This is a genomic window from Bradyrhizobium sp. AZCC 1577 (assembly GCF_036924575.1).
In the GTDB taxonomy this organism is placed as follows: domain Bacteria; phylum Pseudomonadota; class Alphaproteobacteria; order Rhizobiales; family Xanthobacteraceae; genus Bradyrhizobium.
Genome location: NZ_JAZHRQ010000001.1, coordinates 6768941 through 6991926, shown reverse-complemented (window position 1 = coordinate 6991926; position 222986 = coordinate 6768941). Strand labels below are relative to the sequence as shown.

Genomic DNA, 222986 nt, shown 5'->3' with positions numbered 1-222986 from the left:
CAACTACATCGTCAAGCCGTTCAACGCGGCGACGCTGAAGACCAAGATCGAGGCGGTCTTCCCGGACATGGCGACGGCGTAAGGCGCCTGGTCTCCAGCTCGCTCCAGTTCTCGTGATGCCCGGCCCAATCCCGGGCATGCTGCGCTCTCATGAGCCCTACCAGGTCTTGCGTTTTCGGATGATGTAAGACCCATTCCTACTTTGCATGGGGTTGTTTTCGCAATTTTGAGTCCGGTGCAGCGATGCACCTACCACCGCAGCTCCCGCATCAGCGCGCGGGGTGGATGTCCGAACAGCTCCTTCACCGAGGCCGGGTCGAGCTGGTCGATGCCCTCGAACTCCTCGGAATGGATGCCGCGGGTGAGGAAAAGACAATCGATTCCGAAGCCGTGCGCGCCGGTGAGATCGGTCCGCACCGAATCCCCGATGGCCAGCACGCGGTCGAGCGGTGCCGAATGGCCGCGGCGCTCGGCGGCGAGCGCCATCGCGCGTTCATAAATCGGCCGGTGCGGCTTGCCGTAGAAGATCGCCTCGCCGCCGAGCTCGCGATAAAGCTCGGCGATCGCGCCGGCGCAATAGATCAACCGGTCGCCGCGTTCGACGACGATGTCGGGGTTGGCGCAGACCAGCGGCAGCTTGTGCTCGCGCGCCTGCAGCATCATCGCGCGATAGTCTTCCGCCGATTCGGTTTCATCGTCGAACAGGCCGGTGCAGATGATGTAGTCGGCCTGCTCCAGCGGCGCCATCACGGCGTCGAGTCCGCGATGGATCGAGGAGTCCCGTTCCGGACCGATCCAGAATATCTTCTTGCCGGGGTGATCGGCGACGAAACTCCGGGTCAGGTCCCCGGAACTGACGATGGCGTCGTAGGTTTCGTCGGCGACGCCGAGCTTGCGCAATTGGCGCTGCACGGAATCGGCCGGCCGCGGTGCGTTGGTGATCAGGATGACGGTAGCTCCGCGCTGGCGGCAGGTGTGCAGCGCCTCGCAGGCTTCGGGGAAGGACTCCAGCCCATTGTGCACCACGCCCCAGATATCGGACAGGATGACCTCGACGCCGTCCATGAGGTCGCGTAGCCGCTCGACGAAGCGCAATGAGGTCATGATTCCGGAAGCCTGTTAGCCCGGTCCCGCGGCACGGCGCGCCAACGCGGCGTTGCCGGTCGCGCGCATCGGGGGCTCCGCGGCCTGGCTGGCCATGGGGACGGGGTTGCTGGGATCATTGGGGCTGCCGGATTCCTTGTTCGCTGTCGCCCCGCCGGTAGCAGATGCCCCCTCGGGCCGCAACGGCCGCGGCGGTGCAAACAGAAAGCCCTGTCCAAACCGCACGTCATAGTCGAGCAGGTCAACCACCGCGCGCTCGCCCTCGATCTTCTCGGCAATCAGGTCGATGCCGAAACGGCCGAGCAGGTCGGAAAGATCGGAAGGGTGGATGTCCGAGGTCGAGCTCTGCTTGGGGTCGAGCAGCAATGCCGCGGGCACCTTGATGAAACGGACGCCGCGATCGGCGAGGTCGCGCGGCTCGATCCGCAAGTCGGTGACATGGTCGATCGAGAAGCGGTAACCACGCTGCGACAGCGCGGCGAGATTCTCGATTTCGGTCGGGCGGAGATTGCGGAACGTCGCCTGCTTGAACTCGAGCACGAAGGAGGGCGCCAGCGCCCGATTGGCCTCCAGGAAGTCGAGGCATTGCGCGAAATTGGCGGCATTGCCGAGCGTCGCCGCAGAGACGTTGCAGAACACGCCGACGTCCTTGTTGCGCACCATCAGGCGGCGCAACACCTGGATACAGCGCAACATCACCATGTGATCGATTTTGCCGATCAGCCCGCCGGCTTCGGCGGTGGGGATGAAATCATCGGCGGCGAGGATCTGATCCCTGTCGTCGCGCAGCCGCGTCACCGCCTCGTAGAACCGCACCTTGCGCTGCGGCAGCGTCACCATCGGCTGCAGGTAGATGTCGAGCCGGTTTTCCTCGACGGCGTTCTTCACCGCGGCGAGCAGTTGCGGCTGGTTGCGCGAGGGCGGAGCGGCTTCCGCGGCAGTTGCAGCCGCTGCCGGCCTTGCGGCAGCGGCCGGTGCGGGCCTGGCGACGATCGGCGCGGCTTGCTCCGCGGCGACCGCCGGTTCGCTCGGAAGTTCGGGATCCGGCCGGCCGGCCGGGGCGGGGGGCGCCGCCGCCGCGCCCGCGGCCAATAGATCCTCATGGCCCGCCACCGAGACGGCCAGTTGCTTGACCAGGACGCCGAGCTCGTTGATTTCGCCGACCACCGCCTGGATGCGGTCGGAGCTTGCAGAGTTCGCCGACACCAGGCGGCCCTCGACGGCGGCGAGCCGGCGGCCGAATTCGGCGACCTGACGGGCGAGGTCGGCGGTGCCACGGGAAAGGTCGGCGATCTGGCCGCCGACGTCCGAGCGGTCGCGCAGCCGCATCGACACCGCGTTGTAGAGGATCAGGAAGGTCAGCGCGGTGAGCGCCACGATCGCGGATTCGGTGCCGTTGAAGCCCGCCACCGTATGCAGGACGAGGCCGAGCGAGGCTGCAACCAGCACCATGCAGATGGCGATGAAAATCGTCGAAATGCGAATCATGTCGCGCGCTACGCCTTCAGGTCCGAACTGTGCTCCCCCGGGAAAACACGGAAGTTTCAGGCATCGTCTGACTTGCGCATTCCCCAGCGGAGCAACCTTAGCATCAATGTTGATTCGCAGAGCTAGTGTTCTTTGAACACGGCCGGAACCTGCGATCAAAGCGGTGCAACGGCCAGCGTTGCGCCGTCAAACGTCCGAGTGCCGCGCATGCCATCGCCGTCGCGTTGCCGCCAGGCCCAGTAATGTCGCCATCAGGATTAGACCGGCCTGCAGATGCCTGTCGCCTCCCGGGGATCGGCGCCGAGCACGGCTGCGCGTGGAAGGTGCCGAGGGCGCCTGCAAAATTGACCTGGCGGTGTCCCGCGTCGCTTCGATCTGGTCCGGTTCAATCGGACTGGCCTTGATCGCGACGCGCAGGCGGCTTGTAAGCGAAGGAAACTGCGGCGGCCTTTGTCTGAGTTTGGCGGCGGCGAGCCCGGCGCAAATCGCGGCGATTATCGCGAGCAATGCGCCGATCGCGCCGAAGGCCCAAAACGGCCCGTAATGGATCTCGATCCAGCGAAACAGCGCGGTCATGCCGACCAGGCAAGCGGCGATCAAGAAAATGCCCGCTGCTGCGAACAGGCCTGCGGCGATGGCATAGGAAGTCATCGTTCCGGTCGCCTGATGGGTCCGATCTCGCAAATACGACCGCGTCGCCAGCTTGACCTGATTCAGCTTCAGTCCGATCGCGGCGCGCAGCAAGCCACTCGAAGGCGCGAGCATTTCCGCAACCCTCCGCCGGTGGAGGCAGGATCGCCTCCGCCAAACGTAATGAACGCGGGGTCGTTTCGAATGTTCCTGCCCGGTCAGAGCCGATGCTGGCGCTTACGCCGTCGCTCGGATCACCTTGGCGACCTTGTCCATAATCTCGCCGATCTGGTCTTCGGTGATAATCAGGGGCGGCGTCAGCGCGAGCGTATCGCCGGCCACCCGTAGCATCAGATCATGGTCGTGGAAGGCGCTGTTGAGCCCGGCAAAGCCGCGCTTGCCCGGCGCATCCGCAACCGGTGCGAGATCGATGCCGGCGGTCAGACCGACGGTGCGGATATCCACGACGCCCGGCTCGTTGCGCAGCGACATCACAGCGTCGGCGAATTTCGGCTCGAGCTCACGCGCGCGCTCGAACAACTTTTCGTCGCGATAGATGTCGAGCGTGGCAAGAGCCGCGGCGCAGGCCAGCGGGTGCGCGGAATAGGTGTAGCCATGGGTCAGCTCGACCACATGTTCCGGGCCACTCATGAAAGCATCATGGATGGTGTCGCGCACCAGCACGCCGCCCATCGGCGCGGCGCCATTGGTAACACCCTTGGCGAAGGTCAGCATGTCGGGCACCACACCATAGCGTTCGGCGGCAAAGGCAAAGCCGAGCCGGCCATAGCCGGTGATGACCTCGTCGAAGATCAGCAAGATGCCGTGCTTCTGGGTGATCTCGCGCAGCCGCTTGAGATAGCCCTTCGGTGCCGGGAGCACGCCGGTCGAGCCAGCCATCGGCTCGACGATCACGGCAGCGATGGTGTTGGCGCCGTGCAGGTTGACGAGCCGTTCGAGCTCGTCGGCGAAATGCGCGCCATATTCCGGCTCGCCCTTGCTGAACGCCTGCTTCTCGCGATCATAGGTCGCCGGCAGATGGTCGACGCCGGTGAGCAGCGAGCCGAACAGTTTTCGGTTGCCGACGATGCCGCCGACGGCGGTGCCGCCGAAGCCGACGCCGTGATAGCCGCGCTCGCGGCCGATCAGGCGCATGCGGCTGCCCTGGCCGTTGATCTGGTGATAGGCCAGCGCGATCTTGAGCGCGGTGTCGGCCGCTTCCGAGCCGGAGTTGCAGAAGAACACGTGGTCGAGCCCATCGGGCGCCAGTTCGGCGATGCGGCTCGCAAGTTCGAAGGCCTGCGGGATGCCGAACTGGAACGGCGGCGCGTAGTCCAGCGCCTCGGCCTGCTTGGCGATCGTCGACGAAATCTCGGTGCGGCCGTGTCCGGCATTGGTGCACCACATGCCCGAGGCACCGTCGATGATCTTGCGACCGTCGACGGTGAAGTAGTGCATGTCTTTCGCGCCGGCGAGCAGCCGCGGGTTCTTCTTGAACGCCCGGTTCGCGGTGAACGGCATCCAGTGCGCGGCGAGATCGTTCGGAACGTTGACGGGGGTGGGGCGGGGGCTCTTATCCAGCATGGAAGGCCTCTTCAGCTTTAACGTCGGATTTGCCCCAAGGTATCAGTTTCGTCGCGACACGGGAACGCCACCACGACGTGATATTTTTCGCGTAATCGGACAGTTCAGAGATCGGCCGCCGCGATCCAGAACACTTCGCCCTCGGAATCCTCGGTGTCGAGCCAGAGCAGCGGCAGTTGCGGATAGGCGGCTTCCAGTTGCGGGCGGCAGCGGCCGATCTCGCATAACAGTCCGCCCTGCGGCGTCAGGTGCGCGGCCGCCTCGTCGAGGATGCGCCTGACAATGTCGAGCCCATCGAAGCCGCCATCGAAGGCGAGTTTCGGTTCGGCTCGGCATTCGCGCGGCAGGCCGGCCATGCCTTCCGCGTCGACATAGGGCGGATTGGAAATGATGAGATCGTAGCGCTTATCCCCCAGCGGCTTGAACAGATCGCCGCGGTACAGCGTGAGCCTGTCCTGAAGCCCGTAATCGCCGACATTGCGCGCGGCGACTTCGAGCGCATCCTTGGAGATATCCACGGCGTCGATCGCCGCATTCGGAAAATTCCGGCTGGCCAGGATGGCGAGGCAGCCCGAGCCGGTGCAGAGATCGAGCACGCTTTCCACCGTGTCAGGATCAGAGATCAGCGAGCCCGCCTCGTCATCGCCATCGCGGCCGAAGTGCTGGTCCAGCAATTCGCCGATGAAGGAACGTGGCACGATGGTGCGCTCGTCGACGTAAAACGGCAGGCCGCGCATGTAGATTTTGTTGACGAGATAGGCGGCGGGCTTTCGCGTGGTGACGCGGCGCGCGATCAGGTCGAGAATATTCTTGCCTTCGGCGGCGGTGACGCGCGCGGTCGCGAACGTCTCGAACTGGTCGGGGTGCAGGTGCAGCGCTTCGCAGACCAGGAATGCGGCTTCGGCAAGCGGATCGGTGGTGCCGTGCGCAAATACCAGTTTGGCCTCGACGAAGCGGCTGACGGCATAGCGGACGAAATCGAGCAGCGTCAGCAATTCTCCAGCGCCGACCTTGGGAAGTCTCGATGTGGTCTGGCCGCGCTTCGCCGCCGGCTTGGTGCGCTTGGCCATCAGGACTTGGTCCAGCGCGCGGCGGCGGCGTCGTCATGATCGCGGGCTTCGATCCAGCTCGCGCCTTTTTCGCTTTCCTCGCGCTTCCAGAACGGCGCGTTGGTCTTCAGATAATCCATCAGGAATTCCGCCGCTTCGAAGGCCGCCTGGCGATGCGGTGAGACGGTTACCACGAGCACGATGTTCTCGCCCGGCGCGATGCGGCCGAACCGGTGAATGATGGTGAGGCCCTGCAAGGGCCAGCGCGACAGCGCCTCGTCGGCGTGGCGGCCGATCTCGGCTTCGGCCATGCCGGGATAATGCTCGAGCGTCAGTGCTGCGATCGGCTCGCCGTTCTCGCTGCCACGGCAGATGCCGCTGAAGGTGACGACGGCGCCGATATCGGTGCGGCCTCTGGTGAGCGCCGCGATCTCCTGCGCAGCGTCGAAATCCGCTTCCTGGATGCGAATGGTCGCGGTGACGGACATAGTAAGTCAGCCGCCGGTCATCGGCGGGAAGAATGCAATCTCGCGTGCGCCTGATATCACGGCATCGGGCTTGACATGGGCCTGGTCGATCGCAGCCCGGATCACCTTCGGCTTTTCGAAGGCATGGGCGTAAGTCTCGCCGCGGCTGGAAAGCCAGCCGATCAGATCGCTCACCGTGCGCACGTCGGCCGGCGGCTCGACGGTTTCTTCGGCGACGCCGACCCGCTCACGCACCCAGGCGAAATATTTGACCCTCATCCCTCATCCTCCTTGATGAGGTGATGGATGCCGGCGCGGAAATAGTCCCAGCCGGTGTAGATCGTGAAGAGCGCCGACATCCACAACAGGACGATCCCGATCAGGGTGGTCGCAGGCAGGAGTTGCTCGCCCGCCTCGCCCGCGATCAGGAAACCGATTGCGACCAACTGGATCGTGGTCTTCCATTTGGCCAGCTTGGTCACGGGTACGCTGACCCGCAACGCCGCGAGATATTCCCTCAAACCCGAGACCAGGATCTCGCGGCACAGGATCACGATGGCGGCCCACAGGGTCCAGCCGTGGATGCTGCTATCGGCGGCCAGCATCAAGAGGCAGGACGCTACCAGGAGCTTGTCGGCGATCGGGTCGAGCATCCGGCCAAAGGCGGATTGCTGGTCCCAAATTCGCGCATAGTAGCCATCGAGGTAATCAGTCACGGCGGCGGCGAGAAAGACCGCCAGCGCTACCCAGCGCAGCCAGAGCGGGCCGTCCTGGATGGATTGGGCGAAAACGCAGCCGACCACCACCGGAATGGCGGCAATACGGGCGTAGGTTAGAATGTTCGGCAGAGACAGGGTCTTGGCCTGTCCCTTGGTTGTCGCGATGTTCATCCGTCTTACCAATACCGCTGGAGCGTGAAGGTCAACCGTGCGGATGTAGATCATCTGTCGCAGGCGACGCCCAAATGACATGCCTCTCGACGCGAAGTCCCCTTAACCCGCCTGTGCATGGAAAAACTCAAAGATCTTGCGGGCGCTCTCGGCGCTAACGCCTGGAACCTTGCCGAGGTCCGCGATCGAGGCCCGCTCGATCTCCTTCAGTGTTCCGAAGTGGTGCAGCAAGGCACGTTTGCGTGACGGGCCGATGCCCGGGATTTCCTGCAAGCCCGCTTCTCGGATGTCCTTTTTCCGCAGTTTGCGGTGCGAGCCGATCACGAAGCGATGCGCCTCGTCGCGCAGCCGCTGGATGAAATACAGGACGGGATCGCGTGGTTCGAGCTTGATGGCTTCGCGGTCAGGCATGAACAGGGTCTCGCGCCCGGCATCGCGGTCCGGGCCTTTTGCCACGGCCATCAGGCATACCTGCGTCAGTCCCAGACCCTCGAAAATTTCCCTGACGGCGTTGAGCTGGCCACGGCCGCCATCGATGATGACGAGGTCGGGCCATTGCGGAAACGAATCATCGTCGGCCTTGGCCGCATCGCCCTCCGGCGGCTTCAACAGCCGCTTGAAGCGCCGTTCCAGCACTTCGCGCATCATCGCGTAGTCGTCGCCGGGCGTCAGTCCCTCGGACTTGATGTTGAACTTGCGATACTGGTTTTTGATAAAGCCATCCGGTCCCGCCACGATCATTGCACCGACCGCGTTGGTGCCCTGGATGTGACTGTTGTCGTAGACCTCGATGCGCTTCGGCACCTGCGGCAGTCCTAATGTGCTCGCCATCGCTTCCAGGAGCCGGCCCTGGGTCGCGGTATCGGCGAGCTTGCGGCCGAGCGCCTCGCGCGCATTGGTCAGCGCATGCGTGACCAGTTCTTTTTTCTCGCCGCGCTTCGGCACCGAGATTTCGACTTTGTAGCCAGCCTTCACGCACAGGGCGTCGGCCAGCAGCGCGCACTCCTCGATCTCATGCGACAGCAGGATGAGTTTTGGTGGCGGCTTGTCGTCGTAGAATTGTGCGAGGAACGAGGCCAAGACTTCCTGCGGCGTGAACGACTTTTCCGCGCGCGGAAAATAGGCGCGGTTGCCCCAGTTCTGGCCGGTGCGGAAGAAGAACACTTCGACGCAGGAATAGCCGCCTTCCTGATGGATGGCGAACACGTCGGCCTCTTCCACGGTGCGGGGATTGATGCCCTGCTGCGACTGGATCGCCGACAGCGCGGCGAGACGATCGCGATAGAGCGCCGCGGTCTCGAATTCGAGCTCGTTCGACGCCTTCTCCATCTCGGCTGCGAGCAGCTCCTTCACCGCATGGCTGCGGCCGGACAGGAAATCGGTCGCCTCGCGCACCAGCTCGCCATAGCCGGGGAAGTCGATCTCGCGGGTGCAGGGCCCGGAGCAGCGGCGGATCTGGTACAGCAGGCAGGGCCGCGTGCGGCTTTCGAAAAAGCCGTCGGTGCAGGAGCGGATCAGGAACGCGCGCTGCAGCGCCGTGATGGTGCGGTTGACGGCGCCGGCGGATGCGAACGGCCCGAAATATCGTCCGGGCCTGGTCTGGGCTCCGCGATGCTTGAGGATCTGCGGCGCCCAATGGTCGCCTGTGATCAGGATGTAGGGGAACGATTTGTCGTCGCGTAGCTGCACGTTGAAGCGTGGCCGTAGCTGCTTGATCAGGTTGGCTTCCAGCAGCAGCGCTTCGGTCTCGGTCGTGGTGGAAACGATCTCGACCGTGACGGTCGCCGCGATCATCCGAAGGATGCGCGCCGGCAAGGGCGCGTTGACGCGGGCGTAGGAGGCAAGCCGCTTGCGAACGTTTTTCGCCTTGCCGACGTACAGCACGTCGCTGGCGGTATTGAGCATGCGGTAGACGCCGGGAGAGGTCGGTGCCAGCCGCACCGCGTTTTCGATGGCTGCGTGGCCGACCGCCAGCGGGCCTTCGGCAATCGCATCAGTGGGCTCCTCGGGGGCTTCCGGCAGGCGCGCCTCGTCGTCCTCCTCGGCGGCAGATGTCGCGGGATCGACGTCGGCGGCGGCAGTCAGGTCCTGGGGCGGCAAATCCGGCTGGGAACTCCGCCGCGCCTTGCGCGGGGGCTGCGGATGGTCGGTAGAATCGTGATCCATGGGCCTAAATTAAGCGCTGCAGGGCGGCATCGCCAGCGCTCGCGGCGCGCTCTTCGTGGAGACGCTGGTAACGCTTCCTTAAGACTGATGAGTGGGCGCTAACCCGGCTTAACAACCCTTTAACTTAAAACTCTCGATAAATCTTACCGGAAAAAGGTGGAGTTCCGTAACCAGGCCGGTTTCTCGCCGGCAGGGTCGCGGCAGTTGCGTGGAGTTGGGGGATGAGCAGGCTTGTGTGGGGCGCGCTGGCGCTGATCGCTACCGGCTGGACCACGTCGGCGCGGGCGGCCGACCTCTACGGATCGCGCCCGCCCTTGACAGTCAACCAGACGCAGTTCGGCCCCGATAGCTGGGCTGGCCCCTATCTCGGCGGCAACCTCGGCTATGCCTGGGGCTCGGTCGCGAACAATCCGACCAAGCCGTCCGGTTTCGTCGGCGGCGTTCAAGCCGGCTACAATTGGCGGAACGGCGGACCGTGGGTGTTCGGTCTCGAAGGCGACATCCAGGCGACCGGCGCCGAAGAAACCTTCGCGCCATGGAAATTTTCCAACCCTTGGTTCGGCACGATTCGCGGCCGCGCCGGCTACGCGTTCAACAACATCTTGTTCTTCGGCACCGGCGGTCTCGCCTTCGGCGAGCTGCGCGCTACTACCTTTGGCCTGACGGAATCTCATACCAATGTGGGCTGGACGCTCGGCGCCGGCGCCGAAGTGGGACTCGCGCCGAATTGGAGCGCCAAGATCGAATATCTCTATGTCGATCTGGCCAACAGCAACTTCGTTATTACGGGTGCGTCGAACGGTTACCGGTTCGGCCTGATACGGGCCGGCGTGAACTGGCACTTCTAAGAAAAGAAACTGGCGGCGACCACCTCCCGGCGGCAGTAAGTCGCCGGGATTTTTTTGCCTTCAGGCCGCGGGCATTGCAAATCTCCACGCTGTGGACGGCGACACCATGCCCAGCGCAATCTTCGCAGCAAGAATTCAGTCCGCGTTCAACGTGAGCGTCAGCTCACGATGAAATCACCAGGTTGACCGCCTTGGGGCCTTTGCCCTTCTTATCCGGTTCGACCTCGAACGTAATGCGCTGCCCTTCAGTCAAATCCTTCAATCCGGCCCGCTCGACGGCGGTGATGTGCACGAACACATCGCGGCCGCCGTCATCGGGCTTGATGAAGCCGTAGCCGCGTTCTCCGTTGAAGAACTTGACTGTTCCAGTCATGGCCATCGGGAAACTCCTCCCCCGTATTGCTCTGCCGTTACGCGCATCTCGCGCATCGGCCGACCGGACATTCGCTGCCGGAAGCTTGGCCACCTGAGCTGATCGGATTCACGCCGCCGATCGACCCGGATTCTTATTCGGCCTTGATCACTCCGCCGCAACCATTCGCGGAAGCGGAACGTAAAGCCAGTCCCAACGGACTGAGCATAATACGGTTTCGCGTAAATTGCCTACGGCGATTCGCACTTTCCACCGGCCGCGCCGAGGCTCACGGCTTGGGCGTTTCCAGCCTGAACCGGCCGGCCCCGCCCTGGCCGAGCGGTTTTTCTAGCTCGGGTAGAATTGTCTTCAACTCACCGGCCAGCGTCCACGGCGGATTGACGATTAGGAGGCCGGTGGAGGCGAGGGGGCCGCCCGGCTCCTGCGGCGCAACGCTGAATTCAAGCCGCAGACATTTCCCGGCCGGCCTGCTGGCCGCGGCAGCGCTTGCGACGAGCCGTGCCAGCGTGTCGGTGGCGCGCCGGCTCTTCACGGGATACCAGATCAGATAGCTGCCGGTCGGCCACTTCGCGTAGGCTTCGGCGAATCCGCCGGCCAGCCGCTCGAATTCGTCTTGTTGCTCGAACGAGGGGTCGATCAGCACCAAACCGCGCCGCTCGTTGGGAGGCACGAAGGCCGGCAACGCCGTCCAGCCGTCGAGATCGACCACCCGCGCCTGGCTGTCGCGGCGCAGCGCATCGATCAATTGCCTGCGGGCATTGGGCTCGATTTCACAGGCCGTGAGGCGGTCCTGCGGCCGCAGCAGAGCGCGGGCGATCAGGGGCGATCCGGGATAGGCCTCGAGCCGGCCCGGCGCATTGAATGCCCTGATGATATCGAGATAGGGGGTCACCAGCGGCAGCGCGCTTTCCGAGAACCGCGCCTGCATTACCCGCGCAATGCCGGTCAGCCATTCGCCGCCGCGGCGCGCCTCCTCAGCCGTGAGATCATAGCGCCCGGCGCCGGCATGGGTGTCGATGACGCGAAACGGGGCCTGCTTTTCCTGCAGATAGGTCAGCATGCGTACCAACACGATGTGCTTGATGACATCGGCAAAGCCGCCGGCATGAAAGGCGTGTCGGTAGTTCATGGCAATCGGCCGACCAATTGGAGAAGACGTATTGTCTTCTACTCGTCGGGGCCGGGCTTGTCCTGCTTCGCGAAACGCTTCGGAGGACCAGGGCTCCGGCGTGCCTCCGATGAGCGAACGATGTGTTCACCTGATCGGCGCTGACGATGTCAGGTCCGCCGGCCACGCAATGCAATCCGCCGCTGATCGAATGCAGATCGCGGCGGCGAACATGGAGCGCGCCTTCGAGAGCCACCAGCGCTTTCTCGAAGACTGGCTGAGCCGGTTCGAGCAAATCATGGAGCGGAAGAATGGCTAAGACGTTGACCAAACTGCAATTCAGCAATCCGCTGATGGCCACCCGCACCGAGGAGTCGTTCCACCTCAGCACGCTGCTCGACCTCGTCGGGAGGGACGGGTTCTTCGCCGGCAACGACCTGCTGGCGGTGTCGTCGTTCTATCCCGGCCTCGAGCTAGCCATCACCGGCGTGCACTGGCTCACCGGGCTGCCGCTGGTCGGAGCGCAGATCCTGGTGGTTCTGCTGGCGCGATCGTCATCTGACAAGACCCGCCTGATTTCTTCCGACTTGACGCATGCCGATATCGGCATATGATGGCGCCCATGGCACGAGCAGCGACGACGTCGGACATCTTCAACGCTATCGCCGAGCCGCAGCGCCGGGAAATCCTGGTACTGCTGCGGATGGGTGAGCGGCCAGTGACCGAGTTGGCCCAGGAGCTGGGGATGACCCAGCCGGGGGCGTCCAAACACCTGCGGGTGCTCCGGGAGGTCGGGCTGGTCCGGGACCGCAAGGCAGGCAAGCAGCGCCTGTACGGCATTGACGCCCGCAAGCTGCGACCGGTCCATGAGTGGACTGGCGGGTTCGAGCGGTTCTGGAATGAGAGCTTTGACCGACTGGACGCGTACGTGCAGGACCTCAAGCAGGCAAGGCAGAAGGAGTGATCGATGGCCGCGACAGGACGCGACGCGCGAGCGCAGTCAGCGACGGCCGACCGCGAGATCGTGATCTCCCGCGTCATCGATGGCCCGCGGGAGCTGGTGTTCGAGGCATTTACCGAAGTCCGGCATCTGTCGCGATGGTGGGGACCGGAGGGATTCACCACCACCACGCGGGCGTTCGAGTTCCGCGTCGGCGGGGAGTGGGACTTCGTGATGCACGGACCGGACGGGACGGACTACCAGGAGTGGATCTCCTGGACCGAGATCGCCCCGCCGGAGCGGATCGCGATGCTGCATGGTGAGTCCCGCGGCGACCCGAACGCCTTTGAGTCGGTCCTCACGTTCGGGCCCGACGGCGCGGCGACCCGGATCGAGATGCGCACGGTGTTCCCCACCAAGGAGCTGCGCGACGAGGCGGTCGAGAAGTACCACGCGATCGAGGGCGGCCAGCAGACCCTGAGCAAACTGGCTGCCTACGTCACCGAGATCGTTCGAAAAGGAGTTGAGGACTGATGGCCGGGAGGGTGTTCTTTAGCGTGTCGATGTCGCTGGACGGGTTCATCGCGCCCGAGTCCCTCGAGGATTTGATGGGGCAGCAGTGGATGGAACTGCAGCAGTGGATGTTCCCGCAGCGGTTCATCCGGGAGAACCTGAAGCTCGGCGAGGGCGGCGAGGAGGGGCGCGACAACGACATTGTGCGGGAGACGTTCGAGCGCACCGGCGCGAGCGTGATGGGCAAGCGCATGTTCGACGCCGGCGAGCAGGCTTGGCCGGAGGAGGCGCCGTTCCACACGCCGGTCTTCGTCGTGACGCACGAGAAGCGTGACCCCTGGGAGCGGCTGGGTGGGACCACCTTTCACTTCGTCAATGACGGCATCGAGTCCGCGCTCGATCAGGCTCGCGAGGCCGCCGGCGACCGAGACGTCCGTATCGCGGGCGGCGGCGCAACGATTCTGGAGTACGTGAACGCTGGCCTGATCGACGAGTTCTCGATCGCGCTCTCACCCGTGCTGTTCGGCTCCGGAATCCGCCTGTTCGAGGGCGTGGACGCGGGCCGCGTGGCCCTGGAGCCGGTCCGCGCGGAGCCGACGCGGCGGGTGACCCACCTAACCTACGCAGTCCGGGAGCGGTAACTGTCTCGACCTCAGCGCTCCCCCGCCGAGGTCAGCAGCGCGGTGAGGTCCTCGAAGCTCTGAGCGTCAGGAAGGGCGAGCGTTCGGGCTGCGATCTCGGCCTGAAAACCCGGCGAAGCCTTGGCGAAGACGGGATGGCGAAGACGGGTCCTGCTTCGCGAAACGCCTCAGGATCAGGGCCAAAATGTCGGCGACGTTTTGCTGCAGATAGGTCCCGGCCATCCACGTGTCTTGCAGATGACGATAAGCCGTGGATGACCGGGAACGCAGACAACTCTAGGCAGTCTGCGCAAAGCGGCCGCCATGCCTGGCATGGCGGTAAGCGGGTCTTCAGCCGCCCCGTACCGGCGGCATCACCACCTCGTCACGCCGGCAGGCGCGGCGGTCGATTTCGTCGCAGGCGCGGAATTCCATCTCCTTGCTCAGGCAGACCCGCACCTCGCTCAGGCGCCGGCTCGAGCAGGTCACCGAAATCGCCGAACTGCTCAAGCCCGGGTTGATCTTGATAAAGGCCTCCTCGACAGCGCCGGGGGCGATGGTCTTCTGCTCCGGCAATTGCAGGAATTCCTCGGGAATCTTTACCGCCGCGCGCGCCTTCCGGATGCTCTCGAAATAGGCTCGCGCGCCAAGGCCCGAACAGGTGCCGTGCTTGTCCCACTCGTTGAAGATCAGGCCGGGCGCCGGCATCAGGTCCAGCATCGAGGTCATGATGTTGCGATCGAGCCGCGGCGAGGGCCGCTGGCAATATTCGGGAAAGCCGCGCTCATATTGCGGCCACAGGCCGTGAACCACGAAGGAATAGGGGCGGCTGCACTGGGCCTGTGATCGCCCGCTATTGCCGCGCTCAGCCGCCGCCTCGCAGAAGGAGGGCGACCAGGAAAGAGCCAGGACATAAAAATCGAATTCGCCTGGCGCGTTCTGCCGGCGGTCTTGTGCGGACGCTGTCCCGGCCAGGACGACAACAAGAGCCAGCGAAATCAGAAGCCGCGAAATAATGATGGACCCGTGCATCGAACGCCCCCTCTACTCGACTACCGGGAGCCTAGCAGGGAGTCGGAACATTTCAAGAACAAAATTGGATCAATCCCACAATCGGCCCGAGTCAGCCGGGATCGCTTGCCGGATTTCAGGGCGATCAGGGCCGCGCGGCCCTGCAGCCGGGGCTGTAGGCCCAGTTGCGGTCAAGCCCGGTCACGCACCATTCGACGCCCTGGCCGAAGCCGGCAAAGCCGCCATCCTCGATGATCGAGTAGTGCACGGTCCGCATCTTGCCGTCGCTCAGCATCACGTCGCCGCTGCAGTAGCGGCGCGGAATGTTGTCGGACTGCCATGGCCGAAAGGCGGTTTCATGGATCCGGCTGTAACCGGTAATCGTCAGCGCCGAATTCCAGAACTTGCTCTCTTTCTCCTGGAACTGGTACGCGATCGTCGATAGCGCCCGCTCGCATTCGGCGACGCGGCCGTCATAGCGTGGGCCGAACAACCCGAAATTGAGCTCCATGGGGTTGGCGGCCTGCGCGGCCTGGCTGGAGACCAACAAAGCGAGCGCCGCTGCCGTCAGGCCGAGTGCTCTCAAGGATGTGAACAAATTGCGCATGGGAATCCGCCAGTAAGCCAACGCATGGACGGTGCCGCGAAGCCCTGACAAGGTCAAGTGCAGCGCGGCAACACCTGACAGCCAAGTCCGCCTCGTGCCGCAAGCATTCTTTTCACGGCCATCGGCGCACACTATGGTGCGGTTCGAGCGAAATGGAGTCTGCGATGCGAAGAATTGTGGCCGCGAGCCTGATTGCCATGGGCGGGATGCTGGCGGCGGCGCCGGCGCAGGCGCATTGGTGGGATATCGACACAGTACCGCCGTTCAAGGGCAACGACACCGGCGGCATCATCGCCTATCCGCTCGCGATGCAGGCTGACGCCCGCCAGCTCGCCGTCGATCACTGCGCCCGCTACGGCAAGGTGGTGAAATTCCTCGGCGTGCAGCCCAATTACGGCGGCTACGTTTCCTTTGCCTGCCGCTGGGTGCCCTATGGCGCCGCTGAGCGGCCGCTGCGCACGCTTTACTGAGCGCTGCCGCTACCTGTTTTCCGGCTGGACATGTTTTCGCCACGCGGAGCGTGTGTTCACTTCGCGATGACGATCTCTGGAAGAATTCAGCGGGGGCCACCCATGAGACGACTGCTTCTTGTATCTTGTTCGGCCGTTGGTGTGCTTGCTCTGTTGCCGGAAAGCGGCGCTATCGCCGTGGAGTTGCCGGTGCGCAAGGCCGGCCTGTGGGAGATGAAAGTGGTGAGCACGGGCTCGCCGTCATCCGAGATGACGATGCACCAATGCACCGACGAGACCACCGACAAGGGCATGAGCACCGCAATGTCGCCATTGGCCAAGGAGATCTGCTCCAAGCAGGATATCCAGAAGACCGCAACCGGCTACGTCACGGATTCCGTCTGCGGCGTCGCCGGGATCACGGTCAAATCCCGTGCCGAGATCACCGGCGACTTCAATTCCGCCTACACCGTAAAATCGACCTCGCAGAGTGAGGGCGGCATGGCCGGCGCCGCGCGCGACAACAGCTCGACGATCGAGGCCAAATGGCTCGGCGCCTGCAAGGCAGATCAGAAGCCAGGCGACATCATCATGCCCGGCGGCATGAAGATGAACATCAAGGACATGGAAAAGCTGAAGGCGCTGATTCCGAAGAAGTAGGGGAAGTAACGAGGTCGCAGAATCTATCGCGGCGAATTGTCGTCCCTGCGAACGCAAGGGACCGATACGCCGTGCCGTAAACTTTGAGAGCCGCCGTTCAACGGCTTTTTGTTCAACAACGAAGCCCTGTGGTTATGGGTCTCTGCGTTTGCAGGGACGACGCAGTTCGGTACCTACACCGGCACCCTTACCGCCGCGCGCAGGCCGCCCATCGGGCTGTCGCCGAGCGTGATGTCGCCGCCGTGCGAGCGGGCGATGTCGCGGGCAATGGCGAGGCCGAGGCCCGTGCCGCCCTCGTCCTGGTTGCGGGCGTCGTCGAGCCGCAGGAACGGCTTGAACACTTCCTCGCGCATGTTGACCGGAATGCCCGGCCCGTCGTCGTCGACCGTCACCGTCAGATAGCGGTGATCGCGGTGGCCCGTGATGGCGACCGTGTTGGCGTGGCGCGCCGCATTGGAAACCAGGTTGGCGATGCAGCGCTTGAACGAGGCTGGCTTCACCGTCACCACCGGCAGGCCGTGGAACGTCACGGTTGCGGTATGGCCGTGGCGTTCGGCGTCGCTGCGCAACTCCTCCAGCGCCATCGCCATATCGGTCGGCTGCGCGATCTCGCCGCTGTCGCCGCGCGCGAAGGCGAGATAGGCCTCGAGCATGCCGGACATTTCGTCGACGTCCTTGCGCATGCCGTCGACTTCGGGACTGTCGCCGATCAGCGCCAGCTCGAGCTTGAAGCGGGTCAGGATGGTGCGCAAATCGTGGCTGACGCCGGCGAGCATCGCGGTGCGCTGATCGATCGAGCGTTCGACACGGGCCTTCATCTCCAGGAATGCCTGTGCCGCCTGCCGCACCTCCCGCGCGCCGCGCGGACGGAAATTCGGCACCTCGCGGCCCTTGCCGAAACTTTCGGCGGCGTCCGCCAGCCGCAGGATTGGCCTGATCTGGTTGCGCAGGAACAGCACCGCGACGATCAGCAGGATCGAGGAGGTGCCGAGCATCCAGAAGATGAAAATCTCCGAATTGGAGGCATAGGCGGCGCTGCGCTGCGCGAACACGCGCATCACGGCATCGTCGAGCTGGATGCGGATTTCAACCAGATTGGACTTGCCGACGGTATCGATCCAGAACGGGCGGCGGATCTGGCGGCCGATCTGCGACGACAGGGTCTGGTCGAGCAGCGAGAAGAATGGTTTCGGCCCGGGCTGCGGCATATCGCCGACGGGAAGAAAATCGACGACCAGTTGCAGCCGCTGCCCGATGTGGCGCAACTGCGCGCGGTCCTTGTCCTGCGGAAAGGCCTTGTAGACGTCGATCAGGCTGGCGATGTCCTGCACCACGGCCGCCGACAGGCGCCGTGTCACCGTGTTCCAGTGCCGCTCCATGAACACGAACGCCACGACCGTTTGCAGGATCACCATCGGCACGATCATGATCAGGAGCGCCCGGGCATAGAGGCCGGTCGGCATCCAGCCCTTGAACGCGTTGCCCATCCAGCCATTGGCCCTGGAGACGCGTTGCGACGCGTTGCGGATGAACGTCAGGCCGGTGTCGAGCGTGCTCATGAGCTGGCTCAGGGCGACGCAACCAGGCGATAGCCGATGCCGCGCGCCGCCTGCAGGAACAGCGGATTGGCGGGATCGCGCTCGATCTTGCGCCGCAGCCGGTTGATCTGCACGTCGACTGCGCGCTCGTTCACCGTGCCGCCGCCGGTCAGCGCCGCGCGCGGCACCGTTTCGCCGGGACTGGCGGCCAGGATGCGCAGCATTTCGCGCTCGCGGTCGGTCAGGTGAACGATCTCCTCGCCCTGGCGCAGTTCGCCACGATCGAGATGGAAAATGTAGGGGCCGAACGCGATCTGCTCCAGCGCCTCCACCGGCGGCGGCGCGGAGCGCTTGAGGATATTGCCGATCCGCAAGATCAGCTCGCGCGGCTCGAACGGCTTCGCAACATAATCGTCGGCGCCGATCTGCAGGCCCTCGATCCGCGCCTCCGCCTCGTGACGCGCCGTCAGCATGATGATCGGCACCGACGAGGAGGTGCGAATGAATCGCGCCAGGTCGAACCCGGTTTCGCCGGGCATCATGACGTCGAGGATCAGGAGGTCGAAATGCAGGCCGAGCAGTTTTGCGCGCGCATCGCCCGCGCTTGAGGCAGTGGTGACGCGATAGCCCTCGCCGGTCAGAAACCGCGACAACAGATCGCGGATACGGCGGTCGTCGTCGACCAAGAGCAGATGCGGGGCGTCATCGGCCAGTTGCCGCGGCGCGGGCGTGGTGGCTGCAGCGATGGTTGCTCCTTGCGGCACGGTCACTCCCTTGGCTTCTTGCTGCCGATCCCGAAGATCGCCTCCAACACCTTGTCGGGGTCGTCGCGATCGATCATCGCGCGCAGGAACTCGCTGATCGCGGCGACGCCCTCGGGATTGATGTCCCGGAGCGCGCGGGTGATGCGATCGGTCTGCAGCCCTGCGAGCTTTGCCACCAAGGCTTCGCCCTTCGGGGTGGCGTAAAGAAGGCGCTGCCGGCGGTCGTTATTGCCGGTCTTCTGGATGATGTAGCCCTCATCGAGCAACTGCTTGAGCACCCGGCCAAGCGACTGCTTAGTGATCCGCAACACGTCCAGGAGGTCGGCGACCTTGAGGCCGGGGTAGCGGTAGACGAAATGCATCACGCGGTGATGGGCGCGGCCGAACCCGAAAGCCTCGAGCTCATGGTCGGCGTCGCCGACGAAGTCGCGATAGGCGAAAAACAGCAGCTCGATAATGTCCCAGCGAAATTCGCCAGCCCGCGGGGCAGGGCTGGCGGCCTCCTGCGAATCGGAGGCTACGGAGCCCTTTGAGAAATTTATGTCAGTCATGTTGACATATCTTGGGTTCAATGTTACAAAACTTCCAGCCACGACGAAACTTTAGGTCGTTTCGAACCTGGTGACGTGTCAGGCAGCCGGAAAAAGCCAGCGATGGCGGCAACGGCCGCAAATGGATTACCGTGCGATTGTCGAGCGGCATTTCGGCAAACATACTGGACTTCGGCATCCCGCAAAAGCATGTCCTCGACCGACATGACGGCGACGGAAGCCGGCCGCAAGGCCGGTGATGGTGAAGTTCAGACCCGTGAAGGCCCGGAAGACGCATGCCGGCGCCAATATGGGCGCCGATTTCCAATAGCGGGAAACAAGGGCAAAGGGGAATGAGTTTGAAATTCGAAATCCGGCCTGCGGCGAATCCAACTCCTGAGAGGGAGCGCGCGGCCAAGCTCGTGGACCCGGGCTTCGGCCGGATTTTCACCGATCACATGGCCATCGTCCGCTACAATCAGGCGAACGGCTGGCATGACGCGCGGGTCGAGGCCCGCGCAAATTTTCCGCTCGATCCGGCGACAGCCGTCCTGCACTACGCGCAGGAGATTTTCGAAGGCCTCAAGGCCTATAAGCGCGACAACGGCGTCAACCTGTTCCGCCCCGACGCCAACGCGAGGCGCTTCAACAATTCGGCTGAGCGCATGGCCATGGCGCCGCTGCCCGAGGCTATCTTCATCGAAGCGGTCGAGCAGCTCGTGCGCATCGACAGCGCCTGGATACCGGGCGGCGAGGGCAGTCTCTACTTGCGGCCCTTCATGATCGCGAGCGAGATATTCCTCGGCGTGAAGCCATCGGCGGAATACATCTTCGCCGTCATCGCCTCGCCGGTCGGCTCCTATTTCAAGGGCGGACCTGCGCCGGTGTCGATCTGGGTGTCGGAGAATTATACGCGCGCCGCGATCGGCGGCACCGGGGCCGTCAAATGCGGCGGCAATTACGCCGCGAGCCTGCGCGCGCAGGCCGAGGCCATCGAGCACGGCTGCGACCAGGTCGTTTTCCTCGACGCGATCGAACGCCGCTACATCGAGGAGCTCGGCGGCATGAACGTCTTCTTCGTGTTCGACGACGGCTCGCTCTCGACGCCGCCGCTCGGCACGATCCTGCCGGGCATCACCCGCGATTCGATCATCGCACTGGCAAAGGATTCCGGCACGGTCGTGCGCGAGGAGCCCTACACGATCGACCAGTGGCGCGCGGATGCCGCCAGCGGAAAGCTGAAAGAGGCGTTCGCCTGCGGTACCGCAGCCGTCATCTCGCCGATCGGCAAGGTGTGCTCGGCGAGCGGCGATTTTCTGATCAGCGGCGGCGTCGCCGGCCCTGTCGCCATGGGGCTGCGCAAGAAACTCGTCGACATCCAGTACGGTCGCGCAGCAGACCCGCACGACTGGATCAGAAAGGTCCTGTGACCGGCGGCGGAATCGTTCCGCTGCTTCTGCAATCGCAGGGTTGCCGGGTGTGGCCGGATCTTTCCGTCATGGCCGGGACGAGCCAGCATGATGAATTCTGGTTCCTGTGCAGACGAGGCCGCGCTTGCCGCGTCCGGCGTGCGCTGATAGGACCGCCGTATGCGTGACAATACCCAAAAACCCAAAAAACCGCAGAAACTGAAGGCGCGGCTGCCGCGCGGGCTCGAAGACCGTGGCCCGGCCGCGATTGCGGCCACGCGCCAGATGGTCGAGAAGATCCGCGAGGTCTACGAGCGCTACGGTTTCGAGCCGGTGGAAACGCCGGCAATGGAGTTCACCGACGCGCTCGGCAAATTCCTGCCCGACCAGGACCGGCCGAACGAGGGCGTGTTCTCGTTCCAGGACGACGACGAGCAGTGGATCTCGCTGCGCTACGACCTGACCGCGCCGCTGGCGCGCTATGTGGCGGAGAATTTCGACGCGCTGCCGAAGCCGTATCGCAGCTACCGCGCCGGTTACGTCTATCGCAACGAGAAGCCAGGTCCCGGCCGCTTCCGCCAGTTCATGCAGTTCGATGCCGACACGGTGGGCTCGGCCTCGCCGGCGGCGGACGCCGAGATGTGCATGATGGCCGCCGATACGATGGAAGCGCTCGGCATTCCCCGCGGCTCCTATGTGGTGAAGGTGAATAACCGCAAGGTGCTTGATGGTGTGCGCGATGCGCTAGGCATTGCCGATGACGGACAATGGCTGACGGTGATGCGCGCGATCGACAAGCTCGATCGTCTCGGCATTTCCGGTGTGCAGCAATTGTTGGGCGAGGGCCGCAAGGATGAGTCGGGAGACTTTACCAAAGGCGCCGGCCTGAAGCCTGATGACATTGCATTGGTCGTTGGTGCGATCGAGCAGGGCGCGCGGATCGATGCGCGGCTGCGCGACAGCAAGGTCGGACAGGAAGGTCGCGACGAACTCGATGCGATCAGCAAGCTGGTGACGGCGTCGGGCTATGGGGAGGATCGTATCGTGATCGATCCATCTGTCGTGCGCGGTCTCGAATATTACACCGGCCCTGTCTACGAGGTCGAACTCACGCTCGAAACCAAGGACGAAAAAGGCCGCCCCGTGCGCTTCGGCTCGGTCGGCGGGGGCGGACGGTACGACGGTCTCGTCTCGCGCTTCCGCGGCGAGCCGGTGCCGGCAACGGGCTTTTCGATCGGGGTGTCGCGCTTGCAGGCGGCGCTGTCCATGCTCGGCAAGCTCGACACGCGGCCCGACTTCGGCCCCGTCGTGGTCACCGTGTTCGATCGCGATCGTGTCGCCGACTACCAGAAAATGGTTGCAGAGCTTCGCAATGCGAACATCCGCGCCGAGCTCTATCTCGGCAACCCCAAGAACATGGGCAACCAGCTCAAATATGCCGACCGCCGCAACTCGCCTTGCGTGATCATCCAGGGTTCGGATGAAAAGGCGCGCGGCGAAATTCAGATCAAGGATCTGATCGAAGGCGCGAAAGCCGCGGCTGCGATCGCCTCCAACCAGGAATGGCGCGAGACTCGTCCGGCGCAGTTTTCCTGCGCGGAGAGCGAGATCGTCACACGCGTGCGCGAGGTGCTGGCGCGCCATGATGTGAAGTGGGGCAACTGATTTCGTCATACGCGGGCTTGACCCGCGCATCCATCTTCAAAATGATGGATTGCCGGATCTCAAGCCCGGCAATGACAGTTTACCGAATAAGCAAGAGCAAAAGGGAGCACTACCAATGCCTGAGATCACCATCAGCATGGCCGCCGGCCGGACCGAAGAACAGAAAGTCGGCATGATGCGCGACATCACCCAGGCGCTGGTGAAGAATCTTGGCGTCGATGCGGAAGCTGTCGTGATCCAGATTAACGAGGCGCCGCTCACCCACAAGATGAAGGGCGGCAAGACGTTCGTCGAGCGCGCTGCAGCCGCGAAGAAGTAACTCCCGTCGTCCCTGCGAACGCAGGGACCCATAACCACCAATATTAGTTGTTGGGAGAAGCTGGAGCTCCAGCTCGCTGCAACAATGGCTATTTGTGGTTATGGGTCCCGGCTCAAGGCCGGGACGACAGCGGTTTTGCGGAAGCATCCATGGACGCACGCGACTTCATCAAGGTCGGCATGAGCGCGGAGCGAACGCTGGTGGTGCCGGCGGAACGCACGGTCGGGCATTTCGTGCCTGATATGCCGATGGTCTATGCGACGCCGATGATGATCCTGGAAATGGAGATGGCTTCGAGTGACGCCATCAGAGGCCATCTTCAGCCGGGCTGGATCACGGTTGGCACCGAGGTCGATATCCGCCATCTCGGCGCCTCGCTGGTCGGCGCGACGGTACGCGTCACGGGAAAGGTCGTAACCGTCGAGCGCCGCGTGATCCGCTTCGAAGTCGAAGCCTTCGAAGGCGAGCGCAGAATAGGCGACGGCCGCCACGCCCGCGGCCTCGTCAATGTCGAGACGTTCACGAAGAGGCTTGCAGGGAAGTAGCGGCGACCGCCGAACCGTAGGGTGGGCAAAGGCGCGCTTGCGCCGTGCCCACCATCCAGCATCGTGCTCGCGATGGTGGGCACGCTTGCGCTTTGCCCACCCTACGATTCCACTACTTCGCCAATTCCTTCGAGCGCTTCGTCGCCGCCGCGATCGCGCGGATCATCAGCGGCTGCAGGCCGTCCTTGGCCATCAGCACCTCCAGCGCGGCCGCAGTGGTGCCGCCGGGTGAGGTGACGTTCTGGCGCAGCGTGGCCGAGGCAAGTTCCGAGCGGTGCAGCAATTCGCCGGAGCCGGCGACGGTTTCGCGCGCGAGCTTCGTTGCAAGCTCCGCCGGCAGACCGGCCTCGACGCCGGCGCGCGCGAGCTCTTCGGCGAGCAGGAACACGTAGGCCGGGCCGGAGCCGGACACGGCCGTCACCGCATCCATCAGGCTTTCGTCCTCGACCCATTCGACCGAGCCGGTGGCGCGCAGCAGCGCATCGGCCGTGGCGCGTTGCGCGGCGCTGACATTTTTCGCCGCGACCGCAACCGTGATGCCGCGGCCGATCGAAGCCGGCGTGTTGGGCATGGCGCGAACCACCATGCCGCCGCAGACTTCTTCAAGTGCCGCAATGGTCGTGCCCGCCATGATCGAGACGACGAGCGTGTTCGCTCCGACGAAGGGCTTCAGCGCCGGCCCCGCTTCGCGGAACGTCTGCGGCTTAACCGCCATCACCAGCGTATCGACTGTACCCGCGTCCTTCGGATTGAGGCGGATGCCTTGCGCCGCCAGTGCTCCGATCTCAGCGGATGGCTGCGGCTCGATCACGATCACGCGGCTTGCGTCGAGCCCGCCGGCCAGCCAGCCGGTCAGCATCGCGCCGCCCATCTTGCCGGCGCCAGCCAGCGCAATGGTGCCATGGAGATTTTGGAGTGTGTTGGTATTCACGGTGTCACCATGAATTCTGCCGTCGTCCCTGCGAACGCAGGGACCCATAATCACCGGCGGTTTTAGTAAAGCTCGGGAGGGGCCACAAGCAGTTTGCTTGAGCCGTGAGGTCACGGAGTACGGGTCCCTGCTTTCGCAGGGACGACCCTGTGCGTGTGGAAGCGGCGGGACTTACGCCTCGCCCTCGGTATCGAACATGGCCGCGCTCATGGCTTCCACGGCGCTCTTTCCCGCCCAGACCACGAACTGGAACGCGGGGTAGTAGCGCTCGCAGGCGTGGATGGCGCCGGCCAGCATGACCTCGCATTGCGCGGTCGAGGCGGTCAGCCCGCCCGGCAGCAGCAGCGCTTGCCGGTACATGATCATGCCGGTGTGGTTCCAGATGTCGAAATGGCCGACCCATAATTGTTCGTTGATCGCCGCGATCAGCCGCTGCACTTCCGCGCGGCGTGCGGGGGGAATCTTCATGTCGAACGCGGAGGCCAGGTGCAGCGCCTCGATCTCCGCCATCCAGGTGAAGGAGAGCTGGTAGTCGGTCCAGTTCCCCTTGGAGACGATCGTGACTTCGTCTTCGCCGGAGCGCTCGAACGCCCAGTTGTTTTCGGCGGCGATGTCCTCGACGGCCGCGAGCGGGTTGTTCCGGGAATCAATAATGCCTTCGAGGAGGGACATGCCGTCTCGACCTTGTTTTTGAATTCTTCTGATACGCACCCAAGGGGACGGCACGCGTTGAACTGATGCGGCGCCGCCGACTGCAATCCCCCGTTCGCGGATCATCCCGGGGCCTGCCGAGCTCAAGTGATGTGATTTGCGGAATCCGCGCAACTGACCCCTGAGTCCGTCCACAGGCCAAAGCGGCGTCGTCCACAGTTGAACGCGGCCATACCTATTAATTTGAGAACAAACCGGAATCGGATTCGAGCGCTACGGAGTCTAAGACGCCGGAGGAAATTGGGCAGGTCCGCCACAATGGTTAATTTGTGGTTAATTTTCCCGGCATCGTCTCGCTTTCTCGGCCTGGCGCGGAGACGGCACATACTGAAGCCGTGCAATTGACAGCCGCGCGGGCCGGGGCGCATATTTTCGTTCGGGTGGATACGACCCGCTGCTTGCGCCCTGTTGAGGGTACGGTGAATGTATCGAGCCGCTTCAGGCACCCTTTGCCCAAGCGAACGAGTCAGTAACGCAAGCGCCTGACATTTTCTCGTTCGCCAATGCAGAGGATCCCATGCGTGATTTCCGCGATGCAAAGGCTATGGCGCACACCCTGCGCGAGGCCCTGAAGGCCAAATCTGTTTCCTTAACCCACAGCGAGAGCCTCGAACTGGTCGCGAGGACGCTCGGCTTTCCGGACTGGAATTTTCTGGCTGCGAAGATTCAAGCGAGCCAGCCGGCTTCATCGGAGACGCCGCGGCCGGCCACGGGCTTGAAGGCGACGCCGGCGCGGCCGGTGGTTCCGATCGTGCCGATGCGGGACCTCGTTCTGTTTCCGCAAATGTTTGCGCCGATCTTTGTCGGACGCGACAAGACGAAGCGCGCGATCGAGCGCGCTCTAGCGACCGATCGCCGAGTTCTCGTGCTTACGCAGCAGCGCTCCGGCGACGACGATCCGGCGCTGGATGCGCTTTACTCGGTGGGTACAACCGCAGACGTGATCCATTGCGTTGCGCTGCCGGACGGCACTCTCAAGGCCTTTGTATCCGGCCTCGAACGCGCTTTGGTCGTCAGGCGCAAGGAGGAAGAGTTTTTGGCAGCGGAGATTGCGCCATGCGTGGAGAGCCGCGGCCGGACGGCGGATGCCACTGCGCTGTGCGGAGCCGTCATTGAAGCCTACAGGGTCTATGCGAATCTCGATCATACATCGCTGCCAAAGCCGCTTCAGGCGCGTCTGCGGCTGCCCAGCATCGAAGAGCCCGGGATGTTGGCCGATTCAGTTGCACCATTGCTGTCGGCCGGACTAGACCAGCGGCAGCAACTCCTGGAAACCAGCGATGTGGTTACGCGGCTTGAGAAGATTCTCGAGTTGCTGAAAGCCGGTCAACAGGCGGCTTGAAGAACCGGCGGGACCGCTTTCGGATTCGTGAATGTTTCGCCGTGCATCGGTATCTCCCGGACCGTTCGCAAATCGCCGCTTCACTCCGGCTTGAGGCCGCCTGCGCGGACCACCTTGCCCCATTTCTCGGTCTCGTATGCGATCAGTTTGCCGAAATCGGCAGGCGAGCCCGGCATCGGGTCGCCGCCGATGGCGGCAAGCCGGGCCTTCATGCCGGGATCGGCGATCGCTGCGTTGATCTCCTTGTTGAGCTTGTCGACGATCTCGGCCGGCGTGTTCTTCGGCGCCGCGAAGCCGTACCACTGGCTGGCTTCATAGCCTGCCACGACATCGGCTACGGTCGGAACCTCCGGCAGCTCCGCCATGCGCGTGGCCGTCGTCACCGCGAGCGCGCGCAGCTTGCCGGTCTTGATGTGATCGGCGGTGCCGGGCGCGGCGGCAAACAGGATCTGCACTTGGCCGCTGATCAAGTCCGTCATTGCCGGCCCCTGGCCGCGATAGGGGACGTGGATCATGTCGACGCCGGTCATCATCTTGAACAACTCGCCCGCCATGTGTGGCGCGCTGCCGCTGCCGGCGGAGGCCATGTTGACCTTTCCCGGGTTGGCTTTGGCGTAAGCGATGAATTCGGCCAAGGTCTGCGCCGGCACCGCGGGGTGCACCAGCACCACCATCGGCACACGAATGACGCCGGCCACCGGCGCAACGTCGCGGACGAAATTGAAATTGAGCTTTTCGTAGAGCGAGGCGTTGACCGCGTTTGGTACCGTCGCCAGCAACAGCGTGTAGCCATCGGGCGCCGCATTCACGACGGCCTCGGTGCCGATATTGCCGCCGGCGCCGGTGCGGTTCTCGACGACGAAGGGTTGCTTGAGATGGTCGGCCAGCCACTGGCCGATCAGCCGCGCCGTGATATCGACACCGCCTCCTGCAGCGAAGCCTGCGATGATCTTCGTCGGCCGCGTCGGATAGTCGAGCGCGGACGCCAGTCGCGGCAAGGCAGGTGCTGCGATGAGCGCGCTGGCGACTTGAGGAAATTCCGACGAAGAATTTTCATGTTGAGCGTCCCCCTGTTCTTGGCAAACCTATCCTAATTGCCGCGGTTTGAGTAAAGGCAGCGATCCAGCAGGCCACATGCCCTGTTCCGGCGGCATGGGGACATGCCGATTCCCCATGCCAAAGAAGCTTGCTGACGCCCCGGCCTTGGTCATATCCTTATGCAGGTTGTCCATTCCGGGCGGCCGATGTTCTCAGGGCGGGGCGAAAATCCCCACCGGCGGTAAGGGTGACGTAGCCCAAGCCCGCGAGCGCCTTCTTCTCGCCAGAGCAGAAGGGTCAGCAGATTCGGTGTGATTCCGAAGCCGACGGTTACAGTCCGGATGAAAGAGAACGGTTTGCGGCGGCCTCGCACGTTTGCGCGTGGGTCGGCGTCGTTCCGTATGCCCTGATTCTGGTCCTGAAAGAGGAAAGCCATGAATCAGATGTTGCAAGAGCCTGAAGTCCAATCCCAAGCAGCCGAAGCCCATCACGTTCCTGACGTGCCCGAGCGTCCGCCGGCGCCGGTGCATCCGCGTTTCGTCAAGCCGCAGCGCATCGCCTTCGTGCAGTCGTCGTGGCACCGCGACGTGGTCGAGGAATGCCGCATTGCCTTTCTTGAAGAGATCGAAGCGCGCCATATCACGCGCGCGCAGGTCGATCTGTTCGAGGTGCCGGGCTCGTTCGAGATACCGCTGCATGCGCAACTGCTCGCAAAGACGCGGCGCTACACCGCGATCGTAGCTGCCGGCCTCGTCGTCGATGGCGGCATCTATCGCCACGAATTCGTCGCCGACACCGTGATCAAGGCGCTGATGGACGTGCAACTCAGGACCGAGGTGCCGGTATTTTCGGCGGTGCTGACGCCGCAGCAATTCCATGAAAGCGCCGTGCACCACGAGTTCTTCCGCAAGCATTTCGTCATCAAGGGCATCGAGGTAGCCGAAGCCTGCGCCAACACGCTACACAGCCTGGAGCGGCTGCGTGGCCAAGTGGCGGCGGGGATTGGGGGGTAGCAAGTCCACGTCATTGCGAGCGAAGCGACTTGTCCGCCGTAGCTCGAAGAACGAAGGCGGAAGCAATCCATCTCGCCACGAATGGATAGAATGGATTGCTTCGTCGCGGAGTTGATCATCGGGCCGGACGAGGGCCGGACCCGGTGGCTCCTCGCAATGACGAAGCAGCATCGGATTGGAGGCATCGATGGTCAACAGCTCGCAGGAATCTTCCGATTGGCTCGGCCTGTCAGGCCGCGTCTGCGTGGTGACGGGCGGGGGAGGTGGGATCGGCCGCGCCGTTGCTCTCAGTCTTGCCCAGGCCGGCGCCCGCGTGGCCGCGATCGATCTCGATGAACGTGGCCTTGAGATAACGCGCGCCGAGCTCGGCAAGCTCGGCGCCGATCATGTGATCGCGCGCTGCGATACGACGGATGTCGAGAGCGTCACCGCCGCGGCCGCGACGATCGAGAAATCGCTGGGGCCATGCAACGTGCTGGTCAACACCGCGGCCGTGCTGCGTCCGGGTGCGCTCGACGTCTTGACGCTTGCCGAATGGAACGCCGTTCTCTCCGTCAACCTGACCGGCTATTTTCTTTGCGCGCAGGTGTTCGGCCGGCAGATGCGCGCGCTTGGCCACGGCAGTCTGGTTCACGTCGCGTCGATCGCAGGCAGCAACGCGCAGGGGCAGAGCGGCGCCTACAGCGTCAGCAAGGCCGGCGTGATCATGCTGTCGCGGCAGCTCGCTAATGAATGGGGGCCGCACGGCATCCGCAGCAATGTCGTCAGTCCCGGCATGGTGATCACGCCGATGAGCTAGGCGTTCTACGATACGCCCGGCGTCACCGAGCGTCGCGCCGCAGTCGTGCCGTTGCGGCGGGTCGGCATGCCGCAGGACATGGCCGATGCGATCCTGTTTCTCGCCAGCGATCGCGCGTCCTACGTCAATGGCGAGGAGATCATGGTCGATGGCGGCTATGCCAATATGCTGATGAATTTGGTGCCGCGACCGGGATTTTGAGGAAAGGTTCGACTCCCTATCGTCGTCCCTGCGAAAGCAGGGACCCATAACCACAGGCGTGAGTTGTTAGGGGATTGCCGTCCCAGCGCAGCGCAAAACGATCATCGTGATTATGGGTCCCGGCTCAAGGCCGGGACGACGAAGAGTTTGCGATCAGTCGAACAGGCTCGATACCGATTCTTCCGAAGCGGTGCGGCTGATCGCCTCGGCGATCAGGGGCGCGATCGACAGCGTGCGGATGTTGGCAGCCTTGTTGACCGCCTCCGTCGGCAGGATCGAGTCGGTGATCACGAGCTCTTTCAGCCTCGAGGAGGCGATGCGCGCGGCAGCGCCGCCGGAGAGCACGCCGTGGCTGATATAGGCGTAGACTTCCTTGGCGCCGTTGGCGATCAGGGCGTCAGCCGCGTTCACCAGCGTGCCGCCGGAATCGACGATGTCGTCGATCAGGATGCAGGTGTAACCGGCGCAATCGCCGATCACGTTCATGACCTCGGATTCACCGGCGCGCTCGCGCCGCTTGTCGATGATGGCGAGCGGGGTGTTGATGCGCTTGGCCAGTCCGCGGGCGCGCACGACGCCACCGACGTCCGGCGACACCACCATGAGGTTGCTAAGATCAAAGCGCTCCTTGATGTCGCGCACCATCACCGGCGAGGCGAAGAGGTTGTCGGTCGGGATGTCGAAGAAGCCCTGGATCTGGCCGGCGTGCAGGTCGAGTGTCATGACCCGGTCGATGCCGGCCTGGGTGATCATGTTGGCGACCAGCTTGGCCGAGATCGGCGCGCGCGAGCCGACCTTGCGGTCCTGCCTAGCATAGCCGAAATACGGGATCACCGCCGTGATGCGGCGCGCGGACGACCGGCGCAGCGCATCGGTGATGATCAACAGTTCCATCAGATGGTCGTTGGCCGGATACGAGGTCGATTGGATGATGAACGCGTCGGAGCCGCGGACGTTTTCCTGAATTTCGACGAAGATTTCCATGTCCGCAAACCGGCGGACCGTCGCCTTGGTCAGCGGCAGGTGCAGCCAGTTCGCGATTTCCTGGGCCAGCGCGGGGTTGGAATTGCCGGCGACCAGCTTGATCGAGCCGTTCTTGGCCGCCATCAACGCTTCTCCTCGCGCCTTGCTGGATACGACGTTCAGCATATCGAGAAATCCTCGGGAACCGGCGCTTTTTTTACGAGCGAGGAGATATCAGGCGGGCGGCTCGGCTGGCAACCCGTTGATGTCGTTTTCCCGGTCAAAAATCGGCCGATACCGGACTTTACAGGGCTGTTTATTGGGCGCTGAAGCTGAGCGCCCTGACGCCGGCCGCATCCTGGGCGGGTACCGTTTCTTCGGCACTCGCGACCGCGGGACCGCGGCGCTCCGGGGTCGGCGCAGGCGCTGCATCCGGGCTTCCGCTGACCATGCCGGACAGACCGCTGAGGCCGGCCTGCGCGATTTTCCGCAACACGAGATCATCGGCCGCCGCCCAGGCGTCGCGGCCAGCCTTGCCGGCGGGTTCTTCGCCGGAAAGCCGCAGCGCACGCTGCTGGTTGTTGTCATAGACGTCCCAGACCCAGGCGATCACGGTCTTGCCGCGAACCACCTGCGCCGACAGATAGCTGCGCACGCGGTAGGATGCTCCGCCTTCGCGCGAGACGATCGACAGGTTTCGGAGTTTCGATTCGCTGTCGAGCACGCTGACCATCCGGTCGAACACCTGCGGCGGCGGACCGTCGATCGATTCGAACGCCACGGTGGGACCACCGCCCGCGCTCGGTGCCATCGCATACGAGCCGCTGGCCGCGCCGCCGCCGGCACAGCCACCGAGCGCGCAAGAAACGACAAGCAGCACCGCGGCCATCATGGCGCGCGGGATTTGCAGGCACGAAGCAATCAAGGTGTTCCTCATTGCCCCTGCGATATCGTTAAAATGTGTTAAGGTCTAGGGCAGCGCGTGGATAAGCTTGCCAAAAAGATTGCGTCCGGCTCGTCCCGTCTCTCCTTCTTGTTGCCAGAATTCTTCAACTCCGCAGGATCATCCATGCGAGCCTTTGTCCTCGATCGCGAATTTGCCTTCGCGCAATTGCCGGCGGCGCTCACCTGCCTGGAAGCCGGCCGGGCGCGGGGAAAGGTGGTGCTGCGGGTGAAGTAGGAATTACTCGCTCGCCAGCGCGATCGCGTGCACGTGGCGGCCGTAGTCCGGCTCCTTCCGGTGCACCGAGCGGCGGTAGCTGTAGAAGCGCTCGTCGGAATAGGTGTCGACGCCGAGGTCGTCGATCATCAGGATGCCGGCGTTTTCCAGCCGCATGCGGATGAAGCCGGCGAGGTCGAACATCGAATGTCCTGATCGAACCGAGGGAATGAAGAACATTGCATTCTTCGCGTCGGCATCCAGGAAACGTTCGACGAATTCGCTGCCGACCTCGTAGGAGTGCTGGCGGATCAGCGGGCCGATGGCGGCGACGATGCCGGAGCGGTCGGCGCCGAGCTTTTCCATTGTGTCGATCGTGGATTCCAGGACGCCGGTCAGCGCGCCCTTCCAGCCGGCGTGTGCTGCGCCGATCACGCGGGCGGCCGGATCGGCGAACAGGATCGGCCCGCAATCCGCGGCAGTGACGCTGATGGCGATGCCTTCGGTGCGGGTGACGAGCGCGTCGGCGCGCGGCTTGTCGCCCTGCCATGGTCCGGTCGCCACCACGGCGTCGGGCGAGTGGATTTGGTGCACGCTGAGCAAGTGCTCGGGCGCAACGCCCATCTGCTCGGCCATCCGGCGGCGATTTTCCGCCACATTGGCCGGATCGTCATTGGAGCCGAGGCCGCCATTGAGTCCTTCGTAAATTCCACCGGATACTCCGCCCTCGCGGGTGAAGAACGCGTGGCGCAGCCCGGGAATGGCTGCGAGCAGCGACGATCCGAACGTCATGCTTTTTCGTCTCCCGGTGCCGGCGGTTCGTCGCTGAGGCCTGCGACCGAGGTGAGATTTGGTTCGGTCACCGCAAGCACCTTGAACATCGATCCCATGCCGCCGCGGCCGCTGTCGGTCAGACGCCTGAGCGCGGCGGAAATATCGGCGGAAACTTCCGCCGTGGCTTTTCCCATCAGCGTGACCGCCCGGGTCTCGATGCCGAGCCGCTTGAGGAATTCGCCCTGCGTCACCGGGCCGTGAACGCGCGCGCCGACGTCTTCCGCGGCGCGCGCCAGCGCCTGGAAATCGACATGGGCGGTGACGTCGGCCTGGCCGGGATTTTTCAGGGGATCGGCAAAACTGTGCCGGGCGATAGCCTGGAAAGTATCGCCGGCGTCGCTGCGCAGATGGCCGTAATCGATGATCAGCGCCGCGCCGTCCTGGTCGCGCACCCGCGCCGCGATCTTCATCATCTCGCTATCCGGCCGCCATTCGAACACGGCGCCGATCGGGGCCGCGCGCACCAGCGGCGGCAGCAACACCTCGAAGCGCGGGATCGGGTCATCCGCGGCGGCGAATACCAGCTTGCCATTGGCATCGAGCTCGACGACGCGCTCGTGCCAGCCGGTTTCGCGCTTGACCACCTGATGGATCGGCAGCACGTCGAAATATTCGTTGGCGAGAATGACCGCAGGGCCCTCGGGCACGTCATCGATGCTGTCATGCCAGGTGATGTTGCGCGCCCCGGATAGCGTTGCCTGCTGCTTTTCGCGCAGCACCGGATTGATCTCGACGAGATGGATCTGGATCGATTGATAGAGCGGCGGCAGCACCCGGACCGCGCGGAGCGCGTCCGCCATCATGGTGCCGCGGCCGGGGCCGAGCTCGACCAGCCGCAGCATCGGCGGCGAGCCGATCGCCTTCCAGACCGAGGCCGTCCATAGCCCGAGCAGTTCGCCGAACATCTGGCTGACCTCGGGCGCGGTGGTGAAATCGCCCTCGCGGCCCAATGGATCGCGCGACACGTAGTAGCCGTGCTCCGGATGCATCAGGCACAGCTCCATGTACCGCCAGACCGGCATCGGGCCTGACGATCTGATCAGCTTGTGGATCTCCGACTGTAACGGCGAAAATTCGGTCACGGCCTGCCTTAAGTCGACTTCTCTATATGCTGCGGCGTCTCGCGGCGCCATGCCATCATGATCAGGATGGCTCCGGCAATGATCATCGGTACCGACAGCAGCATACCCATGGTCAGCCCGAGCTGGGGATCCCACAAAAATCCGAGCTGGGGATCGGGCTCGCGGAAGAATTCGCTGGTAATGCGCGCAAGACCATAGATCGCAATGAAGCTGCCGAGGATCAGGCCCGGCCGCTTCAGCGCGCCCATCCGGATCATCGCCGCCAGGATGACGAACAGCAGGATGCCCTCCAATCCGGCTTCATAGAGTTGGCTCGGATGCCGCGGCAGCGGCCCGCCGTCGGGGAACACCATGGCCCAGGGCACGCTGGAATCCGCCGGCCGTCCCCACAATTCGCCCTTGATGAAATTGGCAAGGCGCCCGAGGAATATTCCGATCGGGGCGACGGCGGTCGTGATGTCGCCAAGCGACAGGATGGAGATATTGTTCGTGCGCGCAAACAGCATCACCGCGGCGACGCAGCCGAGAAAGCCGCCATGGAAGGACATGCCACCTTCCCAGAGTTTGAAAATGGCGATGGGGTTCTGGATGAAGAAGGCTGGGTTGTAGAACAACACGTAGCCGGTGCGGCCGCCGACGATGATGCCGATCGTAACCCAGAGAATGAAGTCGTCGAGCTGCACGGGTGCGATCGGCGCCGGCCCGCCCCATAATTTCTCTTTCCTGATCAGCGCGCGCGCATAGATCCATCCGAGCACGATGCCGCAGATATAGGCCAGCGCATACCATCGGATCGCGAACGGTCCAATCGAGATGGCGACCGGATTGATTTCCGGAAAGGCGATGGTGAGAAAGGGCATCGGGCGGGAGGTCTATTGCGCGAGGTTGCGGCGATAGAGCGCCAGCAGACGCTCCCAGTGCCGCTCGGCAGCATCGCGGTGATAGACCGGCCGCTTCGGGAAAGCGAAGCCGTGATGAGTCCCGGGATAGATCTCGACCTCGTTGTTCGTGCCTTCCATTGCCTGCTTCACTTTGTCGATGATCTCCTGCGGCGCGTAGATATCGGTCTCGGCGCAGGCGAAATAGAGTTCAGCCTTGGTCTTCGATGCAGCCAGATGCGGGCTGTCGGGCTGGTCGGTCGCGAGATGGGTGCCGTAGATCGAAGCCGCCGCCTTCACACGATCCGGAAAATGCGTTGCCGCGTTGACCGCGTAGCGACCGCTCATGCAGTAGCCGACGGTGCCGACGATCTTCGTATTTGCGGCAGGTTGCGTCTCTGCGTAGGCGAGCAGAGCCTTGGTGTCCTCCATCACCATCGCGATGTTGATGGAGTTCATGAAGCCGGACATCCGCTTGCGCTCGGGCGCTTCCGGATCAGGCGGTATCGGCCCCAGCTCCATGATGCCGGAGCGGTAATACAGGTTGGGCAGCATCACGTAATAGCCCGACGTGCCGAGCCGCCGCGCCATGTCGCGCAGTTCCTCGCGGATCGCCGGTGCGTCCATGTAGAAGATGATGACTGGGAAGGGACCGCCGCGCTCAGGGTGGGTGATGAAGGTCGTGGTCTTGCCGTCCTTGGTCGCAATATCGATCTGCTGGTCGATCATGGGCGTTGCTTTTGCGTTGTGATTCTGGTGTCTGGCTGGCTGTTCGATACGATTGCAAGGAAACTGCAGCATGACAAGGCAAACGGCCGTCACGTTGGCGTTGAACCGCGCTCTTGAACGTTTCCCTTGGGATTGCCATTGTCTTGTCGTGACGATCAATTTGCAGCGACCGGAGCGTTTCAGATGACCCAGACCAGCAATCGGTTTTTCGACGAGATCGGCCGTTTGATGAATGACGCCGCCGGCGCCGCCCAGGGTGTCAAGCGCGAGGTCGATACGGTCATGCGCAACCAGGCCGAGCGCATCCTGCGCGATCTTGATGTCGTCAAGCGCGAGGAGTTCGACGTGGTCAAGGACATGGCCCGCCTGGCGCGCGAGGAGAACGAGGCGCTGAAGAGCCGGATTGCTGTTCTGGAAGCCAAGCTCGGCATTGCGCCGGCCACGCCGGATGCCGGCAGCATGGCGGACGGGTAGGGTTGTTACCCTCCCCTGGAGGGGTCCGAGACGAGCGAAGCTCGCTCGTGGGTCGGCTCACATGGAGCGTAGCGAAATGTGAGACGGGGTGGGGTGATCTCTCCACTCGGGCACTGATCGAGGGGATGGACCGTCACCCCACCCCGCCGCTTCGCGTCGACCCCCGAGCGAGCTTCGCTCGTCCGGACCCCTCCAGGGGAGGGTGCAAACCTAAGAAAAATCCCTTCATTTCCTTGTCATTTCGCCCCTTTGGGGCTAAAAGCCGGCCACGTCCGCAGCCCCCGCACCCCTGGAGGCTTGCTGTGGGACGCCAACGGGCCGCGATGCGGCCTTTAACTTTTTAGAAAACAAGGACTTAACACGATGGCGACCGTCAAGGAATTGAAGGCGACCGCGCGTCCGCAGAGCGGCAAGGGGGCCGCCCGGGCAGAGCGTCGCGCCGGGAGAGTGCCCGGAGTGATCTACGGCAACAACCAGCCCCCCGTGACCATCTCGGTCGACGACAAGGAACTGCGCCAGCGCATCCTGGCCGGCCGCTTCCTGACCACGCTGTTCGACATCGACCTCGAAGGTAAGAAGCACCGTGTGATTCCGCGCGACTTCCACCTCGATCCGGTGAAGGACTTCCCGCTCCATGTCGACTTCCTGCGTCTCGGCGAAGGCGCAACCATCCGCGTCAGCGTGCCCCTGCATGTCGTGAACGGCGAAACTTCGCCCGGCGTCAAGCGCGGCGGCACCATCAACGTCGTCACCCACACCATCGAGCTCGAATGCTCGGTCGACAACATCCCGCAGTATATCGAGGCCGATGCCGGCGCGCTGGAAATCAGCTACTCGCTGCATCTGTCCGACATCAAGCTCCCGACGGGCGTGAAGTCGCTGTCGCGCGAAGACGCAACGCTCGTGACCATCGTGCCGCCGTCCGGCTACGCCGAAGAGCAGAAGGCTGCGGCGGCTGCCGCGGCGGCAGGCACGGCCGCTCCGGCGGCGGGTGCCGCTCCGGCTGCTGCTGCCGCGCCTGCGGCGGGAGCTGCCGCTCCGGCGGCTGGCGCGAAGGCGCCGGCTGGTGGCGACAAGAAGAAGTAAGCAGCGGCAGGATGCCGCGTCATGCGCCTGTTTGTTGGCCTAGGTAACCCCGGTTCGAAATACGCGAACAACCGGCACAACATCGGGTTCATGGCCGTCGATGAAATTGCGCGGCGTCACGGTTTCGCACCGTGGCGCCGCCGCTTTCAGGGCGAGACATCCGAAGGCACGCTGGATCGCGAGAAGGTCGTTCTGCTTCGGCCGACCACCTACATGAACGAGTCCGGGCGCGCGGTTCAGGAAGCCGCGAACTTTTTCAAGCTCGGCGCCTCCGACATCACCGTGTTTCAGGACGAACTCGAACTGCCGCCGGCGAAAGTCCGCGTCAAGGTCGGCGGCGGTATCGCCGGCCACAACGGGCTGCGCTCGATCTCCTCGCATATCGGCAACGAATATCGCCGGGTGCGGCTAGGGATCGGCCATCCCGGCATCAAGGAGCTGGTGCACGGCCACGTGCTCTCGGATTTCGCCAAGAGCGACCGCGCCTGGGTGGAAGCCCTGTGCGTGGCGGTGGCCGAGAATGCCGGCTTGCTGGCGGCAGGGCACGACTCCTCGTTCCAGAACAAGGTGCATCTGGCGCTGCAGGCCAAGGGAATTTTCGACAAGGGTGATGATGGCGCGGCGTGACGCGTCGTCGACCGTCAGCAACGAACTTCAGGACAAGTTATGGGATTCAAATGCGGTATCGTTGGCCTGCCCAATGTCGGCAAGTCGACGCTGTTCAACGCGCTGACCGAGACGGCAGCGGCGCAGGCGGCGAATTATCCGTTCTGCACCATCGAGCCGAATGTCGGCGAAGTCGCCGTGCCTGATCCCAGGCTCGACAAGCTGTCGGCGATCGCAGGCTCGGCGCAAATCATCCCGACGCGGCTGACCTTCGTCGATATCGCAGGGCTCGTGCGCGGCGCCTCGAAGGGCGAGGGCCTCGGCAACCAGTTCCTCGCCACCATCCGCGAGGTCGACGCGGTCGCGCATGTGGTGCGGTGTTTTGAGGATTCCGACATCACCCATGTCGAAGGCAAGATCGCGCCGTTGGCCGACATCGAGACCATCGAGACCGAACTGATGCTCGCCGACCTCGACAGCCTGGAGAAGCGGGTCGACAATCTGACGAAAAAGGCCAAGGGCAACGACAAGGACGCCAAGGAAGCGCTCGACCTCGTCAACCGCGCCCTGGTGCTGCTGCGCGAGGGCAAACCGGCTCGGGCGCTGGAGCGCAAGCCGGAGGAAGAACGCGCCTTCGGCATGCTCGGCCTCTTGACCTCCAAGCCGGTGCTCTATGTCTGCAACGTCGAGGAAGGCTCGGCCAAGGACGGCAACAGCTTCTCAAAACAGGTGTTCGAGCACGCCCGGAAGGAAGGCGCGGTCGCCGTGGTGATCTCGGCCAAGATCGAGTCCGAGATCGCGACCCTGTCACGCGAGGAGCGCGCCGATTTCCTCGAGACGCTCGGGCTGGAAGAAGCCGGCCTCGACCGCCTGATCCGCGCCGGCTACCAGTTGCTCGACCTCATCACCTATTTCACCGTCGGCCCGAAGGAAGCCCGTGCCTGGACCATCCACCGCGGCACCAAGGCGCCGGCGTCGGCCGGCGTGATCCATACCGATTTCGAAAAGGGCTTTATCCGGGCCGAGACCATCGCCTATGCCGATTACGTCGCGCTGAACGGCGAAGCGGGCGCCCGCGACGCTGGCAAGCTCCGCCTGGAAGGCAAGGAATATGTCGTCGCCGACGGCGACGTGATGCATTTCAGGTTTAATACGTGAGAGGTGGGCGTGCCCCGGACGCAGCGCAGCGCCATAAGCGCGTTACGCGCGTCTTCGACACGCTATGGCGGTGCGCTGCTGAGCCGGGGCCTATGCCGGCGTGGGTCCCGGCTCTGCGGAGCAGCGTTACACGCTGCACCGCGTCCGGGACACGAACTTACCGCATCCCGCCCTGGTCGCGGATCGCGCCGAGATGCTCGTTGATGCGGAAGACGATCAGGATGAATTCGGCGGCGATGCGCGAAAACACCACGCCGACCACGACGCCGGCGATCGAGGCCAACAGTAGGACAAATCCGTAGAAGGGACTGATTGCCATGACGGACAAGCTCGACAAAATGCCGGCGATACCGAACAGTATGATCAAGCCGATAACCAGCCAGTAGAAAGTCTTGATAATCGTGGGCGTGATGAACCGATCCCACTGAAATAGATCCTGAAAATCGAGCATCGATGGTTCTCCGGCGACTCAAAGCCTGATCCCAGATGACACAGGGCTAGCCTCGAAAACTGCTTCGGGCAAGCCGGGCGAGCGCCGGCAACGGTACTCGCCCGTGGCGAACGAGCCATGCGGGTGGGCGGGTTGAGATTGCCGTAAATAACGGCCACAATCGGGCTTCCCCGCCGCAATCCTCAATCCAAATCCTCAATCGATGACAACGCTGACCTTCGAAGACTTCACGCCCGGCCATTTCGGCACGTTCGGACCGCGCCACGTCACGCGCGAGGAGATTTTGGCGTTCGCCGCCGAATTCGACCCGCAGCCGATGCATCTGGACGAGGTCGCCGCCAACGCGTCGATGCTCAAGGGGCTGTCCGGTTCGGGCTGGCATCTCGGCTCTCTCGTGATGCGGATGCTGTTCGACGGGTTTATCGGCCGCACTGCCTCGCTCGGCTCGCCCGGTGTCAACGAAATGCGCTGGCTGTCGCCGCTGCGCCCGGGCGATGACCTGACGCTGGATGTCAGCGTCGCGGAGGCCAGGATTTCGAAAAGCCGACCCGAGACCGGTATCGTGACCCTCAAGAGTACGATCCGCAACGCGGCCGGGGTCGTACTGTGCGAGATGGAGTCCCCGATGATCGTGCGCCGGCGCCTTGAAGCAGGAGCGGAGTAGCGATGCGTTTCTTCGAGGACATCGAGATCGGCGCGCAGCGCGAGTTTGGCTCGTTCACCTTCACAGCCGAAGACATCAAGCGGTTTGCCGCGCAGTTCGATCCGCAGCGCTTTCACCTCGATGAGGAAGAGGGGCGCAAATCCCTGTTCGGGGGGCTGGCCGCATCGGGCTGGCACGTTGCGGCGGTGTGCATGAAGCTCTTGGTCGCCGACGGCAAGCGATTGACGGCCGAGGCCGCCGCACGCGGTGAGAAGGTCGCGGTGTGGGGGCCGTCGCCGGGTTTTCGTGAATTGCGCTGGGTTAGGCCAGTGTTGGCGGGCGATACCGTCAGCTTTTCCAACCAGGTCGAAACCAAGCGGACCTCGGAGAAGCGTCCCGAATGGGGCATACTGCAAGCCCGCAATACCGGCACCAACCAGCGCGACGAAGTCGTGTTCTCGTTCCTCGCCACCGCGTTCGTACCGCGACGGAATGCAGGTTAATTGTAGTCCGGCGAAACATGGTTAGCCAATTGTTTCGTTAGTGCTTCGTAATCCACGACTCCACGAAACCGTTTTTTTGCTAACGCATTTTGAACTTTCTGCCTGCCAAATGCGTCTCAGGGGAAGTACCGAGGGGATGAAAATGGCAGATCGCAACGGCCTGAAATTCGTCGGCTTTGTCTTCGCAACCGTCACGATGGCGGTGATGCTCACCGCCACGATGGTGGTGAAATCCTATGCCGACGGCGTTTACACGATCGAGGACACCGCGTTCGTCCGCCAGTAGTTGCGGATCGAGCAAGCATAGACGCCGAATCTCAAAAAAGATTCAGCGGCTCCAGATCAACGTCATTGCCACGACCGCAAGCGTCAGCAATCCGACGAAGCGGATCACGAGCGTGCCCATGCTATGCGACGATTGCCGCAACGGCATGGAATCCATGTTGTCTGGCTGAACGTTTTGCATCGCCGGTGTGTCCCCAAAAAGGTGCCTGCCGCCAAGTGACGACATCCGTCCTTGGACGCGACCGTGCTTATAAAGTTCAGATCGAACACAGCCAAACAAAACCGCCGCGCTCCGGTACGGAACGCGGCGGAGTGTCAGATTTTTGCAACGATCAGATTAGGCGTTGCGCAGGCCGTCGGCGGCGCGCTTCCACTGCGTGACGTTGTCGGCAATCATGCGCGTCGACTTCATCGCCGCCTGGCTGAGCTGCGCATAGCCGGAGATCTCGCGCTGGACGCGCTGGCCTTCGGCATGGAGCAGGTCGCGGAGGCTTTCGAGTTCGGAAATCAGCTTCTCGATTTCCGCCAGCGAGGTGCCGGCGACGCGCTGGATCAGCGAGTTGACGTTGTTGACGGTCGCTTCGGCATTGGCGTCGATCGGCATGGTGTCCGGGCCCACCGCGGGCCGGCGCAGATAGGCGATATCGTTGCGAACGAAATCGCGGATGCCGGCCTCGACTTCGGATACGGCGGCGAGATCGCCGTCGACTTCCGGGTTCGGATCAGCTTGTTCGGAACGAATAGTGGCGTTCATCGGCTATTCCTCTGTTTCGCTTTCAGGCGAGCGCGGACGTCCCCCGCACGACGAAGTGGAGCGGGTCCCATCTGTCCCGCCGATTTTGTCCGCATCTTGGCCAATCTGCGGCAATGATGGTTCATTCTCTGGGGTGGTGCCCTTGAGGCCGGAAAGCGCGTCAAACTGGGACGATTTCGGCCCTCACCAGCTACGCCTGAAGCCCGCGCTGAGGCTCTTGTTGGCGGCACCCGAGGGCGTTTCGCCGATCGAGCCGGAGATGGTGACGCCGTCGAACAGCTTCTGCTCGGCGCCGACCTTGCGCAGCCACTTGTCGTCGGATGTCGATAGCGTCTGGCCGGCGATCAGGCTGGTGCCGGTGTCGGCAATGCTGAGCTTTACCGACTGGTCGGTCTCGTAGCTGCTGGCCGGATGGCCGACGATGCCAGGCACCGGCACGATGCCTTGCTGGATCAGGTTGTAGTCGTTCTTCAGGGTCAGCGAATATTGCTCGCTGATCGGCAGCGATTTGCTCAAGGAAGTGCCGAGCTTGCTCTGCTCGGATCCGGGATCGACCCGGGCCTCGACCGCGGTCGTGTCCCAAATCGAGCCAACGCCTGGGGCGGTAATCGCAGCCCACGCGGTGCCGGACGATTGCGGCAGGCTGCCGCCATTGGCAAGTTTTTCCGAGAGCAGTTCGGACGTCGTCACCGTGCCTTGCCGCGCGACCGTCATGTCGGCGCCGATCCGCGCATCCCAGAACGGCGAGATGGATTGCTTGACCGATACCGCGGAGGTGCCGTTCGGTCTTTCATTGGCGGACCATGAGGCATCCGCGCTGGCAGCGCCTTTCGACGAATTGCCTCCCTTCGGCGCCTGAAAGCTCAGGGTCGATGCATCGACGTTGAGCTGGCTCCAGTCGAGCTTTTCGACGTCGATGTCCTTCATGATGTCGGCATCGTTGACGCTGGGAGCGGCCTCGGCTTCTTCAGCCCGCTGCATCTCCGCCTCGTCGTCGATCGGCGGCGTTTGTGCCGCCACAGCCAATATCGAAGCCAAACTTACGCCGGCCACCAGCATTGGCAGCCGCGCCCAGCCAAATCGCATTTTCGGAATCATTGCCCGCCCGCATTCCAAGTCGCGCCAACAATGCGTTTGTTTTAGTGCGAAATTATGACCGCGCTTCGTCATTGCGAGCGAAGCGAAGCAATCCATAGCGCCGCAAGCCGAGGCATGGATTGCTTCGTCGCTTGCGCTCCTCGCAAGGACGGCATCTGGGAGTTACACCGCCATCCGTGGCAGGTGAATCGGGTAGCCCACGGTCTGCTCGACCAGATCGAAGGTGTCGACCAGCACGCGCAAGTTGGTCAGGCGGCCGGCCCTGAACTGGGCGAAATGGGCGATGCGCAGGCTGATCGGCTTGTTCGAATCCAGCGCGGTCAGCGAATAGCGCATCATCGAGGCGGCCGTATCCACTCCCAGCATGATCGATTCGCGGTCGAAGCGGTGGACGCGGAAATTGTCCGCAATCTGCCTGATCACCTCCATCACGGCCGCCTTGCCGCGGCGCTGGCCGAAGAACGGAAACATATCGATCGGTCCATAGATCGCCCAGTCGACCTCCTCGTCGAGCAGGGTTTCGAGATCGGCGGGCTGGCGTTCATTGATCGCACGATGCAACGCGCGCGAAAAACGCCAGAGACTATGCTCTGTCATTTTGATTTGGTCCTAAAAACTGGATTTCAACAACGGCAATCGCGCCCAATCGGGCGTCTTCATCGACGCCGGGGCCGAAATGCCGGACTTTCACTGTTGCAGCCAGAAATAGAGCAGTTTCGCCAGAACGCAATTGCCGTTTTTGCAATGCACAAATGCGACTGTTTTGGCCGCATTATCGGTCGTGGCGGCGCACCGGCTCGCGCTGGATAATGACGAAGGCGCTAAATCAGCTCCGGCTTTCTACCGGTCAGGATCGCGGCGACGTCGCGTTCGAGCAGTTGCTGGACCAGATCGAAGGTGTCGATGATTTCCCTGATCTGGCTGATCTTGCCGTCGCGCAGCGTGTAGAAGCCGGCGATGTCGAACTGCACCATGCGCTGGTTGATGCTCTTGCGGAAGAACACGCGGATGAACGCGGCCGCCTTGTCGCCCTCGACCACCAGGATGGGCACCTCGCAGCGCAGTTCGGAATAGCGGGCGCGGACGGCGTTCCACATCTCGCGCATTTCGGCCTTGCCGCGGCGATGGCCCATATGCGGCAGGATGTCGATCGGGGCGTTGGCGAGCGACTCGATGTCGTCTGTGCAGCGCGCCAGCGCGCCTTCGACGTCACCGGAATACAGGACGTTGAGGAAATCCAGTACGCGCTGACGATGAGATTCCTCGGTCATTCGTCCACCCCGTCTGGGTTCGATCCGGCTCTGCGGCCCAGTCCAAGGGAAGGGCAGGGAAGGGCGGAGGGATCAATCAGCAAAGCAACCTACAGTATGTGACGTGGTGGTTTCCAAAAGGTTCACTGCCGCGATGCGACGACGCAGCGAAGACGCGCGGAGCCTGTCATCGGGCCGCGCTGCGTGCGGACCCGTTGGCGCTCCTCACTATTGAGGGCTTATGACACGATAAGATTAGCGCTAGGCCAGGATACTGCTGCCGCTTCTGTCCTGCCGGCTAAGCGGCGTCTTTGGTTGCGATCATCGTCCGGATGTCGTCGGCCAGTTCGCGGTAATGCAAGCCGAGGCGCAGGTATAGCTCGCGCTTCGCCCCATCCGACGTCAACTTGCCGATCAAATCGCATTCGGCAGCGAGAGTCTCGAACCGCTCCAATTTGGCTTCAAGGTCGGTCATGACGCGTCTCCCCTAACGCCCACCAAGGGGATCAGCTTACGCCTTCATTTTACGTCACGGCTAACATCGTTATCGGATAGAACTAATTTTACAGCCTCGGCGATTGCGCGGACGCTCCGGCAATCGTTGCCCGGCAATTTGCCTCGGGAAACGTCATCATTCCCAAGGGGAGGCAAAGCCTCCTGGCCGGTTATCCGGATGAGTGGGCGTCGGAGAATGCCCAGCTCACGACCAATCGGCGGACGCTTTGAGTGCACCCGCGGACGGAGACGTTGGGCCACGCTTTCTGGTGGCGCGAGCAGACATTGGCCACCGGAAGAAACGCCGATGTGTTATTATGCCGGCGCCAACGTCGCACAAATGACGCGGTGTTCAGATGATCACAATCCCGGAACTGGTGGCGCAAGCCTTGGGGTCGTTTCTGGCCTCGGATACCAGGAGCAGGTTTGGCTCCTCTCAAGCCCGGCTGGCTGAACTTCTCCCCTATGCAGCCAGGCTCACATTGGAATGCATCGGCAACAGCGACGCCCTGTATCACAACATCGAACACACCATGCTCGTGACCCTTGCCGGGCACGATATCCTGATGGGCCGGGCGATGCTGCGGCCAACGACGCCAGACGACTACGCCAATTTCATCCTGGCGTGCCTCACCCACGACATCGGATACGTGCGCGGAATCGTCCAGGGAGATGACGGGGATTCCTATGTCGCAGATCTCAGCGGCCGTACTGTTCGCTTGGCGCGAGGTTCATCCGATGCCGCCCTGGGAGCCTACCATGTGGACCGCTCGAAGCTGTTCGTCTTCGAGCGGCTCGACACAACCGAAGAAGTCGATGCGAGCCGGATAGCCAGGGCAATCGAGTATACGCGATTTCCCTATGTTGATTCATCGTCGAACGACGAGCTGATCGAGGAAGAGGGCCTGTTGCTGCGCGCGGCCGACCTCATCGGGCAGCTCGGCGACCCCAACTACTTGAAGAAGGCGAATGCCCTGTTCTACGAATTTGAAGAAGTCGGCATGAACAAAACGCTCGGCTACCAGACGCCGGCAGACGTCGTTTACAAATATCCGCAGTTCTATTGGAACAACGTCGCTCCGCAAATCCAGACGGCAATACGCTATCTCAATGTCACATCGAGTGGACGGCAATGGATAGCAAACCTGCACAGCAACGTTTTTCGGGCCGAGCGCGAAATGAACCTGTCCGGCCCGCAGCCGTGATCTTGGCCTGCTCGCTCCGCGTGGATCGAGCGGCGTCCGCCTGCGCTAGCCGTGATAGCTCGGCGAATTCCGCGCGAGCCCATCGAACGCGTCGAGCAGCCGCTCGCGCCAAGCATAGACCGGATCGTCCTCCATCAGCAGCTTGAACGGGCTGACCACGCGCGCCCACTGGAACGCGCCGAACACGATATAGTCCGCATAGTTCGCTGCCGTGCCGCCGAGGTACGGCTGCGTCCGCAATGTCAGCCGCAGCGGATCGAGGCTTTTGCGAAAACCTTCGACCGCCTTGTCGCGGTCGGCCATGATGTCTTCCAGCTTCTTGCCAAAGCGCGCCTCGCGCGACGCGCGGAAATAGGCGGCATCCTCCGGCTTCAGGTTGAGCGGGACGTCGGCGATGATGAGCGGAAATATACCGCCGATCACGCCATCGCCCCACCAGTTCAGCATCCGTCCCATGGCGCGGCCGCCCTCGCCACCGAACAGCGACGGCCGGTCCGGATACTTGTCTTCGAGATAGTTGGCGATGGTCCAGGAATCGACGACCGCGCTGTCGCCGTCGAGCAGCACCGGCACCTTCTCCGAGCCATGCGGCGCGATCGCGCTTTTCTCGGTGAAGCGCCAGGGAATCGTCTCCGCCGACAGCCCCTTATGCGCTAGCGCCATCCGCGTTCGCCAGCAGAATGGGCTGAACGGACGGGATGGATCGGTACCGACGAGTTCGTAGAGTTTGAGGGACATGCGATATTGTGCGCGAAGTCAGCGTTTGAAACAACAACCGTCATTGCAATGACGACGGAGTGCGGTCTGCCCGTTCCCGTCATGCCCCGCCACCGGGTCGGCCGAACGGCCGCCCGATGACAGGCTCCGGCGGGGCATCCAGTACGCCGAGACGCTAGTGGAGTCACGGCCGCCCGTGGTTACTGGATCATCCGCCTTCGCCTTCGCGGATGATGACAGCGGGGTGCGGTGAGAACAACGGAACCCTACCGCACCACAGCCGCGGTCTGCCCGAACAGGATTCGGCGCTCCTCCTCGGTGCGGTTGACGGGCTGGCCAAAGTTCGGATTGACCTCTTTCGCCTTGGCATAGGCGCGCTCGGTCGCGGGGCGGGCGCGGATGGTCTCCAGCCAGCGCTTCAGATGCGGGAAGTCGTCAATGTTCTGGCTCTGGTTCTTGTAAGGCACGATCCAGGGATAGCTCGCCATGTCGGCGATCGAATAGTCGCCCGCGATGAACTCGCGATCGGTCAGACGCTTGTTGAGCACGCCGTAGAGCCGGTTGGTCTCGTTCACGTAGCGGTCGATCGCGTATTTGATCTTGTCCTGGGCGTAGTTGGAGAAGTGATGGTTCTGCCCGGCCATCGGCCCGAGATTGCCCATCTGCCAGAACGTCCACTGGATCGCGTCATAGCGGCCGTAGAGATCGGACGGCAGAAACTTTCCGGTCTTCTCGGCGAGATACAGCAGCATCGCGCCGGACTCGAAGATCGAAATCGGTTTTCCTCCGCCCTTGGGTTCATGATCGACCATCGCGGGGATGCGGTTATTCGGCGCGATCGCCAGAAACTCCGGCTTGAACTGGTCGCCTTTGCCGATGTTGACCGGAAATATTTTGTACTTCAGCCCGGTCTCTTCGAGGAACATCGTGATCTTGTGGCCGTTCGGCGTGGTCCAGTAGTGAAGGTCGATCATGGGGCGATCCTGCTGGTTGAAATCCGTGCATCGCAAGAAAGATGCGGATGCATGAAATTGATCGGACCGATGTCCCAAGTCAATGCGGGCTAAGGGCGTCGCGCGGAAATGTGATGACGGCCGGCGACGCGGGATTAGCGTTGCGGCACGTCGATGCGGCCGTGCTCGCGCAGCAGCTTTTCGCCTGATGCGGTGACGGTCACCATCAGTCTGGTTCCGGCGATGGTTTCGCGAGTGACGTAGCCGCGATCGGACGCGTCTTCCCAGATCGTCAGGCGCGGACAGGAGGTCCGCCAGGTCGCGACCACTTCTGCGTAATTCCGCGGCTCGCGGGCGACCCATTCGACGAAGTCGAGCACCAGTGGATCTGCAGCATCCGACATCAGCCCTCTCCCTTCAGAAGGAAGCAACCGAGCCGTGAACCAGCAACAGCCAGCTTCCATAGAGAATGTAATAGCCGGCCACCGTCGTGATCAGCCGGTTGGCCCCAGGTACGAAACTGCGCGTCGCTCATCGCCTCAAGAATCCGCCGCGCCAGTGTGGTGCCGAGCATCGAGGCCACGATCGCAACCGCGGCCAGCACGGGATCGAGCGTCGCGGCCTGGTCGATGATGCCGCCGAAATAGATCAGTTTGGTGAGATGGCTGACGACCTGGCAGGTTGCCTTGGTGGCGACCACCTCGCGGCGGCCGAAATTGCCGCCGAGAAAGAACGTGTCCATCAGCGGGCCGGAGACGCCGGTCATCAGCATCAGGCCCATGCAGATGAAGCCGTAGAACGAGCCCTGCCAGATGCTGTCCGGGTTCGGCTTGAGGTTCTTCGGCATCAGCCGCGCCATGAACGGCGTGGCCCCGAGCAACAGCAAGGCAATGGGCTTGTCCGGCACGTAGCGGGTCAGCGACCAGACGCCGAGCGCCAGCGCGCAGCCGATCAGATAGACGAACACCGGCCGCCAGCGGATATGCGCCCGCCACAGAAATGCGCGCCAGCCATTCGACGCCATCTGCGTGATCGCGTGCAGCACCATGGCGGTGGGCAGCGGCATCAGCATCAACAGCACGCCGATCAGGATCATCCCGCCGGCCATGCCGAACAGGCCGGACAGGAAGGCTGTCGCGACCATCAAGGCACCGAGCGCTGCGATCATCAGGGCCGTCATCGGCAATCTCCACATGACATTTCTGCCGTGCTTGTCGCAGCTACGCAAACCGAGTTATCTTGCTCTGGCATCAGTTTTCCTGAGGGTCATGTGCGGCGGCTGCTCTTTCTCAACGGCATCAAGGCGTTCGAAGCGGCAGCGCGCACCGGCAGCTTCGCCGCCGCCGGGACCGAGCTCAACGTCTCCGCCGCCGCCGTCAGCCGGATGGTGCATCTGTTGGAAGAGCGGCTGGGCGTGGCGCTGTTCGAGCGCAAGGCCAACCGACTCGTGACCACCGCCGCCGGCCGCGCCTATCAGAACGGGCTGACGCCGATCTTCGACGCGCTGGCGAGCCTGACCGCGCAGGTGACGGCGCCCGCAAGCGTCCGCGTGCTGACCATCGGCGTCGGGCCGACCTTTGCGATGAAATGGCTGATCCCGCGGCTGGCGGATTTCCGCAAGGAAGAACCCGACATCGACGTCCGTATCACCACCGGCGGCGCCGCGGTGCCGTTCGGCGAGGACTGGAGCTGCGGCATCAAGCTCGGCGACGGCGAATGGCCCGGCCTGATCGCCGAGCCGTTGTTTGCGGCCGATCTGCTTCCGGTCTGCGCGCCGCGCCTTGCGGGCGCGCTCAAACGTCCCGGCGACCTGAAGGGGCCGACGCTGCTGCGAGTGGCGCATTCGCCCGACGACTGGCCGTCATGGCTCGAGGCCGCCGGCACCGCTCGCATCAGCGCCCGCGGACCGGAGTTCGAGTTTTACGGCCAGGCGCTGCAGGCCGCCGTCGACGGCCTCGGCATCGCCATGGGCATCCGCCCCTATATCGACGATGACCTTGCGGCCGGCCGGCTGGTCGCGCCGTTTGCGTTAAGTGTGCCGAAAGGCATGCGCTGGTATCTGGTGTATCGCGGCTTCAGCACCGGGCAGCGCGATTTCGCCGCGTTCCGGCGCTGGATCGTTCGCGCGGCAGCGGAGCCCGCCACGCGCCGCAGGGGCCACAGACATGCCGGATGAGAAGATCGAAACGCTGGTGATTGGCGGCGGCCAGGCCGGCCTCGTGATGAGCCACCGCCTCAAGCAGCGCGGACTGTCGCATCTGGTGCTCGAGCGCCACCGGATCGCCGAACGCTGGCGCAGCGAACGCTGGGACGGATTGATATTCCAGTTTCCGAACTGGTCGGTGCGGCTGCCGGACTTTCCATTTCCGCACAGCGATCCCGATGGGTTCTCGGATACGGCCACCATCATCAAATTTATCGAGGCCTATGCGGATTTCGTCGCGCCGCCGATCCGCTGCGGCGTCGCGGTGACGCGGCTGTCGCAGCGCGACGGCGGGCGCTTTATCGCCGAGACCACGGATGGCACGATCGAAGCTGACAATGTCGTCGTCGCCACCGGACCCTATCAGCGCAGCGTCATCCCGGACCTGTTGCGCGATCATCCGGTGTTTCAGGTGCGTGCCGCCGACTACAGGAACCCCGAACAGCTTCCGCCGGGCGCGGTGCTGGTGGCCGGCGCCGGTGCGTCCGGCGCGCAGATCGCCGAGGAATTGTTGCAGGCCGGGCGGCGCGTCTATCTCTCGGTCGGACGGCATCGCCGCCTGCCGCGCCGCTATCGCAGCCGCGACCTGATCTGGTGGCTCGCCGAAATGCAGCTCGACCAGATCACCCCGGAGGAGCGCGGGCAAGCGCGCCTCGGCCCGGTGATTTCGGGCGCCTATGGCGGACGCAGCATCGATTTCCGCGACTTCGCCGCCCGCGGCATGATCTTGCTCGGACGTCTCGACGCCGCCGATGGCGGCGTGCTCGACATTGCGTCGGGTCTCGACAAAAGCCTTGGCGACGGCGACATCGCCTTCACCACCTTCCTCGACACTGTCGATGAATATGTGAAACGGCGCCGCCTGGAGCTGCCGGAAGAGCCCGGCGCCCGCGCGACGCTTCCCGACCCGCCTTGCGTCACCGCGCCGCTCACGCGCCTCGACCTCGCCGCGGAGGGCATCTCTTCGATCATCTGGGCGACCGGCTACGGCGTCGATTTCGGCTGGATCGATATCCCGGTCCTCGACGCCCGCGGCGAAGCGGTTCATCGCAATGGCATCTCAGCCGTATCCGGCCTGTACTTCCTCGGTCTCCAATGGCTGTCGAAGATGAACTCCTCGTTCCTGTCAGGCGTCGGCGACGATGCCGTGGTGCTCGCGGATCATATTTTGGCGCGGCGCTGAGCACTCGCTTCCAACCTCGCCCCGCTTGCGGGGAGAGGTCGGATCGCCCTTGCGATCCGGGTGAGGGGGTACAGGTCTATCCATGAATCACAACTCGTGGAGCGAGCCCCTCACCCCAACCCTCTCCCCGTGAAGGGCGGGGAGAGGGAGCTAACTGCCGAAACGCCACCGAAAAAACCTCCGCGACATGTGAACTCCTTCACATCTCCCTCTGCCGCGTCGTGCTCTGGTCGCGCCATGCGCAATTCCGGGGGGGACGCGCCATGATCTATGGCGGCTTTGAAATCCAGTCGTTCGAAGCAGGGAGAGGGCTATGGCACGCCAGGATTCAACGGGCCGACCAGGAGCCGGTGGTGATCGACGGCCTGGCGTTTCCGACCCTCGAAGTCGGCTTCGCCTGGTCGGATCCGGAAGCGGCGATCGCGGATGCGAAAGCCCATATCGATCGTTTCATGCCGCGGTTCGCGATTCCGTAAGCACGACCGGCGGAACTGCCGGCCGCATCTCTTTGCCCCTGCCCGAACAGACCCTGCAAGCGACGCCGGTGCTTTCGAGCTGCCCGGATTGCAGCGCATCGCTCGCGGTGCTGCGCATCATTCCCGGCCGTGCCGGCGCCGAATACTGGACCATGCGATGCACGCGCTGCGGCGGGATCCATCTGGAGATCGTCAATGCCTCGACGGCCCCGCTGACGGCGTAAGGCGCGGCGGTTCCGAATCGCCATTGCTGACATCTGCTGACATGACGAAGCGCAGTATCGCGCGCAAGGCCGTTTGCCCTTTTCTCGCTGGCTGACTCGTCCCATATTCGCCGGATGGCGAAGAAACCTGACACCCCCAAAAAGCCCGGCAAATCCCCCAAATCGAAGGCGCATCGGCCAGACGTGCAGCCGATCGGGCCGGCACTGGCCGAGCTGCTCAATCCCGCGCTCAACCGCGGCGATGCCGGCATGGGCTCGGGCACCGGCCTGCAGCCGCCGCCGGACAATTCCTGGGACCGCCGCGCCGGCGGCGAGGCCGCCGCGCATCGCGCGCGAGCCTCGACGCGCGGAACCAGCGCGGACGTCGGCAAACGCGATGCATCCCCACAAGGCCTCGAAGAATCCCCCCAAGCCAACTACGGCACCGCGGCCACCATCCCGACCCTCGACCCCGAGCTCGCGCGCCAGCTCGGCCTGCCGACCGCGGAAGACGACGAGGAAGCCCTCGCTCGCCCGCCGCGCAACAAGATGGAAGCGCTCGGCGTCAAAGCCACCGCCGATGCGCTGGAAAGCCTGATCCGCGATGGCCGTCCCGAATTTCGCGGCGACAACGGCCAGCTCAAGGTCTGGACGCCGCACCGGCCGCCGCGCCCGGAAAAATCCGAAGGCGGTGTGCGCTTCGAGATCAAATCCGAATACCAGCCGAAGGGCGACCAGCCGACCGCGATCGCCGAACTGGTCGAAGGCATCAACCGCAACGACCGCACCCAGGTGCTGCTTGGCGTCACCGGCTCCGGAAAAACCTACACCATGGCCAAGGTGATCGAGGCGACGCAGCGCCCGGCCCTGATTCTCGCGCCGAACAAGACGCTGGCCGCGCAGCTCTATGGCGAGTTCAAGAATTTTTTTCCCGACAACGCGGTCGAGTACTTCGTCTCCTACTACGACTACTACCAGCCCGAGGCTTACGTCCCGCGCACCGACACCTACATCGAAAAGGATTCGTCCATCAACGAGCAGATCGACCGTATGCGCCATTCGGCGACGCGCGCGCTGCTCGAGCGCGACGACGTCATCATCGTGGCGTCCGTGTCGTGCATCTACGGTATCGGCTCGGTCGAGACCTACACCGCGATGACCTTTGCGCTGAAGAAGGGCGAGCGCATCGACCAGCGGCAATTGATCGCCGACCTCGTCGCGCTGCAGTACAAGCGCACGCAGGCCGATTTCACCCGCGGCACGTTCCGCGTCCGCGGCGACGTCATCGACATCTTCCCGGCGCACTATGAGGACCGCGCCTGGCGCGTGAACCTGTTCGGCGATACCGTGGAAAATATCGAGGAGTTCGATCCGCTCACCGGCCACAAGCAGGACGATCTCGAATTCATCAAGATCTACGCCAACTCGCACTATGTGACGCCGCGGCCGACGCTGGTGCAGGCGATCAAGTCGATCAAGTCCGAGCTGAAGCTGCGGCTCGACGAGCTCAACAACCAGGGGCGCCTCTTGGAAGCGCAGCGGCTGGAGCAACGCACCACCTTCGACCTCGAAATGATGGAAGCGACCGGAAGCTGCGCCGGCATCGAGAACTATTCGCGCTACCTCACCGGGCGCCGCCCCGGCGAGCCGCCGCCGACGCTGTTCGAATACGTGCCCGACAATGCACTGGTTTTCGCCGACGAAAGCCACGTCACCGTGCCGCAGATCGGCGGCATGTTCCGCGGCGATTTCCGCCGCAAGGCGACGCTCGCCGAATACGGTTTTAGGCTGCCCTCCTGCATGGACAACCGCCCGCTGCGGTTCGAGGAATGGGACATGATGCGCCCGCAATCGGTCGCGGTGTCGGCGACGCCCGGCGGCTGGGAGCTGAACGAAAGCGGCGGCGTGTTCGTCGAGCAGGTGATCCGTCCCACAGGCTTGATCGATCCGCCGGTCGACATTCGTCCGGCGCGCACGCAGGTCGACGATCTCGTCGGCGAAGTGCGCGCGACCGCTGCCGCGGGTTATCGCTCGCTGATCACGGTACTCACGAAGCGCATGGCGGAAGACCTCACCGAGTACCTGCACGAGCAGGGCATTCGCGTGCGCTACATGCACTCTGATATCGACACCATCGAGCGCATCGAGATCATCCGGGACTTGCGCCTCGGCGCGTTCGACGCGCTGGTCGGCATCAATTTGTTGCGCGAGGGCCTCGACATTCCCGAATGCGCACTGGTCGCGATCCTCGACGCCGACAAGGAAGGTTTTCTGCGCAGCGAGACCTCGCTGATCCAGACCATCGGCCGCGCCGCGCGCAACGTCGACGGCAAGGTGATCCTCTACGCCGACCAGATGACCGGCTCGATGGAGCGCGCCATCGCCGAAACCAACCGCCGCCGCGAAAAGCAGGTCGAATACAACACGGCTAACGGCATCACGCCGGAGAGCGTGAAGAAATCGATCGGCGACATCCTCAACTCCGTCTACGAGCGCGATCACGTGCTGGTCGAGATCGGCGACGGCGGCATGGCCGACGACGTCATCTCGATCGGCCACAATTTCGAGGCCGTGCTGAACGACCTCGAAACCCGCATGCGCGAAGCCGCCGCCGATCTGAACTTCGAGGAAGCCGCCAGACTCCGCGACGAAGTCAAACGCCTGCGCGCGACGGAAATGGCCGTGGTCGACGACCCCACCGCAAAACAGCGCGCCGTGCAGGGCAAAGCCGGCGCCTATGCCGGAACGAAGAAGTACGGCGAGGCCGCGAACCTGCCGACATCAGCGATGAAGAAGCGCAGCGCCTCTTCACCCTCCGCTGGAGGGGGAGGGTCGACCGCTGCAGGCGGTCGGGGCGGGGTGAGCCGCAGCGGCGGTTCTTCCACCTCGAAAGTCCACAAACCCCATCTCGACGAAATGCACGGCCCGGAATCCTTGCCCTACCGCCCCAGCGGCGCCAAACCGCGCAAGCTCGAGATCGGCAGCGGCAGCAAGATCTTCCAGCCCACGGATTCGCGGCAGTCAGGCCCGGAGTTCGGGCCAGCCCCGCGATCGAGCGGCGGCGCACCGGGGCACCGGGGCGGGTGGAAGAAGAGGTAGGGTTTGGCCACGCATGAATGTGATGAGCGGCGGCGGGTCAGCCGTCATTGCGAGCGTAGCGAAGCAATCCAGCTTCTTTCCTTGACGCTGGATTGCTTCGTCGCTGCGCTCCTCGCAATGACGCAATGGTCGTCGGTGCAGTTAGTTGTATTGTGATCCTCTGGCAATTCAAAATAATTGCGATACGCTGAGTTCATGAAACTCGGCTTTGAAGAGTCCCAATTGTCCTACACAAGCGGCTCGCAAAGCGCCCGCGCCTGGACAGAAGCTTGGGTGAAGGCTTGGGCCTACTGCCCGCACTGCGGCAACGCCAAGATTTCGTCCTTTCCCAACAACTCCCCTCTCGCCGATTTCTTTTGCCAATCCTGCAAAGAGGAATTCGAACTCAAAAGTCAGAAAGGCAGATTCGGAACGCGAGTCGTCGATGGCGCGTTCAAGACCAAGTGCGAACGCCTTGCCGCCAGCAACAATCCGAATCTGCTTCTGATGAACTACGACCTCAAATCGCTTGCGGTCGTGAACCTGTTCATCGTGCCGAAGCACTTCTTCGTCCGGGAGATCATTGAGGAGCGAAAGCCGCTGGCACCCACTGCGCGACGGGCCGGCTGGATCGGCTCCAACATCCTGCTTAGTCGAATTCCAGACTCCGGCAAGATACATATCATCCAGAACAGCGTTGTTCGCGCGAAAGAACTCGTCCTCGCCGATTGGCAGAAGACACTCTTCCTCAGAAACGAATCCCCGGAAACGCGCGGCTGGTTGCTGGATGTGATGAAGTGCGTGGAGTCGCTTGGCAAGCGGGACTTCGCCCTTGACGAGGTCTATGCTTTCGAACGGCACCTCGGAGATCTCTATCCCGGCAACCAGAACGTCAGGCCAAAGATACGGCAGCAGCTTCAATATTTGCGGGATCGCGGGTTTATTGAATTCGTTTCGCGCGGGAATTATCGTTTGCGACACTAGGGAGCCCGGCGATGGCATGGTTTCTGAATCGCTACAAGTGCGACCGCTGCAGGCGCCGATGGGCCGATGAATGGTCCTGCATGTGCGACGACACATGCCCGCATTGTGGCGCGCGGGATATGACACCGTATGAAAGCGAGGAACTGACCACGCTTATTGAGCAAGAGGGCAAGGTGTTCGTCGTCCTGTGGTCGCCAGAAACGGCGGAACACGATCCGGACTATCGCGAACTCGGTCGCTTTCCGACCCGAGAGAAGGCGTTGGAGTTTCTGGCGGCGGACCAATGACGCATTGTCATTCCGGGATGGTCCGAAGGACCATACCCGGGATCTCGAGATTCCGGGTCCGAGCTTTGATCGCCCCGCAATGACGGGCGGAGAAAAGCTACCGCCCGACCGCCACCGCCAGCATCATCACATTCGTTACCAATTGCAGCGGCACCATCGGCTGTACGCGGCACTAATCGACGAACCGAAGCGACGCTTACAGGAGACTACTACTACCGATTGCGCTGCTGGCCGGGCAAATCAGGCATGGCTTGGTCCAGTCTTGCCAGCAAAAATAAACCGCTTCGCGATTACCCCAAATCACTCCTACAACTCCCGCCATCCCGCACCCGCTAGAGGGGCGTATCGCGATCGTCACGGACGTTGGGCGCGGGATGCGATGGACGCGGCAGCGTCGGGCGCGCAAGTTGATCGCGGGGCGGGCTTTGGCCTGTGAGCGAAAAGAACGGCGCGCAGACGACCGGCGCTTAAACGCTTCGACTAGAACTTCGGTCTGGCAGCATACGGGCCGATCGAAACATTCTGGTCGAGGAAGCCGCGGACGGCAAAGCCGTGTGGTCCTGGCACCCGTTGCTGGTGTCAAGCTGGCGGAGATTGATCTGACACAACCGGGTCTAGATCGATCGTCAATCCGTCAGTGACGGAGGCCAGAGGAACTCGGCTCCGAGGAGAGCGCGGTATAAGCCGTAAAACCATTGCGCAGGGAAGGCCGGGTGTTCCGGCGCACCTGCAGTCCGCCGTGTGCATTTTTGCGCACGACTGCGGGTGTTTGGGCACCCGGCTTTCCCTGCGCCCTCTTCGATTTCGAGGGCATCGTCGATCGCATGACTTCGGGCGCTTCGTGCCGCGAGAGTGTGCGAAGGCGTGTCTTGTAGGATGGGTAGAGCGAAGCGAAACCCATCCTACGGTTCTGGGTCGCCCTTCTCGGGTGGCGGCTGTTTGAAAATCGAGTTCGAGCGCGCGGCACACTCATTGTCGTCCCTGCGAACGCAGGGACCCATATGTGGACGGCCCCCTGCTTGCAAGAGGCGGAACGCGGTTCGATCGAAGCGATTGCGGCCATATGTCCGGTCTGTTGATGCGGTCGCACATGACCGCTGCCAAGATGGGGTCCACAATACGAGCTCCAAACATAGTGGCGGTGTCTTGCACCAATGGGTCCCACGGAGTGTTGCCTCGTGACTGTGATCGATCGATCAGGTCCATCTTCCGTTCTCGAGCAAGCTTCGGCCTGCGGCGTGAAGTTACCCTCACGCCGAAGCTTTGATCTGCGTCAGTTGAAGGTCATGTGGTCACCTTGTTGTGTGGGCGAGGCCCAGATTGGGTCGTTTCTCCGATGGCGGCCGCTGTTGAGCGCCGCGCGCAGGGTTGTCAAGGCTGGCCGAAGGCCACCGCCGCAGGCGGCGCGCAGCGGCCTTGACGAGGCGAGCACGGCGCTACACTCGGCCTCGGAGAGACGATGCCGGCGCGTGCCGCGTCGTAGCGTTCGCCGCTGACCATCAGTTTCCAGGCAATGCGCGCCACCTTGTTGGCGAGCGCCACGGCGGCGAGCTTCGGCGGCTTGCGCGCCACCAGATCGCGCAGCCAGGGCGAGGGATGAGCCTTGCCTTTGCGAACCTGCTTGATCACCGAGGTGGCGCCCACCACCAGGGTGCGGCGCAAGCTCTCATCGCCGGCGCGGGTAATGACGCCGAGCCGCATTTTACCTGCGGTAGAATGATCCTTCGGGGTCAAGCCCATCCAGGCCGCAAAGTCGCGGCCACAGCGGAAGACCTGCGGATTGGGAGCCTTGATCGTCAGCAGACAACCGCCGATCGGGCCGATGGCATCGACCTCGGCAAGGCGGCGGCTCATCTCGTTCTGCCGGTGCCAGGCCTTCAGCTTCGCTTCGATCTCGCGCAGCTCTCCCCTCAGCCGGTCGTACTCCTGACCGTGGATGGCGAACAGCTCTTTGGCAAGCGCGGGCACCGTTCCGTCTTCGGCAATGCGCGTCAGCAGCGGCTCGACATGGGCAGGCCCTTTGGCGGCCGCGAGGCCGAACTCGGCCGCGTGACCGCGGATGGTGTTGATGAGCTGCGTGCGATAGTCGATCAGCCGCTGGCGCATCGTCATCAACATTTGCGCCGCTTGCTCTTCCACACTCTTGACCCTCACGAAGCTCATGCGCGGCCGGCTCATTGCCTCGCAGATCGCGTCGGCATCTTGCTTGTCGTTCTTATTGCGCTGGACATACGGCTTCACGTGCTGCGCCGGCAGCAGCTTCGGCTCATGTCCCAGCGCCATCAGTTCGCGCGCCCAGTAGTGCGCCCCGCCGCAGGCTTCCAGGCCGACCTCGGTCGGCGGCAGCTTGCCGAAAAAGCTCAGGAAATCGCGCCGGCGCAGCCTTTTGCGCAGCACCGGCCGCTCGGCCGCATCAACGCCATGCAGCTGGAAAACACTCTTGGACGTGTCGACACCAATTCGGATAATATCGTTCATGGACGGCTCCCTTGTCTGAGATCTTTACCGACCTCATTCTGGCACATCGATGCCGTCGGGGGCCGTCCACCCCAACATACCGCGTGATCTCTCGATAGGGCAGCTTGGCAGACGCCATTCGTAAAACTTCTGCCGGTGGTTATGGGTCCCTGCGTTCGCAGGGACGACATCGAGAATGCAGCAGGGATTGGCGGCCCTTACCCCGATCGCCGGTGGCTGGTGTTCTGCGTCAGATTGCCGTGCGCGCCCTGTTCGCGAATGTTGTTCTTCTCGTCGTCGCGATGGCCTTTGGTGGTGTCGAGGGGCACGTCGGGCGCGCTGCCCGGGCCCTTGGGGCTCCGATTGTCCGGGGGAATCGGAGGCGCGGTCTTTGTCATCATGGTCTCCGTTATCAACGGAAAGACACAACGCTGGCCTTGGCGAAATCGTTCCGCAGGCGAACGGCAGCGCAATCCATGCCGCTTGCGGTGCTATGGCTAGCGGCTCCGCGTTAACGCGCCACGCTCGCGCAGCATTGCCAGCACCGCATTCAGATCCGGCACCACCGCCGCGCATCGCGCCCGCGACTCATCCGTCGGCGTCACCATGTCGGGCACCATGATGGTAATGGCGCCCGCGGCATGCGCGGCGGTCACGCCGTGGTTGGAATCCTCCACGGCCACGCAAGCCTCCGGCTTCAGGCCGAACCGCGATGCCGCGAGCAGATAGAGATCGGGATTGGGCTTGCCGCGGGCGACGTCGTCGCGGGTCAGCAGCGTTTCGAAACGGTGGCGGATACCCGCGAGCTTAAGATGCGCATTCGCCGTGCGCAGCGACGAGGAGGTGACGATCGCCATCGGACATTCGGCCGCCCGCAGCGCATCCAGGAGTTCGATCGCGCCGCTCTTCAGCGGCAAGCCTGCGCCGAGAATTTCATTGCGGTTGCTGACGAAGGCGCGGGAGACCTCCGCAAGCGGAAAGCCATCCCCGTAGCGCGCGAGCAGCATGGCCTCGCATTCCGGCCCGGGCAGGCCGACCATCGCCTGGCACAGCGTTACGGCGTCGTCAGTGAACCCATGCGCGGTGAGTGCCGCGACCAGGCTGTCGAAATAGACCCGTTCGGTGTCGAGCAGCGTGCCGTCCATGTCGAGCAGGACAGCGCTGACGTTCCATTTCCCGATCACGCCGCACCCGCGCCGGCGCGCTGGCTAGCGAGTTTGCGCAGGCACTCCGGACAGAGACAATCGCTACCGTCCAACGGCATCGGCAGGCGAAACGTCTCGTCGTTGCACCAGCAGGGGCCGGACAGGTTGCAGCCGAATTCGTTGCCGCAGCCGGTGCAGGCGAGGCGGCGCGCTGGCGCATTTTCCAAACGATCTGTCATCAACGAGGCTGAATCCTGACGTGGAATTAATCCCGGGTTCACACTGAGGCGCGTTATACTTCGCCACTATACGCTTGGGAAATTCTAAGGGAAATCCGATGGCCCGCGATTCGCAAGCAGCCCTCGTTGCGCTCAATCGCTTCGGCTTCGGCGCGCGCGGCGGGGCATCTGGCGATGTTCTCGACGCCGCATCCGATCCGCGCGGTTTCGTCAAGGCGGAACTCGGCCGTCCCAATCGCGTGCTGCTCGAAGTGCCGGGGCTGCAGTCGACGCCCGCGCTCGGCAAGGCGGTGTTCGACTATCAGTTCGAAATCCAGCAGGCCCGCGAGGCTGCCAAATCGGCCGCGCCGCCGGCTGCAGGCGAAGGCGCGTCGTCGCCACCAGATGCGAAGGCGCAGCGGCGAAACCTGTCCCTCAACGGCATCGCCATGGAGATGGCGCCCAAGGAGTCACCCAGGGAGTCACAGGCCAAGCCGGCGGAGAATCCCGGCGCGATGGCACCGGCGGAAACGATGCAGCCCAATGCGCCAAAGCCGCCGCCACAACCGCTCAACATCATCCAGAAAACCTTTCGCGCCGAGGCGCTGGCGCGGCTGCAGCGCGCCGTCATCGCCGATGGCGGATTTGCCGAGCGGCTTGTCGTGTTCTGGTCGAATCATTTCTGCATTTCCGCCAACAAGGGCGGGCCGGCGCGGATGTGGGCCGGCTCGTTCGAGCGCGAGGCGATCCGCCCGCACGTGCTCGGACGCTTCGCCGATATGCTGAAGGCGGTCGAGCAGCATCCGGCGATGCTGTTCTTCCTCGATAACCAGCAATCGCTGGGCCCGGATTCGCGCGCCGGGAAAAACCGCAACCGCGGACTGAATGAAAATCTCGCCCGCGAGATACTTGAGTTGCATACGCTCGGCGTCGGCGGCGGCTATTCGCAGGACGATGTGACGTCGCTGGCGAACATCATCACGGGCTGGACCTATGCGGGAAGGCTGGGCCAGCTCGGCGCGCCCGGCACCTTCGTGTTCAATGCCAATGCGCATCAGCCGGGCGCGCAGCGGGTGATGGGCAAGGTCTACGATGCCGAAGGCGTAGCGCAGGGCGAGGCGGTGCTGGCGGATATCGCGCGGCATCCTTCGACCGCGAAATTCATCGCGACCAAATTTGCGCGCCATTTCGTGGCGGACGATCCGCCACAGGCATTGGTGGCGCGGCTCGCCGATGTCTTCACGAAAACCGACGGCGATCTCAAGGCGCTGGCGCTGGCGCTGGTCGATTCCGACGAGGCCTGGAGTGCGCCGCTCACCAAGATCCGCTCGCCTTACGAATTTCTCGTCGCGGCCGGCCGGCTGCTGGCGCAGATTCCGAACAATCCCAACCTCTATCTCGCCGGCCTGAGGGCGCTCGGTCAGCCATTATGGTCGCCGGCCGGGCCGAACGGCTTTCCCGACACCAACGCCGCATGGCTGGCGCCGGAGGGCATGAAACTGCGCCTCGATATCTCTACCCAGATTGCATCGAGGCTCGCCGACGGCGTCGATCCGCGCGACCTGCTCGAGCTCGCGGCTGCTGACACGGCGTCGGTGGAGACACGGCGGACCGTCGAGCGCGCGGAATCGCGGCAGCAGGCGCTGGCGCTGTTGTTGATGTCGCCGGAATTCCAGAGGAGATGACGTCCATGGAAACGACAATGGGTTGCTGCGAGGACCTGCGATCGTCGCCGACGACGCGGCGGGCCGTGCTGCTCGGCGGCGCGTCCTTTGCGGCCTGGGCCTACCTGCCGAAGTTCGCGCGCGCGGCCGACGGCCGCGATCCGCGTCTGGTGCTCGTGATCCTGCGCGGCGCACTCGACGGGCTCGCCACCGTCGCACCAATCGGCGACCCCGACTATGCCGGCCTGCACGGCGCGATCGCGTTGTCGTCGAGCGGATCGAACGCGGCGCTGCCGCTCGACAATTTCTTCTCACTGCATCCGGCGATGCCGGAATTTTCGCGGATGTATCGCGAGAAGAAGGCCGCGGTGATCCACGCGGTGGCGACGCCCTACCGCGACCGTTCGCATTTCGATGGGCAGGACGTGCTCGAAAGCGGCTTTGCGGGCCCCGGCCGGGTACAGTCCGGCTGGCTCAACCGCGCGCTGGAAGGTCTGCCGAAGGGCGAGCGGGTGACGAGTGGGCTCGCAGTCGGCCCGATCACGCCGCTGGTGCTGCGCGGCGCGGCGCCGACCGTCGGCTGGGCGCCGCTCGCGTTGCCGCAGGCCAGCGAGGACACCGCGATGCGGCTGCTCGACCTCTATTCTCACCGCGATGCCGCGCTGGGCTCGGCGCTGAAGCAGGGCCTCGCGCTCGACAAGGCCGCGCAGGGCGACGACATGAAACCAAAGCCCGGCACCGGCGGCGTGGCCGCGATGCGGCTGGCGGCGCGCGGCGCGGCCCAATTGATGGCGGCCGACAATGGTCCGCGGATCGGCGCACTCGCCTTCGACGGCTGGGACACGCATGCCAATGAAGGCGGCCCGGTCGGCCGTCTGGCGCAACTGCTCGGCGGCCTCGACGGCGCACTCGCCGAATTCGAAGCCGCGCTGGGACCGCGCTGGCGCGACACGGTGATCGTGGTCGCGACCGAGTTCGGTCGCACCGCGCGCATCAACGGCACGCAAGGCACGGATCACGGCACCGGCACCGTCGCGCTACTCGCCGGCGGCGCGGTGAACGGCGGGCGGGTGATCGCGGACTGGCCGGGGCTGAAGCCGGCGAGCCTCCATCAGGGCCGCGACCTCGCGCCGACCACCGATCTGCGCGCTGTGATGAAAGGCGTGCTGAAGGATCAGTTCGGGCTGGCTGAGAAGGTGTTGGCGGACAGCGTGTTCCCGGAGAGCGCCAAGGTGAAGCCGATGCAGGGGCTGGTGGGGTAGGAGGCTAGCCCCACCCACGGTGTCGTCCCGGCCTTGAGCCGGGACCCATAACCACCGCTGGCATTGTTGGAGCACGCTGGGGAGCCAGCACGGCATAACCACGTACACTTGTGGTTATGGGTCCCTGCGTTCGCAGGGACGACACCGAACCAGACCTAATTCGTAATCCGATCGACCTCCGCCATCTCCGCCGCGCTCAGCGTCCAGCCGATCGCCTTCACGTTCTGCTCGACCTGTTCGACGCGGGTGGCGCCGGCGATGACGCTTGCGACTTGCGGGCGCTGGGCCAGCCAGGAGAAGGCGAGTTCGAGCATGGTGTGGCCGCGCTCCATCGCGAACGTCTGGAGCTTTTCGACGATATCCTCGTTGCGCGCGGTGACGTAGCGGTCCTTCAGCGCCGGCGCCTTGGCGAAGCGCGTGTCGGCGGGGGCATCAGTGCCGCGCTTGTACTTGCCGGTGAGAAGGCCGCTCGCCAGCGGGAAGAACGGCAGCAGGCCGAGCTTGTATTCCTGCGCCGCCGGCAGCAAATCGTTCTCGATGCCGCGCACCACGAGGCTGTATTCATCCTGGCAGGAGACGAAGCGGTTGACGTTCATCTGCCGCGCCATCATTTCGGCCTCCGCGATGCGCCAGGCCGGAAAGTTCGAATTGCCGATGTAGCGGACCTTGCCTTGGCGCACGAGATCGTCGAGCGCGCGCAGCGTCTCTTCCATCGGCGTCAGGGGATCGTATTCATGCTGCTGATAGAGATCGATGTAATCGGTCTTCAGCCGATTCAGGCTGGCCTCGACCGCGGACATGATGTAGCGGCGCGAGGCGCCCTGCTTGGTGCCGTCGGTCGCCATCGGTTTCGCGTACTTCGTCGCCAGCACGATATCCTTGCGGCGGTCGCCGAGCACGGTGCCGAGCACGGTCTCGGAGCCGCCCATGCCTGCATAGATGTCGGCGGTGTCGAATAGGGTGATGCCGAGGTCGATCGCCTTGTGGATGACCTTGCGCGAGGTCTCCAGATCGGTGCGCTGGCCGAAATTGTTGCAGCCGAGGCCGACGGCGGAAACACGCAGGCCGGAGCCGCCGAGGTTGCGAATTTGCATGGATCGATCCTGTGGGAAGAGCGGGAGGAGGGCGCATTGTGGCGCGCGTGGCTTCGGCCCGCAAGAAAAGCGGGCCAGCGCCCGCGCTTGGCAGCCATGCGGCACAAAAAGATGCGGCCCCGGTCAGACGCGGCGACTGACGGGGACCGCTGGGGCGCGTGATCTGAGACGGGGGGCCTGATCAGACGCAGGGGCAGGCTAGCTGCGCTTTGTTACGCGCGCGTGACGGCAGAACTTATCCACAGGCCGGCCGAAAGCCGTGCCTCAGAGCATCTTCCGGTACACGACGAAGCCGGAGCGGTCCGCCACCTTGTCGTAGAGCTGCATCGCAGTGTGGTTGGTCTCGTGCGTTTGCCAATAGACGCGGGAACATCCTGCGCGTCTGGCCTGATCGTATACGCCATCGATGAGCGCACGGCCGACGCCCTTGCCGCGCACTGTTGCGCTGGTGAAGAGGTCCTGCAGGTAGCAGTTCGGCTCGATCATGGTCGTAGAACGGTGAAACAGATAATGCGTCAGCCCGAGCAGTTCGCCGCCGCTCTCGGCCACCAGCGCATGCACCGGCTCATAAGCATCGAAAAAGCGCGCCCATGTCATCGCCGTGATCTCGGACGCCAGCGCGGTCGCGTTCGAACGGCCATAGAAGGCGTTGTAGCCGTCCCATAGCGGTAGCCATTGCGCGTAGTCCTGGCGGGTGACGAAGCGGATGGTGAGGTCGCCGGGCATGCGCGATTCCGTTTTGGTTAAGAGATGGCGCGTCAGGGACACGGGAAGGAGGGATGTCTGTTGATTAATACAGATGTGGCAGCAGACGATCAACTTATCGCTTCGCTACTCCGCGGCGCCGAGGTGCTTCGCGAGACTGCGATGGCTGCCGCGCAGCGCGCGATAATACTCCGCGCTGCCGGGATCGTCGGTGTGGCGAACGAGGTCGGTGACCGGCGTGTAGCTCAGCATGCGTCCGCCGTCGGGAAGCGCCGTGCAGGTGAAGCGCAGCACCTGTCCATCCGCGAGATCGAGGTTGATCGGCGTGGAATCGCCTGTTCGTATCATCTCGGTGCGCTTGGCAATGAAGGCGCTCAACTCGTCCTCCGGCAGTTGCCAGGCGCCGGTGTCGCGGCCGTGATACATCAGCGCAATGAAGGGCGGCTTGCTGTCGGCCTGCTCGTCGGACAGCTTGAAATAATCGCGGAACGCGCGGTTGATGAATTCGGCGCGGGTGGCGGAATCGAGCAGCACGATGCCGATATCGACCTGATCGAGCGCGGCCGACAGGCGCTCCGCGGTAGCGTGATGCTTCTTCTCCCACGCGAACGCATCGACCCATGTTTTCCGCAACAAGCCGGTGATCAACGCGGTGCCGCCGGCAGTCGCCGCCAGCAGCAGCATGCGCGCCAGGTCGGACATGTCGTAACCGGGCGTAGCGCGGTGGTTGAGGAAGAACAGCGCTGATGACGCCACCGCTATGATGGCGCTGGCTATGCCGGAGACGATGCCGCTGATGGAAGCGGCAAAGGCGACGATGCAGACGAACAGCGGCGCGGGATTGGGGACTGCAACGAAGTGTCGGTCGACAACGAAGGCGATCATCGCCGTCGCTGTCGTGAGAGCCGGACCGGAGATTGCGCGCCAGTCTAACTGCATGCCCGTTCTCGCTACTTGCCGGGAATAAGACGCGAGCATGCCTGATTGTTGCGATTGTGCACGCCTTTCTGCCGCCAGTCCTAAGAGAGCGTTGCTCGCATGCGCAAGACTTTCGCATTTTTGAAATCAAATGATATCGAGTTAAGGAACGTGGTACCGCACCCGACCATTGAGCTGCTCGACATTTTTGCAAGAGGACATCGATGCCCACTGTTTCGCCGACGCTGCTGCCGATCCTGATGCTGTTTGCTTCCAACATCTTCATGACCTTTGCCTGGTACGGCCATCTGAAATTCAAGGAAAGCCCATTGCCAATGGTGGTGCTGGCGAGCTGGGGGATCGCCTTCATCGAGTACTGGCTGGCGGTGCCGGCCAACCGCTGGGGCAGCGCGGTGTACTCGGCGGCGCAGCTCAAGACCATGCAGGAAGTGATCACGCTGGTGGTGTTCGCCTGCTTCTCGGTGCTCTATCTGAAGGAGCCGCTGGGGTGGAATCACGCACTCGGCTTTCTCTTCATCGCGATCGGCGCGTTTTTGATCTTTCACAAATGGTGAGCGCTTTTGTTCAGATCGTCGTCATTTCACCGCCGGCGCCACCCGCAATACCCGTCCGTTCGAGCTATCTGTGAGCAGCCACAGCGCGCCGTCCGGCCCCTGACGGACGTCCCTGATACGCTCGTGCAGGTTCTGCAGCAGGCGTTCCTCCGACGTCACCGCGTTGCCGTTTAGCGTCAGCCGCACCAACATTGCGCCGCGCAGCGCGCCGGTAAACAGGCTGCCGTTCCATTTCGGAAACAGCTTTCCGGTGTAGAAGGCCATGCCTGACGGCGCGATAGAAGGCACCCAATATTTGAGCGGCTGCTCCATGCCGTCCTTGGCCGTGCTCTCGTGGATTTTCGCGCCGGAATAATCGATGCCGTAGCCGATCACCGGCCAGCCGTAATTCTTGCCCTTGCCGACGACATTGACCTCGTCGCCGCCGCGCGGTCCGTGCTCGATTTCCCAGGGCTCGCCGCTCGCCGGATTGATTGCGAGCGCCTGCACGTTGCGGTGCCCGTAACTCCAGATTTCCGGCTTGGCATCAGTGCGGCCGGCGAACGGATTGCCTGGGGGTACCGATCCGTCGGGCGCGATGCGGATCAGCTTGCCGAGATGATTGCCGAGATTCTGCGCCTGGTCGCGATAGGTGAAGTGATCGCCGAGCGCCACGAACAGATTGCCGTCGTCGGCCTGCGCGATGCGGCAGCCATAATGATTGCCTGACGATAGCGGGCCCTGCTGGCGGAAGATGATCTTGACCTCGTCGAGACGGCCATTGTCGTCGCTCAGTTTCGCGCGCGCAGCCGTGGTGCGGCCGCCACCCGCGGTCCGTTCGGCGTAACAGAAATAGATGGTCCGGTTCTGCGCAAAGGATTTGTCGGTGACGACATCGTGCAGGCCGCCCTGGCCTGAGGCCCACACGTCAGGCACGCCCTTGAGCGGCGGCGAAACCTGGCCCTCCGCGCTGACGAGGCGCATGCGGCCGGGACGCTCGGTCACCAGCATCGTTCCATTGGGCAGGAATGCCAGCGCCCACGGATTGACGAGGCCCCTCGCAATGGTGCGCACCTCGAGTTCGCCCGCCGACGAGTCAAACGCCGGCTCTTCGCCGCGAGTGCCGGTGGCGATCAGGAAGGAGACGGCGAGCAGGATCGCTACCGTCAAGGCGACGGTCACAAGGCCGACGGGTGTCTTCATTTTGGTCTACATCGCGATGCTGATCATCGCGCTTCGCTAGTCCAATGATGCAAACAAAAGGCTGGACCTGTCACGGAATGGGCATCGCGACGGTGGCCTTGATCGATAGCACCGTCAGGGTGACCACGAGGCAAAGCGATAGCGTGCCGATCGCAAGCGAGGTGGCGATGGCACCAAGCAACCGGGAAGAAGCGACGGGCGCGCGGCTGCTCTCGAAGCCGACCGCACCGGGTGACCGCATCATAGGCTAAATCCTTGTAACGCGGGACGAATCACCCGCGACTCACGACGTCGGGAAAATCTTGCAGCGATCACCGGCAACATTGCGGCGACCAATCGCTTAAAATGGCAGAATCACGGCAAAGGTTAACATTATGCCCGCTATTGTTAACTTTTGGCGGGGTGCTCGCGCGAAAGTGAGAAGAGCGAGGGTGGCTATGCGCCGGCGGCGACGTCGGCCTGGTCATCGACCGGCTGCCAGTCCATCGTTACGAAGCCGGGCGTCTGTTCGACCCGCCGCAGCCAGGCGCGGATGGCGGGGAAGGTCGCGAGGTCGTAGTCGCAGCGGTCGGCGACATGGGTGTAGCCGTACAGTGCGATATCGGCGACCGTGAGTTGACCGGCCGCGAAATAGGCGCGGGTCTTGAGATGGTTTTCCATCACCTGAAGCGCGGCATAGCCGCGCTCCATCCAGTCCTCCAGCGCATGGGTCTGCAGGTCGCGGCCGCCCTTGACCAGCGACAGCCAGAAATAAGCGGCGCCGATATTGGGCTCCAGCGCGTGCTGTTCGAAGAACATCCATTGCAGCGCTTCGGCGCGCTCGACGCGCGACTCGGGGGCCAGTGACGTGCCGCCGCAAACATACCAGAGAATGGCGTTGGACTCGGCGAGGTAGCGTCCTTCGGCGACTTCCAACAGCGGCACCTGCCCGCTCGGGTTCTTCTCCAGAAATTCCGGCGTGCGGCTTTCGCCGCGGAGAATGTCGACTTCGATTGCCTCATAGGGCGCGTTGAGCAGCGCCAGCGCAAGGCGGACCTTGTAGCTGTTGCCGGAGCGCTGCATCGAATAGAGCTTGTACATTGTCGTTGGGTTCACAGACGTCGAGGGGCGCGCGCGGGGAGCGAACTGCGGTAAGCCTTCGCGCCGCAACACGGCTAAACAATGATGCCGATACGAATGCGTCGCAAGACCCGCGGAATGGAAAAAGTCGAAAACCTCTACCGCACTGCACGCGCGCAGCATGCCATGCCACGACTCTGTCAGGCAACGCATCACATGGTCGGGAGCGGACGAGCGGATCGATTCAATCCTGCGCGACGAAGCTGGCTACGTCCCGCCGCGGGGTGATGACTGTGGATCCGGCGCGTGGGCCCGGCTCTGCAGCGCACCGCTGCGTCCGGGGAACGGAGATCAGTCGTTGACCCAAAAGCTTTCGTGTTCCGGACGCGACGCGGCAGGCGGTGACGCGGCGCAGAGCCGGGACTGAAGGATCGGGCACCGTGGCCATCATACCTACGAAAGTGACTTCGCGGGCCATCATCGAGAGCGGATGCAGATCGCGGAGACACAGCTTGGCGTTGAACCTTGCGGCTTCGCTTTGGCCCTCGAGGGACGGTGGCGCTCGGCTGTCAGCCGCTCCGGGAGTTGTGCTCTCTGCCCGATCCGCGGCTTGTCAGATATGAGTCAATTCGGCCCGCGGAACTTTGCGAATATTGCGTTCGGATTGCTCCGATCGTACCGAGCCCGCGCAACGTTCCCCAAAGTTTGGCCCGTGTCCGGCCAAGCTTCTTGCGATGCAGCGCGCAGCGCCTTAGGGTGCGGCGTTCCCATCAAAAAGAGTCGTGAATTTCAGAAGTCACGACGTTTGCCAGGAGATCATGATGCCCTTCCTGTCCGCCGCCCTCGCCCGTGTGAAGCCGTCCGCGACCATCGCGGTCACGGACAAAGCGCGCGCGCTGAAAGCGGCGGGCCGCAACGTCATCGGCCTCGGCGCCGGCGAGCCGGATTTCGACACGCCGGCCAACATCAAGCTGGCGGCGATCCGCGCTATCGAGGCCGGCAAGACCAAGTACACCGATGTCGGCGGCATTCCGGAGCTGAAGGAAGCCATCATCAACAAGTTCCGGCGCGAGAACGGCCTGACCTACAAGCCGAACCAGATCATCGTCGGCACCGGCGGCAAGCAGGTGCTCTACAATGCGCTGATGGCAACCCTCAATCCCGGCGACGAGGTGATCATCCCGGCGCCGTACTGGGTGAGCTACCCGGAAATGGTGGCGCTGGCCGGCGGCGAGTCGGTCCCCGTCGTGTGCCCGGCGTCGAGCGGCTTCAAGCTGCGGCCCGAGGATCTGGAAAAGGCAATCACGCCGAAGACCAAATGGATCATCCTGTGCTCGCCGTCGAACCCGACCGGTGCCGCGTACACGCGCGCCGAACTCAAGGCGATCACCGACGTACTGGTGAAGCATCCGCATGTCTGGGTGATGACCGACGACATGTACGAGCATCTGGTCTATGACGACTTCCAGTTCGCGACGCCTGCGCAGGTCGAGCCGAAACTCTACGAGCGCACTCTGACAGTGAACGGCGTGTCGAAGGCCTATTGCATGACCGGCTGGCGCATCGGTTACGCCGGCGGCCCGGCCGACCTGATCAAGGCGATGGCGACCATCCAGTCGCAATCGACATCGAACCCGTCGTCGATCGCGCAGTGGGCGTCCGTCGAAGCGTTGAACGGTCCGCAGGATTTCATCCCGGTGCATAACAAGATGTTCAAGGAGCGCCGCGACCTCGTGGTTTCGATGCTGAACCAGGCCAAGGGCATCGAATGTCCGCGACCGGAAGGCGCGTTCTACGTCTATCCGTCCTGCGCCGGCACCATCGGCAAGACCTCGCCGTCAGGCAAGGTGATTGGCAATGACGAGGATTTTGTCACGGAATTGCTGGAGAGCGAGGGCGTCGCCGTCGTGCAGGGATCCGCGTTCGGTCTCGGCCCGGCGTTCCGCATCTCCTACGCGACCAAGACCTCCGACCTCGAAGATGCCTGCAAGCGCATCCAACGCTTCTGCGGCAATTTGAGATAAGCGTTTCGCCGCGCAAGCCCGCTCCGCAGTTGATGCGGGGACGGGCCGCGGTTCGCGACCAGCAATCGCGTCAAAAGGACGGCCGTCAAATCACATCGCGGGTGAACAAACACGCAATGTTTTGACGGCTTCTTGATGAAGCGCCATGTTTTCGACACGGCACTTCCATCCTGTCCGCTCCGCTAAATTTGTTCATCAACATGCGGAGACTGGGATACATGCGACTCCTGACATTGACACTCGCCGCGGCGGCACTGATCGCGCCGATCGCAAGCGCCGACGCGGCGCCGCCGGTTCGCGCCGGCATCCTGCAATGTCAGGGCGGCCAGAATGTGGGCTTCGTGGTCGGTTCGGTGACGAGCCTCGAATGCGTGTTCCGCAGCGAAGGCCGCCGGCCTGAACCCTACATCGCCAAGGTGCAGCGCATCGGTCTCGATCTCGGCGTCACCGAGCAGACCCAGTTGTCGTGGGCGGTCAGTGCGCCGAACAGCCGGCTCGGGCGCGGCGAACTCGCCGGCAGCTATGGTGGCGTCGGCGCCAATGCATCGATCGGCGTCGGCGGCGGCGGCAACTTCCTGGTGGGTGGTCCGGCGAATGCCTACGCGCTGCAGCCGATCAGCCTGCAAGGCCAGACCGGATTGAACGTCGCCGCCGGCATCGCCGGCCTCGAGCTGCAACCGGTGCAGTTCGGCCCGCGCCGGCACCATCGCCGACATCACCGCCGCGGTTGAGGATGACGTTAAGGAAAAGGCCCGCGTAAGCGGGCCTTTTTTGTTGATGTCATTCCGGGCCGATGCGCAGCATCGAACCCGGAATCTCGAGATTCTCAGGTGCGTAATTTGCGCACCATAGTTAGTCGCTTCGCGCTTCCGCCATTCTGGTACTACCTGTGATGTTGTGGCATAGAACGGCAAGCGCCGCGGGCACGGCGCTCCGATTTCCATTCTTTGCTCGCATCGCTTTCTTTCCGGAGCTTACTTCATGCGTCGTTCCTTCATCCTCGCCGCTGCCGTTCTCGCTACGCTGGCTTCATCCATCGGCGCCAATGCGCAGCAGGGGCAGCGCGTGCAGGTCGGCGTGCTGGAGTGTCGCGGCGGCGCCAGTGTCGGTTTCGTCGTCGGTTCCGTCACTCACCTCGGTTGCGTGCTGCGCGCAGAAGGGATGCCGGAAGATCGCTATGTCGCCACCATCCGCAAAGTCGGACTCGATCTCGGCATCACCCAGGAATCGGCGCTGGCCTGGGGCGTGTTCGCACCTGTCGCGCGGCTCGGGCCGGGCGGCCTTTCCGGCGATTATGTCGGCGCGCAAGGCAGCGCGACGCTTGGCGTCGGTGTCGGCGGCAACGTATTGGTCGGCGGCTCGGCGAACTCGATCGCGCTGCAGCCGCTCAGCCTGCAGGGCCAGGTAGGGGTCAGCATCGCCGCCGGATTGGAAAGTCTGGAGCTGCGGCCGGGGCGCTGATCGGAGCGGCCTATCTCCGTCATTGCGAGCCAACGGGGCTAGCATCAATCATGATTTCCAATCATCAGATTGCGTCCGGCCAGGCCAGGCTCGCCGCGACAGTCGTCGGCCACGGCGACCCTGTCGTCTTTCTGCATGCCGCGGTCTGCGATAGTCGCATGTGGCGCGCGCAACTGGATGCACTCGGCGCAAGCAACAAGGCGATCGCGTACGATCGGCGGGGCTTTGGCGAGACTCGCGCGGAAAAGGAGGACTTTTCTGCAGTCGCGGATTTGTTGGCGGTGATTGACGCCGTCGGGAACGGCGCGCCGACGATCCTTGTTGGATGCTCTCAGGGTGGACGGATCGCGCTCGACACTGCTCTTCTGCATCCATCCTATGTCCGTGCCCTCGTTCTCATTGCGCCCGCCGTGAGCGGCGCGCCCGAGCCGATCTATCCGCCTGAGATCGAGGGCTTGATGGCCAAGCTCAAGGACGCCGAGCAAGCCGGCGATTTGGATCGCGTGAACGCAATCAAGGCTCATCTTTGGCTGGACGGTCCACTGCAGCCCGAGAAGCGTGTCACAGGTGAGGCGCGCCGGCTGTTCCTCGACATGAACACCATTGCGCTACGGTCGCCGCCGGCCGGGTCGAACCTCGATGTCGTGCCCACCTTCCATCGTTTGCGCGAGATATCAGCACCATCGCTTGTGATCTGGGGTGACCTCGATTTTCCGCACATTCAGGAACGAAGCCGCCACATTGCAACGATGATGTTGAAGGGGTCAGGCCATACGTTGACCGGCACTGCCCATCTACCGAGCCTGGAGCGGCCAACTGAGATCACGGGCCTCGTTGCGGAGTTCATCGATTGCGGCTCCGGCCCATCGAACGTAGCCGGATGAGCATCGCGACATCCGGGGCTCCTTGGTTGGTTCTTGTCCCGCATTTCGCTGCGCTCCTGCGGGTGCTGCGCGCCGTGGCAACGTCGGCGGCTCCGCCAATTCGATCGCGCTGTAGCCCTTGAGCGTGCAGGGCCAGGTAGGCGTCAGCATTGCTGCCGGATTGGAAAGTTTGGAACTCAGGCCGGGGCGTTAATTGTTAATCACGCCTTTCTCCCCGTCATTGCGAAGCAATTTCCCGAGTGGGGAGGTGGATTTGCTTCGCTTCACTCGCAATGACGGCAGCTGGCGCCCCGAACACCCCGCCTCGCACCGCAGCGATGTTTTCCCGCTTGCCAAATCGTTGCGACAGGCGGAGCATCAGAGGTCGCCGACCCAATCACGGGCCGAGCTCCAAAACAGGGAGGCGGCAATGGGACAAGACGTCAGAAGTCCCCAAGGTCCACGGTGCATTGCACTGGTGGGCCCTTTCCAGAGCGGTAAAACCACACTTCTAGAAGCAATACTGGCGCGAACGGGCGCCATTAAAAGTGCCGGCAGCGTCGATGCCGGAACTTCCGTCGGCGATGCCAGCCCCGAAGCGCGCCATCACAAGATGGGCGTGGCCTTGAGCGCCGCCACCACCACCTTCATGGGCGACAGTTACACCTTTATCGATTGTCCCGGCTCGGTCGAGTTCGCGCATGACATGCGCGCCGCGTTGCCCGCGGTCGATGCCGCGGTCGTGGTCTGCGAGGCGGACGAGAAGAAGCTGCCGCAACTGCAGATCATCCTGCGCGAGCTGGAAGATCTCGGCATTCCGCGTTTTCTGTTTTTGAACAAGATCGATCGCGCCAACAAGCGCATCCGCGAAACGCTGGCGACCCTGCAGCCGGCCTCGCGCGTGCCGCTGGTGCTGCGGCAGATTCCGATCTGGAACGGCGACTTGATCGAAGGCTTTGTCGACCTCGCACTGGAGCGCGCCTTTGTTTATCGCGAGCACAAGCCTTCCGAGGTGATCGCGCTGCAAGGCGGCGATCTCGACCGAGAGAAGGAAGCGCGCTTCTCGATGCTTGAAAAGCTCGCCGATCATGACGACGCGTTGATGGAGCAGTTGCTGGAAGACATCCAGCCGCCGCGCGACGCGGTGTTCGACGATCTCGCCCGCGAATTGCGCGAAGGGCTGATCTGTCCGGTGCTGCTCGGCGCCGCGAGCCGCGAGAACGGCGTGCTGCGGCTGATGAAGGCGCTGCGGCATGAATCGCCCGGCGTTGTTGAAACGGCGAAACGCCTCAGCGCATCGTCGCAAAAGGAGGCGCTGGCCTATGTGTTCAAGACGCTGCATCTGCAGCACGGCGGCAAGCTGTCGCTGACGCGGCTGCTCGCCGGCCATCTCGATGACGGCGCGACGCTACAATCCTCCTCCGGCGAAGCCGGACGGGTGTCCGGCATTCTCGCGGTCAACGGCGCGCACGATACCAAGCGCTCCGCGGCGGAGGCCGGCGAGACGATCGCGCTCGGCAAGCTCGACGCGATCAAGACCGGCGATACGCTGTCCAGCGGCAAGGCCGCGCCGGCGGCACTGGTGCAGATCGCGCCGACACCGCCGGTGCTTGCCATGTCGCTATCGGCGGCCGATCGCAAGGACGACGTCAAGCTGGGCCAGGCGCTGCTGCGGCTGAACGAGGAAGATCCGTCGCTGACGATGATCCAGAACCAGCGCACCCACGATATCGTGCTGTGGGGGCAGGGCGAGATGCATCTGCGCGTCGCGCTCGAGCGTCTGCGCGACCGCTTCGGCGTCAACGTCAAATCGCAGCCGCCGGCGATCGGCTATCAGGAGACCATCCGCAAGCCGATCACCCAGCGCGGCCGCCACAAGAAGCAATCCGGCGGCCACGGCCAGTTCGGCGACGTGGTGCTGGAAATCAAACCGATGCCGCGCGGCTCGGGCTTCGAGTTCCACGAAAAGGTGGTCGGCGGCGCGGTGCCGAAAAATTATATCGGCGCGGTGCAAGAGGGCGTGGTCGACGGCCTCGCCAAGGGTCCGCTCGGTTTTCCCGTCATCGATGTCGAGGTCACGCTCATCGACGGCTCCTATCACAGCGTCGATTCGTCCGATCTCGCGTTCCGCACCGCGGCCCGTGTCGGCATGACCGAGGCGCTGCCGCAGTGTCAACCGGTGCTGCTGGAGCCGATCCACATGGTGGAGATCGTCTGCCCGACGGAGGCGACGGCGAAGATCAACGCGATCCTGTCGGCGCGACGCGGCCAGATTCTCGGCTTCGACACCCGCGAGGGCTGGCCGGCATGGGACTGCGTCCGCGCCACCATGCCGGAGGCGGAGATCGGCGATCTGATCGTGGAGTTGCGCTCGGCCACCGCCGGCGCCGGCGGTTTCACCCGCCAGTTCGACCGCATGGCCGAGGTCACCGGCCGCGCCGCCGACCAGATCATCGCCGCGCATCGCGTCGCGGCGTAGCTGTGCGTCTCCCTCCCCCCGTGAAGGACGGGGAGAGGGAGAGGGAGAGCACCGGCCCGCGTGCTTGACACGGCTGGCGGGACACGAAATGGATCGCCTTCCAAGAATTTTGCAAGAATTTTGGAAGGAAACCATGCCTGTCCGCGCCGCCGAGAACGATCGTGCCTAAACCCCCCGCCGCGTGCCTGATCGGATGGCCGGCCGCGCATTCGCGCTCGCCGCTGATCCATCATTACTGGCTGCGCACGCTCGGCATCGAGGGCGGCTACGTCATCGAGGCGGTGCCGCCCGACGAGTTCAAGGATTTCATCTTCCGCCTGTCGCACCGCGGCTTCGTCGGCGCCAACGTCACCATTCCGCACAAGGAGCGCGCGCTTGCGCTGTCGAAGCCGGACGAGCGCGCCCGCGCAGTCGGCGCCGCCAACACGCTGTGGTTCGCAGACGGCGAATTGTGCTCGACCAATACCGACGTCGAAGGCTTTATCAACAATCTCGACGCCTGCGCCGGCGGCTGGGACCAAGCAGAGGATGCACTGGTGCTGGGCGCCGGCGGTTCGTCACGCGCTGTCGTGTTTGGCCTGCGCGAACGCGGCATCAAGCGCATTCATCTCGTCAATCGCACCATGGCGCGCGCGAGCGCGTTGGCGGATCAGTTCGGCGTGAACGTGTTGCCCGTGGCGTGGGATGCGCTCGGCGATCTCCTGCCGCGCGCCGGACTTCTGGTGAATACGACCTCGCTCGGCATGAAGGGGCAGCCGCCGCTCGAACTCGATGTCGGCCGGCTGCCGTCACGCGCCGTCGTCGCCGATCTCGTTTATGTGCCGCTCGACACGCCGCTGCTGACCGCTGCACGCGCGCGCGGGCTGAAGACCGCCGATGGGCTCGGCATGCTCTTGCATCAGGCGGTGCGGGGATTCGAACTGTGGTTCGGACGGCGCCCCGAGGTGACGCCGGAGCTTCGTGCGCTCGTCGAAGCCGATCTCACGAATACATGATCGGCTGATCGCGGAATCTTGAGCCGGAATTTTTTTGAAAGGCCGGGGTCAATGGCTACGTCAGTGCCACTATTGGAGACCCTAGCATGCCCGTCCGTCATTTTCAGCTCGTTCGCCCGCTTGTCGCCGTCGCGATGGTGGCGGGCTCCACGCTTTACGCGATCGCCCAGCAGCCACCGACGCCGACGCGCGTCCGCGGCACCATCGAAGCCGTCGATGGTGACGTGCTCGCGGTGAAGTCCCGCGGCGGCGACGACGTCAGGCTGCACATGACCGGCGATGTCAACGTCATCGGGATCAGTAAGATCTCGCTGTCCGACATCAAGGTCGGATCCTTCATTGGCACCACCACAGTGCCGGGACCAGACGGCAGCCAGAACGCGGTGGAAGTGCATGTGTTTCCGGAAGCGATGCGCGGCACCGGCGAGGGCTCGCGGCCCTATGATCTACGTCCGAACTCCACGATGACCAACGCGACGGTCGCGGATTCCGTGGTCGGCAATGACGGCCACGCCCTGACGATCAAATACAAAGGCGGCGAGAAGAAAGTCGTGGTCTCTCCAGAGACGCCGGTCGTGACCTACGTTCCCGCCGACAAATCGGACCTCAAGCCCGGCGCCAAGGTGATCGCCTTCATGAAGAAGCTGCCGGACGGCTCACTCGAGACCAGCCGCGTCAGCGTCGGCCGCGACGGCCTGACCCCGCCGATGTGAAGCCGCCTGGTGGAATAGCTACCTCCGTGCGGTGTTTGCGTTGAGTTGGGCGCCAATACATCTCGGGAGGAACACCATGCTGAAATCTTCTTCATGGCCGCGCGGGTTTGCGGCCTCGCTGGGCCTTGTCGCGCTGTTTGCCGCGGAGGCCTGGGCACAGCAGCCACCGACGGTGCGCATTCGCGGCACCATCGAGGCCGTCGACGGGTCCATGCTGTCGGTCAAGTCGCGCGAGGGCGCCGACATGAAGGTCCGTCTCACCGACAATGTCGCCGTGTTCGGCGTGGCGAAGACCGCGCTGTCCGAGATCAAGGAAGGCTCCTACATCGGCGTCACCGGCATGCCGGAGCCGGACGGCACCCAGAAAGCGGTCGCGGTGCATATCTTTCCGGAGAACCAGCGCGGCGCGGCCGAAGGTTTTCGGCCGTGGGATCAACGCCCGAACTCGACCATGACCAACGCCACCGTCGCCCAGACGGTGAAGGGCACCGATGGCCAGAATATTTTGGTCAAATACAAAGACGGCGAAAAGAAAGTCGTGGTGCCGCCGGATACGCCGATCGTCACCTTCGTCGCCGGCGACAAGTCCGAGCTGAGGCCGGGCGCCAAGATCATCATCTTCGGCGCGGTGAAGAAGGACGACGGCACGCTGGAAGCCGCGCGCGTCAATGTCGGCCGCGACGGGATCACACCGCCGATGTGATCGCCCGCAAATCTCTCAACGGGTCGTCCCCGCGAACGCGGGGACCCATGACCACTAATGTTAGTTGTTAGAGAAAGCTGGAGCTCCAGCGCTGCGCATCACAAACATCGGTGGCTATGGGTCCCTGCGTTCGCAGGGACGACGTATGGAGGCACTCGCACGAACAGCGTCTCACACCGCCAGCACGCGATCGTCGATCTCGGCAATCGTATTGACGCCGCACAACCCCATCGTCGTGAGCATTTCCTTGGCCAGGATGTCGAGCGCCTTGGCGACGCCGGCTTCGCCGCCGGCCCCTATGCCGTAGGCATAGGCGCGGCCGATCATGCAGGATTTGGCGCCGAGCGCGAGCGCGCGCACCACGTCCTGGCCGGAGCGGATGCCGCCGTCGAACATGATCTCCATCTTCGAGCCGACGGTATCGACGATTTCGGGCAGCACCTCGATCGAGGACGGCGCGCCGTCGAGCTGGCGGCCGCCATGGTTGGAAACCACGATCGCCTGCGCGCCGGTCTTGGCCGCGATTTCGGCGTCCTCGACGTCGAGAATGCCTTTGAGGATCAGCTTGCCCGGCCAGATCGAGCGAATCCAGTCGATGTCCTTCCAGTTCAGCGAGGTATCGAATTGCGACGCGGTCCACTCCGAGAGTTTGGTGAGATCCTCGGTGCCTTTGACGTGGCCGACAATGTTGCCGAAGGTGCGGCGCTTGCCGCGCAGCACGCCCGCGACCCACGACGGCTTGCTGGCGAAATCGATCAGCTTCGACAGCGACCATTCCGGCGGCACCGTCATGCCGTTCTTGATGTCCTGATGGCGCTGGCCGATCACCTGCAAATCGACGGTCAGCACCAGCGCCGAGCATTTCGCCGCGATGGCGCGCTCGATCAGCGATTTGATGAAACCGCGGTCCTTCATCACGTAGAGCTGGAACCAGAACGGCTTGTCGACGCTGGCTGCGATATCCTCGATCGAGCAGATCGACATCGTGCTTTGGGTGAAGGGAATGCCGGCGGCCTGCGCGGCGCGGCAGGCATGAATCTCGCCGTCGCCATGCTGCATGCCGAGCAGGCCGACCGGGGCAAGAATCAAGGGCATCGCGGCCGGCTCGCCGAGGATCGTCGTGGAGAGATCGCGCTTGGAGACATCGACCAGGATGCGCTGGCGGAACTTGATCTGCTGCAGATCCTCCGAATTGGCCCGCAGCGTGTCCTCGGTGTAGGAGCCGCGGTCGACGTAGTCGAAAAACGCCTTGGGAACCCTGCGCTTGTGCAACTGGCGCAGATCCTCAATGCAGGTGATATGCTTCATGGACGTCCCGGCCCTTCTTGAACTTCTTCGCTGCGTCGTCATCTAGCATGGTTGGATGGCCAGCCAAATCGCGTCTCGGCGCCACTCCCGGGAGGATATCCCATGACCGGACCGCGCAAAGCCGCCCCCGTCGAGACCGGCCCGGCCGATCGCGAGGAAAAACGCCGGCTCGACGACGCTCTGGACGAGGGGCTGGAAGAGACCTTTCCGGCATCCGACCCGGTCAATGTCACCCAGCCGCCGCCTTCGAAAGGCGACCAGCACGTCAAGCGAAGCGGTTGAGCCGGCAGGCCGATCGCTGCCTGGCGTGAATATCCAGATATAACAAATAGTTATATTGCCTTTTGGCCGCTAATGGCCGTAATGATTCATCATATTTTTTGAAGCCATTTTAGCGGGCGAAGGATTATAACCCTCAGCACGCTACGATGGAGGCGTTCGGGATTCGTGGCCGCAGGCCTTGAAGAAGTCCCGGAAAGGCTGGGGGTCACATGAGCCGCAAATATTTCGGGACCGACGGAATTCGGGGCCGCGCCAATGGTTTGATCACGCCGGAGCTCGCGCTCAAGGTGGGTCAGGCGGCCGGCCTGGTGTTTCAGCGTGGCGATCACCGCCACCGCGTCGTCATCGGCAAGGATACGCGGCTCTCCGGCTATATGATCGAATACGCCATGGTGGCCGGATTTACCTCGGTCGGCATGGACGTGCTGCTGCTCGGCCCGATGCCGACGCCGGCGGTCGCGATGCTGACCAAGTCGATGCGCGCCGATCTCGGCGTGATGATTTCAGCGTCGCACAATCTGTTCGAGGACAACGGCATCAAGCTGTTCGGTCCGCAGGGCTTCAAACTGTCCGACGACGTCGAAAGGCAGATCGAGCAATTGCTCGACGAGCCGATCGACCGCCGCTTGGCGCAGAGCGCGAGTCTCGGGCGCGCCCGCCGTATCGACGGCGTCCACGACCGCTATATCGAATTCGCCAAGCGCACGTTGCCGCGCGAGCTCTCGCTCGACGGCCTGCGCGTCGTGATCGATTGCGCGCATGGCGCGGCCTACAAGGTGGTGCCGGAAGCGCTGTGGGAGCTCGGCGCCGACGTCATCGCGATCGGCGTCGAACCCGATGGCTTCAACATCAACAAGGAGTGCGGCTCGACCTCGCCGGAGGCGCTCGCCAGGAAGGTGCGCGAGATGCGTGCCGATATCGGCATTGCGCTCGATGGTGACGCCGACCGCGTCATCCTGGTCGACGAGCGCGGCCACGTCGTCGACGGCGACCAGTTGCTCGCCGTGATCGCGCAAAGCTGGAAGGAAGACGGCCGTCTCGCCAAGCCCGGCATCGTCGCTACCGTGATGTCGAATCTCGGGCTTGAGCGCTTCCTCGAGGGGCAGGGCCTCGGCATGGTGCGCACGCCGGTCGGCGACCGCTACGTGCTCGAGCAGATGCTGTCGCAGGGCTATAATCTCGGCGGCGAGCCCTCGGGCCATATCATCCTCTCCGACTACGCCACGACAGGCGACGGCTTCGTCGCCGCGCTGCAGGTGCTGGCCGTTGTGCAAAAGCTTGGCCGCCCGGTGTCGGAGGTCTGTCACCGCTTCGATCCGCTGCCGCAGATACTGAAGAACGTACGCTATCGCTCCGGCAAGCCGCTCGACCACGCCGAGGTGAAATCGGCGATCATGGACGGCGAGAATCGTCTCAACGGCCATGGCCGGTTGCTGGTGCGTTCGTCCGGCACCGAGCCTGTGATCCGCGTGATGGGCGAGGGCGACGACCGCCTCCTGGTCGAGGAAGTCGTCGACCAGATCGTCAACGCGCTCGGCCACGCTGCGGCGGCATAAGCACGCTTTATCCAAAGGACACGTGATTGCTGATCGGCGGTGCGCAGGAGCGCATCGCAGCTATCGGCTATTGCTGCTGGTCGCAACCGGGCGGGCGACGTAAAACGCGGCATTGCGTCAGCGAATCCTTTTCGGGAATGCGCCGTTGAACAAGCCCGTCATCGTAACTGAGGAAACCGCGACCGCGCCGGTGGTCGTGCCGGACGCGGCGCCGGGGCTCGCTGCGAAAGCGGCCGTGGCGGGGCCGGCGTATGTCGTGCTGGCCGGCATCAGCTTCTCGCATTTCCTCAACGACACCATGCAGTCGTTGATCGCCTCGGTCTATCCGATCCTGAAGGATGCTTACGCGCTCGACTACGCGCAGATCGGCATGATCACGCTGGCGTTCCAGTTCACCGCGTCGCTGCTGCAGCCCGTCGTCGGGCACTTCACCGACAAGAAGGCGCAGCCGTTCTCGCTTGCGATCGGCATGGGCTTTACGTTTTTCGGCTTGCTGTTGCTCAGCGCCGCGCATCTCTATCCGATCATCCTGATCGCGGCGGCGCTGGTCGGACTGGGGTCTGCGGTGTTTCACCCGGAGTCGGCACGGATTGCGCGGCTGGCGTCCGGCGGGCGCTACGGCTTCGCGCAATCGGTGTTTCAGCTTGGCGGCAGTTTCGGCACGTCGATGGGACCGGTGCTGGCGGCGCTGATCGTGGTACCGTTCGGCCAGCCCTCGATCGCCTGGTTCTCGTCGATCGCGTTTCTGGCGATCGTGATCCTGTGGCGGATCGGCGTCTGGTATAAGCCGCAGATCACGACGAAGAAAACGGCGGGGGTGGAACGTCATCCGGACCTGCCGGATTCCCGGCGCGTCAGAATCGCGCTCGCAGTGCTGGTTGCGCTGTTGTTCTCGAAGCAGCTCTATGTGTCGAGCCTGTCGAGCTATTACATCTTCTATCTGATCGAAAAGTTTCAGGTGTCCACGCAGGCAGCCCAGCTCTACCTGTTCCTGTTTCTTGCCGCCAATGCGGTGGGCGCGTTTTTCGGCGGGCCGCTCGGAGATCGCTTCGGGCGCAAATACGTGATCTGGTTCTCGATCCTCGGCGCGCTGCCGTTCACGCTGGCGCTGCCCTATGCCGGCCTCGTCGGCAGCGCGGTGCTGACGGTGATCATCGGCTTGATCATTTCGTCAGCGACGTCGTCGATCATCGTGTTCGCGCAAGAACTGATGCCGCATCGCTTCGGGATGATCTCCGGCGTGTTCTTCGGCGTCGCCTTCGGCATCGGCGGACTTGGCGCGGCGGTGCTCGGCAAGCTTGCCGACCACACCGGCATCGCCTTCGTCTATCACCTCTGCGCATTCCTGCCCGCTCTCGGCCTGCTCGCAGTGTTCTTGCCGAAGATGCCGAAGCACGCGCGCTGACGCGTTTGCGCGAGGCGAGGGCGGAAGCTCGCTACATCAACAAATTCTTAACGGTGCGGTGGCGCGGATTCTTCTCAATACATCGTTAGGACGTATGGCGGTTTCGCCCATTATTATTCGTGTTGCAAACGCATCGAGACTCGTGTCGCAAACAGCGCGGGGAAAAAGTCATAGATTGTCAACCTTAAAAATTAGGGTTAAGCGCCGTTTAAGCATTTAATGCCATCGTCCGTCCGTGGATTTTTGAAGTGGGGCCTTTGCAGTCAGCCTCACCGGACAAAAGGACGAGCCCATGCGTAGCGTTAAGTTTTTCATTGCCGCCGGTGCGGCCACTTTGTTGTCCCAGGCGGCGTTTGCCGCCGACATGGCGATTGCGCCGCCTCCTTATGCTCCGGCCCCGGTGGTCGAGGATTTCGGCGGCTGGTATCTGCGCGGCGATATCGGCATGACCAATCAGAGCGCGAAGAGAATTGACAGCTTGACTGCGCAGACCTTTCCAACGACGACCGTGGGTCTAGGCTTCGACAGCTCGATGCTATTCGACCTCGGTGTCGGCTATCGCTTCAACAACTGGTTCCGTGCGGACGTGATCGGCCAATACCGCGGTCGCGCCAACCTCCACGGCTCGGACACGGTCGTCCTCGGGCCCGACGACATCGGAGTCAATAACTACACCGGCAGCAAATCCGAGTGGGTTGTCATGGCGAATGCCTATGTCGACCTCGGAACCTGGTGGTGCATCACGCCGTTCATCGGCGCCGGTGTCGGTGGGTCGTACAACAAGCTCAGCGGCTTCCGCGACGACGGCGTTCGCTACACCGCAGGCGCCCTGTCGAACAGCGTTACCTACTTCGCCGACAATGGGAAGTGGAATTTGGCCTGGGCGGCCCATGCCGGTCTCGCCTACAAGGTCAGTCCAGCGTTTACCGTCGAACTCGCCTACAGCTACATGAATCTCGGCGATGCAGCCCCCGGCAACTTCCGTGCGTTCGACAACAGCATCTCAGGTGCATCGTCGATCAAGATCAAGGACATCACCTCGCATGACGTCAAGCTCGGCGTGCGTTGGGATCTGACCAGCCCGGAGGTCTACGCACCGCCGCCGCTGATCCGCAAAGGTTAATCGCGACCTTCATTCGTTAACATTTGCAGACGGCGCGGGAGCTCTTCCCGCGCCGTTTGCTTTTGACGGATCGCGATGCAGAGCTGCGACCGCGAAAAATGTTTGCCTGCTTTCCGGCGAGATTGCGCCAATCGGAAGGCGCAACAACCATTGGTTAAGGTTAACAGGCGATGATCAGCGCCAAGTTCAGAGTTTTCCGATGGAGCGTTGCGATGCGTCGTTTTTTGTTGATGGCGGTGATGTGTGGAGCGGTAAGCGGTGCGCAGGCGGCTGATCTGCCGTTTCTCCGCGGTGGTTTCACCGACGGGCTGAGCACCAGCACAGTGAACTGGCAAGGCGGCTACATCGGTGGACACGCCGCCTATGGCACCTCAGACATGAATTTCGCAGGTTCGACGAGGACCATCGCGGCGCGCCTCATGGACGGCCTTGAGATGGAGCAGGTCCAGCAAATATCCCAGTGGCCGGTCATGGGAAAAGTTTCCGCCCACGGAGAGGGGTTTGGCGGATTCGTCGGTTACAATTTCCAGTGGACCGACGTCGTCGTGGGCGTTGAATTGAATTACACGCACGGCAAGTTCGGCGGTTCGCAGACCGGCAGCATGTCGCGGTTCTTTACGCTTCCTTCCGGGTACACGGTTGGCGCGACCTATCAAGGGACTGCGCAGATGAATATTTCCGACATGGGAACGCTTCGGGTCCGCGGCGGCTACGCGTGCGGTTCGTTTCTCCCTTATATGTTTGCCGGCATAGCGCTAGGGCAGGCCGATATCATTCGCACCGCCCGTGTTTTCGGAACTCAGGTCAATCCGGCTGCCGCGCCAGGCTTTCAGAACGTGCCGTTCGATATCAGCGCAACCGACGCCCAGTATAGCCACTTGATCTACGGCTATTCGTTCGGTCTCGGCACCGAAATAATGCTGATATCGAATCTGTTCATGCGCGCGGAATGGGAATACGTGCGCTTTGCCACTTCGGTTGACACCAGCATCAACACGGTGCGGGCCGGCCTCGGTTATAAATTCTGACTTGCGGCGCCGGTCAGGCGCCGTTGACAGAATTGCCGCCGCCTGTTGCACTATCGCCCTAACGAGGGCGGCGCATGAAGATCTACGGCGATACCAGTTCTGGCAATTGCCTGAAGGTGAAGTGGGTATGCGATCATCTCGCGCTGCCCTACGCCTGGATGGCGGTCGATACGCTCAAGGGCGAGACGCGGACGGCGGAATTTCTCAAGCGCAATGGCGCCGGCCAGGTGCCGACGATCGAACTCGACGACGGCCGCACGCTGGCGCAATCCAACGCCATCATCCGCTATCTCGCCCGCGGTTCTCGTCTCATTCCGCAGGATGCGTTCGCGGAAGCGAAGATGGACGAGTGGCTGTTCTGGGAACAATACAGTCACGAGCCCTACATCGCCGTCTGCCGCTTCCAGATGTTCTACCTGAAGAAGCCGGCCTCCGATCTCGATCCTGAAAAGGTCAAGCGCGGCTATGCGGCGCTGGCGCGGATGGAGCACCAGCTTGCGCTGACGCCGTTCCTGGTCGGCGACACCATCACGCTCGCCGACGTATCGCTACTGGCCTATACCCGCGTGGCGCACGAAGGCGGCTTCCATCTCGACGGCTACGCCGCAGTGCGCCGCTGGATCGGCGAGACCGAAAAACTCCTCGCCCTTGCGCCGGCGCGGTGACTTCACCGGAACGCATCATGACTGAGATTGCGAAGGTCGCCCTCCGCCCCGCGCGTCGCGAGGACGTCGGCACCATCATCGCCATGCTGGCGGACGATCCGCTGGGCGGCGCGCGCGAGCGGATCGAAGACCCACTGCCGCAATCCTATTTCACGGCCTTTGAACGGCTGCAGCACGACCCGAACATCTTTCTCGTCGTCGCCGAGGACGGCGAGGGCGCCGTGGTCGGTTGCCTGCAGCTATGCATTCTGCCGGGGCTGAGCTCGCAGGGCGCCTCGCGTGGCCTGATCGAGGATGTCCGCGTCGCCAGCCGCTGCCGCAGCAGCGGCATCGGCGAGCAGATGGTGCAGTGGGCGGTTCTGGAAGCGCGCGCGAGGGAATGCAGACTGGTCGAATTGCTGACGCATCACACCCGCGTCGATGCGCAGCGGTTTTACGAGCGGCTCGGCTTTGCGCGCAGCCATGTCGGCATGACCCTGCGATTTTGACAGTCATAGCGTTTTCGAGCGAAGCATGCCCTCGGACTTGATCAGGGGGTGGAATCCGGTTCGCGTAAAGAAAACGCGTCAGAATAAAGGTCAGCCAACCGCGGTTGAAGCGCGCTTGCGACGAATGCCTGAGGTAGTCGTCACTGTGCGATCCGGTTAACAAGCGATAAACTACGCATGCGTCCGTGATTTTACGGACCGGAACGTCTCCGCTATGCCGGGCTCTCCCATGGGGCTGTGGGCAGCTTGGGGATTTCCAATGAAAAAATATTCGATTGTCCGGATCGGAAGCGAATATGTCGTGCAGGCCGGGGACACCAGCATTTTGAAGGTCTCGAGCCGGCAAGAGGCCGCCAAACTGGTCACCGATGCCGCCGAACTTCTGCAGCAGGAGCCGGCTCCCTGCGCGGACGAGGAGCCATCAATCGAGCGTGAAGCGCCCGAAGCTTCTTGACGATCGGGCCCGATTCCCCTAATGACCGCGGCGGGACACCTCCCCCCAACGGGAGGCTTACTATCTGGAAGGGTAGATTCATGACCGTAGCGAAGCCCGCTTCGCGGCCCAACGTGCCGCATTTTTCCTCCGGCCCCTGTGCCAAGCGCCCCGGCTGGAATCCCCAAAATCTCAAGGACGCAGCCCTCGGTCGCTCGCACCGCGCGAAGATCGGCAAGGCCAAGCTCAAGCTCGCGATCGATTTGACGCGCGAAGTGCTGGAAGTGCCGGCCGACTACAAGATCGGCATCGTGCCGGCGTCCGATACCGGCGCGGTCGAAATGGCGTTGTGGTCGCTGCTCGGCGCGCGCCCCGTCACCACGATCGCCTGGGAATCCTTCGGCGAGGGCTGGGTCAGCGACATCGTTAAGGAATTGAAGCTCAAGGACGTCACCAAGCTGCACGCCGGCTATGGCGATCTTCCCGATTTGAGCAAGGCCGATCCGGCTTCCGACATCGTCTTCACCTGGAACGGCACGACTTCAGGCGTGCGCGTGCCGAACGCCGACTGGATCAGCGCGGACCGCCAAGGTCTCACGATTTGCGACGCGACGTCGGCTGCGTTTGCGCAAGCACTCGATTTCGCAAAACTCGATGTGGTGACGTTCTCCTGGCAGAAGGCGCTGGGCGGCGAGGCCGCGCACGGCATGCTGATCCTCTCACCGCGCGCGGTGGAGCGGCTCGAGACCTACAAGCCGGCCTGGCCGCTGCCGAAGGTTTTCCGCCTCACCAAGGGCGGCAAGCTCAACCAGGGCATCTTCGAGGGCGAGACCATCAACACGCCGTCGATGCTGTGCGTCGAGGACTATCTCGATGCCCTGAACTGGGCGAAATCGATCGGCGGCCTGAAAGCCCTGATCGCGCGCGCCGACGCCAACACCAAGGTGCTGTCGGAGTGGAAGGCGAAAACGCCGTGGATCGACTTCCTGGCCAAGGATGCGTCGATCCGCTCCAACACCTCGGTGTGCCTGAAGTTCATCGATCCCGCGATCACCTCGCTGACCGCCGACGCGCAGGCCGAGTTCTCCAAGAAGCTGGTTGCGCTGGTGGAGAAGGAAGCCGCCGGTTACGACTTCGCCTATTACCGCGATGCGCCCGCGGGCCTGCGGATCTGGTGCGGTGCCACGGTGGAGGCCTCCGACGTGGCCCTGCTGACGCAGTGGATCGACTGGGCGTTTGCCGAGACCAAGGCCGCGCTGCCGAAGGCGGCTTAACTCGTCTCCTTAGCCGTCGTCCCGACCAAGCGAAGCGCGAGCCGGGACCCACAACCACAGCACGGAGTATGGGTCCCGGCTCTACGCGCCAAGAGGCGCTTCGGCCGGGACGACAATCGATTTCCTGAAGGAAACATTCAGATGTCCAAACCCAAAGTTCTCATTTCCGACGCGCTATCTCCCGCAGCCGTCCAGATCTTCAAAGATCGCGGCATCGAGGTCGACTTTCAGCCCAATCTCGGCAAGGACAAGGACAAGCTCGCCGAGATCATCGGCAATTACGACGGCCTGGCGATCCGCTCCGCGACGAAGGCGACCGCGAAGATCATCGACAAGGCGAAGAAGCTCAAGGTGATCGGCCGCGCCGGCATCGGCGTCGACAACGTCGAGATTCCCGCGGCGACCGCCAAGGGCATCATCGTGATGAACACGCCGTTCGGCAATTCGATCACGACCGCTGAACACGCGATCACCTTGATGCTGGCGCTGGCGCGTGAAATTCCGCAGGCCGACGCCTCGACCCAGGCCGGCAAGTGGGAGAAGAACCGCTTCATGGGCGTCGAGATCACCGGCAAGACCTTAGGGGTGGTCGGCTGCGGCAACATCGGCTCGATCGCTGCCGACCGCGCGCTCGGCCTGAAAATGAAGGTGGTCGCGTTCGATCCGTTCCTGTCGCCGGAGCGCGCCAAGGATATCGGCGTCGAGAAGGTCGAGCTCGACGAACTGTTCAGGCGCGCCGACTTCATCACGCTGCACACGCCGCTGACCGAGAAGACCAGGAACATCATCGACGCGGCGGCGCTCGCGAAGATGAAGAAGGGCGTGCGCATCATCAACTGCGCGCGCGGCGGTTTGGTCGACGAGCAGGCGTTGCTCGATGCGCTGAATTCCAAGCATGTCGCTGGCGCCGCCTTCGACGTCTTCGTCGAGGAGCCCGCCACCAAGAACGTGCTGTTCGGCCATCCCAACGTGATCTGTACGCCGCATCTCGGCGCCTCCACCACCGAAGCGCAGGAGAACGTCGCGCTGCAGGTCGCCGAGCAGATGTCGGACTATCTTCTCACCGGCGCGATCTCGAACGCGGTGAACTTCCCATCGATCACGGCGGAGGAAGCGCCGAAGCTGAAGCCGTTCATCGAGCTCGCCGAAAAGCTCGGCTCGTTCGCCGGCCAGCTCACCGAGAGCGGCATCCTGAAGACGGAGATCACCTATGAGGGACACGTCGCCGAGATGAAGATCAAGGCGATCACCTCGGCGGTGCTGTCGGGTCTGCTGCGCCCGATGCTGGGCGAGGTCAACGTGGTCTCCGCGCCGGTCGTCGCGAAGGAGCGCGGCATGGTGGTCGACGAGATCGTACGGGCGGCGCAGAGTGATTACGAAAGCCTGATCACGGTGACCGTCACCACCGAACGGCAGGAGCGTTCCGTTTCCGGCACCGTCTATCACGACGGCAAGCCGCGGCTGGTCGACATCAAGGGCATCCGGGTCGATGCCGAGTTCGGCAAGTCGATGATCTATGTCACCAACGAGGACAAGCCCGGCTTCATCGGCAGCTTCGCCAGCCTGCTCGGCGACGCCAAGATCAACATCGCCACCTTCCATCTCGGCCGCGTCAAGCAGGGCGGCGACGCCATCGCGCTGGTCGAGATCGACGGCCCCGTGCCGGCCGACGTGCTTGCCAAGGTGCAAGCGCTGCCGCAGGTGAAGCAGGCCAAGGCGCTGGCGTTTTAAAGCGCGCATCCCCTTCCTTCTTCCGGGGAAGGTGCTTCGCCGCGGTGCTGCCGCGGCGAAATCCCGATCGAACCGATTGCTTCCTCGCCGCGTCTCATGACTGGGAGTGGTGGGCGTCGTTTGTCCGCCGCCATCCGGCGGGCGGTTCAGGAGGGTATCCATGCGATTGATTGCGAACAGCTTTTTGACGACGAGCCTCGTCGTTCTGACGGCGCTTGCCGCCGGTGAGGCGCAGGCCGCCGACATCGCCGCGAGCTCGGCGGTCGACGCTGTCACCGTCTATCCCGACGGCGCCAGCGTAACGCGCCTCGTCACGCTCGATCTGCCGGCCGGTGAAAATTCCGCTGTTCTCAAGGATTTTCCGCTCACGCTCGACCCCACGTCGCTGCGGGTCGAGGGTGAGGCCGGTGCAAAGCTCGCGATCGGCGCGATCGACGCCAAGCCGCCGCGCGCGGCGCCGCCGGTCAACTTGCCCGAACTCGACAAGCGCATCGAGGCGCTGAAGGACGAGCGCGTCAACCTGCAGGGCGCGATCGATGCGGCGAGAGCGCGGCGCAAATTCGCCGAGCGATTTGCGGATATCGCGCCGGTTGGGATCGGCGACAAGGGCGAGGCGCGGCCGATATCCGAATGGCGCGCGGCCTTTGCCGCGGTCGGCGAGGAAGTCGCCAGCACCGAGGCCGCGATCCGCGATGCCGAGCGCAAGCAGCGCGACCTCGACCGTGAAATCGCGCGCCTCGAGCAGGACAAGGCCCAGAAGCCGCCGAGCAAGCTGGAAGTGCGGATCGAGCTCGCAGCGGCTGCCGCGACCAGGGCGACGCTGCGGGTGACCTATGCGGTGCGCAGTGCGCGCTGGACGCCGCTCTATGATGCCCGTCTCGATACCGGCGCAAAAGACCGCAAGCCCGCGCTCGAACTGGTGCGCCGCGCCGAAATCACGCAGGCCACCGGCGAGGACTGGTCCAATGTCGCGCTCAGTGTCTCCACCGTGCGCACGGCGCGCGGCGGCAGCGCGCCCGAACTCAATCCGCTGATCGTGCAGTATCCGCAACCGCCGCGGCCTCAGGCGTCCGTCAGCGGTGCGATAGATAATAGGTTCCGCTCGGCGCAGGCGCCTGCCGCTAAGGTGGCGGAATCCCTCGCCGAACGTGCCGACGAACAGCAGGCCACGGCTGATGTCAGCGGCTTCCAGGTGGTGTTCAAAATTCCCGGCCGCGTCAGCCTCGGTGCCAGCGAAGGCGCCAAGAGCCTGCGCGTCTCTAGCGTAACGCTCGCGCCCGATCTCGCGGTCCGCGCTGCGCCGGTGAAGGACCCGACCGCGTTCCTCGAAGCGAACTTCAAGCAGAACGAGGACGCGCCGCTATTGCCGGGACGCGTCTCGATCTACCGCGACGGCGTCTTTGTCGGCCGCGGGCAGATGGCCGCCGCGGCCAAGGACGAGACCGTGCAGCTCGGCTTCGGCGCCGACGACAAGATCAAGATCGAACGCGCGGTTCTCAAGCGCAACGAGGGATCGGCCGGCCTGATCGTGACGACCTCGAAGACCGATGAGCGCGCGTTCAAGACCGCCGTGCGCAACGGCCATGATTTCCCGATCCGGATTGCGATCGTGGACCAGTTGCCGGTCAGCGAGAATGAGGAGATCCAGGTCGAAATGCTGCCGTCCACGACGCCGCCGACCGCAAGCAACATCCGCGACAGACGCGGCGTGCTGGAATGGGCGTTCGAGGCCAAGCCGGGCGAGGTGAGGGATATCAACTTCGCGTGGCGCATACGCTGGCCCAAGGACAAGGGCGTGGTGATGGTGCCGGCGGGCTGAGGCTGTCTGGCCGCGAAAGGGGCCGTCATTGCGAGCGAAGCGAAGCAATCCATATCTCCGCGCGGGGATAGATGGATTGCTTCGTCGCTTTTGCTCCTCGCAATGAAGGGGAGGCTTCGTCTTACTTCGCCTTCAAGAATTCCGCCACCTCCAGCAGCACGAACTCGTTGTCGTCGGCCTTGTTGGGATCGCGGCTCGACGAGAATGGCAGATTGTTGTCGTTGCCAACGATGATGTGCGTCTCGTCGACGCGCTCGACGTTCTCGATGGTGAAGAACGGAAAGGTCAGCACGCCATCATTGAGCGGTTTGCGCGCCTTCTTGTCGGGATCCTTGATCTTCATCAGGTCGACATAGGCGACCTTGCGCACCGGCTTGCCGACATTGGCGTCGGAGAGCTCGATCTTGTAGACGCGCTTGAATTTGGCGAGGTCCGCAAAGCAGTTCTCGCCGCGCTGACCGGCCGGGCAGGCCTTGTCGGCGGTGCCTTCGCCATTGTCGCGCTCGATGATCAGGCCGTTTGAGGCGTTGATCATGTTGAAATCGCCGATGGCGTGGCCGTTCTGCTCGAACACATAGTGCCAATAGCGGCCGGTGAATTTCTCGGTCGCGACGTCGAATTCGAGGATCCGCGCGGCCTCCTTGCCGTCGACCTTTTCAAAGTCCTTCTTCTCGGCATCCCACAGCGGGCCCTCCAGCAGGCCATAGAGGAACTTGCCGTCCTTCGAGCCGGCAAAACCTTCATAGCCCTTGGAACGGCGGAGGTTGACGGTGGTGTAGCTCGCGCCTGGAGCGGCAGGCGACTGCACCGACCAATGATCGGGCGAGCGCACCGGCTTGCCGTCGGCGGTTGTTTCGAACACCGCCAGGACCTTGCCGGTCTTGTCGGCCTTCAGCACATAGGGCCCGAACTCGTCGCCGATCCAGAAGGTGTCGCCGATGATCTGAAAACCTTCGGTGTCGAAATCGGCGCCGGTAAGATAGCGCTTGGCGGTGTCCTCATGGAGGATGCGGAACGACACCTTCTTGTCGGGATCGTGCAGGAAGACGGTTTCCTGTCGCTCGATCTTGCCGCTCGCCCAGTCGATCTTGTGCCGGTTCAGATACAGCATGGAGTCGGCCGAGTTGTAGCGCGAGCCCATGCCGTTGTCGGTGAGCACCCAGAACGAGCCGTCCGGCATCACCTTGATGCCGGAATGGCCCTGCAGCGGCTGGCCCTTGAACGGCAGCGAAACGCCGGTCGGGCGTTCGTAGGACTTGCCCATCACGGTGCCCGCGGCGTCGACGCGGCGGCCGGTGGTGTATTTGCCTGATGTCTTGAGATCGTCTGGCGCATCAGCGGGCGCGTCGATAAAGGTCTGCGCCGGCAGCACGGCGTGGCCCTTCAGCGTGGCGGGAAACTCGCCTTCACCTTGAGCGAAGGCGGCGCCGGCCAGAAACATGGACGCGACGGAGCAGAGCAATGACACGCGCATGGCGGATCTCCTGTTGAATGGCGATGCGGTGTGACTTGCGCAGCGGCTGTTACAACCGGCTGACAGTTTTGTGAAAGCCGCGTAACGGCGTTGGATAAGGCTGCGGTTTCGGTGTTACTGCGCCGCAGCCGGCCGCATGGTTTGCGGCAGCAGGAACGGCACGCCGGCGTCGGTATAGTCGATCTTCACGTCGACCTCAAAAATCCGGCGGATGGTCTCGGCCGTGATCGCATCGCTGCGGCCGCCATCGACGGCGAGCTTACCCCGATGCAACAGCACGATGCGGTCGGCGAACCGCATGGCGAGATTGAGGTCATGCAGCACGGCGATAACGGCCGTGCCGTTCTGCGCGCGCCGCTTCGCCGTCTCCACCAGGTCGATCTGGTGGCGCATGTCGAGGCTCGAGGTCGGCTCGTCCAGCAGCAAGAGCCCCGGCCCATGCTGCGTCTCGCCGCAGGCGAGCTGCACCAGCACGCGGGCGAAATGCGCGCGCTGCTGTTCGCCGCCCGAGAGCGTCGGTAATTGCCGTTGGCTGAAATGCGCCAGATCGACCTCGCCGAGTGCCGCATCGACCAGCCGCTGCGCGGCGGCGCGGCCGGCGTCACCCGCGCCCATATGGACGATCTCCTCGACCGTGAACGGGAAGGTGACGTTGACATGCTGCGACAGCATCGCGCGGTGGAAGGCGAGAAGGCGCGGCGGATAGCTTTGGATGTCGCGCTGCTTCAGGCTGATCTGGCCGCGCGTCGGGCGGAGATCGCCTGACAGCATCCGCAGCAGCGTCGATTTGCCGGCGCCGTTGGGGCCGACAATCGCGACCATCTCGCCGGGGGCAACGCAAAGATCGATGCCATCGACCAGCGTGGCGCCGCCAACGACCATTGAAACCGACTGCGCTTCGAGAACGGCGGTCATAGCGAAACCAGCCCGCGCTGGCGGAGCAGCATCGCCAGAAAGAACGGCGCACCGATTGCTGCGGTCAGGATGCCGATCGGCATTTCCGCGGGCGCCACGATGGTGCGGGCCAGCGTATCGGCGCCCACCAGCAGCACCGCGCCCAGCAGCATGGAAGCGGGTAACAGCAACCGGTGCGCCGGCCCGATCACCAGCCGCAACAGATGCGGCACCACGATGCCGATAAAGCCGACGACGCCGCAGACCGAAACGGCCACGCCCGTCATCGCCGACACCAGCACGATCGAAATCCGCTTCAGTCGTTCGACATCGACACCGCTATGGAACGCCTCGGCCTCGCCCAGCACCAGCACGTCGAGTCCACGCGCGATCGAGAGGCAGGCGATCGCGGCACATCCCAGCACCGGCGCCAGCGTGGCGAGCTTGGGCCAGGTCGCGCCACTCAGCGAGCCCAATAGCCAGAACGTGATGTCGCGCAACTGGCGATCGTCGGCGATGAACACGAGAAGGCCGATGCCGGCATTGGCGATCGCGGCAATGGCAATGCCGGCCAGCAGGAAAATCGCGATCGACGTCCGCCCGGAGCGGCTCGCGATCGAATAAAGGATGACGGTGGTCGCGAGCGAACCGGCGAACGCCGCGATCGGCAGCAACTGATGCTGCATGAAGCGGAAGTTCTGGCCGATCTGGCTGTCGGTGAAGACGATCGCAGCCGCCGCCGCCAGCGCGCCGCCGGAAGAAACGCCGACCAGTGCGGGGTCGGCGAGGGGGTTGCGGAACAGCCCCTGCATGATGGCGCCCGATGCCGCGAGCAGCGCGCCGATCATCGCGGCCGCGCCGATCCGTGGAATCCGGATCGACCACAGCACGAGCTGGTCGCGCGCGAGGCTTGGACCCGCCCCAGCGTCACCCCACAGGCCGAGTGCGGCCGGCAGCCGCGCCAGCGGAATGCCGGCAGCGCCTACCGTCAGCGCGATCAGCGCCGCACCGGCCAGCGCGGCGAACAGGCAGATGAGAGTCAGCGAGGCGGGAGGGCGCAACGCGTATCCGCTGCGGCGCTTGGCGCTACCCTCGGTCAGAACGGTCATTTCCGGCAATCGGCGGTGAGTGCCGCAGGCTTGAATTTCTCGGCCTGCGGCGCCAGCGCCGGATAGAGCTTGATCGAGAGATCGCGGGCGGCGGCCGCCGTGCGCGGCCCGAAGCCGAGCAGATAGAGGCCTTCCATCGAGATGAAGGCCTTGTTGGCCGCAGCCGGCGTCAGCGCGAAGGCCGGATGGACGTACACGGCTTCGGCGTCCAGCGAGTCCTTGCCGCGCTGGATCGAGAGCACGACGTCGGGCTTCGCCGCGACGATCGCCTCGTCGTTGATGGGTTTGTAACCTTCGTAGCCGTCGATGGCGTTGATGCCGCCGGCAAGCGCGATGATCTCGTTCGCTGCGGTGTTCTTTCCGGCGGCCATCGCCCGGCCATTCAACAGCGACATCACGAACATCACGCGCACCGGCTTCGTCACTTTGGCGCGTAGCTCGCGCAATTGCGTCAGGTCGTCCGACACCGCCGCAGTCAGGCATTCGGCGCGCTTGTCCGCGTCCATGGCGTGGCCGACCAGCTTAATCTTGTCGAGCAGGCCGGCTTCCGAAAACGTGTCCGGCACCAGCACCAGCGGCACCTTGGCGGCTTCCAGCACGTCGATGGTTTCCTTCGGCCCGGAGCCTTGCGCTGCCAGCACCAGGGAGGGGTTGAGCCCGAGCACGCCCTCGGCCGAAAGCTGGCGCATGTAGCCGACATCCGGCTTCTCGCGCGCCGCGGCCGGATAGAGGCTGGTCGAGTCGACGCCGACGAGACGGTCCTCGAAACCGAGCGCATAAAGAATTTCCGTGATCGCGCCGCCGATCGAGACGGTCCGCGCGGGGTCTGCGATGGTGACGTCGCGATCACGGGCATCATGCACCGTAACGCCCGCAGCGAGCGCGACGCCGCCGAGCAGGAAACAGCCCGCGGCGGCCGACACTGCGAGCGTGCGACAAACTGTCATTTCCGGTTCACCAGGTAAGTCACTTCGTCAGGATCAGCTTGTTCTGCGACGTCAGCCGCAGACGGTAATGCTCCTCGCCATGCGCGATGATGATTTCGCGCTCGGTGGCGAACAGTTCGCGGCTGTCGATCCGGTTGCCGCTGATGGCAAGCGATCTGGTGGAGGCGGGATTGCCGGCTTGCGTCCGGGCGGCTCCGAGCTTGTCTCCTGTTGTCGCGGACATTTTGTGCTTTGGTGCCCCGAAAAATTCAATCGATCCACGCTTGTATAGTTGGGCGCGCCCGCAATCCAACCGCTGCACTTTACAATTGATATAAAGTGCCTGATGCGGTTCTTGACCGCCCGGGAACCGCCACGTAACCAAGCATGATGCGATGTTGGCACAATGCCTGCATCCTGAATGTGGCAGCCAGCAAGCAGCTCGCAAGTTACGCGTAGCGCCCGCCAGCCAGACCCAAAAGAACAGATATCGGGGCTGGGGTTGTATGGCTGACGGGGCTAGGATTTCGCGCGCCCTCTTGTTGGGCGCGTCGGTGTTTTCAATTGCATTGCTGGTCGGGGAAGCCGGCAACGCGCAGACGGCGGGTACGCAGGCTGCAAGCGGCGCGTCCGAGCGGCAGAAGCAGTCGCGGCGCAAGCCGGCGAAGCCGCCGCAGGAGCAGCAGGCAACGGCGCCGGCGATGAATGCGCGGGCGCAGATTGGAGCCGCGCCGGTGCAGTCGCTCGATACGATTACGGCGGTAGCGACCAAGACCGAGGAGCGCGCCATCGACGCATTGGCTCCTGTCAGCGTGGTGACGCTGGAGCAGATCCAGGGGCGCCAAGCCAGCACGCTCGGCGGTCTCCTCTACAACATTCCCGGTGTCTGGGTGCAGGATCGCGGCGACGAGCCGTCGACCTCGATCAACATTCGCGGCCTGCAGGATTTCGGTCGCGTCGCCGTCGTCGTCGATGGTGCGCGGCAGAACTATCAGCGGACCGGCCACTTCGCGAACGGCTCTTTCTTCCTCAACCCGGAACTGGTCAGCAGCATCGACATCGTGCGCGGTCCGACGGCCAACATCTACGGTTCGGGCGCGATCGGTGGCGTGGCGTCGTTCCGCACCAAGGACATCGAAGACGTCGTGCGTCCGGGCGAGCGTTGGGGTGTGGACGCCAAAACCATTCTCGGAACGAACTATGGCCGTGCCTTGGGCTCGGTCTTTGGCGGTGTTCACGTCAATCCGAATGTCGATGTGTTCGCCGGCGGCACCTACAGCACGCAGGAAAGCTACAAGGACGGCACTGGTTTTGAAGTCGCCAATACCGGAAACCGGCTTACCGCCGGCCTCGCCAAGGTGACGGTACGTCCTGCTGACGGACACGAAGTCAAGCTGGGCACGATATTCCAAGAAGACCTTTACAACGTGGGGCAGCCGCCGCGGCGCGCCGGCGATCCCAACTCCACCAATCCGAACGGGACCAATAACCTCGACGGCACGTCGATCTATCATACCGACGTGAAGAACTACACGACGACGCTCGGCTGGAAGTATTCGCAACCGGACGACAAGGTCTTCGACTGGGATGCGAAGGTCTATTGGAATCGCACGGAAAACGATCAGATCAAGACGTTCCACACCAGCACGACTCCCACCGCCTTTTGCGGCGGCGTGCCGGGCAATCCGGTCTCCGGCTGCATCGGCGACAACCGCGGTTACCTGCTCGATACGGTCGGTTTCGACGCGCACAACACCTCGCGCTTCGAGTATGCGGATTGGCACCATGCGGTCACCTACGGCGCCGATGCGTTCCAGGACAACGTGAAGACTGCCGACCGGCGCGGTACATCGGATGTCACGACTCCAGGCGGAAGGCGTACGGTGTCCGGCGGGTTTGTGCAGTGGAAGGCAACATACAGCGACCTGCTGGAGACGATCAGCGCCCTTCGCTACGACAACTACAGCCTGGAGTCGGGGGCGACATCATCAGGGGGCGATCGGCTGTCGCCGAAGATCACGGTCGCCTTGATGCCGGTGGCGGTGGTGACGCCCTATGCCAGTTATGCAGAAGGCTACCGCGCGCCGTCGATCACGGAGACGCTGGTCAACGGTCCGCATGCCGGCGCTACGGCCTCTAGTTCATTCTTCCGTTGTCCGTCAGGTACGCCGGGCCCGGGAGCCGACTCGACCTTCTGTTTCCTGCCTAATCCGAACCTGCGTCCCGAGGTCGGCAAGAACAAGGAAATCGGATTCAATATCCGAAAGAACGATCTGTTCATCGCCGGCGACAGCTTCCGCGGCAAGATCAACTTCTTCCGAAACGATATCACCGATTTCATCGACCAGGTTGCCTTCGGTACGCCGCACCCGATCTTCCGCGCGCTGCCCTTCCTTCAGTATCAGAACGTCGCCTCGGCGCGAATCCAGGGCTTCGAGGCCGAGACGATGTATGACGCCGGCCTCTGGTACGCAGGCATCTCCGGCTCCTTCCAGGACGGCAAGAACCTGCAGACCGGGTTTGGACTGTACACAGTGCCGCCGCAGAAGATCACGACGACGGCCGGTGTTCGGCTGCTCGACAGGACGCTCATTCTTTCCATGCTGTGGACGTCGGCGATCGCAAACAGGAACCTTCCTCCGACCTACACGCCGGCAACGTCGTACGACCTCGTCAACCTGTATCTGCAGTACCAGCCCACGCGGGACCTCACGTTTAATTTCTCAGTCGAGAACCTTCTCAACCAGTACTATCGTCCGTATGCCATTCCGGTCGGGAGCACGGGCGACACGCAGAACGACGTTAAATGGGCCAGCGCCGGTGCTGGAATCGTCTTCAAGGGCGGCCTCAGATATCATTTCGGAGGAACCTGACACGAAGAATCCAAGGGTCTCGCGTGAGACCATCACCTCCAAACGCACCGGGCCGCGCTGATGCTCCAGCGCGGCTTCGGTGCATCCATGTTTCCAACAAACCCAAACGGTACGCTAGGCGCACCCCAGCAACTAAGCCAAGGAGATTTCAAATGTTTATCGCGATGAACCGGTTCCAGGTGAAGATTGGCTCTGAAGCGGCCTTCGAGAATGTCTGGCGCTCGCGCGAGTCCTATCTCAGCAACATGGCCGGCTTCGTCGAGTTTCACCTGCTCAAGGGACCCGTCGCCGAGGATCACACGCTGTATTCGTCGCACACGGTCTGGGTCGACAAGGCGGCCTTCGAAGCCTGGACCCGTTCGGAAGAGTTCCGCCGCGCGCATGCCCGCGCCGACAATCAGACCGGCGAAAGCCTCTACCTCGGCCACCCCAAGTTCGAAGGGTTCGAGGTGATCCTGAGCGAGCGCAAATCCAGCGCCGCCGCGTAAGGGAGGCTGCGATGCTGAGCACGGACCTTGCCGACCTCAAGGCCTATATGGCGGAGAATCCGGGTGCGGTGATCGAGGACGTGGCGCGGGAGCGCAAGGTCACGCCGCGCGCCGTGCTTGAGGCACTCCCTGGCACGATGATGCGCCTCGGCCCCGGCGGTGAGTTCGCCGCCGCGATGAAAGACGTCGCGCAATGGGGCGAGGTGACGCTGATCGTTCACACCGACGATGCGATCTTCGAGTTCACCGGCGCCATCCCGGCAGGCGAGATCGGCCGCGGTTACTTCAACCTGATGCAGCCGAAGGGACTGCACGGCCACCTCCGGCACGAGCGCTGCGGAGCCATCGCTTTTGTCGAGCGGCCCTTCATGGGCAAGTCGTCGGCCTTCATCGCGTTCATCAATGTCGACGGCGGCATCATGTTCAAGGTGTTCGTCGGCCGCGACGAGCAGCGCGCGCTGCGCAGCGACCAGTTGCAGCGCTTTCATGCGTTGGCGGAAAGGATCGCGCCTGCCCGCGCGGCATAACCGATCCGCATTGTCAGCCTGGGAGACGATGATGCAGCGAACGATGCTGAACGTTATGATCCGCTGGTGTGGCGTTGCCGGCGTGGCTGGAATGCCGGGCGCGGCGCTCGCCGCCACCGACGTTGCGCTGCTGCCGCGCAACCTGTCGCCCTGGAACATGTTCGTGAATGCGGACGTCGTGGTGCAGGCGGTTATGGTGGGCTTGGCCTTCGCCTCGCTGGTGACGTGGACGATCTGGCTGGCCAAGACCATCGAAATCCGCCGCAAGACCGCGACCGCCAAACGGCGCCTCGGCATGCTGGAAACCGATACGGTGCTGGCCAAGGCCGAGCAGGAAACCCGCGGCGGCAACGATGCGGTGGCGCAGATCATCCAGTCCGCCGCCCGCGAAGCCAGCCTCTCCGGCGGACATTTCGACGACGGCCTCAAGGAACGCGTCGCGCTGCGGCTGGAGCGGGTCGAGGCGGCGATGTCCAGGCAGATCGCCCGCGGCACCGGCGTGCTCGCCACCATCGGCGCCACCGCGCCGTTCGTCGGCCTGTTCGGCACGGTCTGGGGCATCATGAATTCCTTCATCGGCATTTCCGAAGCCAAGACCACCAATCTCGCGGTGGTCGCGCCCGGCATTGCGGAGGCATTGCTCGCGACCGCGCTCGGTCTGGTCGCGGCGATCCCGGCGGTCGTGATCTACAACCATCTCACCCGCACGATTTCAGCCCATCGTGCGCTGCTCGGTGATGCCTCGGCGCTGGTGCTGCTCCTGATCAGCCGCGAGGGCGACCGCGGTTCGTTCCGCCTGGCGCGCGCTGCGGAGTAGCCAATGGGCGCGAAGCTTGGACATGTTGTCGGCGGACGGGCGCGCAGCGGCAGCGACGATCTTGCCGAGAATCACGAGATCAACGTCACGCCGTTCATCGACGTAATGCTGGTGCTGCTGATCATCTTCATGGTCGCAGCCCCGCTCGCAACTGTCGATCTCGGCGTCGATCTCCCGGCCAGCGCGGTCGAGCCGTCGCCGCGCCCGGACAAGCCGGTGTTCGTCACCGTGAAGCCGGACCTGTCGGTTGCGGTCGGCGAGGACGTCATTGCGCGCGATGCGCTGACCTCTACGCTCGATAGCGCCACGCGGGGGAAAAAGGACGAGCGGATCTTTCTGCGCGCCGACAAGGCGGTCAGCTATGGCGACCTGATGGAGGTGATGAACCTCTTGCGCAACGCCGGCTATCTCAAGATCGCGCTGGTCGGCCTCGACGGCCGCACTTGACCGCCATGAACGCGTTCGCCCTGCATGATGTCTCCGATCAGGCCGTCGTCCGGCGCTGGGGAGTTTCGGCGATGGCAATCGTTGCCGCGCATGCCGCGCTAATCGCATTGACCATGAACTGGTACACCCAGCGGCCGGCGCCGGGCGTGGCGATGCCCGCCATCATGGTCGATCTGGCGCCCATCACGTCGTCGCCAGAGGCGGCACCGATGGACATGATGCCGGGACCTGAGATGCAGCAGGCGGACGCGTCGCCGCCCGAGCCAGCGGCCGCAGAGGCCGTGCCGGAGCAGATCGCGCCGACACCGCCGCAGGAGGAGCCGGAAGTCGTTGCGCCGCCGGAGCAGAAGCAGCAGCTGACGCCGGAAAAGCCCGAGCCAGCGAAGATGGTCCCCGAGCAGAAGCCGGTACCGGTGAAGCCGAAAATCGTCCGGCCAGACGCCAAGAAGCCTTCGGAGGCACCACCGGCGCCGCGTACCAGCGCGCCGCCGCGCGCCGAGCGTCAGGCGCCTGCCGCATCGGCGATCAGCGTGGGTGCCTCTGCTTCAGCGATGGCGACCTACACGCAGCGGGTCCGCGCGCATCTTTTGCGCTTCCATAAATATCCATCCGGCGGCAACGGCCAGCGCGGCGTCGTCAGGCTGTCCTTCACGCTGGGCCGCGGCGGTCAGGTACTATCGAGCCGCGTCGGCGGCTCTTCGGGAGTTCCTGCGTTCGATGCGCTGGCCATGGCATTGGTTCGCCAGGCTCAGCCATTCCCTGCATTTCCGCCCGAGATTGCTTACGGGTCGATGCCCATTAACGTGCCGGTGGAGTTCAGACCCAACTAGGATGGGACCGCACGCGGCGATGTTACTCCTTCACCGCGCCCGTCAGCGACGACACGTAATAATCCACGAACAGCGAATAGAACAGCGCGACCGGCAGCGAGCCGAGCAGCGAGCCCGCCATCAACGCGCCCCACTGGTAGACGTCGCCGGTGACGAGCTCGGTCAGGATCGCGACCGGCACCGTCTTGTTGGCGCCGCTCTGGATGAAGGCGAGTGCGTAGATGAATTCGTTCCACGACAGCGTGAAGGAGAAGATGCCGGCCGAGATCAGGCCGGGCACGGCGAGCGGCAGCGTGATCCGGCGCAGGATTTGCAGCCTGGTGGCGCCATCGACCAGTGCGCATTCCTCGAGCTCATAGGGGATCGACTTGAAATAGCCGATCAATAGCCAGGTGCAGAACGGCACCAGGAAGGTCGGATACACCAGGATCAGCGCCATCGGTGAGTCGAACAGGCCGAACTGCACGATCACGGTGGCTAGCGGAATGAACAGGATCGAGGGCGGCACCAGATAGGCGAGATAGATGCCGAGGCCCACATAGGGGCTGCCGCGGAAGCGCAAGCGCTCGATCGCGTAAGCCGCGAGCGTCGAAGCGAACAGCGACAGGAAGGTGGAGCCGATCGCCACGAACATCGTGGTCTTGAGCCAGGTCGGATAGGCGGTGTCGAACAGCAGATGCTTGATATGCGCCAGCGTCGGCGAGGAGATCCAGAACGGATTGTGCTGCTTGTAGTTCAACAGCTCCGCGTTCGGCTTGAACGAGGTGATCGCCATCCAGTAGAACGGAAACAGCAGGATCAGCACGAAGCAGGCCAGCGGCAGGTAGATCATCATCACCCGCCGCGCGCGGGAATCCCACGCCATGGTGTCCGGCGTGGCGCTGGCGGCGTTGGTGGATTGGGCAGCTACGTCAGTCATTGGCTTCTCCCTGCTGCCATTTGCGGCGCGCCAGGCCGAAGTAGCTGAACAACGTCGCGAACACGAGGAACGGGATCATCGAGACCGCGATCGCTGCACCCTCGCCAAGCTCGCCGCCGGCGATGCCGCGCTGGAACGCCAGCGTCGCCAGCAGGTGCGTGGAATTGACCGGACCGCCGCGGGTGATGGCATAGACGAGCTGGAAGTCGGTAAAAGTGAAGATGATCGAGAACGTCATCACGATCGCCAGAATCGGCATCATCATCGGGAGGGTGATGTAGCGGAAGCGCTGCAAGGCGGTGGCGCCGTCCAGCATCGCGGCTTCATAGAGCGAGGGTGAGATGGTCTGCAGGCCCGCCAGGAGCGAGATCGCCACGAACGGAATGCCGCGCCAGATGTTGGCGGCGATCAGCGAGAAGCGCGCCGGCCAGGGCGTGCCGAGGAAGTCGATGTTGGTCGAGCGGATGTGCAGCACATCGACCAGCAGATAGGAGATGATCGAGAACTGCGGATCGTAGATCCACCAGAACGCCAGCGCCGACAGCACCGTCGGCACGATCCACGGCAACAGCACGATGGCGCGCAACAGGCTCTTGAGCGGGAAGTGGTTGTTGAGCAGGAGCGCCAGCCAGAAGCCGAGCGCGAATTTCCCGAAGGTCGCGATCGCCGTGTAGAACACACTGTAGAACACCGCGCCCCACCACAAGGGATCGGTCCACAGATACTGGAAATTCTCCAGGCCAATGAAGATGCCGCGCTGGCCGATCGTGGTGTCGGTGAAGGCGAGCCAGACGCCGAGGCCGAGCGGGTAGGTGAGGAACACCGTCAACAGCCCGATCGCCGGCGCAAGGCACATCACGATCAGGAACGGCTTGTAGTCGAACAGGCGCGCGATCCAGCCCGGTTGCCGAAGCGCGATGCCGCGCGATGGTAGAGTGGTTACGGACATTGAATGCTTATCCACCGTCGTCATTGCGAGGAGCGAAGCGACGAAGCAATCCATTCTTCCTTTGTGGCGCTATGGATTGCGTCGCTTCGCTCGCAATGACGGTTAATCAGGATCTACGGTTCTGCGGCTTACCGCCCCTGGCGCCGGAAGTACCGCTTCGCACGCTGCTCCGCCTCCGCGGCGGCGGCCTCCGGCGTCTGGGCACCTGTCGCGACCGCGGCGCACATCTGGATCAGTACGTAGTCGGCGCTGACCGCACCGGTTGCGGTCGAAATCGGCCCCTTGTAGCCATCGTAATAGGTGCTCTGCATGGTGTTCTTGAAGATCGAGACCTTGGGGTCGCTGGACCAGACCGCGGCATCGGCATAGGCGGCAAGCGGCTGCGACCAGTAGCCGGAGTTGGCGTTGAGCCACGGCTCGTACTGTTCCTTTTCCATCATGAATTGCAGGAACGCCTTTGCGGCATTGGGATAGGGGCTGTGCTTGAACAGCATCGCGTTCAGCGTCAGGCCGGCCATCGGCGATACCTTGGCGAGGCCCTTCGGCAGCAGTTGATGCTCGCTGTCCTCGGCAATCGCCTTGGTCGCCGGATCGTTCTTCAGCGAGAAGTACAGCGAGACGCCGTTGGCGGTCAGCGAGATTTCCTGCGAGGAGTAGGCGCGGTTGTTGCTGACGTCGTTCCACGATGACGTGCCGGCGATGAAGGTCGGGTACAGTGCCTTGACCCACTTCAGCGCTTCGATGGTCTCCTTGCTGTTGATGATGATATTACCCTCTTCATCGAGCAGCGAAGCGTTGTGCGACCACAGCGCCCAGTTGGCAAAACCGTTGCCGTCGCCCTTGGCATTGCCCAACGCGAAGCCGGCCGGCTTGCCGGCCTTGTGCAGCTTCTGGCAAAGGTCCACAAATCCGACACTGTCTTCCGGGACCTTGTCGTAGCCGATCGATTGCAGCACCGATTTTCGGTAGATCAGCGGGCCGGCAGTAGCGCCGAACGGCAATCCGATCCATTTGTCGCTCTTGCTGCGCTTGCCGTACGTCTGCGCCAGCGGCAGCCAGCCGCCATAGCGCTTGCCGAGATAATCGGTGACGTCGTTCAGTTCGACCAGCTTGTCGACATAGATGTGCGGCGCATCGGAGAAGCCGATGATGATATCCGGGCCGGCGCCGGAATTCGAGGTCACCGCGGTCTGCTGGCTGATGTCTTCCCAGCCGACGAAGTCGACCTTGACCTCGATGCCGGTTTCCTTGGAGAATTTGGCCGCGTTGGCGCGGAACACGTCCTCGTCGGCTTGCACGAAGCGCACCGGGCGCAGCATGCGCAAGGATGCGCCTTTTTCGATTGCGAACTTGGGGGGCGGGACGTCGGCAGCTTTGATTGGCGATGTGGTCTGCGCCGAAGCGCCGGTCACGGCCAGAGCCGCGGCCGAAGCGCCCAAAGCCAACGCATCGCGACGGGTGATGTCGTTCCTCATGGTGCTCTCCCTGTATCGGTTCCCGGCGTTGAATCGCCGGTGAACCTTGTCGTTCAAAACATTTTTTGCCGTGTTAGCTGTTCGGGCCGCGATCCATGCTGACAGGCTGCCAGCGGCGGAGCGAGGTGTTTTGCAGCACCGACGGATTGACGCAGCTTACCGGCCACATCCCCTGCAGGACCAGTGACAATTCGTAGCCCACGCGGCGCTTGCGCGCCTCGTCAAAACGTGCCGATGCCGAGGCGACATGGGCAGTCAGGGTGACGTTTTCCATCGAAAGTATCGGATTGTTGTGCGACGGCGGCTCCTTTTCCAGCACGTCGAGGGCGGCGTGCGCAATCCAGCCCTCCTGCAGCGCCTTGATCAGCGCTTCCTCGTCCACCGTGGCGCCGCGGCCGGTATTGATGAAGATGGCGGAATTTTTCATCTGACGGAAATGCTTCTCGGTCAGCATGTGGTGCACCTCCGGCCGGGCCGGCGCATGCATCGAGACGAAGTCCGACTGTTGCAGCACCTCCGACAGCGTCGCCGGCATCACGCCGTGGTCGTACATCAGCGTTTCCTGGATGAACGGGTCATAGGCCATCATGCGCAGGCCGAAGGGCGCGGCGCGCTTGGCAACGGCGCGGGCCACCCGGCCGAACGAGATGAAGCCGAGCGTCTGGCCCATCAGCCGCGGGATCTTCAACAGCGCAGGCCGGCCCTCGGACCAGCGGCCGGTGCGCGCCATCTTGTCCTGCTCGACCAGCCGCCGAAAGCCCGCCAGCAGCAGCATCATGGCGTGGTCGGCGACCTCTTCAATGAAGGTGTCGGGAATGTTGGTGACGGGAATGCCGCGGGCGGTGGCGGCCTTGACGTCGACACTGTCGACGCCGACGCTGCCGAGCGTGATCACCTTGCAATTTTCGAGCGCGTCGATGACGGCTTTGGTAATCGGCATGCCCTTGGCGTAAATCGCGTCTGCGGTTTTTGCGGCGGCGATGAATTCCGTCTCGTTGGCCGGCGCCTCGATGATTTCGGCCCCGATCGGATCGAGCGCTTCCATCTCATAGTCATAGCCGCCGCCGGCGACCGTGAAGCTCGCGCCCTTCGGCGTCACCACCCTGAATTTCGGCATTTCCTGCTCCCGATTTTATTTTTCGGTGTTGGTTTGAGGCGGCGGGCGCCGCCACTTTCATCGTTGACGTACTTTTCACCTTTTACGCGACTTGACTTGCTTCCGCTACAATCGCCAGTTGCCGCTTGATCGGCTGCACCGCGTTCTGCCGGATTTCCGCTGGCCTTCGTAACAAAGCGCTAAAGGGTCTCACGATATTGTGCGCCGAATCAATCGGCCAATCGCGTGCCACGCGCCTATTTTCCGGAGATCCCCGTGAAGCTGACCAATCTCAAGATCACCCCCAAACTCGGCATTCTGGTGGGCGTGACCCTGCTTGGCCTCTGCGCCGCCGGTGCGCTCGCGGGCTATTTGATGCAGCGTGAGATGCTCAATGCGCGGATCGAGCAGACCAAGGCGATTGTCGACATGGCGCGCAACATGGCGCTCGGCCTGCAGAAGCAGGTTGCCGCCGGCCAGATGACCAAGGAGGCGGCGATTGCCGAGTTCAGCAAGCGCGGCAATACGCTGACCTTCGACAATGGCAACGGCTACGTGTTTGCCTACACGATGGATGGCGTCGCCGTGCTGGCCCCGGTTCCCAGCCAGATCGGCCAGAACCGTATGGACATCGACACCGGTGGTCGAAAGCTGGTGCGTGAGTTGCGCGACGGCATCGCGGCGAACGGCGAAATCATGCTGCGCTATGAATTCCGTAAACCCGGACAAGACGAGTTGATCCGCAAATTCTCCTACGCGGTTCCGATCCCCGGCTGGAACATGTTCATCGGCACCGGCGCCTATCTCGACGACCTCGACGCCAAAATGAAGCCGATCGCGGCCGTGCTCGGGTTTGCCATTCTCGGCATCGCGCTGGTTGCCGGCAGCATCGCCTGGATGATCGGCCGCAGCATCAGTAAGCCGCTCGGTCAACTCGGCGCCCGCATGCAGGACCTCGCCGAGGGCCGGCTCGACGGTGAAATTCCCGGCATCGGCCGCGGCGATGAGATCGGTGCGATGGCCGCGACCGTGCAGATCTTCAAGGACAACGCGGTGCGCATCCGCGGGCTCGAGCAGAAGGAAGCCGAGGTGCAGGCGCGCGCCGAGGCCGAACGGCGGGCGGCGATGGAAAGCATCGCCAGCGACTTCGAACGCAGCGTGACCGGCATCGTCCGCTCGGTTTCGACGGCGGCCGCCGGCATGCAGAGCACGGCGCAATCCATGACCACGACCGCCAGCGACGCCAGCGCACGCGCGGCGACCGTCGGCGCGGCGTCGCAGCGTTCGTCCGACAATGTCGGCACGGTGGCATCCGCCGCCGAAGAGCTCTCCAGCTCGGTTACTGAAATTTCCCGCCAGGTGACGCGCTCCAGCGAGATCGCCGCCAAGGCGGTCAGCGACGCCGAGCGTACCAACGCCACCGTCGGCGCGCTCTCGACCGGCGCCGAGAAGATCGGCGAAGTGGTCAAGCTGATCCACTCGATCGCTGCCCAAACCAACCTGCTTGCGCTAAACGCCACCATCGAAGCGGCGCGCGCCGGCGATTCCGGGCGCGGCTTTGCGGTGGTGGCGTCGGAAGTGAAGGCGCTTGCCAACCAGACTGCGAAGGCGACCGAGGAAATCTCCTCGCAGGTCGCGGCCATGCAGGCGTCCACCAGCGAAGCCGTGGCGTCGATCGGCGGCATCACCGAAACCATTGCGCAGATGAGCGAGATCACCGTCTCGATCTCGACCGCCGTCGAGCAGCAGGGCGGCGCCACCCGCGAAATCGCCCGCAACATTCAGTCGGTGGCGGCCGGATCGAACGAGATCTCGGCCCATATCGGCGGCGTCAGTACAGCGGCAGCCGCAACCGGCAAGGCAGCATCCGAAGTGCTGGCGAGCGCCCGCGAACTCGACACCCAGTCCGGCATGCTGCGCAGCGCGGTGGACGAGTTCTTGGGCAAGGTGCGCGTGGCGTAACTGTCATGCCCCGCGAAGACGGGGCATCCAGTAGGCCGCGGCGTCAGCGATCAATCGCGAACAACGCGGCGTACTGGATCGTCCGCCTTCGCGAACGATGACGACTTTATGAGTGGCAGAATGGTGGGCACGCTTCGCGTTGCCCACCCTACACAATGCGGCAGCAGCCCTACTGCTTCTCGATTCCCGCGCCCTCAATCAGCTTCTCCCACACCTTGAGCTGCTCCTTCACGAAGGTGTCGAACTCCTCGGGCGTGCCGGAGAACGCCTCCATGCCGCGCTCGGCGAGCTGGCTCTTGATGTCGGGGCGCTCGACGACCTTGCGGATCTCCGCGTTCAGCCTGGTGACGATATCCTTCGGCATGCCGGCGGGGCCGAAATAGCCTTGCCACGAGGTGATGTCGAAACCCTTCACCGTGTCGTTCATGGTCGGGAGATCGGGCAACAATGCCGAGCGCTGCTTGGTGGTGACCGCGAGCGCCTTCAGCGCCTTGGCGTTGACGTGGGGCAGGCCAGTCGGGACGTCGATGAACATCATGGAGACGCGGCCAGCGATCAGATCGGTCAAGGCGGGCGGCGAGCTCTTGTAGGGGACGTGAAGCAGATCGATGCCAGCGAGGCGGGCAAACGTTGCGCCGGAGACGATCGCAGCCGAGCTGCCGCTGGCATAGGAGTATTTGCCCGGCTCCTTCTTCGCCAGCGCAATCAGTTCGGCCACCGAGTTCGCCGGAATGTCCGGGTGGATCACCAGCATGAAGGGCAGATCGCCGCTGCGCGCGATCGGCGTGAAGTCCTTGACCGGGTCGTAGGTCATGTTCTTCATCAAATAGGGATTTGCCGAATGCGGTGTGTTGGTCGACACCATCAGCGTGTAGCCGTCCGGCGCGGAGCGGGCGACCTGGCTCGCCGCGATCGAGCCGTTGGCACCTGGCTTGTTTTCGATCACGATGCCGGCGCCGAGCGCGGTGCCGAGCTCCTTCGAAATGATGCGCGTGGTGGTATCGGTGCCGCTGCCAGCCGCGAACGGCAGCACCAGCGTGATGTTGCGGTTCGGATAGGGCGCCTGCGCGGCAGCCGTGGCGATCATCGCCAGCATCAGGGGAGCCGCTGCGGCGACAGGCCGATACCGCTTCAATAACGCGAACATATAGTTGTTTCCTCGGTTGTTGTTCTGAAATGGCCGCAAGCTAGCCTGCCGAAGGACAAAGTGGAAGCCCGCAGGACGCTACGCCGGATGCCGTGCCCCGGGCGCAGTGCGGCACCACAAGCGCGTTTACGCGCGTCTTCGACGCGCTATCGTGACGCGCTGCTGAACCGGGGTCCACTGGTTGCTGGGTCCCGGCACTGCGGAGCAACGCTGAAGTAGCGCTGCACCGCGTCCGGGACACGAGAGTTCAAGCCTTCGCCGAAGCCCGCCTTGAAGCGATCACCACGCCGGCCAGCACCAGCGCATAGCCCACCAGATGGAATAACCGCAACTGCTCGCCGAGCAGCAGGATCGCCATCGCCGAGCCGAACACCGGCACTAGGTGGAAGAACGGCGCGGCACGATTGGGCCCGATCAGCGCCAGTCCGCGGTTGAAGAACAGGTACGCCAGCGTCGAGGGAAAGACCACGGCATAGCCCAGCGTCGCCATCGAGATCATGTCGAACTTCAGCGTCGCGCCGGTCGAGAATTCCCCAGATCGAGAACGGCACCAGCATCAGCGCGCCGCAGCAGGTGGTGAATGAAATCAGCGATAGCGCGTGCGTCACCGGGCGGCGCGGGATCAGCGCCGAATACAATCCGAACGACACCAGGGAGCTCGCAAACATCAGGTCGCCGCGGTTGAAGCTGATGCCGGCGAGCGCGCCGAAATCGCCGCGCAGGATGATGGTCAAGACGCCGGCAAGCGAGATGGTGATGCCGGCAAGCTGCGCACCGGTCAGGCGGACGCCGAACAGCGCCAGCGACCACAGCGCAACAAACAACGGCCCCGCCGACTGGATCAATAGCGCGTTCAGCGCCTCGGTATATTGCAGCGCCCAGTAGGAGATCGCATTGTTGTAGGCAAAACCGACCAGCGACAGGAACAGCATCATCGGCAGGTGCGCGCGCAGCACCGGCCAGTCCTGCTTCAGATGCGGCCAGGCGAACGGCAGCAGGATCAGAAAGGTGCCGATCCAGCGGACGCAGGACAGCGTCAACGGCGGTACATGCCCGGCGACATGGCGCGCCAGCACGATGTTGCCGGCCCAGAACAGCGAGGTCAGGCTCAGCAGCAGGTAAGGCTGGTTGGTCAGCCACCGGACCGGATGGAAGGCAGGTGGCACTGGTGCGGGCTTGGTCATGGTCGCGAGGCGAGTAGGGCGAAAATTCCGCCGCACGACAAGTCCTGCGCGCGCAATGCTACAATGTCTTGCGTATCAGCTTGCGCTTTTCCTTTATGCCGTTGCGGAACAGGACGGCTCCGCGCGAAGCACCCCCGCTGTCATACCCCGCGAAAGCGGGGTATCCAGTATGCCGCGGCTTCTCGATTGATCGCGAAGGTCAGCTACTGTTCGTCATTGCGAGCGAAGCGAAGCAATCCATCGTGCGGCATAACGGATAGGTGGATTGCTTCGTCGCTTTGCTCCTCGCAATGACGTGGTGAGATACTGCAACCCCTCAAATGCGCGGGATACCTGCGTCGTTGATCACCTTCGACCACTTGTCGATCTCCGACGTGATCAGCGCGCGCATTTGCTCCGGCGTGCTGCCGCGGACCTCGCCGCCGGTTGCCGTCTCCAGCGCCGTCTTCGTTGCGGGGTCGGCCAGCATCGACTGGATCTCCGTGTTCAGCCGCTTCACGATATCGGGCGGCGTGCCCTTCGGAGCCACCAGCCCGGCCCAGGTGCGAACGTCGAAACCCGCAACGCCGGCTTCCTGTACGGAAGGCACGTTCGGTAGCAGCTTGGTGCGCGCGGGCGAGGTGACGGCGAGGCCGCGAATGGCGCCGCTCTCGATCTGGCCTGCGAGCAGCACGGTGGTCCCGACGATCACGGGAACGTCTCCGGCGAGCAGGGAGGTGACGGTTAGTGAATCGCCGCGATAGGGGACGTGCACCATCTTGGTGCCGGCGGTGACGTTCAACAACTCGCCCGCGAGATGATGCGTGCTGCCGAAACCGACCGAGCCGTAGCTCAGGGCATCGGGCTTGGCTTTCGCCATCGCAATCAGGTCCGCCAGTGTCTTCGCCTGATGGTCGGCGCGAACCGCAATCACCAGCGCGTAGTAGACCATCGTTGACAACATATCGAAACTGTCGATCGGGCTATAGGCGAGCTGCTTGTACAGCGCGCCCGAGATGGCATGTGCGCCCGTGACGAGACCGATCGTGTAGCCATCCGGTGCGGATTTGGCGACGGCGTCCGCAGCGAGATTGCCGCCGGCGCCGGGCTTGGCTTCGACCACCACCGCCTGCCCCAGGCGCTTGGAAAGCCCGTCCGAGACGATGCGCGCCTGGGCGTCGGCGGCGCCGCCCGCCGCAAAGCCGTGCAGCAGCCGGATCGGCCGGTTGGGATACGTCTGCGCGGCGGCGATGGAAGGCGCCAGGCAGGTGAGGCTAAGCGCTGCGGCAACGATGCAGCAGCGCAGGGCAAGCAATCGTCCGCGCAGGACGTTCAACGATCGAGCCATTTGTGTTTCACCCCTGGTGTTTTGTTTTTTGAACGTCAGTTCCGGCTGATGGTGGCGTGCGCGATTACTTCACGCCGCGCATCGCCGGAGAAAATTCGCTCGCCTCCTTGGCTGGCCCGACACCCCAGACGTCGCGCGGCAACCCGATCCAGGTCTTCGGCCGCTGCGGACGATCGTGGTGCCAGGGACGCGGCTCGAAATAGCCGAGCTCTTCGTCGAGCATCAGATCCATGCTGTAATAGAGCTCGATCAGGTAACCATCGGGGTTGTAATGGTAGACCGCCACGTTGTGGCCGGGTCCATGCCGCACCGGTCCCCAGAGAATCTGAAACTTGTTGCGGCCGAGCAGGTCGCAGGCCTGATGCATGTGTGAGGCGTCGCGCAGCTCGAAGGCGAGATGATGCAGGCGGCCGTCGGTACCGCGGGCAAAATTCATCGCATGATGTTCGGGGCCGCAGCGCATGAAGACGAAATTTTCCTCGATACGGTCGGAGATGCGGAAGCCGAGAACGTCGCCGAAGAATTTGGCGGTTCGCTCGGGATCGAGCGTATGGAGCGCGACGTGGCCAAGCTTCGCGACGGCAAGGCCACGGATCGGCTCGACGGCCTTGCAGAACTCCCATCTGGAAAACAATTCGATCCGGTGTCCGTCCGGATCGTCGAAGACGAGTGCCTTCGCTATTCCCGGCGCGGTGTCGCTCCTGATCTCCGATGTGATGCCGAGGCTTGCCAGCGATTTCTGCAGGTCGGCCGGATCGAGGTTGGGCGCAACTTCATAGGCGATGGAAGTCAATTGCGAGGCCGCGCCGCGTTCGAGAACCAGTGTCAGCTCCTCGGACTCGGTGCCGAGCAGGATCCGACCGTCACTGCGTTGGATGACGCCGAGCCCGATGATGGACTGGTAGTAGTCGAGCTGCGCCTCGATGTTCGGACTGGTGAAAGTGACGTGTCGCAGCCGCTTGACCTTGATCATCTCGTGACCTCTTGAATTCAGGCAGAATGTTTGGGCTGTGCGGGCATCCAGCTCAATCCGGGGTCATCACGATCTTGCCGAACGCCGCACCGGAATCGAGCAGTTCATGCGCGGCGCGAACTTCGGAGAGCTTGAAGCGCTTGAAGATCGACGGGCGAATGCCGCCATCGGCGAGATAGCCGATCACCTTTCGCATGATGTCGCGCCGGCCTCCGCGGTCGTTATCGTAGACGTGAAAGGAGAAGCAGCGGATCGCCGGGCAGATGTCGAGATATTTCCGCATCTCGCCCATCAGGTTTTCCGTCGGCAGTCCGGCAAACGCGTTGTAGGAGACGATGGTGCCCCATTTATCGAGCGCGCCGAGATAGGAATAGAATTCGGAGCCGCAGACGTGATCGAGGACGAGACTGACGCCGCGCCCGCCGGTCAGCGCACGGGTGCGGGCGACCACGTCCTCATCGCGATAATGGACAATCTCGTCCGCCCCCATCTTTCGCGCGAAGGCGGCCTTCTCCGGCGTGGAGACGGTGCCGATCACCTTCATCCCGGCGAGTTTTGCGAGTTGCACCAGCGACGTCCCGACCCCGCCGGCCGCACCGATGACGAGGGCCGAGTGGGGCGGCGTAGCGGAGCCGCAATTGTGCAGCAGCGCCCAGGCGACCTGGTAGTTCGGCAGGCACACCGCGTCCTCGAACGCCACGTTGTCCGGCAACACGTGCACCGCGTCCGCAGGCGCTGCGACATATTCGGCGTAGCAGCCGCCGCGCTGGGTAAGGTCGCGCGCGCTCAGGAGTACCCGCTGGCCGACGGCCAGCCCGCTCACGTGTGCACCCACGGCTTCGAGGATCCCGGCGACGTCATTGCCGGGATTGGCTGGCAGCGGCGGCATCCATTTGTAGACGCCGCTGCGGATCAGCTTGTCAGGCTGGCCGACGCCGAAGGCCTGGGCGCGGATCAGAACGTCCCGCTCGCCCAGCGCCGGCATCGGCACCTCGACATAGTCGAGCGCCTCCGGGCCTCCAGGGCGATGCACCAATACAGCCTTCATTCGAGCACCTCCCTGATTTCTGCATATTTTCGAAAATATGTCCCATTACGAAAATCATTGCAACGGGATTCTTTTGGGCTAGGATCGCGGCCTTCGGGTCGCGAGAGAATCAATGACAACGACAGCCCTCAAGGCGCGCAAGGAATTCGGCAAGACGCTCGCCTCCGACATCGCACACCGACTGCGAAACGAGATCGTCACCTGCCAACTCAAGCCGAATGAATCGCTGAAGTTCGATGCGTTGCGCCTGTCGTTCGGCGCCAGCTTCACGACGCTGCGCGAAGCCTTGACGTTGCTGGCGGCGGAGGGGCTTGTCGTCGCCGAGGAGCAGCGTGGCTACAAGGTCGCGCCGGTGACGCTCGAGGACCTGCACGACCTGACGCATGCCCGCATCCTGATCGAGGTCGATCTGATGCGACGCTCGATCGAGAAGGGCGACGACGACTGGGAAATAAGGGTTATCTCGTCACTTCACCGGCTCGCCAGGATCGAGGAGCGGGAGCCGGAAGATTATGCGAGCAATACCGAATGGAAGGTAGCGCACCGCCAGTTCCATGAGGCGCTGGTCTCGGCATCGGGATCGCCGACGCTGCTTGCCGTGCGAAACTCGCTGTTCGATCGCGCCGAGCGCTACCGCAATCTGTCGGCCATGTTCCGGCCGCACCCGCGCGACAAGGCCGGCGAGCATCGCGCGCTGATGCAGGCCGCGATCGGGCGCAACGCCGATCAGGCGTGCAATCTGATCGCCAGCCACATCCAGACCACCTCCAACAACGTCGCAAAATACGCTTCCGGCGTGATCAGCGCCGGCTGAACGCCTGCGGCCGCTAGCGGACGCCTTTTCTCATAAAGTGCTCGGTCGATGTCGCCCAGGCGACCGATTTTAGTTGCGTTCGGCAATATTTTCGAAAATAGTTGTCTCTGACGAAATTCCAGTTCATCAGCCCGTCCCAACCGAGAAGGATACACGTCCATGCGGCTGCTTTCATTTCTGAACAATGGCAGGGAGACCTGGGGAGCGATCGTCGGCGATGGCGTGGTCGACCTCGGCAGCAAGCTGCCCCACGCCACGCTGCAGGACTTCATTGCAAGCCCCGATTTCGAGAAGCGCGATCGTCTCGTGGCCGGCCACAAGCCCGACCTGAAGCTCGCCGACGTCAAATACCTTCCGGTGATCCCGCGTCCCGAAAAGATCGTCTGCGCTGTCCGCAACTATCTCGACCATCATCAAGAGGCGGTGGCCCACGGCATGAAGCGTGAGATCACGGCGTTTCCGCCGATCTTCCTGCGGGTGTGGCGTTCCCAGGTCGGCCACGACGCGCCGGTGATCCGGCCGAAGGTGTCGACGCATCTGGATTGGGAGGGCGAACTCGCCGTCATCATCGGCAAGCCCGGCCGCTACATTTCCGAGGCCGACGCCATGGGCCACGTCGCCGGCTATTCGATCTACAACGACGTCAGCGTCCGCGACTATCAGATGCATGCGCAGCAGATCGCGGCCGGCAAGAATTTCGTCGGCACCGGGCCGTTCGGGCCGTGGATGGTGACGACGGACGAATTGCCCGATCCGACCAAGCTGAAGCTCGAGACCCGCATCAACGGCAAGACCGTGCAGAAGTCGGACACCTCGTTCCTGATCTTCTCGATTCCGCGGCTGATCAACTACGCCTCCGAGATATTCGATCTGATGCCGGGCGACGTCATCGCTACCGGCACGCCTGCAGGCGTCGGCTTTACGCGCAAGCCGCCGATGTTCCTGGTGCCCGGCGACGTCGTCGAGGTCGAGGTGGAGAAGATCGGCGTGCTGCGTAACCCCGTGATCGATGAGGCCGCGCAGTGATGGCCCAAAGGACAGTCTACGACATCAGGAAGACGCAACTCTCGATCGAAGAAGTCTGGCACGAGCGCGGGCCGCGCCGGACACAGCCGCTATTGATCGGCACCGCGCTTGCCGTGATCAACAATCCCCATGCCGGCCGCTACGAGCCGGACCTGATGCCGTTTCAGGCTGGCTTGCGCGATCTCGGCCGGCAACTGGCGCGGACGTTGTGCGAGCGGCTGGGCGGCAAGGACGTTATCGAAGCCTATGGCAAGGGCGCGATCGTCGGCGGCGACGGCGAGCTTGAGCACGGCGCGGTCTGGCACGAGGCGGGTGGCGCTGCGATCCGCGAAGTGATCGCGCAGGCCAAGGCGATCGTGCCCGCCGCCAAGACCATCGGCGCGGTTGGCGCGCGGCTGATGGTCCCGCTCGGCCATATCGAGGCGGCTTACGTCCGCAGCCATTTCGGCACCGCCGAGATGACGATCTGGGACGCGCCCCGGCGCGACGAGATCGTGTTCGGGCTCGTCATGGCGACCGGCGGCCGCACCCACGCGCGCATCGGCGGCCTGTCGGTGGACCAGATTTCAGTCCACGACGGGCAGCGATGAAGCGTAGCGTTTTCTCGCGCAAACCGGTGCCTTCAACCGAGAAGCCGGATAGCCGGAGTTTCCGAGCTCACCCACTGAGCGGACATGCTGGAGGGCGCCAAAATCGACGCGAATGGCCGATAGCAGACCTAGTCCGGAAATCGGGGTATTCGTCCTTGGCACGACGGCCCGCCAAGGCGGGTATATTTTTCTTGAGCGACCGCCCTTGACGATCCCCTTCGGACATCCATATACCATCCAAATGGATGGTATATGGATGGTAGTCTCATGTCGAACAATGTCCGCGAACTCAGACCAAAGCCGGCCGATACCGAGAAAATCACGATCAATCTGGGCTATGTCGACCTTGGGCACGTAGACCTCATGGTCCAGGAAGGGTTCTACTCGACCCGAACCGATTTCATTCGCACAGCAATCCGCAACCAACTCGAACGTCATGCGGATGTGGTCAAACAGTCGACCGCTCGCAAAAGTCTGGACCTGGGTCTACGGAATTACAGCCGTGAGGATCTCGAAGCGGTGCGACGAGCCGGCGAGATGCTGCACATTAATGTGCTGGGCCTTGCAACAATTGCCCAAGATGTCACGCCGGAGCTTGCTCGCGCCACGATTGCCTCGGTCTCTGTGCTTGGAGCCCTCCATGCCAGTTCGGCGGTGAAAACCGCGCTCGCCGACAGGACGCGGTGACGGCGATGCTGAACCAGGACATCATTCGCGAAGCTACACGTCTCACGCGCGCGGGCCGACTCGTCGAAGCCACGGCACTTCTCCAGCACATGCTTCGCGGTGAAAGGCAGGCGGACGCGACATTCCGCACCGATGCCATCGCCCTCCCGGGAGATAAGCAATCAATTGTAGACGCGAAAGCAAATCGGGTTCATGAAACGGGGAACTCGCAGTTACCGCGGACCATATCCGCGCAACCACGCAAGTTCAGCGCGCTATCAAATCGCACAAACAATTACCCTGCGCTCCGATTGCGGGGCGCAACCAAGCGGACTCCGCTATCCACGCGCGACGTCGTGCCGGAGGGTGCGAGATTTATCAAAGGTAGCTACAGCAATCCTGCGGGAAGCCGTGCATACAGGCTCTTCATCCCCAGCGGTTATCATGGGCAACCTCTTCCGTTGATCGTCATGCTCCACGGTTGCACCCAATCGCCAGAAGATTTCGCCGCCGGCACGAGAATGAACTTTATCGCGGAAGCGCAAGCTTGCTTTGTGGTCTATCCCGCGCAGCGTAGCGAAGCAAATCAGGCGAAATGCTGGAACTGGTTTCGCGCAACCGATCAGCAGCGTGACACAGGCGAACCCTCGCTTATCGCGGGGATCACGCGCCAAATCATGCGCGAGTACTCAGTTGATCCAAAGCGAGTCTATGTTGCCGGACTTTCGGCTGGAGCGGCCGCAGCTGCTATCATGGGAGCAACATATAACGATCTATACGCGGCCGTTGGTGTACATTCTGGCCTCGCGTGTGGTGCCGCCAACGACCTTCCCTCTGCGCTCCTCGCCATGCGACAAGGCAGCGGTTTCGATCATCAAGCGGTTTTAACCGACGGGCCAACTGTCCCGACCATTGTTTTTCACGGCGATCGCGACAGCACAGTGCACCCAAGCAACGGCGATCAAGTTATCAAGCAGTCCATCAAAGCAACGAGCACGGAAAGAAACGTGTATCGCGGGCAGGTGACTGGAGGTCACGCCTATACTCGCACCGTCCATAGCGACGGCAGTGGGCGCCACGTCTTCGAGCACTGGAGAATCCACGGAGCTGGACACGCATGGTCGGGGGGAAGCTTGGTGGGCTCCTATACTGACCCGCGAGGACCGGACGCAACAAGAGAAATGCTGCGTTTTTTCCTAGAGCATTCGCTTCCGTAGCAGTGACAGAAATGCGCGTCCTAAGCGGACGTCCGCCGACCAATCTGAATTTATGGGTTCACGCCCTATAATCAGAATTGGGCTCTAAAACTTCCGCACCAGATCCGGCGTGATCTCGCTTAGCTTGCGGATGCCAAGCAGCGCGAGGTCGCGGTCGATCTCGGCTTTCAGAAGCCCGATCGCGCGCTGCACGCCGGCTTGGCCGCCGGCGATCGCGGCATAGAGGAAGGGGCGGCCGACCCAGACGAAATGCGCGCCGAGCGCGAGCGCCTTGATCACGTCGGTGCCGCGGCGGATACCGCCATCGACCATGATCGTCATGCCCTTGGCTTCCGCCGCGATCTCCGGCAGCGTGCGCAGGCCGGAGATCGTGTAATCGAGCTGGCGGCCGCCATGGTTGGAGAGCATCACGCCATCGACGCCGCTCTCGCGCGCAACCTTCGCATCGGCCGGCGAGACCAGGCCCTTGATGACGAGCTTGCCCTTCCACCTCTTACGGATCAGCTCGACATGCTTCCAGGCGAGCTGGTCGCGGGCGCCGATGTTGCGCATCAGGTTCTTTGCCAGCACCGGCGGGCCGCGCTGCGCGTCCATGTTCTCGAAATGCGGCATGCCGTGGTTCATCACGGTGCGCGCCCAGATGCCGAACAGCCAGTGCGGATGCGTGACCGTGTCCAAGAACACGCGCGGCGTGATCGCAAGCGGCACCTGAAAGCCGTTGCGTATATTGTTCTCGCGGTTCGGCGGCACCGGCACGTCGGCGGTGACGACGAAGGTGTCGTAGCCGGCCGCCGCCACGCGATCGATCAGCGGCTCGATCCGTTCTGGGAGGCCAGCGAGATAGGCCTGATACCACGCGGCCTGATTGGCGGCGCGGACATCCTCCAGCGTGATCAGCGAGGAGGCGCTCAAGATCATCGGCACGTTCTCGGCTTTAGCGGCCTGCGTCAGCACGATGTCGCCGCGGTAGGCGCATAGCGCCGAAGAGCCCATCGGTGGAATCCCGAACGGCGCAGCGTAGGTCTTGCCGAACAATGTCGTGGTCTGGTCGCGGCCGGAGACGTCGTTGAGCACGCGCGGCACAAAACCGTATTCGTCGAAGGCTTTGCGGTTGTCGCGCAGCGCGGCATCGGTCTCGGCGCCACCGGAAATATAGCCGTAGAGAAATTTTGGGATCCGCTGCCGCGCCACGGCTTCGAAATCGTCGAGCGAAAGGTATTTTTGCAGAGCCCGCGGCACCGCGCTCTCGGTGCGGGTCACGGTCGGAGGCGGCGCAGCCAAGCTTGTGGATTTGTCAAGCACGTCGGGCGTTCCATTTTTTTGATTGTTATGCGAATGGCACCTTAGCGGCGGGGAGGCGGTCCGCCAAATTTCTGGCCGGCCTTGTTGACGGATTCGCTGACGTCGCCGAGCATTTTTCGCGTCTCGGCGATCACCCGCCCGGACTTCTTGTCGAAACTTTCGATCAGCTCGCGCAGCGAAATCACGGTCGGCAGCAGTTCGCCGCCATATTTGTCGCTGGCGAGGCTGCCGAGGAAATCCTTGGTCTTGTCCATTGCGCCGTCGACCGCGCCGATGCCGGATTCGGCGGTCGCGATGATGGACGTGATTTTCGCGCCATTGCCGGAGAGCGAGGCGGTGAACGTCTCGAAATTCCGCAAGGTATCCTTGATCGCCACCTCGTTGTCGGCGATCACGCGGTCGACGTTGCGCAGCGCCACGCGGATTTTTTCCTGGGTATTGAGCATTCCTTCCGGATCGGCGGTGAGCTCCGGAATGCCGTCCGCGCCCTTTGGCGGCGGCGATGCCTCATCGGTGCCGCCGGTAAACGAGATCGCCGCAATCCCCGTCAGCCCCTGAAATTCGAGGCCGACCTGGGTGTCGCTCTTCACCGGCGTGTTGCCGTCGATCATGGCGAGCGCGACCACGCGGCGCGGATGGTCGAGCTTCAGTGACACCACTTCGCCGACCCGGATGCCGGCGAAATTCACGCTGCCGCCGTTGCGCAGGCCGGAGGCCGAGCCTTCGAAGATCACGCGGAACGGCACCTTCTGTTTGATCCCGGCGAGCCTTTGATAGCCGAGCCACGCGCCAAGCGACCCGGCGATCAGGGCCAGGGTCAAGGTGCCGATCATCAGATTGCTGGCGCGGACTTTCATCGAAGGTGCCTTAACGAAGCAGGCCTAAGAGATAACGGCTTTATGACGGCAAGTCACCGCCGCGAACCACCCGGAACTGCAACGTGCACTCATAAATCGGCTGTAATGATGCAGGGGGTGCGATTCCGCCTTTCCTTCGGAAGCAGACATTGGCGCAGCCTGCCGGCATGTCGGGCTTGGGCCCATCTCGGATATCGGTTGCCGATGGCAGATAGCTTGCCGTTGATGCTAAAGTCATCACGCCTGTACGTGTCGCGTCGGAGCGCCGGGTGGAGGGGAAACAGCATGGCAGCGCGCGGATTAGATGGACTGCTCCTTTGCATGGGTCTCCTGCTTGCGATGCCGGCGCTGGCCGCTACGCCGACCGACCGGGGCGAGTGCGCCGCCAGCGCCGACAAGCCCGACGTCAACTTCGCGGCATGCAGCCGCATTATCGACGATGCAAACGTGTCGGTGGCAGAACGCGTCACGGCTTTCAAGAACCGAGGCCGCGGCTCCTTCAACGGCAAGGATTACGACCGCGCGATTGCCGACTACGGCGAGGCCATCAAGCTCAGCCCGAAGGACGCCTGGGCCTTTGCGCACCGGTGTGAGGCTTACGAAAGGAAAGAGGACCACGACGCGGCTATTGCGGATTGCACCGAGGCCATCAAGATCGATCCGAAATATGGTTGGGCCTACAACAACCGTGGTGTCGCCTACTACGGTCTGCATGAATACGACGCAGCGCTGGCCGACCACGCCGAGGCGATCAGGGTCAATTCCAGGGACGCGTGGGCCTATGCCCGCCGCGGCATGGCGTGGACGGAAAAGGGTGAATTCGACCAGGCAATCGCCGATATCACCCAGGCGGTCACAATCGATCCGAAATACGCCTTTGGTTTTGGCCAAAGGGGGCAGGCACTGTTCAGGAAGAGGTTGATCACGAAAAAAGGCGGATGGGAGCCCGCGATCGCAGACTACAGCGAAGCAATCAAGCTCGATCCAAATCTGCTTTGGCTGTACAGCTCACGTGGCGTTGCCTACAGCAACAATCGCCAATACGACCTCGCCGTCCCGGATTGCAGCGAGGTCATCAAGCGCGAACCCAACAATTCCGGCGGGTACAATTGCCGCGGCGTCGCTTACGAAGGCTTGAAGGACTATAGCCGCGCGATCGCCGACTATGATCAGTCGATCAGCATCAATCCAAAGAACGGCGTGGCGTATTGGAATCGTGGCAATGCCTATATGGCGCTGCGTAAGATCGATGACGCGATCGCCGACTATGACCAGGCGATCGCGATAAACCCCAAGGACTTCAACTCTTTCAACTCGCGCGCCAAAGCCTACGTCGCAAAGGGTGACAGCAACCGCGCGATTACGGATTTCACGCAGGCGATCCGGTTCGATCCGTCCTATGTCGAGGCCTACAACAACCGCGGCATCTCCTATGAAGTGCTGGGCCGCCGCGCCGAGGCGATCGCCGATTTCCGCAAGGCGCAATCAATCGACTCGGCCAACCGGGTCAGCAAGCAACAGCTCCGCGTGCTCGGTTTCTGACCGCGTGCCGCGAAGCCGCCACAAGCAAGAATGTCTGCAAGTGGGCCAATTTCAGCCGCAAGCCATCCTTCCTCCCGCGCGGGCTGTCGTATATGAGAGATTTGCCACCGGGAACGTGCCGATCGTCCTTTGGGAGCGAATTGGCGGCGTGGATGGCGGCTGCGGTCAGTTGATCCAAAATCCGACACTTCATCGCTGTAAGCGCGGACAGGCATTTCAACCGGGGCATGGCATGGTAACTCGATTTGCGACGGCGCAATCCAGAGTGATGCGGCGCTGGGGGTCTCCCGCCATTGCAGCGCTCGTGGCGATGGCGCTACTTGCGGCGTTGACCGCCGACGCCGCGGCGAGAGAGGCGCGCTCCGCGGCACCCACCGAGGTGACAGCACCGCGCGATGCAGGCGAGCCGATCATGGCGATCGTGTCGATCAAGTCCCAGCAGGTCACTCTCTACGACGCCGACGGCTGGATCCTGCGCGCGCCGGTGTCGACCGGCACCACGGGACGCGAGACGCCGGCCGGCGTCTTCACCGTCGTCGAGAAAAACAAGGACCACCGCTCGAACATGTATGACGATGCCGAGATGCCGAACATGCAGCGCATCACCTGGAACGGCATCGCACTGCACGGCGGGCCGCTGCCCGGGTATGCGGCTTCGCATGGCTGCGTGCGGATGCCCTACGGCTTTGCGGAAAGGCTGTTCGACAAGACGCGGATCGGAATGCGGGTGATCATCTCGCCAAACGACGCGGCTCCGGTCGAGTTTTCTCACCCCGCGCTGTTCGTGCCAAACGCGGAGGCCGTCGCAGCGGCTCCGGCGCGTGCCGAGACACTCGCGCGCGAGGCCGCGGAGGCCGCCAGGACAGCCGACGAGACGAAGAAAGCCGCCGTAACAGCGGCACGTGAGGCAGCATCGCTCACGGCGTCGCTGCGCAAGCTGGAAGGGCTCAAGAGGCGCGCCGACGCCGAGCTCGCGTTAGCCGACAGGGCGATCGGCGCCGCAAAGACGGACGAGGCCAGGGCGCGAGCCGAGGACCTCAAGCAAAAGGCCGCCGCCAAGGCCGCGGACCTGGGGACGCAGCTCGACACCGCCCAGGCCGACGCGAAGTCGAAGCCCACCGTCGCCGCGGCCAAGGACGCAGCCAAGACGGCCGCGACCAGGAAGGCCGACGCCGCCAAGGCGGCAAGCGCGGCGAAGCTCGCGCTCGAGCCGGTCTCGGTCTACGTCAGCCGCGCGACACAGAAGCTTTACGTGCGGCGCAACACGCATAAGCCGGCGCCGGACGGCGGCGGCGAGGTGTTCGATGCGTCCATCGAGGTTCCGGTCACGATCCGCAATCCCGAGAAGCGGATCGGTACGCATGTTTTCACGGCGATGGCGCATAGAGGCAAGGGCCTGCGCTGGACCGCGGTCACAATCGACAACGCCGATGACGCCAAAAGCGCGCTCGACCGCATCACCATCCCGCAGGATGTGCTCGATCGCATCGCGCCGACCGCATTGCCGCGATCCTCGATCATCGTCTCGGACGAGCCGCTGAGCCGCGAGACCAACTATCGCACCGAGTTCGTCGCGGTGCTGAGCAACCAGCCGCAGGGCGGCTTCATTACGCGCCAGCCAACCCCTGATGTCATTGCAAGCGGCAACGACTGGGGTGCCGACGGCTTCTTCCCCTTTTTCTCGCCCAATTCGAACCCCCAACCTGGCACTACGCGCCGGCGCGGCGGGCAGTACTATCAACAGGTGCAGCCGGGCTGGTCGTGGTGAGACGCGGCACAGGTCCTAGGCAGTTCGAGGCTTTCGCGACGCGACAAACACCCCCGTCAGCACCAGCGCAAAGCCGATGAAGTGGAACGCCTGCGGGTGCTCGCCGAGGAAGATGATCGACATGACGGTGCCGAACACCGGTACCACGTGAAAGAAGGGTGCTGCGCGATTGGCGCCGATCATCTGCACACCGCGATTGAAGCAGAGATAGGCGATCGTTGATGGGAACAGCGCGACGTAAGCGAGAGTCAGCAGGTTCGCGGTGTCGATCCGCATCAGCGGCCGCGCGAACAATTCCCAGATGAACAGCGGAATCAGGCAGGCCGCGCCGGCGCCGAAGGTGAAGGCGACGAACGACAGACCATGAATGTCGGGGCGCTTCAGCGACAGCACCGAATAGATCCCGAAGATCGCGAGCGCGACCAGGAAAATCAGGTCGCCGATATTGAAGTCGATCTTCGACAGCGTTGTGAGATCGCCGTGCAGGATGATCACCAGCACGCCGGCCATCGAGAGCAGAACGCCGGCCGCCTGCGCCAGCGTCAACCGCACGCCGAGCAGCACGAGCGACCACACCGCGACCACCAGCGGTCCCGCCGACTGCAACAACAGCGTGTTCAGCGCCTGGGTGTGCTCGAGCGCCCAGTATTGCAGCGTGTTGAAGGCGCCGATGCCGGCGACGGAGAGCACGACCATGATGCCGAGCCGGCCGCGGATCGCAGCCCAGTCCTTGACGAGATGCTTCCAGGCAAACGGCAGGATGATCAGGAACGCGAAGGACCAGCGCAGGAACGACAGCGTCACCGGCGGAATGTGTCCGGCGGCCAGCCGCCCGACGATGGCATTGCCGGCCCAGCACAGCGCGGTGATGCTGAGCAGCAGATAAGGCTGATTGGCGAGCCAGTTCCCGGATCGTGCGGGTGAAGTCTGTTCGGTAGCCGACATTCGCGATCCATAGCGTTTTCGAGCGAAGCATGCCCTCGGACTTGATCCGGGGGTGGACACCGGTTCGCGTAAAGAAAACGCGTCAAACCAAGATTGGGCCCGGTCATGGCGCCGCGGCCCGCCCGGCGATCGACGCCGGGCCGGAATGTGGCCCGGCCCCGGTCACAGACACCGATTTGCGCCGCTCATCAATGGTGCAAGATGCATCGCGACCATGCAGCCCGCCTTGCTGGCTGTTTGGGGTTGCCAGCGGGTAGATAAGTATGCAATCAAAGGACGATTGATTCATGTGACCCAACCTTGGTTTGTTTTTTCGGGGGCGCATGCAGTGAGTTATTCCGGGCTACTTTCAGTATTGGGCGTTCGTTCGATCGTTGGGACCACGGTTTGCAGGCGACTCCGCTCTCAAGCGTTTCGCCTGTCCGTGACACTGAATTTTTGCAGATGATGGGTCATTCCTTGAACAAGCCGACGTCGGCCGAAGAAGCCGAAGCCGAAACACGTCACCAGTTTGCCGTTCGCGCCAATTCCATTCTGGCGTTCATCGAATGCGATGAAGAGCAGCGCCCGAAACTGCGCCAGGCCATCATCGAGGCGATGCTATGGGCGCAGACGCAGCCCAAACTCACCAAATAGGGCTCGGCCGCGGCGAAGGCCGCTCACGCCACGAGCGCGCGCGCGATCGCGCCCGCAGCCTTCACGGCGTCGTTGGGATCGAGTTCGATCTGCAGGCCGCGCTGGCCGCCATTGAGGAAAACGCTGGCATGGCCGAGCGCGGCTTCTTCGATCGCGACCGGCACGCGCTTCTTCTGTCCGAACGGCGAGATGCCGCCGACATGATAGCCGGTCAGCCGTTCGGCATCCGCCGGCCGCATCATCTTCGCCGACTTGGCGCCGAACGCGGTCGCGAGCTTTTTCATGCTGACCTCGCAGTCCGACGGCACCACGGCGCAGACCGGCTTGCCATCGACCTCGGCCATCAGCGTCTTCAGCACGCGCGCGGGCGGCACGCCGAGCGCTTCCGCCGCCTGAAGCCCGATGCTCGCTGCATCCGGGTCGTAGTCGTAAGCGTGCAGGGCGAATTTCACGCCGAGCTTTTCCAGCGCTAGCGTCGCACGGGTGGTTTTGGACATGGCCTTTCCATCATTGCCGAACATTAATGCGTTTCTCGCCCGTGCCAGGCCGGGGGGGCCCAGGATTTTACGGGGATATCAATGGGTTGGAGCTGTTCTAAGGCCCCCTTAAAGCCGCCTTCTTGCTTGCCTAGATCGGCCGCTTCCTTTATCCGGTGGGGCGCCCTGCACGCGAGCGGCCCCGGCCGTGATTTTGGCTGGGCGAGCTTAGAGCATGGTCCGGAAACACAGGTACCGGTTCTCCGGTGAAATCATGCTGGAACCAAGAGATTTGCAGGGAACACTTTAAAAATGGCCAATGTTGTCGTCGTCGGCGCCCAATGGGGCGACGAGGGGAAGGGCAAGATCGTCGACTGGTTGTCGGAGCAGGCCGATATCGTCGTGCGCTTCCAGGGCGGCCATAATGCCGGCCATACGCTCGTCATCAACGGCGAGACCTACAAGCTCGCGCTGCTGCCGTCGGGCGTGCTGCGGCCGTCGAAGCTTGCCGTGATCGGCAATGGCGTGGTGTTCGATCCGCAAGCCTTCCTCGACGAGGTGGTGCGGCTGAGGGGGCAGGGCGTTGCTGTCAGTCCGGAAAACCTGCGCATTGCCGAAAACGTCACGCTGATCCTGCCGCTGCATCGCGAGCTCGATGCGCTCCGCGAATCCGCCAACACGGCTACCGCGATCGGCACCACGCGCCGCGGCATCGGCCCAGCCTATGAGGACAAGGTCGGCCGCCGCGCGATTCGCCTGATGGACCTAGCCGACCTCGACACGCTGCCGCACAAGATCGATCGGCTGCTGGCGCACCACAATGCGCTGCGCCGTGGGCTCAATCTCGAGGAGATCGACGGCAACGGCATTCTGAAAGAGCTTACCGCGCTGGCGCCAAAGCTGTTGCCCTATGCGGAGACGGTGTGGCGGCTGCTGGATCTCAAGCGCCGCGAGGGCAAGCGCATCCTGTTCGAAGGCGCGCAGGGTGCGCTGCTCGATGTCGATCACGGCACCTATCCCTACGTCACCTCGTCCAACACGGTGGCGGCGCAAGCCGCGACCGGTACCGGCATGGGCGCGAGTGCGGTCGGCTACGTGCTCGGCATCTGCAAGGCCTATACGACCCGCGTCGGCCAGGGCCCTTTCCCGACCGAGCAGGACAACGAGATCGGCCGCAAGATCGGCGAGCGGGGCCGCGAGTTCGGCACCAACACCGGCCGCCCGCGCCGCTGCGGCTGGTTCGACGCCGCCCTGGTGCGGCAAACGGTCCGCACTTGCGGCATCACGGGTCTGGCGCTTACAAAGCTCGATATTCTCGACGGCTTCGACACCATCGAGGTCTGCACCGGCTATATGCTGGACGGCAAGGAAATCGACCATCTGCCGGCGGGCGAGGGCGCCCAGGCCCGGGTAGTGCCGGTCTACGAGACCATCGAGGGCTGGAAAGAGCCGACTGCCAATGCCCGCTCCTGGGCGGATCTGCCGGCCCAGGCCATTAAATATGTCCGCCGGGTCGAGGAACTCGTGGGTTGTCCGATCGCATTGCTTTCCACCAGCCCCGAACGCGAGGATACTATACTGGTGCAGAACCCGTTTGAGGCTTAACGGGATGTTACCGCCGGGGCTGCAGTATTGAAGAGAAATGGCTGATTATTACCCGCTGATCGCACGCGCTATCGCCGGCCTGGACCCCAATGCTCCAGGCGAGAGCCGCCGTGCGCTCTATGAGCGGGCGCGTACCGCGCTGATCGCGCAGTTGCGCAGCGTGCAGCCACCGCTTTCCGAATCCGAAATCACCCGCGAGCGGCTGTCGCTGGAAGAGGCCGTGCGCAAGGTCGAGTCAGAAGCTGCTCAGCGCGCCCGCGAAGCTTCGCGGCCCGGTGGTGGCGGGGCCGCGCGCGGCGGCGATGCCTTCCGCCGCGCCAATGCCCGCCCGGCGGAAGCGACTGCCACGCCGCCGGGTACGCCGCGCCCGCGTCCGCCATCTCAAGGCCCCTCGCGCGATGGCCGTCCGCCGCTTGGCGAGGAGCCACGCCCGCCGCGCAATCTGCGCGCCGATGCGCCACCGCCCGGCGCGCCGCGCCCGCAGCCGCCGCAGATTCCGACACAGGATGCTGGCCTGCCGCCACCGCCGCCTCGCGAGCGCGGCCCCCGTCGCGGCCCAGATAATGGCGGCCCGCCGACGCCGCCGCAGCCGCCCGGCATGCGCGGCTTCCGCGACATCGCAGCCGACGCCGACGATCTTGGCCGCGCCGCGGCGCAAGCCAACCGCAACGCGCGGAAGACCTATGCCAACGTGCCGTCGCCCTCGCCGGAATTCGACCGGCTCGAGCCGAGCATGGAGGACCGCGGCGCCGATCCCGAGGTGCCGTATTCGTATGACGAATCGCAGGCGGAAGCCGACCGCTACGCGCCGCAGCCGCCGTTGCGCGATCGTCCGCGTCTGTCGCAGGATCGCGACCAACCGAAAATGCGCGCCCGCGCCGGCGCCGGGTTTCCGTTCAAGAGCGCGATTGCGGTCGGCATCGTGCTCATTCTGGTCGGCGCCGGCATCCTGTGGGGCAGGTCGGTCGTGACAGCCGTGAGCGGCCTGTTCAAATCCTCATCTGTGGTGGAAGCGCCGAAGGATCCGGCCGCGCCGCAGTCGCGCCCGAAGATTCCCGACCGCGTCGGCCAGCCGTCGTCGAGCGAGAACGTGGCGCCGGTGGCGCAGCGCGTCGTGTTGTATGACGAGGATCCGTCCGATCCCAAGGGCAAGCAATATGTCGGCTCGGTGATCTGGCGCACCGAACCGATCAAGGCGAGCGGCAATCAGAAGCCGGACATTGCCGTGCGCGCCGACATCGAGATCCCCGACCGCAAGTTCAAGATGACAATGTCGTTCCGCCGTAACACCGATACCTCCCTGCCGGCGAGCCACACCGCGGAATTGACCTTCATCCTGCCGCAGGATTTTTCCGGCGGGGGCGTCGGCAACGTGCCGGGCATTTTGATGAAGTCCAACGAGCAGGCGCGCGGCACGCCGCTGGCGGGGCTCGCCGTGAAAGTCACCGACGGCTTCTTCCTGGTCGGCCTCTCCAACGTCGATTCCGACCGCGCCCGCAACTTGCAGCTCCTGAAGGAGCGCTCCTGGTTCGACGTGCCGCTTGTCTACGTCAATCAGCGCCGCGCTATCATCGCGATCGAAAAAGGCTCACCGGGCGAACGCGCGTTCAACGACGCCTTCGCGCTGTGGGGGGAGTAGCCGAGTAGCCGCTGATCGTCGCGGCGTAGCCAAAGAGTCCAACGTGAAACGGCCTCAGCATTGCTCGCGCTGAGGCCGTTTTGCTTTCGTCGTCAACTGAAGCGACCGGTCACTGGGAGGCGGCGGCTCGTCGCCGTGCGGCGCCTTCGCGCTCCATCACGGCGCGGCAGCCCGGGCTGACATGCGCGCGGTTCCTGATCATGCAGGCGGTGATTCGCTGGACGTTAGGGACTTCATGGCCGCATAGCCGCATGGCATCGCCGGTGCACATCTGCTGCGCCTCCGAGAAGGCGAGGCTTGGGCGTGCGGAAAGTGCGGTCGCCGCAAAGGCGATGGCGAAGAGAAGTGCGATCTTGCTTGTACGATAGATAGTCATTGAGCCGTTCCCCAAGGGTTGCGTGCAGGGTTGCGTGCGGTGCTGGCCGCTCTTCATTGGGGGCGCTGCACGCGGTTTGCGCTGCCGCACACGTCGTCCATCACCGGGAACTCACCCGGTGTGGTTGCTCGATTTCTGCCGATGTCCGAATCGAAAAGTGCTGCGCGGCCCCACGCGAATTATGCGCCAATGCTGCGAAGCTGCAATGGCTCGCTGCGAAGCTGCAATGGCTCGCGCCAACACTTCTCAAGACTGTTGCGTGCGCGCCACGTCGAGCGAAGCGCGAAAGTGAGAACGACTCGGTTTTGCGCTGCGCTCTTGTGTGTCAGCCCTGATGGTTCCGGAGAAGGAACAGATGCGGGTCTTCCGGACGCCGTCTCAGCCGTGATCGAACAGGCCGGCGAACGGGCGTGCGCTCCGCGCCGAAACGTCATTCGGCCGTCCCGTTCATGACGCGGCAAGCATGACTTCGGTTATCCGGTGAGGTCTGCCGAGGCCGATGCTGCTTGGCCCCAACGCCCAGCACGCCCGGCAGATGGCCGGGCCTGCCTTCACCTGCCCAAAACTCCGTAAAAATGCGCAAAATCGGCGTTCCGGAACAACCACCCGTTAGGGAAGGCTGAGTACGATCAGCCGCTATTGCTCGCACCCGCCTCATTGCTGTCGTTGAAGTGAAAAAGGCTGCCGAGACCAGCCTGTCGAATGGCACTCAAATGCGCGTTCATTCCGCCGCTGATGGATTCACGATGATGCCGGCCATCCCCGCGGTGGGCCGTAAGGTGACGCGGCGAGCCGGCACGACCCGGCCGGAGGCGGCATAGCCATGCCTGCTGCATCTTCGAGTTTGCGCGCGGAATTGAATGGCGCCGAAAAGGAGGGGCCCGAGCACGACGCCCGGATTTTCGGGGAAGTGACGGACCTGTTCCTGTCCAATGTCGATCGTCTCGGTGAATCGCAGATCGCAGCCGTCGATGGCGTTCTCGCCCACCTGATCGAGCGGGTGGACGCGAAAACCGTGGTCCAGCTCAGCGAGGCCCTTTCCACCATCGACCGCGCCCCGCGCCAGACTATCCGCAAGCTTGCATTTCATGAAAACCACTTGCTGGCGGCACCGGTTCTCAGATGCTCCAACTGCTTGTCGGAAGCCGACCTCCTTGAAATCGTCAAAAGCCGCAGCCAGCAGCATTTGCTGGCAATATCGGACAGAAAGATCCTCAATGAAGCGCTCACCGACGCGCTGATGCGATTTGGCGACGTCCACGTCTCCAGCGCGCTCGCGCGCAACGCCGGCGCGCGTTTCTCCGAATGCGGCTACGCGACGCTGGTGGGGCGGGCCGAGCGTGATGAAGTCCTCGCGGAAAAGCTCGGGCTTCGATTGGACATTCCGGGCAGCCTGCTTCGGGAGCTTCTGGGCAGAGTTGCCGACGTGGTCCGCGCGCGGTTCTTGACGGCGTCGCGACCTGTTGCGCGGAAGAAAACCCAAGGTTCTGCCGGGGCTGCCGGACAGGGTGACGCCGCCCGGAAGGCGATTGATTATACCCAGGCGCAACGCGAAGTCGTCGCGCTCAATCGCACGGGCAAGCTCAACGATTCGATCGTGAACCGGTTTGCGGTGCGGGGTGAATACACCCACGTCGTCGCAGCGCTAGCCCTGAAGGCCGACGTCAAGATCGAGGCCATCGAACCCTTGCTCGAGCCCGACCGGGTATACGGCCTGATCGTCGCGTGCAAGGCGGCGCTGCTGAGCTGGTCGACAACGACGATGATCGTCCGCAACCGTCCGAACTGTCCGCCATCCACCGACCGGGAACTCGAGCAATGCGTGGCGATCTATGAATCGCTACTGCTGTCGGTGGCGCAGTGGACCATTCGTTTCGGCTCCGACCGGATCCTTGGGAAGAATAATGAGCCCGCGGCGGCTGTAGCGGCTGTCGGTAGAAAGTAAGCCAATCTGCTTACGCACGGCGAGCGGTCAAGTCCGCATGTGGCTCGTCCACATCCACCAGCCGCCTCATGCCGGAATGGCTTCATTGGCGCGGTCGCGAGCCAATGCCACGTAATGGCGAAGATATTCTTGCGCCATGCGCCTGGCGGTAAACCTCTTCTCGAACTGCCCGCGCACCTGGCTTCGATCGAGTTCGGAAAGCCTTCCGATCGCTTCGACCGCTTCTGCTTCATCCGTTACGACAAAGCCGGTAATGCCGTTGTCGATGACTTCGGGCACCGAGCCTGATTTGAACGCGATGACGGGCGTGCCGCACGCCATGGCCTCGATCATGACGAGCCCGAACGGTTCTGGCCAATCGATCGGAAACAATAGCGCCGCCGCGCCCGCCAGAAACTGCCGCTTCGCGTCATCATTGACCTCACCGGTGAGCTGGACCTGCTCGCCATCGATCTGCGGCTCGAGTTGTTCCTTAAAATAGCTTCTATCCCCGCGCGGCACCTTTGCGGCGATACGAAGCGGCATTTTGGCGGCGCGCGCGATTCGGATGGCGGCTTCCGGTCCTTTCTCCGCCGTCAGCCGGCCCAGGAAAGCAAGGTAGGAGCCGGCCTCGAACGAGGGCCGAAACACGTCGGCCGGCAAGCCGTGATAAATGGTGCCGATCCAGTTGGCCTCGCTTAACGGAGTGCGCTGATTGTCCGATATCGAAACGAACGGCGCGTCGGGAAAGTGACGAACCACGTCCGAAAAGCCAGGCAGGTCCATGCGCCCATGGCAGGTGGTCAGAAAAGGGACGCCAAGCCGGCTCAGGAGCGGCAGGTGCAGCCAATCGATATGCGCGTGAATGACATCGAATTCGGTCGCATGCCGTGCAACTGCCTCCAGCAGGGCTGCCTGCGCTACCATCGGATCTGTCTTCGGCCGGCCAAGGCGAAGCGCCCGAGGCCAAACGGCATGAAGGCGGGCTGACGTTACCGAGTCCCCGCTGGCAAACAGCGTCACCTCATGCCCGAGGCTTACCAGTTCATCGATCAGCCATGCCACCACGCGCTCGGTGCCGCCGTAAAGCTTGGGAGGAACGCTTTCGGCCAGAGGCGCTATCTGGGCAATCCGCATCGGCTACTTACCATCGAGATGCCGGGGTTAGGACGTGCCATTTTTTCTTTTCCCACCAGCAATAAGTCCGAAAGCGTGTGGAAGTTGCCTCCGTCTTGCGTCGAGCCGCTTTCATGTTGCTGAATGTCCGTTCATCCGCCCTCAGCGCAACCGGATTCAGATGCTGGTGCTGTCGGCAAGTCTCGCGCAACGGGAAGGTAGAGCGGACAAATTTACTTGGCCCTTGAGCTGCTGTATTGGGTAACCAGCGCCAGGAGGCAGTTTCATGAAACGCTATCTGATCTTCGGAGCTATCGGCCCGTTCGTCGGCGGATTTCTGATGCTGTTCGCGACCACGGTGGCCTCGGGCTACTGGACTGACACCAATTGGTCGGAGATCGGGAAATTCCTCGGCGCGTTCGCCAAGACGCTGCAATACAGCTATCTGTTCGGCATTGTGCCTGCGCTGATGATCGGTGCCATCGATGACATTCTCTGTCACGTCAAGCGCATTTCTTTCGTGGTGCGGATCTTGATCGTAGGCGCCATCGGATTTGCTGCGTCAGAACTGCTCTATGGTTCGCGCGGACCGGATACCGGCGTGGTGCAGTTTCTGCTCTACGGCATCGTCGGCACGGTGCCTGCGGCGCTGTCGTCGTGGCTCGCGCACCGATACGTGGACGAGCCGCAGCCAGTGCATTCGACGTAAGTGTGCAGCGCTCCGCAGCTCCGTAGGGTGGGCAAAGGCGCGTATGCGCCGTGCCCACCATCTATCATCGAGCACGCCCATCTCTCGGCGATCGCACTTCTCTGACGCGCGTCGTCCCTGCCTCCGTGCGCAATCGCGCACTCGGCGCAGGGACCCATAACCACAGGTTTGCGTTGTTGACGGAGGCCGTCTACCCGCGCGCGAAATAATTTACGCCGCGCTGACCTTTCGGATCCGAGGCACGCAAAGCAGCGACCGCATGACGCAACTTGCGCCTCGCATTCGCGTTACCATCTGATGGCCATGGCAGACGACGATATCTTTACGCCGCCCCGTTCGCGTTCCGGACCATCGTCCCGGACGCGCGCGCCCGGACGTGGGCCGGTCATCGACCAGGAGGGGCGCGAACTCCCCGAGCCGAACCTGCATACGCGGTTCGAGGGAATGCGGTTCGATTTCGGTCATTCCGCCGCTAATCCGTTCGGCGAGTTGACGCGCGAGCAGCGGATCGCGCGGCTCGATGCCATCGCCAAATTGCTGGATGTCGCCTTCATCGTGCCCGGCACCAATTTCCGCTACGGCATCGACGGACTGATCGGCCTGATCCCGGTGGTCGGCGACATCATCACGACGGCGATTTCGCTGTGGGTGGTGCGCGAGGCGCGCGCGCTCGGCGCGCCCTGGCACATCACGGCGCGGATGCTTGCCAATGTTGCGGTTGACGGCGCGGTTGGCCTGGTGCCGGTCGCGGGCGACGCCTTCGACGTCATGTTCCGCGCCAACGTCCGCAATGTCCGCATGCTCAAGCGCTGGCTCGATAAGCAGCCGCGCTAAAGAAAAACGCCCCCGAAATGATTTCCGGGGGCGGCTGTCTGAAAAAGTGGAAGCTTTAGGCGGCGTCGGCCTTGTCGTCGGTGGCGGCCGGGCGCGGACGGCGCGGCAGCGGGAACGCCTCGCTTTCATAGAGCGAGCGGATGCCGCTCTGGTCAAAGCGCGCTTCCTCGACCTGGAGATAGGCGCCATTCAGCGAGTCCGCAGGCAGCTCCTCGATCGCGAAGCGAACCGCTTCCGCCGCGGTGCCAAAACGCCGATAGGCAAACCCGGCCCGCTTCTTCTTGCGGATCGCAGCGGGAAACAGTTCGGCGGCGGTGTTGTAGCTGAATGGACGCATGGACGGTGACCTCAATCTTTTTCGGCTCTTTTCGTATGAGCAATGGGGATTGGATGACGGTGGGCCACAGTGGCGGGCCACGCCGTGCACGTCATTTCAGGTGCCAATATAAGCTTCTTTGCCAAAAATGCGACCCCTGAGGCTCGACATCGGGGGTGATGATGAATCCACGCATGGCTGCGGGATGCGTAAATTAAATCAAGTTATTTCAATGGGTTCCATGGATTATAGCTTGCCGAGCAGGAGCAGGATCAGAAGCACGATTAAAATCACGCCACCGAGCCCCATCGCGGAATGGCCCCTGCCATAGCCATAGCCGCCGAAACGGCCGGAAAAGCCGCCCAGCAGGAAAATAATCAGAATAATGATGAGTATCGTTCCAAGCGACATCGCACGCTCCCCCCGAGGCCCGCGGGCACGCGGAAAACGACGCCCGCGGCCCGGATCAAAGCATATCCCGGGCCGCGAGTCCCTTGATCGATCCGGAAACCAGGAGGACGTTGTCATTCCAGGGCGCATCGTAGTTCGATGCTGCGCATCACCCGCAGTGACGCTGCGCATCACGGGGTGAAGGTCCGGTTCGAATGGATCGGAGGTTATTTCGGCTGCAGCTTAAGCGCCGCCGAGTTGATGCAGTAGCGCAGGCCGGTCGGGCCGGGGCCGTCGTTGAAGACGTGGCCGAGATGGCCATTGCATTTCGAGCACAACACTTCGGTGCGGATCATGCCGTGGCTGAAATCGCGCTCCTCATCGACATGGCTGTCCACCGCAGGCTGCGTAAAGCTCGGCCAGCCGCATCCGGAATCGAACTTGGCATCGGATTCGAACAGCGTCTGGCCGCAGCCGGCGCAGGTATAGGTGCCCTTGCGGTGCTCGTGCTCATACTCGCCCGAGAACGGCCGCTCGGTCGCCTTCTCGCGCAGCACGGCGTACTGCATCGGCGTCAATTCCTTGCGCCATTCGGACTCGCTCTTGACGACCTTGCCGGATGTCTTGGTATCGGACATTTGCCCTCCTTAATTGGTAGCCTTCGCGTTGCGCACCAGCGTCGGCTGCTCGACGTAGTTCTCCGCAAAGATCTTCTTCAGATTCTCGATCTTCGGGATGTCGTTGAAGACAATATAGGGCTGGTTCGGGTGCAGCGTCAGGTAGTCCTGGTGATAGTCTTCCGCCGGGTAGAACGCCTGCAGCGGGCCGACCTTGGTCACGATCGGCTTCTTGTAGACCTTGGCGGCGTTGAGCTGGGCGATATAGGCCTCCGCCACCTTCTTCTGCTCGTCATTGGTGGTGAAGATCGCCGAGCGATATTGCGTGCCGATGTCGGGGCCCTGGCGGTTCAATTGCGTCGGGTCGTGCGCGACCGAGAAGAAGATCTGCAAGATCTTGCCGTAGCTGATCTTCTTCGGATCGTATTTGATCTCGACCGCCTCGGCGTGCCCCGTGGTGCCGGTGCCGATCATGGTGTAGTTCGCGGTCATCTTGCTGCCGCCGGAATAGCCGGAGACCGCGTTGAGCACGCCGGCGGTGTGCTGGTACACGCCCTGCACGCCCCAGAAGCAGCCGCCGGCGATCACGGCGGTCTGGATGCCGTCGGCAGCCTGAACGTCGACGGCAGGGGCTGGAATGACGACGGCCTCTTCCGAGGCGCGCGAGGGCGTGGCGGCGAAGGCCGCGACGGCCAGCGCGCCGATGGCGGCGGCGAGCGACAGGCGGCTGAAATGGCGAGGGGACATGGTTTCCTCTTTCGGCGTTGGTTGGGGCAGTTTAGAGCGGGACCGGCGTTCTGCAATCGGCTCAATTCTCGCCGATGGCCATGATACGGCGCTGGCTGCGGATTGTTACGGCGCACGCCACACGAGTTCGTGAACAGGGTCATCTGCCCCAAGTATTTGGAGAGGTGATCTCGATCACTTGACCGGTGCGGGCCTGCTTTTTCAAAATGAATCGGTGGTCGCGCGCCGTGACCAAAATCCATGCGCCGGAGCGTTCCGCTGATGTTGCAGCACTTGTTGCTGGGTCTTGTCCTGCTTGTCGCCGCCGGTCCCGCGTGGGCCGCGGGCGATGTCGAGACCTGTCGAAATAACGCGGCGGAACCGACAGCCCGGCTCGCAGCCTGCGAAAGCGTGATTGCCGACGAGAAGATCACGGGGACCTCCAGGGCAGCCGCCTTCTGGTATCGCGGCGATTCACTGGTGAAGAAGCGCGATTACGATGGCGCGATCGCGGCGTTCACCGCCGCCCACGAGATCGCGCCGCAGAATATCAATGTCATCAACGCGCGCGGCATTGCCTACAGCCACAAGGGCGACGACGAGCGCGCGCTCGCCGACTACGATCTGTGCCTGCAGTTGCGCCCGAGCTTCGGCAGTGCCTACAACAACCGCGGCGTCATCTTCATGCGCCGGGGCGAGCTGCAGCGGGCGCTCGATGAGTTCAACCTGGCGGTCAAACATATCTTCAATGACCAGAGCCGCTATCTGCACCACTACAACCGGGGGCGCCTGCACGGATTGATGAAGCTGTACGACGCCTCGCTCGCCGACTATGCCGAGGCGCAAAAGGTCAATCCCGATGGTCCGCACGTTCCGGCCTACCGGTGCGTTACCTACACCAGCATGGGCAGGTTCGATGACGCGCTCGCTGACTGCAATGCGGCGCTGGCCAAGTCGCCGAACGACGTCTACGCGCTGACCAGCCGCGCCAATGCGTATCTCGGCAAGGGCAATCTCGACGCCGCGCTCAACGACTACAACCAGGTGCTCAAGATCAATCCGAACTACGTCCGCGCCTATGTCGGCCGCGGGCAGCTTTTCGAGAAACGCCGCAACCTTGCCGCCGCACGCGCCGACTATCGCTCGGCAGCCAACGCCGTCGCGGCAAGACGCGAGGATATCGATACCACGCTTGCGCGCGGCATCGCCAAGGAGCGGCTGGAAGCCTTGCTGGGCACGGCCGGGCCGTCGACGCCACAACCCGCGGGGCCGCGCAAGGTCGCGCTGATCGTCGGTAACGGCGCCTACAAGAATGCTACCCCGCTGGATAATCCGCCGCGCGACGCCAAACTGATCGCGTCGACCTTTCGCGAACTCGGCTTTGCCACGGTGACGCTGGCGCCCGATCTCACCCGGGACAAATTCTTCGCCGCCCTGCACGAGTTCGGCCTGGAGGCCGAAAAGGCGGACTGGGCCGTCGTCTATTATGCCGGTCACGGCATGGAGATCGGCGGCGTGAATTACCTGATCCCGGTCGATGCCAAGCTGAAGGCCGATAGTGACGCGGAGACGCAGGCGGTCGCGCTCGAGCAGGTGATCGCCGCGGTCGCCGGCGCGCGAAAACTGCGGCTGGTGATGCTCGATGCCTGCCGCGACAATCCCTTTGAAAAGACCATGCAGCGAACGATTTCGCTAAAGCTGGTCAACCGCGGCTTCTCCAACATCGAGCCGGAAGCCGGCTTCATGGTGGTCTACGCTGCCAAGCATGGCGAGACCGCGCTTGACGGCGATTCCATCAACAGCCCGTTTGCCACGGTGCTCGCGCGCGTCATCAAGGAGCCGAAGGTCGAGGTACGCAAGCTGTTCGACATCGTCCGCGACGACGTTTGGAAGGCGACCAACCGCGCGCAGCAGCCGTTCACTTACGGCTCATTGCCGGGACGCGAGGATTTTTATTTCGTGGTGGGGAGGTAGGTCGCTGCCGTCATTGCGAGGAGCGAAGCGACGAAGCAATCCAGGCTGACTCCGCGGTGAGATTCTGGATTGCTTCGCTTCGCTCGCAATGACGGAAGAGGCCGTCACACCACCACGCTCAGCCGCTTCGCCGCGCGGGTGATGCCGGTGTACAGCCATCTTGCCCGGCTGTCCTGAAATGCAAAACTCTCGTCGAACAGCACGACGTCGTCCCATTGCGAGCCCTGCGACTTGTGCACGGTGAGCACGTAGCCATAGTCGAACTCGTCATAGGGCTTGCGCTGCTCCCACGGGATCGCCTCGATGCCGCCCTGGAAGCAATCGTGTCGCACCGAGACCTTGGTGACCTTGTGGCCGAACTCTTCATCAGGCGACAGCCGCATGGTCAGGATCTGCGATTTCGATCGCGGCTGGGTCCGCGACTTGACGCGCCAGAGCCCGCCGTTGAACAGGCCCTTCTTGCGGTTGTTGCGCAGGCAGACAAGCTTGTCGCCGGCGACCGGCAGGGGATCCTCGATGCTCTGCTTCTGCCGTATCCGCATGTTGTAGGCGCGGCGGGTGTTGTTGCGGCCGACCAGCACCTGGTCGGCGCTCATGACGCGGTCGGGATCGAGCTCGCTGCGCGGCACCACTTCGCTCTCGCCGTGGCGGCCGATTTCGAGCTCGCGGCCCTCGCGAATGTCCATCGACATCCGCACGATCGGGTCGTCCTGCGCCTGCCGGTGCACCTCCGTCAGCATCGCGTCGGGCTCGCAATTGGTGAAGAAGCCGCCGCCCTGGATCGGCGGCAACTGCGCGGGGTCGCCGAGCACGAGCAGTGGACAGTCGAACGACATCAGGTCGCGGCCGAGTTCGGCGTCGACCATCGAACATTCGTCGATCACGATCAGCTTCGCCTTCGAAGCCGGCGCGTCGTCCCACAACTCAAAGCTCGGCTGCTCGACGCCAGATTCCTTGGCGCGGTAGATCAGCGAATGGATGGTGGAGGCGTTGTCGCAACCCTTGTTGCGCATCACCAGCGCAGCCTTGCCGGTGAAGGCGGCATATTTCACCTCGCCGTCGACGCCCTCGGCGATGTGCCGCGCCAACGTGGTCTTGCCGGTGCCGGCATAGCCAAACAAGCGGAACACCGGCGGCATGCCGTTGCGGCCCGGCTTGGCCTTCAGCCATTCGGCGACGGCCTTCAGCGCGGAATCCTGATGCGGTGTAAAAATGGTCATGGGGTCCAGATGGAGAGAAGAGCGGGCGGAAGGCCGCGACTCAACGGACTGTAAAGCTAACCATTCGCGCGTTCCACGCAAGACAACTTCCGTGACGCGGAATTGCCATTTCGCGACCAAGGCTAGACTTGCCATTTGCGGCGAATAGACTGACCGAAAACAACAAGCAGTCTTGAACAAACGGTCCTGGGAGGCGTCATGAAATTCGGCATCTTTTACGAGCTGCAACTGCCGCGCCCCTGGGAAGAGGGCGACGAGCTCCGGCTCTACCAAAATGCGCTGACGCAACTCGAGACCGCCGACCGGCTCGGCTATGACTACGCCTGGGTGGTCGAACATCATTTCCTGGAAGAATATTCGCACTCGCCCGCGCCGGAATCCTTTCTCGCCGCCGCCAGCCAGCGCACCAAAAATATCCGGCTTGGCCACGGCATTTTCCAGCTCACGACCAACCATCCCGCGCGCGTCGCCGAGCGGGTCGCGGTGCTTGATTTGCTCAGCAACGGCCGCTGCGAATTCGGCATGGGCGAGAGTGCCTCCATCACCGAACTGACGCCGTTCGGCCGCGACATGGAGACCAAGCGCGAGGTGTTCGAGGAGGCGGTTCAGGCGATCTTCCCGATGTTCACCAAGGTCGGCACCGAGCATCACGGCAAGTATTTCGACATCCCTCTGCGCAATGTGGTTCCCAAGCCCGTTCAGAAGCCGCATCCGCCGCTGTGGATGGCGTGCTCGCAGCTCCCGACCATCGAACGAGCCGGCCAGAACGGCTTCGGTGCGCTCGGCTTCCAGTTCGTCAGCGCGGAAGCGGCGCATGCCTGGGTGCATGCCTACTACAATGCGATCACCAAGCGGCTGCAGAAACTCGCGGACTACGAGATCAACCCGAACATGGCGCTGGTGTCGTTCTTCATGTGCGCCAAGACCGATGAGGAGGCGCGGGCGCGCGCCGACGGCGCCACCTTCTTCCAGTTCGCGCTGCGCTATTATGGCGCCTCGCAGAACCGCCAGCGTCCCGACCCCGGCACCGTCAGCATGTGGGACGAGTACAACAAATGGAAGCGTGAAAATCCCGAGGCGCAGGAGGCCGCGCTGCGCGGCGGCCTGATCGGGTCGCCGGAAACCATCCGCAAAAAGCTAAGACGTTTCCGCTCATCCCACATCGACCAGGTGATCCTGCTCAATCAGGCGGGCAAGAATACCCATGAGCACATCTGCGATTCGCTGGAACTGTTTGCCAAAGAGGTGATGCCCGAATTCCAGAACGACCCCGAACACGACGCCTGGAAGCAGGGCGTGATAAGCGGGGCGATCCAGCTCGAGGAGATCGACACCGAGGCCTTTACGGATCGCTACGGCAAGCTCGCGATCAATGTCGCGCCGGCGGCAAAGGTAGCGGCTGCGGAGTGAACGTTTCATGAGCAGACGGAACCTCACGTCTCTGTGTTGAAAGAATTTCGCTGCAGCCAATCCGAATGTTGAAACAATGAGAGCGCCCGATGCGCGCATGATAGTGCGGGCATCGTTATTTTCGCGAGACGCTCGACAGCTCATACGGACCGTCCCATCATTCTGACATCGCATGATCGTGCGCCTTGCACGCATGATCGTCAGGAGAACTGGAATGAAGCGTCGTAAGTTCTTGGGATGGTCGGTTGGCGGCGCCATCGCCGCGTTGTCGTCGCGTACAGTCGCGCAATCATCCGTCAAGCAAATCCGCATCGGCTACCAGAAGACCGGCGTTCTCGTGATCGCGCGCCAGCAGGCGCTGCTTGAAAGGCACTTTGCGCCAAAGCAGATCGCGATCAAATGGATCGAATTCACCTCCGGTCCGCCGCTGCTGGAGGCTATGAACACCGGCAGCGTCGATTTCGGCGCAGTCGGCGATACGCCGCCGATCTTCGCGCAGGCCGCCAATGCCAATATCGTCTATGTAGCGGGATCGCAGATCACCAACGGGCAGGGCATTCTCGTTCCCGCCAATTCGACGATTCGCACGATCGCTGACCTGAAAGGCAAGCGGATCGGATTCACCAAAGGCACGAGCGCGCATAACGTCGTGATCGCAACCCTGGAAAAGGCAGGGCTGACCTACGAGGACGTTACGCCGGTCTATCTGTCGCCGCCCGACGCCGGACCGGCGTTCGCCAATGGCAGCATCGAGGCTTGGGCAATCTGGGATCCATACTTTGCGATCGGCGAAAAGCGGCAGAACGGAAGGATTCTTGTCAACGCCTACGAGGTCGCCAAAACCAACTCGTTCTATCTTGCCAATCGCGATTTCGCCTATGCAAATGTCCAGCACACCCGCGATGTCATCAAGGGGCTGGCGGATGCCGCGCAATGGGCAGAGGCGCACCGCACAGACGTTGCGACTGCGCTGGCCGCCGTGACCGGCGTGCCGCTGGAAGTCCAGATTGTCGCGGCCAACCGCGCCTCGTTTGTGATCGGCGCGGTCACGGACGACATCATCGAAACTCAGCAGTCGGTTGCGGATCGTTTCCACAAGCTGGGACTCGTTCCAAGGAAGATCAGCATCCGCGAGATCGTCTGGCGCCCCACCCAGACCTGACTTCAAAGCACGTTTCACACAGGAGAAGGACATGCGTTGGTTTCAACGAATGATGACGGCTGCCGTACTGTCGGCGAGCGTGGTCGCCGCGAGCGTCGGCGTCAGTTACGGGCAGGACCCCAAGCAGGAAAAGGTGGTCCGCATCGGCTCCCAGAAATACGGCAAGCTCGTGCTGCTCAAGAGCAAGGGCACGCTGGAGGAGAGGCTGAAGGCCGCCGGCTACAAGGTCGTGTGGACGGAATTTCCATCCGGACCTCCGCTGCTCGAAGCACTCAATGTCGGCGCAATCGACTTCGGCAACACCGGCGAAGCGCCGCCGATCTTCGCGCAGGCTGCGGGCGCGCCGATCCAGTACGTCGCCTATGAGCCGCCGGCGCCGAAAGGCGAGGCCATCCTGGTGCCGAAGGACAGCAAGCTGGCCTCCGTTGCCGACCTGAAAGGCAAGAAGGTCGCGCTGAACAAGGGCTCCAATGTGCACTATCTCCTTGTTAAGGCGCTGGCGAAGGCCGGTGTCAAATATTCGGAGATCGAGCCGGTATTCCTGGCGCCGGCCGATGCCCGCGCGGCGTTCGAGCGCGGTGCCGTGGATGCCTGGGTAATCTGGGATCCATTCCTGGCCGCGGCCGAAGCCGCCACCGGCGCGCGCACGCTCGCCGACGGCACCGGCATCGTCTCGAACTACCAGTTCTACTTCTCGTCGAAGACGTTCGTCGACAGCGATCCGAAGATCGTCGATCTCGTGTTGGCTCAACTGAGCGAGGTCGACGACTGGGCCAAGGGCGACATCCATGCCGTAGCGCAGCAACTGGCGCCGGCGATAGGGCTTTCCGTTCCGGTCGTTGAAGTCGCGCTCAAGCGGCAGTCCTACGGCATCAAACCAGTCACCGAGAGCGTGATCGCCGACCAGCAACAGGTCGCGGACACGTTCTTTTCGCTCGGACTTATTCCAAAACAAATCAAGATTTCTGACGTGGCACGGAGGTCCGGATCGTGAGCGCGCAACCCAACGCCAATATCCTTTGGTTCCTGCCGACCCATGGTGATGGCCGTTATCTCGGCACCACTACCGGCGGCCGTGAGGTGAGCTTCAACTACCTGCGCCAGATCGCGCAGGCCGCCGATCAACTCGGCTATTTCGGCGTCTTGCTGCCGACCGGGCGGAGCTGCGAGGATTCCTGGGTGGTAGCTTCGGCTGTCGCGCCTTGGACCGAGCGCTTGCGTTATCTCGTAGCGGTACGACCCGGCTTGCAGTCGCCGAGCGTTGCAGCTCGCATGACCGCAACGCTCGATCGGATGTCGAACGGACGTCTGCTGATCAATGTCGTCACCGGCGGTGACCCGATTGAGAACAAGGGCGACGGCATCTTCCTGCCGCACGACGAACGGTACGCGGTAACGCGCGAGTTCCTCAATGTTTATAGCGACCTGCTGACCGGAAAGACCGTCAACGTCGACGGCAAGCATATCCGCATCGAGGAGGGGCGCCTGCTGTTCCAGCCTGTGCAGTCCCCGCGGCCGCCGCTCTATTTTGGCGGATCGTCCGATGCTGGCATCGACGTTGCCGTCGACACCGTCGACAAATATTTGACCTGGGGCGAGCCGCCGGCGCAGGTCGCCGAAAAGGTCAGCCGCGTGAGAGCAGTAGCAGCTAGCCGAGGCCGCAAGCTATCGTTCGGCATTCGCCTGCATGTGATCGTGCGCGAGACCAATACGGAAGCCTGGAAGGCGGCGGATGAGCTGATCCAGCACGTGAGCGATGAGACGGTCGCCTCAGCGCAGAAGATCTTCGCGCGGATGGATTCGGTCGGCCAGCAGCGCATGGCGCAGCTTCACGGAGGTCACCGGGACAAGCTGGAAATCAGCCCCAATCTCTGGGCCGGCGTCGGCCTGGTGCGCGGCGGCGCGGGCACTGCGCTGGTCGGCGACCCCGAGACGGTGGCGGCGCGGATCAGGGAATATCAGGATATCGGCATCGATACCTTCATCATGTCCGGTTATCCGCATCTGGAGGAAGCCTATCGATTTGCCGAACTGGTGTTCCCGTTGCTGTCGCTGGACAAAGCGACCAACGTCACACCGATCCGCGTCAACACGGGGCCGTTCGGCGAAACCATCGGCAATGAATACCGGCCGCAAAAACAGGTGTCGCAATCATGAGTCTCATCGACAGTCTTCCCCGCGTTCGCGCGCCAAAACTGCCACGCGTCGACGGCTTGGTTCCTTGGATTGTGCCGCTCGCGGCCATTCTGATCTGGCAGGCCGCCTGCGTCACCGGCTTCGTCTCGGCGCGGGTGTTGCCGGCGCCGAGCGACGTCGCGCTGGCGGGCTGGAAGCTCGCGCTGTCGGGTGAGCTTGCGCGCAACATCTGGGTCAGCTTCTGGCGCGCCAGCGTCGGCTTCCTGATCGGAGGTAGTATCGGCTTCGCGTTTGGCTTGGCGAATGGCTTGTCGCAAATTTCCAGCAGACTCACCGACACGACACTGCAGATGGTGCGCAACATCCCGCATCTGGCGCTGATCCCGCTGGTCATCCTGTGGTTCGGCATCGACGAATCCGCAAAGCTGTTCCTGGTCGCGCTCGGCGTGTTCTTCCCGATCTGTCTGAATACGCTGCACGGCATCCGCACGGTCGATCCGCAATTGATCGAGATGGGCCGCATCTACGGCATGAGCGACGGCGAGTTGTTCCGGCGGGTGATCTTCCCGGGCGCGCTGCCATCGATTTTCGTCGGTCTGCGCTTCGCGCTCGGCATCATGTGGCTGACCCTGATCGTGGCGGAAACCATCGCCGCTTCTTCGGGCCTCGGTTACATGGCGATGCAGGCGCGCGAGTTCATGTTGATCGACGTCGTGGCGCTCTCGATCCTGATCTATGCCTTGCTCGGAAAGCTGGCCGACAGCGCCTCGCGCGCGCTGGAGCGGCTGACGCTCTCCTGGCATCCAGCCTTCCAGAAACACTGAGGATATCATGCAAGAAGCCCTTCGTTTCCGTTTGTCGGATGCCGACCCCTTGAGCCGCGCCGAGATCATCGAGCAAGCGCGGTTTGCGCGTCGCAGGCCGAGAACTGCGTCTCGCGGCCTTTCGCTTACCATCCGTGGCTTGCGCAAATCGTTCGGCGACAACGAGGTATTGCGCGGCATCGACCTGCACATTCCGGCCGGCCAGTTCGTCGTCATCGTCGGCCGCAGCGGCTGCGGCAAGAGCACGTTGCTGCGGCTGATCGCGGGCCTCGAGACCGTAACCGCGGGCAGCATCGACTTCGGTGAGGAGGCGCGCGCGGAAGACATCCGCGTGATGTTTCAGGAACCGCGGTTGCTGCCCTGGGCGCGGGTGCTTTCAAATGTCGAAGTCGGGCTTGGTCGCGAACGGGCATCGCAGGATGCGCAAGCGAGGGCGGAAAGCGCGCTGGTCGAGGTCGGTCTCGACGACAAGCGGGCGCAATGGCCGGCGGTTCTGTCCGGCGGACAGCGGCAGCGCGTGGCACTGGCGCGGGCGCTGGTGAGCCGTCCCCGCGTGCTGGCGTTCGATGAGCCGCTCGGCGCGCTCGATGCGCTGACACGGATATCGATGCAGCGACTGCTCGAACGGGTCTGGCACGACCAGGGCTTTACCGCGATCCTGGTGACGCACGACGTGTCGGAGGCCGTGGCGCTGGCCGATCGCGTTCTGGTCATCGAGGATGGCGGCATCGCCCACGACATCGAAGTCGATATCCCGCGCCCCAGGCGGCGCGGCTCGGCGGAACTTGCTGCGCTGGAGGGCTCGATCCTGAAGAACCTGCTGCAAGGGACTGAAGACACGTCCGACCTGTGAGGTGGCCATGAACTCTATCGTCTGCAACGTTTCGATCGACCGTGGGGTTTCCGCAGGCGATTTTCGCCAGGCGATGCGCCGATTGACGGGCGGCGTCAGCGTCATCACCGCGGGCATAGGCTGGGACATCTCAGGCATGACGGTTACATCGGTATCGTCGTTGTCCGTCGACCCGCCCGCCTTGATCGTCAGCATCAACCGGGAAGCCTCGTCCTGGCCGCTCATGAGACGATACGGCTTCTTCGGCGTCAACATCCTGACCTCGGACCAGATCGACATCGCCGACCGCTTTACCGGGAAAGGCGGACTGACGGGCACCGAACGCTTCGGTGGCGCGCATTGGACGACGCGCGTATCGGGAGTGCCGCTACTGACAGACGCCCTGGCCGCGATTGATTGCGAAGTCGAGGATATGGTCGAACGGCATTCCCATGCGATTGTCATTGGGCGCGTGCTGGATGTTGCCGTCTCCACGCGCACCGCGGCGCTGGCCTATTGGCAGGGGCAGTATGTCGCCATCGACCGCGACGAAGACGCGCTCAAACTGGCGGATGTGAGTCTGCCTGCATCGCGGTCCACGCGAAGGACCTGACGATCCCGCCGAAAGTTCCGGATTTCTCGCGCTCGACGGGCTGGCCATTTGCGGCCCGGCATTCTAGATATCCGCGATGAAGCGATTGGCTACTTGGGTTTTCTACGGCATCGGCGCGCTCGCGATCGCCTATCTCGCGCTGTATGCCTATGCCGTATTTACCGGGCGCGACCTGCAGCCCGGGGACCCTATTCATATTTTCCGCAAGCCCGACGCGCCGAGTTATTCCGCGCTTTCCACGTCATTGCGAGCGTAGCGAAGCAATCCATGCTCTGCGGCAGAACGGATAGCTGGATTGCTTCGTCGCTTGCGCTCCTCGCAATAACGGCGGAGGGATCTGTGCTACCCCGCCACGACAAACCGCTGACTGTCGCCCGATCCCGCCGGTGTAATCGGTATCCCGCCGTCGGCATATTCGTTCAGCTTGTTGCGCAGCGTGCGGATCGAGATGCCGAGGATGTTGGCGGCATGGGTGCGATTGCCGAGGCAGTGCTTCAGCGTCTCCAGGATCAGGTCGCGCTCCACGTCCGCGACGGTGCGGCCGACGAGAGCACGGGTCACCTGTTCGGCGGCAAAGGTGGCGTGGGCCACGGCAGGCGCGGTCTTGGCGAGGTCGAGGCGGTCGCCGTCGGGGGTCAGGATGGCCTCAGGCCCAATCTCGTCCCCTTGCGCCATCAGCACCGAACGGTGGATGGTGTTTTCCAGCTCGCGAACGTTGCCCTGCCAGCGGTTTGATGTCAGCACCCGCCGCGCATCGGCGGAAATGGGGCGCAGCGGCACGCCGTTGGCGTCGGCGTATTTCTTGGCAAAGTGCTGCGCCAGCTCGAGGATGTCGGCCGGACGGTCACGCAGCGGCGGGATCTTCAGGTTGACGACGTTGAGGCGGAACAGCAGATCCTCGCGGAAAGAGCCTTCGCGCACGGCGTCTGCGAGGTTGCGGTTCGAGGTCGCGATGATGCGGATGTCGACCGGCACCGGCTTGGTGCCACCGACGCGGTCGATCACGCGTTCCTGGATCGCGCGCAACAGTTTGGATTGCAGCCGCACGTCCATTTCCGAGATTTCATCGAGCAGCAGCGTACCGCCAGTGGCTTCCTCGAACTTGCCGATACGGCGGGCGACCGCGCCGGTGAAGGCGCCCTTCTCGTGGCCGAACAGTTCGGATTCCAGCAGGTGTTCGGGAATTGCCGCGCAATTGATCGAGATGAACGGCCGCTTGGCGCGGGTCGAGCGGGTGTGGACATAACGCGCCAGCACTTCCTTGCCGGTTCCGGATTCGCCAGTGATCATCACGGAGGCGTCGGAGCCCGCGATCTGCTGCGCCAGCTTGATCACCTTGCCCATGGCTTCATCGCGATAAACCAGATCACGTGAGTCATTGGCGACGGCAGCGAGCACGGCGGCGATCAGTTCCGGATCCGGCGGCAGCGGGATGTATTCCTTGGCGCCGGCGTGGATCGCGGCGACCGCGGCGCGGGCATCATTGGAGATGCCGCAGGCCACGATCGGCACGTGAATATGTTCGGCTTCCAGCCGCATCACCAGGTCGCGGATGTCGAGGGCGACGTCGACCAGCAGCAGGTCGGCACCCTTGCCGCCGCGCAGCACGGCCATCGCCTGTTCGGTCGCCTCGGCATGGGTCACCGAAGCCCCGTTTTCCATCGCGATCTTGGTGGCGGTCGTGAGCTGGCCCTTCAATGTGCCAACGATGAGAAGCCGCATGTCTGTCTCCTGTCCGTCTGTTCGCGCCTCACGCGCGCGTATCGCCAAAATTGTTAGTTGCGTTCCGCCTTGATGATTTCCGTCATGGTCACGCCGAGCTTGTCTTCGACCAGCACGACTTCGCCACGCGCCACCAGGCGGTTGTTGACGTAGATGTCGATGGCTTCGCCGACGCGGCGGTCGAGTTCGAGCACGGTGCCGGGTCCGAGCTTCAGCAGCTCGCCGACGTCCATCTTGGAGCGGCCGAGCACGGCCGAGACCTGCACGGGCACGTCGAATACGGCCTCGAGGTCGGCTGCGATGCGCGAGGCCTGTTCGTCCTCGTTGTAGGCGAGGTCATCGACCGGCGGGGCATCCGCGGCGTTGAGATCGGGTAGTGGTACCTGTGCGTCGGTGTCACTCATGGTTCAGTCCTCATGGCCTTCACATTGCGGCCTGATCGCGGGACGCCAGATAGCGCCCGACGAGTTCGCTGATCTTCGCTTCGATGGCCGCGCGCTCCAGCACGACGCCGCCGTCGGCCCATTCGATCCGGCAGTCGCCGGTGGCGATGCCGGGCTCGGCCAGGATGACGAGCCGGCCCTCGAAGCCGCTTTGGGCCGCCTGGCGTTCGATCTTCTCACGGGCGGCCTCGTAGAGCTGCTCGTTGATGCGGACGACGAGATGTGGGGCGGCGACCAGATGCGAGAAGCAGTCGCTGACCAGCGCCATGATCTCGCCGAGCGGCTCGCGGCCGATCAGCTCGCTACACAGCTTGCGTGCCACAGCGACCGCGACATCGACGGCCTCGGTTTCCATCCTGGCCTCGATGCCGGAGAAACGCGTGGCGATGCCCTTGATGGCGATGCCGATCTCTTCCAGCGCCAGCGCCGAGCGGCGGTCGCTCTCGACCTTGGCCTCGTGCTGCGCCGCCTCGTAGCCGGCGCGGTAGGCACGTGCCTCGGCCTCCGCGACCTTCTGCGCGATCTCGGCGGCCGTGGCGGCACGCTCGCGCGTCCTGTCGGACGCTGCGAAGTCGGTGTCGAACAGGAATTTTGCGGGCGCGGCCATCAGTACACCAATTCGTCGTCGGCGCGGTTCTTGGTCAGGGTGATTTCACCCCTGGCGGCCATGTCCTTGGCGAGGTTGACGAGCAGTGCCTGCGCCTCGTCAACGTCGCGCAGCCGCACCGGTCCCATCGCGGCCATGTCGTCCAGCAGCATCTTGCCGGCGCGCGAGGACATGTTGCCGAGGAAGAAGGCGCGCACCTCTTCATTGGCGCTTTTGAGCGCGATGCCGAGCTTGTCCTTGTCGACGTTGCGCATCAGCGTCTGGGCCGAGGCGGAATCGAGCTTGATCAGGTCGTCGAAGGTGAACATCAGCGCCTTGATGCGCTCGGCGGATTCGCGGTTTTCCTCTTCCAGCGAGGTGATGAAGCGAGTCTCGGTCTGGCGGTCGAAATTGTTGAAGATTTCGGCCATCACCTCGTGGGCGTCGCGGCGGCGGGTCTGCGACAGGTTGGACATGAATTCGGTGCGCAGCGTCTGCTCGACGCGCTCGATGACTTCTTTCTGGACGGCTTCCATCTTCAGCATGCGGCCGACCACATCGAGCGCGAGGTCCTCGGGCAGGATCGCCAGCACACGCGCGGCGTGCTCGGGCTTCAGCTTCGACAGCACCACCGCGATGGTCTGCGGGTATTCGTTCTTGAGGTAGTTGGCGAGCACCTCTTCCTGTACGTTGGAAAGCTTCTCCCACATGTTGCGGCCGGCGGGGCCGCGAATTTCATCCATGATGCCGCTGACGCGCTCGGAGGGCAGATATTGCTGCAATAGCCGTTCGGTGGCGTCGAAGGTGCCCATCAGGGCGCCGGAGGCCGACATCCGCGAGACGAATTCGAGCAGCAGGTCTTCCACGACATCGGCCTCGACGGTGCCGAGCGTCGACATGTGGATCGACAGTTCGCGCACCTCGTCGTCGTCCAGCAGCGACCACACCTTGCCGCCATATTGCTCGCCCAGCGCCAGCATCAGGATGGCGGCGCGCTTCGGGCCGCTCAACGGCTTGCCCTTGGGCCGGTTGCTCTGACGGCTCGCCAGCGCCGAGATGACGGTGGTGATATCGTTGGCGTTTGAGGTTTGCGGTACGGCGGCCATGTCAGCTCTCGGCGGGTTCGCTCAACCATTGGCGAACAATGGAGGCGGTCTCGTTCGGATTACGTTCGGCCAGTTCGCCAACCCTGTGCACGGCCTGGGCGTGGACCTGGCCCTGGACCTGTGCGACGTCGATCAACTGGGCGGTGCCGCTGGTGCCGGCAATCAAGGCCTGATTGGGCCCGAGTTCTCCGTTTGGACCGCTGCCCTCGATCAATGCGGGCGTCGGTTCGGTCAGTGCGGGAACGACTTCGGCAGCCAGGATGCGCTTGACCAGCGGACGGATCACCAGGAACAGCACCACGAGGCCGAGCAGCATCATGACACCGAGCTCGATGACGTACATGACGTCGTCCTTGGTGAACTGCAGCATGCCGAGAAGCCCGCCCGGCTCGACGACCGCTGGCACGGAGGGCGCTTCGGCAAAGCGGAGATTGACGACCTCGACCTGATCGCCCCGCTTCTGGTCGAAGCCGATCGCCGAGCGCACCAGCGTGGCGATGCGGTCGAGCTGCTCCTTGCTGCGGTCCTGATAGACCAATTCGCCTTTTTCGTTCTTGGTGTAGGCGCCATCGACCAGCACCGCGACCGAGATCCGGTTGACCCGTCCGGCCTCGGTGACCTCGGTCTTGGTGGTGCGGGAAATCTCGTAGTTGTTGGTCTCCTCGCTCTTCTTGCTCTGGTCGCGGGCCGCCGGCGTGGTGTTGGTTTGATTGCCGGGCAGTTCGTTGTTGACCGTTACCTGGCCATTGTTCTCGGCAGTGAGGGAAGATTCCTCGCGGGTCTGAGTGGAGCGCAGTACGCGGCCCTCGGGATCGAACTTGTCGGAAGTCTGGGTGACCTTGTTGTAGTCGAAGTCGGCGGTGAGCTGGACGCGGGCGCGGCCCTGGCCCACCACCGAGGAGACGATCGCCTCGACTTCGTTGCGCATGCGCTTCTCGAAGGCGGTGCGGCGCTCGTCGCCGACGGCGATCTCGGGGTCCTTGCTGGCGCCGTCGGCCAGCAACCGGCCGGCTTCGTCGACGATCGACACCCGCTGCGGCTTTAGTCCGTTGACGGCGGAGGCAACGACGTGACGGATGGCGCGGATCTGCTGGGGTTCGAGGCTGCCGCGCACCCGCACCACGATCGAAGCCGACGGCTCCGGCGCCTCGCGGGCGAACAATGGCCGTTCCGGCAGCACCAGATGGACGCGGGCGGCCTGGATGCGGTCGATGGCGCGGATGGTGCGGGCAAGTTCGCCCTCCAGCGCGCGCAGATGGTTGATGTTCTGGACGAAGCTCGTGGTGCCGAGGGCATCGGACTTGTCGAAAATCTCGTAGCCGACGCCACCGCCCTTGGGCAGGTTGCTTTCGGCCAGCTTCATCCGCAGCCTGGTGACCTTGTCCTTCGGGACCATGATGACCGCGCCTTCGTTGCGCAGCTCAAAGGGAATGGCCTGGCGTTCAAGATCCTTGATGATGCTGGAGGAATCTTCAAAGGAGAGGTCGGTGAACAGGGTGGTCATCTGCGGCGTGGTGACGCGCATGATGACGAAGGCGAAGAAGCCGATCAGCGCGGTCGTCACCGCAACCATGGCCATCAGCCGCGCTGCGCCCAGGCCTTTCAGGAAAGCAACGAGACTTTGCACCAACCGCCCCCAGGGATTCGGCCCGAGGGACCGACTGGGCAATTATTGCCTAGGGGATGGTTTCCATATGGTTAACAACCCTTAAAGCCGCCGCGAATAGTTCCGGCATGAAAAAAACCGGCTTCGTAAAACGAAGCCGATTTTCATCAAATCTTTCGATCCGGGAGAGCTTACTGGCGATATTGCTGGATCCGGGTGGTCCGCAAGCCTGCCAGGCCATGCTGGTCGATGGAAAACTGCCACGACAGGAATTCGTCGACGGTCAGCGTATAGCGGCTGCAGGCTTCCTCAAGGGAGAGCAGGCCACCACGGACCGCAGCGACAACTTCGGCTTTGCGGCGGATCACCCACCGTTTGGTGCCTGGCGCGGGCAGGTCAGCAATTGTTAACGGACTGCCGTCAGGCCCGATGACGTATTTCACCCTCGGGCGATGGGGTTCTGTCATGGCGTACTCACAAACTCTCAACCACTGAACTCACCATGGTAACCTACGCCCCTCGGCTTAAAATTTGCCTAAGCCTACGGCTTCAATACGAATCTCCTTGAAAATGACCGAAAATGGCTCCGGCCCGGTTCCCTGTGACGCTTTTGCGTACAATCAGGGATTGGCGGGCCGGGAGCGGTGGATCAACCGAGGCGAGTGGGCTGGGCTTAGCTGGAAGAGGTCGGACGGACCACGCGCTTGATTTTGTCGGTGGTGTAGCTCTGGCCGCCGATCGACAGCAGCGGCGGAGAGGCGCTGAGATCGACCGAGTCGACGATGCCCTGGACCTCGGTGGAGATCGCGACGTTGTTGCCGGAGCTGTCCTTGCCGGTGGCGGTCAAGGTGTAAGTGCCGGCCGGCCACTGCACGCCGTCATTGCCCTTGCCGTCCCATACGAAACTGGAGCCGCCCTTCTTCAGCGTATAGTTGCCGGTATAGGCCGTCTGTCCCGCCGAATTGGTGATCGTGATCGTCGCGCTGGTGTCTTTCTCGGAATTGAAATTCCAGGTCGCCGATTTGTCGAACTGCGCCTTGCTGCCGTCGACGGCGACCATGTTGCCGACATAGACCAGCGCCTGCGTCGCCTGGGCGCTCTTCTCGATTTCGACCAGCGCCTTCAACTGCTCGTTCGATTTGAGCTGTTGCTCGATGCCGGCGAACTGCACGAGCTGCTGGGTGAACTGGTTGGTGTCGAGCGGATCGAGCGGGTTCTGGTGCTGCAACTGCGTGGTCAGCAGCGTCAGGAAGGTCTGGAAATTATCCGCGATTCCCGTCGTCTTCTCCGACGCGGTGTTGTTGCTCGTCGCAGTGCCGGTTCCCGGCGCCGAGACGACCGTTGTCGGCATGGTTGCTGCATCGACTGCCATGGCGATCTCCTTAAACCCTGATATCGACGCCGCCGCTCGAACCGAGCATGCGACCATAGCTGCGGCCGGCGACCACGGCGGGAACGTTGTCTTCTTCGCTCACCACCAGGTGATGGGCGTTGGGATTGGATTGGTTGCCGTCGTTCTGGCCCTGCGAAGACTGGTCGCGCAGGCTGAATTGCAGTCCGCCGTTGCCGGTCGAGAGGCCGGCGTTGTCGAGTGCGCGCTGCAACTGGTTGGCGTCCTGACGCAGCATCGACAGCGTTTCCGGCCGTTCGACGGTCAGATGCGACGTCACCTGGCCGTGGCGATCGACATCGATGCGGACGTCGATGCGGCCGAGTTCAGCGGGATCGAGCCGGATTTCGAAGCGAGTCTTGCCGCTCTTGGCGGAAGCGGCGATTTCCATCGCAAGCCCGCTGACCGGCACCGCTGAGCTTGTGGCTGCCGTGGCGGTGAGTTGGGTAGCGGCAGCCGCCGTCGTGGTGGGGGCGGCCGGTTGCTGCGTCTGGATCGTGCCGGCGGCCTGCAGGCCGTTGCCGGACGCGTTGACCGGCGTCTGGCCGACGACATCTGGGGCGGCAAAATGCGCGTTGGCGTTGGCGGCCGACGGCACGATGGGGTTGCCCGAGGCGTCGGCCTTCGCGGTGTCGGCGCTGCCATTCTCGGTCTTCAACTTGCCTGCGGCTTCGGTCGGCGGCGTGACGGCGGGCACGACGGTATCAGCGGCAGGGACTGCGGGTGCGATCGCGTCGGTGGGTTTGACCTGCTCGACGACCGTCGTGGCGCCTTTTCGGGCGAGATCGGGGCTCTTGAGCGGCACGGCCGATTTGGTGGCGGCGGGTGTCGCTGCAACTACCGAAGCGGCCTGAGCGATGCCGGTTGTGACGGACGGGTCGGCGGATGTGGCCTGCGCGCTGACGGCCTGGCCGATGCCCTGTGCGTTGGTCTTGGTACCGTCCCCTTGCGCAGCGTTCGCGGTCGTGGTGGCGGTCGCTTCGGCGCTTTCACCGGCGGGACTGGCTGGTGCGGTCTCGGCGGCGAGCGAAGCGGAGGCTGCAATCGCAGCCGCCGCGATGGCAAGCGGCGCGGTTGCCTTATCGGTCGCGGGTGCGGCGGAGGCCGTCGTCGCCGGCGGCGTTGCGGCAGCAGGGATGGTGGCGGCAATCGCGTCGGCCGTTACCACGGCCGTTCCATCGTGCGCCAGTTCGGTCTGATCGGTCGGTGAGGCGTCTGCGGAAGACGCCTGCGTCGCTTCGTCGGACGACGCCTTCTCGGACTTCGGTGCGTCGGACTTCGATTTGGCGCGACCGGTCTTTGCGGACTTGGTCTCGGCATCGGCGTTGGTGTCGGCGTCAACCTTGCCGGCGTCGCGTGTCTTGTCGTCCCGTGTCTTGTCGTCGCGCATCTTGGCCGCGGCGTCGCGATTGTTCGAATCGTTGCGCGCGGCCTTGTCGGCCTTGTCGGATGCGGCGGCGCTGTCGCGCGAACGGTTGTCGGAAGCTGATTGCGCGTCGTCGGAGCGGCGCGGGGAGGGCGCTGCGTCCTGCGCGCGGTCGTTGTGGCTCGCGGCCGTGTTGCTGTCGACCAGCGCCGCGAAGCTGTCGTTTCCGCCGGGCGGATCGGAATCCGGCCGGGCGGACCTCGCCGCCGCGCTCTGGAAAGATGCGTTTGCCGATACTTCTGACGTGACACTAACCACGGTAACCCTCGCGCTGAGCTCTCGGCTACCATTCAGCAAGGACCGGGCCAGCCGCTGTGGTAAAAAATATCATGCTATTTCAAATACTTAAAAAGATGATGCCCGGATTATTGAGCGTGACCACGGCCGCCTTTTCTGCCCGGCGGCAAGATTTGCCGTCCTTGACAAGCTCCAGAATGGCGATCGGCTGATTGCTTCACGGGAATACGGCCTATATTAAAGAGCTAAGTCCGATCCGGCCCGGTATGGCCGAATTGCACCTTAAGGCCTTATGCATAAAGGCTTTTTAAACCCTGGCCGCGAACCGCCATGGCGCGTTCGCGATTGAAGTCGATGACCCCTGGCATGCGAAACAGTTTGGATCTCGAAGGCCGTCCGCAGGACACACGGATCGTGGTCGCCATGTCCGGCGGCGTCGATTCCTCGGTGACGGCTGCCTTGCTGAAGTCCGAAGGCTATGACGTGGTCGGGATCACGCTGCAGCTTTACGACCACGGCGCTGCCACCCATCGCAAGGGGGCCTGCTGCGCAGGACGGGACATCCACGACGCCCGCAACGTGGCGGAGCGGATCGGCATCCCGCATTACGTGCTCGACTATGAGAGCCGCTTCCGCGAATCCGTGATTGACAATTTCGCCGACAGCTACGCGCTCGGCGAAACGCCGGTGCCCTGCATCGAGTGCAACCGCTCGATCAAGTTTCGCGATCTCTTGGCGACCGCGCGTGAACTCGGCGCACAGGCGCTCGCGACCGGACACTATGTCGCCTCGCGCCGCCTTGCCGACGGATCGCGCGCGATGGTCTGCGCCGCGGATTCCGATCGCGACCAGAGCTATTTCCTGTTCGCGACCACGCGCGAGCAACTCGATTATCTGCGCTTTCCGCTCGGCGACATGACCAAGCCGCAGACGCGCGAACTGGCGCGGCGCTTCGGCCTCGAAGTCGCCGAAAAGCAGGACAGCCAGGACATCTGCTTCGTGCCGACCGGGCGCTACACCGACATCATCGGCCGCCTCAAGCCCGGCGCGATAGAGCCCGGCGACATCGTCGATCTCGAGGGCCGTACAATCGGCCGCCATCAAGGGATCGTTCATTTCACCGTCGGCCAGCGCAAGGGACTGGGCATTGCAGCCGGCGCGCCGCTCTATGTCGTCAAGCTCGATGCCACCAGCCGCCGCGTCGTGGTGGGACCGCGCGAGGCGTTGCGGATGGATCGCATCCTGCTGCGCGACGTCAACTGGATCGGCGACGGGCTGCTCGACCAGGTCATTGGCGACGGCATCGAGATGTTCGTGCGCGTGCGATCGACGCGCGCGCCGCAGCCGGCCTGGCTGCGCGCGGTCGATGGCGGCTATGAGGTCGAACTCGTTGCCGGCGAGGAGGGCGTATCGCCCGGCCAGGCCTGCGTGTTCTACGATGCGCCTGCGGGACAGGCGCGCGTGCTCGGCGGCGGATTCATCAAGAGCGCGACCGCACGCCATCCGGTGACGAGGGGAGGGGTGCAGGAAAAGGCCGCGCCGCTCGCCGAGGTGATGCGCACTTAAGAAAAAATCGGGGCAGAGGGAATGGCTGGGGACATCGACCGCGAGGGGGTCGAAAAGGCTTATGGGCGCTGGGCGCCGGTCTACGATCTGGTTTTCGGCAAGGTGTTCGACGAGGGCCGCCGATCGACCATTGCGGAGGCCGACAAAATCGGCGGACGTGTTCTCGACGTCGGCGTCGGTACCGGGCTGTCGCTGTCTGAATATTCGCGCAACACGAAATTGTGCGGCGTCGACATTTCCGAGCCGATGCTGCGGCGGGCGCTCAAGCGCGTGCGCGAGTTCGGCCTGACCAATGTTGAAGCGCTTGCGGTGATGGACGCCAAGAACCTGGCGTTTCCGGATTCGTTCTTCGATGCGGTGGTGGCGCAATATGTCATCACGGCGGTGCCGGATCCGGAACGCACGCTGGATGATTTCATCCGCGTGCTGAAGCCCGGCGGCGAACTCATCCTGGTCAATCACATCGGTGCCGAAACCGGTCCGCGCCGCGCGTTCGAACTGGCGTTCGCGCCACTGGCGCGGCGGCTGGGCTGGCGGCCGGAATTTCCGTGGGAACGCCTGACCAACTGGGCCGCCAAACATGGCGGCGTCACCCTGACCGAGCGGCGGCCGATGCCGCCGATGGGGCATTTTTCGCTGATCCGTTTTCGGAAATCGTGAAGCGCATAGCGTTTTCGCTCAAGAAAACGCGTCAAACAAAAAAGCGGCGCACTAACCGCGGAACCTCAGCGCGCGCGGACCGTTTTCCCGGCATGGCAATGCACCGGGCACTTCTTCTTTCATGTGTGTTGATGGCGGCTACGAGTATGGCGGGCGCTCAGGCCCCGCCCAGCCCGGCGACGCCGCCCGCCCAGACCGCACCGCCATCGCCTGACCGCGCCGCGGCCGCCAATTGCGCGCCGATGCAGCCGGCGCCGAATTCCGGCGCGACGGTTCCGGAAGGGAAGGGGCGGGAAGGAACGACCACCGGTCAGCGGGCCGAGCCACTCGGCGACAAGCTGGCCCGCTCGGAGGGTGTATTGTGTCCGCCGCCGGGCGTTGATCCCGAAATTCATGCGCCCACGCCGGAAGATGGCAAGACGCCAGTGATTCCGCCGCCTGGCAGTCCCGGCGGCGACCCGTCAATCCGGCCGAAATAGCGCAATTTTGCAGATGCTTGCCCGGACGGCTCGCTTTGCTTGACAGGTCGTCGACCCGCTCCTTATATGCCGCGCGTTCGCGACCGCGGCATTGCCTGCCGCCACCGCGATGCCGTGGCGGGGTAGCTCAGCTGGTTAGAGCACGGGAATCATAATCCTGGGGTCGGGGGTTCGAGTCCCTCCCCCGCTACCAGACAAGTGTTTGATCTGACGTCAAATTTTTAGCTCTCGTCGCTTAGAGCGCGGCCAATTCATGTCGCGCTTGTTGCGAGAAAATGTCGTTGATTATCAATCATTCCTGTCGACTGGCGGTGAGTAGGGGCGACATGATCGCGACATGGTCACGCAGCCTGCTACCACGGAGGTAGCGAATTCCAATCAACAGATCTGGGCTCAGGATCGCCTCGGGCGAGCCGAGGATGCTTCGTTCTTGCGAGCGTTTTTACTCGGCCGAATTCGCGAACGAGAGGAAGCAGGACTGCCCGCGTCCTATGTTTTGAATATCGACGCGGAGTGGGGGCGAGGAAAGTCATTCTTTCTTTCAAGATTCGGCAAACAGCTTGCGGCCGAAGGTTTTGTCGTTGCCCACGTGAATGCGTGGCAGGACGATCACGCTGAGGACCCATTACTGTCGGTAATGGATGCGATCGACCAAGCGGTAGCTCCGCTCGTTAAAAAGGAAAAGCGAGCCCGGGACCGATGGGAGGCAGCTAAGCGAACCGGTGGTGCATTAGCGGTTGCGGCGGCAAAGGGCGCAACGGTCCATCTAGCGAGAAAAGTACTTGGATCCGGAATCGACGAGATTGGCTCGATCCTAAAAACAGGTGTGCCAGAAGGCGCCGAAAAGAGTGTTGAGGACATATCAAAGAAGCTTGGCGACATCGTTGACGAGCAGGGTAAGAACCTTTTGGCAACCTTCCGGGAAGCCAAGAGGACAATCGCAACATTCAGGCGGAACCTTGGCGCGTTTCTCGAGGTCCTATCTAGCAAGAACCAGCCTCTACCCCTGTTTGTATTTGTCGACGAACTTGATCGTTGCCGTCCGCCTTTTGCCATCGCAATGCTTGAGCGGATGAAACACCTGTTCGATATCGATCAGGTCGTCTTCATCGTCGCAACTGATACGGTCCAATTGAGCCATTCCGTCGGCGCAGTTTACGGAAGTGGGTTCAATAGTGAAGGCTATCTAGCCCGGTTCTTCAATCGCACCTATCATTTCGATCGTGTGTCGAACAGAGACTTTATCGGGGAGCTTTTACGGCGACAGCCTATCGCGGAGTCGAAAATATCGTTGCCGCCTCAGATAGATTTGGAATCGTATTTGACCGGAGGTTTCGATTTCTTTGGACTTCCTCCTCGGGATATTGAGCAAGTTTACGACATCTTGCGGAGTTTCGTCACTGCGTGGACTGGCAAGGCAAAAGTTGAGATGGCCTTTCTTTATCCTATTGTAGTGGCTCATCAACAAAAAGTAGAGCTGTCGCTCGATGGTAACTTCACTAGCCACCTTAATCGGATAATGCAAAGATTCATGAAGTCTGAGGTGCCCTGGAAGATTCAGTTTGGGCGTGAATCTCAATACGGTGAGAAAGCCGAATACGTGTCGGGCATTGCTTTGGCCGGCGATTTCGCCGCTCATATTCAGCGTGGGCTAAATGACCTCAATCACGAAGCAACCGCTCGGCATCAGCGTTGGGTCGTTCAACGACTTTCTGAGGAGTTCGCAGCCGTGCATTCGAGTACATTTTGGCCGGGCACAAAAATACAGTCCGTGCTGTGGCAATATCCTGATATGGTGAGGAGTGCAGGAAGGTTGGTGTCTGAGCCTACCAAGCGGCAAAGTTAGACAAGTGAAGCCGCCGCTGGGGCTGGTTCAGCGGCGGCTGCGATCTGCGATTGGCTGTATGCCGAACCGAAGTGGGTAACCTTTGCCCCGTCGGGCAGCGCAAATATGGCTTTTGACAACCTGACGATCAGCGCGGCGGTACCGGAGCCCTCCACATGGGCCATGATGATCCTGGGCTTTGCTGGTGTTGGATATCTCGCCTATCGCCGACGCAATCAGGCAGCCACCCTCGCGGGCCTGATCAAATCAGATCCGAGAATACAGAGACCGCCTTCGGGCGGTTTCTTTGTTGCGCGCCTGAGTCGCGGCACGTCAAAGGCTGCAGGGTGTCAATTCACTGGGATGTTGCCAATACCCTCCTTTCTACGATCCTCTACGATTTGCTCTCCTGACTGATCGACGCCCTCGCCCCGTCATTGCGAGCGAAGCGGCTTGTCCGCCGTAGCCTTGGCGAAGGCGGAAGCAATCCACTTCTCCACGCGGGGGAAGAAATGCTTCGTAGCTACGCTCCTCGAAATTGTGCATGTCGCTAATTCGCTGATTGGATCGCTCCGCCGGGAGGGCGATCCGATGCGCGACAACAGCTGTGACCGGACGATTGAACGCAACTATTTGCAGAAGTGGCGATTTTTGATTCCGGAGTACGGCAGGTCGAGGCTCGTCTCGCGCCTCAGGCGAGGATACGCGGTGCGGCGGTGGCCCTGTCGCCCGTATTCGGCGTGCCCGTCGGCTCAATCAGCAAGATGTGCACCTCTCCGCGCGCGACCGGTCGATGCTCAACGCCTTTCGGGACGACGAACACTTCGCCTGGATTGAGGGTGACCGTCCGATCACGGAGTTCGATGTCGAGCGTGCCTTCGAGCACCAGGAAGAAATCGTCCGTGTCGTCATGTTTGTGCCAGTGAAACGGCCCCTCAAGCTTGGCGACCATGACATCGTTGCTATTGTAGGTCGCTACCGTGCGTGGGGAGAAGCGGTCGGTGAAGGTTGCAAGCTTCTCGACGAGGTTGGCGGGTGACTTCATCTCGATTTTCTCCGGTGAATGGTGTGGAGCGCTGATCAAGCTGGCCCCTGGCTTGCCACTGATCTGGCGTAGACCAGGAACCGCCGCGGAATGGCACCGCATAGCTCGCCCAGTTTCGGGCCGAAGTGTGTCCACGTCTCCGCTATGAAACATAACCGATGTGTCTTGAATGGGCTCGGAAGAGGTGGCGCACCCGACACGTGTGACCTTCCTTCGGAGGGTAACGCTCTAAGCTGCTCGCCGATAAAGAAAACAGGGCTTCCAGTGTCGTGGGTTTAGGCATGTAGCGGACCCCCGCTACCAATTCTGCCCTTTTGCCGAAGCTGTCAGGATCGAGAGAGGTAGCGTGGCAGCTCGCGCTCGAACTCGGGAAAGTAACGGGAGATCGCGGTGATGTCGAAACGCCGCAGGATCGATTCCTGAGGCTCGCGATCAAGCAGGAATTGGAATGCTGTCTCGATGCAGCGCTCGGGCGTGTGCGTGCCCATCGTTAGTCGTTCGCAAGTCTCCCTTGCCATCGTGACGTGATGGCGAGTCTCGCCGTTTCCGACACCGACGGTGACCTCGAATTCAAGTGGATCGTCTTCGCCGGTTCGCTCGACCTTGATCACAGCCTGCTCTCACCGAAATCGGTTCAAATCGGTCGTTGTATAGATTCATACTAACACGGCACGGCGGTTCAAAGAAAGTTGCGAAGGCTCGCCGCAAGTTTCATTTAACGCCTCTGCGAACGGATGCACGCTTCCTGAAGGAACTGCGATCGCACGGAAGACCACGTTGGGAGCCATGTCGGATTTTCCCATGTCTTTTCCCATGTCGGATTTTCCCATGTCGGATTTTCCATGTGGGATTTTCGGTGGCGAGGCGATCGATCGTCGGCGGTTTGCTGGCATTTGGGATGACTTCCTTATCCTCGGTGGGCTCGAGTGGAACTGCTGGCGCAGCAGATCGTTGAGCCCACGATTGCCGCGAGCGTCTGAGCGCTCTCACAGAAACTGACGGCGGCCAAACGTGCCAGCGTCTGACGTCAAAACCGCGGTGAGGCGATGACAAAAGGCTATGGAAGCGCACATGGCTCCTGGAAATTTGGCTCGTAGAAATTTGGCTCGTGGAAATTTGGTTTTCAGCCGGCGCCGGGCGTCGATGATGGGCGGGACGACCGTTTTCGCGATCACGGTGATCGCGAATATCGCGCAGGCAACGGTAAATTCTCCGGGCAAGGCTTCCTTCATGGGCAGGTCGGCGACATTGATCGATCGGGTTGCTGGTACTGAAGATAATGGTGGGCCCGGCGATTTCGCCGATCTCGCCGAAAAAGTTCAACCGGCCGTGATTGGGGTGCGTTCCAAAGCGACTGCGACGCGCAAATTTGGTGCGCCTGAACAGCGCGCTCCGAAACGGGAGATTCCAGGGGCGGATCCGGATGCGTCTGATCGAGGGAAGGCACCGGAAACACTCGAACTGATCAGTGCTGGATCAGGCTTCTTCATCTCTCCGGACGGTTATGCCGTGACCAGCAGTCACGTCGTGGAAGACAACGACACGGCCGAGATCCGAACCCGCGACAACCAGGCCTATTCGGCAAGAGTCATAGGAAGGGACTCGTGGAGTGATATCGCCTTGATCAAAGTCGACGGACGCACCGACTTCAGCTACGTGAAGCTCTCTGACCAGCCGCCGCGCGTGGGTGATTGGGTGCTTACCGCCGGGAATCCGCTTGCGATGGGAGGCACCGTGACGGCCGGTATTGTTTCAGCGCGCGAGCGCGACATCGAGGTTGGTTCAGCGAAGGATTTCATCCAAATCGATGCGGCAATCAACAGCGGCGATGCTGGCGGTCCGAGCTTCAATGCCCGAGGCGATGTCATCGGTGTCAACAGCATGATCTTTTCGCCCTCCCAAGGCTCCGTGGGCGTTGCTTTTGCGGTCCCGGCCGATACGGTCAAGGCAGTGATACCGCAGCTAAAGGAGAAGGGCGCGGTCACGCGCGGATGGGTCGGAACTAAAGTTCAATCGGTCACTCCTGAACTTGCCGACGGCCTCGGACTGAGCAATCTCCGCGGTGCGATCGTGGTAACGGTTCAAGACAATGGTCCCGCTGCGAAAGCAGGATTGCGAAGCGGAGACGTGATCACCTCGGTGGGTGGTGAGTCAGTCAAGAACGCCAACGAGCTAACCAGGAAAGTCGGTGCGATGGCGCCGGGCTCTTCGACCCAGCTCACGGTGCTTCGGCAAGGAAAAGAGAGCTCGTTGAGCGTGACCCTGGGTCAGCAGCCGAATGAACCCAATGCGTCCGCGGCAAGCCCAAGGGAAAATCCAAGGGAAAATCCAAGATAGCTGGCGTTCGAAGCAGCTCGCGAAATCTCGACCCGCGAGAAGTTCGAAGGAGCCGGACGCATACACGTCGGAAGAATCAAGGTGGAGCGTCTTGATGTGTGACTACAGCCTGCATGCCATCCAATCGCGTCCCGCAAGAGCGGGGGACGTGCTGCTAACGGGCGAATTCCCCAATACGGTGACACGCGGGTTCTCCGCGATCGGAGAGCCAGGAATTGCCGTGTGCCTCTCGCCGGGTACCGAACTTGCTTTCAGCGAGGACGTTGTATGCGATCACCCGTTCGCGAAGCTCTTCCCGCAAATGCGGTTTGGGAGCATTGGGGCGCGGCTGGCGCGTTTCCGGCAAATCAATCGGGGAACCAATTCGCACCATGACGGACTGGAATTTGCGAACGGCAAGATCGTGCTTCTCACAAAGCTGCGTCCCGGTCAGAGGGCAACGGTGCTGCAGCTTCCTGCACAGCGCGAGATCGACAGGAAGCCGTTGACGGCGGAGCAGAACCGGCGCTCGTCAGTTCGGGGGCTGTCCTAGTTAGAATTGCGGCTGTCGCCGTCGGCAGATTGAAGTCCGGAGCGGTGTCCATGTCGATATCCATCGGCACGCGCCGGAAGCGTGCGGTTCGGCAATGCGCAGGCGATCGCTCGTTGCGGCGACTTCGATTGTCAAAAAGGATTTGCGATCGCGGCGAAGGGCGGCGCTACAGCAGGCCCATAGCTAGTCTGCGCGATGATGGAGTAGTGCCGCTGATTTGCCCGACGTGCCAAGTGTTCGCGGAATCGCTCAAGGTATCATGCCAGCGACTATTGCTACTTTGCATGGGGTTGTTTTCCATATTTCGCGGTTGAGAGCTCGGCCTCCTGCCGCATTGATCTCAACGGCAACGGAATCGAGCTGACCAGTGGCTGGGCCGTCACATGACGTAGGGAGGATAGGCCAGGTCCAGGCCCGCGACGAGCTTGCCCAGTTCGACCAACAGACCGGGCGACGCCGGGGCCGCACCTCGATGGCAATCCCCACCGTGGCGACCGCGATCACGGTGCTTCATCAGACGATGCGGGCGCATAGCGAAGCTCCCAAGGTTACGAGGAGGATCCCGGTGAGTCTGTTGAACCAATCCAGCGCGGCTTTCTGCAAGCTCCGAAACATCGTGTTCGTGCTGAGGGTGAGGAAGAGATACCAGGATGCACTGCCGAGCATAACACCGATGGGCGTCGCCAGCGCGCGTTCCATGATCAGCGGTTGGCCGGTTTCCAGCGCGGGCGCGACACCCAGGTACGGCAGTATCGTCATCGGGTTGGCGGCGGCGATCAACAGGGTCGATGTATAGGCCGAAAGCAAATCTGCGCATGTCGGATCTCCGCATGTCGAGCCGTGCGCTGCGTCCGTGGACACGAGAATGGTTCTGAGGCCTATCAAGACCAGCACGATCCCTCCCGTGATGCGCAGCGGCGTGTGCAGGGCGAGCGTCATCTGCGTCAACACGGTCCCGCTCACCACGGCCAGGCAACTGAACATCCCGTGGGCCGTTGCCGCACCCATGCCGCTCGCAACTCCCATCCGGATTCCGAATGCCAGCGTCCGCTGCACGCACATCAAGCCAATCGGGCCGAACGGGATAGCGACGAACAGGCCCAGCGCCGCCGCCGGCAGCAAGTGCGCGATGAACGGCGTCATTTCCAGAACGGCTTGGCTGCTTCGGTCATGGCCTCTTGCCGCGTCTTGCCGATGTCCTTGAGAAAGTGGTCATCGAGCTCCGCCAAGGCTCGTCGCTGCCGCGACCGCTCCGAACACTGGGCACACCAGCTCAAGAACCGTGTTCCCCATCCAAGTCGACATGTCTCAGCGCCGTCGTGATGGCTGGGCGCTGCGGCCGCTTTCCGACTCGTGAGCGAATTGACGCCTGCGATTGTAAAAATCATCGGATGCTTCATGTGAAACCTCCCGTTCGATTTCGATAGGTCAGCTTGCAGCAGCGTGAATAGGTCGAGCTGCGACCCGCGGCCGTGAATTGCTTCACAACTCACGCGCTCGTGTCTCCAAGTTGTGAGTTCGCGATTCTGCAAGCCGGCGGATGTCCGCTTAAATGCGATTTGCGGTGATGTTTGATCTGCGATTTGGAAAGTGCGTGCGGGTGCGAAATGGAACGCGCCCGCCCTGCATCAACCCGTCGACCTTTCAACGGCCCGACACTAGAAAGCGAAGCGGTATGACGGAAGGTCCAATCTGCGGATAATCAATCAGTCCAATTCAGGCGGCGCCTCAGGACTGTATTTGTCGGATTGATTGACCTGAGCGCGTCGCTCACGCCGCTTTCGAGCGTCGAGACGCGCGCTCATCGAAGCATCTGCGCAGCCGCCTCAGCCCTTCGGCAATCCGCGCCGTATCGATCGCCCCATATCCCAGCATGATGCCGGCCTGAGGCTCTCCCTCCAGCGGGAAGGATCGAATGGCAACGCCGAGATCGAAGGCTCGTGATGCAATCGCATCGATATCATCAACCGACGCTGTTCGCGCGTAGGCGGCGATATGCAGCCCGGTGGTCGACGGAACAAGATCGAGGTATTCGCCGAAGTTCCTCTTGATCCCCGCGGTCAGCATCTGATGCCGTTCGCTATAGATGCGGCTCACCTTGCGAATGTGACGCGCAAACGCGCCCTCGTCGATGAACTGCGCCAGCGCGCTCTGCGCCATTGTCGCTGTGTGCCAATCGGTGACAAACTTCGCCTTGTACGCCGCCTCTCGCAGCGACGGCGGCACGACCATGAAGGCCAGCCGGAGAGTCGGCAGCAACGTCTTGGAAAACGTGCCGACATACACAACGCGACCGGTCGTATCGAGGGTCTGAAGCGGCTCGAGCGGACGTCCGCCGAAGCGAAACTCGCTGTCATAGTCGTCCTCAACGACAACCGCGTTGTGGCGCTCGGCCCAGGCAAGCAGTGCACGCCGACGCGGCAGGCTCATGGCCATGCCGAGGGGAAACTGATGCGAGGGCGTCACGTAGACCACCCTGGCCTCGGCCGGCAGCGCCTCCACGACCAGGCCTTCGCTGTCGACCGGCACACCGATCACGCGCGCGCCCAGCGCCTTGAACAAGTCCTTTGGAGGCCGATAGCCCGGTTTCTCCACCGCAACGACATCGCCGGGCTCGAGAAGCACGCGTGCGACGATGTCGAGGGCCTGTTGGGTGCCATTCGTCACGATGACGTCGTCGGGCGATCCGGAAACGCTTCGTGAGATGCCGATGTGGCGAGCGATCGCCGCGCGCAGGTCCCAATTGCCCGCAGATTTCTCGTAGACGCCTGCCACCATTTCGTGCGAGTGCAGCGCACGGGCGACAACCCGTCGCCAGGTTTGGTGCGGAAACAGCGAAGCGTCTGGAATCCCGGCTCTGAAGTCGAAACGCGCCGCGCGGTCAAAGCCGCTCGGAAGCGGTATCGTCTCCCACACTCCACGCACCCGAATTGCGCGGGCTGTCGATCGCCTTGTTTTCGACGCCGGACGTCTTGCCTCAAGCTGATGGCTGACGAACGTCCCGGAGCCCGCATGGGATGTCGCGAATCCTTCCGCAACAAGGCTTTCATAAGCAATCGCCACCGTCGATCGTGCAACCGTCAGCGCGGCGGCTAGTTCTCGCGTGGGAGACAGCCGCTCTCCAGGCCGAAGGCGCCCATCCAGAATTGCCTGCCGGATCTGACGGTAGATTTCTCCGCTGAGGTCACTTCGACCAACAAGACTGACATGAAAGGCCACAGTCCTGAGCCCTCTTTCCTTCGCATTGGACCGGCAACCCTACATAAGGGTGTACGTTCCATCATACCGGTCTGCAGGTTCCTTCACGGACTGTCAGAGCCGCGCGGCGGGTGAAGCGCCGTTCTAGGAAACCGGGCAATCTCACTAGAATTGGAACCCGTGTCCTCGCACGGCGTTCCCCACCGCGGGTGCGGTGATCGGTCTCGATCGGCTGCAAGGTGCGACGCGGTCTCGGATCCGAGTGTCTGGACGTATGCGATCGCTGATGGCGTGTGGCGCGAACGTCTGAATGCATGTTTCGTCGATTAACTCAGTATAAGAGTCGCGATGACAAAATTTCCCATGACGGCTGCGGGCTACGCTGCCCTTGCAGATGAACTGAGGCACCGCATCCGCGTCGAGCGGCCCGATCTTGTTCAGCGAATTCAGCAGGCGATCGCCGACGATCCAAATCTGGTTGAGAATTCGGAATATCAGGTTGCGCTTGCAGAGCAAAGTGTCAACGACACTCGAATTGCCGAGTTGGAAGACAAGCTCGCGCGTGCAGATATCGTCGACGTATCCAAGCTTTCCGGCAATACCATCAAGTTTGGCGCCACGGTGACGCTGATTGATGAGGACACCAGCGAGGAGCGGGTCTGGCAGCTCGTCGGCGAACCGGAAGCCGACGCGAGCAAGGGGAAGATTTCGATAACTTCACCGATCGCCAGGGCGTTAATCGGAAAGAGCAAAGGGGAAATCGTTGCCGTCGAGACGCCAGGCGGCCGCAAGGCGTTCAGGGTCCGACAAGTGGAGTGGTTTGAGGCAAAGCGAAAAAGGCGCGAGCAGGTGTGAAACGGTGGCTCGATCTTCGGGTCGGGCACAGTATCGCATCAGATATTGTTATCGCGATCGTCACGCACGCGCCTGGTTCGGGCTGCTAGCCTTTGAACGATGCAACAACTCGGTAACTTCCTGATCCGAAGTCTGGCCGAAATTCCTGTAGTGCATGCCGACCGCAAAGAACGGATCGGGGGTCTTGAGGCAAATGATCTCGTCTGCCTCCGCACTCAGCTCGTCAAGCGAATCGCGTGGCGCAACCGGCACCGCAAGAACGAGGCGGCCCGGCTTCGCCCTTGCGAGCGCTCTCAGCACGGCTTTCACGCTTCCGCCGGTGGCGATGCCGTCATCGACGACGATGATCGTACGGCCGGCAATCTCTGGCGGTGGATCACCGTCGCGGTAAAGGCGCCGTTGACGCTCGATTTCGGCAAGCTGGCGGGCAGTCTCGGCTTCCAGGTAGGCCGCGCCCGGCTGGATCTCGCGAACGATGTCCTGATTGAGCACGACCTGCGGATGGGCGCCATCGACCACCGCACCGAGCCCGAGTTCCTCATGACCCGGCGCGCCGATCTTGCGCACGAGCGCGACGTCGAGCGTGGCGTGCAGCGCTTGCGCAATCTCGAATCCAACAGGAACGCCGCCGCGCGGCAGCGCAAGCACGACCGCGTCCCTGTCCCTGAACTTCATGAGCGCCGACGCCAGCCGGCGTCCGGCGTCTCGCCGGTCGGCGAAAACCGTATCGGCGTCGATCACCTCTTCGGAGAGGGGCGACGCCAGGAATTGGCGGAACCAGCGCGTGGCATATTGCGTCACCTGCTCGAGCGCGCCGGGTTCTTCGAACAGATGCGTCGCCTTCGGCACGATCACGAGGTCCTTCTCGCAAGAGAGTTCTGCAAAAGCCGAACGGTTGAGCGGAATCACCGCTAGGTCGGCTCCACCAACGATCAGCAGCGTCGGCGCCCTGACGGCATGCAGCGCATGGCCGGCCAAATCCGGGCGACCGCCGCGCGAAACCACCGCAGCGACGTTTTGCCGGTCGGCAGCCGCGACCAGCGCGGCCGCTGCACCGGTGCTTGCGCCGAAATAGCCAATCGGAAACTTCGCGAGCTCTGGCCTGTTGCGGGTCCAGTCCGCGGCGTCTGCAAGCCGTGATGCCAACAGCGGGATATCGAATACGTTGCCGCGGTCCCGCTCCTCCTCCGGGCTGAGGAGATCAAGCAGCAGCGTGGCAAACCCGGCCTCACGGAGGGCCGCTGCGACCTGGTTGTTGCGTGGGCTTAGACGGCCGCTACCGCTGCCGTGCGCAAAAATGACGATGCCGGCCGCATCGTGAGGCACGCCCAAAATGCCCGCAAGGTGGTGCGGACCGACCAGGACTTCGCTGAGCTGTTCTCGTGCACTCGCCATGATCAGAACCCAAAGGGATAGGTCTCTGCCGCGCCCGCTACGGCTCGTGTCGCAAGCGGTGTCACCGCCTTGGTATCTTCGAACCAGACGAACGCGTCGAACTGTTCGGGCAACACCGCCTCGAAGTAGTGGCTGAGGAGCTCCGTCTCGGGTCGATAGATGACGCCAATGGCTCGCTCGAGTCTGGGGCCGGTCAACCTGTCGCGCAGCTCGCTTCGGCCGGGCGGCCGCAAATCGGTCAGTGATTGCGCCAGACCTGTGCGGCGGAACAGGTATTCATAGCTGTCCTCGCGTGCCGGCCGAACCGACTTGATCTCCATCTCGCCGCCCCAATCGGAGGCCGCAGCCACCGTGCCGCGATCCGTGCCGAACCCGATCAAGACAGCCTCGTCACCGTAGGCGTTGCGGACAAGCTCGCCGATATTGAATTCGCCGCCCCAACCCATCGAAGTTGCCGCGGCGTTGCCGATGTGGGAGTTGTGGGCCCAGACCACCGCCTTCGCCTGCGGCCCGCGTTCCTGCATCACATATTGCAGCGTGTCGAACATGTGACGGTCGCGCAGGTTCCACGACTCGGTCGAGCCGCGATACATGATGCGGTAATACTGCTCGGCCGCGCGCACGATCCGCGCATTCTGCGCGGCATTGAAGAAGGCCTCGCCGCCGTCGTTATACGAAAGCCGATGCGACAGAAGCTCGCGCAATTGAGCCACCACCTCGTCTTCGCAACTGTCGCGGCCGGACAGCACGGCGCGTCCGTAACCGGCAGGGTCTGCCTGCCACGGCGTCAGGCAGGAATAGCGTTCACGCGCCGCGCGGGCGCGTTCCGGGTCGATGCCTTCGAGATACGCGATGACAGCGGCAATGGAGCTGTTGAGGCTGTAGACGTCGAGCCCCCGGAACTCGACCCGCTGGTCCGCAGCGCATGCGCCGTTGTGGAAGCGCAGATAATCGATGAATTGCTTCACTTCGATATTGCGCCACATCCAGGTCGGAAAACGTTCGAACGGCCGCTCCTTGGGCGGCCCGGATGGCAGTTGCCGCACGAGGTGATCGAGCACTGCTGAGTCCGGCCAATCGGCTTCGACCGCGACGATGTTGAAGCCGTGGTGCTCGATCAACTGGCGGGTGATGGCGGCACGTGCCCGATAGAATTCTGAGGTGCCATGTGTCGCTTCGCCGAGCATCACGATTTTCGCAGGGCCGAACCGGTCGAAAAAGGACGTGAAATCGTCCTGCTCCGGAGCCGGGAGATGCTCGCCTGCCTCGTGCAGGAGATCGATCAACTCGCGATTGGTCCTCTCGCGAACCTGTTCGGCTTCCGGTGAAAGGGCCATGCGCCGGGTTCCCTAGATGGCTGCTGCGCTTGTCCAGCATCGGCACCGACGCGCGGCTTGCAGGGATCGTCCTGAGCGCACGCGGGAAACGCCGATCAGCGTGCCTTGTTGAGGCAACTCAAGCGCCGGTCCGACGTTCCTTCGTATCGGCGGAATCGACCGGCAAGGCGTGTGGTTGCACCCCGGAGAACCGAGCGAGCCCGCCGTTGCGACCCTTTCATGAGCACGGGAGTCTGCATATGGTGTTCAAGTTGACGAGTCCTGCATTCGACGATGACCAGCCGATTCCGGCCAAATACACTTGCGACGGCCAGAATGTGTCTCCGCCGCTTCAATGGTCGGACCCGCCGCCGGGCACGAAGAGCTTCGCCCTTATCGTTGAGGACCCGGATGCACCGTCCGGCACGTTTCGGCATTGGGGCATCTACAACATCATGGGCGAGCGGACGATGCTGCCGGAAGCCATCGGTCACGGGCCAAAGACGGAGCGTCTCGGCAAAGGCGTCAACGATTTCGGCGAACTAGGCTATGGCGGGCCGGCGCCGCCCAAGGGTCATGGTACGCATCACTATCACTTCAAGCTGGCGGCCTTGGATGTCGACGAGCTATCGCGTTCGCCCAGCATGCCGATAGTCGACATCTGGAAAGCCGTCGAGAAGCACGCGATCGGCCAGGCTGAACTCGTCGGGACGTACCGCAGGTAGTGGCGACACGTTGCATGGAACGAGCGGGTCTCGGGGTGCGCCTGTGGCGTGCCCGCTCCCGCTCGGCACCTTGTTCCTTCTGTTTGCATCATGCCTCAGCCGGTGACCGCGCCCGCATGTTGCCCGCCCGGCCGCGAGATCCCATGCAGCGCGGTAGCGGCGCCGTCACCCGGCTTGGAAACCGCGATATCGCCGAGCGCAATGATACCGACCAGCCGCTTGTTTCGAGTGAGCACCGGCAACCGCCGCACCTGGATATCGGCCATGTTGCGAGTGACTTCATCGATATCCTGGTCTTCGAAGCAGTATTTGACATCTGCTGTCATGACGTCGCGCACCGGCGCATCCGGACCTCGGCCCATCGCCATTCCGCGCGTGGCAATATCACGGTCGGAGATCATTCCCACCAACCGATCATTTTCAGCCACCGGCAACAGCCCGATATTGAGCGTCGCCATCGCCTCGGCTGCATCCCTGATGCTGTCTTGCGCAGTGCAGAGCTGCACGGTCGTGGTCATGGCATCGCAAACTTTCATCTGGAGCCTCCTCTTGCCCGATAGGCGGCCAACGAAATTTGCAAGCGGACGTTCCCTCTATCGACCGGAAATCCAGGTGTGGAACATCGCGGGTACGAGTGTGTTCAACGTTCGGACCAGAGCAAAGCGGAGCGGATGACGATGGTGGGACGGCTGAACGGCAAATCATCAATCGTGACAGGTGCGGCGACGGGAATCGGCGAAGCTATCGCCCATAAATTTGCGCGAGAAGGTGCGAAAGTCATTGTTGCCGGACTGCCCGCCGATCCGGTGGAGGACGTCGTCCATGCCATCCGGGCGCGCGGCGGCGTGGCCGAACCCTTTCTTGGCGATGTTGCGGACGAGGTGGATGCGCAAGCCTGCATCGCCCTGGCGATCGATGCATTCGGCAGGCTCGACATCCTGATCAACAATGCCGGCGTGTTTCCCGAAATTGCCGAATGCCAGGATCACTCGGTCGAGATGTTCGACTACATCGTGCGTAACAATGTCCGTTCTGCATTCCTGATGACGAAGTTTGCGCTGCCACATCTGAAGCGCTCGCGGGGTGTCGTGATTTCGACGGGATCAGAGGCCGGCGAAATGGGTGAGCCAACGGCGGCGCCCTACGGTGGTTCGAAGGGCTTCCTTCACGCTTTCATGCGCGGCGTGGCCTACGAACAGGGCAAGCACGGCGTGCGCGCCCTCTGTGTGTGCCCTGGCCCTATCGATACGGCTTGGACGCACAAGGAAACCGGGCCGATGAACGAGCAGATGGAGAAGCAGACTCTTGCCGGTACTGTGCTCGGTCGGCGCGGTACCCCGGAGGAGATGGCCAATGTCTTTGCGTTCGCTGCGTCGGATGAGGCGAGCTTCGTAACGGGGGCGCTGATATTTGCTGACGGCGGCACCACGATTGCGAAGGGCGGCCCGGGGGAGATGGTGCAGAGCTTTGTGAGGGAGCAACCCAAGCCGACGCTCGATCTCAGGCACTCGCACGACGGCCTCAAGGGCAAGCCTGTCGAGAACCGCATGCACTAGATGAAGCTGCGAGCAGAATGCCGGTCGCGATCGAGTCGCTGCTGGTCAGGGCACCGGTACGGCCCGGCCCTTTCTGCCCGATTGCATCCCCTGGCTGAGGCGATCATCCGCGTGCTCGCTGACCGCATCCGTCGGCGGAAATATGCTGTCATATATTGCGCGGGCCTCTTGAATTAAGCGAGCCCGCTCAAGCTCCGGCTTCGGAACAAGTCGAATGACTTCGCCCATGCAGGGTCCCCGTCGGAAGGCATCATTGGTTTGCAGGTAGTTATGTTATAACGTAACATACGGTGGATTAGCGTCCTGTCAAGTCGCGTTTGGTCCGGTCGGCAGGCATCGGGATGCAACACGCCGGTCGCCGGACGACGCCGAAAACGACTGACGCTTCGCCGTCGCATCTATGCGTTGGTAGGCTGGACGCGCCGATGGCGTCGAGCTGATCGAAGAGGCTAGCGCCGCAATGCCGTCTCGGGGATGGCCCTGCGAACCACCTCGCGCATCGCAAAGCTCGAGTGGATGCGCGCCACTCCGGGCATCCGTGAAAGATGTTGCTTGTGGATGCGCTCGAAGTCCGCGATGTCGCGTGCGATGACCTGCAAGTGATAATCGTCGCTGCCCGACATCAAGTGACAGGACACGACATCCGGACAGCGGGCGATCGCCGCTTCGAATGCGGCCAGGTAATCCTCGCTCTGTTTTTCCAGCGTGATGGTGACGACAACGGTCGTGACGAGCCCGAGCGCAGTCGGCTCGAGATCGGCGCGATAGCCCCTGATAATCCCACCTTCCTCGAGTTGGCGGATGCGGCGCGCGCAGGCTGTCGGCGATAGTCCGACCTTTTCGGCGAGCTCGATCTGGCTCGCCCGGGCGTCGGCGAGGAGCTCGCTCAGAATCCGATAATCAATGCGATCCAGTTCATTCACGCGATAAGTCACTAATTTATGGCGTCAACATGCACAATATATGCGCAAATGGCTCCCAGCAAGCCGCAATTCGCCGAGAAGCGCTACCGACTCAGCAGTACTTTTATCTGCAGGCAGATGGCCTCGAATGCAGGAGCAAGCCCATGCGGATCGGTGTGCCCACGGAAATCAAGGTCGAGGAATATCGCGTTGGTCTGACGCCGGCTTCGGTGCGGGAGTATGTGACGCGGGGACACGAGGTGATCGTCGAGCAGGGCGCCGGGATCGGCATTGGCGCAAGCGACGACGTCTACCGTTCGGCCGGCGCTGCAATCGTGGATACGGCCGCGGAAATTTTCGCGACCGCTGATATGGTGGTCAAGGTCAAGGAGCCGCAGCCGAGCGAATGGCGCCAGCTTCGCGACAATCAGATCCTCTTCACCTATTTGCACCTTGCGCCGGACGCGGCGCAGACCAAGGGGCTTCTGGCATCCGGCTGCACGGCGATCGCTTACGAGACGGTGACCGACGCCCATGGAGGGCTTCCCTTGCTTGCGCCGATGAGCGAAGTGGCGGGACGGTTGGCGATCGAGGCGGCGGGCGCTGCCTTGCGGAAATCGGCGGACGGAATGGGTAAGCTGATCGGCGGGGTGCCCGGCGTGGCGCCGAGCAGGATCGCGGTGATCGGCGGTGGCGTGGTCGGCACGCATGCCGCGCGGATGGCCGCAGGGCTCGGCGCCGACATCGTTATCCTGGACCGCTCGCTGCCGCGCCTTCGTGTTCTTGACGAGATGTTCCAAGGGCGCGTGCGCACGCGCTATGCAACGCTGGAAGCGATCGAAGAGGAGGTCATTGCGGCCGACGTCGTCATCGGCGCCGTGCTGGTGCCGGGCGCCAGTGCGCCGAAGCTCGTCTCGCGCGCGCATCTCGGCCGCATGAAATACCGTGCCGTACTGGTCGACGTTGCGATCGACCAGGGCGGCTGCTTCGAGACGTCGCGGCCGACGACCCATCAGGCGCCGACCTATCTCGTCGACGATATCGTGCACTATTGCGTCGCCAACATGCCGGGCGCGGTGCCGGTGACGTCGAGCCATGCGCTCAACAATGCCACGCTGCCGTTCGGCCTTGCGCTGGCTGAAAAGGGTATCCGCGCGCTGATCGAGGATCCGCATCTGCGCGCCGGACTCAACGTGCACCGCGGACAGATCACCAATCGCGCGGTCGCCGACAGCCAGAATTTGCCTGCAGCGGCACCCGAAATGATTTTGGCGGCGTGACGCTGGCCGCCCGCTGGGGGTCGCAAGGTGACGGTGGCGTGACGCCATAGCCGGATTTTGCGGCACTCACCCAGCAGCCGAGGTTCGAAGCGATCTGAGTCCCGAAATGGCGCGGGGTCGTGGGGCGCTATGCGTCGGTCGCGCGGCCACACCCTTGAATCGGCTTTGCAATTCGATCGGGCTTCCATCATATAGGCGCCTGATTTCCGCCGCGCGCGCCATTTGGCGACTAATAAGCTCAGGGAGAAAGTCTCGTGGCATATTCGAATACCCAACTCTTCATCAACGGCAAATGGCGTCCGAGCCAGTCGGGCAGGACCATCGCCGTGCTCAACCCGGCGACCGAGGAGACGATCGGCACCGTTGCGCATGCCAGCCGTGCCGATCTTGACGAGGCGCTGGAAGCCGCCGCCAAGGGCTTTAAGGTCTGGCGCACGGTGGCGCCGTTCGACCGCTGCAAGATCATGCGCAAGGCGGCCGCGATCATGCGCGAGCGCAATGACGAGATCGCGCCGCTGTTGACGATGGAGCAGGGCAAGACGCTGGCCGAGGCGAAAATCGAAGCGATGGCGGCGGCCGACATCATCGAGTGGTTCGCCGAGGAAGCCAAGCGCGCCTATGGAAGGGTGATCCCGGCCCGTGGTCCTGGCATTTACCAGATCGCAGTCAAGGAGCCGGTTGGCCCGGTTGCGGCCTTTTCGCCCTGGAATTTCCCGATCAACCAGGTGGTTCGCAAGCTCTCCGCGGCTCTCGCAGCCGGCTGCTCCATTATCGTCAAAGCGCCCGAGGAAACCCCGGCATCTCCGGCGCAACTGATCAAGGCGTTCGCCGACGCGGGCGTGCCCGATGGCGTCATCAACCTGGTCTTCGGCGTGCCTTCGGAGATTTCGGAATATCTCATTCCGCATCCGGTGATCCGCAAGATTTCCTTCACCGGATCGACCGTCGTGGGCAAGCAGCTCTCCGCATTGGCGGGCTTGCACATGAAGCGCGCCACCATGGAGTTGGGCGGCCACGCACCGGCAATCGTGTTCAAGGATGCGGACGTCACGTCGGCGGCGAAGATTCTGGCGGCAGCGAAGTACCGCAACGCCGGCCAGGTCTGCATTTCGCCGACCCGCATGCTGGTGCAGGACGATGTGTTCCGTGAATTCGTCGACAAATTCGTCGAAGGCGCCAAGTCGATGAAGGTCGGCAATGGTCTCGATCCTGACTCGAAGATGGGGGCGCTCGCCAATCCGCGCCGCGTCACCGCCATCGAGGGCATGGTGCAGGATGCGGTCGGCAAGGGCGCCAAGCTCGAGACCGGCGGTCACCGCGTCGGCAACAAGGGCTATTTCTTCGAGCCGACGGTCGTCAGCGACGTGCCGAAGGACGCGCGCGCCATGAACGAGGAGCCGTTCGGGCCGCTGGCGTTGATCTCGCGGTTCTCGACCTTCGACGAGGTGGCCGAGGAGGCCAACCGCTTGCCGTTCGGTCTCGCGTCCTACGCCTTCACCAGCTCGACCAAGACGGCGACCGCGATCGGCGCGGCGATCGAAGCCGGCATGGTCTCGATCAACAGTTTTGGTCTGGCCCTGCCCGAAGTGCCGTTCGGCGGCGTCAAGGATTCCGGCTACGGCTCGGAAGGCGGCACCGAGGCGATGGAGGGCTATTTCAATACCAAGTTCATCACCCAGACCGGGGTGTGAACCAGGAAGGCGAAGCCAGCGCGGCTTGCTTCGCTCACGTGCTGTAGCCCGACGCTCCACCCGGAGCGTCGGGCTAATTTTTTACGATCCATGCAAGCAGCAGGATGACGAGCACGATCAGGCCCGCCGACAGGCTCTTCCAGAACACCAGCGGGTCGCGCTCGTAGAGCGAGCGCCGTGACGTGACGGCGGGCTTTGCCCACATCGCGCCGTTTTCGAGTTCGTGCGAGAATTCGATGACGTCGCCGTAGCGTTGTGCACGATCGACGTTGAGCGCCTTGCCGACCACCGCGTCCAGCCAGGCCGGCAGATCGGGGCGATAGCGCGAGAGGTAGGCTGGCTTGCCGAAGCGGGGTCGCGAGAACGGTTCGATTTCGCCATAGGGATAGGCCGCAGTGAACATCCGGTACACGGTGACGCCGAGCGCATAGAGATCGGAAAACTCGTCGCCGGGCCGCCCGCCGAACAACTCCGGCGCCATGTAGCTCGCCGTGCCCGGGATATCCTCGGCCGGGAAGTCCTCGAGCAACGGCACGCGCGCGACGCCAAGGTCGACCAGCCGCAATCCGCCGGCCTTCAACAGGATCACGTTGTCGGGCTTGATGTCGCGATGGATGATGCCGGCACGATGCAGGGTGGCAACCGCGCGCGCCAGCTTGGTCGCGATGCCGATGCCTTCGGCCAGCGAAAGCTGCGGCGAACGATTGAGGCGCTGTTCCAGCGTTTCGCCCTCGTAGAGCGGCATCACCGAATAGAGACGAGTCTGCCGTTCGGCAGGCAGTTCGATGATCTCTCCGATCCACAGGCTACGCACGCGGGCCGCGACCCATGCCTCGCGGACGAAGGCGAGGCGATAGGAACCCTCACTGGCAACGCGCGGATGTGGAAACTTCAGCACGACCTCGCGGCCCTGCCGCTTGTCAATCGCCTTGAAGAGTCGGCTGTAGCGGCCGTCCGATAATATTTCGCCGAGCGTGAAATCATCGATCACGTCGCCTGTCTCAGGCAAATCCAGGATTGGAAGCGTCGCGATCGAATGGGTGAGCTCGTCCCGGTCGGCGGGCGGCAGATCGACGACATCGAGCACCAGTGCGGTCATGTTGTCGGTGGAGCCGGCATTCAGCGCCGCGTCGACGAGTGCGCGAGCGGATTCTTCCGGCGAGGTGCGCTCGCTCAATAGTAGCTGCAGGCGGTGATCGGCGAGTACGCCGTGGACGCCGTCGCTGCAGATCATAAGCCTGTCGTGCTGCCGCAACCCGACGGTGGCGTAGTCGAAGCGGGCAAAATCCTCGAAGCCGATGGCGCGGTTGAGCAGGTGAGCGAGATCACCGCGTCCAGCGATGTGGTCGGTGGTCAGCCGCTCCAGCCGCCCCTCGCTCAGGCGATAGGCGCGGGTATCGCCGATGTGAATGATGTGGCAAAGCCGCCGCGACAGGATGATCGACGAGAAGGCGCAACTCATGCCGCTGAGGCGAGGATCGGTGCGGCCTTGCGTATAGATCCAGCTATTGGTGGCTTCCAGCGAGCGCGACGCCCGGCGGCGTACGCCGAGCGTCTCGGGGAGAGAATAATAGGCGTCGATGAAGCAACGAACCGCAAGCTCGGCGGCCTCGCGTCCGCCTTTGTATCCGCCGACACCGTCAGCGACGGCGGCGACGATGTCGCGGTTGCTTACCCCGGATCGGCCGAGACAGGTCCCGACATAATCCTCATTGGCGGAGCGCTTGCCGGTCTCGCTGACGAAGCCGACACGAACCCCGAGATTCCGCTGCGAACCGATTGTCACCCGCGCGACCTGTCAATTTGGCAGCGCGCGCCGTCAGACCCGCGCTCCCGATGCGGCGCCCCATGTGGTGCGCCAGCGCACCTTGACCATGGCAAGTCCGAGGAAACCAAGCAACGCCAGCAGGCCGAAAAACAGGAAGCCCGCGCCGAAGCCGCCGGTCATGCCCTTGGCGACGCCGAGGGCCTTGGCAAGAAAGAAGCCGCCGATGCCTCCGGCGCAACCCACCATGCCGGTCATCAGGCCGATCTCCTGGCGGAAGCGGAGCGGAATGAGCTGAAACACGGCGCCATTGCCCATGCCGAGCGCGAGGACTCCGATCGAGAATAGCAGCACCGACATCCAGGCGATCCGCGGCATTTCGGTGAGCGCCCAACCCGCAGCCGCTGGCGCGGCCGGCCCCTCCGGCATGAAGGCGATGACGAGATACGCCGCCACGACGACGCCAAAGAACATCGACAATGAACGGATGCCGCCGATGCGGTCGGCGATCAGGCCGCCGACCGGGCGGAAGCCCGAACCGAAAGCGACGATCAAGGAGACCAGCAGACCCGCCGCGACGCCTGATACGTGATATTGCACCGTGAAATACAGCGGCAACGCGTTGGCCAGTCCGACGAAGCCGCCGAAGGTGATGAAGTAGAAGAACATGAACCAGCGGCTGTCGGGGTCGCGCAGCAGCGTACCATAGGCCTTCAGCGAAATCGGTTTGCGCTCTCCGGGCGCGTCCTTGGCGGCATAGGCGTAGTAGGTGAGGATCAGCACCATCGGAACGAGCAGCACGCCGAACACGGCTTGCCAGCCCCAAAGCTCGGCAATCGTCGGCGCGAACATCGTGTCGAGCACGACACCCATGTTCCCGGCGCCGGCGATCCCCATCACCACGCCCTGATATTGCGGCGGATACCAGCGGCTGGCCTGCGGCAATGCCACCGCGAACGAAGCGCCGCCGATGCCGAGCGCGAGACCGAAGATTTCGACCGACAGCTTGCTCGGGAGCCCGAAATAGCAAACCCAGGACGTCGCGGCGATGACGACGAGTTGCGCGACAATTCCGGTCCGTTTGGCGCCGAACAGATCGGCGAGTATGCCCATCGGCACGCGCAGCAAAGCGCCGGCCAGAACCGGGATGGCGACGAGCGTGAACTTCTCGTCGACGGCCAGGTTCATGTCATGCACGATGTAGACGATCAACGGACCGAGCGCGACCCAAGCCATGAAGCTTATGTCGAAATAGAGAAAGGCGGCGAGTAGCGTGGGCCAGTGGCCGGCCTTCTTGAATTCAGCAAACTTCATCGAGCAGCCTCGAACAGCGGCCTGTGATACCGCGCGGGCCGCGCGGTGATCTCGGCACAAAGAGACGGAATTTGGGAAGCGAGTCGGCTCGTCGTTGAGACGCACTCTAGGCCTCAGCGTCAGCAATTCACGTGCCAGACAAAGAAGCGCGCCACTTAGCGTGTATTTGCAGTACCTTGCCGGGTGCGCCCAAACTGCCGCGAATGCGGCCGCTGCTCCGTTTGTTGGCAAAACCAGCCGCTCGAACGTGCAGTGTGGTGTTTTATTATGCTGTGCGAAGTATTAACGGAAAAGCTCTCCTGAAAGCCGCCAGTCCGGTGCCGTGCTATTTCCACGGGCACATTGCCATCGAGTAGCGGTGAAGTGTTCGCGTTGTGCACAATGGATAGCCCTTGCGGGTGATTTTTTGGGCATCCATGCACGCGAAGGTGCAGCCAGTTCCCGATTTATCGGCTGAAGCGCTGTGTTGCGCCCGAAGAATTACGGGTTCGGCGTTGGCACGTCTCTTGAATACGCAAGATATCGATCGTCATAGTCGACGATACTCTGCCCGCCGATGGGCGCTCCTCAATCATCAACAATTCTCGCCAATCGACGATGCAGAGTTGCGTCGCCCAGCGGGCCATCGGAACCTGAATTAGAAGGCAGAGCATGCTCGACAAAGTAAACAAGCCGAAGTTGGTGGTGATCGGCAACGGCATGGCCGGCATTCGCACGGTGGAATTGCTGCTGGACCGTGCGCCCCATCTCTATGACATCACCGTGTTCGGCTCCGAGCCATACGGCAACTACAACCGAATTCTGCTGTCGCCCGTGCTTGCCGGCGAGAAGACCGTCGACGACATCATGCTCAACACGGAGCAGTGGTACGAGGACAACGGGATCACGCTGCGCAAGGGCGAAATGATCGAGATGATCGATCGGCGTACCTGCGAAGTCGTGACGAGAGAGGGCGCGCGGGTACCCTATGATCGCCTGCTGATCGCCACCGGCTCGAACCCGATCATGTTGCCGCTTCCGGGCAAGGATCTCCGGGGCGTCATCGGCTTTCGCGATATCCAGGACGTCGAGCACATGGTCCAGGCCTCGACGAGCTTCAAGAACGCCGTCGTGATCGGCGGCGGTCTGCTCGGCCTCGAGGCGGCCAACGGCCTGATGAAGCGCGGCATGAACGTCACCGTCGTGCATCTGCTCGACACGCTGATGGAGCGCCAGCTCGATCAGGTCGCGGGCGGATTGCTGCGTAAGTCGCTGGAAGAGCGCGGCATGGTGTTCAAGATGCCGGCGCAAACGGAGGCGATTCTCGGCGAGGATCGCGTAACCGGTGTGCGCTTCGCCGACGGCGAAGAGATCCCTGCGGATCTGGTCGTGATGGCGGTCGGCATCCGCCCGAATGTCGAGCTGGCGCGCAAGGCGGGCCTCTATTGCGAGCGCGGCATCGTGGTCTCCGACACCATGCAGACCTACGACGGCCGAATCTACGCCGTCGGCGAATGCGTGCAGCACCGGCGCCAGACCTACGGGCTCGTGGCTCCCTTGTTCGACCAGGCCAAGGTCTGCGCCAACCATCTCGCCATGAAGGGATTCGCCACCTATGACGGGTCCGTGGTTTCGACCAAACTGAAGGTGACCGGGATCGACCTGTTCTCCGCCGGCGACTTCGCGCCGGGTGCGGACAAGGAAGAGATCGTCATGCAGGACGCCTCCCGCGGCGTCTACAAACGCATCATCCTGCGCGACAAGAAGATCGTCGGCGCCGTGCTCTATGGCGATACCATCGACGGTCCGTGGTACTTCCAGCATCTGCGCGACGGCACTGACGTTTCGCAGATGCGCGAGCGGCTGGTGTTTGGCGCCGCCAATCTCGGCGACGGCGGCCATAGCGGCAAGAACTCGGTCGCCGCCATGAGCGATGATACGGAAATCTGCGGATGCAACGGCGTCTGCAAGGGAACGATCGTCAAGGCAATCAGCGAAAAGAAACTCTTCACGATCGACGACGTGCGTGCCCACACCAAGGCGTCGTCGTCGTGCGGCTCCTGTACCGGCCTGGTCGAGCAGGTTCTCGCTTTCACGCTCGGCGGCGACTATTCGGCGGCGCCGAAGGTCAAGCCGATGTGCGCGTGCACCGATCACAGCCACGATGACGCGCGCCGCGTCATCGTCGAGAATGGATTGAAGACCATCCCCGATGTCATGAAGTTCATGGACTGGAAGACGCCGAACGGGTGCCACTCCTGCCGGCCTGCCCTGAACTATTATCTGCTCGCCACCTGGCCCGGCGAGTATCGCGACGATCAGCAGTCGCGCTACATCAACGAGCGCGTTCACGCCAATATCCAGAAGGACGGAACGTACTCTGTCGTGCCGCGGATGTGGGGCGGCGTCACGACGCCGGATGAATTGCGCGCCATCGCCGACGTCGCGGACAAGTTCAAGATTCCGACCGTCAAGGTGACCGGCGGACAGCGCATCGATCTTCTGGGCGTGAAGAAGGAGGACCTGCCCGCCGTCTGGGCCGATCTCAACAATGCAGGCATGGTGTCGGGTCATGCCTATGCCAAGGGATTGCGCACGGTGAAGACCTGTGTCGGATCGGAATGGTGCCGTTTCGGCACGCAGGATTCGACCGGCCTCGGTATCAAGCTCGAGAAGTTCATGTGGGGCTCGTGGACGCCGGCCAAGGTGAAACTCGCGGTCTCCGGTTGTCCGCGCAACTGCGCGGAAGCGACTTGCAAGGACGTCGGCGTCGTCTGCGTCGATTCCGGATTCGAGATCCATTTCGCAGGCGCTGCCGGTCTTCACATCAAGGGAACCGAATTCCTGGCCAAGGCAGCGACGGAGGAGGAGACGCTCGAAATCATTGCTGCACTGACTCAGCTCTATCGCGAACAGGGCTGGTATCTGGAGCGCATGTACAAGTGGTGCGATCGGGTCGGCCTCGATGCGATCCGCAAGCAGGTGGTCGACGATGTCGCCAACCGCAAGGCGCTGTTCAGCCGCTTCGCCCATTCGCAGCAATTCTCGCAGAGCGATCCCTGGGCGGCGCGCGCCCAGCGCGGCGTCGACCGTAACGAATTCACCCCGCTGGCGGAGCTCGAACTCGCATGACCAAATGGATCGAAATCGGGGCGTTGAATGACATTCCCGTTCTCGGCTCGCGCGTGGTGAGGACGGCCTCCGGAGACATTGCGGTGTTCCGGACCAGCGAGGACGAGGTGTTCGCGCTCGACGACCGCTGTCCGCACAAGGGCGGACCGTTGTCGCAAGGCATCGTCCACAACAAGCGCGTCACCTGTCCGCTGCACAATTTCGTCATCGAGCTCAGAAGCGGCATGGCGGTCGCGCCCGACGAGGGATGCACGCGCGCGCATCCGACCAAGGTGGAGAACGGCATGGTCTGGCTTAGCGTCCAAACGGCAGCGGTTGTGCCCGCCGAGTGAGGGTGATCGCCCGTGGCAGTGAAGACAACCTGTCCGTATTGCGGGGTCGGCTGCGGCGTTGTCGCTGACAGAGGTCCCGCCGGCGCCGTGACCGTCCGGGGCGATCCGCTTCATCCCGCCAATTTCGGGCGGCTGTGCGCGAAAGGCTCGGCGCTCGCCGAGACCATCGGCCTCGAGGGGCGGCTGCTCGCGCCTGTGGTCAACGGACAGGAAACGAACTGGGATACGGCGCTCGACCATGTCGCGGAGGCATTTGGCAGAATCATCCGCGAGCATGGACCGGATTCGGTCGCCTTCTATGTCTCCGGCCAGATTCTCACCGAGGACTATTACGTCATCAACAAGCTCGCCAAGGGCTTCATCGGCACTGCGAACATCGACACCAACTCGCGGCTGTGCATGGCCTCGAGCGTGGCAGGCCACAAGCGTGCGTTCGGCAGCGACACCGTTCCGGGTTGCTATGAGGACCTCGAAACCGCCGATCTCCTGGTCCTCGTCGGCTCCAATGCCGCCTGGTGCCATCCGATCCTCTACCAGCGCATGGTGGCGGCCAAGGCCAGCAACCCCGCGTGCCGCATCGTCGTGATCGACCCGCGGCGGACCGCGACATGTGACGGCGCCGATCTGCACCTGCCGCTTCGCTCGGGCAGCGACTCCGTGCTGTTCAACGGGTTGCTCGCGCATCTTGCATCGCGCAATGCCATCGATCGCGCCTTCGTGGATGGCTTCACCACTGGCGCCGAAGCCGCGCTGCGGCAGATCGCCGGCCAGACGGTCGCGCAGACGGCCGACATCTGTGGGCTGGGCGAGGGCGCGGTGGCGTTGTTCTTCGACTGGTTTGCCAAAACCGAGCGGGTCGTCACGCTCTATTCGCAGGGTATCAACCAGTCGAGTAGCGGCGTCGACAAGGTCAACTCGATCATCAATTGTCATTTGTTGACCGGCCGCATCGGGCGGCCCGGTATGGGGCCGTTCTCGCTGACTGGACAACCCAACGCCATGGGCGGCCGGGAAGTCGGCGGGCTGGCCAACCAGCTCGCCGCCCATATGGAGATCGAGAACCCGCAGCACCGCGACATCGTTCAACGCTTCTGGCAATCGCCTGTGATCGCGGACAAGCAGGGCCTCAAGGCCATCGACATGTTCGACGCGATTGCCGATCGGCGCATCAAGGCGGTCTGGATCATGTCCACCAATCCGCTGGTCAGCCTGCCGGATGCCGATCGCGTGCGCCGCGCGCTCGAGGCATGCGAGCTCGTCGTCGTGTCCGATTGCATGCGGCATACCGACACCACGCGTCACGCTCACGTATTGCTGCCGGCGCTCACCTGGGGCGAAAAGGACGGCACCGTCACCAATTCCGAACGCCGCATTTCCCGGCAGCGACCGTTCTTGCCGGCGCCCGGCGCTGCAAGAGCCGATTGGCAGACCGTCTGCGACGTCGCCCGGCGCATGGGCTTTTCGGGGTTCGACTATCCGAGCGCTGCGGCGATCTTCCGCGAGCACGCCGGGCTTTCGAGTTTCGAGAATAACGGGACGCGCGATTTCGATCTGTCCGCCCTGAACACGCTCGACGACCGCGCTTACGACGCGCTTACTCCGATCCAATGGCCTGTGACGCGCGAATATCCGACCGGCACGCCGCGGATGTTCGAAACGCGCGAATTCTTTACTGCCGACCGCAAAGCCCGTTTCGTGCCGGTGACGCCGCGTGCTGCCGTGAACGCGACCAGCCGCGACTATCCGCTGGTGCTCAATACCGGGCGGGTCCGCGATCAATGGCACACCATGACGCGGACCGGGAAATCGCCGCGGCTGCTGGCGCACATCTTCGAGCCCTGTGCGGAATTCCACCCCGACGACGCACGCGCAGCCGGCGTGGAGAATGGCGGGCTTGCGCGGCTGACCAGCCCGTGGGGCGAGATGGTGGCGCGCGTCGTCGTTACCGCCGAGCAGCGGCGCGGCTGCGTGTTCGTGCCGATGCACTGGAATGGTGAGTATGCCGGCGACGGCCGGGTCAACGCGCTGGTCAATCCGGCGACCGATCCGATCTCCGGACAGCCGGAGTCCAAACACACGCCGGTCAAGGCGGCGGCTTACTTGCCGAAATGGCATGCTTTCATCCTCAGCCGCCGGGAGATCGAACGTCCCGCTGCGGGTTACTGGGTCGGCGGGCTTTCAGGGACGTGCTGGCGGATGGAACTCGCCGGCGACGAGCGGCCGCCGAGCTGGCGCGATTGGGCGCGGGCGCAACTCCGCGTCGGGCACGACATCGAGTGGATCGCCTATCGCGATCCGAAGGTTGGCCGCTTCCGCTACGCCGCTGTTCGCGACGGCCGGCTGGAGGGTTGCGTGTTCATCGCACCCGATCACAGGCTGGTTTCGCGGTCGTGGCTCTCCGGCCTGTTCGCGGAACAGGAGTTGTCACCGAGTGCGCGGATGTCGTTGCTGACGGGACAGCCGCTCGATGCCGCTCAAGACGTCGGACCCATCGTCTGCTCGTGCTTCGGCGTGGGGCAGCATCAGATATCCGCCGAAATCCAGAAAGGTGCGGCCAGCGTCGACGACGTTGGCCGGCGCCTGAAGGCCGGCACCAATTGCGGCGCCTGCAAGCCGGAGATCGGGAAGCTTTTGCGCGGCGCGGCCGTGCGCGACCCGCATCCGGCATGAAACCGGCCGCACCCGCCGCTAATTCTTGATCGCGTAGAGCGGCGTTCGCAGCGTTAGCTGATACGATGGCTTCGGCGTCCAGGCGATCTGCGCGGTAATGCCGAACAGTCGGTTGTCGTCGTCGTCCATACGGTCGAGGTCGAACCGCACGATCGGCTGGGTGAACGCGGCAAACGGCGTCAGGTTCAGGAGCTGCGCGCCGCCGAAGTTCTGCACGCCGAAGCGGCCGGTAAGCTTCCAGTTGTTGTCCCACTGATAATAGCCGCCGACATAGCCCATGATATCGGGGCTGACGCGGGCGAGCGGGGTATCGACGAAGACTCTGGCGTATTGCGCGCCAGCGAGCAGCCCGCGCGTTTCATCCGCGTTCAGCGCGTAGTCCGCCTCGAGGATGGTGTTGTAGGCCGTCGTGGCCAGCGGCGCGTCGGAAATCGATCGCGTCGCGTTGGCTTGGATGGTGATGGTCGGAAACGTTCCGCCGTTCTGCTGATAGATGTCGGCCTGAAATCCGACGGTAAAGGCGTAGATCGAGAACGTCGTCCAGGGATCGGTACCCGCCTGCGAGGTGGCTCCGCTGACCCCGCCATACACCGAGAGCCAATCGTTGACATCGACGGTCAAGGGCAGGTCGACCGAGACGCTCTGGCTGGACGGCGAGGTCCGGGTTCGGGGCGAGGAAAGGTTCGCCAGCCTCGATAACAACGGAGGCGCGCTGAATCCGATCGAGAGCGAGCCGGCAGGCAGCGTCGAGTAGATGGTTCTCATATCGAGGTAGAAGTTCGGCAGGGCCGGCTTGGTTGCGGCCGCATCCTCCTCATCGTCGTCCTTGTCTTTTCCAAGGGCCAGACCTGAAAGGCAGAACGACACCAGCACGCCGAAAGCCAGGCTTCTGACGGATCGCGCTGGCGCGAATCTCAGACGCCGAGGTGCGGTGGACTTGGTAATATTCCTGCTCAATCGACGCCGCCTTTGTCTGGCCCACATGACCATTTGGCCGCGGCGAATACAAGCAGCGGTCGCCGCGCGGGCCCTCGATCTTGCGGCAGGTGTGGCGCGTTTGCGCCGCGTGGACAAAACCGAGGTCAAGGGATTCTGGGGCCCGGGGCAGGGCAAAGGCGTCATGTGTCGGTGACGAGTTCGCCGGATCTTTCCGTCATTTCGAAGAAATTCCGTTGGACTTCCCGATGATGGAGAACATCACGGCCGCTATGATGCCGGACAGCAGAGATGCCAGGAGAACGCCGAGGCGGACCTGCGCGAGGACGGTTTCGTCGTCGAACGCGAGCGTTCCGATGAAGAGGCTCATGGTGAAGCCGATGCCGGTCAGGATGGCCGTGGCATAGAACTTCGTCGTCGTGGCCCCATCCGGCATCGCAGCGAGGCCCAGCCTGACGGCGAGCAGCGAAGCGCCGAAGACGCCGATCTGCTTGCCGATGAACAGCCCTGCAATGATCCCAAGTGGTATCGGCCCTGTCAGCTTTTCCAAGGTCAGCCCATGAAACGATACGCCTGCATTGGCGAAGGCAAAGAGCGGCACGATGGCGAAACTGACCCAGGGCTTGAGTGCATGTTCGGTGTCCTCGAGCAGGCTGTGGCCATCATGCCGGGTCAGCGGCATCGCGAAGCCGACAGCGACACCGGCAAGTGTCGCATGCACGCCAGATTTGAGCACGCAGACCCAGGTGAAAAGGCCGGCGATCAAATAGAATGCGGGCCTTCGCACATCGAGCAGGTTGAGGACCACAAGCGCAGCGATGCCGAGTGCGCCGAGCCCCAGCGCCAGAACCGAAAGGTCGGCAGCATAGAACATCGCGATGACGATGATAGCCATGAGGTCGTCGATGATCGCAAGCGCCAACAGAAAAGTCTTTAGCGAGGCCGGTACCTTGCGTCCCAGCATGGCGCAGACGCCGAGCGCAAAGGCGATGTCGGTGGCTGCCGGTATGGCCCAGCCGCGCAACGCCTCGGCATCGCCCCAGTTGATCGCGGCAAAAATGGCGGCCGGCGTGACAAATCCGCCGAACGCGGCGATCACGGGCAATGCCGCTTTCTTCGGGCTCGCCAGCGCACCCTCGATCGCCTCGCGTTTGATCTCGAGGCCGACCAGCAGAAAGAACACCGCCATCAAGCCGTCGTTGATCCAGTGTTCGAGCGTCTTGCTCAGTCCGATCGATGCGATCCGCACCTCGCCGGTCGTATGCAACAGCGCCTGATACTCCGGCCCGAGTGGTGAGTTAGCGACGATGAGCGCTGCGGCTGCGGCGATGCCAAGCGCGATACCGCCATAAAGGTCGGTATTGTCGGCAATGTGAGGCGTGGCCGTCGGAGCCTTGGCCGTCGGAGTCTTGGCCGTCATGAACCAGCCTTGCCGGCCTTCTCGATGGCAACGGACAGCGCGAGCTTGGTTTCCGCCACAATGTCCTCGACCAGTTCTTCCCGGCTGACATGGGCAGCCTGGCCGGTGAGCAATCCCTGTTCGGCGAGCATGACCACGCCGTGTAGTGAGGCCCAGACCTTGAGCGCGCTCCGCTCGCGCAACAGTTCTACAGCGGGCGCCTCCAGCGCCTCTACCAGGAGCTCGAAGGTCTCCATTGCGGCACTATGCAGCTCGCTGCCTTTCGGCGCGCATGCCATGGTTCGAGACGCGAACATCAGGCGATAGATGCCGTTGCGGCGCAGGCCGAAATCAAGCGTGAGCTGCGCGAAACGCGACAGCTTCGACTGCTTCGACGGCTTTTCAAGCGCCGCACGCATCATGGCGCTGAACTGGCGAAACGCTTCGGCCGTCACGGCCGTCAGCAGCGTCTCGCGATCGGCGAAATGCTTGTAGGGCGCCGGCTGTGAGACGCCGAGTTTCTTGGCCAGCGCGCTGATGCTGATCGCTTCGGGACCGCCTAGTTCCACTTCATGCAACGCGGCTTGAACCAGGGCATCACGAAGATCCCCATGGTGGTAGGCATTCAGCGCTTTACGTGCGGGTCGAGGTGACATTCAGTTCCATGATCTATAACTTTTGCCTTGACAGCACAACGGCAACGCGAATGTAATACGATATAACTTCGCGGTGCTGCGGCGGATCTGTGCCGCTGCGCCGACGAAAGGCCGCGCGAGACAATGCGCGCCACAAAGAGGGGAACGCTGCGATGGCTGCAAAGCTGAAGATCCGCGTCGACCAGGACAAATGCCAGGGACACGCGCGCTGTAAATCACTGGCCCCCGAACTGTTCGAGCTCGACGAATTCGGCAACGCGCACGAAACAGGCGACGGTTCTGTGCCTGCGGGCCTGGAAGACAAGGCCTGGCTCGCCCAGAGTAACTGTCCGGAAATTGCCATCGAGGTGACCGAAGAATAATTCGGTCGCGGATCTTTCATCCATTACGATCTGAACGAACCAAGCAGAGGAATTGCTCCGATGTCCGATTCCGCCAGCATCATGCCCGAGCATCCGCCAGTCACCGACTGGATCAACGATTTCGACCATACCGACCCCGTGTGGACGGAAGACCCGTTTCCGATCTGGGAAGAGCTGCGCGCGGCTTCGCCGGTCGTTCATACCGACCGGTTTCTCGGCTGCTACATGCCGACCACGTACCAGGCGGTGAAGGAAATCGCCTACGACACCGAGCACTTTTCGTCCCGACGCGTGATCGTGCGCGACGTTCGCCCGGAGATTACGGCCCGCGCGCCGCCGATCACCTCCGACCCGCCCGAGCACAAGCCGGCCAAGCAGATTCTGCTGCCGCCTTTCACCCCGGACGCGATGAAGAAGCTGGAGCCGCGGGTCCGCGCGATCTGCAACGAGCTGATCGACGAGTTCATTGCCGACGGCAAATGCGACGCCGCCGCCCGCTACACCAAGCACATTCCGGTGCGCGCCATCGCGCACATGCTCGGGATTCCCGAGAAGGACGGCGACCTCTTCATCAAATGGATTCACGGCATCCTTGAACTCGGCATCAAGGACGACAACGCGCTGATGGAGGCGGTGAAGGAGATGACTGGCTATTTCGCCGGCCAGATCGAGCAACGCAAGAAGAATCCGACCGACGATCTGATCTCGACCCTGATGAAGGCGAAAGACAAGGATGGAAATCCGTTGGCTGACGAACACGTGCTGGGTTCGCTGCGGCTGCTGTTGATCGCCGGCATTGACACCACCTGGAGCGCGATCGGGTCCTCGCTGTGGCATCTGGCCAAGACGCCCGCGGACCGCGAGCGCCTCGTCAAGGAGCCGGAGCTGATGCCGCTCGCAGTTGAGGAATTGCTGCGCGCCTACTCACCGGTGACGATGGCACGTGAGGTGATGAAGGAGACGACGGTCAGCGGCTGCCCGGTCAGGCCCGGCAACATGGTGCTGCTGTCGTTCCCGGCCGCCAACCGCGATCCCGCCATGTTCCCCGATGCCGACAAGGTGGTCATCGACCGCAAGGAGAACCGGCACGCCGCGTTCGGCCTCGGCATTCACCGCTGCGTCGGCTCCAACCTCGCTCGCATGGAAATGACGGTTGCGATCGAGGAATGGCTGAAGCGGATTCCGGATTTCAGGCTCGATCCGGCCGGCAAGGTCACATGGTCGGAAGGCACCGTTCGCGGCCCGCGTCAGTTGCCCCTGCTGTTCGGGAAGGCGAGCTGAGTGCAATACGGGCGTGGCTTCACCTCTCCCGCTTGCGGGGGAGGTCGGATCGCATCATCGGTGCGATCCGGGTGGGGGCTCTCTCATACGAACGGTGCGACTCGCGGCGCCACCCCTCCGGCTCTTCGATCCAATGCGCTGCTGGCACTTGACCTCGATCTTCGCGTCGCTGAACGGCGGGATCAATAAGAAACAAGAGGCGGAGAGATACACCGCCGGCGGCAGACGGGAGGTCGTGATGAGCCGTATCTTTGGTGCAGTCTGCCAGAACGGATATGTCGTCCGCGATATCCGAGCCGCCATGGATCATTGGGTCAATGTGATTGGCGTCGGGCCATAGTACTATATCGACAAAGTCAAGACCGATTACTTCCGCCACCGCGGCCAGGACTCCGCCATGGAGATGAGCGTAGCGCTCGCCAATTCCGGCGATGTCCAGATCGAGCTGATCCAGCAGCGCAACGACGCGCCCTCGATGTACAAGGAGTTTCTCGATTCCGGTCGCGAGGGCCTGCAGCATATGTCGTACTGGACCCGCGAATATCAGGCCCTCTACGACCGCGCGCTGTCGCTTGGCTATAAAGTGGGACACGAGGGCCAGATCGGCGGCGAAAAAGGCCGCTTCGCGTATTTCGATACCCAAGCCCATCCCGGCACCGTGGTGGAGATTTCAGACATCAGCGGAAGCAAGGGAAGTTTCTTCGAGCACATCCGCCGGGTTGCCGCCGATTGGGACGGCTCCGATCCGATCCGCGAAGTAGGTGGCCGCTGAGCGATGCGCGATCCGGCAACCGTGAAGTAACGACCGTGAAGTAACCAGAGCGCGGAAGCGTCCGCCAATAAGAACGACAAGCGCAAGGAGAGGCGAATGGCCAGACTTCCCCTGATTGATCCGGCGACAACCAGCGGCGACGTGCGTGCGTCCTTCGATCGGATGCCGGTCGTATTGAACATCTTCCGGATGATGGCGCATGCCGAGGACGCCGCCTTCACTGCCGCTGCTGGCGTTCGGCCGCGAAGTGATCGAGGACGTGCGCGTCGCTGAACCGGTCTTTGCCGCCATGCGCAGGCATCTCAGCGAGCAGGAGATCGTCGAATCGATCCTTGCGATCGGCTTCTACATGACGATGGCGCGGCTGACGGAAGCGACCGAGGTTGATCTCGACCCCGCCGCTGGTATGACCGTCTTCGAGGGCGGCCAGAAGCGAACGGGCTGACATTGACCACGCCCCCGGTTGCAGCGATCATCGGCCGGGTCCAACGATGGCGTGGAGCGAAGGCAATGACAGGTGAGCCCGGTTCGAGCGGTCCGCGACCACTAGGCGAAATCGCCAGCTATCACGCCCACATCTACTACGATCCGGCGACCACGCGGGCCGAGGCCGAGCAACTTCGAAACTGGATCGGCGAGCGCTTTTCGGTCACGCTCGGACGGTGGCACGACGTCAAGGTCGGCCCGCACGATCAGGCCATGTATCAGGTCGCCTTTGCCCGCGCGGTATTTTCTGAGTTAGTCCCTTGGCTGATGCTCAACCATGGCAATCTGAGCGTTCTGGTCCATCCGAATACGACCAACCCGCGCCGCGATCATCTGGCCGATCCGATCTGGATCGGGCCGGCGCTGGCCGTACATGGCGATAAGCTGCCAGAGGACGCCGAGATGGAAGAGGCGCCGGCACCGAATACCAATCCAATTCTCCGGCCTTGAGCGCGGCTCTGCTGGCGAAAACCCCGGCTCGTTTACCAATACGAGGCTTGAACCTGTGAATTCGGCCGGTCATGATAGCCGTGAGCGATTGTCTCGATTATGCCTTACTTTGGTTTGCATTATGGTGGGACTTATTCGGTGAATCCCTTAGGAATCATTCGATTCAGAAGCGCCGATCCGGGGACGAATGGATAGAGCCAAGACCAGCGCAGCCGGGCTTGCGTCAAGCCGCGGTACCCGATTGCTCCGTGAGACGGCATTCGGGACGGCGGCGCTCGCCATGGCATTGGGGTTGGCCGCCTGGGTTACCGATTTCGACGTGGTCGGCTTGATCAAGCCCGCATCCGCGAATGTCGGCAGCACATCCTCGTTCGACGAGCGCTTCGGCACCGCCTCGGTGCGGCGTTCGCTGACCATCAACTATCCCTGGCGTGTCGCCGCCCGCCCCCAGCGCGCGGACTTCGATGCGGAGTTCGCCTACATCGAAATCCTGTTGGGCGGACAATCGCGCGAGGAGCAATCGCGCGAGGAGAACGTGCAGCCTCCGCCGCCGGCCCCGACCGTCGAAGCGGCCATCCCGCTCCCGAGGTCCCGGCCGGTCATGGCCAACCTTCAGTCGGCGAGAAGCGATCCGCCGCCGGTCTCGTCCGACAACCGCACCATGTTCGAGAAGCTTGCCGATCTGGTGCCGATGCGCTTCTCGCTGGCCTCGTTGACGCCGGGGGATGGGCTGCTCAGCGAGCGCAAGGATCTGGGGGCGCTAGGCTATGACAGTCAGACCGCCGTCTACGACATTTCGGCCCGCGCCGTTTATCTGCCGAGCGGCACCAAGCTCGAGGCACACTCAGGGCTGGGCAACCTGATGGACAATCCGGCACATGTCGACCAGCGCATGGTCGGCGCGACCCCGCCGAACGTTTACGATTTGAAGCCGCGCGAGAAACTGTTTCACGGCGTCGCGGCGCTGCGCATGACCCCGATCGGCGAAAACGAAATGCACGGGCGAACGGGCCTGCTCGTGCACAGCTACCTGCTCGGGCCGAACGGTGATTCCAACGGCTGCGTCTCGATCAAGGACTACGACAGGTTCCTGCAGGCCTACCGGAACGGCGAGGTCAAGCGGCTCGTCGTCGTGCCTAGTCTGCGCGAAGGCCTCACCGCGTCGCGGCGTTCGCCATCTCCGTCATGACCGCAGTTGCGGGCGATACCGCCGATTCCGACACCCCGCTGCGGGCGCTCTTCAAGATCAACCTGAACGGCAAAACGGTGTCGATCGCCACCGTCGGCCAGGCCTATCGCTTCATCACCAATCTCTCCTCGATCGAATGGATCGAATTCCGCGCGCTGCATGCCGAAGCCGTGCAAGCACTGCAGGGCGCCGCTGATAACGCGATGCTGACCGTGCAGGCGACCGACGCCTTGCGTGCGCTGTTCGTCCGCGCGAAGCTGTTGTGAAGGCGCCGGCCTGTCCGTGGAAGCCCCCACGGTTGTGTCTCATGGATGCTTGAGAAAATACGTCCCAAGAAAAAAACGTCCCAAGGAAAAAATGCCCGCATGCCCTTAAGTCACGCCGAAATTGAAGACGATCGCCTGATCCGGGAATTGTTGCAGAACTGGGCGATCTGGCGCGATGCCGGAGACTGGGAGCGTTTCCGCACGGTCTGGCATCCGGACGGCCGCATGATGGCGACCTGGACGCAGGGCACCGGTGACGAGTTCATCGAAATCAGCAAGCAGGCCTGGGCCAAGGGCGTCAGCATCCTGCATTTTCTCGGCGGCATCTCGGTTGACCTCGCAGGCGCCCGCGCGATTGCGCAGACCAAAATGACGATCTCGCAGCGTGCCGAGGTCGAGGGCGTGCTGTGCGACGTGCTCTGCACCGGGAGATTCTACGACTTCCTCGAAAAGCGGGAGGGACGCTGGGGCATCGTGCTGCGCCAGCCGATCTATGAGAAGGACCGCATGGACCCCGTCACGCCGGGTACGGCGCCGGTGCTGGACAAGGCTCTCCTCGAGCAATTCCCGCCGGGCTACCGCCATCTCGCCTATTTGCAGACCCGCATCGGCTACACGGTCAAGTGCGACATGCCCGGCCTCAAGGGACCCGAGGTCGAGGCCTTGTATGCGCGCGGCGCGGCGTGGCTGCAGGGCAGGCCGCTCTAACTGATCTCCTTGCGCACCGTCGCTGCCGCGTCGCACATCGCCTTCAATTTCCCAAACGCGACATGGCGCGGCATGTATTTCATGCCGCAATCGGGCGCGATGACCAGCCGGTCGGCGGCGACGTGCTTGAGGCCGTTGCGGATGCGGCCGGCCACCACATCGGCGGCTTCGATCTCGGGATTGCCGAGGTCGAGCACGCCGAGCATGATCTTCTTCGACGATAAATCCTTGAGCACGCCGAGATCGAGCTTCGGCTGCGCCGCCTCGATCGAAATCTGCTCGGCACTGGTGTCGGCAAGTTCAGCAAGGAAGGAATAGCCGGCCGGCTTGGTCGAGCCGGGGACGACCGCGGCATAGCCGAAGCACAGATGCACCACGGTCGGCACGGTAATACCTTGCAGGGCGCGGTTGATCGCCTTGACGGCGTAGCGGCGGGCAAGGTCCGGGTTGTTGCGCACCCAGGGTTCGTCGAGCTGGATCACGTCAGCGCCGGCTTTTTGCAAATCGAGCGCTTCGGCGTTGACGGCTTCGGCAAATGCCATCGCCAGCTCCTCGTCGTCCTTGTAGTACTCGTTCTTCGCCTGCTGGCTCATCGTGAACGGGCCGGGCAGGGTGATCTTGGCCGCGCGATCGGTATTCTGGCGCAGAAATTCCATGTCGTGCAGCTCGACCGGGCCGCGGCGTTTTACCGGACCGACCACACGCGGTACCGGCGTTTCGTGTCCGCTGCGCGAGGTGATCATCGCCGGATTTTCGTCATCGATGCCTTCAAGCGCGGTGGCGAAGCGATTCGAATAGCTCTCGCGGCGGATTTCGCCGTCGGTCACGATGTCGATGCCGGCGCGCTCCATGTCCCTGATCGCAACGATGGTGGCGTCGTCCTGCGCTTCTTCCAGGTGCTCCGCAGGCAGCCGCCACATCGCGTGCAGGCGCGTGCGCGGCACCACCTTTGACAACATCGCGCGATCGACCAGCCATTCCGGCTGCGGGTAGCTGCCAACGACGGTGGTCGGCAGAAGATGTTTCGGCAGGTTCATCATCGTCTCCGTGCTCTTGTTGTTATGCCTCTCGTTTCAAGCCGCACGTGTCGCAGCCGCCGCAACCTCGTCTTTCACAGGATTGCGCAGCACGCCGATGCCGGATACCTCGACCTCGACCACGTCGCCATCCTTCATCCACAGCGGCGGCGTGCGGTAGGCGCCGACGCCGCCGGTGGTGCCGGTGACGATGACGTCGCCCGGAACCAGTTCGGTGAAGGTCGAGCAGTAGGCGATCAGGGCAGGGACGTCGAACACGAGGTCCGAGATCGGCGCGGCCTGCACTTCGACGCCGTTGAGGCGGGTCGCAATGGCCTGCTTGCTGATATCAGGGATTTCGTCTGTGGTGACCATCCACGGTCCGAATGCGCCGGTGCCGACAAAATTCTTTCCCGGCGCGAATTGCGAGGTGTGGCGCTGCCAGTCGCGGATGCTGCCGTCATTGTAGCAGGCATAGCCCGCAACATGTGCGAGCGCCTCTTCCCGCGAAATCCGGCGGCCGGCCTTGCCGATGATGACGGCCATCTCGCCCTCGTAATCGAAACGTTCGGATTCCAGCGGCCGGATCATCGGCTGGCCGCCACCGACCTGGCTATTGGCGAAACGGGTGAAGATCATCGGATGCGGCGGCGTGGGATGGCCGCTTTCGGCAAGGTGCGTGGCGTAGTTGACGCCGATGCAGAAGATCTTGTCCGGGTCGGGCACGGTCGGCAGCAACTCGATTTCCGCCAATGCGTAATCGGGACGCTCACCCTGCAGCGCTTTCAGTTCGTCGAGCAATCCGTTGGCGAGCAGCGACTTCAGGGTTGGATAGGCCTTAAGCCGTTTTCCGGCATCGATAATGCCTGCGTTCGTGACCAGGCCGTAGGTTGCCGTCTGACCTGCCTTGAAACTCGCGATCCTCATGTTGTGACACTCTCTTCGATGTTGGAAAGGTAGGGCTGAATGGGCAGCACGATCTTGCCCGACCGGATCGGGACGCAGTCGGGCGGAAAGTCCTGGTGGAAGCGCGCGCCAGCTTCCTCTGCTCGGTCGAGAAAGCGCTCAAGGTGATCCATGGCGCCGCCAGGCAGATCGTGCAGCGCCATCAGGCTCCACGGCTGCGAGCGGCACAGGTCGAGGGCTCGGTCGACCCAGCCATCGGGATCGTCCCAGTCGCGCGGGATCGCGTTCCAGAGCACGCAGCTATGCCTGTTGCGGATGAGGTAGTCGACCACGGAGGGCTTCAACAGCCGCCGATCGAGATTGCCGCCGCCGCCGAACGGCCTGAACCAGCGCTCTGCATGGGCGAGGTTGCCGATTGCATCTTGCGTCCGGCCGATCTCGCTTTGTGCCGCGTTCGGATCGCGTTGCTGCCCGAGCGGCACGGTGTGCGTAAAGGTATGATTGCCGATCCAGTGGCCTTCTTCATGCGCGCGTGCGGCCAGCCCGCGACGTTCGCCATCGCCGAGCTTTTTGCCGATCACGAAGAACGTCGTCTTGATGCCGCGTTCGCGTAAGATATCGAGCACGCGCGGCGTGACGCCAGGCTCGGGACCATTGTCGAATGTCAGCGTCAGGTCGAACACGTTCACACTCCGTCAGGTCGCAGGCTGCAGGGCAGCGGGCGCGACTTCGCCCGCGGAGTCTTGCCCGGCGCGTGTGCCGGTCTGCCAGATCGCGGCCTTGCGCTCGATCCATTTGATGGCGGCGTTGAAGGCGATCGCCATCGCCAGCACCAGCAACACGCCGGCAAACACATGCGGGCTATCGAGAATGGTGCGGTAGCGCGAGATCAGATAGCCGATGCCCGCGGACGAGATCAGCATTTCCGACACCACCACACCGACGATCACAAGCGCGCCGCCGACGCGCAGTCCTGACAGCACGGTCGGGATCGCCGCTGGAATGATGACGCGAACCAGCCGCTGGCTCAGCGTCGCGCCCATGCTGCGGGCGGCCAGCAGCAACTGCGGATCGATGGTCTGGATGCCTGCGGCAGTCGCCAGCATCGTCGGCAGAAAGCCATAGATCGAAGCGAATGCGATCTTCGATTCCGAGCCGATGCCGAGCCAGACCGTGAAGACGGGATAGAGGATGACCAGCGGCACCGCATAGAGGCTCGAGACCATCGGCATGATCAGGATGCGCGGCCGCGGCAGGCTGCCGACGATGGCGCCGAGCAAGATGCCGCCGCTGCAGGCGAACGCCATCGAGATCGCGACCTCGTAGAGCGTGACGGCAAGGGCGTGGCCGTATTCGCCAGCCTCGTTCCATCCGGCCGCGAGCGTCGAGGACAGCGACGGCAGAAACAGTTCCGGAATGAAGCCGGCACGCGGCAGGATCTCCCACAGCACAATCAGGCCGATCACGATCAATCTGCGAAGAGTTGCCGCGCTCATGCCAGCCTCACGCCGATTTGCGAATGTGCCGCCAGATGCGGTCGCGCAGACTGCCGAAGGCGTCGCCGCTCAGCATCTCATAGGTGCGTGGGCGGGGCAGCGAGACCTGCAGATGATCGACGATGCGGCCAGGGCGCGGCGACATCACGATCACCTCGTCGGCGAGATAGACCGCTTCCGTCAGGCTATGGGTCACGAATACCACCGTCTTGCCGGTCGCCGCCCAGATCCGCAGCAGCTCGTCGCCCATGGTCATGCGGGTCTGTTCGTCGAGCGCCGCGAACGGCTCGTCCATCAGCAGCACCGGCGGATCCTGCACCAGGCCGCGCGCAATCGAGACGCGCTGCTTCATCCCGCCCGACAGCTCATGCGGATGGCGCTTGCCGAAGCCCTCGAGGCCCACAAGCTTCAAGGCGTCCTGCGCTCTAACGCGTCGATCGCCCCTAGCGACGCCGCGCAGCGCCAGCGGAAACTCGACATTTTCTTCCGCCGTCAGCCAGGGAAACAGGCTGGCCTCCTGAAACACCACGCCGACCCGGTTCGGATCGGGCTCGGGGATCGGCGCGCCGCTGATGGTGATGGTGCCGGAGGTCTGCTGGCGCAGGCCGGCCATCATCATCAGAAGCGTCGACTTGCCGCAGCCGCTCGGGCCGACCAGCACCACGAAGCGGCCGGGCCTGACGTCGAGCGAAACGTCTTCCAGCGCGACGACATCCTGTGTCGTGGTCTTGAAGATCTGCCCGACACTACGGACTTCGATCGCGCCGGCCGGCTTCAGCGGGGTTATGTTCGCCAATGGCTGCATCGTGTTTCCACCCATCTGACCAGTTCATTGAAGGCAATCGCGATCACGGCGATCATCACCACGCCGGCCAGCAATTGCTTCATCTGGAAGTTCTCGCCCCAAGTCGCAATCTGGTGCCCGATGCCGTCGCGCGAGGCGTACATTTCGGCGAGAATGACGCCGGTGAGGTTGAAGATCATCGAGATCCGCAGCGCTTCCAGCAGGACGGGAAGCATGCTCGGCAGGTAGACGCGGAACGCGGTCTGAACAGGTGTCGCCCCATAGGAGCGGGCGACCGTCAAATGCTCGACCTTGACCGACTCCACCGCCGTCGTGGTCGACATGATCACGATGAAGATCGTCGAGAAGAAACCGAAGCCCACCTTCTGCGAAAAGCCGACCCCGAACACCAGGATGAACATCGGCAGGAAGATCGACTTTGGAATGCTGAAGGCGAAGAACAGCAGCGGCTTTGCCACCTCGGCAAAATAGCGGTTCTCCGCGATCAGGAAGCCGATCAGCGCGCCGACGGGAACGGCGAGGGCGAAGGCGGTCACCACCTCGGTTGCGGTCACCGCGAGATCCTTGCGCACGCTCGCGCGCTGCAAGAGCTCGCCAAGTGTTGACAGCGTATCGGAGGCGGAGGGAAGCAGGCGCGGATTGACGATGCCGGTCCGCGACAGGATTTCCCACATCACAAACAGCGCCACCACAATGGCAACCCGCGCCGCCTTTACCGCTAGCCCGCTTTGCATCGCGCGTGTCTCAGAACTTGGTCGGAACCGGCTTGAACTGCGTCGAGATAATTTCCGAGGCCGGCCCAAGGTCCTTCATGCCGCCCGCCTTGGCCATGTCGAGCGCGAGCTGGAGCTGTTCCGGAATCTTCGGACCATCCATGCTGCCGTCGGTTTCCAGCTTCATGATCGTGTTATCATATTCCAGCGCCGCGATCTCGGCGGGAATTTCATAGAGCTCGGTGATCAGCTTGACGGAGGCGTCCTTGTTGGCGCGCATGTACATCAGTGCGCCATAGAGTGCGTTCAGCGTCTTCTGTACGAGTTGCGGCTTGTCCTGCACGTATTTGTCGAGCGCGATCCAGCCGGCGGCGAGGTTCGGCGGCACTTCCTTGGAGAAGTCGAGGATGGTGCGCGCTTCGCCTGATTTGGAGATCTGGAAGCTCAGCGGAGAATAGACGACGGCCGCGTCGACATTGCCGGCGAGCAGGTTCGGAACCAGGCCGCCGCCGCCGACGGGAACGCGGGTGAATTCGATTTTCTTGTCCTGCTGGGTCCACAACGCCAGCAGGTCGGAGCCGGAGCCTGCGGAGGTGATGGCGACCTTCTTGCCGTTCAGGTCCTTCACCCCAAGCGTCGATTTCGAAAGCGTCATCAACTGCCAGCCGTAATAGCCCGTGGCTGCGCTCGCGAGCACCTTGGAGTTCACGCCCTTCTTGCGCCCGGCCGATACCAGCGAAGTGGCGTCGAGAATGACGTCGGCGGCGCCCGCCGCCATCGCCTCAAAGGTCTCGGCGCCGCCGCGATAGATCGTGAGTTCGGCCGTGATGCCTTCCTTCTGGAACAGCTTTTGGCGCACAGCGGTTTCCGCGATCGTCGTGGGCCAGTAGGTTTTCGTCGGAAGCCCGATGCGGACGGTATCGGCAGCTTGCGCCATGCCTGATGCGCCAAGCACGGTGGCGGTCGCAATCGTTGCCAGTATTTGGCGTCGCGTGATTCTCATGGTGACGTTTCCCTTTGCTTTTCTTGATTTGATTTGTTCTTTGAACGGTCGATCAGGCGGGGGCGCCACCTCCGAACGGTTTCGGTGTCGCGAGCTCGACGAGATGCATGGTCGTCATGAAATGCTTCGAGAGCGCCGCGACCGCGGCATCGGCATCGCGCTTCAGCACGGCATGCACGATTGCCGCGTGTTCGGCCTCGACGTCGCGTGTGTGTTCGGTGTTGCGCCGGATCGCAAGCCTTCGATAGCGTTCGCTCTGCTCGTGCAGGACGTCGCGAAAACCGAGCAACCATTGCGAGCCGCAGGCGTTCACCAGCGTGCGGTGAAAGACTCTGTGCCGCACCACCCACTCCTCGTAGTGATGGGTCGGATCGTCGGGGTAGGTGTAGGGCACGGCGCAGAGCGCCGCGAAAGATTTCTCCACCGAGGCAAGCCATGCCGCATCGCCACGCTCGATCGAACGGCGCAACGCCAGCCCTTCGATATCGACGCGGGTCTGTGTCACGTCCCTGAGGTCGGCTGATGATACCGGGCTGACACGAAAGCCGCGCTGGTCGGACGCCTGCACCAACCCGTCCGCGACCAGCCGCGACAGCGCCTCGCGCACCGCGGCGAGGCTGACCGAAAACTGTTTGGCGAGACCGGCGATATGGAGCTTCTGGCCGGGTAGCAGCCGGGTCGAGAGAATATCCGCGCGCAGCCGTTCCTGAACGGCGGAGGTCAGGCTTCGCGGCCGTTCGTCGTCAAGGCGCTCGCCAAAACTCAACCCGATACTGCTCATGGCGGGCAGCTTGGCGAGAGTAGGTAGGATCGTCAATCGAAAATCGATTTTCCGCCTAAACCACTGCCTATGCTTGATTTCCTTTCTCGCCAACTCGGCTTCAAGCCGACGAGCCCAAATATTTCTCGATGAGCCGGATCAAAAATCGTCGTGACAACCTCCTTGCACTTGCTTAGATAATTCGCATGCGAAATAAATTGACCTCATCGATATGAGCCCGCGTCGCGAGCACCGGCTCGTGTTCCTGCTCAACGTCGCGCAGCGCCGGCTGCAGCGCTGGATGGCGGCGCGGTCCCCGCGCAGCGGCGTGACCGCCGCGCAGTCCGGCCTGCTCTTCGTCCTGGGCCAGCGCGACGGCGCCCTGATGGGCGAGGCGGGTGCGGCGCTCGATCTTGGACCACCTGGCATCAGCGGATTGGTGGACCGGATGACGGCGGCGAATCTGATCGAGCGGCGGGCCGATCCGGATGACGGGCGTGCGTGGCGTCTCTGGCTGACGCCGGCCGGCCGCGCGGCGATGGCGCAGTCGAAAGCCGGGCTCGCCGAGGTCAACGCGCGGCTCACGGAAGGGTTTACCGACGCCGAGATCGATGTCGTTGCGCGCTGGCTTACCACCATGCAGAGCAGATTTCCCAAAGGAGAAGACGAATGACCGAGCACATCAAGATCGAGAAGAGCGACGGGATTTTGAGCCTGACGATGGCTCGCCCCGACAAGAAGAACGCGCTGACGAACGCGATGTACGGCGCGCTTGCGGACGCGATCGAGGCCGCCGAGACGGATTCATCCGTCCGCGTGCTGCTGATCCGCGGCGAGGGCGACATGTTCACCGCCGGCAACGACGTTGGCGAGTTTGCGGCCATTGCAACCGGCACACTTCAGGGCGAGCGCCATGTCGGCCGCTTCCTGCAGGCGCTTGCACATTCGAGCCGCCCGCTGGTCGCAGCCGTTCAGGGCCGCGCCGTCGGCATCGGCACCACGATGCTCTTGCACTGCGATCTGGTCGTGTTGGCCGAGAATGCGCTGTTGTCGACCCCGTTCGTTAACCTGGCGCTGGTGCCGGAAGCAGCTTCCAGCCTGCTGATGCCGCTTCGCATCGGCTATGCCCGCGCCTTCGAGATGTTCGCGCTCGGTGAGGCGGTCGATGCCAAATCCGCATTCGCCTGGGGACTTGCCAGCCGCGTGGTGCCGCTCGACAAGCTCGATGCGGAAGCGAAGGCTTTCGCGTCGCGGTTGGCGAAACAGCCGGCAGGCGCCGTCAGCACGACCAAACGGCTGATGCGCAACCCGGAACTCCTGATGGCGCAGATCAAGGCCGAGAGCGAGCAGTTCGCGGCTCGCTTGAAGACGATGGAGGCGCGTGAGGCTTTCGTTGCGTTCGCCGAGCGCCGGCCGCCGGACTTTTCGAAACTGGCAAGCTAGCCGGCACCGGCCGCATTGAAGATGGTTTTTCTCGCCTGCGACGGCGAGGCAATTGACCGCCCGTGGCGGCCCAGCTACCTCTTTGGGCCGCCCGCGGGGGAAACAAATGAACAAGAACAATGACACTTCCGAATTCGACTACGTCATCGTCGGCGCCGGATCGGCCGGATGCGTGCTCGCCAATCGATTGACGGCCGACGGCAAGTACTCCGTCCTGTTGCTGGAGGCCGGGCCGAAGGACACCAATCTCTGGATCCATGTGCCGCTCGGCTACGGCAGGCTGTTCAAGGAAAAATCCGTCAACTGGATGTACCAAACCGAGCCCGAACCGGAATTGAACGGGAGGCAGGTGTTCCAGCCGCGCGGCAAAGTGCTCGGCGGCTCCAGTTCCATCAACGGCCTGCTCTATGTGCGGGGCCAGCATGAGGATTACGATCGATGGCGGCAGCGCGGCAATGCCGGCTGGGGCTATGACGACGTACTGCCCTATTTCAGGAAGGCCGAGAACCAGCAGCGCGGCGCCGACAAATATCACGGCGCCGGCGGCCCGCTGCCGGTATCCGACTGGCGGCATCATGATCCCCTGTCGGAAGCGTTTGTCGTCGCCGCGGCTGAGGCCGGCATTCCGACCAATCCCGATTTCAACGGTGCCACGCAGGAGGGCGCGGGATTTTTCCAGACGACGACAAGGCGTGGGCGCCGGGCCAGCACTGCGTTCTCCTACCTTCGTCCGGCCAGGAAGCGGCCTAACCTTCACATCGAGACTTCGGCGCTGGCGCAGCGCATCCTGTTCGAAGGCCGCCGCGCCAAGGCGGTCGAGTACAAGCAGGAAGGCCGCGTGCGCACTGCACGGGCGCGCAAGGAAATTCTGGTCTCCAGCGGCGCATACAACTCGCCGCAACTGCTGCAGCTATCCGGCGTCGGGCCGGCGGATCTGTTGAAGCAGCACGGCATCGAGATCGTGCTCGATGCGCCCGGCGTCGGCAATGATCTGCAGGACCACATGCAGGTCCGCCTGATCACGCGTTGCGCGCAAAAGTGCACGCTCAACGATGTCGTCAACAACCCGATCCGCAAGATGATGGCGGGCATTCAGTACGCAGCCCTGCGCAAGGGGCCGCTGACGATCGCGGCCGGCACGTCAGGCGCTTTCTTCAAGACCAGCCCACGGCTGGCGTCGCCCGACATTCAGATTCACTTTCTGCCGTTCTCGACCGACAAGATGGGCGAGAAGCTGCATGCGCTTTCCGGGTTCACCGCCTCCGTCTGCCAGTTGCGCCCGGAGAGCCGCGGCTCGCTGCGTATCAGGAGCGCCGATCCTTCCCAACCGCCGGAAATCCGCATCAATTACCTCGCCACCGAAACCGATCGCCGCGCTTTCATCGACGGCATCCGCATCCTGCGCAAGATTCTCGCAGCCCCCGCGCTGAAGGCTTACGCGGTCTCAGAAGTCGATCCGGGTTCGAAGGTGCAGAGCGACGACGAACTGCTGGATTTCTGCCGCCGCACCGGCAGCACGGTCTATCACCCGACCTCGACCTGCCGGATGGGCAGCGATGCGCTCGCGGTCGTCGACCAGCGCTTGAGCGTGCGCGGCATCGAAGGCCTTCGCGTGGTCGACGCCTCGATCATGCCGGACCTGATGTCCGGCAATACAAATGCGCCGACGATTATGATCGCGGAGAAGGCCTCCGACATGATTTTGGAGGATGCAAGGTAGGCAACGGCGTCAGCGGCAAACACCGCTGTCATCATCCGCGAAGGCGGATGATCCAGTACGCCGTGACGTTTCGGCTCTTGCCTCCGCTGGCGGTTACTGGATGCCCGCCTTCGCGGGCATGACGGCGATGTCGCATCATCCCTTCCACCCCCGCACCCGCTTGAGCATCTGCTCGACATGGGCGATGGGCGTTTCCGGCTGGATGCCGTGGCCGAGGTTGAAGATCAGCCGTCCTTGCGCGTAGTTCGCCAGCACGTCGTCGACGGCGCGGTCGAGCGCGGCGCCACCTGCGACCAGCGCCAGCGGATCGAGATTGCCCTGCACGGCGACACGGTTCTGCACGCGCTCGCGGATCATGGAAGGTTCGGCCGCCCAGTCGATGCTCACCGCATTGACGCCCGTTGCTTCCACATAGGCCGGCAGCAGCGCGCCGGCGCCGCGCGGAAAGCCGATGATCTTGGCGTCCGGCACTTGCGCGCGCACGCCGGCAACGATGCGCTTCGCCGGCTCGATCGACCAGCGCTCGAATTCGCGCGGCGGCAGCACGCCGGCCCAGGTGTCGAAGATCTGCAAGCAGTCAGCGCCGGCCTTGAGCTGGCCGAGCAGATACTGGATCGAATTCTCCACCAGCACGTCGATGATTTCAGCGAACGCCTCGGGATGACGGTAGGCCATCATCCGCGCCGGCGCCTGGTCCGGCGTGCCTTGTCCTGCAACCATGTAGGTTGCGACTGTCCAGGGCGCGCCGCAGAAGCCGATCAGCGCGATCTCAGGTGCAAGCTCGCGCTTCACGCGACGTAACGCTTCATAGACCGGCTCCAGCTTGCCGAAATCGGCATGGCGCGCGAGCGCCGCCACATGCTCGGGGGTATCCAGCGGATCAAGCCGCGGACCTTCGCCGGCCTCGAAGCGCACGGAGCGGCCGAGTGCGTAGGGGATGACGAGAATGTCGGAAAAAATGATCGCCGCATCGAAGTTGAAACGGCGGATCGGCTGCAGCGTTACCTCAGCGGCATATTCCGGCGTAAAGCACAAATCGAGGAAACTCCCCGCCTTGGCGCGCAGCTCGCGATACTCCGGCAGATAGCGGCCGGCCTGTCGCATCATCCACACCGGCGGCACCTTCTGCCTGTGGCCGGAGAGCACTTCGACGAAAGGTTTCACGACGGATTTCTGAGACAAGACGTGGATTCCTGCGGGCGCGGCGGGTGCGCCTCTGATACACGCAGGTTCCCTCGAGGCCAAGGACGGATAGCGAGGGCAAACGTGGAACCGGCGTAAAACGGGGCCGTTATCTCACTCATGGAGGTTCCTATGGCCCAGAAGTTCAATCCTGCTGCGCACGACAAGCACGCCGACGATCCCCGCGAAGCGCTGAAGGCCGACCGGGAAATCCATGAAAAACTCGAGGCCGGGCTGGTCGACACGTTTCCGGCATCGGACCCCGTGAGCGCTGCGCAACCGGCGCCGTCGAAAGCCGATCACGAACATGAGAAACCATCGCTGTGGCACAAGGTTCGCGCCGCCTTCCGCTAGTGCAAGAATGGCGCGTATTGTTTCGCGTGGCAAACGGCCTCCCCAAGGGAGGCCGTTTCTGTTTGTACTTCAATAATGCGGCGGCGGCTCGTTCGCCGGACCGGGCAAGTTGCTTTCGGCTTCCCGCAGCCGCTCCTTCAGTTCAGCCAATTGGCGCGTCAAGGAATCGATCTGGTGCCACTGTGCGGTAATCGTGTGATTCAGCACCTCGATCGTCTCATCCTGGAACGTCGCCCGTATTTCCAGCGCGTCGAGGCGCTCGCTCAGTGCGGTGACGTCATTCGTGCGCGCCATCGTTCCCTCGTCGCTGCCGCAGGCCGTGGCCCAGCGCCACGCGTTCGTCGAACACGAAGCATTCGCCGCGCCAGCGGCTCTCATTCTCCGGTACGCCTTCGAGATAGCGGAGGATGCCGCCCTTGAGATGATAGACCTCGTCAAATCCGTGCGCCAGCAGATAGGCGCTGGCCTTCTCGCATCGGATACCGCCAGTGCAGAACATCGCAATCTTCTTGTGCTTCGCCGGATCGAGCTTCTGTGCGGCGAATTCCTTGAACTGCCCAAAGCTCTTGAGGCCGGGGTCGATCGCGCCTTCGAACGTCCCCATCGCCACTTCGAACGCATTGCGGGTGTCGATGATCAGCGTGTCGGGGGCTGCAATCAGTTCGTTCCAGTCTGACGGCTCGACATAGGTGCCGACCTGGCGCGTCGGATCAACCGCCATATCTCCGAGCGTAACGATTTCCTTCTTCAGCCGGATCTTCAGCCGCCGAAACGGCATCTCGGAAGCGGTTGAAAACTTGAGTTCGAGATTGCCGAGCCGCCCGCCGAAAAGGGCGCCGTGCTGCAATTCGCCGACGAACGCGTCGATGCTCGCATCGCCGCCCGCAACCGTGCCGTTGATGCCCTCATGCGCCAGTAGCACGCTGCCCTTCAGCCCGAGGCCTGCAGCAAACGAGCCCAGCGGTTCGCGCAACTCCCGGAAGTCCGGCAGCGCGGCGAATTGATAGAAGGCGGCGACCTTGAGCGACATGGCGATCGTTTATCAGGCGAGCCGCGCAGGGGAAACCCCGTCGTCGTCCCTGCGAACGCAGGGACCCATAACCACCAGTCGTCGGAATGGCAGAAGGCGTCTACCGCAGTGCCTTCTCCATAGGACACAGCGTATGGGCCCCTGCGTTCGCAGGGGCGACGGAGATCGGTGACTTTTCTTGGCATGCCAGCCATTGCCCTGCCGGGGATGAATATGCCAAAGAACCGTCTGTAAACCCGCCCGATGCTTCCGCGGGATGCTCAAGAAACGCTGAAAAGAAAGCACTCGCGATGAGGAATTTCCATTTCGCCGGCCGCTCCACGGTCCATGCCCAGAACGCGATGGTGGCAACGTCGCATCCGGAGGCCGCATTGGTCGCAATCGACGTGATGAGGGCGGGCGGCACGGCGGCGGACGCCGCGGTCGCGGCTTGCGCGTTGCTCGGCGTCATCGAGCCGCAATCGACCGGTATCGGGGGCGATTGCTTCGCGCTGATCCAACCCAGGGGCGAGGGCAAGATTGTCGCCTATAATGGCTCTGGCCGCGCGCCGATGGCGGCCAAGGCCGAATGGTACCTTGAACGCAAGATCCGTTCGGTACCGCTGACCTCGGCGCATGCGGTGAGCATTCCCGGCGCGATCGACGCCTGGGAGACGATCCTGCGCGACCACGGCAAGATGGGACTCGATACGCTTCTGCAGCCCGCGATCAAGGCTGCGGAGGAAGGCTACGTCGTCGCGCCCCGTATTGCTTTCGACTGGAAGAACCAGTTCGAGAAGCTGAAGAACGGCACCAACACCGAGCGCTATCTGCTGCCGCACGGCAAGCCCGCGGTGGCTGGCGACGTGATCCACCAGCCCGAATTGGGCAAGACCCTGCGTGCGATCGCCAAGAACGGCCGCGACGCCTTTTATACCGGCGAGATCGCCGCGGACATGGTAGAGACCTTGCGCGGCATCGGCGGCCTGCACACGCTGGAAGATTTCGCCGCACATTCGACCGAGACGACATCGCCGATCGGCACGATGTACAAAGGCCACGATGTCTGGCAGTGCCCGCCGAACGGTCCTGGCATCACCATGCTAGTGATGCTGAATATCCTTTCTCGCTTCGATCTAACGAAATTCGCGCCACTCAGCGTCGAGCGTTTCCATCTGGAGGCGGAAGCCGCGCGCATCGCCTACATGATGCGAGAGCAGCACGTCGCCGATCCGCAGCATGTTCATGTCGATGTCGCCGGAATCCTCGCCAAGGAATTCGCCGACGAGCACATCAAGAACATCCGGATGGACCGGCTGCTCGACCTGCCGAACGTCGCGCCACCGATGAATCCATCGACGGTCTACATCACGGTGGTCGACAAGGACCGCAACGTCTGCTCGTTCATTAACTCGATCGCGCATTCCTTCGGCTCGGCGATCGTGTCCAACAAGACCGGCATCCTCCTGCAGAACCGCGCCGGCGGCTTCCGGATTCAGCCGGGCCATCCCAACTGCATCGCGCCGGGCAAGCGCCCGCTGCACACCATCATTCCGTCGCTCGCGACCAAGAACGGTCGCGCGATAATGCCATTCGGCGTGATGGGCGGCCAGTATCAGCCGGTGGGACAGACCCACGTGCTGACCAATATGCTGGACTATGGCTGCGATGTGCAGGAAGCCATCGATATGCCGCGCGGCCTGCATTACGAAGGCGTCTACCAGCTTGAGGACAGTGTGCCGGCCGAGATCGTCGAGGGCCTGAAGAAGATCGGCCACAAGACCACCAGCGTGGTCGGTCCGCTCGGCGGCGGCCAGGCGATCTGGATCGACTGGGAAAAGGGCACGCTGACCGGCGGTTCCGATCCCCGCAAGGACGGTTGCGCGCTGGGCTACTGAGCGTCTAGAAGCTCGGTCTCTCCAGAAAGAGGTTCAACAGATGCGCTTCTCGCGACGCACGATCTTCCGAACCGCATTTGCCGCCATGGCAGCCGCGGTTTCAACGCCCGCTGCCATCAGGATGGCAGCGGCCCAGACCGCAGGAAAACCCATGACCACAGCTTCAGGCTTGCAGATCATCGACAGCAAGGTCGGCACCGGCGCCTCGCCCAAGACCGGCCAGACCTGCGTCATGCATTACACCGGCTGGCTCTACGAGAACGGCCAGAAGGGCAAGAAGTTCGATTCCTCCGTCGACCGTAACGAGCCGTTCGAGTTCAAGATCGGCCAGCGCCAGGTGATCGCCGGCTGGGACGAAGGCGTCGCATCGATGAACGTCGGCGGCAAGCGCACGCTGATCATTCCGCCCGCGCTCGGTTACGGCGCGCGCGGCGCCGGCGGCGTCATTCCGCCGAATGCGACGCTGATGTTCGACGTCGAATTGCTGGCGGTGAAGTAGCCGCACACCGAACGAGGGAACGCATCGTGAAGGTCTCGATCCTCGACGACTATTTCGACACGCTGCGCACCCTCGATTGTTTCGGCAAGCTGGCGGGACACGACGTCACGATCTGGAACGATCATGTCCAGGATGTCGATGCGCTGGTGGAGCGCCTGCGCGATACCGAGGCGCTCGTGTTAATCCGCGAGCGCACGCAGATCCGGACACCGCTGCTGGAACGCTTGCCGAAACTGAAGCTGATCAGCCAGCGCAGCGTCTACCCGCATATCGACATCGACACCTGCACCCGGCTCGGCATCGTCGTGTCGTCGAGCCAGCATGCCGATACGCCGTCCTATGCGACCGCCGAATTCACCTGGGGCCTGATCCTGGCGGCGATGCGCGCCATTCCGCAGCAGATGGCGGCGCTCAAGGCCGGCAAATGGCAGATCGGCGTCGGCCACACGCTGCGTGGCAAGACGCTCGGCATTTATGGCTATGGGCGGATCGGTGCCGTCGTCGCGGGCTACGGCAAGGCGTTCGGCATGAACGTGCTGGTATGGGCGCGCGAACCGGCCATGGCGAAGGCCCGCGCCGACGGATACGAGACTGCAGCAGGCAAGGCTGATTTCTTCGAACGATGCGACGTCCTTTCGCTGCACATGCGGCTCGTCGATGCCACGCGCGGCATCGTGAAAGCAGAAGATCTTGCGCGCATGAAGCCGTCGGCGCTTCTGGTCAACACCAGCCGTGCGCCGCTGATCGAGCCGAACGCGCTGGTCAACGCGCTGCGCGCCGGAAGACCTGGCATGGCGGCGGTGGACGTCTACGAAAAAGAGCCGCTTCGCGACGTCAACGATCCGCTCCTGAACATGGACAACGTGGTCTGCACGCCGCATCTCGGCTACGTATCGCGCAACGAATACGAAATCCAGTTCACGGATATCTTCGATCAAATCGTTGCCTATGCCGCCGGAACACCGACGAATGTTGTCAATCCGGATGTGATGTCCAGACGGCGTTGAATAGGCGGGGTGCGCCCGGCCATGACGAAAACCGGGACGCCCATGCGCCGCCGGCTCCCTTAATCTTCTGGTTTGCAACCCCGGATTTCGATACCGTTCGGGATAAACAATATTTCGAGAAGGCGCCCAATGACCGGCACGCAAGACCACACCCATTCGCACCACTCTCACGATCACGACGAGCGCTGGAAGCATGACGGCGTCCGCGTGATTCCCGGCAATCAGCTCGATCCCAACGTGCCCTCGACCGCGGGCATGGACCGCAAGGCCGCGATCAATTTCGCCCGCGTCGGCGCGCAGAAATTGTGGGCGGGCACGGTGACGATCCGGCCCGATGCCAAGACAGGCGCGCATCACCACGGCCATCTCGAAAGCATCATCTATGTCGTGAAGGGCAAGGCGCGGATGCGCTGGGGCGAACATCTGCAGTTCACCGCCGAGGCCGGCCCCGGAGATTTCATCTTCGTGCCGCCGTACGTGCCGCACCAGGAGATCAATGCCAGCCGCGACGAGGTGCTGGAATGCGTGCTGGTGCGCTCTGACGGCGAGGCGGTGGCGATCAATCTCGACATCGAGCCGGTGGAAAAGCCGGAGACGGTGCTGTGGGTCGATCCGGTGCACCGCGATCCCGCCGAGAAGAAGTGACGATTGCAACGTTACCTGGCATCGCAGCCGCTTGAGAGAATCCAATGACGCTTGTTCGCTACGAGAGCACGGGCCACGTCGCCACCATCACGATGGATCGTAGATCCTCGCACAACGCGCTCAACAACGCCTTGTGCGACGAACTGCGGCAGGCCTGGCAGCGTTTTCACGACAGCGACGATCGCGTGGCGGTGCTCGCCTCGTCCGAGGACGCGTATTTCTCGGTCGGCGCCGACGTGAAGGATCTCCCCGTCAACATGTGGCACGCGGTGCCCGGCTTGGGCGTTGAGCTGGACAAGCCGGTCATTGCCGCGACCTCGGGATGGGTCGTCGGCGGCGCCTTCGTGCTGGTGCAGATGGCCGACATGTGCGTGGCCTCGGAGACGACGCGCTTCATCTACCCCGAGGGCAAGATCGGCACCACCGCCGGCGGCGTCTCCTCGGTGATGGCGCGCATGCCGCACAAGATCGCCATGGAATTCCTCCTGGTCGGTGAGGAAATGTTGGCGGAGCGGGCCTACCAGATTGGCTTCGTCAACAAGGTCGCGCCGAAGGGGCAGCATGTCATGCTCGCCCAGGAGATGGCCGCAAAAATCGCCGCGAATGCGCCGCTGGTAGTTCGGGCTCTCAAGAAGCTCGCCCGCGATGCGATGCCGAAGGGACCACTGGAGACGGTCGCCGAGGTGCGCCGGCTGCTCGACGTCGTGCGCGACAGCGACGACCTCAAGGAAGGCGTCAAGGCGTTTGCGGAAAAGCGCAAGCCTGACTTCAAGGGCAGGTAGCGGCCATTCGCCGCCGGACTCTGGCGAACCATGCGCCCTTTCCCAGCGCGAAAAATAATTCGAGCAGGGATGTCGGGTCCGCTCTCGCCCGCTCGTCCTTGGCACGAACCCCGCGAAAAAAGGAGCCCCTTATGGCCAAAATGATCTTCGTCAACCTGCCGGTCAGCGATCTCGCCCGCTCGACTGCCTTTTATCAGGCGATCGGCGCTGAAAAGAACCCGCAATTCTCCGACGACACGGCATCCTGCATGGTGGTGTCCGAAAGCATTTACGTGATGCTGCTGACCCACGACAAGTATCGCCAGTTCACCTCGAAGAAGATCGCCGACGCCAAGGCCACGAGCCAAGTCCTGCTCTGCCTTTCCGCCGACAGCCGCAACGCAGTGGACGATATGGTCGGAAAGGCGCAAGGCGCCGGCGGCGGAGCCGATCCGGGTCCGAAGCAGGATTACGGATTCATGTATGGCCGCAGCTTCGAAGATCCCGATGGTCATCATTGGGAAGTGATGTGGATGGATGTCGCGGCCGCCACCGCCGCGCAGCCCGCCACCGCGTGACAGGTCGAACCCGTCAGAAATCAGGCTGCAAATCTCTACGTCTCGTAGCTCGCCCAGTGTGTCATCGCCCGGCCTTGACCGGGCGATCCAGTAAGCTGTGCTGCCGATTGTTGCGAAGGAACTGACGCCGCGAAGTACTGGATGCCCCGCTTGAAGCGGGCATGACGACGGTAGGCGCACGCGGCTACTCGCCCGCCGGTTGATGGTCGCGATCGAAATGCGTTCAACGCGATGGACATAAAAATCTGGAGCGGCCACACTAAATTGTGCCGCAATGTCATTCCGTGATTCCGTGCCAGATTGTCCGTGAAGCCATTGGCCCCATCACATTCTGTTCTGTCCGATTCGATGATGCGCACGGGCATCACCGCGGGACTTCTTTTTGTTCTCGCGCACTTTGCGATGCTGATCGGCGTCACCGCCCCGGAAAAATTCTATTTCGACGAGGTGCATTACGTCCCGGCGGCGCGGCAGATGCTTGAGCCGGTGATGCGAGAGCCGATCCTCAACCCGATGCATCCACCGCTCGCCAAGCAGTTCATCGCCCTGTCGATCCATTCATTAGGCGACGGACCGCTGGGCTGGCGATATCCGGCCGTGCTTTTCGGATCGCTCGCCGTTGTTGCGGTGTATCTGTGCGGCCTGGCGCTGTTCGCCGCCCAGAGCCCGGCGATTGCGGCGAGCCTGCTCGCCTTTTTCAATCAGATGCTGTTCTTGCAATCGCGGATCGCGATGCTGGATATTTTTGCGCTCGCTTTCGGCCTGTTCGCCATCGCGGCATTCATGCATGGCTTTCGAAGAGAGCGGCCGCATCTGTGGTTCGCGCTTGCCGGGATCGGCTTTGGCCTATCGGCCGGCTGCAAATGGAGCGGGCTGTTCGCGCTCGCAGTCTGCATCGGCATCGTCGCCGTGATCCGCTTGATGCAAAGCTGGCGCACTCACTTCGCGGATGCCGGGCCGGAGGATTGGTACCGGCCCGATCGCTGGCCCGGTTTCAAGGCCTGGCATTTCGCTGTCTGCTTCGCAGTAATTCCGGCCGTCGTTTATCTTGCCACCTTCATTCCGCTCTACGGATTGTCAGTTTCGGATATTCTGCAGGCGCAGCGGCGCATCTTCAACGATAACACGACGAGTGCGATTGCAGGCCACACCTATATGAGTTCATGGCCGTCCTGGCCGTTCCTGGTGCGCCCGATCTGGTATCTTTTTGACAAGGTCGACGAAGACCATATCGCCGCCGTGGTCTTCCTCGGCAACCCGCTGATCCTGTGGCCGGCGCTGATTGCGGTCGCGATCTGCCTGCGCGACTGGATCGTGACGCGGCGGGCCGACGCCTTCCTGATACTGGCGTTCTATTTCGGCCCATACCTCGCATGGGCATTGCTGCCGCGAACGCTCGGCTTCATCTATTACTATCTGCCGGCGGCGACCACGGCGAGCCTTGCGCTGGTGTATGCCTTGAAACGCGTCAGCATGCCCGGTTGGGTGCTATGGGCCTACGTTGCAATCGGCTTTGCCGGCTTTGCCGCAATGTTGCCGATATCGGCCGCGTTCATAGGTACCTCGATGGCGACGTTCAGCCGCCTGATGATCTTCCAGAACTGGATTTGAGGCGCCACTCGCGCTGTTTAGCCAATGGAAAATCCGCCTGCCGCGGGCGGCAGGCGGATCGGCTTTCAAAACCTCACTTTTCAAAAACTCACTTGGAGGCGGTCTTGCTATCCATGTTGACGACCTGAACGCGGCGGTTGGTGGGGTCCATCGGCGCATTCGCGTCCTTCGGCTTGGTCTCGCCGTAACCGACCGTCACGAGATTGGAACCGGCGATGCCGTACTTCTCGGTCAGGTACTTCTTGATCGTATCGGCACGTCGCTCGGAAAGATCCTGGTTGTAGGCCTCGCTGCCGATCGCGTCGGTATGACCGGCGACCACAAAGGTCGAACCCTTCAGGCTCGAATCGGAGAGCGCCTTGCCGAGTTCCTGCACAGCGGAAACCGAGTTCTTGCTGATGTCGGCCGAATTGTAGTCGAACTGAATTTCGAGATCGATCTTCGGTTTGCTCGCGGCAAGTTCCGCGATTTCCTGGCGCTCGCCGAGCGACAGCGACCGGGTCTTGCGGTTGCGTAGGGTGTCGACGAAGCCGACTTCCTTGGCCTTTGCGGCAGCATCCACCGGCTGCTGCGGGCCGGTCGAAAGGCCGCGGGTCGCGCCCGGCTTCGGCTTCAGAGCGTCCAGGATCTTGTCGGCCGAGACGGTGTCGCCGGCGACGGCCAGCCCCGCCGTCATCGACAGCGCGGCGCCGATAGTCATGATCGAGAGAAAGCGGGTCATTGTCGTAATCCTCACTGTTAACGCCTGCAAACTGGCGTGCATGACGTTTTGATGCTGCGACGATAGGACGGGTTCAAAGCAGGCAATGTGATTCAAATCACATTGGTAAAGGCTGCCTGATGTCGAAGTCGAGGCCGGTGACGCCGGAGGTCGCGGCGCTAGCTACGCTGTCGTGACTGAACGGTCTGAGCAGCGGGCAACGACGCTTCGCCGGATAACGACGCTTCGCCGGATAACGGGCCGCTCCATCACATCCCCCGCTGACTTCGGAAAAGAAAAAAAGCGGCTCGTCGCGCCAGTGCCGATCTGTGGACAACAAATCGGCCAGATGCGCGTCTAGCAAAACCACTCACAGAAAAATCTGAAGAAGAATTCGTTCGGGGCAACCAAACGGGCGGGGCGGGTGTTACAGTCAGTCAAGCGTCAGCGTGAGTACCTGGGTCATCGCACCAGCGCATCGGAGCCAGCCGGTTCCGGAAGTTCAATGCCAACACTGATCGGCGCGGCGATGATCGCCGCTGCAATCTTGCTGTCGACGCTACTCAACGCGCTCGGCAGCCGCTATGTCGGGTTCGAAAGCCCGACAGAGGAGAGCGCGTGGCTGGTCGATCGCCTCACCGGCCATGTCTACAAATGCCATGCGCCGCAGCCCGGCCGCGCCTCCTGCGAGGCCGAGATCGCAACCGGCAGCGTCGGAGATCGGCAGAAGCAGTGAGGTGAGTTCGCGCCGCGAGGCGGCGGTCAGGGAACCCGGGACTCCCCACACGCGCGAATCCCGCTACATTGCCGTGCGATGCCCCGCACGACTAAGCCCCATCTCCTGACCAAGCTGGAAGCCCGGCGAATCTGGCTGCACGCTCAACGGCTCGACACCAGCGAACCGTTCGGCGCCGGACCGCAGGCGGTCGCGGCCGTGGTGGACCATCTCGGCTATGTCCAGATCGACACCATCCACGTCATCGAGCGCTGCCATCACCACATTCTCTATAGCCGCATCCCGGCTTACGCCCGCGCCGACCTGCGCCAGGCGCAGAGCGTCGACAAGAGCGTGTTCGAATACTGGACCCACGCCCTGTCCTATGTGCCGGCGAAGGATTTTCGCTTCTTCGTTCCGGCGATGCGAGAGCACCGGCGCGAAGGCCACCCATGGTTTGCCTCCGTCAAGCCGGAGGACACCCGCAAGGTGATGCGGCTGTTGCGGCGCGACGGCGCGCTCACCATCCGCGACATCGAGGACGACATCCTGACCGAGAAAGAGCATCTGTGGCAGAGCCGAAAACCCTCGAAGCGGGCGCTGCAGCTTGCCTTCTACACCGGCGAGGTGACGATCTCCGAACGCACCGGCATGCTCAAGACCTATGAGCTGATGACGCGGCATTTCGGTTGGGACAAGCCGCCAAAGCCGGCTCCCTCAGCGGAAATCACCGCCTACCTGCTCGACCGCGCGCTTCGCTCGCAAGGAATCGTCAGCCTGGATTCCGCCTGCCATCTCGACGCGCCGAGTAAGCCCGCGGTGCGGCGCCTGATCGAGGCGCGGGTGCGGCGCAAGGAACTGGTGCCGGTCGCGCTTGAAGGCGCAGGCAAGCAGGAGCACTGGGCCCGGCCGGAAGTGCTGGAGGCGAATGGGACGGCGGATATAAGCGAGGGCCCGGTGCACATCCTCTCGCCGTTCGATCCCCTGATCATTCAGCGCAAGCGCACCGAACTGTTCTTCGATTACGGCCACCGCTTCGAGGCCTATGTGCCGAAGGAGAAGCGCCTGTTCGGCTATTTCGCGCTGCCGGTGCTGGTCGGCGAAGACATCGTCGCCGCCATCGATCTCAAAACCGACCGCCAGAACAAGAAACTCCTGTTGCAGAAATGGAGCTGGGTCGGCAAGGGCGCGGTGAGGGCGGCGCGCAAGGACTACAAGCGGCGCATCGAGGAAGAGCTGGATCGCTTCGAGCGGTTTCAGTTGGCGGAGTAGCGTTTGCGTTCGGGAACCCGACTCCGCCTCATCGGTTAGTTCCATGTGCCACAGCCCGGGAGGGCGACATGGGCAAGGACAAATCGGTTCTGGAGAAATTCACCGACACGGTGAAGGAGATTGCGAACACCGCGACGGAAGCTGCCAGCCAGGCGCTGAAAGCCGACGAGCCGGGGTTGAAGGCCGACGAACGCGCGGCGGCCTACGTGCCGCTTGCTGCCGATGGTCTCGTGTCCGATCCGCTGATGGTGCCGCCGATCGCAGCCGCGCCCGCACGGCGGAAGCGCACAACGAAACAACGGCGCCGCGCGCCGGCGGCCAGGGCGAGGAAAGCCGGAACGGCCAAGTCTCGAACGGCCAAGTCTCGAGCTGCGAAAGCCCGAGCTGCGAAGGCTGGAGCCGCCAAGACTCGAACCGCACAGGCGCGGAGCGCCAAGAAGACAACGAAGAGGTCGGCCGCAAGGAAATCGAGCAGCCAGAAATCAAGGCCGGCGAGCAAGACCGCGAGTAGCGCGAAGGCCACCGCAAAGAAGTCTCGCAAGAAAGCTCGACGTGCCTGATGCACGGGTGACGGGCGAGGCCATGGCCGGTGGAGGAGTGTTCCAGTTCGGCGTTCGGCGCGAGGACTTCTGAGTTCCGCTGTGCCGGGCTAAGGAGCTGGCTGGTCCGGAGGAAGCAATTACCTCTTAACCTCATCCGTCTTCACGAATTCATGATCTATGACGAATATTGACATTCGTCAGTCGCCATTCGATACTCGTCATCGGTTTCCGCGATGGAGAGTTCGATGTTCGCCCGGTCCATTTTCTCTAGCTATTACAGGCTCTTGACGGGAGCTTTTTTGGCGCTTGCGGTGTTCGTGCTGGCTGGTTGCAATGAAAAAGCGACTGAGGCGGCCGCTCCCGGGCGCCCGGTTCTGGTTGCCACCGTGCACTATGCGGCCGAGACGCCGGAACGCAGTTTCGTTGGCACCATCCGTCCCCGGATCGAGACCGACATGGGCTTCCGCGTCCCCGGCAAGGTCGCCCGGCGTCTGGTCGAGGTCGGCCAGACCGTAGATGTCGGCCAGCCACTCGCCACCCTCGATGAGGTCGATCTGAAGCTGCAGGCCGAACAGGCCGAGGCCGAATTCCGCGCCGCTACTGGCGTGCTGGCACAGGCTGGCGCCGCCGAGCAGCGCGCCAAGGATCTGCGTGCCAAGGGCTGGACCACCGACGCCCAGATGGATCAGAGCCGCGCCGCCGCCGATGAAGCGCGGGCGCGCCTCAATCGCGCCGAGCGGCAGGTCGAACTCACCAAGAACTCGCTGTCCTATGCAACGCTGGTCGCCGATACCCGCGGCGTGGTCACCGCGACCTTGATCGACCCCGGCCAGGTCGTCGCCGCCGGCCAGACCGCGGTCCGCGTCGCCCGCTTTGCCGAGAAGGAGGCCGTGGTCGCGATTCCCGAGACGCTGGTCGGCCGCGCCAAGTCCGGCACCGCCACCGTGACGCTATGGTCGGATTCGGAAAAGAAATATGCCGCGAAGCTGCGCGAGATCGCGCCTTCCGCAGACCCCGCTACGCGGACCTATCTGGCCAAATTCTCGCTGCCGGATGCCGACGACAAAGTCTCGCTTGGCATGACCGCCACCCTGACGCTGGCCGATGGGGCCAGTGAGCGCGTGGCAAAACTGCCGCTGTCGGCGCTGTTCAGCCAGGGCAGCAATCCCTCGCTCTATATCGTCGACGATTCCGGCGCGATCGCACTGAAGCCGGTCGTCGTGAAATCCTACGAGAGCAATGCCGTCGTGATTTCAGGCGGCGTCAACGAAGGCGCCAAGGTGGTTGCGCTCGGCGTGCAGAAGCTCGATCCGGCCCAGAAGGTCCGGGTGGTCTCGTCGCTGTCGTTCTAGCCCCGTCAATTAACCCCGCGCCGTCATTGCGAGGAGCGAACGCTCGCAATGACGGTGGAAGTGCAAACGTATTTCGAAGTTGGAGAGTGACATGAAGCGCTTCAATCTTTCGGGCTGGGCGGTGAGCCATCCGACCCTGATCCTGTTCCTGATGATCGTGCTCGGCGTCGCCGGCTTCTTCTCCTACCAGCGGCTCGGCCGCGCCGAGGACCCGTTCTTCACCGTGAAGGTGGTGAACGTTTCCGCGATCTGGCCGGGCGCAACCGCGCAGGAAATGCAGACCCAGGTCGCCGATCCCATCGAGAAGAAGCTGCAGGAATTGCCGTTCTTCGAGAAGGTGCAGACCTATTCCAAGCCGTCGTTCACGGCGCTGCAGGTCACCTTCAAGGATTCGACGCCGCCGAAGGACGTGCCCTATCTGTTCTATCTGTTGCGCAAGAAGCTCGCCGACGTGCAGGGCCAGTTGCCCGCAGGGCTGCTCGGGCCGAACGTCAACGACGAATTCTCCGACGTCGATTCCATTCTCTACATGATGACCGGCGACGGCGCCGACTACGCGCAATTGAAGAAGGCCGCCGAAGGCATGCGTCAGCGCCTGTTGAAGGTTTCCGGCGTCACCAAGGTCAATCTCTACGGCACCCAGGACGAGCGCATTTTCGTCGAATTCTCCCACGCCAAGCTCGCAACGCTCGGCATCACGCCGCAGGCGCTATTCGATTCGCTCGCCAAGCAGAACAACGTCACGCCCGCCGGCACGGTGGAAACTTCCTCGCAGCGCGTGCCGCTGCGCGTCACCGGCGCACTCGATGGCGCCAAGGCAGTCGCGGAAACCCCGGTCGAAAGCAACGGCCGCGTGTTCCGGCTCGGCGATATCGCGACCGTCACCCACGGCTTCGTCGACCCTCCGACCTTCGTCGCCCGTCAGGAAGGCAAGCCCGCCATCGGCATCGGCGTCGTCACCACCAAGGGCGCCAACATCCTCGAGCTCGGCAAGGAGGTCGAGAAGGCGACTAACGGGTTCATGAAGGCGGTGCCGCAGGGCATCGAGGTCGAGCAGATCGCCGACCAGCCAAAGGTGGTCGAGCGCGCCGTCGGCGAGTTCGTTCATTCCTTCATCGAGGCGCTGGCGATCGTGCTGTTCGTGTCGTTCGTCGCGCTCGGCTGGCGCACCGGAATCGTGGTCGCCATGTCGGTGCCGCTGGTGCTCGCGATCGTGTTCATCGTCATGAACGCGATGTCGATCGACCTGCACCGCATCACGCTCGGCGCGCTGATCATCGCGCTCGGCCTGTTGGTCGACGACGCCATCATCGCGGTGGAGATGATGGTGGTAAAAATGGAACAGGGCTGGGACCGCGTCCGCGCGGCGTCCTTTGCCTGGGAATCAACTGCGTTTCCGATGCTCACGGGGACGCTGGTCACGGCCGCTGGCTTCCTCCCCATCGGCTTTGCCAATTCGGCGGTCGGCGAATATGCCGGCGGCATCTTCTGGATCGTGGCGATCTCGCTGGTCGCGTCCTGGTTCGTGGCGGTGATCTTCACGCCTTATCTCGGTGTCAAGCTGCTGCCTAACATCGCCGTGCACCACAACCACGATCCGCACGCGATCTACGAGACGCGGATGTATCGGGGCCTGCGCGCCGTGGTGCAGTGGTGCGTCGACCACCGTATCAAGGTGGTGGCAGCGACGGTCGGCGTGTTCGCGCTGTCGATCGTGGGCTTTGGCAACGTGCAGCAGCAGTTCTTCCCGCTGTCGGAGCGGCCCGAGCTGTTCCTGCAACTGCGCCTGCCGGAAGGCACCGCCTTCAACGTCACGGAGAAGTCCGTCAAGAAGGCCGAAGCGCTCTTGAAGGACGACAAGGATATCGCGACCTACACCGCCTATGTCGGTCAGGGTTCGCCGCGCTTCTGGCTCGGCCTCAATCCGCAACTGCCCAACGAGGCCTTTGCAGAGATCGTGATCGTCTCCAAGGACGTCGAGGCCCGCGAGCGGATCAAGGCGCGGCTGGAGAAGGCGGTCGCCGAGGGCGACCTGTCCGAAGCGCGCGTGCGCATCGATCGCTTCAATTTCGGCCCGCCGGTCGGTTTCCCGGTCCAGTTCCGCGTGATCGGCCCCGACCCCAACACCGTGCGCGACATCGCCTACAAGGTCCGCGATGTCATGAAGCAAAATCCCAATGTCACGGAGCCGCAGCTCGACTGGAACGAGCAGTCGCCTTACCTGAAGCTCGTGGTCGATCAGGACCGGGCCAGGGCGCTCGGCCTCACCCCGCAGGACGTCTCGCAGGCGCTTGCGATGCTGATCTCGGGCGCGCCGGTCACCACCATCCGCGACGGCATCGAGAAGGTCGGCGTGGTCGCGCGCGCGGTGCCGTCCGAGCGGCTCGACCTCGGCCGCGTCGGCGATCTCACCGTGACCTCGCGCAACGGCGTCGCCGTGCCGCTGCAGCAGATTGCCAGGATCGAATATTCCCATGAGGAGCCGATCATGTGGCGGCGCAACCGCGATATGGCGATCACGGTGCGGACCGACGTCGTCGACGGCGTGCAGGCGCCCGACGTCACCAACCAGATCTGGCCGAAGCTGAAGGAAATCCGCGATCATCTCGAGCCGGCCTACCGGATCGAGCCGGGCGGCGCGTTCGAGGAATCCGAAAAGGGCAACGCCTCGATCGCCCTGCTGTTTCCGCTGATGGCGCTGGTGATGCTTACTCTGCTGATGATCCAGTTGCAGAGCTTCTCGCGTCTGATCCTGGTGTTCCTGACCGCGCCGCTCGGCATCGTCGGCGCCTCGCTCGGCCTCAATATTGCCAACCAGCCGTTCGGCTTCGTGGCGCTGCTCGGACTGATCGCGCTGGCCGGTATGATCATGCGCAACGCGGTGATTCTGGTCGATCAGATCGAGGCCGACGTTTCCCAAGGCCTGACGCGGAAGGAAGCCATCGTCGAGGCCACCGTCCGGCGGGCTCGCCCGGTGATCCTGACGGCGCTGGCGGCGATCCTGGCCATGATCCCGCTGTCCCGCTCCGCCTTCTGGGGGCCGATGGCGATCACCATCATGGGCGGCTTGTTTGTTGCAACCTTCCTGACCTTGCTGTACCTGCCGGGCCTTTACGCCCTGTGGTTCAGGAAGAGCCTGGAAGAAAGCGGTCAGGCCGAGCAGCCCGATCTTGCAGCGCAACATCAGGCCAAGGAGCACCCCAAGGGTCCGCACGCAATTCCGCTTGCCGACGCCGCAGAATAATTGAACATTGAGAGCTGACATGACGCTGATTTCGGAGCACATCGAGACTGACACCCGCGAGAAGATCCTCGTGGTGGCGGAGCGTCTGTTCAGGCAGATCGGCTATCAGAAGACGACGGTCGCCGACATCGCCAAGGAATTGCGGATGAGCCCCGCCAACGTCTATCGCTTCTTCGATTCGAAGAAGGCGATTCACGAGGGCGTGGCGCGGACCCTGATGGGCGAGGTCGAGGTCGAGGCGCAACGGATCGCGTCGATGCCCGGACCCGCGGCAGTCCGTCTGCGCGACATGATGAAGACCATCAATCGCATGAACACCGAGCGCTATGTCGGCGATTCCAAGCTGCATGAGATGGTCGAGATCGCGATGCAGGAGGACTGGGGCGTCTGCGTCGCTCATATGGAGATGATTGCCCGGACCATCGGCCAGGTGATCGGGCAGGGCGCCGCCTCCGGCGAGTTCGAGGTTGCCGATTTGCAGCTCGCCTCGCTTTGCGCCTGCACCGCGATGATGCGGTTCTTCCACCCGCAGATGATCGCGCAATGCGCCACCAAGCCCGGCCCGACGATCGACGAAATGATCGATTTCGTGATTGCGGGGCTGTCGCCACGTGCCAAGGCGAATTGAGCTCTCCGCCACTTGACTCCACCGTCATTGCGAGCGAAGCGACTTGTCCGCCGTAGCTTTAGCAAAGGCGGAAGCAATCCATCGCGCCGCGTGCCGTGACATGGATTGCTTCGTCGCAAGCGCTCCCCAGCGCAAACGCTTCGCGTTTGTCGCAGGTAATGACGAAGAAGGACGAGCCGGAATGGACGCCAAGAGCCCAAAAGACCTGCACTACTACGAGCCGAAGAACGGGCACGGCCTCAAGCACGACCCCTTCAACGCCATCATCGCCCCGCGCCCGATCGGGTGGATTTCCTCGCGCGATGGCAAGGGCAACGTCAATCTGGCGCCTTACAGCTTCTTCAACGCCTTCTGCTATCACCCGCCGATTATCGGCTTTTCCTCCACCAACTGGAAAGACAGCGCGGGCAATATCCAGGAGACCGGCGAGTTCGTCTGGAATCTCGCCACAATGGATCTGGCGAAGCAGATGAACGCGACGGCCGCCCACGTTGCCGCTGATGTCGACGAGTTCAAGCTCGCAGGCCTTACGGCCGCGTCCTGCAAGCTCGTCAACGTGCCCCGGGTGGCGGAAAGCCCCGTTGCCTTCGAATGCAAGCTGACGCAGATCATCCAATTGCAGGGCAAGGACGGCGAAAAGGCACAGGCCTGGCTGACGCTCGGCGAAGTCGTCGCCGTCCACATCGACAAGGCCTTCATCAAGGACGGCGTCTACCAGACCGGCCTCGCCCATCCGATCGTCCGCGCCGGCCGCCGCGGCGACTATTTCGAGATCAAGCCGGAAAACATGTTCGAGATGATCCGGCCGGATTAAGCGAATGTAATCCGGATGCAGCCTACGGGTCGCGCGCATGCGCGCCCCACGGCAAACGCGGAACTCCGACGCGCCGAAATGCTTATCGTCGGTATTTCGGAGATTGCCGATGATCCGCTCTTTTGCCGGGCTGACCGTGCTCGCCTGCCTTGTCCACCCGGCCTTCGCAGGCCTCGATGCGGCGGCAGTCAACAACGCGGAGTTCAGGGGCAAGCCGCCGGCCAACGGCAAGATCGATCCCATTGTCGTCAAGGCCCAGGTGCTGCTCGACCGCGCTAATTTCTCGCCAGGCGAGGTCGACGGCAAGCTCGGCGAGAACGCCCAGAAAGCCTTGCGGGCGTTCGCCGAAGCCAAAGGCCTCATCGTCAACAAGCAGCCGCTGACCCCCGAGGTCTGGAGCGCTTTGATCGCGACCAGCGCGGATGCCATCGTCGTCGACTACAAGGTCGCAGCGGCAGACGTGAAGGGGCCGTTCCTAAAGAAGCTCCCCGCCAGGATGGAAAAAATGAAAGGGCTGAAGGCGCTCAATTACACCAGCCCGCGCGAGGCCATCGCCGAGCAATTTCACATGAGCGAGGCGCTGCTCGCGGCCCTCAACCCCGGCAAGAAATTCGACCAGGCCGACCAGACGATCTCGGTAATCAATGTGATGGCCAAAGAGACGAAACCAATTGCAACCCGTGTCGAGGTCGACAAGAGCTCCCAGACCGTCAAGGCGTTCGCGAATTCCGACCTGATCGCCTTCTTTCCCGCGACCGTCGGAAGCGAAGAGAAGCCGACCCCGAGCGGCGTGCTTAAGGTGACCTCGATCGATGCCCGCCCGTACTACCGCTACAACCCGGATTATAAGTTCAAGGAAGTCAGATCCAGGCGCACCTTCACGATCAAGCCCGGGCCGAACAACCCCGTCGGAACGCAGTGGATCGGACTGTCCGCGGAAGGCTACGGCATTCACGGCACGGCAAACCCGTCGAAAATAAGCAAGGCGGAATCTCACGGCTGCGTGCGTCTCACCAATTGGGACGCCGACAAGTTGGCAAAACTCCTGAAGAAGGGCACCGAGGTCGCGTTCATCGAGCGGCAGGCGGCGAACCGGAAGTGATTTCTCTCAGGCGCAATGCCACCGGATCATTCGTCCGTGGCAAACGCGTCGTAAACCAGCTTCTTGAACGCGGGTGTGATGCGTGCACGTTCGTTCTGGGTCTGCTCCAGCAGGATGTAGATCATGTCCAGCTTCGGGTCGACACCGAAATAGGTGCCGCTGCCGCTATCCCATTTGAGTTCGCCGATCGACCCTGGCGGCGGCGGCTTGGCATTTCCCGGATCGGTGCGCACGGCAAAACCATAGCCGTAGCCGAAGCCATCTCCGGGAAAGTAGTAATAGTCCCGCGCGACGCCGGAGCCGGGCCCGATATGGTCTGACGTCATCGACTTGAATGCGGCCGGGCTAAGGTAGCGTTTGCCATCGAGTTGCCCGCCGTTGAGGATCATCTGGGCAAAACGGGCATAGTCGTTCAGTGTCGAGACCAGCCCGCCGCCGCCGGATTCCCATTCCGGATGGGCGCGGCGTGCAGTCTCCGCAAGTTTCAGGATGGTATCGCTTGGCAGCGGCTCCGCCATCCGCGCGCGTTCGTCGGCACTTTCCAGCACGAATTTCGTGCTGGTCATGCCGAGCGGATCGAGGATGTGCTGCTTTTCAAACTGATAGAGTGTCTGTCCGGATACGATCTCGATGATGCGTCCGAGGACGTCGGTTGAATGTCCGTAACGCCAAAGCGTGCCGGGTTGTCGTGCCAGGGGCAATCTGGCGATGCGATCGGCAAACACCTTGTTGGTGTAACGCCCATCGAAAAGGCCCGATTCCGAATAGGCCTTCATGATCAGCTTGCCGCCGATGTAATCGTACGTGATGCCCGACGTATGGCGCAGCAGATCCATGATGGTCACCGGCCGATCTGCCGGGACAAGCGTCAAGACGTTCTTGCCGTCAATAGTGTCGGAACCGACAAGTACCTTCGCGTCAGCAAACGCCGGAATGAATTTGGAGGCGGGATCGGCGGGCGAGAGCTTGCCTGCGTCGATCAACATCATCGCCGCGACGCTGGTGATTGGCTTCGTCATCGAATGAAGCGCAAAGATCGTATCTGATGTCATCGGAGCCTTGGTATCGACATCCTGAACGCCGAAACATTTCAGATAGACCGGTCTGCCGTGTTGCTGAATCAATACGACGGCGCCCGGCAACCGCCTCGTTGCAACTTCGTTGTTGAAAAATTCAGTGATACGTTCGAGCTTGCTCGGCGATGGCGCGGGGGCCGCTTGGTTGGCTGCTG

At 63.1% G+C, this 222986-nt stretch carries 228 protein-coding genes, 1 tRNA gene, 7 pseudogenes and 1 riboswitch (2 of these 237 running past the window's edge); of the genes and pseudogenes, 127 read left to right on the top strand and 109 right to left on the bottom strand.

The window, feature by feature from the left end; translation table 11 throughout:
• Window positions 1-82 carry the end of a response regulator gene (locus V1278_RS33090; RefSeq protein WP_028350718.1) on the top strand. It extends 314 nt beyond the left edge of the window, so 82 of the gene's 396 nt are visible here — the last part of the coding sequence; its start codon lies beyond the left edge, outside the window; it ends in the stop codon at window positions 80-82.
• 167 nt (window positions 83-249) lie between these two features.
• Here V1278_RS33090 and V1278_RS33085 read toward each other — a convergent pair whose 3' ends face one another.
• The 9 genes from V1278_RS33085 to uvrC form a co-directional block, all read right to left on the bottom strand.
• Entirely contained in the window at window positions 250-1104 is an 855-nt protein-coding gene (locus V1278_RS33085) for a TIGR01459 family HAD-type hydrolase (protein WP_334383616.1), read from the bottom strand.
• Window positions 1105-1119: 15 nt separating this feature from the next.
• Window positions 1120-2592: an EAL domain-containing protein gene (locus V1278_RS33080; RefSeq protein ID WP_334383615.1), complete on the bottom strand. Its 1473-nt coding sequence runs from the start codon at window positions 2590-2592 to the stop codon at window positions 1120-1122.
• 186 nt (window positions 2593-2778) lie between these two features.
• Window positions 2779-3357, bottom strand: coding sequence for a phage holin family protein (locus V1278_RS33075; protein ID WP_334366757.1), 579 nt, complete (start codon window positions 3355-3357; stop codon window positions 2779-2781).
• 102 nt (window positions 3358-3459) lie between these two features.
• Window positions 3460-4806, bottom strand: a complete 1347-nt coding sequence (locus V1278_RS33070; RefSeq protein WP_334366758.1) for an aspartate aminotransferase family protein — start codon at window positions 4804-4806, stop codon at window positions 3460-3462.
• 104 nt (window positions 4807-4910) lie between these two features.
• Window positions 4911-5876, bottom strand: a complete 966-nt coding sequence (gene prmB / locus V1278_RS33065) for a 50S ribosomal protein L3 N(5)-glutamine methyltransferase (RefSeq protein WP_334383614.1) — start codon at window positions 5874-5876, stop codon at window positions 4911-4913.
• Window positions 5876-6343, bottom strand: a complete 468-nt coding sequence (locus V1278_RS33060; RefSeq protein WP_334383613.1) for a molybdenum cofactor biosynthesis protein MoaE — start codon at window positions 6341-6343, stop codon at window positions 5876-5878. Before V1278_RS33060 ends, prmB begins: the two co-directional genes overlap by 1 nt.
• 6 nt (window positions 6344-6349) lie before the next feature.
• The gene (gene moaD, locus V1278_RS33055; protein WP_028350725.1) at window positions 6350-6601 is read right to left on the bottom strand and encodes a molybdopterin converting factor subunit 1; all 252 of its coding nucleotides are present in this window, start codon (window positions 6599-6601) and stop codon (window positions 6350-6352) included.
• Complete coding sequence (gene pgsA / locus V1278_RS33050; RefSeq protein WP_334366761.1) at window positions 6598-7212, bottom strand: CDP-diacylglycerol--glycerol-3-phosphate 3-phosphatidyltransferase; 615 nt, start codon at window positions 7210-7212, stop codon at window positions 6598-6600. Before pgsA ends, moaD begins: the two co-directional genes overlap by 4 nt.
• 102 nt (window positions 7213-7314) lie before the next feature.
• A complete protein-coding gene (gene uvrC, locus V1278_RS33045; protein WP_334366762.1) occupies window positions 7315-9378 on the bottom strand; it encodes an excinuclease ABC subunit UvrC in 2064 nt (687 codons plus the stop codon).
• A 221-nt stretch (window positions 9379-9599) separates the two neighbouring features.
• On the opposite strand from uvrC, the gene V1278_RS33040 reads away from it, so the two are divergent.
• Window positions 9600-10226: an outer membrane protein gene (locus V1278_RS33040; RefSeq protein WP_334383612.1), complete on the top strand. Its 627-nt coding sequence runs from the start codon at window positions 9600-9602 to the stop codon at window positions 10224-10226.
• Window positions 10227-10389: 163 nt separating this feature from the next.
• Here the strand turns inward: V1278_RS33040 and V1278_RS33035 are convergent, their stop codons facing one another.
• Both V1278_RS33035 and V1278_RS33030 read right to left on the bottom strand, forming a co-directional pair.
• A complete protein-coding gene (locus V1278_RS33035; RefSeq protein ID WP_028350729.1) occupies window positions 10390-10605 on the bottom strand; it encodes a cold-shock protein in 216 nt (71 codons plus the stop codon).
• 262 nt (window positions 10606-10867) lie between these two features.
• Window positions 10868-11728: a 23S rRNA (adenine(2030)-N(6))-methyltransferase RlmJ gene (locus tag V1278_RS33030; protein WP_334366765.1), complete on the bottom strand. Its 861-nt coding sequence runs from the start codon at window positions 11726-11728 to the stop codon at window positions 10868-10870.
• A 109-nt stretch (window positions 11729-11837) separates the two neighbouring features.
• Here V1278_RS33030 and V1278_RS33025 point away from each other — a divergent pair, with 109 nt between their 5' ends.
• Genes V1278_RS33025 through V1278_RS33005 form a run of 5 tightly spaced genes read left to right on the top strand, consistent with a single transcriptional unit; the run spans window position 11838 to window position 13801 of the window.
• A complete protein-coding gene (locus V1278_RS33025; RefSeq protein ID WP_334383611.1) occupies window positions 11838-12026 on the top strand; it encodes a hypothetical protein in 189 nt (62 codons plus the stop codon).
• Entirely contained in the window at window positions 12019-12321 is a 303-nt protein-coding gene (locus V1278_RS33020) for a hypothetical protein (RefSeq protein WP_334383610.1), read from the top strand. The genes V1278_RS33025 and V1278_RS33020 overlap by 8 nt, the downstream gene beginning before the upstream one ends.
• 8 nt (window positions 12322-12329) lie before the next feature.
• Entirely contained in the window at window positions 12330-12671 is a 342-nt protein-coding gene (locus V1278_RS33015) for an ArsR/SmtB family transcription factor (RefSeq protein WP_334366768.1), read from the top strand.
• Window positions 12672-12674: 3 nt separating this feature from the next.
• Entirely contained in the window at window positions 12675-13181 is a 507-nt protein-coding gene (locus tag V1278_RS33010) for an SRPBCC family protein (protein WP_334383609.1), read from the top strand.
• Window positions 13181-13801, top strand: a complete 621-nt coding sequence (locus V1278_RS33005) for a dihydrofolate reductase family protein (protein ID WP_334366770.1) — start codon at window positions 13181-13183, stop codon at window positions 13799-13801. Before V1278_RS33010 ends, V1278_RS33005 begins: the two co-directional genes overlap by 1 nt.
• Window positions 13802-14131: 330 nt before the next feature.
• Here the strand turns inward: V1278_RS33005 and V1278_RS33000 are convergent, their stop codons facing one another.
• Together V1278_RS33000 and V1278_RS32995 are read right to left on the bottom strand one after the other, a co-directional pair.
• Window positions 14132-14812, bottom strand: a complete 681-nt coding sequence (locus V1278_RS33000; RefSeq protein ID WP_334383608.1) for a ribonuclease T2 — start codon at window positions 14810-14812, stop codon at window positions 14132-14134.
• Between the two features lie 124 nt (window positions 14813-14936).
• Window positions 14937-15398 (bottom strand): hypothetical protein, encoded by a 462-nt coding sequence (locus tag V1278_RS32995; protein ID WP_334366772.1) that lies wholly within the window; start codon window positions 15396-15398, stop codon window positions 14937-14939.
• Window positions 15399-15562: 164 nt separating this feature from the next.
• On the opposite strand from V1278_RS32995, the gene V1278_RS32990 reads away from it, so the two are divergent.
• On the top strand, window positions 15563-15868 hold the full coding sequence (locus V1278_RS32990) for a hypothetical protein (protein ID WP_334366773.1): 306 nt from the start codon (window positions 15563-15565) through the stop codon (window positions 15866-15868).
• A gap of 102 nt (window positions 15869-15970) precedes the next feature.
• Complete coding sequence (locus tag V1278_RS32985) at window positions 15971-16507, top strand: DUF3617 domain-containing protein (protein ID WP_334383607.1); 537 nt, start codon at window positions 15971-15973, stop codon at window positions 16505-16507.
• 173 nt (window positions 16508-16680) lie between these two features.
• Here V1278_RS32985 and V1278_RS32980 read toward each other — a convergent pair whose 3' ends face one another.
• The 3 genes from V1278_RS32980 to V1278_RS32970 are packed head-to-tail and all read right to left on the bottom strand — an operon-like array spanning window position 16681 to window position 19360.
• Window positions 16681-18066, bottom strand: a complete 1386-nt coding sequence (locus V1278_RS32980; protein WP_334366775.1) for an ATP-binding protein — start codon at window positions 18064-18066, stop codon at window positions 16681-16683.
• 8 nt (window positions 18067-18074) lie between these two features.
• Window positions 18075-18815, bottom strand: coding sequence for a response regulator transcription factor (locus V1278_RS32975; protein WP_334383606.1), 741 nt, complete (start codon window positions 18813-18815; stop codon window positions 18075-18077).
• Complete coding sequence (locus tag V1278_RS32970; RefSeq protein WP_334366777.1) at window positions 18812-19360, bottom strand: MarR family winged helix-turn-helix transcriptional regulator; 549 nt, start codon at window positions 19358-19360, stop codon at window positions 18812-18814. The genes V1278_RS32975 and V1278_RS32970 overlap by 4 nt, the downstream gene beginning before the upstream one ends.
• Window positions 19361-19692: 332 nt before the next feature.
• Here V1278_RS32970 and V1278_RS32965 point away from each other — a divergent pair, with 332 nt between their 5' ends.
• The 4 genes from V1278_RS32965 (at window position 19693) to V1278_RS32950 (ending at window position 23277) form a co-directional block, all read left to right on the top strand.
• Window positions 19693-20769, top strand: a complete 1077-nt coding sequence (locus V1278_RS32965) for a branched-chain amino acid aminotransferase (RefSeq protein WP_334383605.1) — start codon at window positions 19693-19695, stop codon at window positions 20767-20769.
• A gap of 159 nt (window positions 20770-20928) precedes the next feature.
• A complete protein-coding gene (hisS, locus tag V1278_RS32960) occupies window positions 20929-22413 on the top strand; it encodes a histidine--tRNA ligase (protein ID WP_334383604.1) in 1485 nt (494 codons plus the stop codon).
• 115 nt (window positions 22414-22528) lie between these two features.
• On the top strand, window positions 22529-22732 hold the full coding sequence (locus tag V1278_RS32955; RefSeq protein WP_171710092.1) for a tautomerase family protein: 204 nt from the start codon (window positions 22529-22531) through the stop codon (window positions 22730-22732).
• 149 nt (window positions 22733-22881) lie between these two features.
• A complete protein-coding gene (locus V1278_RS32950) occupies window positions 22882-23277 on the top strand; it encodes a thioesterase family protein (RefSeq protein WP_334383603.1) in 396 nt (131 codons plus the stop codon).
• 112 nt (window positions 23278-23389) lie between these two features.
• On the opposite strand, the gene proC is transcribed toward V1278_RS32950, so the two are convergent.
• Together proC and V1278_RS32940 are read right to left on the bottom strand one after the other, a co-directional pair.
• Complete coding sequence (gene proC, locus V1278_RS32945; protein ID WP_334383602.1) at window positions 23390-24256, bottom strand: pyrroline-5-carboxylate reductase; 867 nt, start codon at window positions 24254-24256, stop codon at window positions 23390-23392.
• Window positions 24257-24379: 123 nt separating this feature from the next.
• Entirely contained in the window at window positions 24380-24880 is a 501-nt protein-coding gene (locus tag V1278_RS32940) for a YbjN domain-containing protein (RefSeq protein ID WP_334366782.1), read from the bottom strand.
• 556 nt (window positions 24881-25436) lie between these two features.
• Between V1278_RS32940 and V1278_RS32935 the strand changes: the two genes are divergently transcribed.
• Window positions 25437-26261: an LON peptidase substrate-binding domain-containing protein gene (locus V1278_RS32935; protein WP_334383601.1), complete on the top strand. Its 825-nt coding sequence runs from the start codon at window positions 25437-25439 to the stop codon at window positions 26259-26261.
• 80 nt (window positions 26262-26341) lie between these two features.
• On the opposite strand, the gene V1278_RS32930 is transcribed toward V1278_RS32935, so the two are convergent.
• Complete coding sequence (locus V1278_RS32930; RefSeq protein ID WP_334383600.1) at window positions 26342-27259, bottom strand: Bug family tripartite tricarboxylate transporter substrate binding protein; 918 nt, start codon at window positions 27257-27259, stop codon at window positions 26342-26344.
• A gap of 244 nt (window positions 27260-27503) precedes the next feature.
• Window positions 27504-27656, top strand: a riboswitch (FMN riboswitch).
• 77 nt (window positions 27657-27733) lie between these two features.
• Between V1278_RS32930 and V1278_RS32925 the strand changes: the two genes are divergently transcribed.
• Window positions 27734-28312, top strand: a complete 579-nt coding sequence (locus V1278_RS32925) for a 6,7-dimethyl-8-ribityllumazine synthase (RefSeq protein ID WP_247511783.1) — start codon at window positions 27734-27736, stop codon at window positions 28310-28312.
• A gap of 187 nt (window positions 28313-28499) precedes the next feature.
• A pseudogene (locus tag V1278_RS32920) lies at window positions 28500-29312 on the top strand (SDR family NAD(P)-dependent oxidoreductase).
• Between the two features lie 153 nt (window positions 29313-29465).
• Here V1278_RS32920 and V1278_RS32915 read toward each other — a convergent pair.
• The gene (locus tag V1278_RS32915; RefSeq protein ID WP_334384306.1) at window positions 29466-30419 is read right to left on the bottom strand and encodes a ribose-phosphate pyrophosphokinase; all 954 of its coding nucleotides are present in this window, start codon (window positions 30417-30419) and stop codon (window positions 29466-29468) included.
• 172 nt (window positions 30420-30591) lie between these two features.
• A complete protein-coding gene (locus V1278_RS32910) occupies window positions 30592-31212 on the bottom strand; it encodes a hypothetical protein (protein WP_334383599.1) in 621 nt (206 codons plus the stop codon).
• 132 nt (window positions 31213-31344) lie between these two features.
• On the opposite strand from V1278_RS32910, the gene V1278_RS32905 reads away from it, so the two are divergent.
• The gene (locus V1278_RS32905; RefSeq protein WP_334383598.1) at window positions 31345-31455 is read left to right on the top strand and encodes a zinc-binding dehydrogenase; all 111 of its coding nucleotides are present in this window, start codon (window positions 31345-31347) and stop codon (window positions 31453-31455) included.
• A gap of 3 nt (window positions 31456-31458) precedes the next feature.
• Here V1278_RS32905 and pgeF read toward each other — a convergent pair whose 3' ends face one another.
• The 4 genes from pgeF to V1278_RS32885 are packed head-to-tail and all read right to left on the bottom strand — an operon-like array spanning window position 31459 to window position 34957.
• Complete coding sequence (pgeF, locus tag V1278_RS32900; RefSeq protein WP_334383597.1) at window positions 31459-32226, bottom strand: peptidoglycan editing factor PgeF; 768 nt, start codon at window positions 32224-32226, stop codon at window positions 31459-31461.
• On the bottom strand, window positions 32223-33350 hold the full coding sequence (locus tag V1278_RS32895; RefSeq protein ID WP_334383596.1) for a class I SAM-dependent methyltransferase: 1128 nt from the start codon (window positions 33348-33350) through the stop codon (window positions 32223-32225). The genes pgeF and V1278_RS32895 overlap by 4 nt, the downstream gene beginning before the upstream one ends.
• Before the next feature lie 8 nt (window positions 33351-33358).
• The gene (gene lgt, locus V1278_RS32890; RefSeq protein ID WP_334383595.1) at window positions 33359-34210 is read right to left on the bottom strand and encodes a prolipoprotein diacylglyceryl transferase; all 852 of its coding nucleotides are present in this window, start codon (window positions 34208-34210) and stop codon (window positions 33359-33361) included.
• Window positions 34211-34222: 12 nt separating this feature from the next.
• On the bottom strand, window positions 34223-34957 hold the full coding sequence (locus V1278_RS32885; RefSeq protein ID WP_334383594.1) for a dienelactone hydrolase family protein: 735 nt from the start codon (window positions 34955-34957) through the stop codon (window positions 34223-34225).
• A 183-nt stretch (window positions 34958-35140) separates the two neighbouring features.
• Here V1278_RS32885 and V1278_RS32880 point away from each other — a divergent pair, with 183 nt between their 5' ends.
• From V1278_RS32880 to ychF, 4 genes are all read left to right on the top strand, one after another.
• A complete protein-coding gene (locus V1278_RS32880; protein ID WP_065743541.1) occupies window positions 35141-35431 on the top strand; it encodes an accessory factor UbiK family protein in 291 nt (96 codons plus the stop codon).
• A gap of 363 nt (window positions 35432-35794) precedes the next feature.
• Window positions 35795-36517, top strand: coding sequence for a 50S ribosomal protein L25/general stress protein Ctc (locus V1278_RS32875; protein ID WP_334366795.1), 723 nt, complete (start codon window positions 35795-35797; stop codon window positions 36515-36517).
• 21 nt (window positions 36518-36538) lie between these two features.
• Window positions 36539-37144, top strand: coding sequence for an aminoacyl-tRNA hydrolase (gene pth, locus V1278_RS32870; RefSeq protein WP_334383593.1), 606 nt, complete (start codon window positions 36539-36541; stop codon window positions 37142-37144).
• Window positions 37145-37183: 39 nt separating this feature from the next.
• Window positions 37184-38281 (top strand): redox-regulated ATPase YchF, encoded by a 1098-nt coding sequence (gene ychF, locus V1278_RS32865; RefSeq protein WP_334383592.1) that lies wholly within the window; start codon window positions 37184-37186, stop codon window positions 38279-38281.
• A 157-nt stretch (window positions 38282-38438) separates the two neighbouring features.
• Here ychF and V1278_RS32860 read toward each other — a convergent pair whose 3' ends face one another.
• Window positions 38439-38732, bottom strand: a complete 294-nt coding sequence (locus V1278_RS32860; protein WP_334383591.1) for a DUF4282 domain-containing protein — start codon at window positions 38730-38732, stop codon at window positions 38439-38441.
• 202 nt (window positions 38733-38934) lie between these two features.
• Here V1278_RS32860 and V1278_RS32855 point away from each other — a divergent pair, with 202 nt between their 5' ends.
• The 3 genes from V1278_RS32855 to V1278_RS32845 all read left to right on the top strand — a co-directional run bounded on the left by V1278_RS32855 (window position 38935) and on the right by V1278_RS32845 (window position 40164).
• Window positions 38935-39396 carry a MaoC family dehydratase gene (locus V1278_RS32855; RefSeq protein ID WP_334383590.1) on the top strand — a complete coding sequence of 154 codons (462 nt, stop codon included), beginning with the start codon at window positions 38935-38937 and terminating at the stop codon, window positions 39394-39396.
• Between the two features lie 2 nt (window positions 39397-39398).
• On the top strand, window positions 39399-39878 hold the full coding sequence (locus V1278_RS32850) for a MaoC family dehydratase (RefSeq protein ID WP_334383589.1): 480 nt from the start codon (window positions 39399-39401) through the stop codon (window positions 39876-39878).
• 142 nt (window positions 39879-40020) lie between these two features.
• On the top strand, window positions 40021-40164 hold the full coding sequence (locus V1278_RS32845; RefSeq protein WP_028350761.1) for a hypothetical protein: 144 nt from the start codon (window positions 40021-40023) through the stop codon (window positions 40162-40164).
• 42 nt (window positions 40165-40206) lie between these two features.
• Here the strand turns inward: V1278_RS32845 and V1278_RS32840 are convergent, their stop codons facing one another.
• From V1278_RS32840 to V1278_RS32815, 6 genes are all read right to left on the bottom strand, one after another.
• A complete protein-coding gene (locus V1278_RS32840) occupies window positions 40207-40344 on the bottom strand; it encodes a hypothetical protein (protein WP_156908851.1) in 138 nt (45 codons plus the stop codon).
• A 156-nt stretch (window positions 40345-40500) separates the two neighbouring features.
• Window positions 40501-40917, bottom strand: a complete 417-nt coding sequence (locus tag V1278_RS32835) for a hypothetical protein (protein ID WP_334366800.1) — start codon at window positions 40915-40917, stop codon at window positions 40501-40503.
• A gap of 183 nt (window positions 40918-41100) precedes the next feature.
• Window positions 41101-42003, bottom strand: a complete 903-nt coding sequence (locus V1278_RS32830; RefSeq protein ID WP_334383588.1) for a hypothetical protein — start codon at window positions 42001-42003, stop codon at window positions 41101-41103.
• A gap of 174 nt (window positions 42004-42177) precedes the next feature.
• Window positions 42178-42612: a nuclear transport factor 2 family protein gene (locus V1278_RS32825; protein ID WP_334383587.1), complete on the bottom strand. Its 435-nt coding sequence runs from the start codon at window positions 42610-42612 to the stop codon at window positions 42178-42180.
• Between the two features lie 224 nt (window positions 42613-42836).
• Window positions 42837-43286 carry a nuclear transport factor 2 family protein gene (locus tag V1278_RS32820; protein ID WP_334383586.1) on the bottom strand — a complete coding sequence of 150 codons (450 nt, stop codon included), beginning with the start codon at window positions 43284-43286 and terminating at the stop codon, window positions 42837-42839.
• A 277-nt stretch (window positions 43287-43563) separates the two neighbouring features.
• Complete coding sequence (locus V1278_RS32815; protein ID WP_334366804.1) at window positions 43564-43740, bottom strand: hypothetical protein; 177 nt, start codon at window positions 43738-43740, stop codon at window positions 43564-43566.
• Between the two features lie 376 nt (window positions 43741-44116).
• Between V1278_RS32815 and V1278_RS32810 the strand changes: the two genes are divergently transcribed.
• Complete coding sequence (locus V1278_RS32810) at window positions 44117-44965, top strand: hypothetical protein (protein ID WP_028350768.1); 849 nt, start codon at window positions 44117-44119, stop codon at window positions 44963-44965.
• Between the two features lie 45 nt (window positions 44966-45010).
• On the opposite strand, the gene V1278_RS32805 is transcribed toward V1278_RS32810, so the two are convergent.
• From V1278_RS32805 to V1278_RS32790, 4 genes and pseudogenes are all read right to left on the bottom strand, one after another.
• Entirely contained in the window at window positions 45011-45703 is a 693-nt protein-coding gene (locus V1278_RS32805; protein ID WP_334383585.1) for a glutathione S-transferase family protein, read from the bottom strand.
• Window positions 45704-45948: 245 nt separating this feature from the next.
• Window positions 45949-46656 carry a glutathione binding-like protein gene (locus V1278_RS32800; protein ID WP_028350772.1) on the bottom strand — a complete coding sequence of 236 codons (708 nt, stop codon included), beginning with the start codon at window positions 46654-46656 and terminating at the stop codon, window positions 45949-45951.
• A 134-nt stretch (window positions 46657-46790) separates the two neighbouring features.
• A complete protein-coding gene (locus V1278_RS32795; RefSeq protein ID WP_334383584.1) occupies window positions 46791-47039 on the bottom strand; it encodes a hypothetical protein in 249 nt (82 codons plus the stop codon).
• Window positions 47040-47052: 13 nt separating this feature from the next.
• Window positions 47053-47815, bottom strand: a pseudogene (locus tag V1278_RS32790) (sulfite exporter TauE/SafE family protein).
• 90 nt (window positions 47816-47905) lie between these two features.
• On the opposite strand from V1278_RS32790, the gene V1278_RS32785 reads away from it, so the two are divergent.
• From V1278_RS32785 to V1278_RS32755, 7 genes are all read left to right on the top strand, one after another.
• Window positions 47906-48811 carry a LysR substrate-binding domain-containing protein gene (locus V1278_RS32785; RefSeq protein WP_057842218.1) on the top strand — a complete coding sequence of 302 codons (906 nt, stop codon included), beginning with the start codon at window positions 47906-47908 and terminating at the stop codon, window positions 48809-48811.
• Window positions 48801-50021 (top strand): NAD(P)-binding domain-containing protein, encoded by a 1221-nt coding sequence (locus tag V1278_RS32780; protein ID WP_334383583.1) that lies wholly within the window; start codon window positions 48801-48803, stop codon window positions 50019-50021. Before V1278_RS32785 ends, V1278_RS32780 begins: the two co-directional genes overlap by 11 nt.
• A 263-nt stretch (window positions 50022-50284) precedes the next feature.
• Window positions 50285-50497: a hypothetical protein gene (locus tag V1278_RS32775; protein WP_334383582.1), complete on the top strand. Its 213-nt coding sequence runs from the start codon at window positions 50285-50287 to the stop codon at window positions 50495-50497.
• Between the two features lie 32 nt (window positions 50498-50529).
• A complete protein-coding gene (locus tag V1278_RS32770) occupies window positions 50530-50721 on the top strand; it encodes a hypothetical protein (protein WP_334383581.1) in 192 nt (63 codons plus the stop codon).
• A 114-nt stretch (window positions 50722-50835) separates the two neighbouring features.
• Window positions 50836-53799, top strand: a complete 2964-nt coding sequence (gene uvrB / locus V1278_RS32765) for an excinuclease ABC subunit UvrB (RefSeq protein WP_334383580.1) — start codon at window positions 50836-50838, stop codon at window positions 53797-53799.
• 195 nt (window positions 53800-53994) lie between these two features.
• A complete protein-coding gene (locus V1278_RS32760; protein ID WP_334366814.1) occupies window positions 53995-54762 on the top strand; it encodes a DpnI domain-containing protein in 768 nt (255 codons plus the stop codon).
• A gap of 119 nt (window positions 54763-54881) precedes the next feature.
• The gene (locus V1278_RS32755) at window positions 54882-55049 is read left to right on the top strand and encodes a hypothetical protein (RefSeq protein WP_334366815.1); all 168 of its coding nucleotides are present in this window, start codon (window positions 54882-54884) and stop codon (window positions 55047-55049) included.
• Window positions 55050-56420: 1371 nt separating this feature from the next.
• Here V1278_RS32755 and V1278_RS32750 read toward each other — a convergent pair.
• From V1278_RS32750 to V1278_RS32735, 4 genes are all read right to left on the bottom strand, one after another.
• Window positions 56421-57527: an IS110 family transposase gene (locus V1278_RS32750; protein WP_334383034.1), complete on the bottom strand. Its 1107-nt coding sequence runs from the start codon at window positions 57525-57527 to the stop codon at window positions 56421-56423.
• A gap of 197 nt (window positions 57528-57724) precedes the next feature.
• On the bottom strand, window positions 57725-57904 hold the full coding sequence (locus tag V1278_RS32745; RefSeq protein WP_334366816.1) for a hypothetical protein: 180 nt from the start codon (window positions 57902-57904) through the stop codon (window positions 57725-57727).
• Window positions 57905-58003: 99 nt separating this feature from the next.
• Window positions 58004-58690 (bottom strand): HAD family hydrolase, encoded by a 687-nt coding sequence (locus V1278_RS32740; RefSeq protein WP_334366817.1) that lies wholly within the window; start codon window positions 58688-58690, stop codon window positions 58004-58006.
• Window positions 58687-58890 (bottom strand): cysteine-rich CWC family protein, encoded by a 204-nt coding sequence (locus tag V1278_RS32735; protein ID WP_334383579.1) that lies wholly within the window; start codon window positions 58888-58890, stop codon window positions 58687-58689. Before V1278_RS32735 ends, V1278_RS32740 begins: the two co-directional genes overlap by 4 nt.
• 98 nt (window positions 58891-58988) lie before the next feature.
• Here V1278_RS32735 and V1278_RS32730 point away from each other — a divergent pair, with 98 nt between their 5' ends.
• Window positions 58989-60554, top strand: coding sequence for a DUF1800 domain-containing protein (locus V1278_RS32730; RefSeq protein WP_334366819.1), 1566 nt, complete (start codon window positions 58989-58991; stop codon window positions 60552-60554).
• Window positions 60551-61795, top strand: coding sequence for a DUF1501 domain-containing protein (locus V1278_RS32725; RefSeq protein ID WP_334366820.1), 1245 nt, complete (start codon window positions 60551-60553; stop codon window positions 61793-61795). Before V1278_RS32730 ends, V1278_RS32725 begins: the two co-directional genes overlap by 4 nt.
• A 155-nt stretch (window positions 61796-61950) precedes the next feature.
• On the opposite strand, the gene V1278_RS32720 is transcribed toward V1278_RS32725, so the two are convergent.
• From V1278_RS32720 to V1278_RS32710, 3 genes are all read right to left on the bottom strand, one after another.
• The gene (locus tag V1278_RS32720; protein WP_334366821.1) at window positions 61951-62889 is read right to left on the bottom strand and encodes an aldo/keto reductase; all 939 of its coding nucleotides are present in this window, start codon (window positions 62887-62889) and stop codon (window positions 61951-61953) included.
• Between the two features lie 264 nt (window positions 62890-63153).
• Window positions 63154-63615 (bottom strand): GNAT family N-acetyltransferase, encoded by a 462-nt coding sequence (locus tag V1278_RS32715; RefSeq protein ID WP_334366822.1) that lies wholly within the window; start codon window positions 63613-63615, stop codon window positions 63154-63156.
• Window positions 63616-63720: 105 nt separating this feature from the next.
• Window positions 63721-64533 carry a PAS-domain containing protein gene (locus tag V1278_RS32710; protein ID WP_334366823.1) on the bottom strand — a complete coding sequence of 271 codons (813 nt, stop codon included), beginning with the start codon at window positions 64531-64533 and terminating at the stop codon, window positions 63721-63723.
• A gap of 203 nt (window positions 64534-64736) precedes the next feature.
• Here V1278_RS32710 and V1278_RS32705 point away from each other — a divergent pair, with 203 nt between their 5' ends.
• Window positions 64737-65087: a DMT family protein gene (locus V1278_RS32705; RefSeq protein WP_334366824.1), complete on the top strand. Its 351-nt coding sequence runs from the start codon at window positions 64737-64739 to the stop codon at window positions 65085-65087.
• A 21-nt stretch (window positions 65088-65108) separates the two neighbouring features.
• On the opposite strand, the gene V1278_RS32700 is transcribed toward V1278_RS32705, so the two are convergent.
• The 3 genes from V1278_RS32700 to V1278_RS32690 all read right to left on the bottom strand — a co-directional run bounded on the left by V1278_RS32700 (window position 65109) and on the right by V1278_RS32690 (window position 67349).
• Window positions 65109-66269 carry a PQQ-dependent sugar dehydrogenase gene (locus V1278_RS32700; protein WP_334366825.1) on the bottom strand — a complete coding sequence of 387 codons (1161 nt, stop codon included), beginning with the start codon at window positions 66267-66269 and terminating at the stop codon, window positions 65109-65111.
• A 70-nt stretch (window positions 66270-66339) separates the two neighbouring features.
• Complete coding sequence (locus V1278_RS32695; protein WP_176721808.1) at window positions 66340-66513, bottom strand: hypothetical protein; 174 nt, start codon at window positions 66511-66513, stop codon at window positions 66340-66342.
• A 191-nt stretch (window positions 66514-66704) separates the two neighbouring features.
• Window positions 66705-67349, bottom strand: coding sequence for a glutathione S-transferase family protein (locus tag V1278_RS32690; RefSeq protein WP_334366826.1), 645 nt, complete (start codon window positions 67347-67349; stop codon window positions 66705-66707).
• 800 nt (window positions 67350-68149) lie between these two features.
• On the opposite strand from V1278_RS32690, the gene V1278_RS32685 reads away from it, so the two are divergent.
• The 9 genes and pseudogenes from V1278_RS32685 to V1278_RS32645 all read left to right on the top strand — a co-directional run bounded on the left by V1278_RS32685 (window position 68150) and on the right by V1278_RS32645 (window position 76566).
• On the top strand, window positions 68150-69352 hold the full coding sequence (locus V1278_RS32685) for a pyridoxal phosphate-dependent aminotransferase (protein WP_334366827.1): 1203 nt from the start codon (window positions 68150-68152) through the stop codon (window positions 69350-69352).
• Window positions 69353-69570: 218 nt separating this feature from the next.
• On the top strand, window positions 69571-70083 hold the full coding sequence (locus tag V1278_RS32680) for a DUF992 domain-containing protein (RefSeq protein ID WP_334366828.1): 513 nt from the start codon (window positions 69571-69573) through the stop codon (window positions 70081-70083).
• Window positions 70084-70333: 250 nt separating this feature from the next.
• On the top strand, window positions 70334-70813 hold the full coding sequence (locus V1278_RS32675) for a DUF992 domain-containing protein (protein WP_334383578.1): 480 nt from the start codon (window positions 70334-70336) through the stop codon (window positions 70811-70813).
• 50 nt (window positions 70814-70863) lie between these two features.
• Window positions 70864-71697, top strand: a complete 834-nt coding sequence (locus tag V1278_RS32670; protein WP_334383577.1) for an alpha/beta fold hydrolase — start codon at window positions 70864-70866, stop codon at window positions 71695-71697.
• A 7-nt stretch (window positions 71698-71704) separates the two neighbouring features.
• Window positions 71705-71890, top strand: a pseudogene (locus tag V1278_RS37085) (DUF992 domain-containing protein); the annotation flags it as partial.
• A 216-nt stretch (window positions 71891-72106) separates the two neighbouring features.
• A complete protein-coding gene (locus tag V1278_RS32660) occupies window positions 72107-74155 on the top strand; it encodes an elongation factor G (protein ID WP_334383576.1) in 2049 nt (682 codons plus the stop codon).
• Between the two features lie 161 nt (window positions 74156-74316).
• On the top strand, window positions 74317-75150 hold the full coding sequence (locus V1278_RS32655) for a shikimate dehydrogenase (RefSeq protein ID WP_334383575.1): 834 nt from the start codon (window positions 74317-74319) through the stop codon (window positions 75148-75150).
• A 134-nt stretch (window positions 75151-75284) separates the two neighbouring features.
• Window positions 75285-75863, top strand: a complete 579-nt coding sequence (locus tag V1278_RS32650; RefSeq protein WP_334369168.1) for a hypothetical protein — start codon at window positions 75285-75287, stop codon at window positions 75861-75863.
• Between the two features lie 76 nt (window positions 75864-75939).
• Window positions 75940-76566, top strand: coding sequence for a hypothetical protein (locus V1278_RS32645; protein ID WP_334383574.1), 627 nt, complete (start codon window positions 75940-75942; stop codon window positions 76564-76566).
• 171 nt (window positions 76567-76737) lie between these two features.
• Here the strand turns inward: V1278_RS32645 and V1278_RS32640 are convergent, their stop codons facing one another.
• Complete coding sequence (locus V1278_RS32640) at window positions 76738-77874, bottom strand: alpha-hydroxy acid oxidase (protein ID WP_334383573.1); 1137 nt, start codon at window positions 77872-77874, stop codon at window positions 76738-76740.
• Between the two features lie 102 nt (window positions 77875-77976).
• On the opposite strand from V1278_RS32640, the gene V1278_RS32635 reads away from it, so the two are divergent.
• From V1278_RS32635 to V1278_RS32585, 11 genes are all read left to right on the top strand, one after another.
• Window positions 77977-78156, top strand: a complete 180-nt coding sequence (locus V1278_RS32635; protein WP_334366834.1) for a hypothetical protein — start codon at window positions 77977-77979, stop codon at window positions 78154-78156.
• A gap of 209 nt (window positions 78157-78365) precedes the next feature.
• Window positions 78366-79712, top strand: a complete 1347-nt coding sequence (gene glmM, locus V1278_RS32630; RefSeq protein WP_334383572.1) for a phosphoglucosamine mutase — start codon at window positions 78366-78368, stop codon at window positions 79710-79712.
• A 145-nt stretch (window positions 79713-79857) separates the two neighbouring features.
• Window positions 79858-81117 carry an MFS transporter gene (locus V1278_RS32625; protein WP_334366836.1) on the top strand — a complete coding sequence of 420 codons (1260 nt, stop codon included), beginning with the start codon at window positions 79858-79860 and terminating at the stop codon, window positions 81115-81117.
• A 292-nt stretch (window positions 81118-81409) separates the two neighbouring features.
• A complete protein-coding gene (locus V1278_RS32620) occupies window positions 81410-82240 on the top strand; it encodes an outer membrane protein (RefSeq protein ID WP_334383571.1) in 831 nt (276 codons plus the stop codon).
• A 212-nt stretch (window positions 82241-82452) separates the two neighbouring features.
• Complete coding sequence (locus tag V1278_RS32615) at window positions 82453-83268, top strand: outer membrane protein (RefSeq protein WP_334366838.1); 816 nt, start codon at window positions 82453-82455, stop codon at window positions 83266-83268.
• A 74-nt stretch (window positions 83269-83342) separates the two neighbouring features.
• Window positions 83343-83933 (top strand): glutathione S-transferase family protein, encoded by a 591-nt coding sequence (locus V1278_RS32610; protein WP_334383570.1) that lies wholly within the window; start codon window positions 83343-83345, stop codon window positions 83931-83933.
• A 17-nt stretch (window positions 83934-83950) separates the two neighbouring features.
• Window positions 83951-84421, top strand: coding sequence for a GNAT family N-acetyltransferase (locus V1278_RS32605; RefSeq protein WP_334383569.1), 471 nt, complete (start codon window positions 83951-83953; stop codon window positions 84419-84421).
• Between the two features lie 259 nt (window positions 84422-84680).
• Entirely contained in the window at window positions 84681-84875 is a 195-nt protein-coding gene (locus tag V1278_RS32600; RefSeq protein ID WP_334383568.1) for a hypothetical protein, read from the top strand.
• An 80-nt stretch (window positions 84876-84955) separates the two neighbouring features.
• Window positions 84956-86128 (top strand): phosphoserine transaminase, encoded by a 1173-nt coding sequence (locus V1278_RS32595; RefSeq protein WP_334383567.1) that lies wholly within the window; start codon window positions 84956-84958, stop codon window positions 86126-86128.
• Between the two features lie 141 nt (window positions 86129-86269).
• Window positions 86270-87859, top strand: a complete 1590-nt coding sequence (gene serA / locus V1278_RS32590; protein ID WP_334383566.1) for a phosphoglycerate dehydrogenase — start codon at window positions 86270-86272, stop codon at window positions 87857-87859.
• Between the two features lie 160 nt (window positions 87860-88019).
• Window positions 88020-89678: a mucoidy inhibitor MuiA family protein gene (locus V1278_RS32585; protein ID WP_334383565.1), complete on the top strand. Its 1659-nt coding sequence runs from the start codon at window positions 88020-88022 to the stop codon at window positions 89676-89678.
• 121 nt (window positions 89679-89799) lie between these two features.
• On the opposite strand, the gene V1278_RS32580 is transcribed toward V1278_RS32585, so the two are convergent.
• The 5 genes from V1278_RS32580 to V1278_RS32560 all read right to left on the bottom strand — a co-directional run bounded on the left by V1278_RS32580 (window position 89800) and on the right by V1278_RS32560 (window position 94325).
• Window positions 89800-91152 (bottom strand): esterase-like activity of phytase family protein, encoded by a 1353-nt coding sequence (locus tag V1278_RS32580; RefSeq protein WP_334383564.1) that lies wholly within the window; start codon window positions 91150-91152, stop codon window positions 89800-89802.
• 114 nt (window positions 91153-91266) lie between these two features.
• Window positions 91267-92067: a heme ABC transporter ATP-binding protein gene (locus V1278_RS32575; RefSeq protein WP_334366846.1), complete on the bottom strand. Its 801-nt coding sequence runs from the start codon at window positions 92065-92067 to the stop codon at window positions 91267-91269.
• Complete coding sequence (locus V1278_RS32570) at window positions 92064-93155, bottom strand: FecCD family ABC transporter permease (protein ID WP_334383563.1); 1092 nt, start codon at window positions 93153-93155, stop codon at window positions 92064-92066. Before V1278_RS32570 ends, V1278_RS32575 begins: the two co-directional genes overlap by 4 nt.
• Window positions 93152-94102, bottom strand: coding sequence for a heme/hemin ABC transporter substrate-binding protein (locus V1278_RS32565; RefSeq protein ID WP_334383562.1), 951 nt, complete (start codon window positions 94100-94102; stop codon window positions 93152-93154). The genes V1278_RS32570 and V1278_RS32565 overlap by 4 nt, the downstream gene beginning before the upstream one ends.
• A 19-nt stretch (window positions 94103-94121) precedes the next feature.
• Window positions 94122-94325: a hemin uptake protein HemP gene (locus V1278_RS32560; protein ID WP_334366849.1), complete on the bottom strand. Its 204-nt coding sequence runs from the start codon at window positions 94323-94325 to the stop codon at window positions 94122-94124.
• A gap of 262 nt (window positions 94326-94587) precedes the next feature.
• Between V1278_RS32560 and V1278_RS32555 the strand changes: the two genes are divergently transcribed.
• From V1278_RS32555 to V1278_RS32530, 6 genes are all read left to right on the top strand, one after another.
• On the top strand, window positions 94588-96954 hold the full coding sequence (locus tag V1278_RS32555; protein ID WP_334383561.1) for a TonB-dependent hemoglobin/transferrin/lactoferrin family receptor: 2367 nt from the start codon (window positions 94588-94590) through the stop codon (window positions 96952-96954).
• Window positions 96955-97106: 152 nt separating this feature from the next.
• Window positions 97107-97442: an antibiotic biosynthesis monooxygenase family protein gene (locus V1278_RS32550; protein ID WP_334366851.1), complete on the top strand. Its 336-nt coding sequence runs from the start codon at window positions 97107-97109 to the stop codon at window positions 97440-97442.
• 11 nt (window positions 97443-97453) lie between these two features.
• Window positions 97454-97969 (top strand): heme utilization cystosolic carrier protein HutX, encoded by a 516-nt coding sequence (gene hutX / locus V1278_RS32545; RefSeq protein ID WP_334383560.1) that lies wholly within the window; start codon window positions 97454-97456, stop codon window positions 97967-97969.
• Window positions 97970-98024: 55 nt separating this feature from the next.
• Window positions 98025-98786 carry a tonB-system energizer ExbB gene (exbB, locus tag V1278_RS32540; RefSeq protein ID WP_442893805.1) on the top strand — a complete coding sequence of 254 codons (762 nt, stop codon included), beginning with the start codon at window positions 98025-98027 and terminating at the stop codon, window positions 98784-98786.
• Between the two features lie 3 nt (window positions 98787-98789).
• On the top strand, window positions 98790-99233 hold the full coding sequence (gene exbD, locus V1278_RS32535) for a TonB system transport protein ExbD (RefSeq protein WP_334383559.1): 444 nt from the start codon (window positions 98790-98792) through the stop codon (window positions 99231-99233).
• Between the two features lie 5 nt (window positions 99234-99238).
• On the top strand, window positions 99239-100063 hold the full coding sequence (locus V1278_RS32530; RefSeq protein ID WP_334383558.1) for an energy transducer TonB: 825 nt from the start codon (window positions 99239-99241) through the stop codon (window positions 100061-100063).
• Window positions 100064-100085: 22 nt separating this feature from the next.
• Here V1278_RS32530 and V1278_RS32525 read toward each other — a convergent pair whose 3' ends face one another.
• The 4 genes from V1278_RS32525 to V1278_RS32510 form a co-directional block, all read right to left on the bottom strand.
• The gene (locus V1278_RS32525; RefSeq protein WP_057842177.1) at window positions 100086-100982 is read right to left on the bottom strand and encodes a carbohydrate ABC transporter permease; all 897 of its coding nucleotides are present in this window, start codon (window positions 100980-100982) and stop codon (window positions 100086-100088) included.
• Window positions 100975-101931 carry a carbohydrate ABC transporter permease gene (locus V1278_RS32520; RefSeq protein ID WP_334383557.1) on the bottom strand — a complete coding sequence of 319 codons (957 nt, stop codon included), beginning with the start codon at window positions 101929-101931 and terminating at the stop codon, window positions 100975-100977. The genes V1278_RS32525 and V1278_RS32520 overlap by 8 nt, the downstream gene beginning before the upstream one ends.
• 128 nt (window positions 101932-102059) lie before the next feature.
• Window positions 102060-103406, bottom strand: coding sequence for an ABC transporter substrate-binding protein (locus V1278_RS32515; protein ID WP_334383556.1), 1347 nt, complete (start codon window positions 103404-103406; stop codon window positions 102060-102062).
• A gap of 73 nt (window positions 103407-103479) precedes the next feature.
• On the bottom strand, window positions 103480-104523 hold the full coding sequence (locus V1278_RS32510) for a C-terminal binding protein (protein ID WP_334383555.1): 1044 nt from the start codon (window positions 104521-104523) through the stop codon (window positions 103480-103482).
• 255 nt (window positions 104524-104778) lie between these two features.
• Between V1278_RS32510 and V1278_RS32505 the strand changes: the two genes are divergently transcribed.
• Window positions 104779-106464: a methyl-accepting chemotaxis protein gene (locus tag V1278_RS32505; protein ID WP_334383554.1), complete on the top strand. Its 1686-nt coding sequence runs from the start codon at window positions 104779-104781 to the stop codon at window positions 106462-106464.
• Window positions 106465-106633: 169 nt separating this feature from the next.
• Here V1278_RS32505 and V1278_RS32500 read toward each other — a convergent pair whose 3' ends face one another.
• From V1278_RS32500 to V1278_RS32480, 5 genes and pseudogenes are all read right to left on the bottom strand, one after another.
• Window positions 106634-107560: a Bug family tripartite tricarboxylate transporter substrate binding protein gene (locus tag V1278_RS32500; protein ID WP_442894417.1), complete on the bottom strand. Its 927-nt coding sequence runs from the start codon at window positions 107558-107560 to the stop codon at window positions 106634-106636.
• A 298-nt stretch (window positions 107561-107858) separates the two neighbouring features.
• Window positions 107859-108795, bottom strand: a pseudogene (locus V1278_RS32495) (DMT family transporter).
• Between the two features lie 316 nt (window positions 108796-109111).
• The gene (locus V1278_RS32490) at window positions 109112-110122 is read right to left on the bottom strand and encodes a tripartite tricarboxylate transporter substrate binding protein (RefSeq protein ID WP_334383552.1); all 1011 of its coding nucleotides are present in this window, start codon (window positions 110120-110122) and stop codon (window positions 109112-109114) included.
• Between the two features lie 64 nt (window positions 110123-110186).
• Window positions 110187-111095 carry a VOC family protein gene (locus V1278_RS32485; RefSeq protein WP_334383551.1) on the bottom strand — a complete coding sequence of 303 codons (909 nt, stop codon included), beginning with the start codon at window positions 111093-111095 and terminating at the stop codon, window positions 110187-110189.
• A gap of 52 nt (window positions 111096-111147) precedes the next feature.
• Complete coding sequence (locus tag V1278_RS32480; protein WP_334383550.1) at window positions 111148-112143, bottom strand: zinc-dependent alcohol dehydrogenase family protein; 996 nt, start codon at window positions 112141-112143, stop codon at window positions 111148-111150.
• A 112-nt stretch (window positions 112144-112255) separates the two neighbouring features.
• On the opposite strand from V1278_RS32480, the gene V1278_RS32475 reads away from it, so the two are divergent.
• The 5 genes from V1278_RS32475 (at window position 112256) to V1278_RS32455 (ending at window position 116456) form a co-directional block, all read left to right on the top strand.
• Complete coding sequence (locus V1278_RS32475; RefSeq protein WP_334383549.1) at window positions 112256-112957, top strand: GntR family transcriptional regulator; 702 nt, start codon at window positions 112256-112258, stop codon at window positions 112955-112957.
• 159 nt (window positions 112958-113116) lie between these two features.
• The gene (locus V1278_RS32470; RefSeq protein WP_334383548.1) at window positions 113117-113983 is read left to right on the top strand and encodes a fumarylacetoacetate hydrolase family protein; all 867 of its coding nucleotides are present in this window, start codon (window positions 113117-113119) and stop codon (window positions 113981-113983) included.
• A complete protein-coding gene (locus V1278_RS32465; RefSeq protein ID WP_334366866.1) occupies window positions 113983-114573 on the top strand; it encodes an amino acid synthesis family protein in 591 nt (196 codons plus the stop codon). The genes V1278_RS32470 and V1278_RS32465 overlap by 1 nt, the downstream gene beginning before the upstream one ends.
• Window positions 114574-114840: 267 nt before the next feature.
• Complete coding sequence (locus tag V1278_RS32460) at window positions 114841-115260, top strand: CopG family transcriptional regulator (protein WP_334383547.1); 420 nt, start codon at window positions 114841-114843, stop codon at window positions 115258-115260.
• A gap of 5 nt (window positions 115261-115265) precedes the next feature.
• Window positions 115266-116456, top strand: a complete 1191-nt coding sequence (locus V1278_RS32455; protein WP_334366868.1) for an extracellular catalytic domain type 1 short-chain-length polyhydroxyalkanoate depolymerase — start codon at window positions 115266-115268, stop codon at window positions 116454-116456.
• A gap of 84 nt (window positions 116457-116540) precedes the next feature.
• Here the strand turns inward: V1278_RS32455 and V1278_RS32450 are convergent, their stop codons facing one another.
• Window positions 116541-117758 carry an alpha-hydroxy acid oxidase gene (locus tag V1278_RS32450; RefSeq protein ID WP_334383546.1) on the bottom strand — a complete coding sequence of 406 codons (1218 nt, stop codon included), beginning with the start codon at window positions 117756-117758 and terminating at the stop codon, window positions 116541-116543.
• A 41-nt stretch (window positions 117759-117799) separates the two neighbouring features.
• Complete coding sequence (locus V1278_RS32445) at window positions 117800-118615, bottom strand: MlaD family protein (RefSeq protein WP_334366870.1); 816 nt, start codon at window positions 118613-118615, stop codon at window positions 117800-117802.
• Window positions 118616-118900: 285 nt separating this feature from the next.
• Here V1278_RS32445 and V1278_RS32440 point away from each other — a divergent pair, with 285 nt between their 5' ends.
• The gene (locus V1278_RS32440) at window positions 118901-120157 is read left to right on the top strand and encodes a tetratricopeptide repeat protein (RefSeq protein WP_334383545.1); all 1257 of its coding nucleotides are present in this window, start codon (window positions 118901-118903) and stop codon (window positions 120155-120157) included.
• Between the two features lie 232 nt (window positions 120158-120389).
• Window positions 120390-121925, top strand: a complete 1536-nt coding sequence (locus tag V1278_RS32435) for a L,D-transpeptidase (RefSeq protein ID WP_334383544.1) — start codon at window positions 120390-120392, stop codon at window positions 121923-121925.
• A 15-nt stretch (window positions 121926-121940) separates the two neighbouring features.
• On the opposite strand, the gene V1278_RS32430 is transcribed toward V1278_RS32435, so the two are convergent.
• Window positions 121941-122870: a DMT family transporter gene (locus V1278_RS32430; RefSeq protein ID WP_334383543.1), complete on the bottom strand. Its 930-nt coding sequence runs from the start codon at window positions 122868-122870 to the stop codon at window positions 121941-121943.
• Window positions 122871-123314: 444 nt separating this feature from the next.
• Between V1278_RS32430 and V1278_RS32425 the strand changes: the two genes are divergently transcribed.
• Window positions 123315-123506, top strand: a complete 192-nt coding sequence (locus tag V1278_RS32425) for a hypothetical protein (protein WP_334383542.1) — start codon at window positions 123315-123317, stop codon at window positions 123504-123506.
• A 23-nt stretch (window positions 123507-123529) separates the two neighbouring features.
• On the opposite strand, the gene ybaK is transcribed toward V1278_RS32425, so the two are convergent.
• A complete protein-coding gene (ybaK, locus tag V1278_RS32420; protein WP_334383541.1) occupies window positions 123530-124003 on the bottom strand; it encodes a Cys-tRNA(Pro) deacylase in 474 nt (157 codons plus the stop codon).
• A gap of 291 nt (window positions 124004-124294) precedes the next feature.
• Between ybaK and V1278_RS32415 the strand changes: the two genes are divergently transcribed.
• Window positions 124295-125587, top strand: coding sequence for an adenylosuccinate synthase (locus V1278_RS32415; RefSeq protein ID WP_334383540.1), 1293 nt, complete (start codon window positions 124295-124297; stop codon window positions 125585-125587).
• A 37-nt stretch (window positions 125588-125624) separates the two neighbouring features.
• A complete protein-coding gene (locus V1278_RS32410) occupies window positions 125625-127226 on the top strand; it encodes a hypothetical protein (RefSeq protein ID WP_334383539.1) in 1602 nt (533 codons plus the stop codon).
• Between the two features lie 109 nt (window positions 127227-127335).
• On the opposite strand, the gene V1278_RS32405 is transcribed toward V1278_RS32410, so the two are convergent.
• Entirely contained in the window at window positions 127336-127602 is a 267-nt protein-coding gene (locus V1278_RS32405; protein ID WP_334366878.1) for a hypothetical protein, read from the bottom strand.
• An 823-nt stretch (window positions 127603-128425) separates the two neighbouring features.
• Between V1278_RS32405 and V1278_RS32400 the strand changes: the two genes are divergently transcribed.
• The gene (locus V1278_RS32400; RefSeq protein ID WP_334383538.1) at window positions 128426-129547 is read left to right on the top strand and encodes a DUF2336 domain-containing protein; all 1122 of its coding nucleotides are present in this window, start codon (window positions 128426-128428) and stop codon (window positions 129545-129547) included.
• 66 nt (window positions 129548-129613) lie between these two features.
• On the opposite strand, the gene V1278_RS32395 is transcribed toward V1278_RS32400, so the two are convergent.
• Entirely contained in the window at window positions 129614-130663 is a 1050-nt protein-coding gene (locus tag V1278_RS32395) for a glycosyltransferase family 4 protein (protein ID WP_334383537.1), read from the bottom strand.
• Window positions 130664-130928: 265 nt separating this feature from the next.
• Between V1278_RS32395 and V1278_RS32390 the strand changes: the two genes are divergently transcribed.
• Together V1278_RS32390 and V1278_RS32385 are read left to right on the top strand one after the other, a co-directional pair.
• Window positions 130929-131351 (top strand): DUF5413 family protein, encoded by a 423-nt coding sequence (locus tag V1278_RS32390; RefSeq protein ID WP_334366881.1) that lies wholly within the window; start codon window positions 130929-130931, stop codon window positions 131349-131351.
• Window positions 131352-131648: 297 nt separating this feature from the next.
• The gene (locus V1278_RS32385; protein ID WP_057842297.1) at window positions 131649-132185 is read left to right on the top strand and encodes a DUF4112 domain-containing protein; all 537 of its coding nucleotides are present in this window, start codon (window positions 131649-131651) and stop codon (window positions 132183-132185) included.
• Between the two features lie 55 nt (window positions 132186-132240).
• On the opposite strand, the gene V1278_RS32380 is transcribed toward V1278_RS32385, so the two are convergent.
• The 4 genes from V1278_RS32380 to msrA form a co-directional block, all read right to left on the bottom strand.
• Entirely contained in the window at window positions 132241-132522 is a 282-nt protein-coding gene (locus V1278_RS32380) for a hypothetical protein (RefSeq protein ID WP_057842144.1), read from the bottom strand.
• Window positions 132523-132747: 225 nt separating this feature from the next.
• Window positions 132748-132912: a DUF3309 family protein gene (locus V1278_RS32375; RefSeq protein ID WP_065743452.1), complete on the bottom strand. Its 165-nt coding sequence runs from the start codon at window positions 132910-132912 to the stop codon at window positions 132748-132750.
• Between the two features lie 206 nt (window positions 132913-133118).
• The gene (gene msrB, locus V1278_RS32370) at window positions 133119-133529 is read right to left on the bottom strand and encodes a peptide-methionine (R)-S-oxide reductase MsrB (protein WP_334383536.1); all 411 of its coding nucleotides are present in this window, start codon (window positions 133527-133529) and stop codon (window positions 133119-133121) included.
• Window positions 133530-133538: 9 nt separating this feature from the next.
• On the bottom strand, window positions 133539-134255 hold the full coding sequence (msrA, locus tag V1278_RS32365) for a peptide-methionine (S)-S-oxide reductase MsrA (protein WP_334383535.1): 717 nt from the start codon (window positions 134253-134255) through the stop codon (window positions 133539-133541).
• Between the two features lie 261 nt (window positions 134256-134516).
• On the opposite strand from msrA, the gene V1278_RS32360 reads away from it, so the two are divergent.
• Entirely contained in the window at window positions 134517-136208 is a 1692-nt protein-coding gene (locus tag V1278_RS32360; RefSeq protein ID WP_334383534.1) for a caspase family protein, read from the top strand.
• A 104-nt stretch (window positions 136209-136312) separates the two neighbouring features.
• Here V1278_RS32360 and V1278_RS32355 read toward each other — a convergent pair whose 3' ends face one another.
• Window positions 136313-137428 (bottom strand): ATP-dependent DNA helicase, encoded by a 1116-nt coding sequence (locus V1278_RS32355; protein WP_334383533.1) that lies wholly within the window; start codon window positions 137426-137428, stop codon window positions 136313-136315.
• A gap of 198 nt (window positions 137429-137626) precedes the next feature.
• Between V1278_RS32355 and V1278_RS32350 the strand changes: the two genes are divergently transcribed.
• The 8 genes from V1278_RS32350 to V1278_RS32315 all read left to right on the top strand — a co-directional run bounded on the left by V1278_RS32350 (window position 137627) and on the right by V1278_RS32315 (window position 144661).
• Complete coding sequence (locus V1278_RS32350; RefSeq protein ID WP_334383532.1) at window positions 137627-138838, top strand: LLM class flavin-dependent oxidoreductase; 1212 nt, start codon at window positions 137627-137629, stop codon at window positions 138836-138838.
• A gap of 214 nt (window positions 138839-139052) precedes the next feature.
• Window positions 139053-140000 (top strand): sulfonate ABC transporter substrate-binding protein, encoded by a 948-nt coding sequence (locus tag V1278_RS32345; RefSeq protein ID WP_334383531.1) that lies wholly within the window; start codon window positions 139053-139055, stop codon window positions 139998-140000.
• Between the two features lie 31 nt (window positions 140001-140031).
• Window positions 140032-140994, top strand: coding sequence for a sulfonate ABC transporter substrate-binding protein (locus V1278_RS32340; RefSeq protein ID WP_334383530.1), 963 nt, complete (start codon window positions 140032-140034; stop codon window positions 140992-140994).
• Window positions 140991-142157, top strand: a complete 1167-nt coding sequence (gene ssuD, locus V1278_RS32335; protein ID WP_334366889.1) for an FMNH2-dependent alkanesulfonate monooxygenase — start codon at window positions 140991-140993, stop codon at window positions 142155-142157. Before V1278_RS32340 ends, ssuD begins: the two co-directional genes overlap by 4 nt.
• Window positions 142154-142960 (top strand): ABC transporter permease subunit, encoded by an 807-nt coding sequence (locus V1278_RS32330; RefSeq protein WP_334383529.1) that lies wholly within the window; start codon window positions 142154-142156, stop codon window positions 142958-142960. Before ssuD ends, V1278_RS32330 begins: the two co-directional genes overlap by 4 nt.
• A gap of 7 nt (window positions 142961-142967) precedes the next feature.
• On the top strand, window positions 142968-143813 hold the full coding sequence (locus V1278_RS32325; RefSeq protein WP_334383528.1) for an ATP-binding cassette domain-containing protein: 846 nt from the start codon (window positions 142968-142970) through the stop codon (window positions 143811-143813).
• Window positions 143814-143820: 7 nt separating this feature from the next.
• The gene (locus V1278_RS32320) at window positions 143821-144405 is read left to right on the top strand and encodes a flavin reductase family protein (RefSeq protein ID WP_334383527.1); all 585 of its coding nucleotides are present in this window, start codon (window positions 143821-143823) and stop codon (window positions 144403-144405) included.
• A 76-nt stretch (window positions 144406-144481) separates the two neighbouring features.
• A complete protein-coding gene (locus V1278_RS32315) occupies window positions 144482-144661 on the top strand; it encodes a hypothetical protein (RefSeq protein WP_334383526.1) in 180 nt (59 codons plus the stop codon).
• A gap of 86 nt (window positions 144662-144747) precedes the next feature.
• Here the strand turns inward: V1278_RS32315 and flbD are convergent, their stop codons facing one another.
• From flbD to V1278_RS32275, 8 genes are all read right to left on the bottom strand, one after another.
• The gene (gene flbD / locus V1278_RS32310) at window positions 144748-146127 is read right to left on the bottom strand and encodes a sigma-54-dependent transcriptional regulator FlbD (protein WP_334383525.1); all 1380 of its coding nucleotides are present in this window, start codon (window positions 146125-146127) and stop codon (window positions 144748-144750) included.
• 53 nt (window positions 146128-146180) lie between these two features.
• Window positions 146181-146531: a flagellar motor switch protein FliN gene (gene fliN / locus V1278_RS32305; RefSeq protein ID WP_057847186.1), complete on the bottom strand. Its 351-nt coding sequence runs from the start codon at window positions 146529-146531 to the stop codon at window positions 146181-146183.
• Between the two features lie 19 nt (window positions 146532-146550).
• Entirely contained in the window at window positions 146551-147177 is a 627-nt protein-coding gene (locus V1278_RS32300; RefSeq protein WP_334383524.1) for a FliH/SctL family protein, read from the bottom strand.
• Window positions 147177-148262, bottom strand: a complete 1086-nt coding sequence (gene fliG / locus V1278_RS32295; protein ID WP_028349460.1) for a flagellar motor switch protein FliG — start codon at window positions 148260-148262, stop codon at window positions 147177-147179. Before fliG ends, V1278_RS32300 begins: the two co-directional genes overlap by 1 nt.
• A gap of 1 nt (window position 148263) precedes the next feature.
• Window positions 148264-149889, bottom strand: coding sequence for a flagellar basal-body MS-ring/collar protein FliF (gene fliF / locus V1278_RS32290; protein WP_334383523.1), 1626 nt, complete (start codon window positions 149887-149889; stop codon window positions 148264-148266).
• Between the two features lie 170 nt (window positions 149890-150059).
• Window positions 150060-150335 (bottom strand): CtrA inhibitor SciP, encoded by a 276-nt coding sequence (gene sciP / locus V1278_RS32285; RefSeq protein WP_002714638.1) that lies wholly within the window; start codon window positions 150333-150335, stop codon window positions 150060-150062.
• 206 nt (window positions 150336-150541) lie between these two features.
• Window positions 150542-151240: a flagellar hook assembly protein FlgD gene (locus tag V1278_RS32280; protein ID WP_334366897.1), complete on the bottom strand. Its 699-nt coding sequence runs from the start codon at window positions 151238-151240 to the stop codon at window positions 150542-150544.
• 10 nt (window positions 151241-151250) lie between these two features.
• The gene (locus V1278_RS32275; protein WP_334383522.1) at window positions 151251-152942 is read right to left on the bottom strand and encodes a flagellar hook-length control protein FliK; all 1692 of its coding nucleotides are present in this window, start codon (window positions 152940-152942) and stop codon (window positions 151251-151253) included.
• Between the two features lie 345 nt (window positions 152943-153287).
• Between V1278_RS32275 and mnmA the strand changes: the two genes are divergently transcribed.
• From mnmA to V1278_RS37080, 6 genes and pseudogenes are all read left to right on the top strand, one after another.
• Window positions 153288-154487 carry a tRNA 2-thiouridine(34) synthase MnmA gene (gene mnmA / locus V1278_RS32270; protein WP_334366899.1) on the top strand — a complete coding sequence of 400 codons (1200 nt, stop codon included), beginning with the start codon at window positions 153288-153290 and terminating at the stop codon, window positions 154485-154487.
• A 21-nt stretch (window positions 154488-154508) separates the two neighbouring features.
• Window positions 154509-155147 (top strand): class I SAM-dependent methyltransferase, encoded by a 639-nt coding sequence (locus V1278_RS32265; RefSeq protein WP_057847181.1) that lies wholly within the window; start codon window positions 154509-154511, stop codon window positions 155145-155147.
• A gap of 92 nt (window positions 155148-155239) precedes the next feature.
• Window positions 155240-155626 (top strand): hypothetical protein, encoded by a 387-nt coding sequence (locus V1278_RS32260; RefSeq protein ID WP_334366900.1) that lies wholly within the window; start codon window positions 155240-155242, stop codon window positions 155624-155626.
• Window positions 155627-155742: 116 nt separating this feature from the next.
• Window positions 155743-155819 (top strand) — tRNA-Met (locus V1278_RS32255).
• Between the two features lie 144 nt (window positions 155820-155963).
• Window positions 155964-157472: a KAP family P-loop NTPase fold protein gene (locus tag V1278_RS32250; protein ID WP_334383521.1), complete on the top strand. Its 1509-nt coding sequence runs from the start codon at window positions 155964-155966 to the stop codon at window positions 157470-157472.
• Between the two features lie 132 nt (window positions 157473-157604).
• Window positions 157605-157703, top strand: a pseudogene (locus V1278_RS37080) (PEPxxWA-CTERM sorting domain-containing protein); the annotation flags it as partial.
• A 439-nt stretch (window positions 157704-158142) separates the two neighbouring features.
• Here the strand turns inward: V1278_RS37080 and V1278_RS32245 are convergent.
• The 3 genes from V1278_RS32245 to V1278_RS32235 form a co-directional block, all read right to left on the bottom strand.
• Entirely contained in the window at window positions 158143-158598 is a 456-nt protein-coding gene (locus tag V1278_RS32245; RefSeq protein WP_334383520.1) for a cupin domain-containing protein, read from the bottom strand.
• A gap of 224 nt (window positions 158599-158822) precedes the next feature.
• The gene (locus tag V1278_RS32240; protein ID WP_334383519.1) at window positions 158823-159107 is read right to left on the bottom strand and encodes a hypothetical protein; all 285 of its coding nucleotides are present in this window, start codon (window positions 159105-159107) and stop codon (window positions 158823-158825) included.
• Window positions 159108-159152: 45 nt separating this feature from the next.
• The gene (locus V1278_RS32235) at window positions 159153-159326 is read right to left on the bottom strand and encodes a hypothetical protein (protein ID WP_334383518.1); all 174 of its coding nucleotides are present in this window, start codon (window positions 159324-159326) and stop codon (window positions 159153-159155) included.
• A gap of 241 nt (window positions 159327-159567) precedes the next feature.
• Here V1278_RS32235 and V1278_RS32230 point away from each other — a divergent pair, with 241 nt between their 5' ends.
• Together V1278_RS32230 and V1278_RS32225 are read left to right on the top strand one after the other, a co-directional pair.
• Window positions 159568-160833, top strand: a complete 1266-nt coding sequence (locus tag V1278_RS32230) for a S1C family serine protease (protein ID WP_334383517.1) — start codon at window positions 159568-159570, stop codon at window positions 160831-160833.
• Between the two features lie 94 nt (window positions 160834-160927).
• Entirely contained in the window at window positions 160928-161365 is a 438-nt protein-coding gene (locus V1278_RS32225; protein ID WP_334367287.1) for a hypothetical protein, read from the top strand.
• Window positions 161366-161878: 513 nt separating this feature from the next.
• Here V1278_RS32225 and V1278_RS32220 read toward each other — a convergent pair.
• The 3 genes from V1278_RS32220 to pdxR all read right to left on the bottom strand — a co-directional run bounded on the left by V1278_RS32220 (window position 161879) and on the right by pdxR (window position 164584).
• Window positions 161879-162508 carry a LysE family translocator gene (locus V1278_RS32220; RefSeq protein ID WP_334383516.1) on the bottom strand — a complete coding sequence of 210 codons (630 nt, stop codon included), beginning with the start codon at window positions 162506-162508 and terminating at the stop codon, window positions 161879-161881.
• The gene (locus V1278_RS32215; RefSeq protein ID WP_334384304.1) at window positions 162505-162753 is read right to left on the bottom strand and encodes a DUF1127 domain-containing protein; all 249 of its coding nucleotides are present in this window, start codon (window positions 162751-162753) and stop codon (window positions 162505-162507) included. The genes V1278_RS32220 and V1278_RS32215 overlap by 4 nt, the downstream gene beginning before the upstream one ends.
• Before the next feature lie 382 nt (window positions 162754-163135).
• Entirely contained in the window at window positions 163136-164584 is a 1449-nt protein-coding gene (gene pdxR / locus V1278_RS32210; RefSeq protein ID WP_442893711.1) for a MocR-like pyridoxine biosynthesis transcription factor PdxR, read from the bottom strand.
• 327 nt (window positions 164585-164911) lie between these two features.
• Here pdxR and greA point away from each other — a divergent pair, with 327 nt between their 5' ends.
• Window positions 164912-165418 (top strand): transcription elongation factor GreA, encoded by a 507-nt coding sequence (gene greA, locus V1278_RS32205; protein ID WP_334367292.1) that lies wholly within the window; start codon window positions 164912-164914, stop codon window positions 165416-165418.
• A 60-nt stretch (window positions 165419-165478) separates the two neighbouring features.
• Here greA and V1278_RS32200 read toward each other — a convergent pair whose 3' ends face one another.
• Together V1278_RS32200 and V1278_RS32195 are read right to left on the bottom strand one after the other, a co-directional pair.
• Window positions 165479-166813, bottom strand: coding sequence for a phosphoribosyltransferase family protein (locus V1278_RS32200; protein WP_334367293.1), 1335 nt, complete (start codon window positions 166811-166813; stop codon window positions 165479-165481).
• Window positions 166814-166815: 2 nt separating this feature from the next.
• Window positions 166816-168150 (bottom strand): erythromycin esterase family protein, encoded by a 1335-nt coding sequence (locus V1278_RS32195; RefSeq protein WP_334383514.1) that lies wholly within the window; start codon window positions 168148-168150, stop codon window positions 166816-166818.
• A gap of 239 nt (window positions 168151-168389) precedes the next feature.
• On the opposite strand from V1278_RS32195, the gene V1278_RS32190 reads away from it, so the two are divergent.
• Window positions 168390-168854 carry a YbhB/YbcL family Raf kinase inhibitor-like protein gene (locus V1278_RS32190; RefSeq protein WP_334367295.1) on the top strand — a complete coding sequence of 155 codons (465 nt, stop codon included), beginning with the start codon at window positions 168390-168392 and terminating at the stop codon, window positions 168852-168854.
• A 95-nt stretch (window positions 168855-168949) separates the two neighbouring features.
• Here the strand turns inward: V1278_RS32190 and V1278_RS32185 are convergent, their stop codons facing one another.
• The gene (locus V1278_RS32185; protein WP_334383513.1) at window positions 168950-169390 is read right to left on the bottom strand and encodes a CBS domain-containing protein; all 441 of its coding nucleotides are present in this window, start codon (window positions 169388-169390) and stop codon (window positions 168950-168952) included.
• A gap of 135 nt (window positions 169391-169525) precedes the next feature.
• Here V1278_RS32185 and V1278_RS32180 point away from each other — a divergent pair, with 135 nt between their 5' ends.
• Window positions 169526-170410, top strand: a complete 885-nt coding sequence (locus tag V1278_RS32180; RefSeq protein WP_334383512.1) for an SDR family NAD(P)-dependent oxidoreductase — start codon at window positions 169526-169528, stop codon at window positions 170408-170410.
• A gap of 45 nt (window positions 170411-170455) precedes the next feature.
• On the opposite strand, the gene V1278_RS32175 is transcribed toward V1278_RS32180, so the two are convergent.
• Window positions 170456-170638, bottom strand: a complete 183-nt coding sequence (locus tag V1278_RS32175; protein ID WP_334367299.1) for a hypothetical protein — start codon at window positions 170636-170638, stop codon at window positions 170456-170458.
• Window positions 170639-170859: 221 nt separating this feature from the next.
• Window positions 170860-171333, bottom strand: coding sequence for an Lrp/AsnC family transcriptional regulator (locus V1278_RS32170; RefSeq protein ID WP_245309210.1), 474 nt, complete (start codon window positions 171331-171333; stop codon window positions 170860-170862).
• 143 nt (window positions 171334-171476) lie between these two features.
• Between V1278_RS32170 and ald the strand changes: the two genes are divergently transcribed.
• Together ald and V1278_RS32160 are read left to right on the top strand one after the other, a co-directional pair.
• Window positions 171477-172592 carry an alanine dehydrogenase gene (gene ald, locus V1278_RS32165; RefSeq protein ID WP_334383511.1) on the top strand — a complete coding sequence of 372 codons (1116 nt, stop codon included), beginning with the start codon at window positions 171477-171479 and terminating at the stop codon, window positions 172590-172592.
• Window positions 172593-172846: 254 nt separating this feature from the next.
• Window positions 172847-174283 carry an NAD-dependent succinate-semialdehyde dehydrogenase gene (locus tag V1278_RS32160; RefSeq protein WP_334383510.1) on the top strand — a complete coding sequence of 479 codons (1437 nt, stop codon included), beginning with the start codon at window positions 172847-172849 and terminating at the stop codon, window positions 174281-174283.
• A 73-nt stretch (window positions 174284-174356) separates the two neighbouring features.
• Here V1278_RS32160 and V1278_RS32155 read toward each other — a convergent pair whose 3' ends face one another.
• Both V1278_RS32155 and V1278_RS32150 read right to left on the bottom strand, forming a co-directional pair.
• Window positions 174357-176069 carry a bifunctional protein-serine/threonine kinase/phosphatase gene (locus V1278_RS32155; RefSeq protein WP_334383509.1) on the bottom strand — a complete coding sequence of 571 codons (1713 nt, stop codon included), beginning with the start codon at window positions 176067-176069 and terminating at the stop codon, window positions 174357-174359.
• Window positions 176070-176102: 33 nt separating this feature from the next.
• Window positions 176103-177362: an MFS transporter gene (locus tag V1278_RS32150; protein ID WP_334383508.1), complete on the bottom strand. Its 1260-nt coding sequence runs from the start codon at window positions 177360-177362 to the stop codon at window positions 176103-176105.
• Between the two features lie 651 nt (window positions 177363-178013).
• Here V1278_RS32150 and nirB point away from each other — a divergent pair.
• From nirB to V1278_RS32135, 3 genes are read left to right on the top strand one after another with little or no spacing between them, the layout of a single operon-like run.
• Window positions 178014-180473 (top strand): nitrite reductase large subunit NirB, encoded by a 2460-nt coding sequence (gene nirB, locus V1278_RS32145; protein WP_334367305.1) that lies wholly within the window; start codon window positions 178014-178016, stop codon window positions 180471-180473.
• Window positions 180470-180805 (top strand): nitrite reductase small subunit NirD, encoded by a 336-nt coding sequence (gene nirD / locus V1278_RS32140; protein ID WP_028349497.1) that lies wholly within the window; start codon window positions 180470-180472, stop codon window positions 180803-180805. Before nirB ends, nirD begins: the two co-directional genes overlap by 4 nt.
• Window positions 180806-180817: 12 nt before the next feature.
• Window positions 180818-183475 carry a nitrate reductase gene (locus V1278_RS32135; protein WP_334383507.1) on the top strand — a complete coding sequence of 886 codons (2658 nt, stop codon included), beginning with the start codon at window positions 180818-180820 and terminating at the stop codon, window positions 183473-183475.
• An 18-nt stretch (window positions 183476-183493) separates the two neighbouring features.
• Here the strand turns inward: V1278_RS32135 and V1278_RS32130 are convergent, their stop codons facing one another.
• From V1278_RS32130 to V1278_RS32120, 3 genes are all read right to left on the bottom strand, one after another.
• The gene (locus tag V1278_RS32130; RefSeq protein ID WP_334383506.1) at window positions 183494-184432 is read right to left on the bottom strand and encodes a hypothetical protein; all 939 of its coding nucleotides are present in this window, start codon (window positions 184430-184432) and stop codon (window positions 183494-183496) included.
• 196 nt (window positions 184433-184628) lie between these two features.
• Window positions 184629-185831, bottom strand: a complete 1203-nt coding sequence (gene nhaA / locus V1278_RS32125) for a Na+/H+ antiporter NhaA (RefSeq protein WP_334383505.1) — start codon at window positions 185829-185831, stop codon at window positions 184629-184631.
• Window positions 185828-186466 carry a TetR/AcrR family transcriptional regulator gene (locus V1278_RS32120; RefSeq protein WP_334367310.1) on the bottom strand — a complete coding sequence of 213 codons (639 nt, stop codon included), beginning with the start codon at window positions 186464-186466 and terminating at the stop codon, window positions 185828-185830. The genes nhaA and V1278_RS32120 overlap by 4 nt, the downstream gene beginning before the upstream one ends.
• 152 nt (window positions 186467-186618) lie before the next feature.
• Between V1278_RS32120 and V1278_RS32115 the strand changes: the two genes are divergently transcribed.
• The 8 genes and pseudogenes from V1278_RS32115 to V1278_RS32080 all read left to right on the top strand — a co-directional run bounded on the left by V1278_RS32115 (window position 186619) and on the right by V1278_RS32080 (window position 191980).
• A complete protein-coding gene (locus V1278_RS32115) occupies window positions 186619-186828 on the top strand; it encodes a ferredoxin (protein ID WP_334367311.1) in 210 nt (69 codons plus the stop codon).
• A 60-nt stretch (window positions 186829-186888) separates the two neighbouring features.
• A complete protein-coding gene (locus V1278_RS32110) occupies window positions 186889-188109 on the top strand; it encodes a cytochrome P450 (RefSeq protein WP_334383504.1) in 1221 nt (406 codons plus the stop codon).
• Window positions 188110-188347: 238 nt separating this feature from the next.
• A pseudogene (locus V1278_RS32105) lies at window positions 188348-188881 on the top strand (VOC family protein).
• 96 nt (window positions 188882-188977) lie between these two features.
• A pseudogene (locus tag V1278_RS32100) lies at window positions 188978-189326 on the top strand (hypothetical protein).
• A gap of 65 nt (window positions 189327-189391) precedes the next feature.
• Window positions 189392-189817, top strand: a complete 426-nt coding sequence (locus V1278_RS32095) for a DOPA 4,5-dioxygenase family protein (protein WP_334383502.1) — start codon at window positions 189392-189394, stop codon at window positions 189815-189817.
• A 280-nt stretch (window positions 189818-190097) separates the two neighbouring features.
• Window positions 190098-191006, top strand: a complete 909-nt coding sequence (locus tag V1278_RS32090) for a DUF2778 domain-containing protein (protein WP_334383501.1) — start codon at window positions 190098-190100, stop codon at window positions 191004-191006.
• Window positions 191003-191272, top strand: a complete 270-nt coding sequence (locus V1278_RS32085; protein WP_334383500.1) for a hypothetical protein — start codon at window positions 191003-191005, stop codon at window positions 191270-191272. The genes V1278_RS32090 and V1278_RS32085 overlap by 4 nt, the downstream gene beginning before the upstream one ends.
• Window positions 191273-191371: 99 nt before the next feature.
• On the top strand, window positions 191372-191980 hold the full coding sequence (locus V1278_RS32080; RefSeq protein ID WP_334383499.1) for a nuclear transport factor 2 family protein: 609 nt from the start codon (window positions 191372-191374) through the stop codon (window positions 191978-191980).
• Here the strand turns inward: V1278_RS32080 and V1278_RS32075 are convergent.
• Genes V1278_RS32075 through V1278_RS32040 form a run of 8 tightly spaced genes read right to left on the bottom strand, consistent with a single transcriptional unit; the run spans window position 191977 to window position 198736 of the window.
• On the bottom strand, window positions 191977-193017 hold the full coding sequence (locus tag V1278_RS32075; protein ID WP_334367318.1) for a 5-methyltetrahydropteroyltriglutamate--homocysteine methyltransferase: 1041 nt from the start codon (window positions 193015-193017) through the stop codon (window positions 191977-191979). The two genes, V1278_RS32080 and V1278_RS32075, sit on opposite strands and share 4 nt — an antisense overlap.
• A 36-nt stretch (window positions 193018-193053) precedes the next feature.
• Window positions 193054-193923, bottom strand: a complete 870-nt coding sequence (locus tag V1278_RS32070; protein ID WP_334367319.1) for a fumarylacetoacetate hydrolase family protein — start codon at window positions 193921-193923, stop codon at window positions 193054-193056.
• On the bottom strand, window positions 193920-194585 hold the full coding sequence (locus tag V1278_RS32065) for a polysaccharide deacetylase family protein (protein WP_334383498.1): 666 nt from the start codon (window positions 194583-194585) through the stop codon (window positions 193920-193922). The genes V1278_RS32070 and V1278_RS32065 overlap by 4 nt, the downstream gene beginning before the upstream one ends.
• A 12-nt stretch (window positions 194586-194597) precedes the next feature.
• Window positions 194598-195398, bottom strand: a complete 801-nt coding sequence (locus V1278_RS32060) for an ABC transporter permease (RefSeq protein ID WP_334383497.1) — start codon at window positions 195396-195398, stop codon at window positions 194598-194600.
• A 7-nt stretch (window positions 195399-195405) separates the two neighbouring features.
• The gene (locus V1278_RS32055; RefSeq protein WP_334383496.1) at window positions 195406-196203 is read right to left on the bottom strand and encodes an ABC transporter ATP-binding protein; all 798 of its coding nucleotides are present in this window, start codon (window positions 196201-196203) and stop codon (window positions 195406-195408) included.
• Window positions 196182-196937: an ABC transporter permease gene (locus V1278_RS32050; RefSeq protein ID WP_334383495.1), complete on the bottom strand. Its 756-nt coding sequence runs from the start codon at window positions 196935-196937 to the stop codon at window positions 196182-196184. The genes V1278_RS32055 and V1278_RS32050 overlap by 22 nt, the downstream gene beginning before the upstream one ends.
• Window positions 196938-196947: 10 nt before the next feature.
• The gene (locus tag V1278_RS32045; protein WP_334367324.1) at window positions 196948-197919 is read right to left on the bottom strand and encodes an ABC transporter substrate-binding protein; all 972 of its coding nucleotides are present in this window, start codon (window positions 197917-197919) and stop codon (window positions 196948-196950) included.
• Between the two features lie 52 nt (window positions 197920-197971).
• Complete coding sequence (locus tag V1278_RS32040) at window positions 197972-198736, bottom strand: GntR family transcriptional regulator (RefSeq protein ID WP_334383494.1); 765 nt, start codon at window positions 198734-198736, stop codon at window positions 197972-197974.
• Between the two features lie 175 nt (window positions 198737-198911).
• Between V1278_RS32040 and V1278_RS32035 the strand changes: the two genes are divergently transcribed.
• The 3 genes from V1278_RS32035 to V1278_RS32025 all read left to right on the top strand — a co-directional run bounded on the left by V1278_RS32035 (window position 198912) and on the right by V1278_RS32025 (window position 201842).
• Entirely contained in the window at window positions 198912-199352 is a 441-nt protein-coding gene (locus tag V1278_RS32035) for a MarR family winged helix-turn-helix transcriptional regulator (protein ID WP_334367326.1), read from the top strand.
• Complete coding sequence (locus V1278_RS32030; RefSeq protein WP_334367327.1) at window positions 199349-200122, top strand: enoyl-CoA hydratase; 774 nt, start codon at window positions 199349-199351, stop codon at window positions 200120-200122. Before V1278_RS32035 ends, V1278_RS32030 begins: the two co-directional genes overlap by 4 nt.
• 106 nt (window positions 200123-200228) lie before the next feature.
• The gene (locus V1278_RS32025) at window positions 200229-201842 is read left to right on the top strand and encodes a GMC family oxidoreductase (protein ID WP_334383493.1); all 1614 of its coding nucleotides are present in this window, start codon (window positions 200229-200231) and stop codon (window positions 201840-201842) included.
• Window positions 201843-201977: 135 nt separating this feature from the next.
• Here V1278_RS32025 and hemE read toward each other — a convergent pair whose 3' ends face one another.
• The gene (gene hemE, locus V1278_RS32020; RefSeq protein WP_334383492.1) at window positions 201978-203024 is read right to left on the bottom strand and encodes a uroporphyrinogen decarboxylase; all 1047 of its coding nucleotides are present in this window, start codon (window positions 203022-203024) and stop codon (window positions 201978-201980) included.
• 132 nt (window positions 203025-203156) lie between these two features.
• On the opposite strand from hemE, the gene V1278_RS32015 reads away from it, so the two are divergent.
• Window positions 203157-203378, top strand: a complete 222-nt coding sequence (locus V1278_RS32015; RefSeq protein WP_334383491.1) for a hypothetical protein — start codon at window positions 203157-203159, stop codon at window positions 203376-203378.
• A 69-nt stretch (window positions 203379-203447) separates the two neighbouring features.
• Here V1278_RS32015 and V1278_RS32010 read toward each other — a convergent pair whose 3' ends face one another.
• Both V1278_RS32010 and trhO read right to left on the bottom strand, forming a co-directional pair.
• Window positions 203448-203672 carry a SlyX family protein gene (locus V1278_RS32010; RefSeq protein WP_028349523.1) on the bottom strand — a complete coding sequence of 75 codons (225 nt, stop codon included), beginning with the start codon at window positions 203670-203672 and terminating at the stop codon, window positions 203448-203450.
• The gene (gene trhO / locus V1278_RS32005; protein ID WP_334383490.1) at window positions 203656-204408 is read right to left on the bottom strand and encodes an oxygen-dependent tRNA uridine(34) hydroxylase TrhO; all 753 of its coding nucleotides are present in this window, start codon (window positions 204406-204408) and stop codon (window positions 203656-203658) included. Before trhO ends, V1278_RS32010 begins: the two co-directional genes overlap by 17 nt.
• A 290-nt stretch (window positions 204409-204698) precedes the next feature.
• Here trhO and ggt point away from each other — a divergent pair, with 290 nt between their 5' ends.
• From ggt to V1278_RS31970, 7 genes are all read left to right on the top strand, one after another.
• A complete protein-coding gene (ggt, locus tag V1278_RS32000; protein ID WP_334383489.1) occupies window positions 204699-206285 on the top strand; it encodes a gamma-glutamyltransferase in 1587 nt (528 codons plus the stop codon).
• Between the two features lie 85 nt (window positions 206286-206370).
• Window positions 206371-206784 carry an FKBP-type peptidyl-prolyl cis-trans isomerase gene (locus tag V1278_RS31995; protein ID WP_249734171.1) on the top strand — a complete coding sequence of 138 codons (414 nt, stop codon included), beginning with the start codon at window positions 206371-206373 and terminating at the stop codon, window positions 206782-206784.
• A 26-nt stretch (window positions 206785-206810) separates the two neighbouring features.
• A complete protein-coding gene (locus V1278_RS31990; RefSeq protein WP_334383488.1) occupies window positions 206811-207791 on the top strand; it encodes a D-2-hydroxyacid dehydrogenase family protein in 981 nt (326 codons plus the stop codon).
• A 129-nt stretch (window positions 207792-207920) separates the two neighbouring features.
• Window positions 207921-208436, top strand: a complete 516-nt coding sequence (locus V1278_RS31985) for a cupin domain-containing protein (RefSeq protein ID WP_334383487.1) — start codon at window positions 207921-207923, stop codon at window positions 208434-208436.
• Between the two features lie 44 nt (window positions 208437-208480).
• Window positions 208481-209218 (top strand): enoyl-CoA hydratase/isomerase family protein, encoded by a 738-nt coding sequence (locus tag V1278_RS31980; protein ID WP_334383486.1) that lies wholly within the window; start codon window positions 208481-208483, stop codon window positions 209216-209218.
• 131 nt (window positions 209219-209349) lie between these two features.
• Complete coding sequence (locus V1278_RS31975; RefSeq protein ID WP_334383485.1) at window positions 209350-209775, top strand: VOC family protein; 426 nt, start codon at window positions 209350-209352, stop codon at window positions 209773-209775.
• A gap of 351 nt (window positions 209776-210126) precedes the next feature.
• Entirely contained in the window at window positions 210127-211386 is a 1260-nt protein-coding gene (locus V1278_RS31970; protein WP_442894637.1) for a phospholipid carrier-dependent glycosyltransferase, read from the top strand.
• A gap of 88 nt (window positions 211387-211474) precedes the next feature.
• Here V1278_RS31970 and V1278_RS31965 read toward each other — a convergent pair whose 3' ends face one another.
• A complete protein-coding gene (locus V1278_RS31965; RefSeq protein ID WP_065743393.1) occupies window positions 211475-212107 on the bottom strand; it encodes an OmpA family protein in 633 nt (210 codons plus the stop codon).
• 484 nt (window positions 212108-212591) lie between these two features.
• Here V1278_RS31965 and V1278_RS31960 point away from each other — a divergent pair, with 484 nt between their 5' ends.
• From V1278_RS31960 to V1278_RS31925, 8 genes are all read left to right on the top strand, one after another.
• Window positions 212592-212822, top strand: coding sequence for a hypothetical protein (locus V1278_RS31960; protein WP_334367341.1), 231 nt, complete (start codon window positions 212592-212594; stop codon window positions 212820-212822).
• 78 nt (window positions 212823-212900) lie between these two features.
• On the top strand, window positions 212901-214073 hold the full coding sequence (locus V1278_RS31955; protein ID WP_334383484.1) for a winged helix-turn-helix domain-containing protein: 1173 nt from the start codon (window positions 212901-212903) through the stop codon (window positions 214071-214073).
• 68 nt (window positions 214074-214141) lie between these two features.
• Window positions 214142-214633 carry a hypothetical protein gene (locus tag V1278_RS31950; protein ID WP_334383483.1) on the top strand — a complete coding sequence of 164 codons (492 nt, stop codon included), beginning with the start codon at window positions 214142-214144 and terminating at the stop codon, window positions 214631-214633.
• A 227-nt stretch (window positions 214634-214860) separates the two neighbouring features.
• On the top strand, window positions 214861-215967 hold the full coding sequence (locus tag V1278_RS31945) for an efflux RND transporter periplasmic adaptor subunit (protein WP_334367344.1): 1107 nt from the start codon (window positions 214861-214863) through the stop codon (window positions 215965-215967).
• Window positions 215968-216058: 91 nt separating this feature from the next.
• Window positions 216059-219211 (top strand): efflux RND transporter permease subunit, encoded by a 3153-nt coding sequence (locus V1278_RS31940; RefSeq protein ID WP_334367345.1) that lies wholly within the window; start codon window positions 216059-216061, stop codon window positions 219209-219211.
• Between the two features lie 19 nt (window positions 219212-219230).
• On the top strand, window positions 219231-219839 hold the full coding sequence (locus tag V1278_RS31935; protein ID WP_334367346.1) for a TetR/AcrR family transcriptional regulator: 609 nt from the start codon (window positions 219231-219233) through the stop codon (window positions 219837-219839).
• Between the two features lie 181 nt (window positions 219840-220020).
• Window positions 220021-220653: a flavin reductase family protein gene (locus V1278_RS31930; protein WP_334367347.1), complete on the top strand. Its 633-nt coding sequence runs from the start codon at window positions 220021-220023 to the stop codon at window positions 220651-220653.
• Between the two features lie 109 nt (window positions 220654-220762).
• A complete protein-coding gene (locus V1278_RS31925; RefSeq protein WP_334383482.1) occupies window positions 220763-221755 on the top strand; it encodes a L,D-transpeptidase family protein in 993 nt (330 codons plus the stop codon).
• Window positions 221756-221781: 26 nt separating this feature from the next.
• Here the strand turns inward: V1278_RS31925 and V1278_RS31920 are convergent, their stop codons facing one another.
• A protein-coding gene (locus V1278_RS31920; protein ID WP_442893806.1) for a serine hydrolase domain-containing protein crosses the window boundary here: on the bottom strand, window positions 221782-222986 show its 3' portion. The gene runs 79 nt beyond the window's last position; 1205 of the gene's 1284 nt are visible here — the last part of the coding sequence; its start codon lies beyond the right edge, outside the window — the gene reads right to left on this strand; it ends in the stop codon at window positions 221782-221784.

Excerpts from the sequence above, each read along its gene's own strand:
- V1278_RS33085 (WP_334383616.1), bottom strand. The coding sequence starts at position 1,104 with ATGACCTCATTGCGCTTCGTCGAGCGGCTACGCGACCTCATGGACGGC.
- V1278_RS33080 (WP_334383615.1), bottom strand. The coding sequence starts at position 2,592 with ATGATTCGCATTTCGACGATTTTCATCGCCATCTGCATGGTGCTGGTT.
- V1278_RS33075 (WP_334366757.1), bottom strand. The coding sequence starts at position 3,357 with ATGCTCGCGCCTTCGAGTGGCTTGCTGCGCGCCGCGATCGGACTGAAG.
- V1278_RS33070 (WP_334366758.1), bottom strand. The coding sequence starts at position 4,806 with ATGCTGGATAAGAGCCCCCGCCCCACCCCCGTCAACGTTCCGAACGAT.
- prmB (WP_334383614.1), bottom strand. The coding sequence starts at position 5,876 with ATGGCCAAGCGCACCAAGCCGGCGGCGAAGCGCGGCCAGACCACATCG.
- V1278_RS33060 (WP_334383613.1), bottom strand. The coding sequence starts at position 6,343 with ATGTCCGTCACCGCGACCATTCGCATCCAGGAAGCGGATTTCGACGCT.
- moaD (WP_028350725.1), bottom strand. The coding sequence starts at position 6,601 with ATGAGGGTCAAATATTTCGCCTGGGTGCGTGAGCGGGTCGGCGTCGCC.
- pgsA (WP_334366761.1), bottom strand. The coding sequence starts at position 7,212 with ATGAACATCGCGACAACCAAGGGACAGGCCAAGACCCTGTCTCTGCCG.
- uvrC (WP_334366762.1), bottom strand. The coding sequence starts at position 9,378 with ATGGATCACGATTCTACCGACCATCCGCAGCCCCCGCGCAAGGCGCGG.
- V1278_RS33040 (WP_334383612.1), top strand. The coding sequence starts at position 9,600 with ATGAGCAGGCTTGTGTGGGGCGCGCTGGCGCTGATCGCTACCGGCTGG.
- V1278_RS33035 (WP_028350729.1), bottom strand. The coding sequence starts at position 10,605 with ATGGCCATGACTGGAACAGTCAAGTTCTTCAACGGAGAACGCGGCTAC.
- V1278_RS33030 (WP_334366765.1), bottom strand. The coding sequence starts at position 11,728 with ATGAACTACCGACACGCCTTTCATGCCGGCGGCTTTGCCGATGTCATC.
- V1278_RS33025 (WP_334383611.1), top strand. The coding sequence starts at position 11,838 with ATGAGCGAACGATGTGTTCACCTGATCGGCGCTGACGATGTCAGGTCC.
- V1278_RS33020 (WP_334383610.1), top strand. The coding sequence starts at position 12,019 with ATGGCTAAGACGTTGACCAAACTGCAATTCAGCAATCCGCTGATGGCC.
- V1278_RS33015 (WP_334366768.1), top strand. The coding sequence starts at position 12,330 with ATGGCACGAGCAGCGACGACGTCGGACATCTTCAACGCTATCGCCGAG.
- V1278_RS33010 (WP_334383609.1), top strand. The coding sequence starts at position 12,675 with ATGGCCGCGACAGGACGCGACGCGCGAGCGCAGTCAGCGACGGCCGAC.
- V1278_RS33005 (WP_334366770.1), top strand. The coding sequence starts at position 13,181 with ATGGCCGGGAGGGTGTTCTTTAGCGTGTCGATGTCGCTGGACGGGTTC.
- V1278_RS33000 (WP_334383608.1), bottom strand. The coding sequence starts at position 14,812 with ATGCACGGGTCCATCATTATTTCGCGGCTTCTGATTTCGCTGGCTCTT.
- V1278_RS32995 (WP_334366772.1), bottom strand. The coding sequence starts at position 15,398 with ATGCGCAATTTGTTCACATCCTTGAGAGCACTCGGCCTGACGGCAGCG.
- V1278_RS32990 (WP_334366773.1), top strand. The coding sequence starts at position 15,563 with ATGCGAAGAATTGTGGCCGCGAGCCTGATTGCCATGGGCGGGATGCTG.
- V1278_RS32985 (WP_334383607.1), top strand. The coding sequence starts at position 15,971 with ATGAGACGACTGCTTCTTGTATCTTGTTCGGCCGTTGGTGTGCTTGCT.
- V1278_RS32980 (WP_334366775.1), bottom strand. The coding sequence starts at position 18,066 with ATGAGCACGCTCGACACCGGCCTGACGTTCATCCGCAACGCGTCGCAA.
- V1278_RS32970 (WP_334366777.1), bottom strand. The coding sequence starts at position 19,360 with ATGACTGACATAAATTTCTCAAAGGGCTCCGTAGCCTCCGATTCGCAG.
- V1278_RS32965 (WP_334383605.1), top strand. The coding sequence starts at position 19,693 with ATGAGTTTGAAATTCGAAATCCGGCCTGCGGCGAATCCAACTCCTGAG.
- hisS (WP_334383604.1), top strand. The coding sequence starts at position 20,929 with ATGCGTGACAATACCCAAAAACCCAAAAAACCGCAGAAACTGAAGGCG.
- V1278_RS32955 (WP_171710092.1), top strand. The coding sequence starts at position 22,529 with ATGCCTGAGATCACCATCAGCATGGCCGCCGGCCGGACCGAAGAACAG.
- V1278_RS32950 (WP_334383603.1), top strand. The coding sequence starts at position 22,882 with ATGGACGCACGCGACTTCATCAAGGTCGGCATGAGCGCGGAGCGAACG.
- proC (WP_334383602.1), bottom strand. The coding sequence starts at position 24,256 with ATGGGTCCCTGCGTTCGCAGGGACGACGGCAGAATTCATGGTGACACC.
- V1278_RS32940 (WP_334366782.1), bottom strand. The coding sequence starts at position 24,880 with ATGTCCCTCCTCGAAGGCATTATTGATTCCCGGAACAACCCGCTCGCG.
- V1278_RS32935 (WP_334383601.1), top strand. The coding sequence starts at position 25,437 with ATGCGTGATTTCCGCGATGCAAAGGCTATGGCGCACACCCTGCGCGAG.
- V1278_RS32925 (WP_247511783.1), top strand. The coding sequence starts at position 27,734 with ATGAATCAGATGTTGCAAGAGCCTGAAGTCCAATCCCAAGCAGCCGAA.
- V1278_RS32915 (WP_334384306.1), bottom strand. The coding sequence starts at position 30,419 with ATGGCGGCCAAGAACGGCTCGATCAAGCTGGTCGCCGGCAATTCCAAC.
- V1278_RS32910 (WP_334383599.1), bottom strand. The coding sequence starts at position 31,212 with ATGAGGAACACCTTGATTGCTTCGTGCCTGCAAATCCCGCGCGCCATG.
- V1278_RS32905 (WP_334383598.1), top strand. The coding sequence starts at position 31,345 with ATGCGAGCCTTTGTCCTCGATCGCGAATTTGCCTTCGCGCAATTGCCG.
- pgeF (WP_334383597.1), bottom strand. The coding sequence starts at position 32,226 with ATGACGTTCGGATCGTCGCTGCTCGCAGCCATTCCCGGGCTGCGCCAC.
- lgt (WP_334383595.1), bottom strand. The coding sequence starts at position 34,210 with ATGCCCTTTCTCACCATCGCCTTTCCGGAAATCAATCCGGTCGCCATC.
- V1278_RS32885 (WP_334383594.1), bottom strand. The coding sequence starts at position 34,957 with ATGATCGACCAGCAGATCGATATTGCGACCAAGGACGGCAAGACCACG.
- V1278_RS32880 (WP_065743541.1), top strand. The coding sequence starts at position 35,141 with ATGACCCAGACCAGCAATCGGTTTTTCGACGAGATCGGCCGTTTGATG.
- V1278_RS32875 (WP_334366795.1), top strand. The coding sequence starts at position 35,795 with ATGGCGACCGTCAAGGAATTGAAGGCGACCGCGCGTCCGCAGAGCGGC.
- pth (WP_334383593.1), top strand. The coding sequence starts at position 36,539 with ATGCGCCTGTTTGTTGGCCTAGGTAACCCCGGTTCGAAATACGCGAAC.
- ychF (WP_334383592.1), top strand. The coding sequence starts at position 37,184 with ATGGGATTCAAATGCGGTATCGTTGGCCTGCCCAATGTCGGCAAGTCG.
- V1278_RS32860 (WP_334383591.1), bottom strand. The coding sequence starts at position 38,732 with ATGCTCGATTTTCAGGATCTATTTCAGTGGGATCGGTTCATCACGCCC.
- V1278_RS32855 (WP_334383590.1), top strand. The coding sequence starts at position 38,935 with ATGACAACGCTGACCTTCGAAGACTTCACGCCCGGCCATTTCGGCACG.
- V1278_RS32850 (WP_334383589.1), top strand. The coding sequence starts at position 39,399 with ATGCGTTTCTTCGAGGACATCGAGATCGGCGCGCAGCGCGAGTTTGGC.
- V1278_RS32845 (WP_028350761.1), top strand. The coding sequence starts at position 40,021 with ATGGCAGATCGCAACGGCCTGAAATTCGTCGGCTTTGTCTTCGCAACC.
- V1278_RS32840 (WP_156908851.1), bottom strand. The coding sequence starts at position 40,344 with ATGCAAAACGTTCAGCCAGACAACATGGATTCCATGCCGTTGCGGCAA.
- V1278_RS32835 (WP_334366800.1), bottom strand. The coding sequence starts at position 40,917 with ATGAACGCCACTATTCGTTCCGAACAAGCTGATCCGAACCCGGAAGTC.
- V1278_RS32830 (WP_334383588.1), bottom strand. The coding sequence starts at position 42,003 with ATGCGATTTGGCTGGGCGCGGCTGCCAATGCTGGTGGCCGGCGTAAGT.
- V1278_RS32825 (WP_334383587.1), bottom strand. The coding sequence starts at position 42,612 with ATGACAGAGCATAGTCTCTGGCGTTTTTCGCGCGCGTTGCATCGTGCG.
- V1278_RS32820 (WP_334383586.1), bottom strand. The coding sequence starts at position 43,286 with ATGACCGAGGAATCTCATCGTCAGCGCGTACTGGATTTCCTCAACGTC.
- V1278_RS32815 (WP_334366804.1), bottom strand. The coding sequence starts at position 43,740 with ATGACCGACCTTGAAGCCAAATTGGAGCGGTTCGAGACTCTCGCTGCC.
- V1278_RS32810 (WP_028350768.1), top strand. The coding sequence starts at position 44,117 with ATGATCACAATCCCGGAACTGGTGGCGCAAGCCTTGGGGTCGTTTCTG.
- V1278_RS32805 (WP_334383585.1), bottom strand. The coding sequence starts at position 45,703 with ATGTCCCTCAAACTCTACGAACTCGTCGGTACCGATCCATCCCGTCCG.
- V1278_RS32800 (WP_028350772.1), bottom strand. The coding sequence starts at position 46,656 with ATGATCGACCTTCACTACTGGACCACGCCGAACGGCCACAAGATCACG.
- V1278_RS32795 (WP_334383584.1), bottom strand. The coding sequence starts at position 47,039 with ATGTCGGATGCTGCAGATCCACTGGTGCTCGACTTCGTCGAATGGGTC.
- V1278_RS32780 (WP_334383583.1), top strand. The coding sequence starts at position 48,801 with ATGCCGGATGAGAAGATCGAAACGCTGGTGATTGGCGGCGGCCAGGCC.
- V1278_RS32775 (WP_334383582.1), top strand. The coding sequence starts at position 50,285 with ATGATCTATGGCGGCTTTGAAATCCAGTCGTTCGAAGCAGGGAGAGGG.
- uvrB (WP_334383580.1), top strand. The coding sequence starts at position 50,836 with ATGGCGAAGAAACCTGACACCCCCAAAAAGCCCGGCAAATCCCCCAAA.
- V1278_RS32760 (WP_334366814.1), top strand. The coding sequence starts at position 53,995 with ATGAAACTCGGCTTTGAAGAGTCCCAATTGTCCTACACAAGCGGCTCG.
- V1278_RS32755 (WP_334366815.1), top strand. The coding sequence starts at position 54,882 with ATGACACCGTATGAAAGCGAGGAACTGACCACGCTTATTGAGCAAGAG.
- V1278_RS32750 (WP_334383034.1), bottom strand. The coding sequence starts at position 57,527 with ATGAACGATATTATCCGAATTGGTGTCGACACGTCCAAGAGTGTTTTC.
- V1278_RS32745 (WP_334366816.1), bottom strand. The coding sequence starts at position 57,904 with ATGACAAAGACCGCGCCTCCGATTCCCCCGGACAATCGGAGCCCCAAG.
- V1278_RS32735 (WP_334383579.1), bottom strand. The coding sequence starts at position 58,890 with ATGACAGATCGTTTGGAAAATGCGCCAGCGCGCCGCCTCGCCTGCACC.
- V1278_RS32730 (WP_334366819.1), top strand. The coding sequence starts at position 58,989 with ATGGCCCGCGATTCGCAAGCAGCCCTCGTTGCGCTCAATCGCTTCGGC.
- V1278_RS32725 (WP_334366820.1), top strand. The coding sequence starts at position 60,551 with ATGACGTCCATGGAAACGACAATGGGTTGCTGCGAGGACCTGCGATCG.
- V1278_RS32720 (WP_334366821.1), bottom strand. The coding sequence starts at position 62,889 with ATGCAAATTCGCAACCTCGGCGGCTCCGGCCTGCGTGTTTCCGCCGTC.
- V1278_RS32715 (WP_334366822.1), bottom strand. The coding sequence starts at position 63,615 with ATGCCCGGCGACCTCACCATCCGCTTCGTCACCCGCCAGGACTACGCG.
- V1278_RS32710 (WP_334366823.1), bottom strand. The coding sequence starts at position 64,533 with ATGCAGTTAGACTGGCGCGCAATCTCCGGTCCGGCTCTCACGACAGCG.
- V1278_RS32705 (WP_334366824.1), top strand. The coding sequence starts at position 64,737 with ATGCCCACTGTTTCGCCGACGCTGCTGCCGATCCTGATGCTGTTTGCT.
- V1278_RS32700 (WP_334366825.1), bottom strand. The coding sequence starts at position 66,269 with ATGAAGACACCCGTCGGCCTTGTGACCGTCGCCTTGACGGTAGCGATC.
- V1278_RS32695 (WP_176721808.1), bottom strand. The coding sequence starts at position 66,513 with ATGATGCGGTCACCCGGTGCGGTCGGCTTCGAGAGCAGCCGCGCGCCC.
- V1278_RS32690 (WP_334366826.1), bottom strand. The coding sequence starts at position 67,349 with ATGTACAAGCTCTATTCGATGCAGCGCTCCGGCAACAGCTACAAGGTC.
- V1278_RS32685 (WP_334366827.1), top strand. The coding sequence starts at position 68,150 with ATGCCCTTCCTGTCCGCCGCCCTCGCCCGTGTGAAGCCGTCCGCGACC.
- V1278_RS32680 (WP_334366828.1), top strand. The coding sequence starts at position 69,571 with ATGCGACTCCTGACATTGACACTCGCCGCGGCGGCACTGATCGCGCCG.
- V1278_RS32675 (WP_334383578.1), top strand. The coding sequence starts at position 70,334 with ATGCGTCGTTCCTTCATCCTCGCCGCTGCCGTTCTCGCTACGCTGGCT.
- V1278_RS32670 (WP_334383577.1), top strand. The coding sequence starts at position 70,864 with ATGATTTCCAATCATCAGATTGCGTCCGGCCAGGCCAGGCTCGCCGCG.
- V1278_RS32660 (WP_334383576.1), top strand. The coding sequence starts at position 72,107 with ATGGGACAAGACGTCAGAAGTCCCCAAGGTCCACGGTGCATTGCACTG.
- V1278_RS32650 (WP_334369168.1), top strand. The coding sequence starts at position 75,285 with ATGGTGGCGGGCTCCACGCTTTACGCGATCGCCCAGCAGCCACCGACG.
- V1278_RS32645 (WP_334383574.1), top strand. The coding sequence starts at position 75,940 with ATGCTGAAATCTTCTTCATGGCCGCGCGGGTTTGCGGCCTCGCTGGGC.
- V1278_RS32640 (WP_334383573.1), bottom strand. The coding sequence starts at position 77,874 with ATGAAGCATATCACCTGCATTGAGGATCTGCGCCAGTTGCACAAGCGC.
- V1278_RS32635 (WP_334366834.1), top strand. The coding sequence starts at position 77,977 with ATGACCGGACCGCGCAAAGCCGCCCCCGTCGAGACCGGCCCGGCCGAT.
- glmM (WP_334383572.1), top strand. The coding sequence starts at position 78,366 with ATGAGCCGCAAATATTTCGGGACCGACGGAATTCGGGGCCGCGCCAAT.
- V1278_RS32620 (WP_334383571.1), top strand. The coding sequence starts at position 81,410 with ATGCGTAGCGTTAAGTTTTTCATTGCCGCCGGTGCGGCCACTTTGTTG.
- V1278_RS32615 (WP_334366838.1), top strand. The coding sequence starts at position 82,453 with ATGCGTCGTTTTTTGTTGATGGCGGTGATGTGTGGAGCGGTAAGCGGT.
- V1278_RS32610 (WP_334383570.1), top strand. The coding sequence starts at position 83,343 with ATGAAGATCTACGGCGATACCAGTTCTGGCAATTGCCTGAAGGTGAAG.
- V1278_RS32605 (WP_334383569.1), top strand. The coding sequence starts at position 83,951 with ATGACTGAGATTGCGAAGGTCGCCCTCCGCCCCGCGCGTCGCGAGGAC.
- V1278_RS32600 (WP_334383568.1), top strand. The coding sequence starts at position 84,681 with ATGAAAAAATATTCGATTGTCCGGATCGGAAGCGAATATGTCGTGCAG.
- V1278_RS32595 (WP_334383567.1), top strand. The coding sequence starts at position 84,956 with ATGACCGTAGCGAAGCCCGCTTCGCGGCCCAACGTGCCGCATTTTTCC.
- serA (WP_334383566.1), top strand. The coding sequence starts at position 86,270 with ATGTCCAAACCCAAAGTTCTCATTTCCGACGCGCTATCTCCCGCAGCC.
- V1278_RS32585 (WP_334383565.1), top strand. The coding sequence starts at position 88,020 with ATGCGATTGATTGCGAACAGCTTTTTGACGACGAGCCTCGTCGTTCTG.
- V1278_RS32580 (WP_334383564.1), bottom strand. The coding sequence starts at position 91,152 with ATGCGCGTGTCATTGCTCTGCTCCGTCGCGTCCATGTTTCTGGCCGGC.
- V1278_RS32575 (WP_334366846.1), bottom strand. The coding sequence starts at position 92,067 with ATGACCGCCGTTCTCGAAGCGCAGTCGGTTTCAATGGTCGTTGGCGGC.
- V1278_RS32570 (WP_334383563.1), bottom strand. The coding sequence starts at position 93,155 with ATGACCGTTCTGACCGAGGGTAGCGCCAAGCGCCGCAGCGGATACGCG.
- V1278_RS32565 (WP_334383562.1), bottom strand. The coding sequence starts at position 94,102 with ATGACAGTTTGTCGCACGCTCGCAGTGTCGGCCGCCGCGGGCTGTTTC.
- V1278_RS32560 (WP_334366849.1), bottom strand. The coding sequence starts at position 94,325 with ATGTCCGCGACAACAGGAGACAAGCTCGGAGCCGCCCGGACGCAAGCC.
- V1278_RS32555 (WP_334383561.1), top strand. The coding sequence starts at position 94,588 with ATGGCTGACGGGGCTAGGATTTCGCGCGCCCTCTTGTTGGGCGCGTCG.
- V1278_RS32550 (WP_334366851.1), top strand. The coding sequence starts at position 97,107 with ATGTTTATCGCGATGAACCGGTTCCAGGTGAAGATTGGCTCTGAAGCG.
- hutX (WP_334383560.1), top strand. The coding sequence starts at position 97,454 with ATGCTGAGCACGGACCTTGCCGACCTCAAGGCCTATATGGCGGAGAAT.
- exbB (WP_442893805.1), top strand. The coding sequence starts at position 98,025 with ATGATCCGCTGGTGTGGCGTTGCCGGCGTGGCTGGAATGCCGGGCGCG.
- exbD (WP_334383559.1), top strand. The coding sequence starts at position 98,790 with ATGGGCGCGAAGCTTGGACATGTTGTCGGCGGACGGGCGCGCAGCGGC.
- V1278_RS32530 (WP_334383558.1), top strand. The coding sequence starts at position 99,239 with ATGAACGCGTTCGCCCTGCATGATGTCTCCGATCAGGCCGTCGTCCGG.
- V1278_RS32525 (WP_057842177.1), bottom strand. The coding sequence starts at position 100,982 with ATGACTGACGTAGCTGCCCAATCCACCAACGCCGCCAGCGCCACGCCG.
- V1278_RS32520 (WP_334383557.1), bottom strand. The coding sequence starts at position 101,931 with ATGTCCGTAACCACTCTACCATCGCGCGGCATCGCGCTTCGGCAACCG.
- V1278_RS32515 (WP_334383556.1), bottom strand. The coding sequence starts at position 103,406 with ATGAGGAACGACATCACCCGTCGCGATGCGTTGGCTTTGGGCGCTTCG.
- V1278_RS32510 (WP_334383555.1), bottom strand. The coding sequence starts at position 104,523 with ATGCCGAAATTCAGGGTGGTGACGCCGAAGGGCGCGAGCTTCACGGTC.
- V1278_RS32500 (WP_442894417.1), bottom strand. The coding sequence starts at position 107,560 with ATGCTGGCGATGATCGCCACGGCTGCCGCGCAGGCGCCCTATCCGAAC.
- V1278_RS32490 (WP_334383552.1), bottom strand. The coding sequence starts at position 110,122 with ATGGCTCGATCGTTGAACGTCCTGCGCGGACGATTGCTTGCCCTGCGC.
- V1278_RS32485 (WP_334383551.1), bottom strand. The coding sequence starts at position 111,095 with ATGATCAAGGTCAAGCGGCTGCGACACGTCACTTTCACCAGTCCGAAC.
- V1278_RS32480 (WP_334383550.1), bottom strand. The coding sequence starts at position 112,143 with ATGAAGGCTGTATTGGTGCATCGCCCTGGAGGCCCGGAGGCGCTCGAC.
- V1278_RS32475 (WP_334383549.1), top strand. The coding sequence starts at position 112,256 with ATGACAACGACAGCCCTCAAGGCGCGCAAGGAATTCGGCAAGACGCTC.
- V1278_RS32470 (WP_334383548.1), top strand. The coding sequence starts at position 113,117 with ATGCGGCTGCTTTCATTTCTGAACAATGGCAGGGAGACCTGGGGAGCG.
- V1278_RS32465 (WP_334366866.1), top strand. The coding sequence starts at position 113,983 with ATGGCCCAAAGGACAGTCTACGACATCAGGAAGACGCAACTCTCGATC.
- V1278_RS32460 (WP_334383547.1), top strand. The coding sequence starts at position 114,841 with ATGTCGAACAATGTCCGCGAACTCAGACCAAAGCCGGCCGATACCGAG.
- V1278_RS32455 (WP_334366868.1), top strand. The coding sequence starts at position 115,266 with ATGCTGAACCAGGACATCATTCGCGAAGCTACACGTCTCACGCGCGCG.
- V1278_RS32445 (WP_334366870.1), bottom strand. The coding sequence starts at position 118,615 with ATGAAAGTCCGCGCCAGCAATCTGATGATCGGCACCTTGACCCTGGCC.
- V1278_RS32440 (WP_334383545.1), top strand. The coding sequence starts at position 118,901 with ATGGCAGCGCGCGGATTAGATGGACTGCTCCTTTGCATGGGTCTCCTG.
- V1278_RS32435 (WP_334383544.1), top strand. The coding sequence starts at position 120,390 with ATGGTAACTCGATTTGCGACGGCGCAATCCAGAGTGATGCGGCGCTGG.
- V1278_RS32430 (WP_334383543.1), bottom strand. The coding sequence starts at position 122,870 with ATGTCGGCTACCGAACAGACTTCACCCGCACGATCCGGGAACTGGCTC.
- V1278_RS32425 (WP_334383542.1), top strand. The coding sequence starts at position 123,315 with ATGATGGGTCATTCCTTGAACAAGCCGACGTCGGCCGAAGAAGCCGAA.
- ybaK (WP_334383541.1), bottom strand. The coding sequence starts at position 124,003 with ATGTCCAAAACCACCCGTGCGACGCTAGCGCTGGAAAAGCTCGGCGTG.
- V1278_RS32415 (WP_334383540.1), top strand. The coding sequence starts at position 124,295 with ATGGCCAATGTTGTCGTCGTCGGCGCCCAATGGGGCGACGAGGGGAAG.
- V1278_RS32410 (WP_334383539.1), top strand. The coding sequence starts at position 125,625 with ATGGCTGATTATTACCCGCTGATCGCACGCGCTATCGCCGGCCTGGAC.
- V1278_RS32405 (WP_334366878.1), bottom strand. The coding sequence starts at position 127,602 with ATGACTATCTATCGTACAAGCAAGATCGCACTTCTCTTCGCCATCGCC.
- V1278_RS32400 (WP_334383538.1), top strand. The coding sequence starts at position 128,426 with ATGCCTGCTGCATCTTCGAGTTTGCGCGCGGAATTGAATGGCGCCGAA.
- V1278_RS32395 (WP_334383537.1), bottom strand. The coding sequence starts at position 130,663 with ATGCGGATTGCCCAGATAGCGCCTCTGGCCGAAAGCGTTCCTCCCAAG.
- V1278_RS32390 (WP_334366881.1), top strand. The coding sequence starts at position 130,929 with ATGAAACGCTATCTGATCTTCGGAGCTATCGGCCCGTTCGTCGGCGGA.
- V1278_RS32385 (WP_057842297.1), top strand. The coding sequence starts at position 131,649 with ATGGCCATGGCAGACGACGATATCTTTACGCCGCCCCGTTCGCGTTCC.
- V1278_RS32380 (WP_057842144.1), bottom strand. The coding sequence starts at position 132,522 with ATGCGTCCATTCAGCTACAACACCGCCGCCGAACTGTTTCCCGCTGCG.
- V1278_RS32375 (WP_065743452.1), bottom strand. The coding sequence starts at position 132,912 with ATGTCGCTTGGAACGATACTCATCATTATTCTGATTATTTTCCTGCTG.
- msrB (WP_334383536.1), bottom strand. The coding sequence starts at position 133,529 with ATGTCCGATACCAAGACATCCGGCAAGGTCGTCAAGAGCGAGTCCGAA.
- msrA (WP_334383535.1), bottom strand. The coding sequence starts at position 134,255 with ATGTCCCCTCGCCATTTCAGCCGCCTGTCGCTCGCCGCCGCCATCGGC.
- V1278_RS32360 (WP_334383534.1), top strand. The coding sequence starts at position 134,517 with ATGTTGCAGCACTTGTTGCTGGGTCTTGTCCTGCTTGTCGCCGCCGGT.
- V1278_RS32355 (WP_334383533.1), bottom strand. The coding sequence starts at position 137,428 with ATGACCATTTTTACACCGCATCAGGATTCCGCGCTGAAGGCCGTCGCC.
- V1278_RS32350 (WP_334383532.1), top strand. The coding sequence starts at position 137,627 with ATGAAATTCGGCATCTTTTACGAGCTGCAACTGCCGCGCCCCTGGGAA.
- V1278_RS32345 (WP_334383531.1), top strand. The coding sequence starts at position 139,053 with ATGAAGCGTCGTAAGTTCTTGGGATGGTCGGTTGGCGGCGCCATCGCC.
- V1278_RS32340 (WP_334383530.1), top strand. The coding sequence starts at position 140,032 with ATGCGTTGGTTTCAACGAATGATGACGGCTGCCGTACTGTCGGCGAGC.
- V1278_RS32330 (WP_334383529.1), top strand. The coding sequence starts at position 142,154 with ATGAGTCTCATCGACAGTCTTCCCCGCGTTCGCGCGCCAAAACTGCCA.
- V1278_RS32325 (WP_334383528.1), top strand. The coding sequence starts at position 142,968 with ATGCAAGAAGCCCTTCGTTTCCGTTTGTCGGATGCCGACCCCTTGAGC.
- V1278_RS32320 (WP_334383527.1), top strand. The coding sequence starts at position 143,821 with ATGAACTCTATCGTCTGCAACGTTTCGATCGACCGTGGGGTTTCCGCA.
- V1278_RS32315 (WP_334383526.1), top strand. The coding sequence starts at position 144,482 with ATGAAGCGATTGGCTACTTGGGTTTTCTACGGCATCGGCGCGCTCGCG.
- flbD (WP_334383525.1), bottom strand. The coding sequence starts at position 146,127 with ATGCGGCTTCTCATCGTTGGCACATTGAAGGGCCAGCTCACGACCGCC.
- fliN (WP_057847186.1), bottom strand. The coding sequence starts at position 146,531 with ATGAGTGACACCGACGCACAGGTACCACTACCCGATCTCAACGCCGCG.
- V1278_RS32300 (WP_334383524.1), bottom strand. The coding sequence starts at position 147,177 with ATGGCCGCGCCCGCAAAATTCCTGTTCGACACCGACTTCGCAGCGTCC.
- fliG (WP_028349460.1), bottom strand. The coding sequence starts at position 148,262 with ATGGCCGCCGTACCGCAAACCTCAAACGCCAACGATATCACCACCGTC.
- sciP (WP_002714638.1), bottom strand. The coding sequence starts at position 150,335 with ATGACAGAACCCCATCGCCCGAGGGTGAAATACGTCATCGGGCCTGAC.
- V1278_RS32280 (WP_334366897.1), bottom strand. The coding sequence starts at position 151,240 with ATGGCAGTCGATGCAGCAACCATGCCGACAACGGTCGTCTCGGCGCCG.
- mnmA (WP_334366899.1), top strand. The coding sequence starts at position 153,288 with ATGCGAAACAGTTTGGATCTCGAAGGCCGTCCGCAGGACACACGGATC.
- V1278_RS32265 (WP_057847181.1), top strand. The coding sequence starts at position 154,509 with ATGGCTGGGGACATCGACCGCGAGGGGGTCGAAAAGGCTTATGGGCGC.
- V1278_RS32260 (WP_334366900.1), top strand. The coding sequence starts at position 155,240 with ATGGCAATGCACCGGGCACTTCTTCTTTCATGTGTGTTGATGGCGGCT.
- V1278_RS32250 (WP_334383521.1), top strand. The coding sequence starts at position 155,964 with ATGGTCACGCAGCCTGCTACCACGGAGGTAGCGAATTCCAATCAACAG.
- V1278_RS32245 (WP_334383520.1), bottom strand. The coding sequence starts at position 158,598 with ATGCGGTGCCATTCCGCGGCGGTTCCTGGTCTACGCCAGATCAGTGGC.
- V1278_RS32235 (WP_334383518.1), bottom strand. The coding sequence starts at position 159,326 with ATGGGAAAATCCGACATGGGAAAAGACATGGGAAAATCCGACATGGCT.
- V1278_RS32230 (WP_334383517.1), top strand. The coding sequence starts at position 159,568 with ATGGCTCCTGGAAATTTGGCTCGTAGAAATTTGGCTCGTGGAAATTTG.
- V1278_RS32225 (WP_334367287.1), top strand. The coding sequence starts at position 160,928 with ATGTGTGACTACAGCCTGCATGCCATCCAATCGCGTCCCGCAAGAGCG.
- V1278_RS32220 (WP_334383516.1), bottom strand. The coding sequence starts at position 162,508 with ATGACGCCGTTCATCGCGCACTTGCTGCCGGCGGCGGCGCTGGGCCTG.
- V1278_RS32215 (WP_334384304.1), bottom strand. The coding sequence starts at position 162,753 with ATGATTTTTACAATCGCAGGCGTCAATTCGCTCACGAGTCGGAAAGCG.
- greA (WP_334367292.1), top strand. The coding sequence starts at position 164,912 with ATGACAAAATTTCCCATGACGGCTGCGGGCTACGCTGCCCTTGCAGAT.
- V1278_RS32200 (WP_334367293.1), bottom strand. The coding sequence starts at position 166,813 with ATGGCGAGTGCACGAGAACAGCTCAGCGAAGTCCTGGTCGGTCCGCAC.
- V1278_RS32195 (WP_334383514.1), bottom strand. The coding sequence starts at position 168,150 with ATGGCCCTTTCACCGGAAGCCGAACAGGTTCGCGAGAGGACCAATCGC.
- V1278_RS32190 (WP_334367295.1), top strand. The coding sequence starts at position 168,390 with ATGGTGTTCAAGTTGACGAGTCCTGCATTCGACGATGACCAGCCGATT.
- V1278_RS32185 (WP_334383513.1), bottom strand. The coding sequence starts at position 169,390 with ATGAAAGTTTGCGATGCCATGACCACGACCGTGCAGCTCTGCACTGCG.
- V1278_RS32180 (WP_334383512.1), top strand. The coding sequence starts at position 169,526 with ATGACGATGGTGGGACGGCTGAACGGCAAATCATCAATCGTGACAGGT.
- V1278_RS32175 (WP_334367299.1), bottom strand. The coding sequence starts at position 170,638 with ATGGGCGAAGTCATTCGACTTGTTCCGAAGCCGGAGCTTGAGCGGGCT.
- ald (WP_334383511.1), top strand. The coding sequence starts at position 171,477 with ATGCGGATCGGTGTGCCCACGGAAATCAAGGTCGAGGAATATCGCGTT.
- V1278_RS32150 (WP_334383508.1), bottom strand. The coding sequence starts at position 177,362 with ATGAAGTTTGCTGAATTCAAGAAGGCCGGCCACTGGCCCACGCTACTC.
- nirB (WP_334367305.1), top strand. The coding sequence starts at position 178,014 with ATGCTCGACAAAGTAAACAAGCCGAAGTTGGTGGTGATCGGCAACGGC.
- nirD (WP_028349497.1), top strand. The coding sequence starts at position 180,470 with ATGACCAAATGGATCGAAATCGGGGCGTTGAATGACATTCCCGTTCTC.
- nhaA (WP_334383505.1), bottom strand. The coding sequence starts at position 185,831 with ATGACGGCCAAGACTCCGACGGCCAAGGCTCCGACGGCCACGCCTCAC.
- V1278_RS32120 (WP_334367310.1), bottom strand. The coding sequence starts at position 186,466 with ATGTCACCTCGACCCGCACGTAAAGCGCTGAATGCCTACCACCATGGG.
- V1278_RS32115 (WP_334367311.1), top strand. The coding sequence starts at position 186,619 with ATGGCTGCAAAGCTGAAGATCCGCGTCGACCAGGACAAATGCCAGGGA.
- V1278_RS32110 (WP_334383504.1), top strand. The coding sequence starts at position 186,889 with ATGTCCGATTCCGCCAGCATCATGCCCGAGCATCCGCCAGTCACCGAC.
- V1278_RS32095 (WP_334383502.1), top strand. The coding sequence starts at position 189,392 with ATGACAGGTGAGCCCGGTTCGAGCGGTCCGCGACCACTAGGCGAAATC.
- V1278_RS32090 (WP_334383501.1), top strand. The coding sequence starts at position 190,098 with ATGGCATTGGGGTTGGCCGCCTGGGTTACCGATTTCGACGTGGTCGGC.
- V1278_RS32085 (WP_334383500.1), top strand. The coding sequence starts at position 191,003 with ATGACCGCAGTTGCGGGCGATACCGCCGATTCCGACACCCCGCTGCGG.
- V1278_RS32080 (WP_334383499.1), top strand. The coding sequence starts at position 191,372 with ATGCCCTTAAGTCACGCCGAAATTGAAGACGATCGCCTGATCCGGGAA.
- V1278_RS32075 (WP_334367318.1), bottom strand. The coding sequence starts at position 193,017 with ATGAACCTGCCGAAACATCTTCTGCCGACCACCGTCGTTGGCAGCTAC.
- V1278_RS32070 (WP_334367319.1), bottom strand. The coding sequence starts at position 193,923 with ATGAGGATCGCGAGTTTCAAGGCAGGTCAGACGGCAACCTACGGCCTG.
- V1278_RS32060 (WP_334383497.1), bottom strand. The coding sequence starts at position 195,398 with ATGAGCGCGGCAACTCTTCGCAGATTGATCGTGATCGGCCTGATTGTG.
- V1278_RS32055 (WP_334383496.1), bottom strand. The coding sequence starts at position 196,203 with ATGCAGCCATTGGCGAACATAACCCCGCTGAAGCCGGCCGGCGCGATC.
- V1278_RS32050 (WP_334383495.1), bottom strand. The coding sequence starts at position 196,937 with ATGCAAAGCGGGCTAGCGGTAAAGGCGGCGCGGGTTGCCATTGTGGTG.
- V1278_RS32045 (WP_334367324.1), bottom strand. The coding sequence starts at position 197,919 with ATGAGAATCACGCGACGCCAAATACTGGCAACGATTGCGACCGCCACC.
- V1278_RS32035 (WP_334367326.1), top strand. The coding sequence starts at position 198,912 with ATGAGCCCGCGTCGCGAGCACCGGCTCGTGTTCCTGCTCAACGTCGCG.
- V1278_RS32030 (WP_334367327.1), top strand. The coding sequence starts at position 199,349 with ATGACCGAGCACATCAAGATCGAGAAGAGCGACGGGATTTTGAGCCTG.
- V1278_RS32025 (WP_334383493.1), top strand. The coding sequence starts at position 200,229 with ATGAACAAGAACAATGACACTTCCGAATTCGACTACGTCATCGTCGGC.
- V1278_RS32015 (WP_334383491.1), top strand. The coding sequence starts at position 203,157 with ATGGCCCAGAAGTTCAATCCTGCTGCGCACGACAAGCACGCCGACGAT.
- V1278_RS32010 (WP_028349523.1), bottom strand. The coding sequence starts at position 203,672 with ATGGCGCGCACGAATGACGTCACCGCACTGAGCGAGCGCCTCGACGCG.
- trhO (WP_334383490.1), bottom strand. The coding sequence starts at position 204,408 with ATGTCGCTCAAGGTCGCCGCCTTCTATCAATTCGCCGCGCTGCCGGAC.
- ggt (WP_334383489.1), top strand. The coding sequence starts at position 204,699 with ATGAGGAATTTCCATTTCGCCGGCCGCTCCACGGTCCATGCCCAGAAC.
- V1278_RS31995 (WP_249734171.1), top strand. The coding sequence starts at position 206,371 with ATGGCAGCCGCGGTTTCAACGCCCGCTGCCATCAGGATGGCAGCGGCC.
- V1278_RS31985 (WP_334383487.1), top strand. The coding sequence starts at position 207,921 with ATGACCGGCACGCAAGACCACACCCATTCGCACCACTCTCACGATCAC.
- V1278_RS31980 (WP_334383486.1), top strand. The coding sequence starts at position 208,481 with ATGACGCTTGTTCGCTACGAGAGCACGGGCCACGTCGCCACCATCACG.
- V1278_RS31975 (WP_334383485.1), top strand. The coding sequence starts at position 209,350 with ATGGCCAAAATGATCTTCGTCAACCTGCCGGTCAGCGATCTCGCCCGC.
- V1278_RS31970 (WP_442894637.1), top strand. The coding sequence starts at position 210,127 with ATGCGCACGGGCATCACCGCGGGACTTCTTTTTGTTCTCGCGCACTTT.
- V1278_RS31965 (WP_065743393.1), bottom strand. The coding sequence starts at position 212,107 with ATGACCCGCTTTCTCTCGATCATGACTATCGGCGCCGCGCTGTCGATG.
- V1278_RS31960 (WP_334367341.1), top strand. The coding sequence starts at position 212,592 with ATGCCAACACTGATCGGCGCGGCGATGATCGCCGCTGCAATCTTGCTG.
- V1278_RS31955 (WP_334383484.1), top strand. The coding sequence starts at position 212,901 with ATGCCCCGCACGACTAAGCCCCATCTCCTGACCAAGCTGGAAGCCCGG.
- V1278_RS31950 (WP_334383483.1), top strand. The coding sequence starts at position 214,142 with ATGGGCAAGGACAAATCGGTTCTGGAGAAATTCACCGACACGGTGAAG.
- V1278_RS31945 (WP_334367344.1), top strand. The coding sequence starts at position 214,861 with ATGTTCGCCCGGTCCATTTTCTCTAGCTATTACAGGCTCTTGACGGGA.
- V1278_RS31940 (WP_334367345.1), top strand. The coding sequence starts at position 216,059 with ATGAAGCGCTTCAATCTTTCGGGCTGGGCGGTGAGCCATCCGACCCTG.
- V1278_RS31935 (WP_334367346.1), top strand. The coding sequence starts at position 219,231 with ATGACGCTGATTTCGGAGCACATCGAGACTGACACCCGCGAGAAGATC.
- V1278_RS31930 (WP_334367347.1), top strand. The coding sequence starts at position 220,021 with ATGGACGCCAAGAGCCCAAAAGACCTGCACTACTACGAGCCGAAGAAC.
- V1278_RS31925 (WP_334383482.1), top strand. The coding sequence starts at position 220,763 with ATGATCCGCTCTTTTGCCGGGCTGACCGTGCTCGCCTGCCTTGTCCAC.